This is a genomic window from Pontibacter sp. Tf4 (genome assembly GCF_014212495.1).
GTDB lineage: Bacteria > Bacteroidota > Bacteroidia > Cytophagales > Hymenobacteraceae > Pontibacter.
The window spans coordinates 57,672-288,357 of record NZ_JACKZC010000005.1; the positions used below are offsets into that span (position 1 = coordinate 57,672).

212 protein-coding genes, 4 tRNA genes and 2 riboswitches (2 of these 218 only partly in view) are annotated in these 230,686 nt (G+C 47.2%); of the genes, 75 read left to right on the top strand and 141 right to left on the bottom strand.

Annotated elements, in window-relative coordinates; genetic code table 11:
* Positions 1-665, top strand: partial view of a toxin-antitoxin system YwqK family antitoxin gene (locus tag H7F15_RS09370; protein ID WP_185196716.1) — the 3' portion only. It extends 454 nt beyond the left edge of the window; only the last 665 of its 1,119 coding nucleotides appear in the window; the start codon falls outside the window, past its left edge; its stop codon occupies positions 663-665.
* 9 nt (positions 666-674) lie between these two features.
* On the opposite strand, the gene H7F15_RS09375 is transcribed toward H7F15_RS09370, so the two are convergent.
* Entirely contained in the window at positions 675-4,595 is a 3,921-nt protein-coding gene (locus H7F15_RS09375; RefSeq protein ID WP_185196717.1) for an AAA domain-containing protein, read from the bottom strand.
* A gap of 200 nt (positions 4,596-4,795) precedes the next feature.
* On the opposite strand from H7F15_RS09375, the gene H7F15_RS09380 reads away from it, so the two are divergent.
* The 8 genes from H7F15_RS09380 to H7F15_RS09415 all read left to right on the top strand — a co-directional run bounded on the left by H7F15_RS09380 (position 4,796) and on the right by H7F15_RS09415 (position 12,744).
* Positions 4,796-5,890, top strand: a complete 1,095-nt coding sequence (locus H7F15_RS09380; RefSeq protein ID WP_221627034.1) for a S9 family peptidase — start codon at positions 4,796-4,798, stop codon at positions 5,888-5,890.
* A gap of 11 nt (positions 5,891-5,901) precedes the next feature.
* Positions 5,902-6,366, top strand: coding sequence for an NUDIX hydrolase (locus tag H7F15_RS09385; protein WP_185196718.1), 465 nt, complete (start codon positions 5,902-5,904; stop codon positions 6,364-6,366).
* Positions 6,367-6,478: 112 nt separating this feature from the next.
* Positions 6,479-7,030, top strand: a complete 552-nt coding sequence (locus H7F15_RS09390; RefSeq protein ID WP_185196719.1) for a hypothetical protein — start codon at positions 6,479-6,481, stop codon at positions 7,028-7,030.
* A 253-nt stretch (positions 7,031-7,283) separates the two neighbouring features.
* Positions 7,284-8,201: a hypothetical protein gene (locus H7F15_RS09395; RefSeq protein ID WP_185196720.1), complete on the top strand. Its 918-nt coding sequence runs from the start codon at positions 7,284-7,286 to the stop codon at positions 8,199-8,201.
* A gap of 64 nt (positions 8,202-8,265) precedes the next feature.
* On the top strand, positions 8,266-9,123 hold the full coding sequence (locus tag H7F15_RS09400) for a hypothetical protein (protein ID WP_185196721.1): 858 nt from the start codon (positions 8,266-8,268) through the stop codon (positions 9,121-9,123).
* A gap of 10 nt (positions 9,124-9,133) precedes the next feature.
* Positions 9,134-9,808: a response regulator transcription factor gene (locus tag H7F15_RS09405; protein ID WP_185196722.1), complete on the top strand. Its 675-nt coding sequence runs from the start codon at positions 9,134-9,136 to the stop codon at positions 9,806-9,808.
* A gap of 1 nt (position 9,809) precedes the next feature.
* Positions 9,810-11,126: a cell wall metabolism sensor histidine kinase WalK gene (locus tag H7F15_RS09410; RefSeq protein WP_185196723.1), complete on the top strand. Its 1,317-nt coding sequence runs from the start codon at positions 9,810-9,812 to the stop codon at positions 11,124-11,126.
* Between the two features lie 778 nt (positions 11,127-11,904).
* A complete protein-coding gene (locus tag H7F15_RS09415; protein WP_185196724.1) occupies positions 11,905-12,744 on the top strand; it encodes a class I SAM-dependent methyltransferase in 840 nt (279 codons plus the stop codon).
* Positions 12,745-12,797: 53 nt separating this feature from the next.
* Here H7F15_RS09415 and H7F15_RS09420 read toward each other — a convergent pair whose 3' ends face one another.
* From H7F15_RS09420 to H7F15_RS09465, 10 genes are all read right to left on the bottom strand, one after another.
* A complete protein-coding gene (locus H7F15_RS09420; protein WP_185196725.1) occupies positions 12,798-13,640 on the bottom strand; it encodes a hypothetical protein in 843 nt (280 codons plus the stop codon).
* A 54-nt stretch (positions 13,641-13,694) separates the two neighbouring features.
* The gene (locus tag H7F15_RS09425) at positions 13,695-14,636 is read right to left on the bottom strand and encodes a helix-hairpin-helix domain-containing protein (protein ID WP_185196726.1); all 942 of its coding nucleotides are present in this window, start codon (positions 14,634-14,636) and stop codon (positions 13,695-13,697) included.
* A gap of 3 nt (positions 14,637-14,639) precedes the next feature.
* On the bottom strand, positions 14,640-14,798 hold the full coding sequence (locus tag H7F15_RS09430; protein ID WP_185196727.1) for a hypothetical protein: 159 nt from the start codon (positions 14,796-14,798) through the stop codon (positions 14,640-14,642).
* Positions 14,799-14,804: 6 nt separating this feature from the next.
* The gene (locus tag H7F15_RS09435; RefSeq protein WP_185196728.1) at positions 14,805-16,457 is read right to left on the bottom strand and encodes a sodium-dependent transporter; all 1,653 of its coding nucleotides are present in this window, start codon (positions 16,455-16,457) and stop codon (positions 14,805-14,807) included.
* A 163-nt stretch (positions 16,458-16,620) separates the two neighbouring features.
* The gene (locus H7F15_RS09440) at positions 16,621-17,526 is read right to left on the bottom strand and encodes an SDR family oxidoreductase (protein WP_185196729.1); all 906 of its coding nucleotides are present in this window, start codon (positions 17,524-17,526) and stop codon (positions 16,621-16,623) included.
* A gap of 2 nt (positions 17,527-17,528) precedes the next feature.
* Positions 17,529-18,176, bottom strand: a complete 648-nt coding sequence (locus tag H7F15_RS09445; RefSeq protein ID WP_185196730.1) for a peptidylprolyl isomerase — start codon at positions 18,174-18,176, stop codon at positions 17,529-17,531.
* Between the two features lie 596 nt (positions 18,177-18,772).
* Positions 18,773-19,720, bottom strand: coding sequence for a hydroxymethylbilane synthase (gene hemC / locus H7F15_RS09450; RefSeq protein ID WP_185196731.1), 948 nt, complete (start codon positions 19,718-19,720; stop codon positions 18,773-18,775).
* Between the two features lie 6 nt (positions 19,721-19,726).
* Positions 19,727-20,857 carry a DNA polymerase III subunit delta gene (locus H7F15_RS09455; protein WP_185196732.1) on the bottom strand — a complete coding sequence of 377 codons (1,131 nt, stop codon included), beginning with the start codon at positions 20,855-20,857 and terminating at the stop codon, positions 19,727-19,729.
* Between the two features lie 117 nt (positions 20,858-20,974).
* Positions 20,975-22,186 carry a GlmU family protein gene (locus H7F15_RS09460; RefSeq protein WP_185196733.1) on the bottom strand — a complete coding sequence of 404 codons (1,212 nt, stop codon included), beginning with the start codon at positions 22,184-22,186 and terminating at the stop codon, positions 20,975-20,977.
* 75 nt (positions 22,187-22,261) lie between these two features.
* Positions 22,262-22,507, bottom strand: a complete 246-nt coding sequence (locus H7F15_RS09465) for a type B 50S ribosomal protein L31 (protein WP_185196734.1) — start codon at positions 22,505-22,507, stop codon at positions 22,262-22,264.
* A 172-nt stretch (positions 22,508-22,679) separates the two neighbouring features.
* Here H7F15_RS09465 and H7F15_RS09470 point away from each other — a divergent pair, with 172 nt between their 5' ends.
* The 6 genes from H7F15_RS09470 to secDF all read left to right on the top strand — a co-directional run bounded on the left by H7F15_RS09470 (position 22,680) and on the right by secDF (position 28,874).
* Positions 22,680-23,189 (top strand): phosphoribosyltransferase family protein, encoded by a 510-nt coding sequence (locus tag H7F15_RS09470; RefSeq protein ID WP_185196735.1) that lies wholly within the window; start codon positions 22,680-22,682, stop codon positions 23,187-23,189.
* Positions 23,190-23,365: 176 nt separating this feature from the next.
* A complete protein-coding gene (locus H7F15_RS09475) occupies positions 23,366-23,944 on the top strand; it encodes a non-canonical purine NTP diphosphatase (RefSeq protein WP_185196736.1) in 579 nt (192 codons plus the stop codon).
* Positions 23,945-24,023: 79 nt separating this feature from the next.
* Positions 24,024-24,641 (top strand): uridine kinase, encoded by a 618-nt coding sequence (locus H7F15_RS09480; protein WP_185196737.1) that lies wholly within the window; start codon positions 24,024-24,026, stop codon positions 24,639-24,641.
* 2 nt (positions 24,642-24,643) lie between these two features.
* On the top strand, positions 24,644-25,336 hold the full coding sequence (locus tag H7F15_RS09485) for a TrkA family potassium uptake protein (RefSeq protein WP_185196738.1): 693 nt from the start codon (positions 24,644-24,646) through the stop codon (positions 25,334-25,336).
* Between the two features lie 43 nt (positions 25,337-25,379).
* The gene (locus H7F15_RS09490; protein ID WP_255481166.1) at positions 25,380-25,754 is read left to right on the top strand and encodes an RNA methyltransferase; all 375 of its coding nucleotides are present in this window, start codon (positions 25,380-25,382) and stop codon (positions 25,752-25,754) included.
* Positions 25,755-25,913: 159 nt separating this feature from the next.
* Positions 25,914-28,874 carry a protein translocase subunit SecDF gene (gene secDF / locus H7F15_RS09495; RefSeq protein ID WP_185196739.1) on the top strand — a complete coding sequence of 987 codons (2,961 nt, stop codon included), beginning with the start codon at positions 25,914-25,916 and terminating at the stop codon, positions 28,872-28,874.
* Positions 28,875-29,519: 645 nt separating this feature from the next.
* Here secDF and H7F15_RS09500 read toward each other — a convergent pair.
* A complete protein-coding gene (locus tag H7F15_RS09500; protein ID WP_185196740.1) occupies positions 29,520-30,131 on the bottom strand; it encodes a NifU family protein in 612 nt (203 codons plus the stop codon).
* Between the two features lie 205 nt (positions 30,132-30,336).
* Here H7F15_RS09500 and H7F15_RS09505 point away from each other — a divergent pair, with 205 nt between their 5' ends.
* A complete protein-coding gene (locus tag H7F15_RS09505) occupies positions 30,337-31,728 on the top strand; it encodes a sodium:proton antiporter (RefSeq protein WP_185196741.1) in 1,392 nt (463 codons plus the stop codon).
* A gap of 156 nt (positions 31,729-31,884) precedes the next feature.
* Here H7F15_RS09505 and aroC read toward each other — a convergent pair whose 3' ends face one another.
* Together aroC and H7F15_RS09515 are read right to left on the bottom strand one after the other, a co-directional pair.
* Positions 31,885-32,964, bottom strand: coding sequence for a chorismate synthase (aroC, locus tag H7F15_RS09510; protein WP_185196742.1), 1,080 nt, complete (start codon positions 32,962-32,964; stop codon positions 31,885-31,887).
* Positions 32,961-34,397: a BatD family protein gene (locus tag H7F15_RS09515; protein WP_185196743.1), complete on the bottom strand. Its 1,437-nt coding sequence runs from the start codon at positions 34,395-34,397 to the stop codon at positions 32,961-32,963. Before H7F15_RS09515 ends, aroC begins: the two co-directional genes overlap by 4 nt.
* A 211-nt stretch (positions 34,398-34,608) precedes the next feature.
* Between H7F15_RS09515 and H7F15_RS09520 the strand changes: the two genes are divergently transcribed.
* Positions 34,609-34,800 carry a hypothetical protein gene (locus H7F15_RS09520; protein WP_185196744.1) on the top strand — a complete coding sequence of 64 codons (192 nt, stop codon included), beginning with the start codon at positions 34,609-34,611 and terminating at the stop codon, positions 34,798-34,800.
* On the opposite strand, the gene queG is transcribed toward H7F15_RS09520, so the two are convergent.
* Together queG and ruvB are read right to left on the bottom strand one after the other, a co-directional pair.
* Positions 34,784-35,749, bottom strand: a complete 966-nt coding sequence (gene queG / locus H7F15_RS09525; RefSeq protein ID WP_185196745.1) for a tRNA epoxyqueuosine(34) reductase QueG — start codon at positions 35,747-35,749, stop codon at positions 34,784-34,786. The two genes, H7F15_RS09520 and queG, sit on opposite strands and share 17 nt — an antisense overlap.
* 409 nt (positions 35,750-36,158) lie before the next feature.
* Positions 36,159-37,205, bottom strand: a complete 1,047-nt coding sequence (ruvB, locus tag H7F15_RS09530) for a Holliday junction branch migration DNA helicase RuvB (protein WP_185196746.1) — start codon at positions 37,203-37,205, stop codon at positions 36,159-36,161.
* A 213-nt stretch (positions 37,206-37,418) separates the two neighbouring features.
* Between ruvB and H7F15_RS09535 the strand changes: the two genes are divergently transcribed.
* Complete coding sequence (locus H7F15_RS09535) at positions 37,419-37,934, top strand: phospholipase D-like domain-containing protein (protein ID WP_185196747.1); 516 nt, start codon at positions 37,419-37,421, stop codon at positions 37,932-37,934.
* A gap of 350 nt (positions 37,935-38,284) precedes the next feature.
* On the opposite strand, the gene H7F15_RS09540 is transcribed toward H7F15_RS09535, so the two are convergent.
* Both H7F15_RS09540 and H7F15_RS09545 read right to left on the bottom strand, forming a co-directional pair.
* On the bottom strand, positions 38,285-39,463 hold the full coding sequence (locus H7F15_RS09540) for an acyl-CoA dehydrogenase family protein (RefSeq protein ID WP_185196748.1): 1,179 nt from the start codon (positions 39,461-39,463) through the stop codon (positions 38,285-38,287).
* 333 nt (positions 39,464-39,796) lie between these two features.
* Entirely contained in the window at positions 39,797-42,259 is a 2,463-nt protein-coding gene (locus H7F15_RS09545; RefSeq protein WP_185196749.1) for a TonB-dependent receptor, read from the bottom strand.
* Positions 42,260-42,320: 61 nt separating this feature from the next.
* Positions 42,321-42,417, bottom strand: a riboswitch (TPP riboswitch).
* A gap of 223 nt (positions 42,418-42,640) precedes the next feature.
* Here H7F15_RS09545 and H7F15_RS09550 point away from each other — a divergent pair.
* Positions 42,641-42,889, top strand: coding sequence for a hypothetical protein (locus tag H7F15_RS09550; RefSeq protein WP_185196750.1), 249 nt, complete (start codon positions 42,641-42,643; stop codon positions 42,887-42,889).
* A 67-nt stretch (positions 42,890-42,956) separates the two neighbouring features.
* Here the strand turns inward: H7F15_RS09550 and H7F15_RS09555 are convergent, their stop codons facing one another.
* The 9 genes from H7F15_RS09555 to pnuC all read right to left on the bottom strand — a co-directional run bounded on the left by H7F15_RS09555 (position 42,957) and on the right by pnuC (position 64,882).
* The gene (locus H7F15_RS09555) at positions 42,957-43,832 is read right to left on the bottom strand and encodes an aldose 1-epimerase family protein (protein WP_185196751.1); all 876 of its coding nucleotides are present in this window, start codon (positions 43,830-43,832) and stop codon (positions 42,957-42,959) included.
* 10 nt (positions 43,833-43,842) lie between these two features.
* On the bottom strand, positions 43,843-44,367 hold the full coding sequence (locus H7F15_RS09560) for an AAA family ATPase (protein WP_185196752.1): 525 nt from the start codon (positions 44,365-44,367) through the stop codon (positions 43,843-43,845).
* 111 nt (positions 44,368-44,478) lie between these two features.
* Positions 44,479-46,575 carry a T9SS type A sorting domain-containing protein gene (locus tag H7F15_RS09565; protein WP_185196753.1) on the bottom strand — a complete coding sequence of 699 codons (2,097 nt, stop codon included), beginning with the start codon at positions 46,573-46,575 and terminating at the stop codon, positions 44,479-44,481.
* Positions 46,576-47,366: 791 nt separating this feature from the next.
* The gene (locus H7F15_RS09570) at positions 47,367-52,631 is read right to left on the bottom strand and encodes a hypothetical protein (protein WP_185196754.1); all 5,265 of its coding nucleotides are present in this window, start codon (positions 52,629-52,631) and stop codon (positions 47,367-47,369) included.
* A gap of 721 nt (positions 52,632-53,352) precedes the next feature.
* On the bottom strand, positions 53,353-56,826 hold the full coding sequence (locus H7F15_RS09575) for a T9SS type A sorting domain-containing protein (RefSeq protein WP_185196755.1): 3,474 nt from the start codon (positions 56,824-56,826) through the stop codon (positions 53,353-53,355).
* A gap of 627 nt (positions 56,827-57,453) precedes the next feature.
* Positions 57,454-59,538 carry a T9SS type A sorting domain-containing protein gene (locus H7F15_RS09580; protein WP_185196756.1) on the bottom strand — a complete coding sequence of 695 codons (2,085 nt, stop codon included), beginning with the start codon at positions 59,536-59,538 and terminating at the stop codon, positions 57,454-57,456.
* A 722-nt stretch (positions 59,539-60,260) separates the two neighbouring features.
* Entirely contained in the window at positions 60,261-63,311 is a 3,051-nt protein-coding gene (locus H7F15_RS09585; protein ID WP_185196757.1) for a T9SS type A sorting domain-containing protein, read from the bottom strand.
* A gap of 549 nt (positions 63,312-63,860) precedes the next feature.
* A complete protein-coding gene (locus H7F15_RS09590) occupies positions 63,861-64,037 on the bottom strand; it encodes a hypothetical protein (RefSeq protein ID WP_185196758.1) in 177 nt (58 codons plus the stop codon).
* Between the two features lie 149 nt (positions 64,038-64,186).
* Positions 64,187-64,882 (bottom strand): nicotinamide riboside transporter PnuC, encoded by a 696-nt coding sequence (gene pnuC, locus H7F15_RS09595; RefSeq protein WP_185196759.1) that lies wholly within the window; start codon positions 64,880-64,882, stop codon positions 64,187-64,189.
* A 118-nt stretch (positions 64,883-65,000) separates the two neighbouring features.
* On the opposite strand from pnuC, the gene H7F15_RS09600 reads away from it, so the two are divergent.
* The 9 genes from H7F15_RS09600 to H7F15_RS09640 all read left to right on the top strand — a co-directional run bounded on the left by H7F15_RS09600 (position 65,001) and on the right by H7F15_RS09640 (position 75,785).
* Positions 65,001-65,318 carry a rhodanese-like domain-containing protein gene (locus H7F15_RS09600; RefSeq protein ID WP_185196760.1) on the top strand — a complete coding sequence of 106 codons (318 nt, stop codon included), beginning with the start codon at positions 65,001-65,003 and terminating at the stop codon, positions 65,316-65,318.
* A gap of 412 nt (positions 65,319-65,730) precedes the next feature.
* On the top strand, positions 65,731-67,200 hold the full coding sequence (guaB, locus tag H7F15_RS09605; RefSeq protein WP_185196761.1) for an IMP dehydrogenase: 1,470 nt from the start codon (positions 65,731-65,733) through the stop codon (positions 67,198-67,200).
* 204 nt (positions 67,201-67,404) lie between these two features.
* Positions 67,405-69,471: a GAF domain-containing SpoIIE family protein phosphatase gene (locus tag H7F15_RS09610; RefSeq protein WP_185196762.1), complete on the top strand. Its 2,067-nt coding sequence runs from the start codon at positions 67,405-67,407 to the stop codon at positions 69,469-69,471.
* A gap of 19 nt (positions 69,472-69,490) precedes the next feature.
* Positions 69,491-69,829, top strand: coding sequence for an STAS domain-containing protein (locus H7F15_RS09615; protein WP_185196763.1), 339 nt, complete (start codon positions 69,491-69,493; stop codon positions 69,827-69,829).
* Positions 69,822-70,232: an ATP-binding protein gene (locus H7F15_RS09620; protein ID WP_185196764.1), complete on the top strand. Its 411-nt coding sequence runs from the start codon at positions 69,822-69,824 to the stop codon at positions 70,230-70,232. The genes H7F15_RS09615 and H7F15_RS09620 overlap by 8 nt, the downstream gene beginning before the upstream one ends.
* A gap of 155 nt (positions 70,233-70,387) precedes the next feature.
* The gene (locus H7F15_RS09625) at positions 70,388-72,700 is read left to right on the top strand and encodes a peptidylprolyl isomerase (RefSeq protein WP_185196765.1); all 2,313 of its coding nucleotides are present in this window, start codon (positions 70,388-70,390) and stop codon (positions 72,698-72,700) included.
* A 171-nt stretch (positions 72,701-72,871) separates the two neighbouring features.
* Positions 72,872-74,242, top strand: a complete 1,371-nt coding sequence (locus H7F15_RS09630) for a peptidylprolyl isomerase (protein ID WP_185196766.1) — start codon at positions 72,872-72,874, stop codon at positions 74,240-74,242.
* A gap of 6 nt (positions 74,243-74,248) precedes the next feature.
* Positions 74,249-75,214 (top strand): MoxR family ATPase, encoded by a 966-nt coding sequence (locus tag H7F15_RS09635; RefSeq protein ID WP_185196767.1) that lies wholly within the window; start codon positions 74,249-74,251, stop codon positions 75,212-75,214.
* 142 nt (positions 75,215-75,356) lie between these two features.
* Positions 75,357-75,785 carry a hypothetical protein gene (locus tag H7F15_RS09640; RefSeq protein ID WP_185196768.1) on the top strand — a complete coding sequence of 143 codons (429 nt, stop codon included), beginning with the start codon at positions 75,357-75,359 and terminating at the stop codon, positions 75,783-75,785.
* A gap of 75 nt (positions 75,786-75,860) precedes the next feature.
* On the opposite strand, the gene H7F15_RS09645 is transcribed toward H7F15_RS09640, so the two are convergent.
* Entirely contained in the window at positions 75,861-76,724 is an 864-nt protein-coding gene (locus tag H7F15_RS09645) for an SDR family NAD(P)-dependent oxidoreductase (RefSeq protein ID WP_185196769.1), read from the bottom strand.
* A gap of 157 nt (positions 76,725-76,881) precedes the next feature.
* On the opposite strand from H7F15_RS09645, the gene H7F15_RS09650 reads away from it, so the two are divergent.
* From H7F15_RS09650 to H7F15_RS09675, 6 genes are all read left to right on the top strand, one after another.
* Positions 76,882-77,514 carry a GNAT family N-acetyltransferase gene (locus H7F15_RS09650; protein ID WP_185196770.1) on the top strand — a complete coding sequence of 211 codons (633 nt, stop codon included), beginning with the start codon at positions 76,882-76,884 and terminating at the stop codon, positions 77,512-77,514.
* A 355-nt stretch (positions 77,515-77,869) separates the two neighbouring features.
* Entirely contained in the window at positions 77,870-78,919 is a 1,050-nt protein-coding gene (recA, locus tag H7F15_RS09655; protein ID WP_185196771.1) for a recombinase RecA, read from the top strand.
* A gap of 272 nt (positions 78,920-79,191) precedes the next feature.
* A complete protein-coding gene (locus H7F15_RS09660; RefSeq protein WP_185196772.1) occupies positions 79,192-79,995 on the top strand; it encodes a DUF3108 domain-containing protein in 804 nt (267 codons plus the stop codon).
* Positions 79,996-80,182: 187 nt separating this feature from the next.
* A complete protein-coding gene (locus tag H7F15_RS09665) occupies positions 80,183-80,872 on the top strand; it encodes a response regulator transcription factor (RefSeq protein ID WP_185196773.1) in 690 nt (229 codons plus the stop codon).
* Between the two features lie 5 nt (positions 80,873-80,877).
* Complete coding sequence (locus H7F15_RS09670) at positions 80,878-81,912, top strand: cell wall metabolism sensor histidine kinase WalK (protein WP_185196774.1); 1,035 nt, start codon at positions 80,878-80,880, stop codon at positions 81,910-81,912.
* 159 nt (positions 81,913-82,071) lie between these two features.
* Complete coding sequence (locus tag H7F15_RS09675) at positions 82,072-82,782, top strand: RluA family pseudouridine synthase (protein WP_185196775.1); 711 nt, start codon at positions 82,072-82,074, stop codon at positions 82,780-82,782.
* Between the two features lie 404 nt (positions 82,783-83,186).
* Here the strand turns inward: H7F15_RS09675 and H7F15_RS09680 are convergent, their stop codons facing one another.
* From H7F15_RS09680 to H7F15_RS09695, 4 genes are read right to left on the bottom strand one after another with little or no spacing between them, the layout of a single operon-like run.
* Entirely contained in the window at positions 83,187-84,167 is a 981-nt protein-coding gene (locus tag H7F15_RS09680) for an NAD(P)H-quinone oxidoreductase (RefSeq protein ID WP_185196776.1), read from the bottom strand.
* A 49-nt stretch (positions 84,168-84,216) separates the two neighbouring features.
* Positions 84,217-85,440: an ABC transporter permease gene (locus H7F15_RS09685; RefSeq protein WP_185196777.1), complete on the bottom strand. Its 1,224-nt coding sequence runs from the start codon at positions 85,438-85,440 to the stop codon at positions 84,217-84,219.
* Positions 85,441-85,457: 17 nt separating this feature from the next.
* A complete protein-coding gene (locus tag H7F15_RS09690) occupies positions 85,458-86,120 on the bottom strand; it encodes a hypothetical protein (RefSeq protein WP_185196778.1) in 663 nt (220 codons plus the stop codon).
* 39 nt (positions 86,121-86,159) lie between these two features.
* Positions 86,160-86,795 (bottom strand): hypothetical protein, encoded by a 636-nt coding sequence (locus tag H7F15_RS09695; protein WP_185196779.1) that lies wholly within the window; start codon positions 86,793-86,795, stop codon positions 86,160-86,162.
* A 202-nt stretch (positions 86,796-86,997) separates the two neighbouring features.
* On the opposite strand from H7F15_RS09695, the gene H7F15_RS09700 reads away from it, so the two are divergent.
* From H7F15_RS09700 to tsf, 6 genes are all read left to right on the top strand, one after another.
* Positions 86,998-87,363: a BlaI/MecI/CopY family transcriptional regulator gene (locus tag H7F15_RS09700; protein ID WP_185196780.1), complete on the top strand. Its 366-nt coding sequence runs from the start codon at positions 86,998-87,000 to the stop codon at positions 87,361-87,363.
* 2 nt (positions 87,364-87,365) lie between these two features.
* On the top strand, positions 87,366-89,438 hold the full coding sequence (locus H7F15_RS09705; protein WP_185196781.1) for a M56 family metallopeptidase: 2,073 nt from the start codon (positions 87,366-87,368) through the stop codon (positions 89,436-89,438).
* A gap of 275 nt (positions 89,439-89,713) precedes the next feature.
* Positions 89,714-90,163, top strand: a complete 450-nt coding sequence (gene rplM, locus H7F15_RS09710; RefSeq protein ID WP_185196782.1) for a 50S ribosomal protein L13 — start codon at positions 89,714-89,716, stop codon at positions 90,161-90,163.
* 7 nt (positions 90,164-90,170) lie between these two features.
* Positions 90,171-90,557: a 30S ribosomal protein S9 gene (gene rpsI / locus H7F15_RS09715; protein WP_185196783.1), complete on the top strand. Its 387-nt coding sequence runs from the start codon at positions 90,171-90,173 to the stop codon at positions 90,555-90,557.
* A 21-nt stretch (positions 90,558-90,578) separates the two neighbouring features.
* Positions 90,579-91,346 carry a 30S ribosomal protein S2 gene (gene rpsB, locus H7F15_RS09720; RefSeq protein WP_185196784.1) on the top strand — a complete coding sequence of 256 codons (768 nt, stop codon included), beginning with the start codon at positions 90,579-90,581 and terminating at the stop codon, positions 91,344-91,346.
* A gap of 206 nt (positions 91,347-91,552) precedes the next feature.
* Entirely contained in the window at positions 91,553-92,389 is an 837-nt protein-coding gene (gene tsf, locus H7F15_RS09725; RefSeq protein ID WP_185196785.1) for a translation elongation factor Ts, read from the top strand.
* Positions 92,390-92,490: 101 nt separating this feature from the next.
* Here the strand turns inward: tsf and H7F15_RS09730 are convergent, their stop codons facing one another.
* The 20 genes from H7F15_RS09730 to dapF form a co-directional block, all read right to left on the bottom strand.
* Entirely contained in the window at positions 92,491-93,258 is a 768-nt protein-coding gene (locus H7F15_RS09730; protein ID WP_185196786.1) for a hypothetical protein, read from the bottom strand.
* Positions 93,259-93,306: 48 nt separating this feature from the next.
* The gene (locus H7F15_RS09735) at positions 93,307-93,549 is read right to left on the bottom strand and encodes a hypothetical protein (protein WP_185196787.1); all 243 of its coding nucleotides are present in this window, start codon (positions 93,547-93,549) and stop codon (positions 93,307-93,309) included.
* A 139-nt stretch (positions 93,550-93,688) separates the two neighbouring features.
* Positions 93,689-95,500, bottom strand: a complete 1,812-nt coding sequence (locus H7F15_RS09740; RefSeq protein WP_185196788.1) for a DNA mismatch repair protein MutS — start codon at positions 95,498-95,500, stop codon at positions 93,689-93,691.
* Between the two features lie 3 nt (positions 95,501-95,503).
* Positions 95,504-95,926: a RidA family protein gene (locus tag H7F15_RS09745; RefSeq protein WP_185196789.1), complete on the bottom strand. Its 423-nt coding sequence runs from the start codon at positions 95,924-95,926 to the stop codon at positions 95,504-95,506.
* A gap of 103 nt (positions 95,927-96,029) precedes the next feature.
* A complete protein-coding gene (locus H7F15_RS09750; protein WP_185196790.1) occupies positions 96,030-97,136 on the bottom strand; it encodes a DUF4097 family beta strand repeat-containing protein in 1,107 nt (368 codons plus the stop codon).
* Positions 97,129-97,764 (bottom strand): hypothetical protein, encoded by a 636-nt coding sequence (locus tag H7F15_RS09755; RefSeq protein WP_185196791.1) that lies wholly within the window; start codon positions 97,762-97,764, stop codon positions 97,129-97,131. The genes H7F15_RS09750 and H7F15_RS09755 overlap by 8 nt, the downstream gene beginning before the upstream one ends.
* Before the next feature lie 23 nt (positions 97,765-97,787).
* Positions 97,788-98,348, bottom strand: a complete 561-nt coding sequence (locus H7F15_RS09760) for an RNA polymerase sigma factor (RefSeq protein WP_185196792.1) — start codon at positions 98,346-98,348, stop codon at positions 97,788-97,790.
* Between the two features lie 569 nt (positions 98,349-98,917).
* Positions 98,918-100,492 (bottom strand): aldehyde dehydrogenase family protein, encoded by a 1,575-nt coding sequence (locus tag H7F15_RS09765; protein ID WP_185196793.1) that lies wholly within the window; start codon positions 100,490-100,492, stop codon positions 98,918-98,920.
* 148 nt (positions 100,493-100,640) lie between these two features.
* Positions 100,641-102,152 (bottom strand): Do family serine endopeptidase, encoded by a 1,512-nt coding sequence (locus H7F15_RS09770; protein WP_185196794.1) that lies wholly within the window; start codon positions 102,150-102,152, stop codon positions 100,641-100,643.
* Between the two features lie 173 nt (positions 102,153-102,325).
* On the bottom strand, positions 102,326-102,841 hold the full coding sequence (locus tag H7F15_RS09775; RefSeq protein WP_185196795.1) for an Hsp20/alpha crystallin family protein: 516 nt from the start codon (positions 102,839-102,841) through the stop codon (positions 102,326-102,328).
* Positions 102,842-102,996: 155 nt separating this feature from the next.
* The gene (locus H7F15_RS09780) at positions 102,997-103,791 is read right to left on the bottom strand and encodes a hypothetical protein (protein ID WP_185196796.1); all 795 of its coding nucleotides are present in this window, start codon (positions 103,789-103,791) and stop codon (positions 102,997-102,999) included.
* A 2-nt stretch (positions 103,792-103,793) separates the two neighbouring features.
* The gene (locus tag H7F15_RS09785) at positions 103,794-104,348 is read right to left on the bottom strand and encodes a hypothetical protein (protein WP_185196797.1); all 555 of its coding nucleotides are present in this window, start codon (positions 104,346-104,348) and stop codon (positions 103,794-103,796) included.
* A gap of 9 nt (positions 104,349-104,357) precedes the next feature.
* Complete coding sequence (locus H7F15_RS09790) at positions 104,358-105,545, bottom strand: M20 family metallopeptidase (RefSeq protein WP_185196798.1); 1,188 nt, start codon at positions 105,543-105,545, stop codon at positions 104,358-104,360.
* 28 nt (positions 105,546-105,573) lie between these two features.
* Complete coding sequence (locus H7F15_RS09795) at positions 105,574-106,206, bottom strand: hypothetical protein (RefSeq protein ID WP_185196799.1); 633 nt, start codon at positions 106,204-106,206, stop codon at positions 105,574-105,576.
* 86 nt (positions 106,207-106,292) lie between these two features.
* Positions 106,293-106,796, bottom strand: a complete 504-nt coding sequence (locus H7F15_RS09800; RefSeq protein WP_185196800.1) for a sporulation protein — start codon at positions 106,794-106,796, stop codon at positions 106,293-106,295.
* On the bottom strand, positions 106,780-107,445 hold the full coding sequence (gene deoC / locus H7F15_RS09805; RefSeq protein ID WP_185196801.1) for a deoxyribose-phosphate aldolase: 666 nt from the start codon (positions 107,443-107,445) through the stop codon (positions 106,780-106,782). Before deoC ends, H7F15_RS09800 begins: the two co-directional genes overlap by 17 nt.
* 110 nt (positions 107,446-107,555) lie before the next feature.
* Positions 107,556-110,927 carry a preprotein translocase subunit SecA gene (gene secA / locus H7F15_RS09810; RefSeq protein ID WP_185196802.1) on the bottom strand — a complete coding sequence of 1,124 codons (3,372 nt, stop codon included), beginning with the start codon at positions 110,925-110,927 and terminating at the stop codon, positions 107,556-107,558.
* A gap of 218 nt (positions 110,928-111,145) precedes the next feature.
* Positions 111,146-111,550: a hypothetical protein gene (locus H7F15_RS09815; RefSeq protein ID WP_185196803.1), complete on the bottom strand. Its 405-nt coding sequence runs from the start codon at positions 111,548-111,550 to the stop codon at positions 111,146-111,148.
* Position 111,551: 1 nt separating this feature from the next.
* Entirely contained in the window at positions 111,552-112,085 is a 534-nt protein-coding gene (locus H7F15_RS09820) for a GNAT family N-acetyltransferase (RefSeq protein ID WP_185196804.1), read from the bottom strand.
* Positions 112,086-112,366: 281 nt separating this feature from the next.
* Positions 112,367-113,143 (bottom strand): diaminopimelate epimerase, encoded by a 777-nt coding sequence (dapF, locus tag H7F15_RS09825; RefSeq protein ID WP_185196805.1) that lies wholly within the window; start codon positions 113,141-113,143, stop codon positions 112,367-112,369.
* Between the two features lie 107 nt (positions 113,144-113,250).
* Between dapF and H7F15_RS09830 the strand changes: the two genes are divergently transcribed.
* From H7F15_RS09830 to H7F15_RS09840, 3 genes are all read left to right on the top strand, one after another.
* Positions 113,251-114,144, top strand: a complete 894-nt coding sequence (locus H7F15_RS09830) for a class I SAM-dependent methyltransferase (protein ID WP_185196806.1) — start codon at positions 113,251-113,253, stop codon at positions 114,142-114,144.
* Positions 114,145-114,192: 48 nt separating this feature from the next.
* Positions 114,193-114,816: a hypothetical protein gene (locus tag H7F15_RS09835; protein ID WP_185196807.1), complete on the top strand. Its 624-nt coding sequence runs from the start codon at positions 114,193-114,195 to the stop codon at positions 114,814-114,816.
* Positions 114,817-114,967: 151 nt separating this feature from the next.
* Positions 114,968-115,903, top strand: a complete 936-nt coding sequence (locus tag H7F15_RS09840) for a phosphatase (protein ID WP_185196808.1) — start codon at positions 114,968-114,970, stop codon at positions 115,901-115,903.
* An 809-nt stretch (positions 115,904-116,712) separates the two neighbouring features.
* Here H7F15_RS09840 and H7F15_RS09845 read toward each other — a convergent pair.
* The gene (locus tag H7F15_RS09845; RefSeq protein ID WP_185196809.1) at positions 116,713-119,097 is read right to left on the bottom strand and encodes a hypothetical protein; all 2,385 of its coding nucleotides are present in this window, start codon (positions 119,095-119,097) and stop codon (positions 116,713-116,715) included.
* 205 nt (positions 119,098-119,302) lie between these two features.
* Between H7F15_RS09845 and H7F15_RS09850 the strand changes: the two genes are divergently transcribed.
* Both H7F15_RS09850 and H7F15_RS09855 read left to right on the top strand, forming a co-directional pair.
* Positions 119,303-120,370, top strand: coding sequence for an Ldh family oxidoreductase (locus H7F15_RS09850; RefSeq protein ID WP_185196810.1), 1,068 nt, complete (start codon positions 119,303-119,305; stop codon positions 120,368-120,370).
* 24 nt (positions 120,371-120,394) lie between these two features.
* Positions 120,395-121,336 carry an alpha/beta hydrolase gene (locus H7F15_RS09855; protein ID WP_185196811.1) on the top strand — a complete coding sequence of 314 codons (942 nt, stop codon included), beginning with the start codon at positions 120,395-120,397 and terminating at the stop codon, positions 121,334-121,336.
* Between the two features lie 124 nt (positions 121,337-121,460).
* Here H7F15_RS09855 and hscA read toward each other — a convergent pair whose 3' ends face one another.
* From hscA to H7F15_RS10115, 52 genes are all read right to left on the bottom strand, one after another.
* Positions 121,461-123,323, bottom strand: coding sequence for a Fe-S protein assembly chaperone HscA (gene hscA, locus H7F15_RS09860; protein ID WP_185196812.1), 1,863 nt, complete (start codon positions 123,321-123,323; stop codon positions 121,461-121,463).
* A 210-nt stretch (positions 123,324-123,533) separates the two neighbouring features.
* The gene (locus H7F15_RS09865) at positions 123,534-123,833 is read right to left on the bottom strand and encodes a septum formation initiator family protein (protein ID WP_185196813.1); all 300 of its coding nucleotides are present in this window, start codon (positions 123,831-123,833) and stop codon (positions 123,534-123,536) included.
* A 93-nt stretch (positions 123,834-123,926) separates the two neighbouring features.
* Entirely contained in the window at positions 123,927-125,204 is a 1,278-nt protein-coding gene (gene eno, locus H7F15_RS09870) for a phosphopyruvate hydratase (protein WP_185196814.1), read from the bottom strand.
* A gap of 13 nt (positions 125,205-125,217) precedes the next feature.
* Positions 125,218-126,339, bottom strand: coding sequence for a glutamine-hydrolyzing carbamoyl-phosphate synthase small subunit (gene carA, locus H7F15_RS09875; RefSeq protein ID WP_185196815.1), 1,122 nt, complete (start codon positions 126,337-126,339; stop codon positions 125,218-125,220).
* 74 nt (positions 126,340-126,413) lie between these two features.
* Entirely contained in the window at positions 126,414-126,926 is a 513-nt protein-coding gene (rplQ, locus tag H7F15_RS09880; protein WP_185196816.1) for a 50S ribosomal protein L17, read from the bottom strand.
* Between the two features lie 66 nt (positions 126,927-126,992).
* On the bottom strand, positions 126,993-127,982 hold the full coding sequence (locus tag H7F15_RS09885; protein WP_185196817.1) for a DNA-directed RNA polymerase subunit alpha: 990 nt from the start codon (positions 127,980-127,982) through the stop codon (positions 126,993-126,995).
* A 37-nt stretch (positions 127,983-128,019) separates the two neighbouring features.
* Entirely contained in the window at positions 128,020-128,625 is a 606-nt protein-coding gene (rpsD, locus tag H7F15_RS09890) for a 30S ribosomal protein S4 (protein WP_163912502.1), read from the bottom strand.
* Positions 128,626-128,647: 22 nt separating this feature from the next.
* Positions 128,648-129,040, bottom strand: a complete 393-nt coding sequence (gene rpsK / locus H7F15_RS09895) for a 30S ribosomal protein S11 (protein WP_137759957.1) — start codon at positions 129,038-129,040, stop codon at positions 128,648-128,650.
* Between the two features lie 9 nt (positions 129,041-129,049).
* Positions 129,050-129,427: a 30S ribosomal protein S13 gene (gene rpsM / locus H7F15_RS09900; protein WP_163912499.1), complete on the bottom strand. Its 378-nt coding sequence runs from the start codon at positions 129,425-129,427 to the stop codon at positions 129,050-129,052.
* A gap of 10 nt (positions 129,428-129,437) precedes the next feature.
* A complete protein-coding gene (rpmJ, locus tag H7F15_RS09905) occupies positions 129,438-129,554 on the bottom strand; it encodes a 50S ribosomal protein L36 (RefSeq protein WP_163912497.1) in 117 nt (38 codons plus the stop codon).
* Positions 129,555-129,559: 5 nt separating this feature from the next.
* Entirely contained in the window at positions 129,560-129,778 is a 219-nt protein-coding gene (gene infA / locus H7F15_RS09910) for a translation initiation factor IF-1 (protein WP_162346229.1), read from the bottom strand.
* Positions 129,779-130,552, bottom strand: coding sequence for a type I methionyl aminopeptidase (gene map / locus H7F15_RS09915; RefSeq protein ID WP_185196818.1), 774 nt, complete (start codon positions 130,550-130,552; stop codon positions 129,779-129,781).
* Positions 130,553-130,555: 3 nt separating this feature from the next.
* Positions 130,556-131,872: a preprotein translocase subunit SecY gene (gene secY, locus H7F15_RS09920; protein ID WP_185196819.1), complete on the bottom strand. Its 1,317-nt coding sequence runs from the start codon at positions 131,870-131,872 to the stop codon at positions 130,556-130,558.
* A gap of 5 nt (positions 131,873-131,877) precedes the next feature.
* Complete coding sequence (gene rplO / locus H7F15_RS09925) at positions 131,878-132,324, bottom strand: 50S ribosomal protein L15 (protein WP_185196820.1); 447 nt, start codon at positions 132,322-132,324, stop codon at positions 131,878-131,880.
* A gap of 1 nt (position 132,325) precedes the next feature.
* Positions 132,326-132,505 carry a 50S ribosomal protein L30 gene (gene rpmD / locus H7F15_RS09930; RefSeq protein ID WP_221627036.1) on the bottom strand — a complete coding sequence of 60 codons (180 nt, stop codon included), beginning with the start codon at positions 132,503-132,505 and terminating at the stop codon, positions 132,326-132,328.
* A 4-nt stretch (positions 132,506-132,509) separates the two neighbouring features.
* Positions 132,510-133,028, bottom strand: a complete 519-nt coding sequence (gene rpsE, locus H7F15_RS09935) for a 30S ribosomal protein S5 (RefSeq protein ID WP_185196822.1) — start codon at positions 133,026-133,028, stop codon at positions 132,510-132,512.
* A gap of 5 nt (positions 133,029-133,033) precedes the next feature.
* Positions 133,034-133,384, bottom strand: a complete 351-nt coding sequence (gene rplR, locus H7F15_RS09940) for a 50S ribosomal protein L18 (protein WP_185196823.1) — start codon at positions 133,382-133,384, stop codon at positions 133,034-133,036.
* Positions 133,385-133,395: 11 nt separating this feature from the next.
* A complete protein-coding gene (gene rplF / locus H7F15_RS09945; RefSeq protein ID WP_185196824.1) occupies positions 133,396-133,950 on the bottom strand; it encodes a 50S ribosomal protein L6 in 555 nt (184 codons plus the stop codon).
* 15 nt (positions 133,951-133,965) lie between these two features.
* Entirely contained in the window at positions 133,966-134,364 is a 399-nt protein-coding gene (gene rpsH / locus H7F15_RS09950; protein WP_185196825.1) for a 30S ribosomal protein S8, read from the bottom strand.
* An 89-nt stretch (positions 134,365-134,453) separates the two neighbouring features.
* The gene (gene rpsN / locus H7F15_RS09955) at positions 134,454-134,723 is read right to left on the bottom strand and encodes a 30S ribosomal protein S14 (RefSeq protein ID WP_185196826.1); all 270 of its coding nucleotides are present in this window, start codon (positions 134,721-134,723) and stop codon (positions 134,454-134,456) included.
* Positions 134,724-134,728: 5 nt separating this feature from the next.
* Positions 134,729-135,283: a 50S ribosomal protein L5 gene (gene rplE, locus H7F15_RS09960; RefSeq protein ID WP_185196827.1), complete on the bottom strand. Its 555-nt coding sequence runs from the start codon at positions 135,281-135,283 to the stop codon at positions 134,729-134,731.
* A 1-nt stretch (position 135,284) separates the two neighbouring features.
* The gene (gene rplX, locus H7F15_RS09965; protein WP_185196828.1) at positions 135,285-135,605 is read right to left on the bottom strand and encodes a 50S ribosomal protein L24; all 321 of its coding nucleotides are present in this window, start codon (positions 135,603-135,605) and stop codon (positions 135,285-135,287) included.
* Between the two features lie 18 nt (positions 135,606-135,623).
* Positions 135,624-135,992: a 50S ribosomal protein L14 gene (gene rplN / locus H7F15_RS09970; protein WP_018476849.1), complete on the bottom strand. Its 369-nt coding sequence runs from the start codon at positions 135,990-135,992 to the stop codon at positions 135,624-135,626.
* 1 nt (position 135,993) lies between these two features.
* A complete protein-coding gene (gene rpsQ, locus H7F15_RS09975; RefSeq protein ID WP_185196829.1) occupies positions 135,994-136,251 on the bottom strand; it encodes a 30S ribosomal protein S17 in 258 nt (85 codons plus the stop codon).
* 12 nt (positions 136,252-136,263) lie between these two features.
* Positions 136,264-136,464 carry a 50S ribosomal protein L29 gene (gene rpmC / locus H7F15_RS09980; protein ID WP_185196830.1) on the bottom strand — a complete coding sequence of 67 codons (201 nt, stop codon included), beginning with the start codon at positions 136,462-136,464 and terminating at the stop codon, positions 136,264-136,266.
* Positions 136,465-136,468: 4 nt separating this feature from the next.
* On the bottom strand, positions 136,469-136,891 hold the full coding sequence (gene rplP / locus H7F15_RS09985) for a 50S ribosomal protein L16 (protein WP_162346215.1): 423 nt from the start codon (positions 136,889-136,891) through the stop codon (positions 136,469-136,471).
* A gap of 30 nt (positions 136,892-136,921) precedes the next feature.
* Positions 136,922-137,686 (bottom strand): 30S ribosomal protein S3, encoded by a 765-nt coding sequence (gene rpsC / locus H7F15_RS09990; RefSeq protein WP_185196831.1) that lies wholly within the window; start codon positions 137,684-137,686, stop codon positions 136,922-136,924.
* Positions 137,687-137,690: 4 nt separating this feature from the next.
* Positions 137,691-138,083 (bottom strand): 50S ribosomal protein L22, encoded by a 393-nt coding sequence (gene rplV, locus H7F15_RS09995; protein ID WP_185196832.1) that lies wholly within the window; start codon positions 138,081-138,083, stop codon positions 137,691-137,693.
* A 2-nt stretch (positions 138,084-138,085) separates the two neighbouring features.
* Positions 138,086-138,364 carry a 30S ribosomal protein S19 gene (rpsS, locus tag H7F15_RS10000; protein ID WP_185196833.1) on the bottom strand — a complete coding sequence of 93 codons (279 nt, stop codon included), beginning with the start codon at positions 138,362-138,364 and terminating at the stop codon, positions 138,086-138,088.
* Between the two features lie 3 nt (positions 138,365-138,367).
* The gene (gene rplB, locus H7F15_RS10005) at positions 138,368-139,192 is read right to left on the bottom strand and encodes a 50S ribosomal protein L2 (RefSeq protein WP_185196834.1); all 825 of its coding nucleotides are present in this window, start codon (positions 139,190-139,192) and stop codon (positions 138,368-138,370) included.
* Between the two features lie 10 nt (positions 139,193-139,202).
* Positions 139,203-139,490 (bottom strand): 50S ribosomal protein L23, encoded by a 288-nt coding sequence (gene rplW / locus H7F15_RS10010; RefSeq protein WP_185196835.1) that lies wholly within the window; start codon positions 139,488-139,490, stop codon positions 139,203-139,205.
* Positions 139,490-140,119 (bottom strand): 50S ribosomal protein L4, encoded by a 630-nt coding sequence (rplD, locus tag H7F15_RS10015; RefSeq protein ID WP_185196836.1) that lies wholly within the window; start codon positions 140,117-140,119, stop codon positions 139,490-139,492. Before rplD ends, rplW begins: the two co-directional genes overlap by 1 nt.
* A gap of 1 nt (position 140,120) precedes the next feature.
* Positions 140,121-140,738: a 50S ribosomal protein L3 gene (gene rplC, locus H7F15_RS10020; protein ID WP_185196837.1), complete on the bottom strand. Its 618-nt coding sequence runs from the start codon at positions 140,736-140,738 to the stop codon at positions 140,121-140,123.
* Between the two features lie 175 nt (positions 140,739-140,913).
* Positions 140,914-141,219, bottom strand: coding sequence for a 30S ribosomal protein S10 (gene rpsJ / locus H7F15_RS10025; protein ID WP_007654312.1), 306 nt, complete (start codon positions 141,217-141,219; stop codon positions 140,914-140,916).
* 9 nt (positions 141,220-141,228) lie between these two features.
* Positions 141,229-143,331: an elongation factor G gene (gene fusA / locus H7F15_RS10030; protein ID WP_185196838.1), complete on the bottom strand. Its 2,103-nt coding sequence runs from the start codon at positions 143,329-143,331 to the stop codon at positions 141,229-141,231.
* 3 nt (positions 143,332-143,334) lie between these two features.
* The gene (gene rpsG, locus H7F15_RS10035; protein WP_185196839.1) at positions 143,335-143,802 is read right to left on the bottom strand and encodes a 30S ribosomal protein S7; all 468 of its coding nucleotides are present in this window, start codon (positions 143,800-143,802) and stop codon (positions 143,335-143,337) included.
* Between the two features lie 18 nt (positions 143,803-143,820).
* Positions 143,821-144,234 carry a 30S ribosomal protein S12 gene (gene rpsL, locus H7F15_RS10040; protein ID WP_185196840.1) on the bottom strand — a complete coding sequence of 138 codons (414 nt, stop codon included), beginning with the start codon at positions 144,232-144,234 and terminating at the stop codon, positions 143,821-143,823.
* A gap of 104 nt (positions 144,235-144,338) precedes the next feature.
* A complete protein-coding gene (locus H7F15_RS10045) occupies positions 144,339-144,656 on the bottom strand; it encodes a DUF3467 domain-containing protein (RefSeq protein WP_162427718.1) in 318 nt (105 codons plus the stop codon).
* A gap of 9 nt (positions 144,657-144,665) precedes the next feature.
* A complete protein-coding gene (gene rpoC, locus H7F15_RS10050) occupies positions 144,666-148,982 on the bottom strand; it encodes a DNA-directed RNA polymerase subunit beta' (RefSeq protein ID WP_185196841.1) in 4,317 nt (1,438 codons plus the stop codon).
* A gap of 101 nt (positions 148,983-149,083) precedes the next feature.
* Positions 149,084-152,962, bottom strand: coding sequence for a DNA-directed RNA polymerase subunit beta (gene rpoB / locus H7F15_RS10055; protein ID WP_185196842.1), 3,879 nt, complete (start codon positions 152,960-152,962; stop codon positions 149,084-149,086).
* Between the two features lie 151 nt (positions 152,963-153,113).
* Complete coding sequence (gene rplL, locus H7F15_RS10060) at positions 153,114-153,494, bottom strand: 50S ribosomal protein L7/L12 (protein WP_185196843.1); 381 nt, start codon at positions 153,492-153,494, stop codon at positions 153,114-153,116.
* A 45-nt stretch (positions 153,495-153,539) separates the two neighbouring features.
* On the bottom strand, positions 153,540-154,064 hold the full coding sequence (gene rplJ / locus H7F15_RS10065; protein ID WP_185196844.1) for a 50S ribosomal protein L10: 525 nt from the start codon (positions 154,062-154,064) through the stop codon (positions 153,540-153,542).
* 4 nt (positions 154,065-154,068) lie between these two features.
* Entirely contained in the window at positions 154,069-154,761 is a 693-nt protein-coding gene (gene rplA, locus H7F15_RS10070; RefSeq protein WP_185196845.1) for a 50S ribosomal protein L1, read from the bottom strand.
* Positions 154,762-154,777: 16 nt separating this feature from the next.
* Positions 154,778-155,221 (bottom strand): 50S ribosomal protein L11, encoded by a 444-nt coding sequence (gene rplK, locus H7F15_RS10075; protein ID WP_185196846.1) that lies wholly within the window; start codon positions 155,219-155,221, stop codon positions 154,778-154,780.
* A 10-nt stretch (positions 155,222-155,231) separates the two neighbouring features.
* Positions 155,232-155,789: a transcription termination/antitermination protein NusG gene (gene nusG, locus H7F15_RS10080; RefSeq protein ID WP_185196847.1), complete on the bottom strand. Its 558-nt coding sequence runs from the start codon at positions 155,787-155,789 to the stop codon at positions 155,232-155,234.
* A 9-nt stretch (positions 155,790-155,798) separates the two neighbouring features.
* Positions 155,799-155,990 (bottom strand): preprotein translocase subunit SecE, encoded by a 192-nt coding sequence (gene secE, locus H7F15_RS10085; protein WP_185196848.1) that lies wholly within the window; start codon positions 155,988-155,990, stop codon positions 155,799-155,801.
* 27 nt (positions 155,991-156,017) lie between these two features.
* A tRNA-Trp gene (locus H7F15_RS10090) sits at positions 156,018-156,090 on the bottom strand.
* Between the two features lie 107 nt (positions 156,091-156,197).
* Entirely contained in the window at positions 156,198-157,385 is a 1,188-nt protein-coding gene (gene tuf, locus H7F15_RS10095; RefSeq protein ID WP_185196849.1) for an elongation factor Tu, read from the bottom strand.
* Between the two features lie 68 nt (positions 157,386-157,453).
* Positions 157,454-157,525, bottom strand: a tRNA-Thr gene (locus H7F15_RS10100).
* A 97-nt stretch (positions 157,526-157,622) separates the two neighbouring features.
* Positions 157,623-157,695, bottom strand: a tRNA-Gly gene (locus tag H7F15_RS10105).
* Positions 157,696-157,767: 72 nt separating this feature from the next.
* Positions 157,768-157,854 (bottom strand) — tRNA-Tyr (locus tag H7F15_RS10110).
* 139 nt (positions 157,855-157,993) lie between these two features.
* The gene (locus tag H7F15_RS10115) at positions 157,994-160,537 is read right to left on the bottom strand and encodes a M1 family metallopeptidase (protein ID WP_185196850.1); all 2,544 of its coding nucleotides are present in this window, start codon (positions 160,535-160,537) and stop codon (positions 157,994-157,996) included.
* Between the two features lie 85 nt (positions 160,538-160,622).
* Here H7F15_RS10115 and H7F15_RS10120 point away from each other — a divergent pair, with 85 nt between their 5' ends.
* The 3 genes from H7F15_RS10120 to frr all read left to right on the top strand — a co-directional run bounded on the left by H7F15_RS10120 (position 160,623) and on the right by frr (position 162,575).
* Positions 160,623-161,120 (top strand): biotin/lipoyl-containing protein, encoded by a 498-nt coding sequence (locus H7F15_RS10120; protein ID WP_185196851.1) that lies wholly within the window; start codon positions 160,623-160,625, stop codon positions 161,118-161,120.
* An 80-nt stretch (positions 161,121-161,200) separates the two neighbouring features.
* The gene (pyrH, locus tag H7F15_RS10125) at positions 161,201-161,920 is read left to right on the top strand and encodes a UMP kinase (protein ID WP_185196852.1); all 720 of its coding nucleotides are present in this window, start codon (positions 161,201-161,203) and stop codon (positions 161,918-161,920) included.
* Positions 161,921-162,011: 91 nt separating this feature from the next.
* Positions 162,012-162,575 (top strand): ribosome recycling factor, encoded by a 564-nt coding sequence (gene frr, locus H7F15_RS10130; protein WP_185196853.1) that lies wholly within the window; start codon positions 162,012-162,014, stop codon positions 162,573-162,575.
* 627 nt (positions 162,576-163,202) lie between these two features.
* On the opposite strand, the gene nadD is transcribed toward frr, so the two are convergent.
* From nadD to H7F15_RS10155, 5 genes are all read right to left on the bottom strand, one after another.
* A complete protein-coding gene (gene nadD / locus H7F15_RS10135; RefSeq protein WP_185196854.1) occupies positions 163,203-163,775 on the bottom strand; it encodes a nicotinate (nicotinamide) nucleotide adenylyltransferase in 573 nt (190 codons plus the stop codon).
* Positions 163,772-164,356 (bottom strand): guanylate kinase, encoded by a 585-nt coding sequence (gmk, locus tag H7F15_RS10140; RefSeq protein ID WP_185196855.1) that lies wholly within the window; start codon positions 164,354-164,356, stop codon positions 163,772-163,774. The genes nadD and gmk overlap by 4 nt, the downstream gene beginning before the upstream one ends.
* A gap of 9 nt (positions 164,357-164,365) precedes the next feature.
* The gene (locus H7F15_RS10145) at positions 164,366-164,647 is read right to left on the bottom strand and encodes an anti-sigma factor (protein WP_185196856.1); all 282 of its coding nucleotides are present in this window, start codon (positions 164,645-164,647) and stop codon (positions 164,366-164,368) included.
* A 27-nt stretch (positions 164,648-164,674) separates the two neighbouring features.
* Entirely contained in the window at positions 164,675-165,268 is a 594-nt protein-coding gene (locus tag H7F15_RS10150; RefSeq protein WP_185196857.1) for a sigma-70 family RNA polymerase sigma factor, read from the bottom strand.
* Positions 165,269-165,506: 238 nt separating this feature from the next.
* Entirely contained in the window at positions 165,507-165,653 is a 147-nt protein-coding gene (locus H7F15_RS10155; protein ID WP_185196858.1) for a hypothetical protein, read from the bottom strand.
* 183 nt (positions 165,654-165,836) lie between these two features.
* On the opposite strand from H7F15_RS10155, the gene H7F15_RS10160 reads away from it, so the two are divergent.
* The 4 genes from H7F15_RS10160 (at position 165,837) to H7F15_RS10175 (ending at position 171,624) form a co-directional block, all read left to right on the top strand.
* Positions 165,837-168,773, top strand: coding sequence for a two-component regulator propeller domain-containing protein (locus tag H7F15_RS10160; RefSeq protein WP_185196859.1), 2,937 nt, complete (start codon positions 165,837-165,839; stop codon positions 168,771-168,773).
* Between the two features lie 29 nt (positions 168,774-168,802).
* Entirely contained in the window at positions 168,803-169,555 is a 753-nt protein-coding gene (locus tag H7F15_RS10165) for a LytTR family DNA-binding domain-containing protein (RefSeq protein ID WP_185196860.1), read from the top strand.
* A gap of 345 nt (positions 169,556-169,900) precedes the next feature.
* Complete coding sequence (locus tag H7F15_RS10170) at positions 169,901-170,803, top strand: glycosyltransferase family 2 protein (protein WP_185196861.1); 903 nt, start codon at positions 169,901-169,903, stop codon at positions 170,801-170,803.
* Positions 170,794-171,624: a glycosyltransferase family 2 protein gene (locus H7F15_RS10175; protein ID WP_185196862.1), complete on the top strand. Its 831-nt coding sequence runs from the start codon at positions 170,794-170,796 to the stop codon at positions 171,622-171,624. Before H7F15_RS10170 ends, H7F15_RS10175 begins: the two co-directional genes overlap by 10 nt.
* Positions 171,625-171,698: 74 nt before the next feature.
* On the opposite strand, the gene ahcY is transcribed toward H7F15_RS10175, so the two are convergent.
* Entirely contained in the window at positions 171,699-173,006 is a 1,308-nt protein-coding gene (gene ahcY, locus H7F15_RS10180; RefSeq protein WP_185196863.1) for an adenosylhomocysteinase, read from the bottom strand.
* A 139-nt stretch (positions 173,007-173,145) separates the two neighbouring features.
* A complete protein-coding gene (locus H7F15_RS10185) occupies positions 173,146-173,871 on the bottom strand; it encodes a DUF4397 domain-containing protein (protein ID WP_185196864.1) in 726 nt (241 codons plus the stop codon).
* 173 nt (positions 173,872-174,044) lie between these two features.
* Here H7F15_RS10185 and H7F15_RS10190 point away from each other — a divergent pair, with 173 nt between their 5' ends.
* The 4 genes from H7F15_RS10190 (at position 174,045) to H7F15_RS10205 (ending at position 177,979) form a co-directional block, all read left to right on the top strand.
* The gene (locus H7F15_RS10190; protein ID WP_185196865.1) at positions 174,045-175,226 is read left to right on the top strand and encodes a hypothetical protein; all 1,182 of its coding nucleotides are present in this window, start codon (positions 174,045-174,047) and stop codon (positions 175,224-175,226) included.
* Positions 175,227-175,543: 317 nt separating this feature from the next.
* Positions 175,544-175,840, top strand: a complete 297-nt coding sequence (locus tag H7F15_RS10195; RefSeq protein ID WP_185196866.1) for a hypothetical protein — start codon at positions 175,544-175,546, stop codon at positions 175,838-175,840.
* Between the two features lie 108 nt (positions 175,841-175,948).
* Positions 175,949-176,305 (top strand): hypothetical protein, encoded by a 357-nt coding sequence (locus tag H7F15_RS10200; RefSeq protein ID WP_185196867.1) that lies wholly within the window; start codon positions 175,949-175,951, stop codon positions 176,303-176,305.
* 108 nt (positions 176,306-176,413) lie between these two features.
* The gene (locus H7F15_RS10205; protein ID WP_185196868.1) at positions 176,414-177,979 is read left to right on the top strand and encodes a glycosyltransferase family 39 protein; all 1,566 of its coding nucleotides are present in this window, start codon (positions 176,414-176,416) and stop codon (positions 177,977-177,979) included.
* On the opposite strand, the gene H7F15_RS10210 is transcribed toward H7F15_RS10205, so the two are convergent.
* Positions 177,980-178,576, bottom strand: coding sequence for a DNA-3-methyladenine glycosylase (locus H7F15_RS10210; protein ID WP_185196869.1), 597 nt, complete (start codon positions 178,574-178,576; stop codon positions 177,980-177,982).
* A gap of 149 nt (positions 178,577-178,725) precedes the next feature.
* Positions 178,726-178,924, top strand: a riboswitch (cobalamin riboswitch).
* A gap of 101 nt (positions 178,925-179,025) precedes the next feature.
* On the opposite strand from H7F15_RS10210, the gene H7F15_RS10215 reads away from it, so the two are divergent.
* On the top strand, positions 179,026-180,933 hold the full coding sequence (locus tag H7F15_RS10215) for a TonB-dependent receptor domain-containing protein (protein ID WP_185196870.1): 1,908 nt from the start codon (positions 179,026-179,028) through the stop codon (positions 180,931-180,933).
* A gap of 24 nt (positions 180,934-180,957) precedes the next feature.
* Complete coding sequence (locus H7F15_RS10220; protein WP_185196871.1) at positions 180,958-182,073, top strand: DUF5074 domain-containing protein; 1,116 nt, start codon at positions 180,958-180,960, stop codon at positions 182,071-182,073.
* 72 nt (positions 182,074-182,145) lie between these two features.
* On the opposite strand, the gene H7F15_RS10225 is transcribed toward H7F15_RS10220, so the two are convergent.
* Positions 182,146-182,427, bottom strand: a complete 282-nt coding sequence (locus H7F15_RS10225) for a hypothetical protein (protein ID WP_185196872.1) — start codon at positions 182,425-182,427, stop codon at positions 182,146-182,148.
* A gap of 115 nt (positions 182,428-182,542) precedes the next feature.
* Between H7F15_RS10225 and H7F15_RS10230 the strand changes: the two genes are divergently transcribed.
* From H7F15_RS10230 to H7F15_RS10240, 3 genes are all read left to right on the top strand, one after another.
* Positions 182,543-182,707, top strand: a complete 165-nt coding sequence (locus H7F15_RS10230; RefSeq protein ID WP_185196873.1) for a hypothetical protein — start codon at positions 182,543-182,545, stop codon at positions 182,705-182,707.
* 53 nt (positions 182,708-182,760) lie between these two features.
* Positions 182,761-182,988, top strand: coding sequence for a DUF2798 domain-containing protein (locus H7F15_RS10235; protein WP_185196874.1), 228 nt, complete (start codon positions 182,761-182,763; stop codon positions 182,986-182,988).
* Between the two features lie 220 nt (positions 182,989-183,208).
* Entirely contained in the window at positions 183,209-185,416 is a 2,208-nt protein-coding gene (locus tag H7F15_RS10240) for a radical SAM protein (protein ID WP_185196875.1), read from the top strand.
* A 27-nt stretch (positions 185,417-185,443) separates the two neighbouring features.
* On the opposite strand, the gene H7F15_RS10245 is transcribed toward H7F15_RS10240, so the two are convergent.
* Positions 185,444-186,364, bottom strand: a complete 921-nt coding sequence (locus H7F15_RS10245; protein WP_221627037.1) for a DUF6624 domain-containing protein — start codon at positions 186,362-186,364, stop codon at positions 185,444-185,446.
* 198 nt (positions 186,365-186,562) lie between these two features.
* Here H7F15_RS10245 and H7F15_RS10250 point away from each other — a divergent pair, with 198 nt between their 5' ends.
* On the top strand, positions 186,563-187,129 hold the full coding sequence (locus H7F15_RS10250) for a fasciclin domain-containing protein (protein ID WP_185196876.1): 567 nt from the start codon (positions 186,563-186,565) through the stop codon (positions 187,127-187,129).
* Positions 187,130-187,386: 257 nt separating this feature from the next.
* Here H7F15_RS10250 and uvrB read toward each other — a convergent pair whose 3' ends face one another.
* The 13 genes from uvrB to H7F15_RS10315 form a co-directional block, all read right to left on the bottom strand.
* The gene (gene uvrB / locus H7F15_RS10255; protein ID WP_185196877.1) at positions 187,387-189,414 is read right to left on the bottom strand and encodes an excinuclease ABC subunit UvrB; all 2,028 of its coding nucleotides are present in this window, start codon (positions 189,412-189,414) and stop codon (positions 187,387-187,389) included.
* Positions 189,415-189,611: 197 nt separating this feature from the next.
* Positions 189,612-189,995 (bottom strand): hypothetical protein, encoded by a 384-nt coding sequence (locus H7F15_RS10260; protein ID WP_185196878.1) that lies wholly within the window; start codon positions 189,993-189,995, stop codon positions 189,612-189,614.
* A 50-nt stretch (positions 189,996-190,045) separates the two neighbouring features.
* The gene (locus H7F15_RS10265) at positions 190,046-190,492 is read right to left on the bottom strand and encodes a hypothetical protein (protein WP_185196879.1); all 447 of its coding nucleotides are present in this window, start codon (positions 190,490-190,492) and stop codon (positions 190,046-190,048) included.
* A gap of 19 nt (positions 190,493-190,511) precedes the next feature.
* On the bottom strand, positions 190,512-190,793 hold the full coding sequence (locus tag H7F15_RS10270; protein ID WP_185196880.1) for a hypothetical protein: 282 nt from the start codon (positions 190,791-190,793) through the stop codon (positions 190,512-190,514).
* A gap of 126 nt (positions 190,794-190,919) precedes the next feature.
* Positions 190,920-192,599: a hypothetical protein gene (locus H7F15_RS10275; RefSeq protein WP_185196881.1), complete on the bottom strand. Its 1,680-nt coding sequence runs from the start codon at positions 192,597-192,599 to the stop codon at positions 190,920-190,922.
* Complete coding sequence (locus tag H7F15_RS10280) at positions 192,583-193,161, bottom strand: RNA polymerase sigma factor (RefSeq protein ID WP_185196882.1); 579 nt, start codon at positions 193,159-193,161, stop codon at positions 192,583-192,585. The genes H7F15_RS10275 and H7F15_RS10280 overlap by 17 nt, the downstream gene beginning before the upstream one ends.
* Before the next feature lie 248 nt (positions 193,162-193,409).
* Positions 193,410-193,799, bottom strand: a complete 390-nt coding sequence (locus H7F15_RS10285; RefSeq protein WP_221627038.1) for a YkvA family protein — start codon at positions 193,797-193,799, stop codon at positions 193,410-193,412.
* A gap of 107 nt (positions 193,800-193,906) precedes the next feature.
* Positions 193,907-194,647 carry a shikimate dehydrogenase gene (locus H7F15_RS10290; RefSeq protein WP_185196883.1) on the bottom strand — a complete coding sequence of 247 codons (741 nt, stop codon included), beginning with the start codon at positions 194,645-194,647 and terminating at the stop codon, positions 193,907-193,909.
* Positions 194,648-194,650: 3 nt separating this feature from the next.
* A complete protein-coding gene (locus tag H7F15_RS10295; RefSeq protein ID WP_221627039.1) occupies positions 194,651-195,595 on the bottom strand; it encodes a DUF368 domain-containing protein in 945 nt (314 codons plus the stop codon).
* 76 nt (positions 195,596-195,671) lie between these two features.
* Entirely contained in the window at positions 195,672-196,448 is a 777-nt protein-coding gene (locus H7F15_RS10300) for a phosphosulfolactate synthase (RefSeq protein WP_185196884.1), read from the bottom strand.
* Between the two features lie 6 nt (positions 196,449-196,454).
* Positions 196,455-197,852, bottom strand: a complete 1,398-nt coding sequence (locus tag H7F15_RS10305) for a lipopolysaccharide assembly protein LapB (RefSeq protein WP_185196885.1) — start codon at positions 197,850-197,852, stop codon at positions 196,455-196,457.
* Between the two features lie 87 nt (positions 197,853-197,939).
* Positions 197,940-198,914, bottom strand: a complete 975-nt coding sequence (locus tag H7F15_RS10310; RefSeq protein ID WP_185196886.1) for an NAD-dependent epimerase/dehydratase family protein — start codon at positions 198,912-198,914, stop codon at positions 197,940-197,942.
* A 26-nt stretch (positions 198,915-198,940) separates the two neighbouring features.
* Entirely contained in the window at positions 198,941-199,687 is a 747-nt protein-coding gene (locus tag H7F15_RS10315; protein ID WP_185196887.1) for a tyrosine-protein phosphatase, read from the bottom strand.
* Between the two features lie 255 nt (positions 199,688-199,942).
* On the opposite strand from H7F15_RS10315, the gene H7F15_RS10320 reads away from it, so the two are divergent.
* From H7F15_RS10320 to hpf, 4 genes are all read left to right on the top strand, one after another.
* Positions 199,943-201,082, top strand: coding sequence for an acyl-CoA dehydrogenase family protein (locus tag H7F15_RS10320; RefSeq protein ID WP_185196888.1), 1,140 nt, complete (start codon positions 199,943-199,945; stop codon positions 201,080-201,082).
* 131 nt (positions 201,083-201,213) lie between these two features.
* Complete coding sequence (gene rpsU, locus H7F15_RS10325; RefSeq protein ID WP_185196889.1) at positions 201,214-201,408, top strand: 30S ribosomal protein S21; 195 nt, start codon at positions 201,214-201,216, stop codon at positions 201,406-201,408.
* Between the two features lie 69 nt (positions 201,409-201,477).
* Entirely contained in the window at positions 201,478-202,356 is an 879-nt protein-coding gene (locus H7F15_RS10330) for a tyrosine-type recombinase/integrase (protein WP_185196890.1), read from the top strand.
* Positions 202,357-202,380: 24 nt separating this feature from the next.
* A complete protein-coding gene (hpf, locus tag H7F15_RS10335) occupies positions 202,381-202,680 on the top strand; it encodes a ribosome hibernation-promoting factor, HPF/YfiA family (protein ID WP_185196891.1) in 300 nt (99 codons plus the stop codon).
* 175 nt (positions 202,681-202,855) lie between these two features.
* Here the strand turns inward: hpf and metK are convergent, their stop codons facing one another.
* A complete protein-coding gene (metK, locus tag H7F15_RS10340) occupies positions 202,856-204,160 on the bottom strand; it encodes a methionine adenosyltransferase (protein ID WP_185196892.1) in 1,305 nt (434 codons plus the stop codon).
* Positions 204,161-204,459: 299 nt separating this feature from the next.
* On the opposite strand from metK, the gene H7F15_RS10345 reads away from it, so the two are divergent.
* A complete protein-coding gene (locus H7F15_RS10345) occupies positions 204,460-205,281 on the top strand; it encodes a phosphatase PAP2 family protein (protein ID WP_185196893.1) in 822 nt (273 codons plus the stop codon).
* A 91-nt stretch (positions 205,282-205,372) separates the two neighbouring features.
* Here the strand turns inward: H7F15_RS10345 and H7F15_RS10350 are convergent, their stop codons facing one another.
* The 6 genes from H7F15_RS10350 to H7F15_RS10375 form a co-directional block, all read right to left on the bottom strand.
* Entirely contained in the window at positions 205,373-207,778 is a 2,406-nt protein-coding gene (locus H7F15_RS10350; protein ID WP_185196894.1) for a prolyl oligopeptidase family serine peptidase, read from the bottom strand.
* A 108-nt stretch (positions 207,779-207,886) separates the two neighbouring features.
* Positions 207,887-209,554, bottom strand: a complete 1,668-nt coding sequence (locus H7F15_RS10355) for an amidase (protein WP_185196895.1) — start codon at positions 209,552-209,554, stop codon at positions 207,887-207,889.
* Positions 209,555-209,707: 153 nt separating this feature from the next.
* Positions 209,708-211,249, bottom strand: a complete 1,542-nt coding sequence (locus H7F15_RS10360) for a RagB/SusD family nutrient uptake outer membrane protein (protein ID WP_185196896.1) — start codon at positions 211,247-211,249, stop codon at positions 209,708-209,710.
* Between the two features lie 14 nt (positions 211,250-211,263).
* Positions 211,264-214,500, bottom strand: coding sequence for a SusC/RagA family TonB-linked outer membrane protein (locus H7F15_RS10365; protein WP_185196897.1), 3,237 nt, complete (start codon positions 214,498-214,500; stop codon positions 211,264-211,266).
* A 322-nt stretch (positions 214,501-214,822) separates the two neighbouring features.
* Positions 214,823-215,863 carry a hypothetical protein gene (locus H7F15_RS10370; protein ID WP_185196898.1) on the bottom strand — a complete coding sequence of 347 codons (1,041 nt, stop codon included), beginning with the start codon at positions 215,861-215,863 and terminating at the stop codon, positions 214,823-214,825.
* Positions 215,854-216,666: an MOSC domain-containing protein gene (locus tag H7F15_RS10375; RefSeq protein WP_185196899.1), complete on the bottom strand. Its 813-nt coding sequence runs from the start codon at positions 216,664-216,666 to the stop codon at positions 215,854-215,856. The genes H7F15_RS10370 and H7F15_RS10375 overlap by 10 nt, the downstream gene beginning before the upstream one ends.
* Positions 216,667-216,803: 137 nt before the next feature.
* On the opposite strand from H7F15_RS10375, the gene H7F15_RS10380 reads away from it, so the two are divergent.
* Both H7F15_RS10380 and H7F15_RS10385 read left to right on the top strand, forming a co-directional pair.
* A complete protein-coding gene (locus H7F15_RS10380) occupies positions 216,804-217,694 on the top strand; it encodes a TraB/GumN family protein (protein ID WP_185196900.1) in 891 nt (296 codons plus the stop codon).
* 54 nt (positions 217,695-217,748) lie between these two features.
* Complete coding sequence (locus H7F15_RS10385) at positions 217,749-219,698, top strand: M1 family aminopeptidase (protein ID WP_185196901.1); 1,950 nt, start codon at positions 217,749-217,751, stop codon at positions 219,696-219,698.
* Between the two features lie 51 nt (positions 219,699-219,749).
* Here the strand turns inward: H7F15_RS10385 and H7F15_RS10390 are convergent, their stop codons facing one another.
* Together H7F15_RS10390 and H7F15_RS10395 are read right to left on the bottom strand one after the other, a co-directional pair.
* On the bottom strand, positions 219,750-220,097 hold the full coding sequence (locus tag H7F15_RS10390) for a TM2 domain-containing protein (RefSeq protein WP_185196902.1): 348 nt from the start codon (positions 220,095-220,097) through the stop codon (positions 219,750-219,752).
* A gap of 5 nt (positions 220,098-220,102) precedes the next feature.
* Complete coding sequence (locus tag H7F15_RS10395) at positions 220,103-220,447, bottom strand: DUF2752 domain-containing protein (RefSeq protein ID WP_185196903.1); 345 nt, start codon at positions 220,445-220,447, stop codon at positions 220,103-220,105.
* Positions 220,448-220,521: 74 nt separating this feature from the next.
* Here H7F15_RS10395 and H7F15_RS10400 point away from each other — a divergent pair, with 74 nt between their 5' ends.
* The 6 genes from H7F15_RS10400 to H7F15_RS10425 all read left to right on the top strand — a co-directional run bounded on the left by H7F15_RS10400 (position 220,522) and on the right by H7F15_RS10425 (position 225,218).
* Positions 220,522-221,967, top strand: coding sequence for a sorbosone dehydrogenase family protein (locus tag H7F15_RS10400; protein ID WP_185196904.1), 1,446 nt, complete (start codon positions 220,522-220,524; stop codon positions 221,965-221,967).
* 11 nt (positions 221,968-221,978) lie between these two features.
* A complete protein-coding gene (locus tag H7F15_RS10405; protein WP_185196905.1) occupies positions 221,979-222,338 on the top strand; it encodes a cytochrome c in 360 nt (119 codons plus the stop codon).
* Positions 222,339-222,374: 36 nt separating this feature from the next.
* Positions 222,375-222,581, top strand: a complete 207-nt coding sequence (locus H7F15_RS10410; RefSeq protein ID WP_185196906.1) for a DUF2892 domain-containing protein — start codon at positions 222,375-222,377, stop codon at positions 222,579-222,581.
* A 50-nt stretch (positions 222,582-222,631) separates the two neighbouring features.
* Positions 222,632-223,930, top strand: a complete 1,299-nt coding sequence (locus tag H7F15_RS10415) for a hemolysin family protein (protein WP_185196907.1) — start codon at positions 222,632-222,634, stop codon at positions 223,928-223,930.
* A gap of 77 nt (positions 223,931-224,007) precedes the next feature.
* Positions 224,008-224,679, top strand: a complete 672-nt coding sequence (locus tag H7F15_RS10420) for an energy transducer TonB (RefSeq protein ID WP_185196908.1) — start codon at positions 224,008-224,010, stop codon at positions 224,677-224,679.
* A gap of 11 nt (positions 224,680-224,690) precedes the next feature.
* The gene (locus tag H7F15_RS10425; RefSeq protein WP_185196909.1) at positions 224,691-225,218 is read left to right on the top strand and encodes a dihydrofolate reductase family protein; all 528 of its coding nucleotides are present in this window, start codon (positions 224,691-224,693) and stop codon (positions 225,216-225,218) included.
* A gap of 81 nt (positions 225,219-225,299) precedes the next feature.
* Here the strand turns inward: H7F15_RS10425 and H7F15_RS10430 are convergent, their stop codons facing one another.
* From H7F15_RS10430 to H7F15_RS10445, 4 genes are all read right to left on the bottom strand, one after another.
* Positions 225,300-225,521, bottom strand: a complete 222-nt coding sequence (locus tag H7F15_RS10430; protein ID WP_185196910.1) for a hypothetical protein — start codon at positions 225,519-225,521, stop codon at positions 225,300-225,302.
* A gap of 255 nt (positions 225,522-225,776) precedes the next feature.
* Positions 225,777-227,042, bottom strand: a complete 1,266-nt coding sequence (locus tag H7F15_RS10435; protein WP_185196911.1) for a DEAD/DEAH box helicase — start codon at positions 227,040-227,042, stop codon at positions 225,777-225,779.
* A 111-nt stretch (positions 227,043-227,153) separates the two neighbouring features.
* On the bottom strand, positions 227,154-227,975 hold the full coding sequence (locus H7F15_RS10440) for a TSUP family transporter (RefSeq protein WP_185196912.1): 822 nt from the start codon (positions 227,973-227,975) through the stop codon (positions 227,154-227,156).
* 883 nt (positions 227,976-228,858) lie between these two features.
* Positions 228,859-230,686, bottom strand: partial view of a lamin tail domain-containing protein gene (locus H7F15_RS10445; protein ID WP_185196913.1) — the 3' portion only. It continues 758 nt past the right edge of the window; 1,828 of the gene's 2,586 nt are visible here — the last part of the coding sequence; its start codon lies beyond the right edge, outside the window; its stop codon occupies positions 228,859-228,861.

Sequence of the window (230,686 nt, forward strand, 5' to 3'; positions counted from 1 at the left end):
AAAATGGCAGCCAGATCGTAACTGATGGTACCGGCACTTACAACGTTGTATCGGCATGGCTTACCTGGAGCGGCGACATCCGGAATGGCAGACCCGATGGCACCTGGCGCGCTGTTAATCCGCTGGAAAGTAACAAGGCGTTTTACCTTACCGAGAAATATAAGAACGGCCAGTTTCAGAAAGGTACCGGCCCGCTCGGACCATACACAGATGCATCCCGGATCGAGTGGTTTAACCCCAAAGAATTCCCTTTTCTGTTCATCGAGGAAATGTATGTCTCTTCCAGGCCCTGTGGCTTTGAGTCGGACCGCAACAAAATTGTGGGCGCGCGCTATGCACAGGGGTTAGATGCCTACAGCAGAGCAATAGGCTCCCAGCTCAACAGAGCCCTGAGCGGCGTTAACATGAAACTCTACAACCATACCCTGGAGATAAAAGGCCAGGTAGCAGAAAACGGAAGGCTGGTAAGCCTGACTTACCAAAACGCCTTTGACGAGCGTATTGCCTCTGCAATAATAAAGGAATTGCGCCATCTGCCCGCACTGGAGCCCGCAACCTCAAATGGCAACCCTATCAGGCAGGACATCGAGTTTATAATAAATATCCGTCCATCAGGCTATAATTTTAAATATCGCTTCCTGCCCATAGATCCTAAAAGCACTTAAGCTACAAAGTTAACGGAGCTGATTCAGCACTTTTGCAGGATCGGCCCAGAACTGGCGGCTGTATACTTTCTGGTAAGGCCAGTGGCGTTGCTGCAACAGTTGCGGCACATCGGCGTGCGAGTGGCGTACCGAAACGTGGCTATAGTACAGGTCATCGTCGGTAAGGAAGGCGGCTTTGTATTTTCCGTTCTCAACTATAGTCAGGTCGGCAAATGGCACGGTGGGTTTCAGGCCAGATAACCGGCTGGCTAACTGCTCTTTTAACAGCGGCACCTGTTGCAGCATGGGTTCGGTTTTAGGCTGATACGTAAAGTTGCCCTGGCTCACTTGCCGCGCATAGTGCAGGTATTGTTTCAGAAGCTTCGGGCCGTGGTGCTGGGTATACTCTACGTGCAGTTGCTCCGGAATTATGCTGGCTACCACTATAATTTTGCGCTTAGCTCGGGTAACCGCTACGTTTAACCGGTTTTCGCCACCGGCCTGGTTCAGGCTACCGAACTGCATCGCAAACCTTCCTTTTTCATCAGGCGCATATCCCACCGAAAGTATGATCACATCCTTTTCATCGCCCTGCATGTTTTCGATATTTTTTACCAGCACGGTTGGTGGCAGCACTATAGTTTGTGCCTGGGCGCGCTCTTCCAGCAGGTCCTGCACCAGCATCTGCTGGTTATAGTTGAAGGTGATTACGCCTACATCCTGCTGTCCTTTTTGCAGTAGATCCAGTACCAGTTCCACCACTTTCTCCGCTTCGGGAAGGTTGCTATTCTGCTGCCAAAGACCGTTTATTTGTTTGTATTCGATGGCTGGCTTGGCTGTGTTCAGTTCCTGCAGATCCGGTATCAGGTCGAGTTTGCTGCGGTAAAAGTACTGGTTCGAGAATTCGATAAGCTCCGGAAAGTGGCTGCGGTAATGCTGCGTCAGCATAGTTTGCGGCAAATATAAACTGCACAACTGCAACAACGATTCGGCAGACAATTCTTCCACTTCTTCGTCAGTGGCATCGCTCCAGCGGGCGCGGTACAGGTCCGATGGTTTTAGCTGCTGCTCGTCGCCGGCAACTACTATTTGTGCCCCGCGCAACATGGCCGGTATTCCGGTTTCAGCAAAACACTGGCTTGCTTCGTCAAATATCACCACATCAAAACAGCGCTCCAGCGGCAGCACCGCCGACACCGTTTCAGGGGAAGCCAGCCAGCACGGCACCAAATCCAGAATTTCATGAGAGAATAACGAGAACAACTTCCGGATAGGGTACAAACTTCGTTTTTTACTCACCTGCGCCTGCAACCTGCGATACGTTACCGCATTGCCCAGGCGGTTAAATTCCATATCGGCATAGGTCTGCTCCCGCAATTTAGAGAGCACAATTTCCTGGCTCAGGCGCTGCTTTTCGTTCAGTAAGTGCTGCAGTTCAGTTTCCAGATTATCCAGCTCTCCACTCGACGCCATGCGCAATTCCGGATGCTGGTTCTCAATTTCATAGAGCCAGGCCAGGTACAAACTGTTCAGAAAAAGCTGCTCGCCTGCGGTAGCAGAAACTATAGTTTGCGACAGTAACTGGTGTGTAATTTCACGCTCTGCATCGGTAGAGGAAGCAACCAACGTATCATGCGCCACCAACTGTTCAAAATGCTCTGCCAGGTCTTTCAGTAAAACGGTTTTATAGTTTTGGTCGGTCAGCAGTTGTGTTACCTGCGTTTCGGTCAGCCATTTCAGCCAGTGGCTATAGTTTGCCTGTAGTTCGGTTAAAGTTTGCGTTAACGTTTGCAGGTGCTGCGTTAAATCTATAGTTGGCAAAAGCTTCTCATGCAGTACTTTTTCACGATGCAGTTTTTTCAGCAGCTTTTGTGCCTGCAGGGTTTTCTCTATAGTTGTGATTTGCTGCAGAACCTGGTTCGGATACGCTTCGATTTTGAGATCAGTAACTATAGTCTGGTTGATGCCCTGCATCAGGTTTTCTGCCTGTTCGCGCAGTGCGATTCTGCGTTGCAGCTCCCCTACTCCGGCCTCGTTCAGTTCCAGTTTATAGTTTGCCAGCGCCTGTTTCAGCACTTTTTTGTCTGACGAAAATGCCCAGCTTATCGTTTTGAGCAAGTTGGTTTTCTGTTCATCATACCTAGCTATAGCCTGTTTTATAGTCGGGATTTCAGTGGCAGCAAGCGCAGCATCCGGTGCCGGACAAACCAGGTAAAGTTCCTTTAGTTGCTGTATCTGTTTCGCCAGCTCTTTAGAGTTGCTTTTGATGATTTGCGTTAACGTTTCAGGGACGTCATCCTGCTCCAAAAGCCCTTGAATTTCGGTTATAGTTGGCAGTGCTTGTTTATATTTTTCCAGCTCATCCAGCCCAAAACTGAACCCACTTGGCTCACTTACTTTTTGCTGTAAAGCTGCATATTGCTGTGGTAGTTGGGTTATAGTTTGCTCCAGTTCCTGGCGTTGCGGCCAGCCATAGTTCTTAAAGCTATGCCTGTTTTTCCACGTGAAATCATCCTGCTCATAAACTATGGCTCGCTCTAAAAACTGGCGAAGGCGTGGCAGAAACTCAGCAACTATAGTTGCGGTGAAGAATTTATAGTTGGATGAAAGCGAAATATGTGGCGCCTGCAAATTACTTCGCAGGTATAGTTCTTTAGCCGACCAACCACAAACAGAAGTATCAAACAGGGCAGCCTTAAACTTCTCCAGTTTATCGATGCAGCGGTTTATGCCACGGCTTACTTCCAGGAAAGTACGATCGGTGTAGATGCTGTTAAGCGCCAGGTTCTGTTTTTTATACTCCGGAAGCTGGTCTATCTGCAGTTGCAGTTGCTGGAAAATACTTTTGCGGTCGGTGTTAATGTCATGCACCAGCGCAGCAAATGCTCCTAAGCCTTCTTCCGTCAAACGTTTGTGCACCACATCCAGGGCTGCGCGTTTCTGGCTCACTACCAATACCTTTTTGCCTCGCGCTGTAAAATCTGACACCAGGTTACAGATGAGCTGCGATTTACCCGTACCCGGCGGCCCCTGCACCACAATAGATTTGCCTTGTTTTACCTGCTGCAAAGCGGCCTCCTGCGAGGCATCCATTTTAAAAGCCGTGAACGTGTGCTGCGCCTGTGTGGCCTGCTTAGGAGTTTCAGGCGACACAAACAGGTCTTCCATTGACTGCAGATCTTCGCGCTCCAGCAAGGCATCATAATCGGCTAACAGATAAGATGCGGTCTGCGGATAAATGCCCAATACAGCTTCGGGCTCCAGGTATAGTTGTCCCGGTTTCAGATCGGCTTCGTAGTCTGCTTTTTTATAGTCCCGGAACGACTTCAGTTTATCAGCAAAAAAGTCCCGGCCGGCGTGTATCGCCAGTTGCTCCTGCTTCAGCAATTCATACACCTGCGTCCTGAATTCTAAGGCATGCGTGGGTAAGGTGCTCACATCCAGTTCCAGTAAATTTTCGGGTAATGGAGCGCCATTATAGTGCGCATAGGCCAGCAGAAAGCTCTGGTTAAAACGGGGCGGCTGCGAAGTACTTGGCACCAGTTCCCACTCCTGGGCAGCATTTACTTGTAAGTTTACCGGGTATAAAAAAAGCGGGCAACGCACTACAGTGCCATCGGCAAACTTGCCGTGTACAAAGGGCCAGCCAATGTATAGTTCTTCGCTGCCGCGCTCTTCCAGCAGCATGTCGGTGCGGCGTTTTATGTAGCGCAGGCGTTTGCTCACGGCGGCCACAGGCTCATAGCGGCTGTCGGTAACGGGGCTTAATATGATTTTCTTAGCGCCAGAAATCAGTTTCTCAACTATAGAAAATGCCGGCTGACCAACTATAAAATCCAGCGATTCTACATCCAGGTGCAACTCCTTTTGCAGGCGCAGCAACAGCAAAGCCTTGTTGCCGGAGCTTAGGTTCAGGAGCCTGCGTCGGTAGTTCTTCAGGATGTTTTTCATCAAAATAAATACTGTACGGTAAAGGGCAAGTTAGCAGCTTTTGGCTATAGTTGGTAACGCAGGTTTATAGTCCGGAACGCTTTAATTTTAAAAAGAAGTATAGCTTTGCAGATATTTTTAAAGCACCAACCCAGTCATACGCAACAAATCATTCTGAATTCAGTTTTAACTAATCTCTTTTTATAGTTACAACCTGCTACATGCACACCCTGACTTTGCACAAGTATAAAGTTACCTATTGCCTGATTGTAATTTTGCTGCTGGCATTTGCAACTGCCTGCAATAAAAAAGACAACAAAAAAATATACCACAAAGGCGACCGCCTGGACCAATACACTACCACCAAACAATACCCCGGCAAAGTAGCCGACGAAAGCCTTGCCGACTGGAAGAAAAAAATTCCCGAAATACAGAAAGTCTCTATTACCTCCACCATCGACGGTGAAAAACAGCCCGCCTTATTTTACGATTCCGGATCTTCTGAAAAAAAACCTTTACTGGTAGTGCTGCATAGCTGGAGCAGCGAGTATCTGCAGGTAGTGAGCATACCGTATGCCCTCTGGGCCAAACTGAACGACTGGGTTTTTATACAACCAAACTACCGCGGTGCTTTTAAAAAACCAGAAGCCATGGCATCTGACGTGGCTATACAGGATATTATAGATGCCGTGAATTTTTCGAAAGGAAGCGCCAACATCGACCCATCCAGAATTTACATAGTTGGCTCGTCAGGTGGGGCCATGACGGCGCTGGTTACAGCCGGAAAACACCCGGACATCTGGGCTGGTGTGGTAGCCTGGGTCCCGGTTTTCAATTTGGTTGACTGGTATAAATTCAGCCAGAACTACCCGCACCGCGACTATAACCGCCACATCGTTACGGCCTGTGGTGGCGAACCTATTCCCGGCACCGCAGCCGCCACTGAGTGCCTGCGCCGCAGCCCGAGCTCTTACCTGCAAAATGCCAAAGGCATACCAGTGTTTTTAGCTCACGGAACGATAGATGTACTCGTACCACCAGACCATTCGGTGCGTGCCTTTAACATGCTGGTAGATTCTGCAGACCAAATACCGCAATGGCAGATGGATTCGCTGGTGATAAACAAGGAAGTACCGAAAGAAATGGTGAGCGATGGCCCCAGCAAGTATTTCGGTCCGAAAGACCCCAAGGTACTCTACACCAAACACTCGGGCGTGGTAGACTTGGTACTATACTATGGCGTGCACGATATGGCGTATAACCCCAGCCTTCTGTGGCTGAGCGAACAGCAGAAAAAGCCTGCACCAGTACAATAAACTATTTTGCCTTGGAAGATAAACCTGAAAGCAAACCCAAACTGCCTGTAGTAGACCAGGTCTCGGCTGGTGGTGTGGCTTTTCGTAGGACAGGTGCAACTATAGAAGTAGCGTTGATTTCGGTTGGCAAGGATAACCGCTGGCAATTACCCAAAGGCATTGTAGACCCCGGCGAAACACCCGAAGTAACTGCAGTGCGCGAAGTACGGGAAGAAGCCGGCCTGCGAGCAGAACTGCTGGAACAACTCGAGAAAATTGAATACTGGTATGTCGGCAACAAAGGCAGCCAGCGCGTGCGCTTTCATAAGTTCGTATACTTTTACCTGTTCCGCTATAGTTCCGGCAATATACAGGATCACGACTGGGAGGTGAACGAAGCCCGCTGGGTAGAAATAAACCAGGCCCAACAACTGCTCGCCTTTAACTCTGAAAAACAGGTAGTAGCCAAAGCCGCTGAAAAGATCGCGCAACTATAGTTTTTCCCTTGTCTCCTGCGCTAACTATAGCCAAAAACCAAAAGCCTTTCCCGCTCTGGAAACAATTAGCTAATTTGCTCTGAAATCAACTATGCTTTACCTAACCCTTTTCATGAGCCGATTCATCACCTTTCTATTAGCTATAGCCATGCTTGCCGGATGCGGAACTTCCAAAACGCCGGTGCAATCATCTGCTAAAACTTTTCAGAGTTTACTGGCTGCACACTGCGGCAAATCTTTCGCGGGTACAACTGTATTTCCTTCGGATGGCACCGATCCTTTTGCTGGGAAGGCGCTTGTAATGCACGTGCAAACCTGTACCGACACCGAAATCCGCATTCCGTTTACTGTGGGCGAAGACCGCTCGCGCACCTGGGTGCTGACAACTGTACCCGAAGGCCTGCAACTTAAACACGATCATCGTCACGAAGATGGCACACCAGATGAGGTTACCATGTATGGTGGTATTTCACTCCAGGCTCCTGGTGCTTTGGAACAACGCTTTCCTGCTGATGCTTATACCGCCCAGTTATTACCTGCCGCCGCTACTAACGAATGGACCATGGCCATCAGCCCCGACGGAAAAACATTCAGCTATATTTTAAAGCGCGATGGCAAAATGCGTTACCAGGCAGACTTCGACCTGACCAAACCTCTTAACTAACTATAGCTTCAGCTTCGGAAAAAAATATTTTAAAAATAATTTCAGATGCCTTTTCTAGTATCGAATGTTCGATCAACTATAAAAAATGGCCTGTGCAGCTATTAAAAGGAATGTTTATGCCTGGATATTGTTAGGAACTGAGCAGCCTGAAAAAAATATTTTAAAATTTTTTCAAAAAAAGTATTTCTTCATTTTGTCTTCATCTTGACATTATAGTTTTGACACATAATCTTATTAAAACGACAAAACGAAAATGAAAAAACTAACTCTAGTAGCTATAGCTGTTCTAAGTGCAGCAACTACATTCGCCCAGACCTCTTCAACTGATGTTAAATCAACTACAAAAGCTAACGGTAAAGTAAAAGCCGATACGCATGGCGCTGCCGTAAGCGGTACAGCAACTTCAGTAACCTCTGCCGAATCAACTACAAAGGGTGCGTTGGTAAGTGAAGTGGCCACAAAAGCTGATGCAACTGCCAAAGCCGAAGCAAAAGCTCAGGCCAAAGCAAAAAAAGACCTGAAGAAAGCGGAGCGCGAAGCCAGAAAAGAAGCCAAGAAAAACAAGGCTGAACTAAAAGCCAAAGGTGAGTCGACTATAGAAACTACAGTAGAGACCGGCGCTGAAGCTAAAACAAAAGCAGAGAACCACGGCCAGCAGGTAGCACAGTTTGCACAAACTGTTACCTCAGAAGGAAGAGCAAAAGGCGAAGCCATCAGCGAGGTAGCTGCCGCCAACGCAAAAGCAACCACTGAAACGTCGGTAGATGCTGCCGTTGAAACTGAAGCTAACGTGGCTACCACTATAGATGCCCAGACCGAGCAAGGCGACAAAAAAGCGAAGCAGACAAAAGAGAAAGCTGCCAAAGAAGTAAAAACGCAGAAAGATACGCACGGCAAAACAGTTTCTGAAACAGCCAAAGGTGTAGATGCTACTGTAACTACTACAGGCCAGGCGGTAAAAGAAGTAGCCACTGCTAAGCGCCAGAACAAGCCAACTAAAGTAGAAGCTGCAGCCGGTGCTGATGTTCAAAGTGCTGCGCGTGTAACAGCTGGTCGTCCGGCAAGCGCTGGCCGCCCGGTAAGAGTGCTTAAAAAAGGTGGCGTTGCTGCCCCTGTAAAAGTAAATACCGGTGCTAAAGTTGGTGTTGGTGTTAAAGTAGGTAAAAACTAAGAAAAACAGATCTCAGAGCAGGGCTTCCGGTAATGCCGGGAGTCCTGTTTTATATAGTAAACTCATGAAAAACCAACTATACTTGTGGATAATGCTGGCGTGGGCGCTTGTTGGTTCTGCTCATGCCCAAACAACAGAAGATTCTGTTACCCGCAAAGCATCCTGGAACGTGGCCCTGGAAGTTGCCAACAACTCCTCTTTTTACGGTCGCAACACGGCTACCCAATACCCTTATGCAGCTGCTACCTTAACTTATGCGCACGCCTCCGGTTTCTGGGCATCGGCAACAAGCTACCAGCTTTTTAATACCAAGGATTATATTGACGAGACCGACCTTTCGGTGGGCTATAGTTTTGCTATCAGCAAGCGCATGGCTGGTAACCTGAGCTATTCGCGCTTTTTCTTCAGCGAGAACGCGCCCATGGTAAAGTCCGTCACCGAAAATGCCGCATCGCTTAACACTACCCTCGACTGGAAATACCTGTATTCGTCGCTTACTACCAGCTACTTTTTCGGGGAGAGCAACGACCTGATCGTGCAGTTCGAGAACTCGCGCTACATTGGCCTAAACCCGCTCTGGAATGGTAAAAATCCGGTCGGCCTGGATCCTAAAATCGGAATTACCGGCGGTACGCAGGAGTTTTCGGAAACCTACACCGTAGAGCGAAAAAAAGAACTAGGCGACTGGTTTGAAGATGTGCTCACACCCGGCAAAGGCAACAACCCCAAAACAACCACTACTACCACCACCAAGCATAAATTCCAGGTGCTGAGCTACGATTTTTATGTGCCGCTTGTGGTAATGCTGGGTAACTTTGAGCTGGAGCCGACTTACCGCTATTCTATCCCGGTTAATAAACTGGAAGGCGATGAATCGAAGGCGCAATCTTTTTATTCTGTAAAAGCTAGCTTTACATTCTAAACTATAAACTATGCACGTACTGGTTGTAGAAGATGAAGCCGGCCTGGCTGCCGAATTAATGCATTTCCTGAAGCAGGAGCACTACAAATGCGACTGGGCCTGCAACGGCGAAGATGCCTCGGAGCGCATTGCCGTAAACCGATACGATTTTATATTGCTGGACCTGGGCCTGCCTGACTATGATGGACTGGACCTGTTGCAGGAAGCCCGCGAAACCGACTACGAACCTGCTGTAATTATACTAACCGCCCGCGGCGAACTGGAAGACCGCGTAAAAGGACTTGGCTTAGGAGCCGATGATTACCTGGCAAAACCATTCTCACTGTTGGAACTACAGGCACGCATGCAGGCCGTATCGCGCCGTAAGTTTAATGTAAAGTCATCGGTGCATGTGTTTCATGGGTTTGAGCTGGATAGTACGGCCCGTACTGTAACGTACAACGGTCAGAATATTTCGCTTACCAAAAAGGAGTTCGACCTGCTGCACTACATGCTGCTGCACAAAAACCGAATCATGACGCGCCTGCAGCTAACCGAGCACATCTGGGGAAACATCCTGGAAGACGATTACGACTCCAACTACATCGACGTACACATTAAAAACCTGCGCAAAAAGCTCTCAGCCCACGCCCCAACCGACTGGATTGAAACTGTTCGTGGTGTTGGCTACCGGCTAACCTTATAGTATGCGGCTGCAATCCAAACTCACCCTTTTCAGTGCTGTTTCTAAAATAGTGGTGGTATTGCTGTTAATAGCAGTGCTTCCGCCGCTAATTAACCGTGTGGCACTTGTAAATACCGACAAACGCCTGAACGAGAAAAAAGACAGTGTGCTGGAGATCATCAGCAACCAAGGCATCGAAAACTTTATAGCCGAAGGCAGCGAAGGTGCTTATGGTAGCTATAACCTGCTGAAAGAAGAGTTTATTTCGATAGAGCAGATACCCGAACCTATAGTTGTGGATACGGTGGAGAACTCGCTGCGCAAAGTAGAGAACGAGATCGTAGAGTACCGCGTGCTCAGCCTTACTTTTGAGGTGGATGGAAATTATTACCTCCTCGAGATAGGCCGAAGTATAGATACGATCCAGGAAAGCATAAACACCATGCAGCAGTACGCGCTGTACTTTTTGGCTGCCGTTATTCTGATCACCGTTTTCATCGACCTGGCCTTCAACAAAATTCTGCTGCAGCCGCTTATCGTTATAGTTCGGCGCCTGAAAAAGATAGGCCACCCCAGCACGTTTACGCCTAAAACGATAAATACCACCACATCTGATTTCCTGTATCTCAACAACGCCATTAACGACATGATGGGCCAGGTACAGGACGCTTTTCAGAAAGAGAAAGAGTTTATCGGCAACGTATCGCACGAGTTGCTTACACCAATCTCTATCCTGCAGAATCGGATGGAGAACCTGCTTACCGACCCCGAAATGCCCGAGCACTTGCTCGTAAAATTAGTGGATAACCAGAAAACGCTTCACCGGTTAAAAAACATCATACAGGCCCTGTTGCTCATATCCCGCATCGAAAATGAGCAGTATCTGAAGAATGAAGAAGTAAGCATAACGGCGCTAGCTAATGAAGTAGCCGAAGAAATTGCAGACCGCGCCGAAGCCAAAGGAATAAAGCTAAACCTGAACCTGGAAGACGACTGGACGCTGCCACAAGCCAATTATTCGCTGCTGTTTACGATGCTGTTTAACGTGGTGAGCAATGCCATAAAATACAACAAGCCCGGCGGAAGCATAACGATAAGCGGCACGCCCAAAGGCAAAGGCTACGAACTATGCGTAACCGACACCGGCGTTGGCATCCCGCAGGAACATTTGCCACACATCTTCAATCGCTTTAAACGCCTGCAAGGCCCCGACAACGAAAGCCACGGCCTAGGCTTACCGATCGTACAAACAGTTGCGCGCTTCCATAAAGTAAAACTAACGGTAGATTCTACGGTGGATGTGGGTACTACTTTCTGTTTCAGGTTTGGGAAGGTATAATGTATCGTTGAAAGACATATTTTATGATGCTACTATAGTTGCAAGATAACAGTGGACGCAAGTCTCCAGACTCGCTGTTGCCAGGTAAATTTATTAACCCACCCCTACCCCTCCCGAGAAGGAAGTTTCTGCTGTAGCTATACTTTCAAGTTTGGTTTTATAGTTCCGTTGGTCATCCCCTGCCCCCTTCAAAGGGGGACTTTTCAGCTACTACCTCTCAACTGTCATTTCGACCAGCGGGAGAAATCTGAATTTGCTATAGTTACAATCCGAGAATAGGACAGGTTCACCTGTCCTATTGAAACTACAACCACGATAAAGCCATGCAACTATAGATACTCGATTAACTATAACTATTACTATCGAACTGCTATCAGTCTTTGGGTTGAGCGCCTTGTGAATGTCTGGTGCCGTCAGGCATTGTGAGGAACGAACAAAAGAGATTCGCGCAGCGCGATGCCCGAAGACGGGGCTTCCCGGCCGTGAGGGCACCAAAGTTAACTATACAACGGTAGGTGAGTAGAGCTCCCAGGAATACAGGAAGTTTGAAAGAAAGGCTTGTGTCAAGTTGCAGTTAACTTCAACTATAAGCCGAGATAGATTTCTCGCTACACTCGAAATGACAAAAGAGAAAATACAGTACATATAAGAACCATCGACAGGCGCTCCGGATAACAATTCTATTCACTCCCATCACACCATTTAGTAACTATAGTTTTCTGCGTAAGTATACTTTTAAACGTAATTTAGCAGCTACATACCTCAAGCTTATAAAACTATGACCGATAAAACACTCGAGCCATCCGAAGAAAAATACCTGCACGGCTACTCTACTGAAGAGCAGCAGCGCCTTTACAAGCAGGCCCGCTTCATGGAGAACAAAATTTATTCTGACATCGATTTCTCGACAGTAACTAACCTGCTGGAAGTTGGCTGTGGCGTGGGTGCGCAATCAGAAATCCTGCTTCGCCGTTTCCCTAACATCTTCCTGACCGGCATCGACTATTCTGATAAGCAGATAGAACAGGCACAAAAGTTTTTATCGTCGGTGCCTTATGCCAAAGACCGTTTTAAATTGATGCAGGAGAATGCGATGGACATGAGTTTTACATCGCAGGCTGCGTTTGATGGTGCATTTCTGTGCTGGGTGCTCGAACATATTCCGGACCCTGCCAGAGTGCTGTCAGAGGTGCGTCGTGTGCTGAAACCGGGAAGTCCTATTGTGATTACCGAAGTACTGAACTCGAGCTTTTTTGTGGAGCCTTATTCGCCAAGCGTGCTGCAGTACTGGCTGCGCTTCAACGACCTGCAATACGATATGAGTGGTGACCCATTTGTGGGTGGCAAATTAGGTAACCTGCTGCAGTCCGTAGGTTACCAGCGCATCACCACCGAACCTAAAACGTTCCATTTAGACAGCCGCAACCCGGCCAAGCGCGCCGAAATGATCGCTTACTGGACGGAACTACTATTAAGCGGTTTGCCTCAGTTACTGGAAGCCGGCTATGTAGATGCGGAACTGGCCGATAAAGTAAAAGAAGAAATGCACGTCGTAGCCAAGAGCCCGAATGCCGTTTTCTTCTACACCTTTATACAGGCCAAAGCTTTTACGGCATAAATTAAAAGGCTCTGTAACATATAAGTTGCAGAGCCTTTTAATTTATAAGTCGCTTATATCTTCATTTTAATGTTATAGGCTGTTCCTTTATCTTCATAGAAAATATAGAAAAAATTTTCATCGAAAGATGTTACTCTAAACGATTTGTATTTACTGGCTCCTTCTAATGTGCCATGTATAATGATTGCCCCGTTTTCTTGCTGCACACTCTGAACTTTTAATTCGCGCTTAGATGGGTAAACCCTTGCTTCATCTGCATTCCCTGTAAAACTGGCACTTTCAGTAGCTTTAAATTCAGTTTTATTATTCGTTAACTTTTTAAACTTCTCTAAATCAGCGGGTGCGTTTGTAAAAACTGCACCAGCCAGGAAGGATTCGGCAGGAGTGCCCATTGCAAAACTTGCTCCCAATACGCCGCCATATCTACTGCCTTGGTTATCCTGATGCCTGATAAAAACAACATTGCCTCCCATCATAGCAGCAACCACCTTTAACTTCTTCTGAGCCCGTGTTTCAATATTGTTTAAATTTGAGAACATGGTATTACCTTTTTCAGTTATACTGATGTCGCCGACCCGTTCCAAGCCATTTATTTCTTTTTCCGTCTGCGTAAGTATTACATTCTCATAATCCTGCCATTTATCTACTCTCCTATATGCTGCTGATTCTGCAAATACTTCTACCCTTCCAGATTTCAACACCACTTTTTGTACCACATTTCTGTACAAAGAATTTGTTACCTCTTCGTCAGGAAGCGAGTATTTAACAACTTCAGGAGTGATCTCTTTAACAAGGCAGGGAATTTTGGATGTATTGGTATATATGGTATCTACCTGCGCTATACTAACCGAAGAAGTTAGCAGAAAGCTAATCAGAATTAAAGTAAACGTTTTCATAGGGAGTGGCTTTAAACGCTAATTTAATACATATAACATTAGGTATACATTTTTTTAATTCCCCAGATAAGGCCTGAGCTTTTCGTACTGCTCTGGCTTTATTATTTTAATCTGTTTGAGTTCCTCCACACTCTCAAAACGGCCGTGCTGCTCGCGGTAGGCGACTATAGCACGTGCTAAATTCGAGGTCATATACGGGTGCGCGCGCAGTTCCTCTGCGGTGGCGGTGTTCAGATTAATTCTTGCAGGCGTGTGTGCTTTTGCTACAAAAGTGTACTTGTGCAGGCTATCTATTACCTCGGGTTGCAGGCCATATACTTCGCGCAGCTGTTCTAAACTATAGAAGCCGCCCAGCCTGTCGCGATACTTAACGATGCGTGCCGATAGCTTGCTGCCAATGCCGCGTATCTGTTTCAGCTGGGTAGTATCGGCAGTATTAATGTTGAAGGGTGCCAGTACAAAGCGCTCGCGAGGGCGGTTCTCCCAGTTGGGTGTTGGCCGTGGCCGGCTGCTGCCTATACCCTTACGGCTATAGTTGTCGGGTTTGGTTTCAGGCAGATCAATAAAAGGGTACAGCCGCTGGAAAACAGAATCCGGCATGCCATAGATCCTGCCTAATTCTGCTTTGTAAGTTAAGTCTCCTACTTTATTTCTATAGTTTAAAATGCGCTGCCCCAGGTATTTTGGTAACCCGAAAGCCTGCCATTGCTCCAGCGTAAGTGTGTTGGGGTTAAACTTGTAAAGCGGAACGGTAGCTATAGTTTTCCGGCCCCGGTTATAGTTGTCTGGTACTTTCTCGAGCTGCGCTACCAGGCTATCAAGGAGCAACTGGTCTGCCGGGCTGGCGCTTATAGGCTGGTTGGAACTATAGATTCTGGAAAAAAGAAATGGTGCTGCCGTAAGCAGCACCATTATGGTTATCAGCCACAGAAAACCGTTTACCTCACGCTGCGAAAAGCCAAAGTAGTTACGGATCCAGAGCTTCAGTTTTCTCATATGCTATGCCATCGGTTGCCGTCCCGGCTCATCATCGTTATCCAGATACGAATCCGGCTCCGGTTTTGGTGGCGCATTCAAAACTCTATAGAAAAAATATGCTGTTAATGCAGTTACCAGAAACATGGTAAGAAGCATGATAACAAGTGCTGATGTATTCATAAGTTCTTAAATTTTACCTTCTCTAACTCTCTTTTTATACGCTATGTATACCAGTGCAGCAATGCCCAGGAATACAGCTACCAGCAGTATGCGCGATGCGTTCACGAAGAACAGCGTATCCTCTAAATGCGCGATCACGGCCGGGTCTGTTGCTTCGGCTAACTGGCGGTGCAGGCTGCTGTTCATCAGTTTTTTAATGATGGAGCTGTCGTCCAGTTCCCAGTTACCGCTTAAAGCTGCTCCCCAGTCGCCGCCTTTTGGCGTAACCAGTGAACCGATAAACACCCATAGTAACAGCAGCGGTGTCACGAACTTGATAATGAACTTATAGATGTTAGGCACTTTGATGTCGGAACCTGACATGATCTCGCGCCAGCCTTTATCAATTCCAAAAATCCAGGCAAACAAGATAGACTCGAACAAGGCAAAAATTACCAGCGATACCGTACCCGCCCAGTAGTCGTATTCATCAAACACGCCGTAGTGGAAGAACAGTACGGTTGGCATACCCAGTATCAGTACGATCAGACCAAAAGACCAGGCCGCAGACTTACGTTTCCAGTTAAACTCATCCTGCAGAAAGCCCATCCATGGCGTACCCATCGCCAGCGACGACGTGATACCAGCAAAGAACAGCAGGCCAAACCACATAACACCGGCAATAGCACCCAGCACTTCGCCCCACTGCGTAAACAGGAACGGCAGGGTTTTAAAGGCAAGACCAAGGCCACCAGACTGCACCAGTTCCGTTACACGGTCGATACCCAGGTAACCGATAGAGATCGGGATCAGAATAGACGCACCCAGTACTACTTCCACAAACTCGTTCATCCAGCCAGCCGACATAGCGTTAAGTGCGATATCGTCTTTGGATCTAACATAAGATGCGTAGCAATGGATAGTACCCATACCCACAGATAGGGTAAAGAAGATCTGACCGGCAGCTGCCAGCCAGACAGTCGGTGACCATAGTTGCGTATAGTCCGGTGTCCATAAGAAGTTAAGACCAACAGAGCTATCGTTAATAGCACCTGCCTCACCAGCTGTAATCGTAAAGCCTTTATAGGCCAGGAACATACCGAACAGAATCAAGAGCGGCATGCCTACTTTGGCTACACGCTCTACGCCACCAGCCAGGCCCTGCGAAAGGATCCAGGTGTTCAGCAACAAGCAGAGCACGTAAAATACAACGGCCTCCAGCGGAATGCCCAGTGTAGATTCGCCGATACTCACGTAGGTGTTAAAGAAAGCAGCAACTCCTTCCTGGTCCATGCCATTAAAAGTGCCGAGTATTGAGTGCACAACATAAGACAGCGTCCAGGACTCGATGTAGCAATAGTAAGCTGCCACGGCAATGTTTGTCCAGATACCGAATACGCCAATGTATTTCCAGAGGCGGTGTTTACCCATGGTATCCACAATATAAGGCGTAGAGTGGTTACCATATCTGCCCCCGAAACGGCCCATCGACCATTCGATCCAGAGCAATGGAATACCCATTACTAAAAAGCATACTAAGTAAGGGAGAATAAACGCGCCACCACCGTTCTGTACGGCCTGTACCGGAAACCTCAGGAAGTTACCGAGACCAACAGCATTACCGGCCATGGCCAGAATGAGACCCACGCGCGAGCCCCAGGATTCTTTGTTAGCACTCATAAAAAAGGTAGAAGTTGATTAGTTTAGTTAGGTTGTTAAGAGTATAGTATTCTGGATTTAAGCTTACAATTTAGGGATTGCATCTGAGAGCGCCATATTAAATTCGATATTTTTAATATTTCACCGACCAAACACAGCTTTCTCCTGACGAACCCGGAAACTGCTATTGAGCAGCCTGTTCGGCCACAATCTGTATGCCTTCTGCAAAACTATGCGGCCTGTAGCCAAGGTCTTTTTTAGCTTTCGCGATAATGAATCCGGTTTTAGGCGGGCGTTTTGCCGGCTGTGTAAAGGTGCTGCCATCAGCCTTATCTATCAGTGATTTGTCCAGGTTAAAGTAGTCAGCTACCTGCAGAGCCATGTCGTAAGGTGTCAGCATTTCGGAACCTGAGATATGGTAAATGCCTTCCGCGTCGTGTTTTGCCGCCAGCCAGCAACCTTGTGCCAGGTCCTCGGCCAGCGTAGGCGTCCGGAACTGGTCGATCACTACTTTAATTACTTTGCCCGCCTGTAAACTATCGCGTACCCACAGCACAATGTTGGTTCGGCCATAGTTGTGGGCTACCCCGTACACCAGCACGGTGCGCAGAATCGCCCACTTACATTTAGCCTTCTTTACAATTTCTTCGGCCAGGCGTTTGGTTTCACCATAAAAGTTTACCGGGTTGGCTTTGGCCTCCTCGCTGTACGGTCCGTCTTCGCCGTCAAAAATAAAGTCGGTGCTTACGTGTATCAGGTGTGCGTTATATTTCTCGCAGGCATTAACCAGAAACTGCACGGCATCGCGGTTCAGCAGCAGCGCGCCTGCATGGTCAGTCTCGCACTGGTCCACGTTGGTCATGGCGGCGGTGTGGATGATATGCGTTGGCCGGAATCCGCTAACTATAGCTTCTACCTGCGCCGGATCGGTTACGTCCATCGATGCAAAAGGCACCTGCGGCAGTATAGTTGCCAGCTTGTTTTCGCCGCGACTGGTAGCCAGTAGCTCTACATCCGGTTGGGTAAGCAGCAGTTCGGCAAGTTTCTGTCCCAGCAATCCGTTAGAGCCCGTGATCAGTATTTTCTTCATGCTTATTTGGTAAGCGAGTGCGTGCTATAGTTGTAGTTATACTTCTTGGCAATCTTCTTTTTCTTCACGTCTTCCACGGTCACTTTCATCTTCACATCCGTTAGCGGGCGGTCGCGCTGGTTCTTAGGCTGCTCGGCAATTTTATCCACTACATCCAGGCCATCTACCACCTGCCCGAAAACTGTGTAAGCTTCGTCCAGCATCGGTGTGCCATCGTGGTTCTCTACAATATAAAACTGCGAGCCGCTCGATTCTTTCATCGGGTTTACCTGGTCGCCCATGCGCGCGGCAGCCACAGCGCCACGCACATGCTTAAACTCGGGGTTAATTTCGGCCGGTATGGTGTAGCCTGGTCCGCCGGAGCCGTCGTTGTTCGGGTTGTCGTCCTTGCTGTTCGGGTCGCCGCCCTGTATCATAAACCCATCAATCACCCGGTGGAAAGTAGTACCGTCGAAAAAGCCTTCTTTGGCCAGCTTCAGAAAGTTCTCTTTGTGTTTTGGGGTCTGGTCGAAGAGGATGAGTTTGATGTCGCCCTGCGGCGTGTTTATGGTTACCAGTTGGTCTTTGCCTTTCGGTTTCTGGGCGGATGCAAGCGTGGTACTTAAGAACAGCAGCGCAACTATAGCGCAAAGCATTTTCTGTAGTTTCATAGTTCGTATAGTTTTCTGGAGCTTGAAGATTCCTATTTTTTAGCTGTAATCCAAATCAGGACCTGCGATTAAGGAGATTACGCTGATTTTATATGATTTCTGTCAGGTTGCAGATCAGTGGATTTTGCCTGAACCAGGATTAATGAAGATTGAACGGATTGGCCCAATGTAGAGACCCAAGATTTTGCGTCTCCGCTATGAAACTATAGGCCCAGCTATAGTTTAGCTTTGCTTTGAAACTATAGAACTGTACCCGAACTATTGTTCTACGCTGGCGCGGATCTGCGATCCGTGACTTATCTATAAAGTTGGATCTGTGATCCAACTGGGCGGGACGCCCAACTATAGTTCGACACGAGCGTGGACGCTCGCGCCATAGAAATTAAATTACCACAACTATAGCTCAACTATAGATTACCGCAAAACTATAGTTTTCAGCTGATGCAGAACGCCAGTTACAAACTAGCACCATCGGTAACCACAAGTTACACCCCGTTAAACTTGCGGTATGATGCAGATTGATTTCAGTTCACAAAAAAAGAGGCGCAACAGGTGCGCCTCTTTTCGTATTTCGTCAGATTCGTTTTGGCTATAGTTTAGCTGCGTTGTTCTTTTATCTCTTTCAGAATCTCCACACCGCCCTGGCTGAGTATAGTTTCGGCCAGCTTCTTACCAATCGTTTCTGCCTCTGCAATCGGGGCTTCATATACTTCGTACAGGTGGCGCTGCCCGTCCAGGCTAACGATGCCGCCTTGTATCTGCAGGGTATTTTCGTCTTTCAGGGTTGCCAGTGTAAACGACGGAATGCTGCAGCCTCCCTCCATAGTTCTCAGGAAAGCACGTTCGGCCAGCAAGCAATGGTGGGTTTCCGGGTGATCTACCGCCGCTTTTATGCGGGCCTTTAACTCGGGCTCCAGATTCATGGCACATTCTACGGCAACGCTTCCCTGTCCGGCAGCGGGTACAAACTGGTCTTCCGGGAAGATATGTACGATCAGGTTATCGTATTCCATGCGGTGCACACCGGCAAACGCCAGCATCAGGGCATCAAATTCTCCGTTTTCCAGCTTTTTCAAGCGTGTCTGCAGGTTTCCGCGCGATTCGCCGGTTACCACATTCGGGTAAAACTTGTTAAGCAGCGCACGGCGGCGTGTAGAAGATGTACCAATTTTAGCGTTACTGCCTGGTTCCAGTTTAAAATCCGGGTTCAGCGATAAAAGCACATCGTTCACTTTTTCGCGCTCCATAAACGCCAGCAGCTCCAGGTCTTCTGATACTTTAGACTGTACATCTTTGGCACTATGCACGGCAATATCAATGCTGCCATCGCGCAGGCCATCTTCCAGCTCTTCGGTAAAAACACCTTTAGAGCCCAGCTTGTCCAGCGACCTGTCCAGCATGCGGTCGCCTTTGGTAGTAATAATGACCAGTTCGGTAGCAAAACCTGCTGCCTGTAGTTTATCGGCTACTGTATTTGCCTGCCACAGCGCCAGTTTACTGCCACGCGTACCAATGTTTATGATTTTATTCTGTATAGTTGTCATGATCTTTTAGTAGTTGCCACGCAAAAAGTGCGCGATCTGTATAGAGCTGTCTACGAAAACAATTTTAGGGTTGGCATTCCGCTCGATGTGGTAGTGTGCCTGGTTCAGTTCTTCGGCCATACGGGCGCCGTTGTCGGTGTGCACCAGTTTCGAGAAATCCTGTACAAACTTCATCTCGTCGGCTGGCAAATAAGCTATCAGGCCGGCATCTACACCATACAACATCACCTTCCGGAAAAGGTTAAGCGCATAAAGTAAAAAGTTCTTCTGGTTCTCGCGGCCCAGCTTCTGAAAATCCTCGCTCATCTCTATCAGCTCGCCAAACTTGTAGCCATAGCAGTTGCGCAGCCAGTCGCGGAAAAAACTGAAATAGTCGGAGCTTACTTCGGAGAGCAGGTTCGCGGCCATGTTCAGGTTGCCTTCGGCTAATTGTGCTATCTGGCGCGCAGCGGTGGCTTCGGCGTTATACTTCTGTTGCAGCCAGGTTACTACTTCTTCTTCGGTAAAATTGCGAACCTGCACAATCTGGGTACGCGAAGTTATAGTTGCCAGCAGCTTATCCGATTGCTGCGAAACCAGCAGGAACAGGGTTTTAGCCGGTGGCTCCTCCAGCAGTTTCAGCAGGGCATTGGCCGCAAACGGGTGCATCAGCTCGGGTAACCAGATCAGCACAATTTTATAGTCCCCTTCAAAGGCCTTCAGCGACACCAGTTTTACCAGTTGCCGGCTTTCCTCTTTCGAAATAGCGCCTTGCTTGTTCTCTGCGCCAATGTGTTGCATCCACTCGTTCAGGCCCTGGTAGGGGCTTGCCAGCACAAACGCGCGCCAGTCGTTCAGGAAGTTCTGGCTCAGCACATCCTTGCCTGTAGTATTTCTGGTAGCGGTAACCGGCATCACGAAGTTAAAGTCCGGGTGCACCAGTTTGTTCATTTTAGTGCAGCTGCCACATGTTCCACATGAATCATCGGCCTGCTTGTTCTCGCAGTTGATGTAGGTGGCATAAGCCAGTGCCAGCGCCAGGTTTGCACTTCCCTCCTTGCCCAGAAACAGCTGCGCATGCGCCACGTGGTTCTGCTGCACAGAGTTTACAAGCATCTGCTTCGTTTCCTGGTGTCCTAAAATCTGAGAGAACTGCACGTTTATAGTTAATTGTTAGTTGTTGATTGTTAAATTGTTTGATGGTTATATTGTTGACCTGAACTATAGATTTCACAAACCACGAGCCCAACAATCAACAATTCAGCAATTCAACAATTAAACCTTGTCCCACACCCTGTATGGCTGGGTCTGGTTGAAGATTTCGGTTAAGATCGCTTTTTCGGTATCGTCTAAAACTTTTTGGCGGCGTTCCATTACCTTTTCGGCGACCTCGTATACTTTGCGCAGCTGAAACGTTTCGAAGCCCGCGGCACCGCCCCAGCTAAACGAAGGTATAAAGTTACGCGGAAAGCCCGAGCCAAAAATGTTGGCACTTACGCCCACCACCGTTCCGGTATTGAACATAGTATTGATGCCGCATTTGCTGTGGTCGCCCATAATTAAACCGCAGAACTGCTGCCCGGTGTTCTTAAAACCGCCTTTGCTATAGTTCCATAGTTTGACCTGTGCATAGTTGTTCTTCAGGTTGGATGTGTTGGTATCGGCACCTAAATTGCACCACTCGCCCAGCACCGAGTTGCCTAAAAAGCCATCGTGGCCTTTGTTGGAGTAACCCAGAATTACCGATGCACTGATCTCGCCACCTACTTTGGAATGTGGCCCAACTGTTACATCGCCGCGCATTTTGCCGCCCATGTTCACGTGGCTGCCTTCGCACAGCGCAAATGGCCCTTTTATAAGCGCACCTTCCTGCACCTGTGCATCTTTGCCAATATAGATCGGTCCGTCTTCGGCGTTCAGCACGGCTGCGCGTATTTTGGCACCTTCTTCAATAAAAATATTTGCCTCGTTGTAAACTATCGTATGCTTATCGTTTACCGGCTGGCTTTTGCGGTCTTTGGTCAGGAGTTTAAAATCGCTCCGGATCTCGCGCCCGTTGTGTACAAAAATCTCCCACACCTCCCGGATCATCAGCACCCCGGCATCCAGTGCCAGCTTTTTGCTTTGCTGTGCTTTTTCCTGCAACTCGTCCAGGTTATCTATCTGCGCTCCGCCACCGTTAAAAGCGATCAGGGTATCGCCCTGCCAGTACGACTCGCCAAAGCTCAGGCCCTTCATTTGCTCTATCAGTTCTACCGTTGGTATCACCGCGCCGTTTATGTAGCAGTTATGCGTACTATCAAAGTAAGGTATAAACTTGGCGCTCAGGTAATTTTGTGTGAGCGACGAAGCTACCTGCCTTGTCAGTTCCTGCCACTTTTCGGCTATAGTTAAAATACCGGTCCGGATGTAAGCCACGGGCCGCGTAAAGGTAAGCGGCAACAGGCTCTGCCGGATAACCGGATCGTCGAAGAGAATGATGTTCATAGAGCAAAAATAAAAAAGTCTTCCCGAAAATTACGGAAAGACTCTTTAAGAAACGTTTTAACCGGGCGGAACCGCTTATTTTTTCTTGTAACGGGTGTTGAATTTCTCCACACGACCAGCAGTATCCACGAAGATGTTTTTACCAGTGTAGAAAGGGTGAGAAGCAGAAGAAACCTCCACTTTGATTACCGGATACTCTTTACCGTCTTCCATAGTGATTGTCTCATCAGAGTTCATTGTAGAACGCGTGATAAATTTGAAATCACTTGTCATATCCTGGAAAACCACCTCTCTGTATTCTGGGTGAATGCCTTTTTTCATTATTATAAACGTTAATTAACCTTAATTTCTGAATCGGACTGCAAATTTAACAATACTTTCTGAAATTAAAACGCTATAAACTAAATTATTTTACAGCTGGCTAAATTACTATGCTGCTGCAATTTATCTTATAACTTTGCCATAGCCGCAACGCTACCAACCAAAATAAACCATGATACACGCGCAGCAACACCTTATACTGGACCAGGCACAGATCGAGCAAAAAATAAAGCGCATGGCCTACGAGATGTATGAGCACAATTTTGAGGAGCAGGAGCTGGTGCTGGCCGGCATCCACGAGAAAGGAACCAGACTGGCCACCATGCTGGCTGAGCAGTTACGCAGCATCTCCCCTATTACAGTGCACCTGCTAACTATAAGGCTAAACAAGGTCAGCCCGCTGGACTCGCCGGTAGTGCTGGAGCCCGCAACTATAACTATAGCCGGCAAAGTGGTGATTATAGTAGACGATGTGCTGAATACCGGCAAAACGCTGGCCTACACGCTAAACTCCTTCCTGCCGCAAAACCCTAAAAAAGTAGAGATTGCAACACTGGTGAACCGCCACCATACCTTGTTCCCGGTTGCCTCAACTTACACCGGCTTCTCGCTGGCTACTACACTACGGGAGCACGTGGAAGTAGTGCTGCAGGAACAGGAAGTAGCGGCTTATCTGCATTAGAATTAATTGCTGAATTGTTGATGGTTAAATTGTTGTACACAAAAAGTATGACTTGTTACAATTACCACTCCAACATTAAACCATGCTAATCAACTACAAAGCAGGTATAGGATATACAATCCACAACATTTACATTTTAACAATTTAGCCATCAACAATTAAACAATATTACCTCCATGAAAGAGCTTTGCTTTGCCACTAATAACCGGAACAAGATTGCAGAAGTGAGTCAGATGCTGGAAGGCAAGTATAAGCTGCTGAGCCTGGAAGACATTGGCTGCCACGAAGAGCTGGCTGAAGACCAGGACACACTGGAAGGCAACTCGCGCCAGAAAGCACACTATGTATGGGAAAACTATAGCGTAAACTGTTTTGCCGACGACACCGGACTGGAAGTGGATGCGCTTTGCGGCGAACCAGGCGTGTACTCTGCCCGCTATGCCGGCCCCCAACGCTCCGATACCGACAACATCAACAAATTGCTGCAAAGCCTGCAAACCCACGACAACCGCCGCGCGCGCTTCCGCACCAGCATTACCTTGTATTTAGACAACCAGGAGTACCAGTTCGAAGGCATCGTGAACGGAACTATAGCCACGGAATATAAAGGTAACAAGGGCTTTGGCTACGATCCGGTTTTTATTCCTGAAGGCCACGACCGCACTTTTGCCGAAATGAGCTCCGAAGAGAAAAACGCCATCAGCCACCGCGGCCAGGCCATGCAAAGGCTGATACAATTTCTGCAGGCGCAGTAGAAACTATAAATTTATTCGTGCAGTTATGGTCTTGTGCCTTATAAAATCTTAATTTTGTAGCCTGAAACCATAGCTTCCAATGCAAAAGCCATTTATCGTCGGGATTACAGGAGGTAGTGCTTCAGGAAAAACCACTTTTTTGAACAAGCTACTTACTTCGTTCTCACCGGAAAACATCTGCCTGATCTCGCAGGACAATTATTACAGAACAAGGGATCAGCAAACCTGTGATGCCAACGGCGTAATTAACTTCGACCTTCCATCCTGCATCGACGACAAAGCCTACGCCCACGATGTACTTCGTGTGAGCCAGGGCCATACCGTTTACCGCCAGGAATACACTTTTAACAACCCAAACGTAGTACCAAAGCAGCTGGAGTTTAAGCCGGCTCCTATTGTGGTAGTGGAGGGCATTTTTGTGTTTTACTTTGAGGAGATCGCCAAACTGCTGGACCTGAAAGTTTACATCGATGCCAAAGAGTACATAAAACTGCAGCGCCGTATAGTTCGCGATAAAATAGAGCGCGGCTACGACCTGGACGATGTGCTGTACCGGTACACCAACCACGTAGCACCTACCTACGAGAAGTATATCAAGCCTTATAAAAACGACGCTGATATTATTATCCCGAATAATAATAACTTTGAGCGGGGGCTGGATGTATTGACCACGTTCCTGAACACTAAGATAAAATAGGCATGAGGCACAAGTTTGCAGTAATAGGACTCGGAATATTTGGTAACTCCATTGCCAGAACGCTGGCAGAACGGGGCGCCGAAGTGCTCGCTATCGATCTGAACGAAGATCATGTAGAGGACATAAAAGACGAAGTAGCCTATGCTGTAGCCCTGGATGCCACCGATATACGCGCCCTGGAAGCCCAGAACGTGCAGGACATGGATGCCGTGATCGTGGCCATTGGCGAGGATTTTGAGGCATTGCTTATTACCACCGCCAACCTGCAGGAACTGAACATCAAGCGGGTGATTACGCGTGCCTCCAACAAGCAGCAGCGCCGCATCCTCGAGAAAATGGGTGTGCAGGAAATCCTGTCGCCGGAAGGGGAAGTTGGTAAAACAGTGGCCGAACGCCTGCTTCAACCTAACATCCGCACCTTCCTGTCATTGCCCGACAACTATGAGATCGTGGAGATAAACACGCCTCCGGGCATTGCCAACAAGACCCTGGCCAAGATCTCGCTCCGTGAAAAGTACAACCTGAACATGATCACGATAAAGCGTTTTTTTGAGGAGATGCAGGACGGCAAACCAACCCAGGTAGAGCATATCATCGGTGTACCGAAGGCCGACACTATCATCTATCCTTCCGATATCCTGATCCTGATCGGCAAGAAGCACGACATCAAGCGATTTATAGAAGTAAACCGATAACGATTTTATTTTTACAGGAAAGCCGTTACATTTGTAACTATACATGCCAAAAACAACAACTATAGCACAACACTTCAGGCATCTGCTGATGTCGGTTACCCTGCTTTGGGCGCTTATGCTCAATGGCCAGGAAGTGCGTGCCTATAGTTTGCCGGCAGATACAAGCCCGAAACAGGAAGCATCCACCGTAGCTGATGCCCCGGTTCCGGAACACAAAACAGTAGTAAAGCAGAAAGTATCGTTAGAGGCAACCACCTCTTTTGTTACCTTAAACCTGCAGCAGGCTACACTGCCTGCCCCGCTGCCCGCTTTTGCAGCTCCAACCGACGAATTACTGCCCGCCCAGGCGGCCCTGCCAACCGGCAACGGCTTTGTGGCGCAACTCTTTCCGGTAACTATACAGCCCAACGCCCCTTAGGCTATAGTTTCTCCCCTATCTTTTAAACCGCATTCCGGGCAGGCATTGCCCCCGACGGAACGCGTTGTGCCGGCATTCAGTTATCTATAATATTCACTGATATGCAGCTACTTACAAATAGTAACCTAACAATCTATTCCCATAATTTTTATTTAACCAATGCGTAACAAATCGTTAATTATCACATTGACAGTTATCGTATCGGCGCTGTGCCTTTACTTCCTGTCATTCTCGTTTGTTGCCAACAATGTGCAGAAGGATGCAGAAGCATACGCTACCGATGCACAGGGCAACATAGATCTGGATAAGAAGCAGGAATACCTTGATTCTATCTGGAAAGAGCCTGTTTTCCTGGGCTACACGTACCAGGAGATCAAAGAAAATGAACTGGGCCTTGGCCTTGACCTGAAAGGTGGTATGCACGTTGTGCTGGAAGTATCGCCTATCGAGATCATCAAGTCCATGTCTGGTAACAGCAAGGACCCAAGCTTCCTGAAAGCGCTGGACCGTGCTAAAGAACTGCAGAAAACCAGCCAGGCACGCTTTACAACGCTGTTTGCCCAGGCGTACCGCGAAGTGGAGCCGGAAGGCCGCTTAAGCCGTATCTTCTCCAACACTGCTAACCGTGGCAAGATCAGCTACGAGTCTACCAACGAAGAAGTAATCAACGTGATCGACAAGGAAGTGGAAGATGCGATCGAGCGTTCTTTCAACATCCTGCGTACCCGTATCGACAAATTTGGTGTAAACCAGCCAAACATCCAGCGTCTGAAAGGTTCCGGCCGCATTCAGATAGAATTGCCAGGTATCGACAACCCGGAGCGTGTGCGTAAGCTGCTTTCTGGTATGGCTAACCTGGAGTTCTGGGAAGTATGGACACCACAGGAGTTCAGCCCGTATTTTATGCAGCTGAACGAGCACCTGAAAAAACAACAGAAAGATGGCAACCTGAACCTGAACACCGCTGCTGCTAAAACTGACAGCGCTGCCGAAGGCGATGTACTGGCGCAGGCTGCTGCCGGTACCGATTCTACTGCTGCTCCTGCTGCATCAACCGACACTGCCGCTGCTGCTTTAGCTGCTGCTGATTCGCTGATGAACGAGGCTGGCCCGCTGGCTACTTTGTTTACACAGCTGCCTAACGGTATTGGTGCCAACGTGCGCGATACTGCCAAGATCAACGACATTTTTGCAAGGCCTGATGTACGCGCGATCTTCCCTCCTAACATGAAGTTCTTGTGGGATGTGAAGCCTATCGTGGGTGAGAACCGCCAGGAGTTCCTGGAGCTGTACGCTATTAAGAAAGGCCGTGATGGCAGAGCACCACTTTCAGGTGATGCGATCAACGATGCCCGCCAGGACTTTGACCAGCAGAGCCGTCCGGAAATTACCATGACTATGACACCGACAGGCGCTAAAAAATGGGCCCGCCTTACCGGCGAGAACGTAGGTCGTCAGATCGCGATCGTGCTCGATAACTATGTATATTCTGCTCCTGTTGTGCAGGGCGAAATTACAGGTGGTAACTCTTCTATCTCCGGTAACTTTACCATTGAAGAAGCGCAGGACTTGGCAAACATCCTGAAGGCTGGTAAAATGCCAGCTCCGACCCGTATCGTGGAAGAAGCTATCGTTGGTCCGTCACTGGGTCAGGAAGCTATTAACCAGGGTCTGTTATCTACACTGGCTGGTTTAGCGGTTGTAGTAGTGTTCATGATCGCTTACTATAGCCGTGGTGGTCTTATCGCCGACTTAGCGCTTGTATTCAACGTATTCTTTATCCTGGGTATCCTGGCACAGTTCAACGCTGCGCTTACCCTGCCTGGTATTGCCGGTATCGTACTTACACTGGGTATGGCCGTGGATGCGAACGTACTGATATTTGAACGTATGCGTGAGGAAGCCCGGAAAGGTCTTCATATCCGCGAAGTGATCAACAAAGGTTACGACAAAGCGTTCATGACCATTCTGGATGCGAACGTAACTACCTTCCTGGCTGGTTTCATCCTTTACTTCTTCGGTTCAGGTCCTGTTAAAGGCTTCGCAATCACCCTGATGTTAGGTATTGTTACTTCGTTCTTTACTTCAGTATATATTTCACGCCTTCTGATCGAGGTTTCTTTCCAGAGAGCTGGTAAACTGTCGTTCTCTAATGCATTTGCGGAGAGAATGTTCCAGAACGTGAAGTTTGATGTAATGAAGTGGAAAAAACCTGCTTATGCCTTCTCGCTGGGTCTGCTTGCCTTTGGTTTTATTGCCATGGCGATTAAAGGACCAAACCTGGGTGTAGACTTTAAAGGCGGCCGCTCTTATGTAGTGGAGTTCGACCAGGCTGTGCCGGCATCTGATGTGCGCGAGTCCCTGACTGACAACTTCCACGAAGCGGGTACCGAAGTAAAAACATTTGGTGCTTCAAACCGTGTAAAAGTTATTACCAGCTGGTTAGCCGAGGATGAAAGCATTGAAGCAGATGAGCAGGTAAAAACAGCTCTGAACGCCGGTCTTGCCGAATTCAGTAACCTGAACCCGAAAGTACTTAGCTCCTCTAAAGTAGGTGCAACTATGGCTGATGATATTCAGAACACAGCTGTGATAGCCCTGGTACTTTCCCTGATCGGTATCTTTATTTACGTAATGTTCCGCTTCAGCAAGTGGCAGTTCTCGCTGGGTGGTGTGGTAGCCTTGCTGCACGATGCCCTGATGATCATTGCCGTATTCGCTATTCTGGACCTGTTCGGTATCTCTTATGAAATGGACCAGGTATTTATTGCGGCGATACTTACCATCATCGGTTTCTCTATTAACGATACCGTGGTAATTTTTGACCGTGTACGTGAATACATGGTTGATAACCCGAAACTACACGTGAGAGAGATCATCAACCCTGCCCTGATCCATACTTTCAGCCGTACCATTATTACATCGGCTACAGTATTTATGGTGGTGCTGGTGCTGTTCATTTTCGGTGGTGAGATCCTGCGTGGTTTCTCGCTTGCCATGATGATCGGTATCCTGTTTGGTGTGTACTCGTCGTTGTTTATTGCAGCTCCAATTGTAGTAGACACCATGAAAGACGAGAAGAAACCAGCACCTGCTCCGGCAGCACAAAAAGTTCGCTAAGCAACTATAGCTTATCATCAGAAAGCCCGGGGCAATTGCCCCGGGCTTTTTTGTTTTGTTCGTTGCAGGGTCCCTGGAAAATGTAAAGCCACAAATGTTGCGTTTCCGCTATGGAACTATAAGTTTCAGGTTAAAATTGACTCAAGCTGCAGGTTATTGCTTCCGGTTTGTAACTAAATGTCTGCACCAGCAAGAAACTATAGTTTACTGTAAGCTATAGTTGGCAAAACTATAGTTGTAATGGTAAATCCCATGGCGCGAGCGTCCTCGCTCGTGTCGAACTATAGTTGGGCGTCCCGCCCAGTTGGATTGTAAATCCAACTTTATAGATAAGTCACGGATCACAGATCCGCGCCAGCGTAATTAAAGTGAGGAGTGAGCTATAGTTCTATAGTTGTTCCAGCTAATTACGAGAAAACTGGCGCCGGTACCTAACTGATAACGTACAGTAGCTTGCTGACACGCTGGGCTATAGTTGCAGGACAAGACTAACCTATAGTTGCATAGCGTAGACGCAAGGTATTTCGTCTCTACATATCCCGGACATCAATTTAATCTCCATTAATCGTTGTCCAGGCTACTGGTAAAACAAAAACGCCAGCTGCTTGCGCGGCTGGCGTTTTCTATAGTTCTGTACGTCAGGTGTTAGAATGTTACACCATCTGCTACTACTTCTTTTACTTCTGGTACCATACGCTTCAGCAGGTTCTCGATACCGGCTTTTAGAGTTACAGTTGCTGAAGGGCAGCCGCTGCATGAGCCTTGCAGGTGTACAGTTACCACACCGTCGTTGTATGATTTGAAAGAGATGTTACCACCATCCTGTTCTACAGCAGGGCGTACATAGTTTTCCAGCAGGTCGATCACTTTCTTAACGATAGCAGCATCGCCTTCCGATGTTTCGGCAGAAGCTGTGTCGGTTGTTTTAGGAGCAGCCGAGAAACCTTCGTTAAAAGCCGGGCCGCCTGCCTCTACATACGACTTCAGGAAAGTACGCAGTTCCGGGATAAGTTTTACCCACTCCAGATTTGAGTTTTTGGTAACGGTTACAAAGTTGCTGGCAATGAACACACGGCCAACATAATCAAAGTTAAAAAGCTCCTGTGCCAACGGCGAATCTACTGCGCTTTCCAGATCCGGGTAATCCACGCTCTGGCCATCCGGCAGTAACTGCACGTTCATCACAAACTTCATCGACTCTGGGTTCGGGTTAGCCTCTGCATACACCGACACCATTTTTTCTTTATTTTCTATCATGGAAATCTACGTTTTAAGTAAAACCTCGGACATAGCCGTAAAGTTTCCAAAATTAGGTAATTTTCAGATACAACAACAGCAAATCAGACCGTAAATGCAACTGCACAGAATCAACAAAAAGTTATAAATATTAGCTTAAAAATGGCTTATAATAGCAGAAAAGCTATCTTTGCCGACAACTAACCAACTCAACACCCCAACATCTATGCTGATTAATTTTATTTTACTGGCTCAGAACCTACATTCTCCGCCGGGCTTCCTTATCATTCCTTTTCTGCTTCTGATCGGTATGATCGCTGCCGGCCCCATCTTTTTCGGACATTTCTGGGAAAACAACTATAAAAAAGTAGCTGTAATACTCGGCCTTACTGTACTGGGTTATTACCTTTTTGTGATGGGCGATGTGCACATGCCAATACATACACTGGCCGAATACATTACGTTTGCAGCCCTGCTTAGCTCGTTGTATATAGCGGCCGGCGGTATTTACCTGAACGTGAACGCCAATGCCACTCCAATTATGAACGTGGCGCTGGTTGCCATAGGTGCCATTCTTGCCAACGTTATCGGTACTACGGGTGCTTCGCTGTTGCTTATCCGCCCGTTCATCAGGCTCAACAACCATCGCATTAAGCCATACCAGATCATCTTCTTTATTTTTATAGTAAGTAACGCCGGTGGTTTGCTTACCCCGCTTGGCGATCCGCCGCTTTTCATCGGCTTTATAAAAGGTGTACCATTCTTCTGGACACTGCAGCACCTGTTCTTTCCGTGGATGATCGCAATCGCGCTGCTTTGCCTTGCTTTTTACCTTGTAGATCGTAGGAATAAAATATCCGACTTTACACCGAACCCGGCAGTAGTTGCTAAAATTGAAGAAAAAACGGAATTCCACTTCTCAGGCAAGCGCAACCTGTTCTGGCTGGCCATTATAGTTGGTGCCGTTGCCCTGGACCCGAACGTGATAGATGGATTGCCGCACATATCTTATGAAGGCGCCAAAATTTCGTTCCTGCGCGAGATCATCCAGCTTTCTGCCGCTTTTATGGCGTACCGTTTCTCCAGTAAAGCTGCCCTGGCCGGTAACCACTTTAACTTCCACCCAATTCTGGAGGTAGTGTTCCTGTTCTTTGGTATCTTCTTTACCATGATGCCGGCACTGCAACTGGCAGCCGAAATAGCTTCGGCGCCGCAGTATGCGCAATACATTACGCCTAACTTCCTGTACTGGGCAACTGGTTCACTCTCCGGCTTCCTGGATAACGCCCCGACCTATGCTAACTTCCTGTCGCTGGCTATGGCCAAGTCTGAGCTGTCGCAGGCCAGCGTTACTGATGTAAGAATGTTTGCAGAAGGCACCTCTGCCGCCGGACTGAGTACCTTAGTTCAGTTAGAAGCCATCTCGCTGGCATCGGTACTGTTTGGTGCATTTACCTACATTGGCAACGGACCTAACTTTATGGTGAAGGCCATCGCTGAGAACGCCGGTATTAAAATGCCAAGTTTCTTTGGCTATGTTATCCGCTATTCTATCCCGTTCCTGCTGCCAATCCTGGTTATTATCTGGTACCTGGTGGTGCACCTGCATCTGTTCTAACCTATAGTTACCTATAAAAAACGCCGCTCCTGCTTTATGCAGGGGCGGCGTTTTTGTTTTAGCTATAGTTATCTTCCGATACACAAATGCCCGATTGTCGTTCACCCGGAGGAATTAATTAAGTGGGTTATGTGCCGGCTACGGTGTTCGGCTAAACTATAGTTTGTTAACCTTTTTGCGAAGCCAGAAATCTGCCAGCACCAGGGCGGCCATGGCATCTACGATAGGTACAGCGCGTGGCAGCACGCAGGGGTCGTGGCGGCCTTTGCCCTGCAGGGTTATCTCTTCGCCGGCATCGTTTATAGTTGTCTGGGGTTGCAGAATGGTAGCTACCGGCTTAAACGCCACATTAAAGTAAATATCCTGCCCGTTGCTGATGCCGCCCTGTATGCCACCGGAGTGGTTTGTCCTGGTCTTGATACTGCCGTCTTCGTCGGTGTAAAATTCGTCGTTGTGCTGGGAGCCGCGCAGTTTTACGCCTTCAAACCCGCTGCCATACTCAAAACCTTTCACGGCATTAATGCTCAGCATGGCCTTGCCCAATTCCGCATGCAGCTTATCGAAAACAGGCTCGCCTAAACCGGCGGGCACGCCTTGTATCACGCAGCTTACCACGCCACCAATCGTATCCAGGTTGTTACGGGCATCTTCTATCAGTCCGATCATACGGGCTGCTACTTTGCCATCGGGGCAGCGCACTTTGTTGGCATCTATCTTTTTAAAATCGAGCTTGCTGTAGTGTTTGCGCAGCTTTATGCTCCCTACCTGCGACACATAGCTGTTTACCGCGATGCCCTGTTCTTTCAGCAGCTTTGCGGCAATGGCACCGGCAGCTACACGCGCAACCGTTTCGCGGGCCGAGCTGCGGCCACCTCCCCGGTAATCGCGGGTGCCGTACTTGGCGGTGTAGGTATAATCGGCGTGGGATGGGCGGAAAGCGTGCTGTATGTGGCTATAATCGTGGCTGTGCTGGTCTTTGTTGTTAACCACCAGAGTAATGGGTGTGCCGGTGGTTACGCCTTCAAACACGCCCGAAAGTATGGTTACCTTGTCCTCTTCCTTGCGCGGGGTGGTAATATCGGATTGGCCCGGGCGGCGGCGGTCCAGGGCAGCCTGTATCTCGTCGGTGGTAATTTCCAGGCCTGCCGGGCAGCCATCTATCGTTACGCCCACAGCCGGGCCATGCGACTCGCCGAAAGTGGTTATCCTGAAAATAGTGCCGTATGTATTGCTCATAGTTTTCTTCGTTTAATAAACACAAACCCCGACACCGCCAGCAATACCACCAGAATAATATTGGTATACCGCTTGATCTCATCGAACTGGTGCAGGCTAACCAATGTATTATCCTCGTTTTCGATGATCTTGTAAAACGGCCCTAAGTCGCGCGACAGCACCAGGGCATTGGTATCGCGGGTGCCGGTTATAGTTACTGCCAGTGTAGGCCGAAGGGTGTCGTATTTTGCGGCAACCGGGTCGAAGTAGATCCACTGCAGCGCGTCCTGCAGGTTGTACTCCCCGGGCTCGCGTCCAAGCAGGGCATACCGGAAGCTTTTAGACCCCGATACCCGGCCTGCCCGGCGGGTTACGTCCTGGCGCACATCGGGCGGGTAAAACTCCAGCCCGGGCGGTGCTTCGGGCACAGGCGGCATAATAGCTGCCATGTTGCCTTCGCCTACCACCTGAAACAAATAAGTAAAGCTCTTATTTACTTCTACCGATTCTTTCGATAATCGTTCGCTCAACCTATAGTTACCAACCGGCACTACATCGCGCAGCGGGTGCGGGGGCAGCTGTTTCACGTTTATCTCGCGGGGGCGGGCAAAGTATGTTTTGTAACCTTCCTGGCGCTCAGTGTTCAGCAAACTGGGCTGTTTGGCTACCTTGTACTTCAGCATTTTAAGCGACAACTGCGGAAACCGGATCGGTTGCTGGTTAATGGGGTAAAGCACGGCTTCGTATAGTTTAAACCGCAAATACGGCTTGCCTTCCACAGTCACATTCTCCGGCGTTATCTCCGAAAACTCAAACGATTCTTCCCATACATTAGGTTGCTTTAACTGGCGCAGGATGCCGCTTATCTGGTTCGCAAAGTCATGAAACTCGAGGAGCTGCTGGTCTTCGGCGGCCAGGTAAAAATACAGCGCAACAGTAAAGCCTTCGCCTATAAACACTTCGTCTTTGCTGGTGTACAGCGTCAGAAAGGCATTGTCATCTTTTTCGATAAACTCCGGTTGCGCATCCAGCACCGTTTCAGGCTTTTCATCCGGTGTTATCAGGTCGGGCAGGTTGGTGCCGGGTGTGGCTGCCGCCATCGGCTTTACAACTATAGTTGTCCCCTGCGACTGCACCGTTTGCCCGTTTACTTTCATGCTAAAAGGTTTCAGTACAAACTCGCCTTCCTGCAGGGGCGCATAGTTCTGGTACACCGTCAGGATTTTGGTGGTAGTGCCGCCTGTAATAATGGTTTCGGTAGACGAGTACTTGCTGCTTTTCTTAAAGCCTTCTATCTCCGGAAACGGGGTGTATTCCTTCAGCTGCTGGTCCTGCAGCTTAATGCCAATAGTATAGTACTGGTTAATGGGGAGCGGGCTTTTACCTAACTCAATACTGATCTGTTGCGCCAGCAGAACACCGGGCAATAAAAGCAGCAAAAGTAAGGTTAACAAAGTGCAGCGCATGGTTTACAAGGTATAGCCGGCAGGGCTAAGAAGCAAATTTAGCAATTTATAGCTGCTCTGCTCTCTAAACAAAGCGGGAATTACTGAGTTAGCATGGTAGAGTAAGTAATTATAACTGAGAAATCAGTAAAAATAACCGGCACTTTTATTACCTGTATGCATATCTGAAAACAGAACTTGATTCTATTATTTTACTGACATGTTGGAATATGTGAAAACCATTTTGCTGAAGGTTAGCTTCGACAGAATGCTGTTTGAAAAGGAACTCAGAAAAGCCTTTAAATTTCTGGTAGCAGATGAGCTGCTACAGCTTAAACAATGGTGTTACGACCAGTTCTCCGGTAAATACCTGTTTATCATCAACCGCGTTTTCGCTAAGCTTCAGCCATAGGATCGGGCCAGTGCTCCTGGCCTTCTTCCACAAATTTAATGTTGCGCAACAGGCCGTTGTAGCCCGTCCGTTTTACTGCCGATTTTTTGAAGAGCTGTGAGAAAACCTCATGCGTCAGTTCCTGCCAGTCGCTTGTTTTCAGGTTTTTAAGGTCGGGGTGCGGCGCAAAAGCAGGCTCCGTGTGCGGTTTACTGAAACGGTTCCACGGGCACACATCCTGGCAGATGTCGCAGCCAAACACCCAGTTGCCAAACCTGCCGTTCATTTCAGCAGGCAGCTGGTCTTTCAGCTCAATGGTAAAGTAAGAGATGCATTTGCTGCCATCCACTACGTGTGGCTCTACAATAGCATCTGTCGGGCAGGCATCAATGCACTTGGTACAACTTCCGCAGTAATCTTTTATCGGCCCGTCATATTCCAGTTCCAGGTCTATGATCAGCTCGGCTATAAAGTAAAAGCTGCCTGCCTGTGGCGTAATAAGGAGTGTATGTTTGCCCACCCAACCCAGTCCGCTTTTGGCAGCCCAGGCCTTGTCCAGCACCGGTGCCGAGTCTACAAAGCAACGGCCATCTACTTCCCCGATCGTTTCGTTAATGTAGCCCAGCAGTGTTTTCAGCTTGTCTTTGATCACAAAGTGGTAATCGGTGCCGTACGCGTATTTCGAGATCTTGTAAGTATCTTCTTCGGGCTGTTGTGTCTCTTTATCCGGGTAGTAATTAAGCAGCAACGACACCACCGATTTTGCCCCATCCACCAACAGGCGCGGGTCCAGGCGCTTATCGAAGTGGTTCTCCATGTAGTGCATTTGCCCGTGCATGTTCTGGTTCAGCCAACGCTCCAGGCGCGGCGCTTCCTCTTCCAGAAAACCAGCCTTCGAGATGCCACAATACATAAAGCCCAGTTCCTGCGCCTTCTGTTTGATAAGATATGTCTGTTGTGCTTTGTTCAAGTTATAGTTTAGCCAGCTTATAGTTTGCTGCTATAGTTTGAACAACAAAATTACGCGAAAATAAATCCGACCAGCGATTAAAAGGGATTTATCTGATTTAACATGATTTTTCAAAAGATCTCACAGTGCCTTCCAGACCTGTGAGCGTCTGGCTAACTATAGCTCTCAGGCTCTTTCGGACATCCTTGCCCGGAAGCCATCTGCCTGGGATTTCTTAATCCCTGTTTATAGTTTGCGTGGATCAGAAATCCGCTTCAGCTATAGTTCCGGATTAAGAAACCGGAAACAGCGAGAGGTATCAATTTAACGGCTTGTTCGTTCTGACAGGCTCCCTCCCTGTTTTTAGGGGAGAGTTAGGGTAGAAATAAAAAGAGCAGGCTCCCCACCTGCTCTTTTTGTTTTGCTATAGTTACGCCTGTGGCTGATCGAACAAGCCGCCGGCTACTACTTCCTGAGGCGGAATTTTACCTAAGTGGCGATAGGCCATTTCGGTGGCTTCGCGGCCGCGGGCAGTTCGTTTTATATAACCTTCCTGTATCAGGAATGGCTCATATACTTCTTCAATCGTTTCAGACTCTTCGCCGCAGGCAGTGGCTATAGTTGTGATGCCTACCGGGCCACCTTTAAACTTGTCGATGATCGTCATCAGGATTCTGTTGTCCATATCGTCGAGGCCGTTCTGGTCTACATCCAGGGCATTCAGCGCAAACCGGGCTATCTCTACGGTTATAGTTCCGTTACCTTTTACCTGGGCAAAGTCGCGGGTACGGCGCAGCAGGTTGTTGGCAATACGCGGGGTACCACGGCTACGGCGGGCAATCTCAAAGGCAGCGTCTTCGTGTATCGGCGCACCTAACAGGGCCGACGAACGCTTCACGATAGAGGTCAGCAGTTCTGCATCGTAATACTCCAGGCGCGAGTTAATACTGAAACGTGCACGAAGCGGCGAGGTCAGCAAACCGGAACGCGTGGTAGCACCGATCAGCGTAAACGGGTTCAGGCTGATCTGCACTGAACGGGCATTAGGACCAGAATCGAGCATGATATCAATCTTATAGTCCTCCATGGCCGAGTACAGGTACTCTTCCACGATCGGGTTCAGGCGGTGAATCTCGTCAATGAACAGCACATCATTGGCATCCAGGTTGGTCAGCAAACCCGCCAGGTCGCTAGGCTTATCCAATACCGGGCCCGATGTCATTTTAATACCTGCATCCAGCTCAGAGGCAATAATATGCGAGAGCGTGGTCTTGCCAAGGCCCGGAGGTCCGTGCAACAGCACGTGGTCCAGCGCTTCGCCACGGTTTTTGGCCGCCTGCACAAATATTTTCAGGTTCTCCACCACCTTAGCCTGACCGGTAAAATCGGAAAAGCTAAGCGGACGGAGCGCCTTGTCTATGTCGCGTTCGGTTGGCGTCATGTACTCATTTCCGCCAGTGAGATAGTCTTCTCTCATTACTTTATCTTCTACTTTAAAATCAGCTTTTGCACTACCTACAGGTAACACTATGGGCACTGCTTTCGCTCCATTTTCACCTTCGAATTTAAGAAATTTTGCTAAATATTTTATAGTTTTTACCCATAAATCCAATGTAATTAGCAAAATCTATAGTTACTACTTATCCTGCGGCAGCTGATGTATCTTACAATGCTCTAAAATAAGAATTCCATGCGCCCCAGCCATCATAAAATTACCAGCCATGCTTTTTTCAGTCCCGGTGATGACTGTCTGAATGCCATTATCAGGGCCATTGATGAAGCAGAAAAAACGATAAAGATCTGTGTATTTACGATCAGCGACGACCGGATATCGGATGCCATTCTGCGGGCGCATTACCGTGGTTTACATATCCGGATCATTACGGATAACAAAAAGCTGCATGATGCAGGGTCAGATATCAGAGAGCTTGCCTTTAAGGGTTTGCAGGTGCGCATCGATAAAACACGCAGCCACATGCACCATAAGTTCGCCATTTTTGATGAAGTGCGCGTACTGACCGGCAGCTATAACTGGACCCGCAGCGCCGCCATGTTTAACCACGAAAACATACTGGTAACCGATAACCTAAGCATTGTACAGGACTATAGCCGCGAGTTCGACAGGCTCTGGGAAAGCATGATGAAGTATAGCCCGGGTACAAAATTCAGGAACGAGTTCAGGGAGGAGGAAGATCCAGACCAGTGATTAGAGGGATTCTTCTGATTTTACAGTATTTGTGGATTATTGTCTGAACCGGGATTAATGGGGGTTTAAGGATTTTCAGGATTTTTAATTCTGGCGCCGGTATCCAACCGGTGCCGCAGGGTGTTGGCGAGTCTCCAGACTCGCTTAGCTATCGTTACAAAGTACTGCCAAACTATAGTTTAGCCTATCGTTTCATAGTAGAGACGCAAAATCTTGCGTCTCTACATCCCTATCCTGTTCATCCTTTAATCCTGTAAATCCTGATTCAGACAATTAAAAAAGGCAGCCACTTTCGCAGCTGCCTTAACTATAGTTTATATTTCAATCGCCATCCGAATAACGATCAACGACTACTTAAACGCCTGAATGCCGGTGATATCAGCACCCGTAATCAGCAGGTGAATGTCGTGGGTTCCTTCGTAAGTAATTACTGATTCCAGGTTCATCATGTGGCGCATGATCGGGTACTCGCCGGTGATGCCCATGCCGCCATGTATCTGGCGTGCTTCGCGGGCAATGTGCAGGGCCATATCCACGCTGTTGCGCTTTGCCATAGATATTTGCTGGGTTGTGGCTTTGCCTTCGTTCATCAGGGTTCCTAAACGCCATACCATCAGCTGGGCTTTGGTTATTTCGGTCAGCATTTCGGCCAGTTTCTTTTGTGTCAGTTGGAAACCACCGATCGGTTTATCGAACTGGATACGCTCCTTGCTATACTTCAGCGCCGACTCGTAGCAATCGATAGCAGCGCCAATGGCACCCCACGAAATACCGTAACGGGCAGAATCAAGGCAACCCAGCGGGCCGCGCAAACCATCTACGTTAGGCAGCAGGTTCTCTTTTGGCACTTTCACGTTATCAAAAACAAGCTCTCCAGTGCAGCTGGCACGTAAGCTCCATTTGTTGTGAATCTCTGGAGTGGTAAAGCCTTCCATGCCGCGCTCCACGATTAGGCCTTTGATTCGGCCTTCTTCGTTTTTGGCCCAAACTACAGCTACCTGGCACTCCGGAGAGTTCGATATCCACATTTTAGAACCGTTAAGCAGGTAATGATCGCCCATGTCTTTGATGTTGGTCACCATACCGCCCGGGTTAGAGCCAAAGTCAGGTTCTGTTAAGCCAAAGCAACCCAGCCACTCGCCGCTTGCCAGCTTAGGCAGGTACTTTTTGCGCTGCTCCTCAGACCCATACTTATAGATCGGGTACATTACCAGCGAGCCCTGCACCGAAGCCGTTGAACGCATGCCTGAATCGCCGCGCTCAATTTCCTGCATAATAATGCCGTAGCTGATATAGTCCAGGCCACCGCCGCCGTACTCGGTTGGTATAGTTGGTCCGAAAGCACCTACATTGCCGAACTTCTTCACGATCTCTGATGGGAAATGTGCATCCTGTGCCCATTTTTCGATGTAAGGAGAAATCTCGCGCTTCACAAAATCGCGCATGGTCTGGCGGATAAGTAAATGCTCTTCGGTAAGCAGGTCGTCGATGTTATAGTAATCAGGCGCACCTGATGATTCGTAAGCCATAGTTTTGTTTTAAGGGTTTGTAAGAAAGGGTAATACGCAAAGATAAAATTTTAAATGGATTGTCTGAATCAGGATTTACAGGATTCAAGGATTTTCAGGATTATTGTCTGAACCAGTGATTAAGAATGATTTGACTGATTAAATATGATTCATTGCATGGCACACACTGGGCGGCAATTAAAATGGTAACAACGTGGATCATAACCATCTCAAAATTTTCCCCGATTTTGGTTTAGAGGATCATAATAATCCTGCTTAATCCCTTTAATCACTGGTCATAAAAAAGCCCCGCCATTACTGGCAGGGCTCCTTTGTGCAAACTATAGCTATCGTTTAAAACTTCATCCCGACAGAGAACAGGAAATTGCGGGTGGCCTGCGGATAGTAGTAGTTATAGTCGTAACGGTTCTGGTCGCCACTGTATAGTTCGGTCCAGGTATAGCCGTTGGCCACATACTTTTTGTTCAGCAGGTTGTTTACCAGCAGGGCAAACTCCAGTTCCTTCATAAAGCCTGGTTTTATGGTGTAGCGCAGGCGCAGGTCCATTACCTGGTAGGCATCTATTTTCCGGTCGTCGGAGCTGGTGTTATCCAGGTATTGCTTGCCAACGGTTTTGTAAAGAACAGCAGCTTTAAGGCCTTTTACAGGCTGCACTTCCAGTTTATGCGCCGAAACTATAGCCGGCGAAAAAGCAATGTCTGTCTCCGAGAGAGTTGTTTTTAAAACGTCCTCTACATTGTAGTCCCCATCATACACATACAGCATTTCCGTAAAATTGCGGATCTTGTTGCGGCTAAAGGCCACATTGCTGCTCACTTCCACCACGTTGTTCAGGTTTAAGGCACCTGCCAGTTCCAGGCCGGTTCTATAGCTGTCTTTTATGTTGGTACGCAGCGGCGAGCCTACATCGTTTAACTCTCCGGTTGGTACCAGTTGGTTGTTGTAGTCCATGTAGTAGTAAGTGGCATCGAAACTATAGCTGGCTTCGTGGCCTAAAAGTGTGGTGGCGCCGTGCAGCTTGTAGCCGGTTTCCAGGTTATACAGCGTTTCGTGTTTCGGCTGCACATTTTCTTCAGGTCCCTGGCGTTTGTGGTCGGTAAAATCAGAGCGCGACGGCTCGCGGTTACCGATGGCGTAAGACGCATACAACAACTGCTTTTCTGATAAACTATAGGTTACGCCGGCTTTCGGGTTCAGGAAATTGAAATCGGCCTGCTGCGTTACGTTGCGGTTATCATCATCCACACCGTTTAGCTTATAATTTATAGTACGGTACTGCAGATCGCCAAACAAGCCCAGTTTATCGGTTAGCTGGTAGTTCGTTTTCGCAAACACGTTAAAATCTGTTTTAATGGCTTTGTTATAGTAGTAACGGTGCCCGATCTCGCTGGCAGAGGCATATCGTGCCCATATCACTTCGCCGTAATGGTCGCCGTCGTACTTGTTCCAAGCACCGCCTACGGTAGCATTCAGTTTGTTGCCTATGGTGCTATAGTTCAGGGCGTAAGTAGCACCGTAAAAGTAGTTATCAAGCCACTTCTGCCGGATCAGGTCGGTGCGGGATATTGTTTCGGTGCCTATCGTTACAGGTGTCAGGCCATAGTTGCTCAGCTTCTGATTCTCTTTGTACTGCTCATAGTAACCACGGCCGCGGGTAAAATGCAGGGCTCCGCCAAGGTTAAGACGTGGCAGTAGGTCCTGGGCAAAATGCAGCTGGTAGTGGTCCTGCTGGTAGTTATCGGTCTCGTTTTCGTAAAATTGCTCCTCCCCGTTCTCGTCGGTATAGCTGCCGATGCCGTTATAAGTGCGGTTTGTTTTCAGGAGCTCTTCCGGCACGCCATCCCAGGCCTGGTAGGTTTTCTCTTTGCCCGAAAAGGTCACAAACTTCAGCATGGTTTTATCGCCGTAGTAGCCACCCGAAAAATAGAACGACTTCAGATCAGAGAAAGCCCGGTCAATATACCCATCCGACTTCAGGCGCGACAGGCGGCCATCAAATGCGAACTTACCATTGATCAGGCCTGTACCAAAGCGCAGGTTGTTTTTCCAGGTATCAAAAGAGCCATAACTATGGTCTGTTTCGGCGTACGCTTCCGGGCGCACGCGCTGGGTCTGGATATTGATGCTGGCACCAAAGGCACCGGCCCCGTTAGTGGATGTTCCCACACCCCGCTGCACCTGTATATCCTCAATGGACGAGGCAAAATCCGGCATGTTCACAAAAAACACGCCGTGGCTCTCCGAATCGTTTACCGGTATGCCGTTTATAGTTACGTTGATGCGCGAAATATCAGAGCCACGAATACGGATGCCCGTATAACCCACGCCGGCGCCGGCATCAGAATTTACCACAACAGCAGGTGTATTTTCCAGCAGGTAAGGCAGATCCTGTCCAAAGTTTCGCTCTTCTATGGCTTCGCGGGTTACGTTGGTGTAAGTGGTTCCGGTTCTTTCGTCGGCGCGGGTTGATAGCACTACAACTTCATCGGCCTTGAATGTTTGCGGGGTCAGGGCAAGCTGCACCTGCTCGTTTTTTTGCAGGTTTATAGTTACTTTTTTCTGCTCAAACCCTAAAAAGCTCACTTTTAAACTATAGTTACCGGCCGCCAGGTTGGTAAAGGCAAATGCGCCGTCGGCTCCGGAAGTAGTGCCCAGGCTGGTGTTCTCGAGCAGAATGGTAGCCCCCGGAAGGGAATTGCCGGTGGTGGAATCGGTGACGCGCCCGCTCAGGTTAAACTGTGCAAGCAACTGCAATGGCAACAAACACATGGCCAGTGCAAACAGGAAATTTTTCATGAAATGGTTAAAAAGATAAAGTGACACATACAGGTCTGCCAGGGGTTAGCATCCTGCTTTTTTGTGTTTCCCTTTTGTTTCCCTACGACGGCATTACCCGTACAGGTTCAATGGGTATGATCTCAGCCCGTTGTTATAAGGCACCCCTACTGCCGGCAAAAGTACGGCTTTAAAACGGTTTTAAAAAGCCAGCGCCTTAATTAGCACATCGGTATATAACAAAATACAGATTTATAGGAATTTTTTTAGCCAATGTACAAACCATAAAACGCAAAGTACGTTTTAAAAGGTACAGGCACGTTTTCTTGCTCCCGCTCCTAACTATAGCAAAACCAGGAAGATATGCCCGCTGAACTGATAATAAATTAAGCCGAAATTGTGATGATGATCAGCCTACTGTATACTTTAGCTTTGCTTACTATACTGGCTTATTACGCCTTTTCGCCGCGCACAAAGTTTAATCACCCGCCATCAACCGACAACGACGATGACGGTGGCGAACCGCTTGGCGATGGCCTGCCAGACCTGGACCTTCCGCCCGGCATTTCGTTGCCGGTAAATGATTTTGAACCGAATTATGACTTCAGAACTATAAAGTTTCCGAAGCTTCCGGAACCTTCTTTGCAATAAACTGACAAACAAAAAGCCCCTGGCCGTTATGTACTGCCAGGGGCTTTTTTGTTTGCTGTAGTTCGGGCTATAGTATGGTGATGGTGTAGGTGCGCTCGAATGCCTGTTTTGGTCCTAACTCCTGTATGCCTTCTTTTTCCTGCAGCTCGCCTGTTTCCCCTACCCGGCCGGCTATGCCACACCAGGGCTCAATGCACACATACTTGCTTGGCCCCGGCTTTGCCCAGATACCCAGGTACGGAAAGCCTTTGAATTCCACTTCCACAGTTCTCGGGTTGGTGGTGCTGGCCAGGGTTACTTTCTCAGAGTTCAGGTTCTTGAACACCAGTGCATCTTTGTCGAAGTAACTATGGTTGAGGTGCAGTACGCGTTCCTGTTCCAGTACACGTTCCGTATCGCCGTTTTGCAGGCCATTCCCGTTCAGCAGATACCGGCTCAGAGTCTCCTCTTTCTCAAACTCGAGGTAATAATCGGTATAGTTCTCGTCGGGGTAAAAAGGTACGTTAAAACCCGGATGCCCGCCCACCGAAAAATACAGGCTATGTACATCGTCGTTGCGCACCAGGTAAGTTACCGATAGCTTGTTCCATTCCAGTTTGTAGGCTATCAGCAGGGTAAACTTAAACGGATACTGCGCCAGCGTTTCCTCGTCGTGGGTCAGCTCAAATACCAGTTTATCCCGATGCTCTTCTATCAGCTTAAATTCCTTTTTGCGGGCAAAGCCGTGGCGCTGCATCGGGTAGGTTTTGTTGTTGTAGGTGTACTTAAAATCGGGGAGTTCGCCTACGATCGGGAACAGGTTGGGGGCATGGCTGGCCCAAACAGCCGGATCGGCCACCCAGATAAATTCCAGCTGCTCATCCAGCTTTATAAAGTGCTGCAGTTCGGCGCCCAGACTCTCGACACCAATTTTATAGTTTTCGTTCTCTAAGAAATGTAGCATGCGGCTATAGTTATAGTTTGGCTTGCCGTAACAGGGCATTAATGTGCTGCAGGGCATTCCGGAAACGCTCCTGCTGCTGCCCGCTTATCTCGGCAAAGGGTACGCCCATGGTCTGCAGCTCGCGCTTGTACCAGTCGTAAAAAAACTGGCGCAGGTGCGGGTGCTCGCGCTGCGGATCAGGCTCCCAGGGCAAATCAACGCCCATCAGCAGGTAAAGGTTATAGTCCTGTTGCTGTAATCTGTCGAGTACAAAGGCGGGTGTTCTGCCAAAGGCATGCTCGCTCCATATTTTAAGTACCAGCAGGTCGGTATCTGAGATCAGTATAGTTCCGGCACTGGCCTGCAGTTGCTGCTCCTGTTGCAATTGCCCGCGGGCTATCGCTTCAATATCGTCTATAGTGTACTCCCTGTTCAGGCTGGCTATGTAGGTGCGGGCAAATTCGGGTACCCAAACCGTGTTATAGTGTTTTGCCAGCTGTGCCGATAAAGTAGACTTACCTGTAGACTCCGGCCCTGTGATCGCGATCTTTAGCATGCAGGCAAAGTACGCTAAAAATCTGCAGCTGCCTATAGTTGGGCCGGGCATAAAAAAACTGCCTTGCAGCCAGTGGCTACAGGGCAGTTTATAAGGTAAGCTATATTCTGCTTATTTTCTGTGCAGCAGTTTCACCGATTTTTGAAGACCGGATTTGCACACAATGTTGGCAAAGTATAAGCCATCAGACAGTTTAGCGCCGTCTACTTCCACAGACACCCGCTCGCCGGCTACTGCGTTACCAGCTTTCAGTTCGCGTACCAACTGGCCTTTGGAATCAAACAGCTGCACCACGTACTCCTGCGACTCAGCCACTGTGAACTCTAAGGTAGTTCTGTCGGTGAATGGCATTGGGTACACAGTAGCATCTATAGCGGCTTTCGGATCAGCTTTTAACTCGCTTGTGTTGCCAGCCTGCAGGGCAGCAGAAGCACTGTTGCCATCTATACAGAAACTGATATCATCAATCGCGCCTGAACCTACAAAGTCCTCGCCGGTACCATCCAGGTACACTTTCATCAGCATTACACCACTGGTACCACCTAAGTCAACCATTTGTTTGCTGTTGTTACCAAGCGGCTGCAGTTGCACACTGTATAGTTCGTTGCCATTGCCATCGTATAGTTTCACCCACGACCAGTCTTCGTATTCGTCAATATCCAAAGCTTTAAGTGAGTACAGAGTCACAGGGCCGAAGTCAGAGAAATCCAGCTCCATCACGCCGCCCCATTGGTTGTCGTTTGGTTCGCCGGTTCTGTCCTGGTTGATGATGAGCACGTTACCCCAGTCCTCAGTGTACAGGTCAGTATCGTCGCCGGTTGGCATGCCAGTATCGAAAATAGCAGCGTGGTTGCCTAAGGCAATTGAACCATCAGCGGTACGGCGGCGACCCAGTAAACCAATATCACCGGCATTGGTGGTGGTAGCTTCAAGCAGACCGGTTGACTCCTGGTTGAAGTCAGCTATAAAGCAGGTCTCTGGTTTCTTCTCTTCCACACAGAACATGATGTCATCAATAGCGCCGGAGCCTACATAATCCTCTCCTGTGCCATCCAGGTACACACGCATTTTCATCACACCTTCTGTGCCAGCCAGGTCAACCATCTGTTTGCTGTTATTACCTAATGGCTGCAGCTGCACGCGGTATAGTTCGTTACCGGCACCGTCGTACAGCACTACCCACGACCAGTCTTCGTACTCGTCAATATCGAGGGCTTTAAGCGAATACATGGTAACAGGTCCGAAAGCTGAGAAGTCCAGTTCCAGGATACCGCCCCACTGGTTATCATTCGGTACGTTGGTTCTGTCCTGGTTAATGATCAGTACATTGCCCCAATCGTCTGTATATAAGTCGTCGTCGTCACCGGTTGGCATGCCACTGTCGAAAATGGCGGCATGGTTGCCCAGTGCTACAGGACCAGTAGAAGTCCGGGCACGACCTAAAATACCGATCTCTCCTGCATTGGTCATGGTAGACTCGATCAGGCCGGTTCCTTCCTGGTTGAAATCAGCAATAAAGCATCGTTGCGGCTCCTCTACTTCCACACAGAACATAATGTCGTCAATCGCGCCGGAACCTACAAAGTCCTCGCCGGTACCATCGAGGTACACGCGCATCTTCATAACTCCTTTTGTTCCGCCCAGGTCAACCATTTGCTTGCTGTTGTCACCCAGTGGTTGTAGTTGCACGCTGTACAGTTCATTTCCATTGGCATCGTATAGTTTCACCCACGACCAGTCTTCGTATTCATCGATATCCAAAGCTTTGAGTGAGTACAGTGTTACCGGACCTACTGCTGAGAAATCCAGCTCCATCACGCCGCCCCATTGGTTGTCGTTTGGCACGTTGGTTCTGTCCTGGTTAATGATGAGTACGTTGCCCCAGTCATCGGTGTACAGGTCGGTATCGTCGCCGGTTGGCTGGCCGGTATCAAAAATAGCGGCGTGGTTGCCTAAGGCAATAGGCCCATCCGGGGTGCGGCGCTGGCCTACAATATCCACCATACCTGCATTGGTAGTGGTAGCTGTTATCAGGCCGGTGCTTTCCTGGTTAAAGTCGATGATGTGGCAGTTTTCTACAGCTTGTCGTGCTTCTTTTGCCTGCAAACCAAATGGCAACGCAAGCGCAAGCAATGCAACCGAAATTTTTTGTAAGCGAGTAAGTAATTTATCTTTTAACAGACAGGAGTAGTTGTTATAGTTTTCCATAGGATGTAAGCTTTCATAGTTGTATAAATTCTCATAAGGCAATTTTCTCTAAATAAGCGGGTAACTTAGCACAAGGTAAAATAAGCTGTATTGAGGCCGGGATGGCATTACGGAGGTTTTAAAAGCAGTGGAATAAGCGGCATCCCACCTTGTAGCCGGGTATTTCCTTTTTCCATAATTAAAAAAATTATAATTGATAAAAGACCTACTTTGAGACGCGCAAAACAGATCAGGGGCCCTGTTGCAGGAACCAGAATGGAGATACAGGAAATGTCAGAAGCAACCCCCGGATGTAGAACTTTACCATATTACTATACCTTTACAAATAAGTAATAACAAGCACCATTTTGCGACAAAGCTTATCAGGGTTTTTAAGCTTACAGTACTATAGTTCTGAAAAAGAGCTGATCAGAACCGTCAGGATGAATAACACCCTATAGTATACGTTTATTTTTTCAGGCTAATCACCCTATTTAGCCCTCACTTCTCAAGATAAAGCACACATCTGCAAGGATTTAGTTAAGGCCTCAAAAAATTTAGTACACCGAAATAAACATCATCTATGCCGGTTAAAATAGCTGTCTGTATAGTGTTTGTTGTGCTCTACAAAGTCTTTTCAGAAGTGGCCGGATTAGTCTGTGATAAGTTGCCCGGGAGACCGCCTATTGTTAAACTATAGTTAACCCGGGAAGTGGCAACAGCTATAGTTCTGCTGCGCTGTGGCCGGGCATAAAAAAACTGCCCTGCAGCCAGTGGCTACAGGGCAGTTTATAAGGTAAGCTATCGTCTGCTTATTTTCTGTGCAGTAGTTTCACCGATTTTTGAAGACCGGATTTGCACACAATGTTGGCAAAGTATAAGCCATCAGACAGTTTAGCGCCGTCTACTTCCACAGACACCCGCTCGCCGGCCGCTGCATTACCAGCTTTCAGTTCGCGTACCAACTGGCCTTTGGAATCAAACAGCTGCACTACATACTCCTGCGACTCAGCCACTGTAAACTCTAAGGTAGTTCTGTCGGCGAATGGCATTGGGTATGCTGTCGCTTCTATACCTGGTGCGGTTTCGGACTGCAGCGCGCTTGCTCTGGTTATAGTTTGCAGTGCAACGTTTTCGCTGTCGATGCAGAAGCTGATGTCGTCAATTGCACCAGAACCTACATAGTCTACACCAGTACCATCGAGGTACACTTTCATCAGCATTACACCGCTGGTAGCACCCAGGTCTACGATCTGCTTGCTGTTGTTGCCCAGTGGTTTCAGTTGTACACTGTACAGCTCGTTGCCCTCGCCATCGTATAGTTTCACCCACGACCAGTCTTCATATTCATCGATATCAAGTGCTTTAAGTGAGTACAGCGTTACAGGTCCGAAGGCAGAGAAGTCCAGTTCCAGGATACCGCCCCACTGGTTATCGTTCGGCACGTTGGTTCTGTCCTGGTTGATGATCAGCACATTGCCCCAGTCTTCGGTGTACAGGTCTTCATCGTCACCAGTCGGCATGCCGGTATTAAAGATAGCAGCATGATTGCCCAGGGCTATTGGTCCATCCGATGTACGGCGGCGACCCAGTATACCGATCTCACCAGCGTTGGTAGTAGTCGATGTGATCAGGCCTGGCTCATCCTGGTTGAAGTCAGCGATGTAACAGCTTGGCTCTGGCTCAGGAGTAACGCATGGCTCTTCCACTTCGCGGGTAATGCAGAACTTGATCTCATCGATCGCGCCGGAACCTACATAGTCTACGCCGGTACCATCCAGGTACACACGCATCTTCATAACTCCCTCTGTATTGCCCAGATCCACGATCTGTTTGCTGTTATTGCCAAGCGGCTGCAGCTGCACGCGGTATAGTTCGTTACCGGCACCATCATACAGCACTACCCACGACCAGTCTTCGTACTCGTCAATGTCGAGCGCTCTGAGCGATGTCATGGTAACAGGTCCGAAAGCAGAGAAGTCCAGTTCCAGCACGCCACCCCATTGGTTGTCGTTTGGCACATTGGTTCTGTCCTGGTTAATGATCAGTACTTTACCCCAATCCGGAGTGTACAGGTCTTCATCGTCACCAGTCGGCATTTCGGAGTTGAAGATAGCGGCGTGGTTGCCCAGGGCTATCGGTCCTTCCGGTGTGCGGCGCTGGCCTACGATCTGAACGAGACCGGCATTGGTCATGGTAGAGGTAATAAGACCGGTATCATCCTGCTCAAAGTCGATTTCGTAGCAGGTAACTTCGGTGCGGGTAACCACCTGCGCCGGCAGTACTGTGGCAGTGGCAGTGGCGCTGCAACCTGTGCTGTTGTTGGTAACAGTTAAGGTATAAGTACCGGCCATGTTCACGGTTGGGTTCTGCTCGTTATAGGTAGTTCCGTCCGGTCCGGTCCAGCTGTACGATACGTTGGCTGTGGTAGACGAACCTGTTAACTGCACCGTACCGGTCACGCAATCCAGTGTGCCGCCCATTGCTGCTACATTCGGTGCATCGTCGTTCAGGTTAACAACTACGGCATCAGATGCACTGCAGCCAGTACGGTTATGAGTTACAGTAAGCACATAAGTACCTGGCTCGTTTACAACCGGTGTAAGTGTGGTAGCACCTGATACAATGTTACCATCTGTAGTTGTCCATAAGTACGATACATTCTCGGTAGTAGAAGTACCCTGCAGCTGCACAGATGTTACTTTACAGGTCAGGGTGCGGGTTGCGCCGGCATCTACGTTAGGCAGATCGGTACGCTCTCTTACCACTACTTCGTCTGAAGCGCTGCAGCCTGTGCTGTTGTTGGTTACAGTAAGTACGTAGGTACCTGCCGCATTTACAACTGCTACAGCACTGTTGGCACCGGATACAATGTTACCGTCATGGGTTGTCCAGGCAAAGGTTACATTCTCCATATTGGAGGTACCTCTCAGCCTTACAGACTGCACATCGCAGGTAAGCACCTTGCTTTCACCGGCATCTACTACCGGACGAGGTTCTTCCTTAACTATAGCATCGCCGAAGGTGTTATCGCAGCCGCCTTTGTCTGTGGTAGCTACCACACGGTACCTGCCGGCCGGCTGCACGCCAAAGCTGATAGCGGAGCCGGTACCTTCTACTTCAGCACCAACATTGGTCCATACAGCACCGTTCAGCACCTGCAGCTGGTAATCCACATTATTTTCAGAATCAGCTAAGGTTACTACGGCCCCGGCTGGGGTAGCACCCTGGCAGTAGTGGCCGCCGGTCAATGTATAAGCAGTTGGCAGATCGATTACTCTTATAGTTGTAGTGGCAGTACCAACACATCCGTTTGTTCCGGTTACGGTATAGGTAAGCGTATGCAATCCAACACCTGCTGTAGCCGGGTTAAACTGATAGCCGCCATTTACAGCTGTTACGCCGGCACCAGTCCAGACACCACCTGCAGGTGTACCCGCTAACGTAAAGGCTGGCGCATCTATGCAGATTCGGCCATACTCCTGAACAGTAACATGCGGCACGTCAATATCCTTGGTTACCTGAACGGTAGCAGTGTTTGAGCAGCCGGTTTCAGGGTTTGTTACGGTCAGTGTATAAGTACCTTCCATTCCTACGGCTACCTGCTGTCCTTCCAGCGCAGCGCCTGTTGGTCCTACCCAGGTATAAACAGCTCCCTGTATGTCAGATGAGCCACTTATAGTTACGGTTGGGTTGTCGCAGGTAATTTTACCACTTACAGAAGCCGAAGCCTCAGGCAATGGGTTAACTATAACTGTTGCATTACCAAAGGTATCGTCGCAGCCGGTGGTGGCATTGGTGGCCAGTACACGGTAAGTTCCTGCAGGCTGTATACCAAAGCTGATGCCTGCGCCTGTGCCTGCTACCATGGCATTGGTTACATTGGTCCAGGTGCCGTTGTTGTTGATCTGTAACTGGTAATTTATGCCTGTGTCAGAGTCAGCAAGGGTTACGGCAGCACCCGCTGGAGTTGCTCCAGTGCAGTAAGCGCCTCCGGTTAAAGTATAAGCTGCCGGCAGGCCGTTTACAACTATAGTTGCAGTTGCCGAACCTTCGCATCCGTTCTCACCAACTACCGTGTAAGTAAGCACATGCGAGCCTACACCTGCAGTGGCCGGGTTAAACTGGTAGCCGCCATTCACAGCTGTTACGCTGGTTCCGGTCCAGGTGCCTCCCGCCGGTGTTCCGCCTAAGGTGATGGCAGCAGCATCCACGCAAACAGGTCCGTATGTGCCGGCTGTTACAGTTGGTACATCTTTATCTTCTTCCACCACTACCTGGTCGGTATCAGTACAGCCTGCTGCAGTCTCTACAGTAAGTGTATAGGTACCAGGTGCCATAACAGATGGGTTCTGTGCTGTAGAAGTGAAGTCGTTTGGTCCTGTCCAGGAATAGGAAGTAACCGCAATATCTGCAGAACCACTTAAGGTAACAGATCTGACACTACAGGTTAACTTACCAGTTACAGATGCAGTAGCTACCGGATTAGGATTGATAGTTACAACTATAGCTGCTCTCGGGCTTTCGCAGTTACCTACAGTTTGTGTTACATAGTAGGTAAGTGTGGTGGCAGTGGCAGTGCTTGGCACAGGGGCAGTAGCTGAGCCTTCTCCGCCTGTTGGTGCAGTGTACCATAGCAGATTGGTGCCAGTGGCAGTAAGTGCTACAGCTGTTTCGCCCACGCAATACGATACCGGTGATGTACCCGGAGCATTAGGAGTAGTGCCGGGAGCTGCAACGCCAGAGCCAGGTGCACTTGTACAGCCATTAACTGTTTGCGTTACGGTGTAAGTACCAGCAGCCTGTACGGTTATAGTTGCGGTTGTTGCGCCGTTGCTCCAAAGCAGAGAGCCTGTATAGTTGCTGGCGGTAAGTGTAGAAGTACCATCGCAATTATCGACTACGGTTACGGTAGGTGCAGCTGGTATGGCGTTTACTGTTATGGTTTGTGAACAGATTTTATCGCCGTAGCCCTGCTTGCTTATTTTAACCGACAGTGTATATGTACCGGCAGCCCCTGCCAGCACCTGCACCGAAGTAGAAGTAGCTCCGCCCGTGGCGGTTATCGTTTTGGTGCCATCTCCGGCCGCGCCAACTATAGTTCCGTTACCGGTTATTGACCACAGATATGTCGCATCTGCCACATCGCTTGAAGCGGTATACTGGGTGGTTGCCCCTGAACAAACCGCTGTATCAGGTATAATGTCACAGGTAGGGAAGATGATCTGGTTTACATTTTTGAAAGGAACGGTCTGGTTACCTACACTGATCACGTCATCTGACGGATCAATTACCAAACCAGCACTGATCGCGGCCTGCAGGTTACCGGTTGGCTTGCTGCCAGGGTCACATTCGATACGTACATCTATACGCAACACTACTTTTTCGCCGGCTTCCAGGTCGTCAACTTTTACGGTGCCAAGCAGTTTGCTGCCGTTCTGGAATAATGGCCCTGTAAGCTGCTCTTCTGTTAATGTTGCAGTGCTGCCGCCATCATCAACTATACCAGCGTCTGTGCCGCCCGGGCCATCGCCGCCAACATCGCCATAGTTTACCTGTACACCCACTATATCGCCCAGTGCAACACCAGGTTGCCCGGTGGCATCTGCCAGAAACTCATAATCCAGTTCTATAGTTTGTGCACCAACAGCGTCATCCGCCACGGTTATTTGTGTCAGGAAGGTAACAATGTCGCCACAGGTAAAATCCCCGCCTTCCAGCGACTCCACTACATCGTTGTTAACCCCGATGGTTCTGTCATCGAAAGCGCCGCCGCCTGTAGCGTGGTTATAAGTGTAAGGCGCTGCAGCCACAAAGTCCAGGCTAAAGTCTCCCCCATCATACGCAGCAGCTGCCGCTTTTGGGGTTGCCAGGTTCATAGCGGACCATAGCGCAGCTCTTACACCGGATTTGGAAAGCAGAAGCTGGCTGGAGTAGCTGTTCGATTTGACTACGCTTACATAGTTTGCGTTCAGTACGCCTGGTACTGCAAAAAGCAGTAACACCAGCCATAGCCGCTGCCAATGCGTTTTTAATAAGTGTTGCGTTATACACGCGTAATTGTCGAAATTTTTCATAAATAACTCGTTTTCATAGTTTATGATAGTTATTACCAGATAATCGTCCTGCAACAGCAGGCAACAGGGAACGTGAGAATGAATACCGTTGTGTTAATTTACAACACAGATTCAGCAGGCTACGGAGGCTTTACAACCAGGGCCGCCAGGTAGAGGGCGCCTTCGGGCCGGGCATATAATTTACTCATGATTGGTATGGGTTTAGGTTAGCAGATGACCCTGAAAATGGTTGTGGTACATAGCAAGAAAGGCAGATAGCACAAAGCCCCCTGCCATAATGCCAGAAAACAGAAATAGTAACCAATTGAGAAATGAACCACTGGTAGCGTCTCACCATTTTGTTAATTTGTTTTAACAAACAAGTAATTCCCGCAGCACTATGCCGGGGCCTATCAGGGCTTATAGGTGTAGAGGGTTGGGGCGATATAAATCCGGTTTATAGTTTTAGCATCCCTACCAGGCACCGGATTAGTAAACAGTTTTACAATACGAGTATTATGTACTAATATTTATAATATTTTGCACTTTATAAAACAAAAAGCTACTGTTATATAGTAAAAGAATATATAGCTTGAGTTAACAGCAGGTATTACTTAGTACAATTAAATAAGGCTTTTTATATATACTCTTTCATCAATTTCCGGAAGATTTTATAAAAAAAGGCGGGGCGCCCGGTATAGTTACCGGACGCCCCGCCTGTATTAAAACAGCCTCCTACTGTTTAGTCTCGTTTCAATAATAGTTTCACGGCTTTGGCACCGGAGTCGCTGGTCATACGGGCAATGTACAAGCCTTCGTTCAGGCCGGCACCATCTACTTCAACCACCTGCAGTTCACCTGCTTTGGCTGTTCCCGCTTTCAGTTGTCTCACCAGTGCGCCTTTCATGTCATACAGGTTCACTACAAAGTTCTCGGTACGGCTGGTAGTAAATTCTATGGTAGCCTTGTCAGAGAACGGTGTTGGGTAAGCACTGATACGATCAGACTCTACGCCATCTAATTTCTGAACTTTAGTTATGGATTTTGGAGTTGCAGGAGTTCCACCCAAAGGACAACCTGCATTGTTTAGGCCATCTAAATATGTCGCATATGAACCTGCAGTGTTATTTCTGAATGCCGCATTAACCCCACTGATTATTTGTGAAGTAGTCAATTTGTAATCCACATCTGGGTGGCAAGCATTAAGAATTGCAGCTACACTCTGACGACCCAGATTATTAATACCGCCACCACCAAGGTTGAGTACTTGTATTAGTGTCAGATCTTTTAAGCTGGCAGGAGCATCCGCAAACACAGTTCCATATTTTGTATTAGGAGATAAATTCAATCCATCACAAGTCACCCAACGGTTTGTGTGGTTTTTCCAGTAACCTAAAGTACAACCCTCGAAGGCTACGCAGGTAGGTGCCACCAGAGTAACTACACTGCTGGAAGCTGTACATTGATTAGCATCTCTAACACTTACAGTATAAGATCCTGCTCCTAGATTAGGGATAGTATAAGATCCGGTACTGTTTACAGATGATGCGAAGTTATTAACACTAACTGTGTATGGACCTGTACCTCCGGATATTGTTCCAGAAATAGAACCTCCCGATAAATTGGCGCAGGTAGGATTACTACCTGTTGCAGTTACTGTAATGCCAGTTGGTTGATCTACTGTTTCTGTTAGGGTTTCAGTACAACCGTTAGCATCGGTTACAGTTACAGTGTATGTACCGGCCGCAAGTCCGGTCAAATCCTGTGGATCGTTGTCAGGCGACTCAGCACCGTCGTTGCTCCAGTCATAAGTATAAGGTGATACGCCACCACTTACGCTCAAATTAATGGCACCGGTGCTGGCGCCGTTACAGGCCACATCAGTTACCACAGCAGAAAGAACAATATCACTGGCTTGATCCACTGTCTCAGTTAGGGTAGCAGTACAGCCGTTAGCATCTGTCACGATTACAGTATAGCTACCTGCTGCAAGATTTGTCAAATCCTGAGCATCATTATCTGGGTTCTCAAGTCCATCGTTGCTCCAATCATAAGTATAGGGAGAGGTACCCCCGCTAACGCTCAGGTTAATGGCTCCTGTACTAGCGCCATTGCAGGCTACATCTGTAACTATGGCAGAAAGCATAATACCACTTGCTTCTTCTACAGTTCTTGTTAATGTTTCTGTGCAGCCATTAGCGTCGGTTACTGTTACTGTGTATGTACCGGCCGCAAGCCCACTAAGATCCTCTGTATCGTTGTCAGGTGATTCAGCACCGTCATTACTCCAGTCAAAGGTATATGGGCTAACACCACCGCTAACACTAAGATTTATTGCACCAGTACTGCCGCCATTACAAGCTACATGGGTTACCACTGCGGATAGTGTAATGTCGCTGGCTTCATCCACTACCTCAGTCAGAGTAGCAGTACAGCCATTGGCATCAGTTACAGTTACAGTATAGCTGCCTGCAGCAAGTCCGGTCAAATCCTGTGGATCGTTATCTGGCGATTCAGCACCGTCGTTGCTCCAGTCATAAGTATAAGGTGATACGCCACCACTTACGCTCAGATTAATGGCACCGGTGCTGGCGCCGTTACAGGCCACATCAGTTACTATGGCTGAAAGCACCATGTTAGAAATGGTTATAGTGACAGCATCATCATCTGTTGGACAAGGGCCTGTTGGGTCAGCAGATGTCAAAGTAAGTGTTACTGTACCGGCACTAACTTCGGCTGCAGATGGAGTATAAGTTGGGTTAAGCACATTTCTGCTTGGGTTAAATGTACCTGTACCACCAGTCCAGCTGCCCGTGGTTGCACCACCGGTTACAGAACCATTTAATTGTACTGGATCTGCACTGCATGAAGTCACATCTGTGCCCGCATTGGTTACAACTGGTGTAAATATCAATGCCTGTACCTCCTCAGGTGTAGTTACGCATCCGTTAGCACTGGTAGCAGTAATCCAGAAAGAGGTTGTTGAAGATAAACTGCTTGTAGTAAATGTTGTACCTGTTTCTAGAAGGTTACCATTTGTAGCAGCATCGTACCATCTATAAGTTACTCCATTTAGTGGCGTAGGTACCTCGAAAGTTACTATACCAGGACCACACCTTTCTTCATCCAGCACACCAACAACACCTGAAGGAGTAATGTCTACATCAACCTCAATTACGTCTGTATCCGTACAACCTGACGAAATATCAGTTTTGGTAACTGTATAAGTTTTAGGCTCTGTTGGGTTCGCGATCGGGTTACTAATATTTGTTGCACTTAAGCCATCTGCAGGCTCCCAGGAATATGTAAAAGCTGCATCGGGTGCTTCTCCTATTTGTTTACCATTTGTATTACTGGTACAGGTTATTGTAAAGTCGTCTCCGGCAAAGGCTGTAACCGCTGCATTATCTACAGTTACTGTAATCTGATCTGTATCAGAACAATTATCTGCTGTTCTTGTCTTGGTAACAGTATAAGTTGTTGTGGTAGTTGGGTTAGCAGTTGGATTACTTATGTTGGATGCACTTAGGCCAGTAGTAGGGGTCCATGAATATGTAAACCCTGTTTGAGGAGATTCTCCTATTTGTTTACCATTCGGATTACTAACACAAGTAATAGAAAAGTCGTCTCCGGCAAAAGCTACAACAGGTGTTCTGATCGGCAGCACAGGTATAGCATCGCATTTAGGAGCTATCTTATCAGGATTTGCAGTTATTGCAGGACATTGATTGGCTGCAATATCAGAGGCAGGAGTCCAGGCACCATAAAAGTTTTGAATTTCTACCTGGTTACCGCAATTATAGGTGATTGGAATACTTATAAGTGTTTGTGTTGTTCCACCCGGAAAACCATCATCATTACAGTCACTTATTGGAGTGCTACTGATAACGTTTCCATTTGCATCTTTAATTACTAAAGTGCCCCAATAAGCATATGCTGTTCTATTAGATTCTGTTGTGTTTTCAATTCTGAATGTCAGGTTTGATGTAAGGGGTTCTCCAGGTGTACAAGTCACACAACCTGTACCGCTTAATGAAGCACTGAGTACTCTAAGATCATTAGAGGTACATGAAGTTGCAGGTGGAAGGTTTTGAGCATTAGTATTAACTGAAAAAGAAAAAACAGCTGTCATAACCATAGCAATTTGCCATAGTGCGTGCAGCTGCTTCGAAAGAAAATTACCCGTTCTGTGGGTATGAATTAAAATGTCTTTCATAAGTAAAAGTTTTCATAGTATTTAATGTTTGGCTTTCTTCAGAATTTCTCTTTGCACTTTGCAAAGCAGGTAGCGTAAAGTTATAGCTCGGTAAAAGCTACAAATCAGGGAGGACGTACTGCATTAGCCGCAACAAGGTAGCTGTTGCCTGCCTGGTTGAGACAAAGTATTATCATAGTAACTTAGTTGATTTTAATCCTACTTCGGGGGGTGTACCCAAAGACAAAATAGACATGTTGTAGCAGTGTTACTTTTTAGCTTCAACTAATAATGTTTTCTGAAATGGATGATTTGTTTAAAGCAGATAGAGGGGACTGCTCTTTATTCCTGACCACTTCCGGGTCATACTGACGACTTTCTTTAAGTAGCACAGCGTCTACATGGAGAGCTTACAAATTTCTACTTACTAAATATAACGGAAGTCAATTTATTTTGTATTATACAAATAATGAATTAAAGCTAATAACTTTTAAACCATGGGGAAACTATAGAATATCAGGGCAAATAAAAATAGCAGAAACATACTATGTTTACTTGAACATATTTATACTTATTCATTAAAAACGGAAGCGAAATTAATATCCGCTTCCGTTTCTAAGTTGTATTATTACTGTTATTTAGTCCACTTTACTCTTTTTTCAGCAGTTTAACTGTTCTGGAGCCTGCGTTATCTATTACCCGAATGAAGTACATACCATCAGGCAAGCTCCGACCATCAACTTCTATCGTTTGCAATTGGCCGGCTTTTGCTTTTCCTGATCTCAAATCTTTGATAAGTTTTCCTTTACTATCATAGAGGTTTATAGTATAGCTACCACTTCGCTCGGATATAAAATCAACATTAACTCTGTCTCGGAATGGAACCGGGTAAGCAGTGATTTTTCTGTCTTCTGCCAGCTTATCTGAACTTTTGATTTCGCTGGAAGAAGTTAAACTCTCAATTGAAGAAGCTGCTCCTATTACAGGTTGAACTAGAGGAGTTGGGCAGGTTTCACGAATGAAGTCATTTGGCCCATCTTTACCAGTAGATGAATCATCATTATCGGAGCAAGTTGTTGTTGCTGTACAACCATTCAAATTGATTGTTAAAGTAAATCCATAGCCTGCGAGTAGGTTATCAAATATTAAATCTCCATTTGCATAATCCAATACTTCCTCATGATAAACTTCAACGTCAGGTTCAGGTACCGTATTTATCTGAACAAGAGTGTAGGTAGCTCCAACAACCGGATTACAGACTTTTAATTTATTTGATTTTTCAGGACCACAAATAGTGGCATTAGTTAAAACAACTATTGGTTTATCTACTGTATTTATAATAAGGTCAGCATAATCAGCTGGGTTCCCGCATACTGCTCCAGTTAACACGGCTTTGTAAGTACCTGCATCTCCTGCTATTACTCCAGTTATTGTTAAAGTTTCTGTTAATGCAGTTGATGTTATATTAGCTCTACCTCCTAGTCCTCCATCAGCTATTTCAGAACCTAATACTTCTTCGTTGCTTGGTGTGCCAGGATTATCTGCTGTCTCAACTTTATACCACTTAACATTTACTCCTGATGCTCCTTCACCTTCAACAGTAGCAGTAAATGAGGCATTTTCCGTAGGGCAAACTGTTACATCAGCAGATAGTGCTAAAGTGGCAGGCGGAACGATAGTAAATGGTACCACAGATAAATCTTTAAGCTCTGCGGTAAAGGAATCGGATGAACGTGTTTTAAAGGTAATTGTTGATGCAGGATTACATGCATCAGGCTCCAGCCCTGAATCAGTTAAGTTTATAGCTCCTTCAATTAATTGGAAAGCATAAGTAGTATTAGAAGCGCTTCCATCACCATTAAATCCTCCTCCAGGTATAACTGCAGGAACATTCAAAATATTTACAGTTAAATAAGAAAAGGCATCCACATTCATTGGCCCACTCCATACTCCGCCTGCCTGAACAACTCTAGCTGCAATCTTAGGATTTGTACCACCACCGCTAAAATCTACGCTTAAGATAAAGTCATTTAATGTACGACCACCTAATGGGCCGCTACCTACAATAGAGCCATTTCCTCCATTAGGAGCAGTAAAAACCAGACCCGCCTGGTTATATTCTATGTCGCCATAACTTGTACCATCTGTAGAACGTGTTTCGAAGGCGAAAAACAGCCATTTATCACCATTTACATCTCTTCTTGTATGCAGGTATACGTTTGTGATATCATTTTTCTGCGGGCCACCATCAGCTGCTTTAACACTCCAAGGATCTTGTCCGGCTCCTGACCCAATAAAATCGCTGTTTTTATTACTTGTACCAGAAAACATATCTAGCTCAGGATATATGCTTTTGTTACCTGAGTTACCATCTATCTTCCAAACTGTTTGTTTGTCTGCAGTTTCTCCTACAACATAATTGCCATTTACTTTCTTAAGGACACCATTAGTTCCTGTCCAATCATCGCCAACAGTAGGGTAGTTAGTATAATTGCCAGCATTCCAAAAAGGAGGAAGTGTGCCAGATTGAAAATGAGCGTCTACTTCGAATCCTCTATTAGTAGAAGTGCTAACTCCCACTGTTCCACCTTTACCCGGTACTGGATCCGTCTTCTGAGAAAATGCATCAAGTCCTGAACATAAAAGTAAAACAAGCATTATAGTAGCATAATGCCATAGTTTCTTTAATGTAACACCACTTGCCTTGTTTAAATAATTGTTAATTTCTTTCATGAGTAAATACTTTCATATTGTTGATTTCTAGTTGTATGTAATGTGATTGGCTGCTAAAAGCAGAAACATGGTGCGCCAAACGATAAGAAGCTTAAAGTTTTAGTTGTGATGTTTTTGCCTAAAGACTAAGGAGGTTGCGGTAAAGTTTGGACAATAGAGTAGCAATTGCCTATGACGTGTAAGCAGTTTAATTTCATATAAAATATGTTATGTCAGTTAAGGTACCTGTGTGGTTGCGCTACAACGAAGAAGCCGGAATCAGTGGAAGCCTTTTTTGGGTAGCCCGTGACTGGATTTTAAGTTATGATGGAGTGCAATGCAGAACAGCCTGAAGAGGGGAAAACTGCTTAATAACCCAACCTAAGGAAAGAGGTTGGTAATAAACACAAAATGTGTTGGGTTCTGCGCTGTACAAGTTTCAGTAAGTTTGAAGCAATTAGTACAGCATTTTCAAATAGTTATTTTAAAGTACGTATCCGTGATTATTTTATACTTTATTTCAACTACTATATTGTAAATTATTAAAATACTATGGGGAAATGCTTTCAGTACAAAGGGAATAAATTCTGAATGCTCCAGCCCACTCTTATAGACTTTTAGCAACGAGCGACTGATAACTTTGTACCTTAAGGTTTCATGCTGCATTATCATCATAATTGATTAAACTATACAAAAACAGACAGGCAAAGTGCCTGTCTGTTTTTGTATAGTTTAATCAAATGTTACTTTCTCTTTAACAGCTTCACAGTCTTTGAACCCGATCCGTTTACTATACGAGCCAGGTACATACCTTCAGCCAGGTCCTTGCCGTCTACTTCTATAGTTTGAGTTTCGCCAGCTTTTACCGTACCAGACTTCAGTTCTCTGATCAGCTTGCCCTTCATGTCATATAAGTGAATAACATAATTACCACTTCTTTCAGATCGGAACTCTATGGTTGTTCTGTCATAGAAAGGAATTGGGTAGGCAGTTGCTTCATCTTCTACAACCTTATCTTTAGCTTCTATACTACTGGCTTTATTTGTTTGTATCGATTTATCAATTACTGGATCTTCACATACAGCCGGATCAGAAGAGCAACCACCCGCGTTAACAACAGTTAAACTATAACCTGCGCCAGCTGTCAAGAAGGCACCATCGTTAGCAGATCCGCTGAATGAAACTACCTGCCCTGCAGTTGTAGGACCAACACTTTTAGTAACTCCGCCACTAACGAGTGTATAGGTACTTCCTGCTAGAACTTCACTGGTAACAGTAACGGTAGCATAAGCACTTCCACAAAGGCTTGGATCAGTTATATCTACGTCTATATCTCCTGGTGACGGAGTTACAGTAAGGGCATTTTGAGCCACCCCGATACAGTTGCCGGCACCACTTAACTGCGCATAAACTGTTTTACTGCTGGAAGTATAAGTTGCTGGCGTAGAAATTGGATTTGAGAATACACCTCCAGAATAAGTCTCATACCAACCAGCTACGCTTACTCCTTGGGCACCACCTGTAACGGTACTGTTTTTGGTTGTAAGATTAAATACTGCTGTGGAACCACCTATGGTTGTCGGGCAAGAAGTCATTGTTGTATTAGTTCCTTGTGGCGATGAGCTGACTGTTAATACATTCTGGGCTACTCCAATACAGCCACCGTTTCCAGTAAGTTTTGCATAAACTGTTTTGTTTCCGGAAGTATAGGCGGTTGGTGTTAAAATTGGATTTGAAAAGACATTAGCCGAATAAGTTTCATACCAACCTTCCACGCTTACTCCAGCGATATTCCCTGTAACTGTGCTATTTTTAGTAGTTAAATTAAAAGTAGCTGTATTACCACCTATAGCACTAGAGCAAAGTGTTTGGAAAGTATTTGTACCAGTAGGAGAAGTATTAACAGTTAATACGTTTTGAGCCACACCAATACAGCTTCCTGCTCCAATTAATTTAGCATAAACGGTTTTACTTCCTGACTCATAGCTATCAGCTGAAGCAATCTGATTAGAGAATACTCCATTCGCGTAAGTCTCATACCAGCCTTCTACTGTAACTCCTGTTGCTCCCCCAGTAACTGTACTGTTTTTGGTAGTTAAATCAAAAATAGCTACGCTTCCTCCAATTGAGCTTGAGCAAAGCGTTTGGGAAGTACTAGTTCCGGTTGGAGATGGCGTAACTGTTAAAGCATTTTGAGCTACACCTATACAACCACCTGCGCCTGTTAATTTTGCATAAACAGTTTTACCTGTTGCTGATGTATAGCTTTCTGGGCTTTCAATCTTATTAGAAAATGCGCCAGATGCATAAGTCTCATACCAGCCCTCTACACTTACACCTGCTACGTCACCTGTAACGGTACCGTTCTTAGTTGTTAAATCAAAAGTAGCTGTTGAACCACCTATTGTGGTTGGGCAGGCACTCATAGTTGTATTGGTACCCTGAGGGGTAGGATTTACTGTTAACAGAGCCGTTTTAGAAGGTTCACCACAAGTTGCCCCAAAAAGTTTAGCTTTATAAGTTGCACCATCACCTGTAGTTAAGTTAGTCAATGTTAAGGTACTTGTAGTTGCTGTAAATGTAATACCTGAAGTAATTTCTGTCTCAGTTGTTCCGGTAACTTTATACCATTTCACGTTTGAACCAAGCGCACCTTCCCCCCCAACGGTTGTCGTAAAAACAGCACTTTCACCAGGGCATTTGGTTAGAGGGCTTATGTCTGATAAAGTTGATCCAGGCACCAGCTGAAAATTTAAAATATCGAAATCCTTCAATTCAGCAGTATATGAACTTGATGATCTGGTTTTAACTGTAACAGTAGCCTCTGGCGAACATCTGTTTAAAGCTTCTAATCCAGGCACTTTGCTAATATTTATACCACCTTCAACAAACTGGAGTGCCATTACTGTATTGGCAAATGCGCCATCACCAGTAAAAGCTTTATTAGGAGCTACAGCATCAATTATTCCTGAGTTTGTTGTAACAAATGCACCGAGTTCAGTTACTGGTAATTCATCAGACCATGTGCCAGTGGCTAACCATTTCCTGATACCGACAACCGGCCTGTTACCACCACCTGTATAATTGATTACTAAAAGGAAGTCATTAACAGTACGGCCATTTACTGAGCCATTTCCAACTAAGTTGCTTCCTTCTATTTTAACACCAGCTTGGTTGTATTCGAAATCCAGGTAGCTATTTCCACTAGTTGACCGTGTTTCTGCGCCGAAAAACAGCCAGGTATCCCCATTAATATCCTCTCTTCCGTGCAGGTAGGTATTTGTTATGTCGTTCTTTTGTGGGCCGCTTCCACCCAATTGAATCAGGTAAGGGCTTTGTCCTGTACCAATAGGGTTGCCGTTTTTGTTAGAAGTTCCGGCAAATGAGGCAACTTCAGCTGTCACACTATTATTACCCCAGTTACCATCAACCTGCCAGATAGACCTTCCATCAACTGAACTTCCTGGGGTTGATACTCCTCCTACCTGCTTCAGTACAGCATTCCCTGAAGAGCCTTTCGACCAGTCATCAGCAGTCCTTGATGCATTTGGTGGAATAATCGTGTAACTACTAGAGGTCCACCATGTAGGAATAAAACCAGATTTAAAATCAGAATCTACCTCAAAACCGGCTGCAGTTCCTCCTCTACCCGGATCAGGACCGGATTTTTGAGCATAAATATTACTCGTTATCAATAAAACACCCAACATTAACAAAGTAAATCGCCATAAAAATTGCAATTGCTTCGTCTTTAAACTGTCTGCTTTGATTAAAAAAAAGTTAATGTTTTTCATAAATAAATACCTTCATAGTGTTGTGTTATATAGAGATCATTCGGTTCTCTGGCTTGCCAGAGCTATAGTATATTTTGTGCGAACTTGGGGAAATACAAATTACCTTTAAAGGCATCTTTAGCTTCATGGAGGCTTCAGAAAAAAATGGGCAAAAGAATGACTGTTGCCCTTATTGGTGAGGCAAAGTAGAACCATAAACAAGTAGTTTGAGGATTGCTTAAAGCTGGTTTGCTTGCAAGTGAGAGTAGATAATATGCTATTCCCTACCTTAAAAATTTAAAGTAAAACCAATCACATTTTCAGAAGTCAGGTAGGTAGAGGACAACTCTTACAATGGCTTACTAAAGCACATTACCAAATGGCGTTGCCGGGCAGAGGCGGCAGATAAGTAGAGGTAGCCACAAAAAAAATTGAGTAGCTGTGTTAAAGGTAACGGCAACTACTCAATTTTGTACTATGTAAATAATAAATTAAAGTAAAGCAATTAAATATAGTGGGGAACTATACTTAACAATGGGCAAAAATTAATAAGAATGTTTCAACTTTAATTTAACATTCCGAAAAGCTGTAGCCATAAAAATTATAGACTTCCAACTGCTTGGGTTTTTTATCTCCGTATTGCCTGTAGTAAATATATTTCGGGCTTTCGTCCGGCGACTCATATCCCCACTTTAATCTGTTCTTATACTTTAATTCTTCTGGCAACTCAAGTTTACGTTGTTTCATGTTACTGCACTTTTAGTGGTTAAACATTACTTACTAAACCGGGCTTACATTTTTATCAAACAGCCAGCTATGTGCATGTACGTAACCCAACAAGCCCCGGATGGTACAAAACAACTATAAAACGTGACGCAACAAACTAAATATACAACTCAGGCTTTCTGCTTTGCCTGCTGCGCTGTTGCTGACCGGGCACGCCGCTGCCACTCGCTCAGTCCCCAGAAAGCCATCACTAACAGGATGAAGTAAAACACTGATGTAAAAACCAGCCCCTTAATAAAGTACAGCGGTATAGATGCCACGTTTGTTGCAATCCACCAGTACCAGCTTTCCACTTTTTTGCGGGCCATCAGCCACATACCCGTATAAGCGGTAGCGCTGGCAAATGCATCGCCCCACGGAATTACACCCGGGTAAAACGCATCTTTCAAGTAAACCAGCAAGAAATAGATCAGGGCATAGAGCACCGCGAAAAATACCAGTTGCCAGACCCACATTTTAGGACTTGAAAACGAAATATGCAGAACGGGCTGGTGCTCCTGGTTGCGCCGCGCCCACAGGTACCAGCCATAAATGCTCAGGATGCTATAGTATAAATTTACGCTGGCTTCACCTATCAGGTGGTATTTAAAGCTCAGGTATACATAGATCACCGTACTGATCAGGCCAATGGGATACACCAGAATATCTTCTTTGCGCGAATACCACACACTTACAATACCGGCAACTACGGCAATGTATTCCAGCGCCGTGGTTTGTTGCATGCCTGTTATAAACTGCGCCCACACTTCTGCTATCGTCAGCTCCGAAACTATAGTTGTCAGCAATAAAGCCGGCATAAAACTCATACTTCCCATCGTATATAAATTACAGGCAGCAGTGGTAATCTGCTGCAATTGGTTGCTAAGTTTGCAAATCGAAACTTAATAGCCAAAAGCGTTACAACTATAGACCGCAACTATAACCATGGATGAGATCACTGCCCCGGAACTGAAAGTGCGCTTGGCGCACGGCCACAAGCTGCAACTGCTGGATGTGCGCGAGCCTGAAGAGTTTGAGTACTGCAACCTGGGCGGCGACCTGATCCCGTTAGGCGAACTGCCTAAGCAAACCAGCCGTGTGCGCCGCGATGTGCCTGTGGTTGTCATCTGCCATCATGGTTTCCGGAGTGCCCAGGCTATTAACTTCCTGAGCCAGCGCTACGGCTACGATAACCTGCTGAACCTGAAAGGCGGCATTCACGCCTGGGCCACCCAGGTAGACCCCGAAATGCCCACTTACTAAACTATAAGCTTCCGTTTTACAGGTATTGTCCGGGATAAAGGAAGTAAGCCAGTTTATAGTTCCGGAGATTTCAGAGTCGGCTATAGTTGGTTTGCTATAGTTGCGGCCTTTGTTTTATAGCTGTGAGCGCAAGGTTGTGCACCAAGCTCAAATTCCTCCATGTCTTGCTCTTCCCCACATCCAACATCAGCCCGTCCGGGAAACTATAGTTCAGTTATTCAGAAAAAACATACGCTGCTTTCGGGCCAGCCCATCTTTTAATGTGATAACTTTCTAATTCACAAGGCCTTCAGCATCTCATTTATTAGGCTCCAAAAAATTTAAAATCAAATAAATCACAAAAATATTGGCCGTTGTCCGGAGATTTTTTTGTAATTTTACGCGGCAAATAAGAACCCCTAAATTATTTGCCATGCTCTCTGACCAGAACAAGATTGCCTTCGAAGCACTGACCTACGACGATGTGCTATTGCTCCCCGCCTATTCCGAGGTGCTACCATATAACACTGATACTTCTTCCTGGCTTACGCGCAACATCCGGATAAATGTGCCGCTTCTTTCAGCTGCCATGGATACCGTTACCGAAGCCGATCTGGCAATTGCCATGGCACAGGAAGGCGGCATCGGCATTATCCACAAAAACATGTCGATCAAAAAGCAGGCAGAGCAGGTACGCAAAGTAAAACGCTCTGAAAGCGGCATGATCCTCGACCCGATAACCCTGCCGGAAACTGCCACCCTGGGCGATGCTGTGCAAATCATGACAGACCATAAGATAGGTGGTATTCCTATAGTTGACGCAACAGGTAAGCTTACCGGCATCATCACAAACCGCGACCTGCGTTTCGAGAAAGACCTTACCCAGTCGGTAATTACAGTGATGACGAGCAAAAACCTGATAACAGCAGCACGTGGCACTGACCTGGCCAAAGCAGAAGACATTTTACAGCAGTACAAAATAGAAAAACTGCCTGTTGTAGACGAAGACGGAAAACTGGTCGGCCTTATCACTTACAAAGATATTCTGAAGAAAAAAGACAGACCAAACGCCTGCAAAGACGAGTATGGCCGTCTGCGTGTTGGAGCTGCCGTAGGCGTTACCCCCGATGTGATTGACCGCGTGCAGGCCTTGGTGGAAGCCGGTGTTGACGTGATAAGCGTAGACACAGCCCATGGTCACTCGAAAGGGGTACTGGATGCAGTAAAGAAAATAAAAAGCCTGTTCCCGGATGTAGACCTGATTGCCGGTAACATTGCCACCGCCGAGGGAGCCAGAGCGCTGGCCGATGCCGGTGCCGATGCTGTAAAAGTTGGTGTCGGGCCGGGCAGTATCTGTACCACACGTGTTATTGCAGGTATAGGCGTGCCACAGCTAACTGCCGTAATGGAAGCCGTACGAGGCCTGGAAGGGACCGGCGTGCCGGTAATTGCAGATGGTGGCATTAAATTCTCCGGGGATATTGTAAAAGCATTGGGCGGCGGTGCCAGCACGGTTATGATCGGCTCGCTGCTGGCCGGTACCGAAGAAGCACCAGGCGAGATGGTGATCTACGAAGGTCGTAAGTACAAGACCTATCGCGGCATGGGCTCTGTTGAGGCCATGGAAGAAGGCTCGAAGGACCGTTACTTCCAGGGAAACGAGAAAGATGCCAAGAAACTGGTGCCGGAAGGCATTGTTGGCCGCGTGGCATACAAGGGCTTTGTAAGCGAAGTAATTTACCAGCTGGTGGGCGGTATAAGAGCCGGTATGGGCTACTGTGGCACTCCTACTATTCCAGATCTGCAGAAGGCGCGCATGGTGAAAATAACCGGTGCCGGTCTGCGCGAGAGCCATCCGCATGACGTACAGATCATGCGCGAGGCACCAAACTATAGCCGCTAACTATAGATAAGATGTAGTATAGTTGGTTGGTTTAGAAAATAGAGCCAACCAACTATATATATTTTACGTTATGCAAGGTGATTTTCTAAACTCAGATAAGGTACCTTGCTTAAAGAGCGAAAAATTTTACTACCTTTCATTAACGTAAACACTACACAGATCCAGAAACAGTCGCTGCAAAAACTTCGCACGGTATTCCGCTTTATGCTATACAAGACTAACGCAAAATCTTTGTTGGTTATTTCTGCTATAGTTAGCTGGGTGCTGCTACTGGGAAATGTGCTGTTGATGGCCGAGAGTGCCCGCCAGCCGGGCGCTATCAAAATGGCCTTGCCCTACATCAACAACCTGCTCATCATTGTTTTCATTCTTTCGGTCTTCATCTTTCAGCGCATCCACGCCAATAACCTGAAAGGCATCGACTTCAGCAGCTACCTCTGGAACCTGTTTTCGAGGGCAGCGGTGGCAGCCTACCTGAGCATTGCCCTGTACTTTGGCTACAAGCTGGCCACCGGATACATGCAGGTCAAATCGCCGTTTCTGCTGCACCTGGTGTACCAGGTTAACTTTGGGTTGCTGGTGTACTTCTTAGCAAAGGCATTCTATATCTGGCGGCAGTTGTTGCTCTATCATAAAAACAAGTTCCTGCATGTGGCCTGGGAGTGGTTCGAACTGCTGTTATGCAGCACGCTCATCCTGACGCTGCTCAACTTCAACTATACCAACTATATTTTTCTGCCCCTTTTTGTGCTGCTGGGCTGCTATATCCTGTTTCTGTGCACAAATCTTAAATGGGTGGCTTACCTGTCGTTCAACAAAAAAAGCCGCTCTCTGGTGCTGTTAGGTGCTATCCTTGTCAGCTGCTATATCTTCACCAAGTTCTTTCAGGAGTTTTCCGATAGTCCGGAGCTGGTTATAGATTATTCGGATGTCGGGTTTCTGATGCTGGCCATGGCATTTGTTGGACTGTACACGCTAGGGGCTTTCCTGGTCTCGTTGTTCAGTTTGCCTACCTCCAGCGTGTTTGAGCAGAAAAGCGAGGACCTGCTTAATTTCCAGCGCCTGAGCCAGTCCATTCAGCAAGGGCAAAGCGAGGCACAGGTGTACGACCTGTTGTTCGAAAGTACCATTAAGGCATCGGATGCAAGTGCAGGCTGGCTGGAGCAGGTACGCGGCAACAACACCCATATCTCGCACCTGCTTAACATCAACAACGAGCAGATCGAGCGCATCCGTCACCTGTTACTGGCTTACAACATCCAGCACATTGATTACATCAACAATAACCTGGACCGCAACTCCGGTTTCCGCGACCTGGCGCTGCCGTGGCGTTCGCTCATCATCTTGCCCATCAAGTCTAAAAAACACGTTTTCGGCACCTTGTACCTGCTCCGCGATATTGAACAGGGCTTTGACCGCGAAACTATAAACGTACTGCGCACCTTCACCAGCCAGACTATACTGACCATTGAGAACCTGCGCCTGGTTGCCGAATCGTTGCAGAACGAGCGCTACAAAGAAGAGCTGAAAATTGCCACACAGGTACAGGAGAGCCTGATACCAAAAACCTTCCCGACGGATAGCTGGTTCGAGATTTCGACACACGCCGTAGCGGCCAAGGAAGTAGGCGGCGATTTTTATGATTTCCTGCAGCTAAGCGAGTCGCGTATTGCCATTATCATCGGCGACGTGTCGGGCAAAGGTATTTCGGCGGCGTTCCACATGGCCCAGATGAAAGGCATTTTCCACGGCCTGATGCAGCAGGACATGCCACCGAGCGAGTTTATGAAACAGGCCAACAGTGCCCTCAGCCGCTGCCTCGAGAAAACCTCTTTCATCACTTCATCGCTATATATCATAGATTACCGTATGAAGGGTTTTATGTTTGCGCGCGCCGGCCACTGCCATACGCTGTACTATAACGCCATGATGGATGATGTTTTCTACTTCCAGACGGATGGGTTGGGGCTTGGCATAGTGCGTGACAAAAGCTATAACAACCACGTGCGGGAAATGTACTATGACTACAACCCGAACGACGTAATGGTGATCTATACGGATGGTATAGTAGAAGCCCGTAACCCGGACCAGACCGAAGAATATGGCGAAGATCGTTTGAAGTATATGCTTACCCAGACCTACCACCTCGAGGCAGAAGATATCAAGTGCGCCATCATAAATGATCTGGAAGATTTTACTGGTCCGGAAAACCTCTACGACGATCAGACGTTGCTTGTGATAAAGTTCAAACCCATTCAACCTAACGCATAACTAAAACGTAAAGTACCCGATGAAAATAACACAAGATATTAAAGACTCAACCATCATCATGACCCTTGATGGTGAACTCGATGCAAGCTCATCTGTGATACTGGACGAAGAACTGTCGGATCCGGAGATCATGAAATACAACAAGATACTGGTTGACTGCCGCAGCCTGAACTATATTTCATCTGCCGGTCTGGGTGTATTCATTTCGCACCTGCAGCGCTTCGAGGATGCACAGATAAAGCTCATCTTCTTTAACATGCAGGAAAAAGTGCGCAACGTATTCGAGATACTCGGCCTGGACCTGTTAATGACCATCGTAACCAATTACGAGGAAGCCATTACCATTGCTGATGAATAACTCCATCCGGGTAAATTGTACTAAAAAAAACCTGAAGCAAATACGGGACTTCGTTTCGGAGTATCTGGGGCAGCTTGCGCTCTCCGATATCCTGGTGAACCAGATCGTATTGGCCGTGGATGAGATATGCGCTAACCTGATCATCCATGCCAACCACGAAGACCCAACCAAGTACATTTACCTGACCATTACCGAACCCAAGAATGCCGTTCAGTTTGAGATAACCGACAATGGCCTTGCCTTTAAAAGCACCGATTACAAAGAGCCCGACCTGCACGAATATGTGCGGATGGGAAAAAAGGGCGGAGTAGGCATTGCGCTCGTAAAGCGCATCATGGACAAGGTTGAGTTTACCTCAAAGGACGGCGCCAACGCCTGCCTGCTATATAAAAAGATTAAGTAAAGCGCATACACTTAAACGGCGCTTTCTCCGTTATCCGGAACGAAAACCTATGCAATAGGATTATAGTTATACTTTTTGGCTTATCTGTCAGAAAAAATAATTAAAATTGCATATTCTGATCCTTATCAGCGAAACAAGTTTTGTTTAAATCACTTATGCGCAGCAACCATCTACTTGTTGCGGTAGCCGCTTTAGCGTTGGCCGGGTGCACCGCATCCAACAAGAACAACAGCAAAGAACCGGCTATTGCAACGCTTGGCTCCCAGCCAATCTCTACATCCGAGTTTAAATATGTGTACGAGAAAAACAACGGGGGTAACGAAGATGCCTACACCCCGCAAAGCGTGCAGGACTACCTGCAACTATACACCAACTTTAAACTGAAGGTACTGGAAGCCGAAAGCCGCGGCCTGGATACCACCACTGCTTTTAAGCGCGAACTGGAAGGCTACAAAGAGCAGCTGGCCCTGCCCTACCTGACCGAAAACAGCGTTACAGATAAACTGGTGCACGAAGCATACGAGCGCCTGAAGCAGGAGGTAAATGCTTCGCATATCCTTATCACGTTAGAGCCGGATGCCGCTCCGCAGGATACAATGGCTGCCTACAACCGGGTAATGGAACTGCGCAAGCGGGCCGAGGCCGGAGAGGATTTTGCAAAACTGGCCAGAGAAAACTCACAGGACCCGTCTGCAGCGGAGAACGGTGGCAACTTAGGATACTTTACGGCCATGCAGATGGTATACCCGTTTGAGAACGCGGCTTACAAAACTGCGCCGGGCCAGCTATCTATGCCAGTGCGTACGCGCTTTGGTTACCACCTGATAAAAGTACACGACAAACGCGATGCGCGGGGCGAAGTGCAGGTAGCGCATATTATGGTACGCGCCACACCGGGCATGCCAAAAGCCGACTCGCTGGCAGCCAAGCAGCGCATAGATGCCATCTATAAACGCGCACAGCGCAACGAAGACTGGAACAAACTGGCCGCTGAATTCTCGGAAGACGATAACACGGCCAACACCGGCGGCGAACTGCCATGGTTTGGTACCGGCCGCATGATCCCGGCATTTGAGGAAGCCGCTTTTGCCCTGCAGAAGAAAGGCGACATATCGAAGCCGGTGCTGACTCCGTATGGCTGGCACATTGTTAAACTGATAGAAAAACGTGGCCTGCCACCTTACGAGGCCATGGAGCAGAACCTGCGCAACAAGGTGGCCAAAGATTCCCGCTCCGAGCTTAACAAGGCGGTGTTTCTGAAGCGCATCCGCCAGGAGAATAACTTTACTGAGGTACCTGAAGCCAAAACGATAGCTTTCGGCCAGGCAAATGATGCCCTGCTGAAAGGCACCTGGAAATTTGAGCCGAACGAAAAGGATAAGACACAGAAAACAACCTTATTTACCATACAGGGCAAGCCATATACTATAGCTGACTTCTATAGTTACGTGGCAGAGAACCAGCGCCCGCGAACCAGCGGCACCGCCGAATACGCCATGACGCTGCTTTACGACAACTTCGTGAACAAGAGCCTGCTGGAATACGAGCGTGCTAACCTGGAGAATAAACATACCGACTACCGCATGCTGGTTCGGGAGTACCACGATGGTATCCTGTTGTTCCAGCTGATGGATGAGAAAGTTTGGTCTAAAGCAGTGGAAGACTCTGTTGGCCTGAAAGCATATTTTGAAGCAAACAAAGAGAAATATAAATGGGGCGAGCGTGCTGATGCTATCGTTATCAGTGCTGCCAACAAGGACCTGCTGCAGAAAGCGCAGCAGCAATTGAGCAACCGCCGTTACCCTGTTAAAACGGCCAAGCTGCCGGATGTACTGTTCGAGAATGGCAAGGCAACCCTTACAAAAGATGGTGTAGCCCAACTGAACGAACTGGCCGAGCTACTGAAAGAAATGCCGAACACCAGCCTGGATGTAAACGGTCATGCCGACGCCCGCGAAGATGCTGCTGCCAAAGACCTGGCTCAGAAACGCGCACAGGCTGTAGCTACTTACCTGCAGCAGGAGGGCGTACCAGCGGCACAGCTGTCTGTAAACGCACTTGGCAAAACCAAACAGGCAGGCCCTGATAATACAGAAACCGGCCGCCGACGCAATCGCCGGGCATCTTTTACGTTATATTCTTCGGATCTGGGTACCCTGGCAGATAACCTGAATGCCGGTAACCCGCTGGCAGTGCAGATTACGGAAAAGAAATTCCAGAAAGGTGAGAACAAAGCAGTGGATGCTGTGAAGTGGGAAAAAGGAACCCATACCACACAGCAGAACGGCCGCGAGTACCTTGTGATCATCAGGGATGTGCTGGCTCCGGGGTATAAGCAGCTGAACGAGGTACGTGGCGTTGCCATCTCTGATTACCAGAACTACCTGGAAGAGCAGTGGGTGAAAGAGCTTCGCGAAAAGTATCCTGTAAGTGTTAATACCGAAGAGGTAGAGAAACTGGTAAAATAAACCGCTGCAAAAAAGCTGCACTTTTATAGTGGAGCTTTTTTTGCTAAAAAAATCTTTGGAGATTGCAGGTTGCAAACCCTGCCTTAACGGCAAATGCCTGACGGGCTCCGGTATCTGCAGAACATAAAATCAGAAAGTATAGCGCAAAACAGCAAGCGCACAAACACCAATATGCATAACCAACCTATAAAAACCCGGGTATTTAGTGTAGCAGCAGCTATTGTTTTTAGTGTGATGTCTGCTTTTCAGGCAAACGCGCAGGCACCTGTGCAGCGCCACGTGGATGGCATCATCGCTAAGATAGACAACCAGATCGTGCTCCGCTCCGACCTGGAATTCAGCTACCTGCAATACCTGGCCCAGAGCAAACAGCAACCCAACGAAGACCTGAAGTGCGAGATATTCAAGTCGCTGGTGCAGGATAAACTATTGCTGGCCCGCGCCGAGATAGACTCTGTAGTTGTGGAAGAAGACCGCGTAACCGGTGAGCTTAACCGCCGCGTGGATTACCTGTCGGCACAAGTGGGTGGCGTGGAGCGACTGGAGCAATACTATGACAAGAGCATCCGCCAGCTAAAAGAAGAACTGCGCAAAACGATAAAAGACCAGCTGGTAATGCAGAAGATGCAGGAAGAGATTGCCGGCAAAGTGCGCGTTACCCCAAAAGAGGTGGCAGCTTACTTCAACCGTATCCCACAGGACAGCCTTCCTTACTTCTCCAGCGAAGTGGAACTGGCCCAGATCGTGAAGTATGCCGAAGTAAGCAAGCAGCAAAAACAGGAAGCACGTAAGCAGCTGGAAGAGATCCGTAAGCGTATAGTTGCCGGCGAAGATTTCGCCACCTTAGCCAAGCAGTATTCTCAGGACCCGGGCTCAGCACCAGCAGGTGGTGAACTGGGCTTTTTCAAGAAAAAAGAACTTACCCCTGAGTACGAAGCCGCTGCCCTGCGCCTGGAGCCGGGCGGTATTTCCGGTATTGTAGAGTCGCCTTTTGGTTTCCACCTGATCCAGATGATCGAGCGCAAAGGCCAGGAGTACAATACCCGTCACATCCTGATAAAGCCTGCTACAGCTACAGTAAACATCGAAGAAGCTGCCACTGAGTTGGACAGCATCCGCACGCTTATTCAGAACGACAGCATCTCGTTTGCCAAAGCTGCCAAAGATTTTTCGGACGACTTCCAGACCAAAGACAATGGTGGTATGCTGGCGAGCCGCAACGGTTCTACCTACATCCCGATGGACCAGGTAGACCCGGCTGTTTTCTTTGTGATCGATACCATGCAGGTAGGTGAAATTTCGGAGCCGATACCGTTCCGGACTGAAGACGGCAAAGAAGCCGTGCGTATTGTAAAGCTTGTAGGCAAGTCAGTTCCGCATCAGGCTAACCTCGAAGATGATTATCCGAAAATAGCTGCGGCGGCACTCAACGATAAAAAGAGCAAAGCCGTAGATGAGTGGTTCAGGAAGAACATCGATACGGTTTACATCGAAATAGACCCTGAGTACCAGAACTGCAAAGCACTACAACTCACGCAATAAAACTATATGGCACAGTACACCTCTGACAAAGAAGCAGCCGACGCGCTACACCACGCCTACCGCAGCCTGACAAACGAGATTTCGAAGGTGATTGTGGGGCAGGACGAAGTGGTAAGATTAGTACTGACGGCGGTTTTTTGTCAGGGGCACTGTTTGCTGGTAGGCGTACCCGGCCTTGCCAAAACACTCCTTATCCAAACTATAGCTTCTGCGCTGGATATGTCGTTCAGCAGGGTGCAGTTCACACCGGACCTGATGCCATCGGACATAGTAGGTGCCGAAACGCTGGACAAGGATCGTAACTTTAAATTTATTACCGGCCCGGTTTTCGCCAACATTGTGCTGGCCGATGAGATTAACCGTACGCCGCCGAAGACACAGGCAGCCCTGCTGGAAGCCATGCAGGAACATGCCGTAACCGTAGCCGGTAAGCGCTACAAACTACCAGAGCCCTTCTTTGTACTGGCCACCCAAAACCCCATAGAACAGGAAGGTACCTATCCCCTGCCCGAAGCCCAGCTCGACCGCTTTATGTTTAACATTACCCTGGGCTACCCAACTTATGAGGCAGAGCTGCAAATTGTAAAGAACACTACAGGCGCTTTTACTACACAGCTTAACAAATTACTGCACGCCGACGACATTCTGGCCTTTCAACAACTGGTGCGCCGTGTACCGGTGGTGGATAATGTAGTAGAGTATGCCGTGCAATTGGTGCACAAAACCCGCCCGGGCTCATCTATGGCCTCTAAACAGGCTGATAATTACCTGGAGTGGGGAGCAGGCCCGCGTGCCTCGCAGCACCTTATAGTTGGCGCCAAGTGCAACGCCATCCTCAACGGCAAATACAGCCCTGATATTGAAGACGTACAGGCTGTTGCTTTACCTATCCTTCGTCACCGCATCGTGCGCAATTTTAAAGCCGAAGCTGAGGGCATCACCGAAGAGAAGATCATCCGGGAGCTGCTATAATTTGCTTAATTGCTGTATTGATAAATTGTTGATTGTTATTCTTAACAATTTAGCCATCTAACAATTTAACCTTGAATCCATTTAGCCATTCGACAATTTAGTTTAATTTTGCGGCAGACTTACACTTACTAATCATATACCTATGGAGGCGGCTGCTTTATACTTTCGCTTTAAAGAGAACCTGGCAACTATAGTTAGTGCACTAAACAGCCAACTGGAAGTGCGTACTATGCCTTATAATACATCCATTCCGCTGGAGATAGACCTGATGAGCGACATTCTGCGCATCTATGGCCTTAACTTTACCTCGGCAACTACAGGTGCTGCCCGTATATTTGATTTTGAGCAGTGGTACCTGCAAAACGAAGAAGCTGTGAACGATGTGATGCACCGCGTGCTGGAGGACAAAAAAGCCTACATGAAAACTGCTACCGGTGTTGTCCTGCAAAAGGAAATGCTGTACAGAAGGCTGGAATTCTTTAAAGAAACAGCACATACGCTGGAGGTAATGATGGTGCAGCAGAACTTAGGCAGCCCGAAACATCACAACTATCCTTTCCTGAATCAATAGTCAAAACTATAGTTTATAGTACAAAGGCCGGCAATTTTATAGTTGCCGGCCTTTGTTTTATAGTTCAGCTATAGTTTACTTCCGGATAGAAGTATGCCCTTCTTTGGAGTGTTCCAGCTCCAGTTCTCCTTTCGGCTCTTTCTTCATCTCCGAATCGGCCTGGCTGCCTACACCGCCCTTTGCTATAGTTATGCCGCCATCCACCATATAAGTAGCACCAGTTACATAAGAGGCCTCGTCTGATGCCAGGAACAGGTACACATTCGCCACTTCTTCCGGTGTACCACGTCTGCCCATGGGGGTAGCTTCTTTCATCGTTTTCACCATTTTGCTATCCATCGGGCCGGTACTTTCGTGGGTCCAGGCGGTATCTATAGGGCCGGGGCCAACTATGTTGCAACGCACCCCAAACTGTGCCTGTTCTACAGCCAGGCCGCGCATAAAGGCATGTATAAATCCTTTGGTACCGCCATAGGGCGTGTTTTGCGCAATTCCCAGCACACCCGACTCCGAGCCCGCCGATACAATGTTGCCTTTGGTTTTATGCAGTTCGGGCAGGGCTGCCTTGCTCATGACAAAAGCCGTTTTCACATTGTTCTTCAGCATGTACTCAAAAGCCTCTTCCGAAAAATCCTGCAGCATGTTCACTTCCGGAAACACCCCGGCATTGTTGACCAGGATATCCAGCTTACCGTATTGGCTTACGGCAGTTTCCACGCAGCGCTTTGCATTGGCTTCTGTCGACAGGTCAGCAGTAAAAGGCAAGGCACTTCCCCCCTCTTTCTGTATCTCTTTCACCACCTCTTCTACCGGGTCTTCGGGGAAGCCGGCAACAACCACACTGGCCCCTTCGCGGGCAAATTTCTTACAGATAGCTTCGCCAATGCCGGTGCCACCGCCTGTTACAATTGCAACTTTTCCTTTTAGTCTGTCTCCCATAGTTTTTTATAGTTTAAATAATAGCACATGTTACTTACTAACGTTTTGGCTGGCTGCTTGTTTATAGTTCATACAACCCGAAATGCTATACCAATTCATGCATAAAGCGTAAGAAGATACACGCACCATATAAACTGACTATAAGAAGCAAACTATAATGAACTCACTATATAATATCCTACCCGATGCTCTGGACGAAAGACTGGAGACAGACAACCTCATCCTAAGGCCATACCAGGAAGGCGACGAAGGCGATTTTATGCGCGTGCTGCTGGAAAACCCCGACAACCTGTACCCTGCCTTCAGTGGCCGTATTGCGCGTGTGAAAGTGTTGGAAGATGCCCGCCTGCAAATGCAACAGCTCCGTACCGACTGGGACAACCGCAAAACCTTCGACTTCGGTGTCTGGACCAAGGCCGGCAACACCTACTTAGGCGACATAGCCCTGAAGAACGTAGACCACAAAATTCCGAAAGCAGAGATAGGCTTATACTTTACCGGCTGGCCCGAAACCAAAGAACTGGTGCAGGAAGCCCTGCAGGCTATGCTTGATTTTGCCTTTGATGCCCTGCAACTGAATAAAGTATACATCCGGTGCACGGCAACCAACAAATTTTACGGCGAGCTGGCCCTGGAGAATGGCTTTGTAGAAGAAGGCACCCTGCGCAGCGACTTCAGGGGATCTGACTCGGACGAGCTGCACGACCTGACCTACTTTGGGATGACACGCCAGGATTTTGAAAGGCGCAGAAGGCCTCAGGAATCAGCGAGCCCGGCCACAGTGGTGTAGACGAACTATAGTTTGGGACAGGCTGCAGGGCTCCATGTATGCAACCGCATACTATAGTATTATAAATTCTAATATTTTTAGCAAACACAAACCCAAAGGGCTGTCCTTCAGCAACTATAGCTCATGGCAAAGCCATTGGTTAAGCAACTATAAGCCAAACCGCTACGGCGTAAAATTATTTAAAAATAACTGCTAAAAAAGCTCAGATAATGGCACAAAAGCACTGCCGCTGATGTTAGGTATAGACAGCAATGATCAGCTAAAATAATTAGCAAAATATAGGGTAACTTTTTTGCATATTGGATCTGAAAGTTGTAATTTCACAATCAAATTAAGCTAAACAAGAAAAGAACACATGAGTGTAAGCAACGAAAAACTTAAAGCCCTGCAGCTGACCATCGATAAGCTTGACAAGACTTACGGTAAAGGCACTGTAATGAAGCTTAGCGACAACAAGGTAGAAGACATTCCTGCTATTTCTACAGGGTCTCTTGGGTTGGACATAGCTTTGGGTATTGGCGGTTTGCCACGTGGCCGTGTTATCGAGATCTACGGTCCTGAATCATCTGGTAAAACCACGCTTACCATGCATGCCATTGCCGAGGCACAGCGCCAGGGCGGTCTGGCTGCATTTATTGACGCAGAGCACGCTTTTGATAAAGTATATGCCGAAAAATTAGGTATCGATACAGAGAACTTACTTATCTCGCAGCCGGATAACGGTGAGCAGGCACTGGAGATCGCTGACCACCTGATCCGTTCAGGTGCTATCGATATCATTGTAATTGACTCTGTTGCTGCCCTGGTGCCGAAAGGCGAACTGGAGGGCGATATGGGTGACAGCAAAATGGGTCTTCAGGCTCGTTTAATGTCGCAGGCACTTCGTAAGTTAACCGGTACCATCAACAAAACAGGCTGCTGCTGTATCTTCATCAACCAGCTTCGTGAGAAGATCGGTGTGATGTTCGGTAACCCGGAGACAACAACCGGTGGTAACGCCCTTAAATTCTACGCTTCGGTACGTCTGGATATCCGTCGTATTGGCCAGATTAAAGAAGGTGCTGATAACATTACCGGTAACCGTACACGCGTGAAAGTAGTGAAAAACAAAGTAGCGCCTCCATTCAAAGTAGTTGAATTCGACATCATGTACGGCGAGGGTATCTCTAAAGTAGGTGAGATCCTTGACCTGGGCGTAGAGCTGAACATTGTACAGAAATCAGGTTCGTGGTTCTCTTACGATGGCAACAAGCTTGGCCAGGGCCGCGATGGTGTGAAGCAGATCCTGCTGGACAACCCTGAACTGATGGACGAGATCGAGCAAAAGATCAGAGCTATAGTTAAAGGTGAGCCTGAGAAAGTAGCAGAAGTAATGGAAGATAAATCGGGCGAAAGCGCTGAATGAACTTTATTTCCTGAACTAAAATAACAAAAAAGGTGCTATAGTTATAGCACCTTTTTTGTTTACCCTAACAGTAAAAAAATTTACATAAAGTGCTAACTTGCAATACACAACATAGTATAAAACCCTGTAGGCAGTAGCAAACAGACACAAACTATAGCTTGAACCTTACAGCGCAAAGCAGGGTTATAGTTTGCTGTAACTACAGAATATAGTTGGTATGATAGTTGAATAGACACCTACTACTATTGATGCAGCCCCTTATGAAGAAGAATATGAAGAAGATTTTTCCAGTAGCACTGCTTTTAGTCATCGTTCTGTCGGCGTTTGCTACAAAAGACAGAATGCGAATTGTGCGCAACGAAAGTTTTTCGACCGGTGAAGTACTGAAGTATAAAGTACACTATGGCCCTATTACCGCAGCTGAGGCAACTATAGATATATCCAACAACCTGCATATGGTAAATGGCCGCCCAACGTACCGGGCCACTGTGTATGGCAGAACCAGCAGCTCTTTCGACCTGTTCATAAAAGTGCGCGACACCTGGCAGTCTTATATTGATACGGCAGCCATATTACCGCACCGCTTTCACCGCGACATACAGGAAGGCAGCTACCGCAAAAAAGAAACCGTGGACTTTAACCACTACAGCAACACAGCTGCTGTAAAAACAAAACGTAAAAAAGATCCGGAAAGAAACAGCACCCACAAGATATCGGATAACGTGCAGGACATTGTGAGCGGTTTTTACTACCTGCGTACCCTTGATTACGACAACATGCGCAAAGGCGACAAAATGGTAGTGAAAGGCTTTTTTGATGAAGAGAACTTTGATATGGAGATCACTTACAAAGGCCGCGAAACAGTAAACACCAAAGCCGGAAAGATAAAAGCCATTAAACTGATCCCGAAAATGCCGAAGAACGACCTGTTTAAAGGCGAGAACGCGATAGCCGTGTACTTATCGGACGACAACAATAAAATACCGGTGCTGATTGAAGCCGAAATGTTTGTAGGCTCCCTGAAAGTGGACCTCTACAACTACAAAGGCCTGAAACATAAATTGGTAACACGCTAACAACTATAGAAACCAGCCCGCCGGCTGGTTTTTTTGTTACTGCTACCTGCTGCCACATTGTTAAGAAACTATTAACATTTTACTGTAACTGAGCAGTTTACTTAAATCATGCTAACTTTACATTACCAAAGTAACAAGGCAGCAGTATAGCGCCAGTTATGTTTATATAGTTCTAAACCGAAGACACGTGCAAACTACATCAAACTATAAGATACTGATAGTGGACGATGAGCCCAACATTGTGGAACTGTTGCACTATAACCTGACCCGCGAAGGCTACGAAGTGGCCCAGGCCGAAAACGGCCAGAAAGCTATTGAGACAGCACTAACCTTTAAGCCGGATGTGATCCTGATGGACGTAATGATGCCCGTATTGGATGGAATTGCAGCCTGCCGCCAGTTGCGCGAAATGCCTGACTTTAAACATACGCACATTATTTTCCTGACAGCCCGCTCCGAGGAGTTTTCGGAAGTAGCAGCTTTTGAGGCCGGCGCCGACGACTTTATAACCAAGCCCATAAAACCACGTGCCCTGCTGAGCCGCCTGGCTGCCCTTGCGCGCCGCGAGGCCCTGCTCGAAGACCAGGAACAGGTGATAACGATAGCCGGCCTGAAAATAGACCGTACCAGCTTTGCCGTGTACAAAGGCGACCAGAAAATAACATTGCCTAAAAAGGAATTTGAACTGCTGGCGTTTCTGGCCGCTACTCCAAACAAAGTATTTACCCGCGACGAACTGCTGAATAGCATCTGGGGCACCGATGTGTATGTAATTGCCCGCACCGTGGACGTTCATATCCGGAAGGTGCGCGAAAAGGTAGGCGAAGACCACATCAGAACTATAAAAGGCGTGGGCTACAAGTTTAACACCGACTAAACTGCATGAACCTGAACTCGCGTTCGCTTGCTTTACTTATCTCGCTGGCGGTGGCTTTGGTGCTTACCGCCTTTCTTACGTTAGCCAGTTATTTCTCGTCCAAAGGGTTGATAGCGGCCCTGGTGCTGGTCTTTATCTGTTGCTTTCTGCTGATCTATTTTTCTTACGAAGCACTGGTGCTCCGCGAAATAAAGAATGTGTACTCTACTCTGGAGCGCATCAAACGCCAGGACAGCAAAAGAGCCGAAGGCCGTTCGTTTTTCACATCCGACCCGTTGCTGAAGATCAAAAATGAGATCTATGAGATAGCAGCAAAAAAACAACTCGAGATCGATGAACTCAAGCGCCTGCAAAACATGCGCAGCGATTTTCTGGCCGATGTATCGCACGAACTGAAGACACCCATTTTTGCAGCACAGGGCTTTATACACACCCTGCTGGACGGCGCTGTGGATGACGTAACCGTACGCGACAAATTCCTATTGAAAGCAGCCAACAGCCTAGATGGCCTGGACACACTGGTGCAGGACCTGATCAGCATTTCGCAGTTGGAGAACGGGGTGATACAACTACAGAAACGCAATTTTGATGCGGTAGCGCTGGTGCAGGATGTATTTGAGCAGTTAGAGTTAAAAGCTGCAGAACGCCAGATTACCCTTCACCTGGAAGCGTTACCGGGCCAGACCATAAACCTTTTTGGCGACCCTAACCGCATCCGGCAGGTATTTGTAAACCTGATCGACAACGCTATAAAATATGGCCGCGACGGTGGTAACATCTGGGTTTCGTTTACAGAGGGCCGTAAAAAATACACCATTACCGTAAAAGACGACGGCATGGGCGTGGCCGAAGAGCACATCAACCGTATTTTTGAACGCTTTTACCGCATCGATAAGAGCCGTGCCAAATCAGAAGGCGGCACCGGGCTGGGGCTTGCCATCTCGAAGCACATCGTGGAAGCGCACCGTTCGTTCATTGCCATATCCAGCACCGTAGGCAAAGGTTCCACCCTGCGTTTCAAGCTCCCGAAAGCCAAATAGTTGCTGGTTGTTAGTTATTGGTTGTTCGATTCTCAGAGTTTAACTCACTTTCTCCCAAAACGCACTAATAACTAACAACGAATAACCAACAACTAATTTCCGTATCTTTGCAAACGCGCAGTTCAACACATAGCTGTGTCGGTTATAGTTTAGATACACATGAAGTACCCGGTTTTTAAAGACCTGATCATATTTGAGAACGACGACTACATTGTAGTTAACAAGCCCCCTTTTCTGGCAACGCTGGAAGACCGCACGCCCAACACCACCAACCTGCTTAAAATAGCGCGCCAGTACAACCCGGCGTTGCAGGCCTGCCACCGTCTGGACAAGGACACTTCCGGCTGCCTGGTATTTGCCAAAAACCCGGAGACTTACCGCAACCTGGCCATGCAGTTTGAGCACCGCGAAGTGTATAAAGTGTATCATGCTGTGGTGTGGGGCACCCATAAATTTGAAGACCAGCTGGTAAGCAAAGCCATATTACCTAATGCGAAAGGCGTGGCCAAACTAACGCCACAGGGCAAACCAGCCGAAACCTACTTTACCACTCTGGAGAACTATAGCCGTCACTCCCTGATAGAATGTATGCCGGTAACCGGCCGCCTGCACCAGATACGCGTGCACCTGGCATGGTTAAAGGCACCTATAGTTGGCGATTCGTTGTATGGCGGAGAGGATCTGTTTTTGAGCACCCTGAAACGCGGCTACAACCTGAAAAAGTTGACTGAAGAACAACCGCTGATCAAACGCTTTGCCCTGCACTCGCACACGATTGGTTTCCGGTTGCTGAATGGCGAGCCGGTAAAAGTAGAAGCACCTTACCCGAAAGACTTCGCTGTATTGGTAAAACAACTGCGGGCACAGTAGTTTTCCTTGACAAAGGATTTTTTGACAAAAGGACAGAAGACGCAACTATAGCTCTTTTGTCCTTTTTTGTTTGAACTGGGGTAGTTTTGATTTTGGGATTATCCTGGATCTTTTTGTCTGAATCAGGATTCACAGGATTTTAGGATGAACAGGATTCTGTAAACTATAAAACTATACCCAAACTATAGCTGGATGCTGGCACGGATCTGTGATCCGTGACTTATTTATAACGTTGGATTTGCAATCCGACTAGGCCAGAGGCCCAAACTATAGCCTTCCGTAAACTATAGTTTCCTGCTTGTGCATAACGCCAGTTACAAACTGGCGCCATCATTAACCACAAGTTACGCTGGCGCTAAACTTGCGGCATTTTCATTCTTCTATCAAACAGTTTTTGTCTCTTTTTAATCCACCCGCAGCACAATTTTACCGATGTTTTGGTTGCTTTCCATGTAGCGGTGCGCTTCGGCTGCGTCTTCCCAACTATAAATCGAGTCGATAACAGGTTTGAGCTTTCCTTCTTTAAACAGTGGCAAGGCAAACTGGGCGAGGTCTTCGGTTAATTTTATCTGGTAGTCTTTGGTGCGGGAGCGTAGCGTGGAACCCATTACCTGCAACCGTTTTGTGAGGATCTTGCGCAGATCAAAGTTATCCACTTTCCCGCCACCCAGGCTGGCCAGTATAACCAGCCGGCCATCGAGGCGCAGGCAATCTATGTTCTGGTTAAAGTATGGCCCGGCTATAAAATCAACGATCACATCCACGCCTTCGCTGTTGGTATAGGCCAGCACTTCATCCTCGAAAGGTACTTCTTTATAGTTGATAGCTTTGTGGGCACCCAGGTTCAGGCAGGCTTGTAGTTTGGTTTCGGATGCGGTGACCAGCACTTCGGTTTTCAGGGCGCGGGCTAATTGTATGGCTGCCGTGCCTACACCGCTGGCACCGGCGTGTACCAGCACCCGTTCGCCGGGTTGTAGTTTACCGAGCCACACCAGCGCCTGCCAGGCTGTTAGAAAAACTTCGGGTATGGCGGCAGCTTCTTCAAAGCTAAGGTTGTCGGGCATCGGCATGGCCATGGCCTCATCTATCGTTACATACTCGGCGTAACCGCCGCCGGGCAGTAACCCGAACACCTTATCGCCTTTTTTAAAACGGGTGCAGTTAATGCCTGCCTCTGCCACTTCGCCGGCCATCTCCAGGCCAAGCAGCGGACTGGCTCCTTTTGGCGGCGGGTATTTCCCCTGCCGCTGCAAGGTGTCGGCGCGGTTAAGGGCGGTGGCATGTACTTTCACCAGCAGCTCGGTTGGGCTGGGTAACGGCTGTTCATACTCACCCAATATAAGTTGTTCCGGTCCGCCGGGTTGCTTTACAAGAATGGCTTTCATAATTTTTATAGTTGTTATAGTTACCTACTATAGTTTGCGGCTGCTTGTTTTACTCTCTCCGGATGGCATCTACGGGGTTCAGGCGTGCGGCACGCATGGCAGGGTACGTGCCGAACACAATACCGATAACTATAGCAATGATAGTGATAACCATAAATGTATTTAGAGTATAAGCCGCCTGGAAAGGCACATCTGTAACGGCTTTAATAACAGGCACGGCTCCCATCGCAAACAGTATACCGAGCGCAAGCCCCAGCAAACTGCCAAACAACGACACCGTGACCGACTCGGCAAGGAACTGCAGCAGGATGTCGCGCTTTTTGGCACCCATAGCTTTACGCACGCCAATCTCAACCGTGCGTTCATTCACCGAAATCAGCAGCACATTCATTACACCGATGCCACCCACTATAACTGAGATCCCCACGATCATCCCCATCACGATCCGGAACAGTAAAAAGCCTTTCGACGCCTGCTCTACCCTGCTTTCGTTGGTCATCACCCTGAAGTCAGTGGTGTCTTTGGCCACGTTGGTTTTCAGCCATTGTTCGGCATCTTTCTTAAACGCCTGCACCTGCTCCACTTCATCCACCTCAAACATTACGCGCGGCGGGTTTGCTTTCAGCTCCTCGTCAGAAAATAAGCTTATAGGCAAGTATAGTTCAGGTTTCTCCTGGCCCTTGGATTTAAGGATACCTACCAGTTTTACCGCTTTATCTTTATAAGTTACGGTTTGCCCCAACGCCGCATCCACAGAATCTTTTCCTGCCACTTGTTTGGCAAAACTATAGTTGGCAAAGGCAACAGGTGTTTTGGTGGTTAATTCCTTCGGCGTAAATAACCGGCCGGTTTCCAGCACTGCTAATGTCGGGTGCACCGCGTTCACACCATTCACGCCAACGCCAACCTTACTGCTATCGGACAGCAAAACTTCGCTGTTGTTTCCGAACTCGATATAGCCGGTAGCTGGTATGGGCATAGCTCCTGAAAAAGTTTTGAACCGTTCGTAGTTCAGGTAGCCGTAGTCTTCTTTCTGCACGCCCACATCGTTTACGCGCTTATAGGTATTGGTTTCTATCATCACGGCTTTCAGCGATGTAGTGGTGGTTATCTGCTCTTTGGCAAATTTTTCCAAGCCATCTATCAGCGAGAGCACGGTTACCAGCGCGCCTACTCCTATCACAATACCTAAAATAGACAGCAGTGTATGGAACAACCTGGTGCGGATATTATGCAACGCCAGCGCGAACGAGTTTAGTAGTTTTTTGAGCATACAGCAGAACTATAGTTTTAGTGCTTTTCTAAAGGTGGTGTATAGTTAACTTTTACTGGTGGCGGAGGCATTGGCCGGTCTGACCATGGCACTGTACGACCTGCACCGAAGCTCTCATGGTTAACAATAGGCACCATTATACTGTCATCCGGCACCAAGCTGTTTACCACGTCCAAATCCGGGCTTTCTGTTAAGGCAAGTAAGTAATCCGTGAACAGTTCGAATCTTTTATCCAGCTCTCGGGAAGTAAAGTAATAAATTCTTTCCTCGCCGGCATAGCTGTAGTTCGTGTAAAAAGTCAGGCCGCAATAGAGCGTACCTTCGGGTGTTTTTGGGGTTATCAGGTTACTGCTTTCATACTGCCGGCTGGCTTCTATGTAAGCAACTATAGCCGGATGTTTTGAAATACCGCTTATATATCCTGCTTTTGCAACTGTTTCAGTACTGTCAGAATTATCTATCTTCCGCTGAATGTAAACTGAATCAGTCTCCAAGTTTATGTAAACGTAATGGCCAGGGCAAAAGCCTTTGTTTTGTTGTGTAGGATTATCAGACAACCCGAAGGTTACCAGCTCAATCACACTTCCATCTCCAGCAGGCGCATCCTTAACTATAGTTTCATCGGAGCAACCCGTAAGCAGGATAGCTATAGTTGTTAAGGATAGTAGAAGCTGCTTCATGTGTAATGTAAAATCAAACTGATCTGGTCCTGAATTACGTTAATTGACTTTCTCCTGGGCTGGAGGTGGTGGATGCGGGAGATCAGGTGGCGGTGGCCTTAAATCATATCCTGCAAACCTTACCATTGGCACTACTATTTTATCTTCGTCCATTACTTTTACAGGCTTTAGCTGTTCTTTTTTCAGTAATGACAAAATGAAATCCTTAACATGGACAAATCTTAAATCCACATCATTAGTATTAAAATAAAGTATTTTCTCAACACCCGATCCATAATTCCTTATCGCGTAAGTAGGTCCGCAGAAGCTGGCTCCTTCCTCAACAGGTTCACTTATTATTTGTCCACTTTTATACTGCTTTGCAGCTTCCAGATAATTGTGTAATACAGGATTCTGAGATATGCCAGCTATAATACCAGCTCGGGCAAATGTTTCCGGCTGTTCAATAGGGTTGATTTTCTGTTGTATAAATACAGAGTCGGTAGCCAGGTTTAAGTAGCAATAGTAAAAAGCTCCAAAGCCTTTATTCTCATCATTGGCATCTTCTGCGAAGCCAAGAGTTACAAATTCAATAACATGGCTGTCGCGTACAGTAAACTCCTTTTTTATAGTTTCTTCGGAACATCCGGACAGAACTATAGCTATACCTACTAAAGAAAGTAATATTGACTTCATAGTTCGTATTTCATTTTATCAGATAAGGTACAGATTTTTCAACTGTAAACACAGTTTCCACTTTTCTCGCAGTCCATCCATAAAATTATTTTTAACTAAAAACCCTCTTTACGTCCTTGAAACCAATACCCAAAAATAATTACGAAAATTTCGTAGCTTTTATTACGAACATTTCGTAACTATACGAAAACATCGTAACACTATGGAAAAGCTGACCCAACAAGAAGAAGAAGCCATGCTGGTAATTTGGGAAACCGGTGGCGGATTTATAAAGGATTTTCTGGAAGAGTTGCCCGAGCCGAAACCGCCTTACACCACGCTGGCATCAACGGTAAAAAACCTGGAGAAAAAGGGTTTTGTGCAGGGCGAGAAGTTGGGCAACACCTACCGCTACACGCCTGTAATCAAGCAGGAAGACTATAAGAAGCGCTTCATGAAAAGCTTTGTGGGCGATTACTTTAAGAACTCCTACAAAGAGCTGGTGGCATTTTTTGCGCAGGACAAGAAGATAAGCGCTGAAGAGCTGCAGGAAATTATTAACATGATCGAGAACAAAAAAGCCGAATAGCCATGCCGGAACTGCTCTTATACCTGCTGAAAGTAAATGTGGCGCTGGTGCTGTTTTACCTGGCCTACCATGTAGCGCTCCGCCGGCTCACATTCTACCACCTCAACCGGCTTTTCCTGGTGTTTGGTATCATGTTCTCTACAGTGTACCCTTTTATAGACCTATCAGAGCTGTTAGCAAACCATGAGCCGATTGCCAATGCTTACATTGTAACTATACCAGCCTGGGCAATCAGTACACAAACTATAGTTGCTGCCCCGACCTTCGACTACTGGCAACTGCCGGTTTACCTGTTTTGGGCCGGAGTTATAGTTATGCTCATCAGGTTTATAGTTCAGTTGGTTTCGCTTTACAAGATACATGCAGCCTCAGAGCCTGCCAACTATAAGCACATCGGTTTCAGGCAGGTTAAAACTATAAGGCAGGCTTTTTCTTTTTGGCAAACCATTTACCTTAACCCCGAGCAGCACAAACAGGATGAGCTGGAAAAGATACTGCACCACGAACTGATACATATTACCGGCTGGCATACCCTGGATGTGCTGCTGGCCGAACTGAGCACCGTGTTTTACTGGTTTAACCCGGGCGCGTGGCTCATGAAAAAAGCTGTGAAAGAAAACCTGGAGTTTATTGCCGACCAGAACGTGGTAAACACCGGAGTAGACAAAAAAGAATACCAATACCTTTTACTGAAAGTTGTAGGCGCCACGCAACCTCAGATTGCCAATCAATTCAATTTTCCATCACTAAAAAGAAGAATTGCCATGATGAACAAAATGCCTACCAGTAAGGCCGGTAAGCTCAGGTTGCTGATCGCCTTGCCGCTTGCCACTACCCTGCTGTTTGCCTTCCGGAATGCAGCACCTACAATTAATGAACTCTCTGGAGAACTAAGCAAAACCAGCCTTGAGCTGCAAGGCGAGAACGATAAGTTTCAGGAAGACCAGGCCTCATTTCTGGAACGCAACCCCAATGTGGAGCAGTTGTACTGGCTGCATGAGGATGTCCTTGATAAGACGAGTAAGCTTACACGCGTAGTTATCCAACGCAAAGACCAGCCACAATTCGAGAATTACCATCTGGATAATGAAAAAGAGATAGCCGCTTTTGAAAAGAAATATGGAAAGCTTCCTCCAATACCTGCGCAGTCTCTACAGCAAAATGGTGAAAAAGATCTTCCTAAAGAGCTCGTTCAGCATTTAAAGAAAAATCCGGCTGTAAAAAGCGTGCGCGGCAAAGTAGTGAACAATAGAAATGCAATTGTAATTGGCCTGAAAGGCGGTGGCACCGAAGTTTATTACCTGGATGATGCCAAAAGTATAGCCGAACTTGAGCGCAAGTATAACTTGCCGGAGTTACCACCTCCTCCGCCTCCTGTACCTGCAGCCCCTGCAGCTCCTCCTGCACCGCCGGCACCCGTACAGGAAGTAGACCTGCCAGCACCACCTGCGCCACCTGTTAAACCAGATACCAAAGATATGCTGCAGAGCCTTCCGGATGGTGTGGTGTACTACCTTGATGGCAAAGAAGACAAAACCGAGGCTTACAAGAAACTGGACCCGAAGAAAATCCACAGCATTAATGTGATCAAAGGGGAACAAGCTCAGAAAATAGCAGGCAGCAAGGCTGCGAAAGGGCTGATCTCTATTGTAACAGAGAAAAACAAAGACTCTAAAGAGGTTAAAGAGCTTGAGCAGAAGTTTGAAACATTGCCCGCCCCACCGCCACCAGTAAGGCACGAAGGTCCGCTTGTTCCGGCATCAGGTGCGAAGCTCGTAGAAGATGAAAAAACTGTTACATATGTGCTTTGGCCAAACGATGTTACCAAACGCGAACTTGATGCAGCCCAGCAGGCATTTGCAGCCAACGGTTTTGACCTCTCATTTAAAGAGCACAAAGATGCCAGCGGCAACGATGCAATCAACATTACGATAGCTTCCAGAAAACTGAACAACGGCACCAGTGTGTCTCATAGTTTAAAAGGCCTGGCTGCGCATAACAACGTAGTGGTGGTAAAAGGCTTTAAGGAAACCGGCAGGTTTATAGTTGGTACTACCATTCCGCCAGAGAAATAAGACAGGCGCATTTTCTAAAAAAGCATGAGGCAGAACTATAGTTTATGGTTCTGCCTCATGCTTTTACGGCTACACCACAAAATACTATCTGCGCACGGGCTGGTAAGGTTACCCTATAGTTGGCAACTATAGCCTGCAACTGCTATTGCCCTGATTTACGGGAATTTATAAAACAGTATTGCATATAAAATAAATACCTTCTATCTTTGTGTCCATTTTCGAAGAACCGAAATACAATTATTAATTAATAAATAAATCGCTTACTACCACCAAAAATGGATCATTTAAGTTATAAAACCCTTACTGTCAACAAGAAGACAGCCAACAAAGGCTGGGTAATTGTTGATGCAGGGCAAGGAAGCTTGGGTCGCGTGGCGTCTGAAATCGCCAAGATCCTGAAAGGCAAAAACAAGCCTTCGTACACGCCAAACGCTGACTGCGGTGACAACGTGATCGTTATCAATGCTGATGACACTCGTTTCACAGGTCGCAAGTGGGATCAGAAGTACTACCTGTCGCACACTGGTTACCCAGGCGGTCAGAGAAGAACTTCTCCACGTGAGCTAAAGGCTAAATCATCAACGCTGCTCGTAGAGCGCGCAGTTCGTGGCATGTTGCCAAAAGGCCCACTAGGTCGCGAGCTATTCCGTAATCTTCATGTTTTTGCAGGAAGCGAGCATCCATTTGCAGCTCAGCAGCCTAAAGAATTAACCTTCAATCTATAATTAATTAATGGAAGTTATCAATACATCCGGTAGAAGAAAAACCTCGGTGGCACGTATCTATATGACGGCCGGGCAAGGGAATATCACTATTAACGGTAAAGATATCAAGGCATACTTCCCTAACGAAGTATTGCAAACTATAGTAAATCAGCCGTTTCAAACCTTAGATCTGATTGGCAAGTACGATGTTACTGCTAATTTAAAAGGTGGTGGTGTAAGCGGCCAGGCTGAGGCACTAAGACTTGCTATCTCTAAAGCCCTGGTAGTTGAGAACGCCGAAACTAAGTCAACGCTTCGTAAAGAAGGATTCATCACACGTGACCCACGTATGGTGGAGCGTAAGAAGTTCGGTAAGCGTAAAGCGCGTCGTTCATTCCAGTTCAGCAAACGTTAATATTTTAGGTGTATCAACAACATGGCAAGTACTAATTATAAAGAATTACTGGAAGCTGGTGTACACTTTGGTCACCTTACCAGAAAGTGGGACCCGAAAATGGCTCCATACATCTTCATGGAGAAGAACGGTATCCACATCATCGACCTTAACAAAACTCTGGTTGCGCTTGACGAAGCTACTTCAGCTATCAAGAACATCGCCAAGTCTGGTCGTAAGATCCTGTTCGTAGCTACTAAAAAGCAGGCGCAGGACATCGTGGCTGAAGAGGCTAAGCGTCTTAAAATGCCTTACGTTACCGATCGTTGGTTAGGCGGTATGCTTACTAACTTCGCTACTGTGCGTAAGTCTCTTAAGAAAATGTCTACCATCGACAAGATGATGAAAGACAACACAGCTTATGCAGCTATCGCAAAGCGTGAGAAACTGATGCTTTCTCGTGAGCGTGAGAAACTGGAGCGTGTACTGGGCGGTATCGCAGATCTGTCTCGTCTACCAGCTGCTCTTTTCATCGTTGACGTGAAGCGTGAGCACATCGCAGTTAAAGAAGCACACAAGCTTAACCTGCCTGTGTTCGCTATCTGCGATACAAACTCAAACCCTGAGTCAGTTGATTTCCCAATCCCTGCAAACGATGACGCTTCTAAGTCAATCGCCCTGATCGTTTCTATCATGGGTAAGGCTATTGAAGAAGGTCTGTCTGAGCGCAAAGTGGACAAAGAAGAAACTGAGCGTAAGCGTTCTGAAGAAGAAGGCATCAAGGCTAAACAAGAAGCTGACGAGCAATAAGAATTTGCTCATATTGCAACATATCAAACTGAACATTGGGCAGACTGCTTCAATGTTCAGTTTGTTTTAGGGGCTCTGTATCAGACAATAGATTTTAGACAAAAGACAATAGACTTTTCTATTCACTTATAGTTGTCTGAAGTATAAACAGAGCACGAAAACCGAAATTCTTAATTATTAATTCGTAATTCATAATTATAAAAATCATGGCTATTACAGCACAAGACGTTAACAGACTTCGCCAGGAAACTGGTGCTGGTATGATGGACTGCAAAAAAGCGCTTACTGAAGCTAACGGCGACTTTGAAGCAGCTAAAGATATTCTGCGCAAGCAGGGACAGAAAATTGCCAGCAAGCGTGCTGACAACACAACTTCTGAAGGTATTGTATTAACGCAGGTTTCTGCTGATGGCGCAACTGGTAAAGTAGTAGCTATCGCTTGCGAAACTGAGCCGGTATCTAAAGTAGAGGATTTCAGAAACCTGGCGCAGGCAGTTCTGGATGCAGCTGTTTCTACAAACGCTGCTTCTAAAGAAGAATTATTGGCTACACCACAAGCTGATGGCCGCTCGCTGCAGGACCACATCACGGATCTGATGGGTAAAATCGGTGAGAAGATCGACGTAGTTTCTTACGAGACTGTAAACGCTGAGAAAGTTGTAGCTTACAACCACTCTAATGGTAAATTAGGTGTATTGGTTGGCCTTAACAACACAAACGGTACAGATGTAACTGAAGTTGGTAAAGACATCGCGATGCAGATCGCGGCTATGAAGCCAATTGCACTGGATAAAGACGGTGTAGATGCAGCTACTATCGAGCGTGAAATCGAGATCGGTAAAGAGCAGGCACGTGCTGAAGGCAAGCCAGAGAACATGCTGGAGAAAATTGCGCAGGGTAAACTGAACAAGTTTTACAAAGAAAGCACACTGTTAAACCAAGAGTTCGTTAAGGATTCTTCTTTAACAATCGCTCAGCTGCTTGAGAAAACAAGCAAAGGCTTAACAGTAACTGATTTCAAGCGTGTAGCTATCGGTGCTTAATTAGCTTTTAGCTTATAAACTATAAAAGCCCGCTGATGAAGCGGGCTTTTTTTATGGTTGATCTTTTAACGGTTTGGCTATGAGCAGGCGGGCTTTAAAAGCTATTTACCTGTCAACCAAGACCAAAGTTTGTTTAAAGTATTATCGTTTCGTTTAGCACTATCCACCCGCTTGCTTATAGCTGTTGTTGTAAGGCGTTTTTTTTCTTCTTTCAGTACTTCTAGGTTACTTTCAAATGCTTTGAATCCTGTTGTATCATCACGTTCTACTTCCGTCCAAACAGTTGATTCACGTTCCTTCTCTGTCCTAAGGTCTTCGTATTCATAATGGCCAATTTCATCAGCCTTTCCTGATAATATGATTTTGCCATTTTCAATCCAAGTAATTGCTCTTTCAATGTCAGACTGTAACTGTGGATAGAAGCTTTCAATCAATTCTGACTTTTCTGTTTCTGACATTCCTTCCCATGTTTCAGCTTTATAGTTGCTGGGCGGAACTTCAACAGTCAAGCCATAACCCAACCCCAAGTAATTCAGAAAGGCATATCCCTTGCAATATAGGTCGTAGAATTGTCTAAGGATATCTGGCAGCTTTTCGTCTTTATTTTTGGCGGCATATAGGAGATTGAGCATTCTCCATTTCTCGTATTCTGCAAGGTCGATATACCTGTCTATAAGCAGATTTACAAGTTCACACTTCGCACCGTTCTTTTTGTAGTTGAAAGAAATCAGTTCAAGGTATTCGTCTTCTGACAAAATGGTTTCTAATTCCTTGTCTGAATATACCCAAGACTCAAATTCTTCCAAGGCGACCGTTCCAAATATGGTCTCGTAGAATTTTTGTTCTATATACCTTGGAAGCTTCTTCATGATTTAAATGGTCTACAACTAGCAGATAAACTTAATAATCAAGAAACCTTACCCATTCCTCCTCACCGTACTCACAAAGACGTCGCGCATATCAACAAAGCGGTTCACAACGGCTTCTACAAATTCTTCATCTATCAAAGCTATAGCGCCTTCGTCTCCATTTACTTCGGTTTCTTCAATTTTATAGATCTGCTCCAGGTTGGCCTTCTCCAGTTTAATAATGTACTTTCCGTTATAAGAATGCAAGGTGATCTTAACGTGCGGGTTTGGAATGTCTGCTACTACTCTCATAGTTTATAGTTTAATGTGCTGATTAGTTAATGTGTTAATGTATATGGGCCAGAGGCCCAACTATAGTTAGTCATGAGCGTGGATGCTCGCGCCATCTCTGTTTTCTTTTGTCTTTTGTCAAAAAGTCCTTTGCCTATAGTTACTCCTCTTCTATAGCAATGCCCATTAGCTGCATGAGCTTGCTGGCGTTAAAGCTGCCGCAAATGCCGCGTTGCAGTTTATAGTCGAACAGGATCTTATTGCCTTCTATGGTGCTGTTGAAACTATAGTTCTCTACGCTGCCTTTCAGTTCTTCTTCCATAGCGCCAAGCTCCAGGTCGTGCGTCGAGATCATGCCGGAACTATAGCGCTGGTGCAATTGCCTAATCAACGCCATGGCGCCTAAATGACGGTCGCGGGAGTTCGTGCCTTTCAGAATCTCATCCAGCAAATAGAAGACCGGTTCGCCCTGTTCGGTCATGTTCAGGAGTATACGCAGGCGCTTCAGTTCGGCATAAAAAGACGAGGTACTTTCGGCCAGGTTATCGACGGTACGCATGGCGGTGTAAACCTGGGCCGGTGAAACACGCAAATGGCGGGCACAAACGGGCGCTCCGGCAAAGGCAAGCACCATGTTTATGCCCACCGTACGCAGAAAAGTGGTTTTACCCGACATATTGGAGCCGGTAACTATAATGGTATGCCCCACGCCCTGCATCGAAAAGCTGTTGGCGATGCGTTCCGATACAAAAATGAGCGGGTGCGCCAGCTCTTCCGCCGAAAATTCAAACGGCACATCACTTATCTCCGGAATGGCGTGCGTAGGGTTAGCTTGCTGGTGCGCTGCTATACTGGCTATAGTTTCAAAACTGGCCAGCACTTCCAGAGAGCCTTTTACCTGCTCCAGGTAACGGTCGCGCCAGTTCTCCAGCCGGTACATCCATATAAAATCCCACATCAGGATCGTGTTCAGGAAAAAGGCCATGAGTGTGCTTAACCGGTAAGAGAAGAAATCGATGATGGTAGCCAGTTTGCCCAGCGCTACGGATGCCCTTACATTCCCAATATGCAGTTTTTGCTGTAACTCCACGAGCATCGGGGCATGAAACTGGTGCTGCTCAATGTGTCGCAACTGTTTTGTATAGCTGCGCATGGCCTCGTAAATGGCAATGCTGTTATCATAATAGGCATCCCGCTCTACCCGAAACCTATAAGCCAGCAACGATTGCACTACCAGCAAGCCAACAGCCGGATAGCCGGAGTACCCATAAAACCACGCAACTATAGATGCCAGTGTAACTACAGGAACTATAAAAATAAGCGGCTTCAGGTAGGTATGTTTGCTGTAAAAACGGTTCTCCTGCAGCCATGCAAAAAAGTCCTGTTTACTTTCCTGGGTGTGTTTGTAGTGTCGCGGTAATACCAGCAGGTTTTGCAGCCAGTCTATAGTTTTCGGTTCAGCTAACTCAGCTATAGCTTCCTGGCGTTGCACAATCTCGGTTTTAGCGGCTCTGTGTTGCAGCCAGGTGGCCAGTTTTGCTTTGCCTATAGTTGTAACCGACCGGTTTATCAGCTGAAATAGCGAGTTCGGGCCAAAAATATCAAGGTCAGAAGTATACGGGTGATGATCGTCGGTAAACTCATGGCCACTTTCCAGCTTTGCAATGTTGCCTTTTAAACGGTCGAGCTCTTCCAGGTTCAGTTCGTGCAGCAGCTTTAATTGCTGGCGCTGATACTCCAGGCGTGTGTGCCAGCGCATAACCATTACAAAAACCACATACCCGGCAACTATAGCCAGGGCACCCAGCAGGTTATTGCCGGAGCTAAAAAAATGGTAAGCAGCTGCAACGGCAGCCACAAACAAAAACACACGCAACCACGACACACGCGATGCTTTACCTGCGGCTATAGTTTGCTGTTGCTTAAAAGCCGAAGCCCGCGAACTATAGATCTCTGATGGGTTATGCTGCATGTGTTAAATGGTGGCGATGCACTTCAGTTCAATAGCGATCGGGGTTGGCAGGCTGCTGATCTCTACCGTAGTACGGCAGGGCTGGTTGTCCTTAAAATACTCGGCATAAATGCGGTTATAGGTCGCAAAATCAGCTTTCATGTTTGTCAGGAACACGGTTACATCCACCAGTTTATCCCAACCCGAGCCGGCATCTTCTAAAATGTAGCGTACATTCTGGAACACAGAATGGCACTGCGCTTCGATGTCGTAAGAGGTAATGTTGCCGGCATCGTCCAGCTCCACGCCGGGTATCTTTTTAGTGCCGCGCTCGCGGGGGCCAACCCCGGACAGGAACAACAGGTTGCCAACTTTGCGGGCATGCGGGTATAGCCCAACCGGTTCAGGGGCCTTAGAAGAATTTAGTATCTCGTTTTGATTTGCCATAGTCAAATATAAGCATTGTGGGCTAATAAACCCTACCAAACGCCGGGAGCCGGCTGACTGGCCGGCTCCCAACTATAACAAAACAACTTACACAAACAGGAATTTATTGCGTGAACCGGACATCGCCGTATTTAGAGGTAATGGACACGGCTGCTTTGGACGAGCTGTTGCCAAACTTACCCTTATAATCAGCAGAGGTATAGTCTTTCTCCATCGATGTGATATTGACCAGGTCTTTGTTCACCTTAAAATCACCGTACTGCACATTCACATCGAAATCGAACGCAGTGTTGTCGGCAAAATTAAGCATGATGGGGATGTAGGTGCTGGCCAGCTTTATGTTTTTAATGCTGTTGCTGATGTTGTTTACCCGGAACGAACCGTACTTCATTTCCATGGTAATGCCTTCGGCAAGACGGCCTATGGTCAGGTCGCTGTACTTGCTGTACCCGTTCAACGATCTGGCATCCGCGGCATTCAGGTCGAAGTAAGCCAGTTGCAGCGTGCCGCCATTTATATAACTACAGCTGCCGGAGCCATAGGTCAGTTTCAGAGCGTTGTTTGCATTGGCAAGTCTGTCGCATTTTAGGTTGCCGTATTTCATGGTTACATCGGCTTTGCCTTTAAGCGCTGCCAGGTACACATCGCCGTACGTATTCTTCAGGGTAATGGCGTTGGACTCGGGCATGTAAATGGTGTAGTTTATCTCGGATGAGCTCATTCCGGAATTACGGCCCGGCTCGTACACTGTTTTAAGGTAGATCGTATTCCCTTCGCGGGCTTCGTCCACCTGCATGCGGTTCAGCAGATCATTTGCCCTGTTTTCAGATCCGGCACGGGCAATCATGTCAACCTTTACCTTTATCTCCTTTTTATCCCAGGTGTTTACATGCACGCGGCCATACTTGTTCTCTATGTTCAGAATGTCGGAGCTGTTTACTTTGTAGGTCTTCTCAAAAGTTTTGCGTTTCTCGGCATCGTATTTTACCGAGACTGTAGGCTGGCCCGGTCGCACGAAGTGTACCGGCGGCTGCGCCACATGCACCCGTGGCTGAACTATAGCTACAGCAGATTCCGGGCAAGGCGGTGCCGGTAAGGCTGGCGGCGTTGGTGCAGGCGGGGTGGATGGTCTGTCGGTCGCTTGGCGAGCGAGTACCATAGCTGGGGCCATTACAAAAATAATAGCCAGGTAGCGTAGAGATCTATACATTGGTTTCATTGCTTAGTTGTTCTTCGGTTGTTTGTTTCTGAAGGGTTTCTATTTTCTGTAATACTTCCAACTGGCGATTCAGCACTTCGATCCGTATCTGCAGGTTCTGGATCATGGCGTTCATCACTTTATCGGTATTGGGGGCAGTTAGTAATTGCTTTTTAAGCTGAATGTAGCTGCTGTCCAGGCGGGCAAGCTCGCGGTCTATGTCGCGTTTTTCGTCTAGGCCAAGCACTTTCATGTCGTACTCGCTCAGTTCTTCTTTCTTGCTCTTCAGTTGGCTGGTGTAGTAGGCTTCCACTTCAACCAGTTCGGGGGCTATCTTTTGTATGGCCGGCTGGGTGGCCGCTGCCAAACTATAGGTTCCCTCTTCGGTGCGCTGCTTGGTCATCCATAGTGTCAGGCCGCAGCCCAGCAGCAGCAGTATGGCAGCTGCTACGCGCATAAAGGCCAGGTTACCGCTAAAGCTAAAATTATCGCCGTAGCTGAACCGGATCACTTTGGTCTCCTGTCGTTCTTTCTCAACCGATATTTCCTGACAGATCTCCTGCCAGAGCTCCGGCCGGGGCTCATACACATCGAACTCATCCCGATGCTCGCTTACAAAGTCTTTCAGTCTATCTTTCATGTCTGTTATTGTTTGTTCTGTTATCAGGCCGCGAACTGTGGCTCACGCATGATTTCTAATAATTTCTTTTTTGCCCTACTGTACTGCGACTTGGAAGTAGATTCCGATACACCCAGTATCTCCCCTATTTCTGTGTGGTCGTAGCCATCCAGCAGGTATAAGCTTAGCACTACTCTGTAGCCATCCGGCAGCTTTTGTATGGCGCGGCGCACCTTGTCTACCTGCCAGGCGGCGTCCTCCTCATCCGAGGGCTCGTCTGCCACCTCGCCGGCAATGCGCTCGTCCATAGGTACCAGCTCTGCCCGGCGTTTCCGGATAGCGTTGATCGCGGCGTTTACCACGATCTTTTTAAGCCAGCTGCCAAACGAGGCTTCAGATTTGTAGGAATGAAGATTTTTGAAGGCACTGATGAACGCTTCCTGCAGTACATCTTCTGCTTCGGCGTAGTCGTTGGTGATGCGCATGCTCACGTTGAACATGGCTTTGGAGTATAGCTTGTATAGTTCGTACTGTGCCCGGTTGTCGCCACCCTTGCACCGCTCCACTACCTGCTGATTAACGTCCTGATAAGTAGATGTCTCCAAGTTACTCCGTTTTAGGAATTATATTTTCTTTATTATCACCATCGGCGCTGCCGTTTCTTCATTTCCCTGCTGTCTCCCCTACTTGCATACTAAAGACAAAGCCCTAAACCGAAGGTTGCATTAAGTTGCAAAAATTTTCAGGATAATAGTGCGTTGCCCCAACTATAGCTGTCGTTTACAGGGCAGCAATCGTTTACTCACAAAAAAAGCCAGCCCTTTGCAGAGCTGGCTTCTAACGTTTGACAGAACAAGTACTTACAGTATTAAGGACTTTCAGGATTGTAGAGACGCAATACCTTGCGTCTCCGCTATGAAATGATGGGCCAAACTATAGTTTATCCTTGTTCTGCAACTATATCCAAGCGAGTCTGGAGACTCGCGCCCACTGTACGCCACCGGTTGGATGCCAGCGCAAGTTTTAAATTCTGTAAATCTTTAGGATGAGTTTGCTTAGATGTCGACAAAAAAAAGAGACGCAACGTATTGCGTCTCTACATTCCGGCCGATACTTCAATTCTGTTTCAAACTATAGTTTCAGCCTAATATTAAAATTATTGAATATTAAAATGTTAGTCCATGATATCAAATTTGATGCCCTGGGCAAGTGGTAGCTCACGGCTATAGTTAATGGTGTTGGTCTGGCGGCGCATGTATACTCTCCAGGCATCAGAACCGGACTCACGTCCACCACCTGTTTCTTTCTCACCACCAAATGCACCACCGATCTCAGCACCGGACGTACCAATGTTCACGTTGGCAATACCGCAGTCAGAACCCCAGTGGCTCAGGAATGCTTCGGTCTCCAGCAGGTTGGTAGAGAAGATAGAAGATGACAGGCCTTGTTTTACGCCGTTCTGCAGCTCAATAGCATTCTCTACATCACCGCTGTATTTGATCAGGTACAGAATCGGGGCAAAGGTTTCTTCCTGCACGGTTTCGTAGTGGTTCTCTACCTCAACTATAGCCGGTTTTACATACGTGCCGGTCTCGTAGCCTTCGCCACTCAGCAGGTCGCCACCGGTTATCAGGTTACCGCCCTCCTGCTGCACTTTCTCCAGCGCATTGGTAAAGGCATTTACTGCGTCCTTGTCGATCAGCGGGCCTACCAGCGTCGTGCTGTCCAGCGGATGACCGATCGGCAGTTTTGGATATACTTTCAGCAGGCGCTCTTTTACCTGCTCGTAAATATTTTCGTGGATAATAAGGCGGCGGGTCGTCGTGCAACGCTGTCCGCAGGTACCAACCGCTCCGAATACAACGGCTATAGTTGCCAGTTCCAGGTCGGCATGTTCGGTCAGAATAATGGCGTTGTTACCACCCAGTTCCAGCAACGATCTGCCTAAACGGGAGCCCACTGCTTCGCCTACTTTCTTGCCCATACGCGTAGAGCCTGTAGCCGAAACCAGCGGAATACGGTTATCGTGGCTCATCAGGCTACCAATTTCCGCATCCCCGATGATCAGGTTAAAGATACCTTCCGGCAGGTCGTTCTCGGCCAGCACCTCTCTTATAATATGCTGACAGGCAATAGCGGCAAGCGGCGTTTTCTCGGATGGTTTCCAGATGATAACGTCGCCGCACACGGCAGCCAGCATGGCATTCCAGCTCCACACTGCTACCGGGAAGTTAAACGCTGAAATAACGCCAACAATGCCCAGCGGGTGGTACTGCTCGTACATGCGGTGCTGCGGGCGCTCCGAGTGCATGGTATAGCCGTGCAACTGGCGCGACAATCCTACCGCAAAATCACAGATATCGATCATTTCCTGCACCTCGCCAAGGCCTTCCTGCAGAATTTTGCCCATTTCGTAGCTTACCAGTTTGCCTAAAGCCTCTTTGTGCTGGCGCAGCTTCTCTCCTATCTGGCGCACAATCTCACCGCGCTTTGGAGCCGGCATTTTACGCCATACTTTAAAAGCTTCCTGAGCCGTGGTAACTATAGTTTCATAGTCTTCTGGGGTGGCCATGGTTACGGTAGCAATCAGGTTGCCATCGGCTGGCGAGGAAATATCGCGGGTAGTTTTGCCGGTGCCGCCCCAGGTAAGGCCGGTGCTGTAAGCGGGGTTGATGTCTTTTACTCCTAACTGTTTTAGCATGTCAGCTATGTCCTGCTGCAGCGGAAGCTGATCTATGGTCTGTTTCATGAGTTTTATGTAATGCGTTTAGTGCCTGCCGGCAACTATAGCTTAGCCAACAGACGGAAATGATACAAAAGGGTCTTTTACAAAGCTATAAAATAAAAAAGCTTCTGCAAGGCTGCAGAAGCTTTCTGTAGGATTATCAGTATGTTAATTACCCTTTGCCTATCGGGTAGTAAGCTTTCAGGCCATCCGGGTAAACACCCTCAATGTACACCACGCCACCTTCAAAGTTCTTCAGGTGTTTCTGCACATCGCCAGGCTCATTTACCGGGTATTTATCAATTCTGGTAATAATAAAGCCGTCTTTCATGCCTGTATCGCGGAATTTGCTGCTGCGCACGCCTGTAATCTTGGCACCGCCGTCAATACCCAGCTTGTTCATTTCCTGCTTGCTTACAGGCTCAAACGTAGCACCGTCAAAGGTAATGGCTTTGGCAGTTGCACGCTTGGTAAGCTCAGTGCTCGAGTTCATGTTCTTCAGGGTCACGTTGGCAGTTCGCTCTTTACCATCGCGCATGTACGCTACTTTTACCTTGTCGCCAGGGCGGTAGCGGGCAATCTGCTCCAGCAACTGCGACGATTTACTGATCGCCACACCATTTATAGCCGTGATCACGTCTCCTTCTTTAAGACCGGCATCCTGGGCACCACTGTTTTCGGTTACACGGGCAACGTATACGCCGTTCAGCGTTTTCAGGCCTTTTTCTTTTGCAAAAGCGGCATCAATTTCCTGGATGTTGGCACCCAGCAAGGCACGCTGTACTTCACCAAACTTCAGCAGGTCATCTACCACTTTGCTAACTATAGCCGATGGCACCGCAAACGAATACCCGGCAAAAGAACCGGTCTGCGAGGCAATGGCTGTGTTTATACCTACCAGGTCGCCGTTCAGGTTAACCAGCGCACCACCCGAGTTACCCGGGTTTACGGCAGCATCCGTCTGGATAAACGATTCGATTGTCATATCGGCTGTCTGGCCGTTGCTGCGCTGGTTTGTGCTCAGGATGTTGATGTTACGCCCTTTGGCACTAACAATACCGGCAGTTACAGTTGAGGTCAGGTTCATAGGGTTACCTACGGCCAGCACCCACTCGCCTACCTGTAGTTCATCGGAGTTGCCGTAGCGGATAACCGGAAGCTTATCAGCATTTATTTTCAGCAGGGCAAGGTCGGTGTTCGGGTCCGAACCAACCAGGGTTGCTTCAAACTTGCGCTTGTCGTCCAGCACAACTTCTATTTTATCTGCCCTGTCAATTACGTGGTTATTAGTAACAATGTAGCCGTTAGAGGCAATGATCACGCCGGAGCCGGAGCCCATTTGCGGGCCGCGTGGCACGCGTTCGCCAAAGCCATCACCAAAGAACTCGCGCAGGAACGGGTCCATCGGGCTGCTATAGTTTTCGGATGAGCGGACACTGTACTCCGTCATAACATGGACTACGGCCGGTGTGGAAACCTGTGCTGCTTTAATGAAATTTAAACCTTCGGGCACCGCATTGGTGCTGCTGCGCATTTCGCTTGTGTAGCGGACTTTCGGATACTCTACCTGCTCCTGGGTAGTTTCGGGGTTGTTGTCTTCCAGCAGCTTATAGCTACCTACCGCAACACCGCCACCCAATAAGGCTGAAAGCGTGAGGCCGACAATAAACTGTTTCGTCTTCATTTAATAGGGTTATAGTTAAATTAATATATAGTTTCAGCTATGTAGTTTACCGTATAACGTTATACTTGTATACGGTAGTGTGCCTGCAAAGGCGGGATAAGCTTCTCTAAGGTATAAACAAACAAAAAAGAGGCCAAAAATTACGGGCCTCTTTTTTGTTTTGTATCTCTGGGTTAAGCTTCTACAGCCTTACCGTTCTCAGATGTTTTTGCTTTTTTTGCTTTGGCGGTTCTGTTCTCATCCGCCTCTTCGGTACCGGCAATGCTGATCTGGCGTTTCATGGTCTTATGAGCATCTTTCGGTACGTTTACCTGCAGTATGCCATTCTCCAGTCGGGCGGATATCTGGTCAGGATTTACGTTATCAGGCAGGTAGAACGAACGGGTAAATGAGCCGTACTGAGTTTCCAGCATCTGGTAGCGTTTGCCGTCGCCTTCTTTGCGCTCAAATCTGCGCTCACCCGAAATGGTCAGGCGGCCCTCCTGGAAATCAATCGAAATGTCTTCTTTTTTAATGCCTGGCAATGCTACCTCAATTTCGTAGCCATTTTCAGTTTCGCAGGCATCTACGTGTGGTGTAAAGCTGCTCATGCCTCTTGCGTTTACCGATTCGTTAAAGAACCTGTCGAGCATGGAGCTGAATGTCTGTGGCATGTTGGTTTCCATGCCGGTATATTTGCTTAGTGCCATAGTTACCTCCTTTTTTAAAGTTCTTAAACTTAACTTTCAACTATAGGATAGTAAAAACTATGCCAATGGAATTATGCTGATTTTTTATGAAAAAATGTCATTTCTGAAACCATAAACCCCGCTAACTATCTGACGCTTTTACAGTTACCACATCATTAGTAAGAAATACTGGCAGTTTGCGGTGTCCTGCCTATCGTGTACTTTAGCTCCAGCCCGAAAACAGGTGTAATGCGGTTCCGTTTGGTCGTGTAGCCTTCCTGTAGCAGCACGCCATCTTCATCGTACTCCGGGGCAATCATGACATAGTAGCGGTCTGTCTGGCGCATAAAATATGGGGTAATACGCAGCTTTTCGGTCAGTTCGTAGGTCAGGTGCAGGCGCAGGCGCGTACGGTCTACCAGTCGCTTTTCCTCGTTCTCATCTTCATCATTACCAAACTCCGACAGCAGTGTGGCTTCGTAGCTGATAGCCGGTGAAATGAACCTGCTTTTAAGTGGTAGGCGCTTCCCTAACTCTACGGAAAGGTTATACCTGCCAAAATCCTTCCGGCTCTGCTGTACCACATAATCAAACAGTAGTTGCTTGTTAAAGTACAGGCCTTTCAGGTTACCGTTGTGCCGGATAAACGGCGATATGAAAAGAGACTTCGGAAAATTTTCGGCTGCATAGCGCACGATTGCCCCGCCCCGCCAGTGCTCGGTAAACGTGTGCTCGTAACCCAGGCTCAGTTCAATGCGCTCCAGGCTGCTCAGCACCCCGGAATTGCTGAAATCGTTGTACCGGCTGTCGGTATTAATGCGGTACTGGTTCCGGATAAAAAGGATGCCGTCTTCGCCCAAGTCAGTGCTTAGTTGCAGCTCCGGCCAGATGGTAGTTGGCGCCGTAACCTTACTTTGCCCCAGCACCGTTGCCGGAAGCACCAAAAGCAGCAGGAAGTATAGTTTTCTCATATTCAGCAGCAGTTAAAATACATCACCACTTTTTGCAGCGCTTCAGAATAGGCAATCCAGCGGCCATCTTCTTTGCCCAACAGGTAATAAAAGCCAACCCGGCTGGAGTCATTTTTTATATCATTCCAAGCAGTGCTATCCGCATAGTAAGGGTCAAACGTCATTCCTTCTTTTATAGCCGGGGTCGCAAAGTTCTTTTCATCAAAAAAACTATCTATCCTATTAAGAATGAATTTATCCCACTCCTCCGGCGAGGCATTTTCAGGAAGGTCGTAGTTTATCAGATCAATTGCTTTAAATTTCTCTTCGTAGATCTGCTCTCCTTTGCTGTTTTTTATCTCAAAAGTTACTGTTGCAGCCTGCACCGAATCACCTCTCAGCTGCACAATAAAGATATCCTTCGTAGCCGGATCAGAGAACGTGTGGTATTTTACACTTTGCTTTATAATGTTCGTTTCTGCCTCAGCTATTTCTGTTGGCTTTGTCTTTTGCTCCTCTGCGCTGCCACAGGCGCTCAGCAGTACAGCTATCATTCCGGCAACAAGTAGATTTCTCATAACTATAGTTTATGCCTGCAACTCCTGCACGGCCACAAAAGCCATCAGGCCGATACTGGTTTCCAGGGCAGCTTCGTCAATATCAAAGGTTGGGGTGTGCACGCCGGATGTAATGCCACGCGCTTCGTTGCGGGTGCCTAAACGGTAAAAGCAGGCAGGCACCTCCTGCGAGTAATAGGCAAAATCCTCTGCCCCCATCCACAGATCCAGGTCTACTACATTTTCTTCGCCCAGGTATAGTTCAGCTGCTGCACGTGCTCTGCCTGTCAGCTCCGGATCGTTCTGCAGAAAAGGGTAGCCATTTTTAATATCTATATCGCAGCTGCCGCCCATGCTTTCGCAAAGGCTTTCGGCCAGTTTTCTTATTTTCTGATGCGCTTCTCTTCTCCATGTTTCGTTCATCGTCCGGAAAGTACCTTCTATTTTCACTTCGTTCGGGATGACGTTGGTGGCACCTTTGGCTTCTATTTTACCAAAGGAAAGCACGGTTGGCGTTTTGGGGCTGGCATGGCGGCTCACGATCTGCTGCAGTGCAACTATAAGGTGTGCCGATATCAGAACAGGGTCAATATTCATTTCGGGTAGCGCCGCATGGCCACCTTTGCCTTTCACGGTAATGTAGATCTCATCGGCGCTGGCCATGTACATACCAGACTTAAAGCCTACCTTACCCGCCGGCAACAGCGGAAACACATGTTGCCCGATGATACCTTCCGGCGCCGGATTTTGCAGTACGCCTTCCTTTATCATGATTGAAGCGCCACCCGGAAACTTCTCCTCGCCGGGCTGGAACACCAGTTTTATAGTTCCTTCAAACTCCTCGCGCAACTCGTGCAAAATACGGGCAGCACCCAGCAACGACGCTGTATGCACGTCATGTCCGCAGGCATGCATCACGCCCTGATTCCTTGATCTATAGTCTACTTCATTGGCTTCCACTATAGGCAGGGCATCCAGGTCGGCACGCAGGGCAATTGTCTTCTTATCGGGGTTTCTGCCTTTTATCAACGCTACCAAACCTGTTTCGGCCATCGTTTCCGAAGCGATGCCATAGTTCCCGAGCGTATGCTTTACATAGGCTGCCGTATTGTATTCTTCAAAACTAAGCTCCGGGTTGGCATGTATGTGGCGACGCACCTGCACCGTTTCAGAGGCATAGGCTTTCGCCAGTTCTTTTATTTTATCTGCGATGTTCAAGTTCTTAATTGATTCTGAAGTAAGTTAACTACTTACTTGGTTTGATATTTCTACTTTCTAGGTACAACTGCAAACTATAAACTTGTCTGTCTTCGCTATTTACTTCCTGCTGACACTTACTTGCTGTAATGTCTACAGCGTTCTGGTCTACCATTTTATATGTGCTATCAATCAAGGCATGGTTTAAACCATACAATTTTACTACGGTTTCTTGGCTAACGTCTTCTATAATTCCTCCATCAGGGCAGAACGTATTAAAAGCACTTATTTTTCTTTCGTAAGCATAGGTATCCCCGTTTTCATCAAAATAATAACTATACACTATATCCCAGTCTCCACTTTCGCTGTAAGGGGACTCAGAGATCCTTATTATCCTACCTGATGCATCTTTTAGGATGTTATAGGTTTCTTCAATCTCTTCCGGCCATGCTTCATTAAAGACTTCCACTGGTTTATTTGTGTCCTTAACTTTTACAAGCACCTTAACTTCATCAAGGTTTTTGCTAAATAAAGTATCTGTCTGTGCTTTCTGTCGATAAAGCCTTTCTTTTAGTTCCCGGGTACTATAGGCTTGCTTACTTTCATCAACCGGAGCTTTGTTTACTTTTTGAGCACAGGATAAAACAGCAGCAGAAAGCAGTGTAAGAAGTAATCGCTTCATAAGTAACTAAAGGTAGCAAAAATAAAAAACGTTGCGAACCTGTGGGACCGCAACGCTCTAAAGTCTCTAATCTATTATCTACCGTCTCATTTAATATTGATCTGGTCCTGCACGATCTGCGCATTCGGGATCAGGTCTGAGATCTGGTTGAGCACCTGCTGCGCTTCCAGGCGGGTAAAAAAATCGCCTACCTTTAACCGGAAATTCGGCTGGTTGTAGGTCAAATAATCTTTTACTTCCGGCACGCGCCTGATAATTGACTTACGGAGGTCCATAACGGTTTGCCGCTCAGAACCATTGTAAGCCAAGATACGGTAACCCTGTGCATACTTGATGTTCTTGTTCACGCTGGCCACGGTATCCATCAGCACGGCCACTTTGCGGTTTACATGATTGGCTGGCTCTACGCGGGCACCCGGTGCATCTTCCGGTGTTTCGTATTTCGGGCGGTAAACGCTCAGGTCTTCCACCACTTTATCTTTTCCGCCAGATTTAACCGTTCTGTCTGACGAGCCGCCTGCCGATGACGACGCGCAGCCTGTGGAAATAACTATAGTTAGCGAAAGTAAAAGACTAACGATTCTGTTCATGGGTAACAATTTGGATACTGGCCGAGCAACCTAACCTGTCGGCGCCTGCCTTAATTAACGCCTGCGCATCTTCGAATGTTCGGATGCCGCCGGCCGCTTTGATTTTTATGTGCGATGGCAATACACGGCGCATCAGCTCCACGTGCGCCACCGTAGCTCCTGCAGAAGCAAACCCTGTTGACGTTTTTACATAATCCACACCGGCATTGGTGCAGAGCTCGCAGGCTTTTACAATTTCATCGTCTGTCAGCAGTGCTGTCTCGATGATCACCTTCAGCTCCGCATCTTTTAAATGACAGAACTTGGCCAGCTCGCTCAGTTCGTTCTCCACACCGCTATAGTTACCTGACTTCAGGGCAGAAATATTGATGACCACATCAATTTCCGTAGCGCCGTCGGCAATGGCCTGATGCGTTTCCAGGAACTTTACTTTCGGATGATTATACCCCAATGGGAAACCAACCACGGTGGCCACCTGCACATCAGTGCCTTTTAAACGCTCTGCTGCGGCCTGCACATAGCACGGCGGAATACAAACAGCTGCGAAACTATAGTTACGGGCTTCGTCGCAGATCTGCAGTACCTGGGCTTCGGTAGCATCAGGTTTCAGGATCGTGTGGTCAATATAGGAAGCAAGCTCTCTTGCCATAATTCGAGATTTTATATGAAAGACAAAAGGTTTTAGACTTCTCTTTTTATACTTTCAGATTTATGTAAACATAAAGCAGCCACTAATTTGAGTTAGTGGCTGCGGTATTCTTAGTCTTCAATTATTATACAACGGTTGTGCAGCAGGTCGTCTTCTACGGTTTTGTATTTAACGTCCTTCACTACACGGCCATCTGTGTACTGTACACTTACACGGTCGTTGCGACCGGCTACTTTCTGCGAGTGGGCCGGCATTATTTTTTCCGGTTCCGGAGCCGGCATTGAAGTATGCCCGGACTGGTTCTCGAGTGATGAATGTACTTCCTGCTTCTGCTCTTTCAGCACGGGTGCTTTAGGCGCCTGCTGCGGACGTGGCTCACGCACCTGGTCTGGCGCCTGAACCGGAATAAATGCATGGAACAGGAAGTTTATAGTTTCCTCGTTCACTTTACCGATCATGCGCTTAAACAGCTCAAACGACTCGAACTTGTAGATCAACAACGGATCTTTCTGCTCGTACACCGCGTTCTGCACGCTTTGCTTCAGGTCGTCCATCTGGCGTAAGTGCTCTGTCCAGGCCTGGTCTATAGTTCCCAGCGTAATCAGTTTCTCCATCGCCCGGATCAGCTCCATGCCATGTGTTTCATACGTTTTGGTCAGGTTGGCTACAGCAGCTAACTGGCGCTTACCATCTGTAAACGGTACCGCTACGTTCTCAATCATCGGTCCACGGTTGGCATGGATGTCGGCAATGATTGGGTACGCGTGGTCTGCGATCTGTTTGTTGCGCGTCAGGTAATGGTTCAGTGCTTCGTTGTATAAGCGCTCTACCAGTTGGTTAGCCTGTACGGTCTTAAACTCGCTCTCATTGATAGATGACTCGATACCGAACACACGCAGCACGTGCAGTTGGAAATTTTCGTAATCGTTGATGTTCTTGTAGCTCACGATCACGTCCTCGCTGATATCATAGATCATGTTCCAGATATCCAGTTCCAGGCGCTCGCCGTACAGGGCGTTTCTGCGGCGCTTGTACACCACCTCACGCTGTGCGTTCATCACGTCGTCGTACTCCAGCAGGCGCTTACGCTGTCCGAAGTTATTCTCTTCTACTTTCTTCTGGGCACGCTCAATCGAGCTGGTGATCATCGAGTGCTGAATCACTTCCCCTTCTTCCAGACCCATGCGGTCCATCAGGCGGGCAATTCTGTCAGAGCCGAACAGGCGCATCAGGTTATCTTCCAAGCTCACAAAGAACTGCGAAGAACCCGGGTCACCCTGGCGACCGGCACGACCACGCAACTGGCGGTCTACGCGGCGTGACTCGTGGCGTTCTGTACCTATAATGGCCAGACCACCGGCAGCTTTGGCTTCTGGGGTAAGTTTAATGTCGGTACCACGACCGGCCATGTTGGTAGCTATAGTTACCGTGCCTGGCTTACCAGCTTCCGCTACAATTTCAGCTTCTTTCTGGTGCAGTTTGGCGTTCAGTACCTGGTGTTTGATCTTGCGCAGCGTCAGCATACGGCTCAGCAATTCCGAGATCTCTACCGAAGTTGTACCCACCAGTACCGGACGACCCGCTTCTGTTAAAGCTACGATCTCGTCGGCAACAGCATTATATTTCTCACGAACGGTTTTGTATACTTTGTCGTGCTCGTCTTTTCTGGCAATAGGCCGGTTGGTTGGGATAACAACTACGTCCAGTTTATAGATATCCCAGAACTCGCCTGCTTCTGTTTCGGCAGTACCCGTCATACCAGACAGTTTGTGGTACATACGGAAGTAGTTCTGCAGCGTAACCGTAGCGTAGGTCTGTGTGGCATCTTCTACCTTCACATTCTCTTTCGCTTCAATGGCCTGGTGCAAACCGTCTGAGTAACGACGACCTTCCATCACACGGCCTGTCTGCTCGTCTACAATTTTCACCTTGTTATCCGGCGTTACGATATACTCCGTGTCTTTTTCGAACAGGGTATAAGCCTTCAGTAACTGGTTTATGGTGTGGATGCGTTTTGATTTCTCCTGGAAGTCGGCGATCAACTGCTCTTTTCGCTGTAGCAGCTCTTCGTGGCTCAGCGATTTGTCGTTCTCCAGGTTTGCGATCTCCGTACCAAGGTCCGGCATGATGAAGAAGTTCGGATCTTCGCCCTGGCCTGTGATCAGGTCAACGCCTTTCTCGGTAAGCTCGATCTGGTTGTGTTTCTCATCGATGGTAAAGTACAGCGGCTCGTCGGCTTCCGGCATCTGGCGTGAGTTATCCTGCAGGTAGTGGTTTTCTACTTTTTGCATGATGGCACGGTTACCGGTCTCGCTCAGGAACTTGATCAAAGGTTTGCTCTTAGGCAGACCACGATACGCTCTGAACAGGGCCAGACCACCTTCTTTCTCGTTTCCTTCTTTTATAAGACGCTTGGCTTCTGTCAGGAAGTTGGTAACTACTTTGCGCTGCGCCTCCACCAGCATCGAAATGCGTGGCTTCAGGATATGGAACTCGTGTTCGTCGCCACGTGGTACCGGACCTGAAATGATCAGTGGTGTACGGGCATCGTCAATCAATACAGAGTCCACCTCATCGACCATGGCGTAATGGTGCTTGCGCTGTACCAGGTCCTGTGGCTCGCGGCTCATGTTGTCGCGCAGGTAATCGAAGCCGAACTCGTTGTTTGTACCGTAAGTAATATCAGCTTTGTAAGCGTTGCGGCGGGCCTCCGAGTTTGGCTGGTGCTTGTCTATACAGTCGATGGTGATACCATGGAACTCGAACAACGGTGCCATCCACTCCGAGTCACGACGGGCCAGGTAGTCGTTCACGGTTACCACGTGTACACCACGTCCGGCCAGTGCGTTCAGGTAAGCAGGCAGGGTTGCTACCAATGTTTTACCCTCACCGGTCGCCATCTCGGCAATTTTACCCTGGTGCAGTACTATACCACCAATCAGCTGTACATCGTAGTGCAGCATATCCCAGGTTATCTCGTTGCCAGCAGCCTCCCACTTGTTCGCCCAGATCGCTTTGTCGCCATCCAGCTGTACGTTTGGCTTGCGTGCGGCAATGGCGCGGTCTATGTCGGTAGCGGTTACTACCAGCTGGCCGTTCTCTTTCCAGCGGCGGGCAGTTTCTTTCACTATCGCAAAACCTACAGGCAGCACTTCCATCAGTACTACTTCCAGGTCTTTATTACGCTGCTTCTCCAGTTCGTCTATCTCCGAGAAGATGGCTTCCTTCTGCACAATGTTCAGCTCGGTTTCTTCGGCTACGCGCTTGTGCAGGGCGGCTATCTTTTCATCTACAGGCTTCAGCCGCTCTGCTATTATGCCTTTGATCTCTGCTGTTTTCTGGCGCAGCTGGTCGTCTGTAAGGCCTTTAAGCTTAGCGTACTCTTCGTTTATTTTAGATACGTAAGGTAGTACCTCTTTAATATCTCTGTCGGATTTGGTTCCGAATAGTTTCGCAACGGTTTTACCGAAAAAATCAAACATCTGTGTCGGTTGTTCTTAAATGAAATCTTCTGTTTGCAATATCGTCAAAAGTAAGGTGTTTTTCTGACATATTTTACGTTCTGTACTAAAACAATACCACATTAATTCCTGTTCAGGATATCTGCCATATTTACCGGTAAAGTATAGAAGATATACTATTTACAGTGGAAAAAGCTAATTAACTATGACAGAACAGGTAAAATGTGGTTGGTGGATTGTTAGATTGCTGATCGCTGAGAGAGCTGCACCCAGACATAAACTATAACGATCAGGAGCCCTGTTATTGCCAGTATGTACTTCCGCTGTTTATGTTTGTATGTATAGCCGTCCTTTTTCAGGTTCCAGTCGAACAGCACGCTTATTAAAAACGCAGGCAAGTTAAAAATCACCTCCACCCAACTATAGCTTTCCTTAGCCTTCCTGAAACTGATGGCCTGCTCTTTTCTCTTATAAAAGCGGTTCCAGTTCCTGACTTTTCGCTGCTGGTAATCCGTCGGGACATTTCTTTTCAGCAGTTCCTGTTTTGCCTGTTCTACAGCAACCGGGTTCCACTTATCCGGATAGTTCGCTATTCTTACCAGTTCGTCTGTTTTGCGGGCTGCTATAGGTGGTGAAAATTCCATGCTACTGCTTCTTTTTAGCGCCGTAAATGTATTGCATCTCCACCACATCCTCCCAGCCATCCGGCGTCAGGAACCACTCTTTGCGAATTCCTACCTGATCGAATCCGGCTTTGATAAAGAGATTAATACTGGGCAGATTGGTGGCCGTAACCGAGCAATACACCTGGTGCAGCCTGAGCACATCGCGACAATAGGTCAGTAGCAGATTAAGCGCATCGGCAGCATGTCCGTTTCCGCGGTATTCTTCTGTTATCACAATGCCTATGCCAGCCCGGCGGTGTAACGGGTCGAAATCGTACAGGTCGATGGCGCCTATAGTTTGCGCATCAGCATTGCAGATCACCAGCCGGAGTTGTTTTACGGTATAGATATCGAGTGCGGCATTTTCGAGGTACTGCTCCAGCACGAATTTAGAATATGGCGTAAGTGTGTTGCCCACATGCCACACGGCAGTATCGTTTTCTAAAGCGTACAGAAAATCCAGGTCGGTAGGCTCGAGGGCGCGCAGGAAGGTTTGGTCTGTTTTCAGGAACACGGGGCTATAGTTTGGTCTATAGTTACAAGCTACATAAAAAAGAAAAAACTCCCAACAATTTATAGTTGCTGAGAGTCTTGTTTTATAGTTGGACCTATAGTTTGGTCTGCTGTAGTTAACCCACCCCTACCCCTCCCGAGAGGGGAATTTTTGTCCCCTTATAGTTTTGGTTGTAGTTCTATAGTTACCTTATTTGCTGGCGCGAGTTTGCAACTCGTGCCTTCATAATCCAGGAACATAAAGTACGAGCTGCAAGCTCGCACCAGCACGTAAACTATAGTTTAAACCGTAACCGAACCTGTAAACACCTGCTTGGCCGGGCCGATCAGGTAGATATACTTAAAGGTATCTTCGCCGGATTGCTGAAAAGCTACTTCCAGTTCGCCGCCCAGCACTTTCACTTTTACAGGGCTCTGCATGCCTTCTAAACCAGCCACTAACGCGGCTGCTGTTACACCTGTTCCGCACGAAAGCGTTTCATCTTCCACGCCACGCTCGTAGGTGCGCACAAATATCTCGTTGTCGCTTAGTTTCTGCACAAAGTTTACGTTGGTGCCTACTGCTGCAAAACGATCGTTGTAGCGTATCGCGCGGCCTTCTTCAAACACATCTATAGCTTGCACATCATCAACAAAGCGGATGTAATGTGGTGAGCCGGTGTTCAGGTAATAATCATTGCCAATTCTTTCTACGCCGTTCACGTCGTTCATCTTCAGCTGTATCAGGTCGCGCTCTACGCTGGCCTGGTGCTCGCCGTCGGCAGCTAAAAAACAGGCTACGTCTTCTATCACGCCTAACTGGCGGGCAAAGCGTACCGTGCAGCGCGCGCCGTTTCCGCACATCGAGCCCACACGGCCGTCGGCGTTATAGTACACCATCTCGAAATCGTAGTCCGGGTGGTCCTGTAATAATATTAATCCGTCGGCGCCAATGCCCACGCGGCGGTCGCAGAGGTGCTTTACCAACGCTTCGTTCTCGCCCGGGAAGGTCATTTTCCGGTTGTCGATCATCACGAAATCGTTGCCGGTGCCCTGGTATTTATAAAAACTGATTGCCATGTATCTGAAACAATTAAAACTGCCGGTTCGTGCCCTATTAAGGTGTGGCAGATAATGCGTAATTTTACCACCTTATAGGCACTGCGCCTGAAATAAACGACAAAGATATGTATTCCTTTCTTACAACAGAAAACTGGGCCGATTACGAATTAGTGGATAGTGGCAACTTTGAGAAACTGGAGCGTTTTGGCCAGTACTACGTAGCGCGCCCCGAGCCGCAGGCCATTTGGGACAAGCACCTGCCCGAGCAGGAGTGGCAGCGCCTGGCACAAGCCGTATTTACCCGCGACAAAGGCAGCCAGGAAAAAGGCCAGTGGAAACTGAAGAAAGGAATGCCCGAACAGTGGTTCATCAACTATAACTATAACGGTCTGAAGCTGCGCTTCCGCTTGGGTCTATCGTCGTTTAAGCACGTGGGCTTGTTTCCGGAGCAGGACGCGAACTGGAAATTTATTTATGACACTACCCGCAAACTGAAAACCCCGCAGCCAAAAGTGCTGAACATGTTTGCCTATACCGGCGCTGCCACCCTGGCTGCCAAAGCTGCCGGTGCCGACGTTACGCACCTCGACTCTATAAAGCAGGTTAACTTCTGGGCCCGCGACAATATGGAAGCCAGCAACCTGGACAATGTGCGCTGGATAGTGGAAGACGCCATGAAGTATGCCCGCCGCGAAGTAAAACGTGGCAACAAGTATAACGGCATTATCCTGGACCCGCCTAGCTACGGCCGCGGCCCGAACGGCGAAAAATGGCAGCTGGAAGACGAACTTAACGAGATGATAAAGCTTTGCCGCGAAATGCTGGACGGCACCGATTATTTCCTGCTGATAAACCTGTACTCTATGGGCTTCTCGGCGATGGTACTCGAAAACCTGATGCGCGGCACTTTCGGCGACATGGTGAAGAACGTAGAACTCGGCGAACTATACCTGCATGATAGCGGTGAGCGAAAACTGCCTTTGGGCACTTTCTTTAGGTTTACTTCGGTGGAAAGGTAGATGCTTGATAGCTAATAGTCTTGATAAGAGAAAATTAAATAGATTATAATGACAAAGATAATATTAGGGCTTCCAGAATCCTTTTATAACAGAATACTCTGGGTGGCGAGAGAATTTCGAACTAATCCCCTATCTCACGAACCCGGTGGTTGTGATGTTATAGTAGAATATCATACTCAAAAAATATATGGCTATGATTGGATTAAGTTCCCATCATTGTATATAAGCAAAATTTGGAATTTCAGCATTTCAAAAATCTATATAAATTATGAAAAGTATGATGAAGACCTGCAATTGAAAATTATAAAACAAAATATAAAAAGAGTCTTTGCCAGAAAATATAATCGAGAAAATTTTGAAAACGAAGAATTTAAGGAAGTATGGAATGCAGAAACTTCTGATAAGATACCGTGGAAACTATTAGAAGAATTTGATTACTATAGGAAGGTTGATAGTAAAACAGCTTTTGAAGAATACTTAAAGCAGCAAGAAAAAAGTTTTGCATACGAAAATCATTTAATAGAATTAGCTAAAAACACTTTGCACCCAGATCAAGCTGAATTCAATGACTATCTAAAGAAGCAAGAGGCGAGCCCTGAATATGAAAAGCATATAATAAAAACTGCTATTGAACGGGCTAAACTTGATGATTTTCTGGCGGGTCGAGACTAATTATTAAAGTATACATTAAGAAGATTTAGCTCCTAGTTAATCTATCTCCCAAATATAAAATTGTCTTGTTGAAAGTAACACTTTGTTACTGTTGTAAAAGCTACAAAGTATAAGCTGCTTTCTAATTGATTGTCACAGCAAACTATAAATAATGAAAAACCGCCTTGCACTGATTGACATGGGTACTAATACATTTCACTTGCTGGTAACGGAAGTGAATGAGCAGGGGCAGTTGCACGACCTATATAAAACCAAAGTACCGGTTCGTTTAGGCCAGGGCGGCATCAGCAACGGCAACATCGCGCCCGAAGCCTACGAGCGTGCCCTTAAAACGCTGAAAGATTTCCGGAAGGTGATTGATGAGCATGGTGCAGAAACGGTTCGGGCAATGGCTACCAGCATGGTGCGCAACGCAGCCAACGGCGACGATTTTGTAAAGGACATCTACAAGCAGACCGACATTGAAGTAGAAGTAATAGACGGTGCCCGCGAAGCCGAACTGATCTACTACGGCGTACGCTTCGCAGGTGTGCTGAACGAGCAGACAGCCCTTATCATGGATATTGGCGGCGGCAGCGTGGAGTTTATAGTTTGCAACAACCAGGAGATCTTCTGGAAACGCAGCTTCGAGGTAGGTGCCCAGCGCCTGATGGACCAGTTCTTCACCGCAGACCCGATACCAGCCGAGAGTATAGCCGCCGAAAAAACTTATTTAGCTGAGAAACTACAACCACTCTCCGAAGCGGTAGCAACCTATAAACCAACTATATTGGTAGGCTCATCCGGTACCTTCGATACGCTTTGCGACATAGATGCCCTCCGCAAAGGCGACACCTCCCGTCAGCAAACTATTCCACCGGCATCGGAGCTGACGATGGATGATTTTTATAGTATCTACAAGGACCTGCTTCACAAAACCCACGACGAGCGCTTAGCCATCCCCGGCATGCTGGAAATGCGTGTGGATATGATTCTGCTGGCAACTATACTGGTAGACTTTGTGCTGGAGAACTATAAGCTAAAAGAGATCCGGGTATCGTCGTATGCGCTGAAGGAAGGCGTGTTGCAGCAAATGCTGGGGAAGTAGTCAGAATCAGGATTTTCAGGATTCGGGGATTTTCAGGATTTGGTCTTTTGCTATAGTTTAGGCTAAAGTTCTATAGTTACTATACAGGTTTGGCTGACGTGAGCGCCCACGCTCGTGACTTAGGATGGTGTTGAGTCTCCCGACTCAACTGGCCCGAAAGGGACAGGCTTGCATTAAGCGCTGGCTATAGTTCTATAGTTAACGTTTTAACCCACCCCTACCCCTCCCGAGAGGGGAATTTCGGCCCTTACTATAGTTTGAGCTATAGTTCTATAGCTACAGCCCACGAACAGGACAGGTTTACCTGTCCCTACTGAACTATAGCCACGAGAAAGTAATCGGTCTGCTATAGCAAAGAGCAAGCACAACAACTATAGCTAAGGCAGAAGCTATCGAATTGTTATCAGTCTTTGGGTTGAGCGCCTTGTAGATTTCCGGTGCCTGCAGGGCATTGCGAGGCACGAGCAAAGGAAATGTACACCGCGCGATGCCCGAAGACGGGGCCTCCCGGCCCGGGAGGGAGCCAACTAAACTATAAAACAGTAGGCTCTTAGAGCTCTCAGGATTAGAAGTAGCTATGGAATAGATGGCTTGTTTCCAGCAGTAGGCAAAGCCAACTATAGCACGATAGACCTTGAGCTATAGTCTGAGATAGATTTCTCACTTTGTTCGAAATGACAGACAAGAAACCATAAGACATATAAGATGTCTCGCAGCTACGCTGGCTCTTTTCGACTCGCGTCTACAGATTGCTCGGGATGACAGCAAACAAAAAAGGCAGGTTATTCACCTGCCTTTTACATTCAAATTTATCCTTTTGCTAAACGCTTTCTTTCCTTCTCATAAGCCTTTCGCAGCTTCTTCAGATCGCGGTTGTTATTGGTGTGCTTCATGGCTAAAGCCTCGGCATCATCTTTTAAACCTAACTGCACGTCCTGAGATGCCAGTTGTTTGCCTAACTGCTCCTGCACGTCTTTGGTCTTGCGGTTCTTGTAGTCCTTCTGCAAAAGTATAGTTAATAAACTGATCGCAACTTCCTCCTCGCCCAGGCTGGCATAGTATTGCACCACTTCAGCCGTGAACGGCAGTTTTGGAGTTTCTTTGGCATAGTTGTACAGCGAAATATGATCCAGCCCGAAACGGTTCACTTCGTAGGCTTTGTAATGTTTCTCGGCCTGGTTGTAGGTTTGCAGGGCTTCGGCGTAGCGGCTGCTGGCAACAAAACGATTTACATCCTCCAGCATTTGCTGGTAACGCACAGCAGCCAATATTGCTTCGCGGCCATCTTTTGCAGTAAAATCGGCTAACTGACACACGCTGTTATCGCCGGCTACTGCCAGGGCAGCTAAGTAGGCTTTATCGGCAGCTAAGTATTGTTTGCTGCGGGCCAGCTCTTTTGCCTTCTGTACATGGGCATCGTACGCGTTTTGCGCGTTCTGGCACTCCTGGGTTACAATGCGGTCGCGGAGCAGGTTGTATTTGCTGATCACCTCTTTATCCTGCGCTAAACCATAGCGGCCCTGCATGGCAACAGCTTTTGATGCCGTAGCGCGTGCATCTGGCAACCTGTTCTGCATGGCCTGCTCGTAGCCCGCCTGCAAATCTGCCAACAGCACTGGTTTTGCGGCTTTCTGAGCCAAGGTAGTCAGTTCGGTTACGGGCTTAAAAGTATAGCTGTCTTCCAGGTCCAGGGCAGCATCGAACTGGCTAAGCGCAGCACCATAGTTTTTGCTGTTCAGGTAGCTTTTGCCTTTGTCGATGTGCTCTACATAATAAGTATATTTTACCTGGTTCTGTAGTTCAATGGCTTCGGTTGGTTGTGGCAATACATCGCGGTAGTCACTCTGGAAACGCAGGGCATCTTCAGCAAGCCTGTCTGCCCTGGCAATGTTGTTACGGGTCAGTTCCCGTTTTCCTTCTGCTACCATGTTCTTATAGATACCTGTTGCGGCACGGCCTTCGCCTTCGCGCAGGGCTGGCAGGTTACAGCCAAGTCCGCCTACGTTGTTGCACATGTCGCGGGCAGTATTAAAAGCCTGCAGTGCCGCATTGTAGTCGCCGCGGTTGGTCAGGTTGTGGCCCTGTGTGATGTGCGCGTTATAGATGTCGTATGCCAAAACCTGTAGCATCTGGCGGGTTTCCGGGTCAATGCGCATCCCTGTCAGCACGCTTAAGGTACGGGCAGTTGCCTCTTTCAGGTAGCCGTTCGCAAAATCCAGGCGGGCCAGTTGCAGGTGCGATGGAGCAAACTTAGGGTTCACTTCCAGCGATTTCACAAAATAAGCCTTCGCTGCATTAGCGTTGCCTGATGTAACCATGCTCATGCCTTTGTTAAAGAACTGCAGGTCCATGGTGCTGAGGGCATAGTCTACGGCGCGGCGGCGCTCCTGTAGCTGGCGGTTCAGGTCAGTCATTTTCTGGGTAAGCTGTTGCGGGTCGTACTGGCGCAGGTTCAGCTTTTCTCTGAAATTCTGATCTTTGATGCGCGCATACATATCCTCCATCTGGCGCAGGTTGTGGTTGTGCTGGCTGATGCGGTCTACATCGTCCGGTTGAATGTGGTTGATATCCTGCAGGGCGCGGCTTATAGTTGCTTCGGCCGCATAATAATCGCGTACCAGTTCGCGGTATCTTTTAAAGCGTGCAACACTCTCTGTTGTATAAACAAGCTCCAACGGCTCCACCACCAAACTATAGTTCGGGTTGGCAGTGGTATCTGGTATGGTTACATCCAGCAGCGTAACGCCTTCTTTTTTGAAAGCAATGTTGCTCAGGTTAAACACCTGCAACTCTTTCTTCTTCCCGTCCAGCAACTTTACTTTCGCATTTAGCTTTTCGGGTAGCAGTACATCCTCCACCCCAAAGTCTTTGTAAGTCACATCGCTGTTCACACCTATTTTAGAGAGCTGTACTTTCAGTTGCAGTTTATCGCCGGCATCGGCAATACGGGCCTGTTGCTCCAGGCGCACCACAAATTCCGGTGTACGACTGGTTGGCCGCCCGCCACCTCTTTTTACATCGCCTTCTTTTAATAAGCTGATGATGGAATTAATGTGCGTCTGGCTGCTGCTACCGGTTGTGCTATACTTTAGCAGGTAAGCTTCCGGGGTGGTTTCTTCGAAAATGAGTTTGGTCTGTGCCTGTGCAACAAAGGCGGTCAGCAACAGGAAAGAAGAAAGTATAGCTCGTATCATAGGAAAAATATAAATAGCCTAAGCTGCCGAAAACAAAATCTGTTCCACAAACTTAAGCCGGCTTAAAAGTATATAAAAAAATACATACTTGCAGGGCTTACCCGCACTATAGTGTTGTGTACTACACCTATAAAGGCAGATTTATCCGAGCGATTGGAAGCAGAATTTAGTAATTTGCCGCCTTTGATTACAGCAATTCAGACGAATGTATACCTACCGACAATTATTTGACTTCACCAACGAAGTTTTTTTAGCCATGGGCTGCCCGCCAAAAGATGCCAAGTTAGCTGCCGAAGTATTACTGGAAGCCGACCTGCGCGGTGTTGACTCGCATGGCGTTGCCCGCCTGAGCGGTTATGTACGCCTGTGGGAAGCCGGCCGCATTAACCCGAAGCCAACCATGCGCATTGTGCACGAAACCCCCAGCACCGCCACTGTGGACGGCGATGGTGGTTTAGGCCTGGTGATCGCGCCGAAAGCTATGGACATTGCCATTGATAAAGCAAACAACGTAGGAACCGGCTGGGTATCGGTGCGTAACTCCAACCACTTTGGCATTGCCGGCTATCACGCCATGGAGGCCTTAAGTTCGGATATGATCGGGATGGCGATGACCAATGCCAGCCCGCTGGTAGCCCCGACCCACTCTGTAGACCGCATGTTAGGGACCAACCCTATTGCCGTAGCGGTGCCTACTAAAAAGCAACCCCCTTTTGTAGCCGACTTTGCCACGGCATCGGCGGCCAACGGTAAACTGGAGATACTGCAGCGCAAGAACAAGAAAGCTCCTGTTGGCTGGATACAGACTGCCGAAGGCGATGATACCGATAATGCCAACGAACTGAAGGATGGCGGCGCTCTGCTCCCGCTCGGTTCTGATTTAGTGCACGGCAGCCACAAAGGATATGCCCTGGCGGCTATAGTTGATATTTTCTCGGCTGTGCTTTCGGGTGCCAACTATGGCCCGTGGGTGCCACCGTTTGTAGCCTTCCTAAACCCGCCTGCTGACCCGGTAGGGAAAGGTATCGGTCACTTTTTAGGAGCCATGCGCATCGATGCCTTCCGCCCTGCCGATGAGTTTAAAGAGCACATGGACCGCTGGATTGAAACCTTCCGGGCGGCCAAGACCAAGAAAGGCGAGAAAGCTGTACTGATACCCGGCGACCCGGAACGAGAAATGACCGAAATCCGCCTGAAAGAAGGTATTCCGTTGCTGGACCCTGTGGCAGAAGATCTGGAAAAGTTAGGAAAGAAGTTCGGCATCAAATTCTAAACTATAGCGCCAACTATAAAAACCATGAAACTATACTCCGGATGGCTACTGGCACTCTTCCTGCTGGCAACTATAAGTACGGCATCGGCCCAGAAAGCAGCGCGTTTTTATACCACGTCTGCAATTGATACGGCCCGTAACTATACGCTTGTTATCCAGCCTGAAAAAGGAAAGCCGACCGGTCTGGTGCTGTTATTCCCGGGTTTCGGGGAAACGCCGGCAGATGTATTGAAGGAAACCACCTTCCCGATGGCAGCCGCGAAAGCTGGCTATGTGGTAGCAATGCCTTACATGGAGGGCAATGCCGGGCTCTATTTAACAGATGCCAAACAACAGCGGATTGCGCAGCTGGTGCAGGACCTGCAGAAGAAGTATAAACTGCAGGATAAGAAGATTGCGGTTGGCGGATTTTCGATGGGTGGCACTACAGCTGTTAAGTTTGCGGAGTATAGTTTGGCAACACCTGCTGCGCCTAAGGTTTCTGCACTTCTTGCCGTAGACCCATTGTTGGATATGGAGCGTTTTGAACGTAGTGTGCTGAAAGCAATACAGCGAGGCCAGTCGCCGAGAGCAAAGCAGATGCTGCAGTACATGCAACATTTGCTCCGGCAGGATTTCAGTACTACTCCGTTACAAAGCCCGGAGAAGTTCTACTCCATTTCGCCTTATACTTACTCCGACACGGCAAACACTGCCATTAAGCCACTGAAACAGTTGCCGGTACTTTTCTATTCGGAGCCGGATGCTGCAAACCAGTTTAAAACCAACCAGCGCGACCTGTACGACCTGAACACCGCTGACTGTATGGGCATGATCGCTGATCTGCAAAGCATGGGCAATCAACAAGCACAACTCATCCTTTCCACCGGCAAAGGCCGCCGCGCCGATGGTACTGTTAATCCGCATTCGTGGTCTATTCTGGAAGTGGATCAAACTATAGCCTGGCTACAACAGCATCTGAAATAAAGCATTATCAGGACCAGCAACTTTAGTTAAAACAGAAGCGCCGGCAGTTTATAGTTGCCGGCGCTTCTGTATTCGGGAATGATTAAACACACCTCTACTCCTCTCAAGAGGGAATTAAAATTACTTACTCTATCTTCTTGCCTGTCATGGCTTGTTTGATGGAGATCTGCATGACGCGCTCCGCAAACGGACTTGTCTGTTCTTCCAGAATGTCCACAGCTTTCAGGATCGCGTCTTTATCGCCGCTGCCCAGTACGTTTTTCAGGTTCTGTACATTGGTTCTGGTCAGCTCAATTTCTTCAGTTGTCAGGTGCTCGCCGTTCTTCTCTACAAAGCGCTCTACCTGGTAAATCATTTGCTCGGCTGTTGTGCGGGCTTCGATCACCATACGGGTAGAAACGTCTTCTTTGGCGTGTGTGATAGAGTCCATCAGCATCTGCTCTACCTGCTCGTCAGTCAGGCCGTACTGTGGTTTTACTTCCACTTCCTGGCGTACGCCAGAGCGTAGTTCAATAGCTTCCACTTTCAGTATTCCGTCGGCGTTCAGGATAAAGTTCACATCTACTTTCGGAAAACCGGCCGGCATGGCAGGTATGCCTTTCAGGTCGAACTCTGCCAGTTTGCGGTTCTCTTTCACTAAGTCGCGCTCGCCCTGGTACACCGATATCTTCATATTCACCTGCCCATCTACCGACGTGGTGTACTGGCGGCCGGCTTTGGTTGGGATCTTAGAGTTACGAGGAATGATAGAATCCATCAAACCACCCATCGTTTCGATACCCAGTGTCAGCGGCGTTACGTCCAGCAACAGAATATCTTTCCGGTTACCAGCCAGAATATCGGCTTGTATAGCAGCACCCAACGATACGACCTCATCCGGGTTAAGCGAGTTGTTGGCCTGCTTCCCGAAGAACTCCGACACCGCATCATATACCATCGGCACGCGCGTAGAGCCACCCACCATGATCACGGCATCTATCTGCTCTGGCTGCAGTTTGGCATCGGCCATAGCCTGGCGACAGCTTTCAATCGTTCGGGCAACTATAGGCGCAATCAGTGTTTCGAACGTGTGGCGCTCGATGTGGCAATCTATCGTTCCGTTTATAGTTCCGGCATAGACCGGCTGCGAGCTCAGCGTCCTTTTTGCTTCTTCGGCTTTCAGGCGCAGTTCCTGCTGCAGGTTTTTGTCTTCGTTTACCGTATCAGCTATCAGCTGATTTTCCTGTATCCAGTGGTTGATAATGGCTCTGTCAAAGTCATCACCACCTAGGTAGGTATCACCGTTAGTGGAAAGCACTTCAAAAATGCCCTGATGGATGCTCAGGATAGAGATATCAAACGTACCACCACCTAAATCGTACACGGCCACGGTTTTCTCTTCGTTCGGATCGATGCCGATGCCATAAGCCAGCGCCGCAGCAGTTGGCTCATTAACAATACGCAGTACTTCCAGGCCAGCCAGTTTACCGGCATCGCGGGTTGCCTGGCGTTGTGAGTCGTTGAAGTAAGCTGGTACGGTAATAACTGCGCGGTTCACAGGCGTCTTCAAAGAGTGCTCTGCACGCTCGCGCAGTTCCTTCAATATCTCCGCCGACAGCTCGATTGGGGAATAAAACTTATCGCCTACTCTTATTTTTACCAGGCCTTCACTGTCATCATCAATGATCTTGTAGCCAAAGTAATCTTTATGCTCGCCTACATCTTTATACGATTTGCCCAGCAGGCGCTTAACAGAGTAAATGGTATTGGCCGGATCAGTGGTCAGGTAATCTTTGGCATCGGTGCCAACTATAGTTTCGCCGGTCTGGGTAAAATGCACCACCGACGGTACGATGGTACCACGCCCCTGGTCGTTAATAGCGATCGGTTTTTTATCTTCAGGATGGATGTAGGCTACTAAACTGTTGGTAGTACCCAGATCTATACCTACTATAACTTCTTCCTGCTGAATAGAGCCGGTAGAAAGGTTTATTGCAACTTTTGCCATAGTATCTATACTTAGGTGAGGCCGCAAACTATAGTTGCAGCACAATGGCACAAAGTTACGAATTATTTAGGCAGGGTTTAAGGGATGAGCAGGTTATTGGCCCCGAAAGTGAAGTAGCAAACTATAGTTACTCCAACTTATATTATACCATAAACAGAAAAGCTGCTCACAAGAACAGCTTCCGATCAAAGTATAACTTCTAACTATAGTCTACTCCTCCTCCTTGGTAACTATAATGAACACATCCTCGTTCGGGCGTTTCATCAGGTATTTTTCGCGGGCGTATTTTTCCAACAGGTCAGCATTCCCCATCAGGGCTTTGCGGTCTTTCTCCACTTCTTCCATCTTCTCCAGATAGCCTTCTTTCACGTCTTCCAGATCGCTGAGTTGTTTGCTCATCTGGTACTGCGTAATAAAGTCGTTGGAGTCGAAAAAGAGCATCCACACCACAAACAGGGCTGTTGTGATAAAGTAGAAATTGCGGAAAAACTTAGGAATGCGCTTCAACATCGGGAACTATAGCTAAAAGGTACTTATACAAAAATAAGGCTGTGAGTCATATAACCCACAGCCTTAGCCATAAATATTTTTAAATGTAGGATTTTAGAACTTACGGCCCGGATAGTAAGCAATTTCACCAAGCTCCTCTTCAATGCGGAGTAGCTGGTTATACTTCGCCATACGGTCAGAACGCGACGCAGATCCGGTTTTGATCTGGCCTGTATTAAGCGCAACTGCCAGGTCAGCAATCGTGTTGTCTTCTGTCTCACCCGAACGGTGGCTCATCACGCTCTTATACCCATGGCGCAGGCCTAAGTTAATAGCGTTTATAGTTTCCGTCAGTGTACCGATCTGGTTCACTTTGATCAGGATAGAGTTAGCTACCCCTTGGTCGATGCCTTGCTGCAGACGCTTCACGTTTGTTACAAACAGGTCATCGCCTACAAGCTGCACGTTCTTACCAATCGTTTCAGTAAGCTGCTTCCAGCCTGCCCAGTCGTCTTCTGCCATACCATCTTCAATCGAGATGATCGGGTACTTCTCTGTCCACTCTTTCCAGTAGCTCACCATGTCCGAAGACGAAAGCTTATCGCCGGTAGATTTCTTGAACGTGTAAAGGCCAGTAGACGCATCGTAGAACTCAGAGCTGGCCGCATCCATCGCGATCATCATGTCGTCGCCTGGCTTGTAACCTGCAGCTTCAATTGCCTGAAGTACTACTTCAATCGCTTCCACGTTAGATGCGATGTTTGGCGCAAAACCACCTTCGTCGCCCACGTTTGTAGAAAGGCCTTTTTTCTTCAGTACATTCTTCAGGTGATGGAACACTTCAGAACCCATACGCAACGCTTCAGAGAACGAAGGAGCTCCAACCGGCATGATCATAAATTCCTGGAAGTCGATCGCGTTATCCGCGTGGCTACCACCGTTCAGGATGTTCATCATCGGCACTGGCAATGTGTTGGCATTAACACCACCTACATAGCGGTAAAGCGGCATGTTCAGCTCCTGCGCAGCAGCACGTGCTATTGCCAGCGATACACCCAGTATAGCATTTGCACCCAGGTTACCTTTATTGTCAGAGCCATCCAGCTCGATCATGATCTTGTCCAGCAGGTTCTGGTCGAACACCGGGAAACCAACAAGCTCTTCCGCAATTTTGCCGTTTACGTTTTCAACTGCCTGCAGTACACCTTTGCCCATGTACTTGCTCTTGTCGCCGTCGCGCAGCTCTACTGCTTCGTGTATACCTGTTGATGCACCAGAAGGCACAGCAGCACGGCCCATGATACCTGTTTCGGTTATAACATCTACTTCAACAGTAGGATTGCCTCTCGAATCGAAGATCTGACGGGCTTTAATATCTGTGATTAAGCTCATTGGTTTGTTTAATCTATAGTTTTACTTGGTTTTTACTCTTTTCTAATAAGGCCACAAAGTCATCAAACAGATACTCTGAATCGTGCGGCCCCGGCGAAGACTCCGGGTGGTACTGTACCGAGAAGGCTGGCTTGTTCTTCATGCGCATTCCTTCAATGGTGTTATCGTTCAGGTTAATGTGCGTTACTTCCAGTTCCGGATGGTTCTTCAATTGTTCTGCATCTACCACAAATCCATGATTCTGGCTCGTGATCTCGCTACGACCAGTTAACAGGTTTTTCACCGGATGGTTAAGTCCGCGGTGCCCGTTGTGCATTTTGTAGGTAGCAACCCCATTTGCCTGTGCCAGCATCTGGTGCCCCATACAAATACCAAACATAGGTTTTTCTTTCTCCAGTATCTGTTTCACACTGTTTACTGCCACCTGTGTAGCAGCAGGGTCGCCGGGACCATTGGAAATAAAGTAGCCATCCGGGTTCCACTTTTCCATCTCTTCAAACGGCGTATCGTACGGGAACACTTTTACCTCACAGCCGCGTTGCATAAAGTTGTGCAGGCTATTGCGCTTTACACCTAAGTCCAGAACAGCAACTCTGTATTTCACATCTTCCGGCTTCAGGTCGTATGCTTCCGGAGTACTCACTTTCGAAGACAGCTCCAGACCATCCATCGACGGTACTTCAGCCAGTCTCTTACGCAGCTCTTCAATATCTGTTATTTCCGACGAGACGATGGCATTCATGGCTCCTTTATCACGGATATGACGCACCAGCGACCGGGTATCAATTTCGCAGATGCCTACTACACCAGCCTTTTCGAAATATTCCTGCAACGACCCTTCTGCCGTTTTTCTGGAGTAATGATGCGAGAAGTCTTTACAAACAAGGGCGCTTATCTGCACTTTGCCCGACTCCACTTCTTCCGGCTGCACGCCATAGTTGCCTACGTGCGAGACCGTGTTCACTACCACCTGTCCGTAATAGGATGGATCGGTAAAAATTTCCTGATAGCCTGTCATACCGGTATTGAAGCAAAGCTCACCACCGGACGTTCCAATCTTGCCTAAGCTCTTTCCTTTATAAACTGTACCATCCTCCAGTAGAAGAATGGCTTCTGTAGCGGTATGTTTTTTCATTTCGAGATTTTTACAAAAATAAAAAAGGGACACGACTTATGTCCTGTCCCTTTAAAATATTTCAAAGAATACGCTTATTCAGCATCTTTTGCATCTTCTGCAGTTGCATCAGTTTCAGCAGCTTTAGGAGCTTCTGCAGCACCTTCTGCTTTCTTCTTAGCACCACCAGCACCACGACGACGAGTTTTCTTCGCGCCAGCTGCTGAACCTGTAGTTGCCAGCATATCCTCGTTGTAGTCTACCAGCTCAATAACACACATTTCTGCGTTGTCACCAAGACGTAGACCTGTTTTCAGGATACGGGTGTAACCACCTGGTCTGTTAGCGATTTTTGCTGCTACTTCATCAAAAAGCTCTTTAACAGCTTCCTTCTCCTGAAGGTAAGCGAATACAGTTCTCCTTGAATGCGTAGTATCGTTCTTAGATTTTGTAAGAAGAGGTTCTACATACTTACGAAGAGCTTTTGCTTTTGCTACTGTAGTAGAAATACGTTTCTTCAGAATAAGGGAAGCAGCCATGTTAGACAGCATCGCCTTACGGTGAGCAGCAGTTCTTCCTAAGTGATTGATTTTTTTACCGTGTCTCATTTTTTTGATTGTGCACGTGCATACCGTCGATCAACCTTTCGGGATCGGGAATTATGCCGTAGGTTATTATTCTTCTTCTAATTTATATTTGGAAAGGTCCATACCAAAGGTTAAACCTTTTTCCTGTACTAAGTTCTCTAACTCAGTCAACGATTTCTTACCGAAGTTACGGAATTTCATCATATCAGAGATGTCTAACTGCACCAGGTCACCAAGCGTTTTGATGTCGGCAGCCTTTAAGCAGTTGTAAGCTCTAACAGATAAGTCCATATCCTGAAGTGGTGTCTTCAGAACTTTGCGCATGTGCAGCAGTTCTTCATCTACAACCTCTTCTTCTTCTGGCTTAGCCGTTTCAAACGTCATTGTGTTGTCAGAGAAAAGCATGAAGTGCTGTATAAGGATATTGGCAGCTCCTTTCAATGCTTCTTCCGGATGGATTGATCCGTCAGTCTGGATTTCCAGCACAAGTTTTTCATAGTCGGTCTTCTGCTCCACACGCGTGTTCTCAACACTGAACTTCACATTTTTGATTGGTGTGAAGATAGAGTCGATAGAGATTAGACCAAATACCTGGTCAGCTGGCTTGTTTTCTTCAGCAGGCACATAACCACGGCCTTTCTGAATAGTAAGCTCAACTTCTAATGAAAGATTTTTATCCAGGTTACAGATCACCAGCTCAGGGTTCAGAACTTCAAAGCTTGAAGTGAACTTGTTAATATCACCGGCATAGAAAGTATCTGCACCGTTGATAGTAACCGTGATCTTGTCATCGATAACTTCGCTGATCTTCTTAAAGCGAACCATTTTCAGGTTCAGGATAATGTCAGACACATCCTGCACCACACCTTCAACTGATGAGAACTCATGCAGTACACCAGGTATGCGAACGCTGGTAATTGCATAACCTTCTAACGAAGAAAGCAAAATTCTGCGTAGCGCATTACCGATGGTTACACCGTAACCTTTTTCAAGCGGCTTGAATTCAAATAAACCATGAAAGTCGTCGGCTTTTTCCATTACAACTTTCTCTGGCATTTGAAATGCTAATATTGACATACTTGCAGTGTTAAAGGTTAAAAATTGATTATGCTGCTTACTTAGAGTAAAGTTCAACGATCAGCTGCTCCTGGATCTTCTCCGGGATCAGGTCACGCTGTGGCGCAGAGATAAACTTACCAGCCATTTCAGTTGCGTCCCACTCTAACCAACTAAACTGTCTTGCATTACGAACAGATAAGCTTGCTGTAATGGCCTCAAGAGATTTAGATTTCTCTCTAACAGCTATAACATCACCAACTTTTAAACTATAGGAAGGTATGTTTACGATGTTACCGTTAACAGTAATGTGCTTGTGCAGTACAAGCTGACGAGCAGCTCTGCGAGTTGGCGCAATACCCAGACGGTAAACCGTATTGTCTAATCTTGACTCCAGGAGGATTAACAGGTTTTCACCAGCAATACCGCCTTTTCTCTGAGCTTTTTCAAACAGGTTAGCAAATTGCTTCTCTAATACACCGTAGATGTATTTAGCTTTCTGCTTTTCAGTCAGCTGAATAGAGTATTCAGACTGCTTTTTACGACGGCCACGACCGTGCTGTCCTGGAGGATAAGCTTTCTTTTTTAATGCTTTGCTTGGGCCGAAAATCTCTTCATTGAATTTTCGAGAGATTTTACTTTTTGGACCAGTATATCTTGCCATTTTATTTAATCTACTTTAAAAATTAAACTCTTCTGCGTTTAGGAGGACGACATCCGTTGTGTGGTAATGGCGTAACATCTTTAATAGTTGTTACTTCAATACCTGAATTTTGCACAGTACGGATAGCGGACTCTCTACCTGCGCCAGGGCCTTTAACGAAAACCTCAGCTTTACGCATACCTAAGTCATAAGCAACTTTAGCGCAATCTGAAGCTGCCATCTGTGCAGCGTAAGGAGTGTTCTTCTTAGAACCTTTGAATCCCATTTTACCAGCAGAAGCCCAAGATATAACTTGTCCTGCGTTATTGGTTACCGAGATAATAATATTGTTGAAAGAAGCTTTGATGTGTACCTGGCCAGTTGCCTCAACAACTACAACACGCTTCTTAGCTTTGTCTTTTCTTTTCTGAGCCATGATCAATTATTATTTAGAAGCTTTCTTCTTGTTTGCAACTGTTTTACGCTTACCTTTTCTCGTACGCGAGTTGTTCTTTGTACGCTGTCCACGAACCGGAAGACCCTTACGGTGTCTCAATCCACGGTAGCAACCAATGTCAAGAAGACGCTTAATGTGCAACTGTACTTCAGATCTTAATACACCTTCCGTTTTAATGTCAGTTGCAATAATATTTCTGATCTCGTTAGACTCATCTTCAGACCAGTCTTTTACTTTCTTGTCAAGATCCACCCCGGCTTTGTTTAAGATAGTCTTAGACAGATTACGACCTATACCAAAAATATAGGTTAGTGCAATCTCACCTCTCTTGTTATCCGGAATATCAACTCCTGCTATTCTAGCCATACTTGTTTAATTAACCTTGTCTTTGTTTATATCTTGGATTTTTTTTGTTGATGACGTAAAGCTTACCCTTGCGACGGATAATCTTACATTCAGCACTTCTCTTTTTAACTGATGCTTTAACTTTCATTGTATTTATTTATATCGATAAACAATCCGACCTTTTGTTAAATCATAAGGAGACATTTCCAACTTTACTTTATCTCCTGGAAGAATTTTTATGTAGTTCATTCTCATCTTCCCTGAGATATGAGCAATTAACTGGTGTCCGTTCTCCAATTCAACACGGAACATGGCATTTGATAAAGCCTCGATTATAGTTCCGTCCTGTTCAATAGATGACTGCTTGGCCATTTATGCTTTTTTAGCTTTTTCTATATATTCAAAGGTAGTCAGAATTTCTGGCTGACCTTTTCTGATCACAACTGTGTGCTCAAAATGAGCGGAAGGTTTTTTGTCACGTGTCCGGATCGTCCATCCATCATCTTCCTGAACAACATTTCGTGTTCCGAGGTTAATCATAGGCTCAATCGCTAACACCATTCCTTCTTGTAGTTTTACGCCTTGCCCTCGCTTACCATAGTTAGGTACTTCCGGAGCTTCGTGCAGATTACGGCCAATTCCATGACCAACTAATTCGCGCACAACTGTAAAACCATTACTTTCAGCATGTAGCTGAATGGCATTGCTCAAATCGCCCATTCTGTTACCAGCGACCGCTTTCTCAATGCCTTTATATAAACTCTCTTTTGTTACTTCCAGAAGTTTCTTTACTTCTTCTGGTACTTCGCCAACTGTATGTGTATAGGCTGAATCACTATGGTAGCCTTTGTAATACACACCACCGTCTACCGAAATAATATCTCCGTTGCGCAGTATATGTTTTCCAGGAAACCCGTGTACAACAACTGCATTGGGAGAGATACATAAACTATAAGGGAAACCATTATAGTTCAAAAATGAAGGTACAGCACCATGGTCCCGGATAAACTCTTCTGCGCGTTTATCTAATTCCGCTGTAGTAACACCCTCCTTTATAAGCGAAGCTATTTCGCCATGGGCTTTGCCTAATATCAAAGCACCCTGGCGAATTAGCTCAATTTCTTCTTCAGTTTTATAATAAATCATTTATTAAGATACCATGGCAATATTCTCTGATCTGCCTCTAAGCTTACCTGATTTCATCATACCATCGTAATGGCGCATTAACAGGTGGCTTTCAATCTGCTGCAGGGTATCCAGCACCACGCCAACCATGATGATAAGAGAAGTACCACCAAAGAAGTGGGCAAATTCTCTTGTTACACCAAGTAACATCGCTATGGCTGGGAAGATCGCAACAAGAGCAAGGAATAGAGCTCCTGGTAGTGTAATCTTAGTTAAGATAGTATCAATGTATTCAGACGTAGCACGACCAGGTTTAACACCAGGTACGAAACCACCACTTCTTTTCAGATCTTCAGCAATTCTGTTTGGATCTACACTGATAGCTGTATAGAAATAAGTGAAAACAAGGATCAGCAGACCAAATACCAGGTTATACTGCCAGGATGTAAAGTCCGAAAAAGTAGATCCGATATAGTTTGCAGTTTCACTTGTATCCGCCCACATACCAGCGATCATAGCTGGTAGGAACATAAGTGACTGAGCAAAGATGATTGGCATCACACCAGCTGCATTCACTTTTAGTGGAATGAACTGTCTCTGTCCATTGTAAAGAGAGCTACCGCCAACCTGCTTCGCATACTGAACAGGTATTCTTCTAACTGCCTGTGTAAGCATTACAACAGACATTACTACGAAGAACAGAACTGCTAATTCGAACAGGAATACCAGTGCTCCATTTAGTTGTTTTGATAAGAATTCTGCAGCAATAGCTCCCGGGAATCTTGATACGATACCGATCATGATAAGCATGGATATACCATTACCTATACCTTTATCGGTAATTCTTTCACCAAGCCACATACAGAATATAGTACCCGCAGACAGTACGATCATCGAAATGATGGTAAATAGCGTCGTGTTAATAACGATTGCCTCTGCAGGGATTGTAGCAACAAAGCCAACAGCCTGTGCTAACGTGATGATAATAGTAAGAACTCGGGTGATCTGGTTGATTTTCTTTCTACCAGATTCACCTTCCTTCTGCATTTTCTGAAAATAGGGTACAGCAATTGTTAATAGCTGCAGCACAATCGAAGCTGAAATATATGGCATGATACCCAAAGCAAAGATGGATGCGTTACTGAACGCACCACCAAGGAAGGTATCTAATAAACCAAATAAACCAGATGTGTTCGCATCCAGATTATCAGGATTAATGCCAGGAAGAACAACAAAAGAACCTAATCTAAAAATTGCTATAAAACCGATCGTATTGAGAATCCTTACTCTTAGATCATCAATAGCAAAAATGTTCTTTATAGTTGTTATAAACTTCTTCATACTGCTTAGATAGCTACTGTTTTACCGCCTGCTTTTTCTATTGTTGATGTAGCTGATTGAGAGAAAGCATGAGCATGAACTTCAATTGCTTTATTTAACTCACCTCTACCTAATACTTTTACTTTATCATTTTTAGAAACCAAACCATGTGCTTTGAAGAAATCAAAGTTAAGTACAGTTTCACCAGTGTTATCCGCTAATGACTGAAGTACATCCAGGTTGATTGCTTTGTACTCAACACGGTTGATGTTCTTGAAGCCATACTTCGGAACACGTCTCTGAAGTGGCATCTGACCACCTTCGAAACCAGATTTCTGCGAATATCCAGAGCGAGACTTAGCACCTTTGTGTCCTCTTGTAGAAGTACCACCTCTACCGGATCCGGTACCGCGGCCAAGTCTTTTTCTCGACTTAACAGCTCCTTCAGCAGGTTGTAATGAATTTAAATACATCTTATTGCTCTTTTACTTCTACCAAATTCTGAACTTTATTAACCATACCAGCAATCTGTGGTGTATACTCTACAGTTACTGATTTATTGATTTTGCCTAATCCCAGTGCCTGAATTGTCAGCTTCTGAGTTTTAGGTCTGTCAATAATGCTTTTAACTTGTGTGATAGTTACTTTCGCCATGACATTAACCATTAAATACTTTCTGTAAATTAACACCTCTTTGCTGTGCAACAGCTAATGGATCACGCATTTTGGCAAGTGCATCGAATGTTGCTTTTACCACGTTATGCGGGTTTGATGATCCTTTTGATTTGCAAAGTACGTCTTTGATACCAGCACTTTCCAATACAGCACGCATAGCACCACCGGCAATTACACCAGTACCTTCAGCGGCTGGCTTTACAAGCACATAACCACCTGAGTATTTACCTTCCATTGCATGTGGCACTGTATGATGATAAAGAGGAACCTTAACCAGGTTTTTCTTTGCATCATCTATACCTTTCGCGATTGCATCTGTTACTTCGTTGGCTTTGCCTAAGCCGTAACCAACTACACCATTGCCATCACCAACTACTACAATGGCAGCGAAGCTGAATCTTCTACCACCCTTTACTACTTTGGCAACTCTGTTGATAGCTACTACTCTCTCTTTTAACTCGATTTCGCTAGCCTTCACACTGCGTATATTGTTCTTCAACATAATATTTAGAATTTAAGGCCCGCTTCTCTGGCGCCATCAGCCAATGATTTTACTTTACCATGGTAAAGATAACCAGATCTGTCAAATACAACCTGCGTGATACCTTTTTCCAGAGCTTTAGAAGCTATCTCTTTACCTACTTTAGAAGCAGTTTCAATATTAGCTTTCGCAGCATCATCAAGTTTAGCTGAAGAAGCAGCCGCTAATGTAACACCAGCTACATCATCAATAATCTGTGCGTAAATTACACGATTACTTCTGAATACAGATAGTCTTGGTCTCTCTGAGGTACCAGATATCTTTCTTCTGATGCTCTTTTTTATTCTCGATCTTCTTTTTTCTTTAATAGCAGACATGATGATGTTTATTATTTAGATGCTGTTTTACCAGCTTTTCTTCTCACTACTTCACCAACAAATCGGATACCTTTACCTTTGTAAGGCTCAACCTTACGCAGAGATCTGATTTTAGCAGCTACCTGACCGATAAGCTGCTTATCAATGCTCTCTAAAGTAACAACTGGTGATTTACCTTTTTCAGTAACTGCGTTAGCTGTAATCTCAGCTGGCAGGGCAACGAAAATATTGTGTGAGTAACCTAGAGCTAATTCCAGAACCTGTCCTTGAACAGATGCTTTGTAACCAACACCCACTAATTCCAACTGCTCCTTATAACCTTCACTTACACCAACTACCATGTTGTTAATCAGTGATCTGTAAAGACCATGTAAAGCTTTGTGACGTTTCTGTTCAGTAGGTCTTTCAACGATGATCTGGTTATCTTCCTGCTTCACGATGATATCCGCGTCAACAGTAGTTGTTAAAGTACCTTTAGGCCCTTTAACAGTAACCACATTCTTTTCATCGACAGATACCTGAGTGTTACCAGGCAGGTTGATTGGCAATTTTCCTATACGTGACATTGTCTCTCCTCCTGATTAATAAACATAACACAATACTTCGCCACCAATGTTCTGCGTACGAGCTTCTTTATCGGTCATTACACCTTTAGAAGTTGAAACAATGGCAACACCTAATCCGTTTAACACGCGAGGAAGTTCTTCACTACCTGCATATTTACGAAGCCCTGGCTTACTAACTCTTTCTAACTTAACAATCGCAGATTGCTTAGTAGAAGGATTGTACTTCAGAGCTATCTTAATATTTCCTTGTACAGCAGAGTCTTCAAACTTGTAGCTTTGAATGTACCCTTTATCGTACAATACTTTGGTTATTTCCTTTTTAATTTTGCTAGATGGTATTTCAACTATCCTGTGGTTAGCCTTTATGGCATTACGCACTCGAGTTAAATAATCTGCTATTGGATCTGAGTTCATTATGAATGACTTAAATAATGACGCTTTTTTTCTAAGCGAGCCGCAAAGATAATTATTTTTCTTTATCTATTCTATAGATACCAGAAAAATTACCAGCTCGCTTTTGTTACACCTGGTATTTTACCTGCAAGAGCAAGCTCTCTGAACGTAACACGCGAAATACCGAACTTTCTCATATATCCGCGTGGTCTTCCAGTTAACTTACATCTGTTATGCAATCTGATAGGAGATGCATTTTTAGGCAATTTATCCAAGCCTTCATAATCTCCTTTAGCTTTAAGCTCAGCTCTTTTTGCAGCATATTTTGCTACTGCTTTTTGTCTCTTAAGCTCTCTTGCTTTTACTGCTTCTCTCGCCATTGCTATTACTTTTTAACGTTTGTGAAAGGCATACCAAAAGCTTTTAATAGCTCATAACTTTCCTCATCAGTATTAGCTGTTGTAACGAAAGTGATGTCCATACCACTAATGGATTTGATTTTATCAATGCTGATCTCCGGGAAGATGATCTGTTCTTTGATGCCCAGTGTATAGTTACCTCTGCCATCAAATCCTTTATCACTTACACCTCTGAAGTCACGTACACGTGGAAGAGCAATTGTAAGAAGTCTGTCAAGGAATTCATACATTTTCTGTCCTCTCAATGTAACACGCGCTCCGATCGGCATACCTTCACGTAGCTTGAAGTTAGACACAGATTTCTTGGCTATAGTTGCAACAGCCTTCTGACCAGTAATCGTTGTTAATTCATCAACACCGATATCAACCAGCTTCTTGTCTGCTACAGCGGCACCAATACCTCTGTTAATGGAGATCTTTGTAATTTTTGGCACCTGCATGATGTTCTTGTACTGGAACTTCTCTTTCAGGGCAGGCACTACCTCCGTTTGATATTTTTCTTTTAGTCTTGCAGTTGCCATTTTAGATTACTTCTCCTGTTTTTTTAGAGTAACGTTCAGTTTTACCTTCGCTGTTTTTTCTCTTGGCAGTCTTAACCCGTTCGCCTTTTGCATCTACCAGCATTACATTGCTTGCATTGATAGGAGCTTCAGTTTTAGAGATACCACCCTGAGGATTCTTAGCGCTTGGTTTCGTGTGCTTCGTTACCAGGTTTAATCCTTCTACTACTACTTTATTTTTATCTGTAAGTACAGATGTAATACGGCCTGTCTTACCGCGATCGTCACCAGCAATAACTTTTACCATATCGCCAGTTTTTACATGAAGTTTTTTCTTATTCATCTTTCCGAGAATTATGAGTTATAGAACTTCAGGCGCAAGTGATACAATCTTCATGAATTGTTTTTCACGAAGCTCACGAGCTACTGGACCAAAAATACGCGTACCGCGTGGTTCATTGTTCGCGTTCAACAGAACAGCTGCGTTATCATCAAAACGGATATAAGAGCCATCTTTTCTACGGATCTCTTTTTTAGTTCTTACGATAACAGCTTTTGATACTGTTCCTTTCTTTACGTTTCCAGAAGACAAGGCAGATTTAACAGTAACAACGATTCTATCACCGATAGAAGCGTATTTTTTACCTGTACCACCTAATACACGGATACAAAGAACTTCCTTTGCACCACTGTTGTCCGCTACAGTTAATCTTGATTCCTGTTGTATCATCTTACTTAGCTCTTTCTATAATTTCTACTAAACGCCAGTTCTTGTTCTTGCTAAGCGGACGAGTTTCCTGAATACGCACGGTATCCCCGATGTTGCACTCATTCTTTTCGTCGTGAGCCATGAACTTTGTCGACTTGCTAACGAACTTCCCGTAGATCGGGTGCTTCATTTTGCTTTCAACAAGTACAGTGATAGATTTGTCCATTTTGTTGCTAACAACCTTACCACTTCTTTCTTTTCTAAGATTTCTCTCTTCCATTTTCTTTAAGTATTAAGAGTTAGCTTCAATTTCACGACGACGCAACTCTGTATTCAGACGTGCAATTGTTGCCTTTGCTTCACGAATTTTCATTGGGTTCTCCAATGGCGATATAGCATGAGCAAAACGAAGGTTTTGCATGTTGGTCTTCTCAGTATTAAGCTTCTCTTGTAGTTCCTCTAAAGACAAAGCTTTTATTTCTGAATTTTTCATTTTACTATTTCTCAACGTAATCTCTACGTACTACAAACTTTGTTTTAACAGGTAACTTCTGTGCAGCTAAACGAAGTGATTCTTTTGCCACGTCCAGAGATACACCATCAGATTCGAACATGATGGTACCAGGCTTAACAACGGCTACCCAATACTCAGGTGAACCTTTACCCTTACCCATACGAACTTCGGCAGGTTTCTTAGTAACTGGCTTATCAGGGAAAATTCTGATCCAAACCTGTCCTTCACGTTTCATTGCTCTTGTCATCGCGATACGGGCAGCCTCAATCTGACGGCTTGTGATCCATGATGCTTCAAGAGATTTTATTGCAAATGATCCGAATGAAATGGTGCTACCTCTGTGGGCAAGACCAGTCACACGACCTTTCTGCATTTTTCTATATTTAGTCCTTTTCGGCTGTAACATTTTCTAAAACTTAATAATGTTAGCAATCAATTACTGACGACGCTTGTTGTCTCTGCGCTTAGGAGCACCGTCTGTCTTCTTACGGTTTCCTGCACCACGTCTGTCACCACCACCTTGTGAAGCACCTGGTCCTTTTGATTCTAATCCTGCATTAGGAGTAAGATCTTTCTTACCATAAACTTCACCTCTGAAGATCCACACTTTGATACCTAATTTACCATATACAGTCTGTGCTTCAGACAGTGCATAGTCGATATCAGCACGCAGTGTGTGTAGTGGTGTTCTTCCTTCTTTGTAGTGCTCTGTACGGGCCATCTCAGCACCACCTAAACGGCCTGAAACCTGTACTTTGATACCTTCAGCACCTACACGTAAGGCAGAAGCAATTGCCTGCTTCATTGCGCGACGGAAGGAAATACGAGCCTGAAGCTGCTGAGCGATAGATTCACCTACAAGCTTCGCATCCAGTTCAGGACGCTTAATTTCAAAAATGTTAATCTGAACATCTTTGTTTGTCAGCTTCTTAAGTTCTTCTTTGATCTTGTCAACTTCCTGACCTCCTTTACCGATTACCACACCCGGACGAGCCGTGTTAATAGTAATGGTGATGCGCTTCAGTGTTCTTTCAATTATGATTTTAGAAATGCCACCTTTAGGAATTCGAGCTAAAACGTACTTTCTGATTTTCTCGTCTTCAACAAGTTTATCAGCGAAGTCTTTACCGCCATACCAGTTAGAATCCCAACCTTTGATAACTCCTAGGCGAAAACCGATCGGATTTACTTTCTGTCCCATATTCTTACTTATTGGCTTTTTTAGACTTCTTACTGTTTTGCTCTAATTGCTCTTCTGTCATGCTGTCAATTACCAGCGTAACATGATTTGATCTTTTACGGATGCGGTAACCACGACCTTGTGGTGCAGGACGTAAACGCTTCAGCATTTTTCCCTCATCAACAAAGATCGACTTAACGTAAAGGTTTGCATCTTCAATCTGAGCATCTTCGTTTTTCTGCTGCCAGTTAGATAATGCTGACAATAGTAACTTCTCCAGTTTTGCTGCACCGGAATTAGGCTCAAATTTCAGTATACCTAAGGCTTTGGCTACGCTTTTACCACGTACCAGGTCGGCCACTAATCTCATCTTACGCGGAGATGTAGGCACATTCTTTAATTTAGCAACTGCTTCCATGCTTATCTCTTGCCTTTATCTTTTTTAGCTATGTGACCTCTAAAATTTCTCGTTGGAGCGAATTCACCAAGCTTATGCCCTACCATGTTTTCTGTTACATAAACTGGTATGAACTTATTACCATTGTGAACTGCAAATGTATGTCCAACGAAATCCGGAGAAATCATTGATCTGCGCGACCATGTTTTGATAACCGACTTTTTGCCGGCATCGTTCATCGCGAATACTTTCTTCTCGAGCCTATAGTCAATATAAGGCCCTTTTTTTAATGATCTAGCCATTTATTATTTCTTTCCTCTATTAACTATTAACTTCTCTGAATGCTTGTTTTTGTTACGCGTCTTCAGACCTTTAGCGTATAAGCCCTTACGTGAGCGTGGGTGACCACCTGAAGATTTACCTTCACCACCACCCATTGGGTGATCTACCGGGTTCATCGCAACACCACGTACTCTTGGACGTCTACCTAACCATCTGTTACGTCCAGCTTTACCAAGCTTCACGTTCATGTGGTCAGAGTTTGATACTGTTCCTACAGTTGCACTGCAGTTAACAAGCACCATTCTTAATTCACCTGAAGGAAGTTTAATAGTAGCATATCGGCCTTCGCGTGCTACAAGCTGTGCGTAAGAACCGGCACTTCTTGCAAGTACTGCACCCTGACCTGGCTGCAACTCGATGTTGTGAATAATTGTACCTAGAGGAATATCAGATAAAGGAAGGCAGTTACCAATTTCAGGAGCAATTCCTGGGCCTGATACTATTACTGTTCCTACCTGTAAACCAGTCGGAGCGATGATATAGCTCTTTTCTCCGTCTGCATAGTAAACCAGCGCGATACGAGCAGTACGATTTGGATCGTACTCGATTGATTTCACGGTAGCAGGCACGCCATGCTTAGTTCTTTTGAAATCAATCATTCTGTACTTACGCTTATGACCACCGCCTAAATAGCGCATAGTCATTTTACCCTGATCATTGCGTCCACCAGATTTTTTAATAGGTGCCAACAGAGATTTTTCAGGAGTATTCGTCGTGATCTCATCGAACGCTGGCGCTACCCTGAATCTCTGACCTGGTGTTGTTGGTCTTAACTTTTTTAAAGCCATTTCTGATTAATTATATTCCGCTATAAAAATCGATCATTTCACCTTCTCTCAAGGTTACTATTGCTTTTTTGATCAAAGAAGTACGGCCTGTAACAGCACCAGATTTGGTGTATTTTGTTTTTACCTTACCAATTGATCTCATGGTAGCTACATTTGTTACTGTAACACCATAAAGCTTCTCAACTGCCTTTTTGATTTCTACTTTATTGGCTTTTTTATCTACCTCAAAAGCATACTTTCCTACTTCGTTCATGGCAGTGTATTTTTCCGTCACAAGCGGTCTTTTAAGTACGTTCATTACTTATTGCTTAAGAGGTTTTCTAAAATATTTACTGACTCTTCAACCAATACTACTTTCTCTGCATTCAGCAGATCGTAAGTATTAACATCAGAAGCTGTAGCCACTTTAACTTTAGGAATGTTTCTTCCCGAAAGAACGATGTTCTGATCGTTTGAAGGAATTACAAATAAAGTCTTACCTGTTGACTTGATGTTCTCCAGGATTGAGATAAACTCTTTAGTTTTAGGAGCTTCAAGAGTGAAAGACTCAACTAAAGAAACTTTATTATCTCTGGCTAATAATGACAGGGCAGAAACTCTCGCAACTGTTTTAAGCTTCTTGTTTAACTTAAAGCTATAGTTTCTTGGCTTAGGACCGAATACACGACCACCGCCGATGAACACTGGAGACTTTAAGCTACCAGCTCTTGCACCACCAGTTCCTTTTTGCTTTTTGATCTTCTTAGTAGATCCGGCAACTTCGTTTCGTTCCTTTGATTTATGCGTACCTTGTCTTTGGTTCGCTAGGTACTGTTTCACGTCAAGATACATTGCGTGCTGATTTGGTTCAGCACCAAACACAGCATCAGAAAGAGCGATCTTTCTACCTGTATCTTCACCTTTTATATTCAATACAGAAAGCTCCATTTTATTTCTCGATTAAAACGTAAGAGTTTTTGGCGCCTGGTACAGACCCGCTAACTACTAAAAGATTTTTGTCGGCGATTACGCGCATCACAGTTAAGTTCTGGATTGTAACTCTGTTACCACCAGTTCTACCAGCCATTCGCATTCCTTTGAATACTCTTGATGGCCAAGAACAGGCACCAATTGAACCAGGGTGCCTTGCTCTGTTGTGCTGACCGTGTGTCTGGCCACCAACACCAGCGAAACCATGACGTTTTACAACACCTTGGAAACCTTTACCTTTTGATGTACCAACTACATCAACGAACTCACCTTCGATGAACAGGCTTGCATCCAACACATCTCCTGCGTTAACTTCAAGGCCTTCTGCATCAAATTCAGCAACTTTTTTCTTTGGAGCCGTATTAGCTTTAGCGTAGTGACCGGCCTCAGCCTTTGTTACTCTCTTTAACTTTTTGTCACCGAAGCCAAGCTGTACTGCAGCGTAGCCATCGCTCTCTACCGTCTTCACCTGAGTAACAACACACGGTCCTGCTTGAATAAGCGTTACTGGTATGTTTTTACCATCTGGTGTGAAGAGGCTTGTCATTCCGATTTTTTTACCGATAATTCCAGGCATTCAACTTGTTATTTAGATGGATATAAATATTAAACCCCTCAGCTATAGCTAAGGGAGTGCAAAGTTAAGAAATTTTAATCTTTCTTTACAACTGTTCTGTAAAATATTCTTAATCAGTCCATAAAAAAAGAGAACCACCTTCCGATGGTTCTCTTTTTTATGGACTGATATATTATCAAACTTTGATTTCTACATCAACGCCACTTGGCAATTCAAGCTTCATTAGCGCATCTACAGTCTTAGAGCTCGTAGAGTAAATATCTACTAATCTCTTGTAGGTGCACAGCTGGAACTGCTCACGAGATTTCTTGTTTACGTGTGGTGAACGCAACACTGTAAACTTATCTTTCTCTGTTGGAAGCGGAATTGGGCCGCTAACGATAGCACCAGTTGCTTTTACTGCTTTTACGATTTTCTCTGATGACTTATCTACCAGGTTATGATCGTAAGACTTTAATTTAATTCTTATTTTCTGATTCATTTTTAACTACTATTTAGCTGCTGTTCCTTTTATTTTAGCAATGATGCCATCTGCTAAGTTCTGTGGTACTTGCTCATAATGTGAGAAAGTAAGAGAAGCAGTAGCTCTACCAGATGTGATTGTACGAAGGTCTGTAACGTAACCGAATAGTTCTGAAAGCGGAACATCAGCTTTTACTACAGTTGCAGTACCTTTTGTATCCATACCTTTCATCAGACCTCTTCTTCTGTTAAGGTCACCTGTTACCGGACCGGTATATTCGTCTGGTGTTACTACATCCACCGCCATGATCGGCTCAAGAAGTTTAGGAGCACATTGCTTACCTGCTTCTTTGAAACCCTGACGGGCTGCTAATTCAAATGATAATGAATCAGAGTCTACATCGTGGAAGGAACCGTGGAATAAACGAACTTTCATTGAATCCAGTGGGAAGCCTGCCAGGATACCATTCTTCATTGCTTCTTCGAAACCTTTCTGAACAGCTGGGATAAATTCTTTTGGAATTACACCACCTACGATTGCATTAACGAACTCAAGGCCCTGCTTGCCATCTTCGCGTGGTCCCATTTCGAACACGATATCAGCGAACTTACCACGACCACCTGACTGTTTCTTGAACACTTCTCTGTGCTCAACAGATTTGGTGATAGTTTCTTTGTAAGCTACCTGAGGTGCACCCTGGTTCAGTTCAACCTTGAATTCACGCTTCATACGGTCGATGATGATCTCCAGGTGAAGCTCACCCATACCTCTCAGGATTGTCTGACCGGTTTCTTCATCCGTATTAACTTGTAGCGTTGGATCCTCTTCAATAAGTTTAGCAATAGCCATACCCATTTTATCAGAGTCAGCCTGCGTTTTAGGCTCGATCGCGTAACCGATTACCGGCTCAGGGAACTCCATTGATTCCAGAACAATTTTCGCATTCTGGTCGCAAAGCGTGTCACCTGTTTTAATATCTTTAAAGCCAACTACCGCTGCAATATCTCCAGCTTCCAGTCTTTCGATCTGGTTCTGCTTGTTAGCATGCATCTGGAAGATACGAGAGATACGCTCTTTACTATTAGAACGAGTGTTGAATACGTAAGAACCTGACTCCAGCACACCTGAGTAGGCACGTACGAAGCACAGACGACCTACATAAGGGTCAGTAGCAATTTTGAATGCAAGACCAGCAAATGGATCATTTACGGACGGCTTTCTCGCTACTTCTGCATCTGTATCTGGGTTTGTACCTACGATGCTTTCTTTATCTACTGGCGAAGGCAACAGGGCCATCACATAGTCAAGCATTGTCTGTACACCTTTGTTTTTGAAAGATGAACCGCAAAGCATTGGCACAATAGCCATATCTATAGTTGCAGCACGAAGCGCATTTAAGATTTCGGCTTCTGTAATTGAGGTTGGATCTTCGAAGTATTTCTCCATCAAAGTCTCATCGTACTCAGCTACAGCTTCCAGAAGTTTCTCTCTGTATTCTTCTGCTTCTTCGATCATATCATCAGGAATCGGAACTTCAGTAAAGGTCATACCTTTATCTGACTCATTCCAGATAATACCACGGAAGTTCACCAGGTCAACAACACCTTTGAAGTTATCTTCTGAACCAATTGGTAACTGAAGTGCTACGGCATTGCTACCCAGCATTTCTTTCACCTGCTTACAAACAGCAAGGAAGTCAGCACCTGAACGGTCCATTTTATTTACGAAGCCAAGACGAGCAACTTTATAGTTATCTGCAAGGCGCCAGTTTGTTTCAGACTGTGGCTCTACACCATCAACAGCTGAGAACAGGAATACCAGACCATCCAATACGCGAAGTGAACGGTTTACTTCTACGGTAAAGTCTACGTGACCAGGTGTATCAATAATGTTGATATGGTAGTCGTTACCTCTGTATGGCCAGTTAACTGTTACTGCTGCAGAAGTAATAGTGATACCACGCTCCTGCTCCTGCTCCATCCAGTCGGTAGTTGCAGAACCTTCGTGTGTTTCACCTAACTTGTGTGACTTACCAGTGTAATAAAGAATACGCTCCGTCGTAGTGGTTTTACCAGCATCGATGTGAGCCGCAATACCAATATTTCTTGTATATTTTAAGTCTCTTGCCATCGATTAAAATCTAAAGTGTGAGAATGCTTTGTTCGCTTCTGCCATTCTGTGCGTATCGTCTTTTTTCTTAACGGCAGCACCTTCACCTTTAGCAGCTGCGATAATCTCACCTGCTAATTTATCCTTCATTGTCTTCTCACCTCTCTTGCGTGAGTAGGAAATCATCCATTTGATTCCCAGAGATACTCTGCGGTCCGGACGAACCTCAGTCGGCACTTGGAAAGTAGCTCCTCCAACACGACGGCTTTTCACTTCTACGCTAGGCATGATGTTATTCAGTGCCTTCTTCCAAGTTTCAAGACCGTTCTCTTTTGTTCTTTGCTCTACTAGATCTACAGCGTCATAAAAGATGCTATAAGCAACACTTTTCTTGCCATCCACCATCAGGTAGTTTACAAAACGTGTTACTAAAGTCTCTTTATATTTTGGATCTGGAAGGAGAATTCTACTCTTCGGCTTTGCTTTTCTCATTGTATTAAACGCTATTTATTATTTCTTTTTACCTTTTCCGGCAGCTGCTGGCGCTTGTCCTGGCTTAGGTCTCTTAGCACCGTACTTAGAACGAGACTGAAGACGACCGTTTACGCCGGCTGTATCCAGTGCACCACGTACGATGTGGTAACGAACACCTGGAAGGTCTTTTACTCTACCACCTCTGATAAGCACAATAGAGTGCTCCTGCAGGTTGTGGCCTTCACCTGGGATGTAGGCGTTCACCTCTTTACCATTTGTTAATCTTACCCTTGCAACTTTACGCATTGCAGAGTTTGGCTTCTTAGGCGTTGTAGTATATACTCTTGTACATACACCTCTACGCTGTGGGCACGAATCCAAGGCAGGAGACTTTGAGTTATAAGTTAACTTCTCTCTTCCTTTTCTTACTAATTGCTGTATAGTAGGCATTTACAATCTGTTAATTATAGATTTATCCACTTTAATTTTTGGACTGCAAAGGTATAAAATTCACTTTGCAATTTCAAAATTTTAATTTATTAATTATTAGCACCTTATGCTTCGCCAACCGTTCCACCGAAGTTCATCGGGAACGATGGAGCCTCATTCGCCTGCTTTATTTCGCCAAAGCTATTCTCGTATTTCTTGATGTTATCAGCCAGAGCTGCTAACAATCTTTTAGCATGCTCTGGCGTAATAACTACTCTTGATTTCACTTTTGCTTTTGGCAAACCCGGCATCAAACGTATAAAATCGATCACAAATTCGCTGCTCGAGTGGGCAATCATGGCCAGATTTGCATACTGTCCTTCTGCCACTTCTTCAGTCAGCTCTATATTAATCTGATTCTGGTTTTGCTGTTCTTCTGCCATGGTTATACCTTATTTATTCTGCAGTGTCTGCTGTCTTGACTTCGATGAAGTTTTCTTTGATTCTGTAAGAGAATCGTATTCTTCCTGGCTACCTACGATCAGCTTCTGGTATTCTTTCAGACCAGTACCAGCCGGGATCAGGTGGCCTACGATTACGTTTTCTTTCAGACCAAGCAGTTCATCTGCCTTACCTTTAATTGCTGCTTCGCTCAGTACTTTAGTAGTTTCCTGGAACGATGCCGCAGAGATAAAGCTCTGTGTACCCAACGACGCCTGGGTAATACCCTGCAATGTTGGACGAGACACTGCCGGAGAAGCATCACGTACAGTTACCAATTTCAGGTCGCGACGTTTCAGACTTGAGTTCTCGTCACGCAGACGACGTGCCGTCACAATCTGGCCTGGCTTCATGCTTGATGAATCTCCTGCATCTTCTACCACTTTCATGTCGATGATACGGTCGTTCTCCTCCATGAAGTTAACCTTATCTACTACCTGGTGCTCCAGGAAGCTTGTATCACCTGGATCGATGATCACAACTTTCTGCATCATCTGGCGAACTACTACCTCAATGTGCTTATCGTTGATCTTCACACCCTGCAGACGGTATACTTCCTGAATCTCATTAACCAGGTACTCTTGTACCGCACCAGGTCCCTGAATATTCAGAATGTCTGTTGGCGTTATGGCACCATCTGATAATGGCATACCTGCACGTACGAAGTCGTTGTCCTGAACAAGGATGTGCTTCGAAAGCGGAACCATATACTTCTTCTTCACACCATCTTTCGACTCGATGAAGATTTCACGGTTACCACGCTTCACACTACCATAAGTCACAACACCATCAATTTCAGACACAACGGCCGGGTTAGATGGGTTACGTGCTTCGAATAATTCAGTAACCCGTGGAAGACCACCTGTAATGTCTCGTGTTTTACCAATAGCGCGTGGGATCTTCACCAGGATCTGACCTGCTTTGATCTTCTCGCCATCTTCCACCACGATGTGTGCACCCACCGGAATGTTGTAGCCTTTTGGCTCACCATTCTTAGGATTTACAACTATAGCAGGGTTTTGTGTCTTATCTTTTGTATCGATAATTACCTTCTCACGGTAACCTGTCTGCTCATCCGATTCTTCACGGTAAGTGATACCTTCGATGATCGATTCGTATCCAACGTTACCATCGAACTCAGAAAGGATAACTGCGTTGTATGGATCCCAGCTACAGATATTGTCGCCTTTCTCTACTACATCGCCTTCACTAACTGTCAGGAATGAACCGTAAGGCACGTGGTTAGAGATGTATAGTTTACCTGTGTTAGGATCAACTATCTTCACTTCACCTGAACGACCCATTACTACTTTCACTGGCTCGCCTTCGTTGTTAATCGTGTCTATAGTTCGCACGTCTTCATACTCGATCTTACCAGCAAACTTAGCTTTTATAGTTGCTTCAACCGCAATGTTAGATGCTGTACCACCCACGTGGAAGGTACGGAGTGTCAGCTGTGTACCTGGCTCACCAATTGACTGAGCGGCAATAACACCTACTGCTTCTCCTTTCTGCACCATAAAGCCTGTTGCCAGGTTACGGCCGTAGCACTTAGCGCAAATACCACGCTTCGATTCGCAAGTCAGTACTGAACGGATCTCTACAGTTTCGATCGCTGTGTTTTCAATATCACGCGCAATGTCTTCTGTGATTTCTGCACCAGACTCAACTATGAGTTCATTCGTGATCGGATCATACACATCGTGTACAGTCACACGACCCAGGATACGCTCTGATAAAGATTCAACTATATCTTCGTTGTCTTTCAGTGCGCTTACTTCCAGGCCTCGTAGTGTACCGCAGTCTTCTTCGTTCACAATTACGTCCTGCGATACGTCTACCAGACGACGAGTCAGGTAACCAGCATCCGCAGTTTTAAGCGCTGTATCGGCAAGACCTTTACGAGCACCGTGCGTAGAGATGAAGTACTCGATTACATCCAGACCTTCCTTAAAGTTAGAAAGGATCGGGTTTTCAATAATTTCGCCTACTGAACCTTGCAATGATTTCTGTGGCTTCGCCATCAGACCACGCATACCACCTAACTGACGGATCTGCTCTCTCGAACCACGGGCACCAGAGTGCATCATCATGAAGATTGAGTTGAAGCCCTGATCTTCATTTTCCAGACGACGCATCAGCGTTTCCGTGATCTGGTTGTTGATACGCGTCCAGATATCAATTACCTGGTTGTAGCGCTCGTTATCCGTGATCAGACCCATCGAGTAGTTCTGCCATACAGCATCCACATCTTTCTTGGCCTGCTCAACAAGAATCTCTTTCTCCGCTGGGATGTTGATATCACCCAGACCCATTGACAGACCGCCTTTGTAAGCAGACTGGAAGCCCAGTGTTTTGATATCATCCAGGAAGTGAGCTGTACGAGCCATACCTGTTTCTTTGAACACGCGAGAGATTACCTGCTGAAGCTTTTTCTTAGTCAGGAGCTCATCGATGTATCCAACTTCCTTAGGCACGAACTGGTTGAAGATCACACGACCTGCAACCGTCTCGATCAATTTATTTTCGATTTCGCCTTTCTCATTCTTTACATCAGTTCTTACCTTGATGTGAGCATGCTTCGAAAGACGACCTTCGTTTATAGCAATAATAACTTCTTCAGGAGAATAGAAGCTCATGCCTTCTCCTTTGATAGTTTCGTTCTCTGTGCTACGCTTTCCTTTGGTTACATAGTATAAACCAAGAACCATGTCCTGAGATGGTACTGCTATTGGCGCACCGTTAGCAGGGTTCAGGATGTTGTGTGAAGCAAGCATCAGCATCGAAGCTTCCAGGATAGCTGCAGGTCCCAGTGGAACGTGCACCGCCATCTGGTCACCGTCAAAGTCGGCGTTGAATGCCGTACACACCAATGGGTGTAACTGGATTGCCTTACCTTCGATCAGTTTTGGCTGGAATGCCTGGATACCAAGTCTGTGTAGCGTAGGAGCACGGTTAAGGAGTACCGGGTGGCCTTTCAGCACATTCTCTAGGATATCCCAAACTACAGGGTCCTTACGATCTACTATTTTCTTAGCTGACTTTACAGTCTTAACGATACCTCTTTCAATCAGCTTGCGGATAATGAACGGCTTGAAAAGCTCAGCTGCCATGTTCTTAGGCAGACCGCACTCATGCAGCTTCAGTTCAGGACCAACTACAATTACCGAACGGCCAGAATAGTCAACACGCTTACCAAGTAAGTTCTGACGGAAACGTCCCTGCTTACCTTTCAGCATATCAGAAAGCGACTTCAGCGCACGGTTACCTTCTGCACGAACAGCGTTCACTTTACGTGAGTTGTCGAACAGAGAGTCAACCGCTTCCTGTAGCATACGCTTCTCGTTACGAAGGATAACTTCAGGAGCTTTGATCTCAATAAGACGCTTCAGACGGTTGTTACGGATAATAACACGACGGTAAAGGTCGTTCAAGTCAGAAGTAGCGAAACGGCCACCATCCAACGGAACTAGCGGACGAAGCTCTGGTGGAATAACAGGTACCATGCGGATGATCATCCACTCAGGTCTGTTCTCGATACGTGTTGCAGCATCACGGAATGCTTCTACTACACGCAGACGCTTCAACGCTTCAGCTTTACGCTGCTGAGATGTTTCGTGCGCAGCCGCATGACGCAGTTCATAAGAAAGGTCATCCAGGTTTGTACGCTCTAACAGCATCTGCAGGGCTTCAGCACCCATTTTCGCGATGAACTTGTTTGGATCGTTGTTGTCCAGAATCTGGTTCTCGCGTGGCAGTTTATCTACCATGTCTAGGTACTCATCTTCGGTCAGGAAGTCTAGTGTGTTCACACCGTCTTCTGCCAGAATACCTGGTTGAATTACTACATATCTTTCGTAGTAGATGATCTGATCAAGCTTCTTGGTTGGTAAGCCTAACAGATAACCTATTTTATTTGGAAGAGATTTGAAGTACCAGATATGTGCTACAGGAACTACCAGCTCGATGTGGCCCATGCGCTCACGACGCACTTTCTTCTCAGTCACCTCTACACCGCAACGGTCGCAGATGATGCCTTTGTATCTGATTCTTTTATACTTTCCGCAGTGGCATTCCCAGTCCTTCACAGGTCCGAATATTCTTTCGCAGAATAAACCACCCATTTCAGGCTTATAGGTTCTATAGTTGATTGTCTCAGGCTTAACTACCTCCCCGTTCGAACGCTCTAATATTGACTCCGGTGAAGCCAGGCTGATCGTTACTTTTGAGAAGTCCTGAGTTAGCTTTTTGGTTTTTGCAAATGCCATATTATTCTAATAATATCGATACAAAATTTGCTTTACAGCTCAATCTGTTAAAGTGCGCTAAGCGCTTCGGATTCCTCCAAAGCGCTTAGCTTTATACTTTACTATTCCAGCGTGATCTCCAGTGCCAGACCTCTTAACTCGTGAATCAGTACGTTGAATGATTCCGGGATATTCGGTTTTGGCAATACGTCGCCTTTCACGATCGCTTCATAAGCTTTCGCACGGCCGATCACGTCGTCAGACTTTACTGTTAGTATTTCCTGCAGTACATTAGAAGCACCGAAGGCTTCCAGTGCCCACACCTCCATTTCACCGAAACGCTGACCACCAAACTGAGCTTTACCACCCAGCGGTTGCTGCGTAATCAGAGAGTATGGTCCGATAGAACGGGCGTGCATCTTGTCATCCACTAAGTGACCTAGTTTCAGCATATAGATAACACCTACTGTTACCGGCTGGTCGAATCTGTCTCCAGACAAACCATCGTACAGATAAGTTCTACCAAATCTTGGCAGACCTGCTTCAGCCAATTCTGCAGAAACCTGCTCTTCAGAAGCACCGTCGAAGATCGGAGTCGCATATTTACGACCTAACTTCAGACCAGCCCATCCAAGTACAGTTTCATAGATCTGACCAATGTTCATCCTTGAAGGTACACCCAGCGGATTCAGAACGATATCCATTGGTGTTCCGTCTTCCAGGAATGGCATGTCTTCGTCGCGTACGATACGGGCAACTATACCTTTGTTACCGTGACGACCAGCCATTTTATCACCCACTTTCAGCTTACGCTTCTTAGCGATGTAAACTTTAGCCAGCTGCACGATACCTGCCGGTAACTCATCTCCTACTTCCAGTGTGAAACGCTCACGCTTAAAGTGTGCAGATATTATGTTACGACGCTTGGTATAGTTCTTCACCAACTCCACAAGCATGTTGTTGGTCTTCTCGTCGCTTGTCCAGTTCTCAAGGATCAGGTCCTTGAACATGTTCACTTCTTCCGGAACGGCATAGTTGCTCTCATCCTTGTAAGGGTTCTTCTCAGGGAAGAGTGCTTCTACGATGTTCTTTCTGCTGAACTTAGAACCTTTCGTCAAAATCTCATCACCAAACTTATGCTTGATACCCTGAGTAGTTTTACCTTCCAGCAACTCTACCAGTTTATCAACCATTATATTTTTAATGGCAATAAGGTCTTTCGAATATTTTACTTTAAGTTCTTCTACCTCTTTCTTAGATTTAGCTCTAAGGTTCTTATCCTTCTTAGGACGGGAGAACAGCTTGGTTTCAATAACAACACCATTCAGTGACGGAGGCGCCTTAAGCGATGCATCTTTCACATCACCGGCTTTATCACCGAAAATGGCACGAAGAAGTTTTTCTTCCGGAGTCGGGTCAGTTTCTCCTTTCGGAGTGATCTTACCGATCAGGATATCACCTTCTTTTACTTCAGCACCAATTCTGATGATACCGTTCTCATCCAGGTTACGAACTGCTTCTTCGCTTACGTTCGGGATCTCAGAAGTAAGTTCTTCTTCGCCACGCTTCGTTTCACGTACTTCCAGTTCAAATTCTTCGATGTGGATAGAAGTAAATACATCGTCGCGTACTACACGCTCAGAGATTACGATCGCATCCTCGAAGTTATATCCCTGCCATGGCATGAACGCTACCTGCAGGTTACGGCCTAATGCAAGTTCACCATCGTTGGTAGCATAACCCTCGCACAGTGGCTGACCTTTGGTTACACGCTGACCTGTTCTCACAAGCGGAGTCAGGTTGATACATGTATCCTGGTTCGTTCTGCGGAACTTGATAAGCTTATAGGTTACATATTCAGCATCGAATGAAACCAGTTTCTCTTCATCCGTCAGATCATATTTTACAACGATCTTGGTTGAATCCACGAAATCGATCACACCGTCACCTTCAGCTATAACCAGCGCTCTTGAGTCGATTGCAGCTCTGCCTTCCAGGCCGGTACCAACTATAGGAGCCTGTGGCTTCAGAAGCGGAACAGCCTGACGTTGCATGTTCGAACCCATCAGGGCACGGTTAGCATCATCGTGCTCAAGGAAAGGAATCATAGACGCCGCTACCGATACGATCTGGTTAGGCGCAATGTCCATATATGTATAAGTTGATGGTTCTTCTACAGGGAAGTCACCTTCAAATCTACCTTTTACTCTATCGTTGATGAAGTTACCTTTCTCATCGATCACGGCATTAGCCTGTGCAATGTGGTGGGTATCCTCTTCTTCTGCAGTCAGATATTCTACTTCACCAGCCACATTTACTACACCGTCCACTACCTTACGATAAGGAGTTTCGATAAAGCCCATGTGGTTTACACGTGCGTGCACGCATAGTGAAGAAATCAGACCGATGTTCGGACCTTCCGGTGTTTCAATAGTACACAGACGGCCATAGTGTGTATAGTGAACGTCACGTACTTCGAAACCGGCACGCTCTCTTGACAGACCACCTGGCCCCAGTGCAGATACACGACGCTTGTGCGTCACTTCTGCCAGCGGGTTCGTCTGGTCCATGAACTGAGATAGCTGGTTTGTACCGAAGAACGAGTTGATTACAGAAGACAGGGTACGCGCATTGATCAGGTCAACAGGCTTGAAGTCTTCGTTATCACGAACGTTCATACGCTCTTTTATAGTTCTGGCCATACGAGCCAGACCAACACCAAACTGTGCATAAAGCTGCTCGCCTACCGTTCTTACACGGCGGTTGCTCAAGTGGTCAATATCATCCACTACAGCTCTGGAGTTGATAAGACCAATCAGATACTTAACAATCAGAACGATGTCGTCGTTTGTTAAAACTTTCGCATCCCAGTTGGTATCAATACCAAGTTTCTTGTTGATTCTGTAACGGCCAACTTCACCCAGATCGTAACGCTTATCAGAGAAGAACAGCTTCTGAATAATATCACGCGCAGTTTCTTCATCAGGCGCTTCTGTGTTACGCAACTGACGATAGATCTGCTCTACCGCTTCTTTCTCAGAGTTAGAGTTATCTTTCTGTAAGGTGTTGTAGATGATCGCGTAATCAGCGATGTTCACATTTTCACGATGCAGAATGATAGACTTATTACCTGAGTCAAGGATTGTGTCTATATCTTCAGTAGTAATTTCAGAGTCTCGCTCTAACAATACCTCTGTTCTGTCAATTGATACAACCTCACCGGTATCCTCATCTACAAAGTCCTCCACCCATGTTTTAAGAACACGTGCAGCCAGCTTACGGCCCACAGCGTTCTTTACATTAGCTTTGGTTGCAGGTATCTCCTCCGATAAACCGAATAGATCTAATATATCTTTATCAGAACCATATCCGATGGCACGCAGCAGTGTTGTTACAGGAAACTTCTTCTTACGGTCAATGTAAGCATACATAACATTGTTCACGTCTGTAGCAAACTCAACCCAAGAACCTTTGAAAGGAATGATTCTAGCAGAGTATAGTTTTGTACCGTTGGTATGCTTGCTTTGCGCAAAGAACACACCTGGTGACCTGTGCAACTGAGAAACGATAACACGTTCGGCTCCATTTATTACAAACGAGCCCTTCTCAGTCATATATGGGATGTTACCTAAGAAGACCTCCTGCTCAATAGTTTCAAAGTCCTCGTTATCTGTATCATGACAGATAAGACGAAGTTTAGCTTTGAGCGGAACAGAATAGGTTAATCCCCTGTCTATACTTTCATCTACAGAATATTTGGGAGGATCTACGTGATAATCAATGAACTGAAGTTCGAAGTTCTCACGAGAATCGGAGATCGGAAAGTTCTCAGCAAAAACCTTGAACAAACCTTCCTGTGCTCTATTTTCAGCGGCAGTCTCCAACTGAAAGAAATCACGGAACGACTGTAGCTGAACATCCAGGAAGTCAGGATAGTCTATTACCGGTGTGATAGAGGCAAAATTGATACGCTCTTTCGTTTTATTCTTAGCCAAAGCCATGGAAATTTAACGTTTACAATAAGTTACGAGCTCCCATAACTACGCTTAGCTATGGGCAAAAAAGGATTCAAATTTGAATCCGTATACAAACAGGAAAAGACCTGACGAAAATGCCAGGTCTACCTGTTCTCGATATGTTGATAAAGTGAGATTATTTGATCTCCACTTCAGCACCAGCTTCTTCTAAAGCTTTCTTCAGAGATTCTGCTTCGTCTTTAGCTACGCCTTCTTTCAGAGCTTTAGGAGCACCGTCAACTACTTCTTTAGCTTCTTTCAGGCCAAGACCTGTAAGTTCTTTAACAAGTTTAACAACTGCTAGCTTAGATGCACCTGCTGACTTAAGGATAACGTCAAAAGAAGTTTTCTCTTCTGCTGCAGCGCCTCCTTCAGCAGCACCACCACCAGCAACCATTACTGGAGCAGCAGCAGCTGGCTCGATACCGTATTCGTCCTTAAGAATTGTAGCTAGTTCGTTAACTTCTTTCACAGTTAAGTTTACTAACTGCTCAGCGAATGCTTTTAAATCTGCCATTTTTATTGAAATTAAAAGTTACTTATTGATTACGTTTTTAAAAAATTATTCTTTTTCAGATAGAGTTTTAAGGATTCCGGCAAGTTTGTTACCACCACCCTGAAGGCCGGAAATAACATTCTTAGCAGGAGACTGAAGCAAGCCGATCACATCACCGATAAGCTCGAACTTAGACTTGATTGTTGCAAGTGTATCCAGCTGGTTTTCGCCAACATAAATACCTGCATCAATAAAGGCACCCTTTAAAAGTGGAAGCGTGTTACCTTTTTTTCTGAAGTCTTTGATCAGCTTAGCAGGCGCGTTGCCTGACTCAATAGAGAACAGGATACCAGAAGAACCTTTCAGTACTGCTTCTAAGGCAGTAGTATCAGCTTCTAACGTATCGAGTGCCTTCTTGATTAATGAATTCTTGTATACCTTGTACTCCAGGCCTCTTTCGAAAGCCATTCTTCTGAACTGGTTGATGCTGGCAACTGTCATAGTAGAAGCATCAGTGATATAGAAGTAGTTAGTGTTAGCTAACTTCTCGCTCAGATCTCTTACAATTATCTCTTTTTCTTCCCTGGTCATCTTCTTAGATAGTTGCGTTTTTGTCAACGATTACGGCCGGGCTCATTGTGCTTGACAATGTGATGCTCTTAATGTAAGTGCCCTTTGCTGAAGAAGGCTTCAGACGGTTAAGTGTAGCGATCACTTCAGATGCGTTGGCAGCAAGCTGCTCCGGCGTGAAAGATACTTTACCTACACTTGTGTGAACGATACCGGTTTTATCGACTTTGAAGTCAATTTTACCAGCTTTCACTTCCTTAACTGCCTTGGCTACATCTTGCGTTACAGTTCCTGATTTAGGGTTTGGCATCAGGTTACGAGGACCTAATATTCTACCTAAACGACCAACTTTGGCCATAACTGCAGGCATTGTGATGATCACATCGATGTCTGTCCAGCCTTTTTCAATTTTCTGAATGTAGTCATCCAGACCTACGTAGTCAGCGCCTGCCTCTTTGGCTTCCTGCTCTTTGTCAGGTGTTACCAGGGCAAGTACTCTAACCTCTTTACCAGTACCGTGCGGCAGGGTAACTATACCACGTACCATCTGGTCTGCTTTACGAGGGTCTACTCCTAAGCGTACATCTATATCAACAGAAGCATCGAACTTTGTAAAAGTAATTTCTTTTACAACAGAGGCTGCATCCGTCAAAGAATACTCTTTTGATAAGTCAGCTTTAGCTAAAGCTGCTTTTCTGTTTTTTGATATCTTCGCCATTATCCTCTAACTGTTATTATTCGTTCCATGGAGCGTTACCAGATACCGTGATACCCATGCTTCTTGCTGTACCGGCAACCATTTTCATGGCAGACTCCAGTTTGAAAGCATTTAAATCAGGCATTTTCAGTTCTGCAATCTCTCTAACCTGATCCCAGGTAACTGAACCTACTTTGTTACGGTTAGGCTCTTTAGAACCTCCCTTAATTTTAGCAGCATCCATTAACAATACCGGAGCAGGTGGCGTTTTAACAACGAAGTCAAAAGACTTATCTGCGTAGATTGTAATCAATACTGGTAACACCTGGCCAGGCTTATCCTGAGTTCTCGCATTAAACTGTTTACAGAACTCCATGATATTAAGACCTTTAGAACCAAGTGCAGGTCCAACCGGTGGCGATGGATTCGCGGCACCTCCCTTTATCTGAAGTTTCAGATAACCTTTTATTTCCTTTGCCATTATTTATTTACTACGATTCTTTTTCTACTTGCATGTAATTCAGCTCAACCGGTGTGTTTCTACCAAAGATCTTCACCATTACGTTGAGCTTCTTACGCTCTTCAAATACTTCTTCCACTGTGCCTGAGAATCCGCTAAAAGGACCATCCATTACTTTTACAGTTTCTCCAACTATAAATGGTGTATCCAGTACTTCTGCCTGCTCTTCTGCTTCGTCTACTGTCCCCAGTATTCTGTTCACTTCACCCTGGCGCAACGGAACCGGCTTCTTACCAGCTTCGCCTGTACCGGAACCCAGAAAACCAATAACACCTGGCGTACTAATGATCAGGTGTTCTGCTTCGCCGTGGCTCAGATCAGCATTTACAAGCACATAACCAGGAAAGAAGTTTCTCTCTCTGATTCTTTTTTTACCGCCACGCATCTCATATACCTTCTCTGCCGGTATAAGCACCTGCGGAACGTATTCCTCCAGGTGATGACGCATGATCTCATTTTCCAGATAGGCCTTTGCTTTTTTCTCCTGCCCACTAACGGCGCGCACTACATACCATTTTAAATCAGCCATAGCTTCTTCTTAAAACTGGTTATAGAACCACGATAGTGAGGAGTCAAAAACAAAGTCCATGGCACCCACGATCAGTGCGAACACTAAAGAACCGATCAATACAAGTACAGAGCTATTCTGCAACTCTTTATATGCAGGCCAAGAGACTTTGTCTCTCATCTCCACCACTGTTCCGTTTATATAGTCTTTAATGTTGCTCATCGTAATAATGCCTGAGTATTTAAATTGCACGGGTGGAGAGACTCGAACTCCCAGCCAATGGTTTTGGAGACCACTACTCTACCAATTGAGCTACACCCGTAAAAAAATGCACTTCATTTATTGAAATGGAGTGCAAATTTATTCATTTGTTTCTGAAAAACAAACCCGTTCCTGATTTTTTATCAGAAACGGGTTGCTTAACTATAATTAGTCTAAGATCTCAGTTACCTGACCGGCACCTACTGTTCTACCACCCTCACGGATAGCGAAACGAAGACCTTTTTCCATTGCTACTTTGTTGATCAGCTTCACAGTGATAGTGATGTTATCACCTGGCATAACCATTTCTACACCTTCTGGAAGGATGATCTCACCTGTAACGTCTGTAGTTCTGAAGTAGAACTGTGGACGGTACTTGTTAAAGAATGGAGTGTGACGTCCACCTTCTTCCTTAGAAAGAACGTAAACCTCAGCTTTGAACTCCTGGTGAGGCTTCACTGAACCTGGCTTACAGATAACCATACCACGACGGATATCAGTTTTCTCAATACCACGCAGTAACAGACCTACGTTATCACCAGCTTCACCTCTGTCAAGGATCTTACGGAACATTTCCACACCAGTAACGGTAGATTTCATGTTCTCAGCACCCATACCAAGGATTTCAACTGGCTCACCAGAGTTGATTACACCACGCTCGATACGGCCTGTTGCTACAGTACCACGACCAGTGATTGAGAACACGTCCTCAACTGGCATCAGGAATGGAAGGTCAACAAGACGAGTTGGGATTGGAATCCAGCTATCAACAGCTGCCATCAGATCCTCGATTGTCTTCACCCACTTAGCATCGCCATTCAGACCACCAAGAGCTGAACCCTGGATTACCGGAATGTTGTCGCCATCGAAATCGTAGAATGAAAGAAGCTCACGGATTTCCATTTCAACAAGCTCAAGAAGCTCTGGGTCATCCACCATGTCCACTTTGTTCATGAACACTACAAGCTGAGGAACACCTACCTGACGGGCAAGAAGGATGTGCTCACGAGTTTGTGGCATTGGACCATCAGTAGCAGCCACCACAAGGATAGCGCCGTCCATCTGAGCAGCACCAGTAACCATGTTTTTCACGTAGTCAGCGTGACCTGGGCAGTCAACGTGTGCATAGTGACGGTTCTCAGTAGCGTATTCAACGTGAGAAGTATTGATTGTAATACCTCTTTCTTTTTCTTCAGGAGCGTTATCAATTGAAGAGAAGTCGCGTAGCTGAGCAAGACCTTTGTTAGCCAGTACAGTTGTAATGGCAGCAGTCAAAGTTGTTTTGCCGTGGTCAACGTGACCGATTGTACCGATGTTTACGTGCGGTTTGGAACGGTCAAATGTTTCTTTAGCCATTGTATGATATAAAATTAAGGTTAAAACGTTTAAGTTTAAGTTGTGCTCTTTAACACGAACAGACTTAGAGCCAACGATGGGAATTGAACCCACGACCCCTTCCTTACCAAGGAAGTACTCTACCCCTGAGCTACGTCGGCTTTTAAACTTTTCTAAATCTTTGTTTATACTAAAAAGGAAATCCATATACATGAAATTCCTTCCTGCAAAAACCAGTTTTTTAAATCTGCTCTACTGAGCGGGAGACGAGGGTCGAACTCGCGGCCTATAGCTTGGAAGGCTATCGCTCTACCAACTGAGCTACTCCCGCTTTGCAATCCAGAATAACTGAATCTCGAACTATCGAACAAACATTCGCTCATTCAAAATTCAGTTATTCATTTGGTGGGGAGAGCAGGATTCGAACCTGCGAAGTCATTACAACAACGGAGTTACAGTCCGTCCCATTTGGCCGCTCTGGAATCTCCCCAAACGCTAATTTAAATCAGCTTTTTTCTCTTAAAACACCTGCGCCTGATGCGCTGTTCGTTCTAAGGAGATGCAAAATTAAGCGCTTTTTCATTCAAGTCAAATATTACCTGAAAAAATATTCAAAAAAATTAGTTCTCTTACTGCTCCAAAGCTTGTTTATACATATCTATCAGGCGTTTATCTTTTTCCTGAGCTCTAATTTCCTGCAATTTTTCTGCTACACCCGGCTGGTCCGACATCACCATCAGCGACTGAAACGCTGCCATGCGCACATAATAGAGGTTATGATTCTGGGCAAGATTCGTTAGCAAGGCTATAGTTTCGGGCTTATTTGTTTCGTTGTTGCTCGCTAAATACGCACTGAAACTCTGAAGCAAATAATATAACCCACTGCCCTTACTCTGTTTGATCTTGTTCATAAACCAGTCATATTTTTCAGGGCCGGCCTGCATGGCATAGTAAGAAGAAAGTGCGGTAACTACGTTCTCATTCTTTTCTTTTTCGAACCGGCTTAGTTTCTGCATCGCATCCTCGGCGCCGGTAGCAGCATAAGCAATGATGCCTGCCGCCACCACGTGGTAAGAACTATCGTTCAGGGCAGCTTCAAACAAAGGCTTGTACTTATCGCCACCCCAGCCTGCCAGCAGGTAAACAGCATCTGCTCGCACTGTCCCTTTCTTATCTGTTTTGGCTACCTGCTCTACTTTACTTACCAGCGCGGCATTATTTTCGGGCTTATAGTCTGCCAGTGCATTCAGAGCGGTGCTTCTGATAAACCAGTAGTCGTTGCTTAATGCATCCTGTATCAATTTCAGCTCCTGTGCAGGCTTTTCGGCCAGTTTGGTCAGGGCCTCAAATTCCGGTATCAGCTGCTTGCTGTTATAAAACTGGTACCTCAGTTCCTCAGCTGATTTGTTGTGCTCTACTACCGCCAGTAACTGCTGTTCCCCATCAAATAAAACCAGTTCCGGCTGCGTGGCTACCGGAAATGTAAACGTCTGATCTGCTTTGGTTATCTCTATCGGATGGTTCGTTCTTTTGCCACTTGCCCAAACCGAGATCTCCAGCGGAAGGCGGTATACCGGCATGTAGGTTGTATCCTGAAGTTGCTGTACTCGCAGGGTCAGCTGTCCGTTCTGATAACTATGATCCACTTTCAGTTCCGGGTGGCCTGGCTTCATAAACCACTGGTCGAAGAACCACATCAGGTCTTCTCCGGTCACGTCTTCAAACGCCATCCGCAGCTCTGCCACTTCTACATCCGAGAATTTGTTTTTAGTGAGGTAGTAGTTCAGGGAAGCATAAAAAGCTTCGTCGCCGACCAGCTTGCGAAGCATGTGCAGTATCCGGCCGCCTTTGGCATAGGAATGGCTGTCAAACATTTCTTCTTTATCGCCATAATGGTAGCGGATGATCGGTTCCCGTTTTGTCTGGGCTTCTTCCAGGTACTGGCTCAGCTCATCCATCTGGGCATAGGCAGCTTCGTCGGCACCATACTTATGTTCCGCCCACAGGTACTCGCTATAGTTGGCGAAGGCCTCGTTCAGCGGCAGATTGGCCCACGATTCTGTGGTTACAAGATCACCGAACCACTGGTGAAACAGCTCGTGTGCAATAATACCATCCCAGTTCTTATCCAGCAGCTCGCGCTCGTTCAGTTGCAGGTCTTCCATAAACGTAGAGGCCGACGTGTTCTCCATCGCTCCGGACACAAAGTCGCGTACCACTACCTGCGAATATTTTGCCCACGGGTAGTTGACACCTAACTTTTTAGAGAAGAACTCCATCATCTCTGGCGTATTCCCGAATACCTTTTTTGCCGTGTTTTTATATTCCGGCTCCACATAGTAGTTCACTTCCAGGTTGCGCCACTTGTCCTTCACTACGGCATATTCACCAATGGCCATCATGGCCAGGTAAGGGGCATGCGGCAATTCCTGTTTCCAGTAATCGGTTTTGGTGCCGTCGGCGTTCTGGCGCGAGTAAACAAAAGTACCGTTCGAGAGGGTGGTAAAGTTCTTATCTATCGTTATATAGATGTCCTGGGTCATGCGCTCATTCGGGGCATCTATTGTCGGGAACCAGGCTGAGCTGGCCTCGGTCTCGCCCTGCGTCCAGATTTGGCGTGGTTTGTTCGGGTCTTCGCCCAGCAGGTTTATGAAGTACAGGCCTTTGTCCTGGGTGATGGCATCGCTGCCCCCGGCGGCAAGCTCATTAGGCTTGGCTGTATAGTTTATCTCTATGGTATACTTTTCGTCGCGGTTATAGGTGCGGTCCAGGTCTATGGTCAGCTTCATGCCATCGTACGCGTACTTCAGCTGCGTGCCGTCATTTCCCTTCAGCAGGTACACACTTTTTATATCAAACCCTTTGGCATCCAGCACCAGTGTTTTCTGAGGATAAAAGTAGGGCTTCAGGGTGAGCTCGGCTATGCCGTTGAGGTGTTGCTTCTGCCAGTCAAAACTTACCCGGAGGGTGGTGTGCAGCAGGTCGTGCACTCTGGTGCGGGACGGGTTAAAGGCGTGTTTTTTCGGGGCCCAAACCGGCACATCCGTCTGTGCTTCGGCTATAGTTGTGTCAGATGTTTTTGATACGCTGGGTGCTTCTTTGTTTGTGGCGCAGCCGCCTGCAAGTGCCATTGTCGTTGCCAGGCCAACTATGCTCAGAAACCGATGATTCATGATAGGTTGTTTTAATTTTGATTTCAATTTCTAAAATTACTCTGAGAATTCAACTATCTTTAGGCTCCAAAACCAGAAATAAGAGATGCTGCAGGTAAAAACCGCTAACGACAAAACATGGCAGGTTGACATACAGAAAGATGCTATACTTCTCAACAACTCCCCTTTTAACTGGGATATTGCTCCTTTAGGTAACAACACCTATCATATCATCCACAACTATAAGTCTTATACAGCCGAGCTGGTACAGGCCGATTATCAGGCCAAGACCTTTACGTTCAAGATCAACGGAACTACCCATACGGTAAGTGTTAAGGACCAGTTCGACCTGTTGCTGGATAAACTGGGGATGAGCAATGCCAACGCCCAGAAGGTGAACGATGTGAAGGCGCCGATGCCAGGCCTTATACTTGATATTAAAGTACAGCCGGGACAGGAAGTGAAAAAGGGCGACCCGATCATGATCCTGGAAGCGATGAAGATGGAGAACATCCTGAAATCGCCGGGTGACGGGGTTGTGAAAGAGATAAAGGTAGCCGTGAAACAGAACGTGGAAAAAGGCCAGGTTTTGATCTTATTTTAAATTTTTAGTGTTGCCAGTCGGGCAGCACGTTGCCGCCCGTAGCAAGTATAAAGTATCTGTAAACTACATAACTATAGATCGTGAAGTATAAAAGAATATTGTTAAAGCTTAGCGGTGAAGCGCTGATGGGCGATCAGCAATACGGTATCGACTCGGTGAGACTGATGCAGTATGCGCAGGAGATAAAGGAAGTGGCAGCGCTTGGTGTAGAAGTGGCAGTAGTAATTGGCGGTGGCAACATCTTCAGAGGCGTGCAGGCCGAAGAAGTAGGCCTTGACCGCGTACAGGGCGACTACATGGGAATGCTGGCAACAGTAATTAACAGCATGGCCCTGCAGAGTGCGCTTGAGAAATTAGGAGTGTATACGCGCCTGCTTTCCGGCATAAATATACAGCAGGTGTGCGAGCCTTATATTCGCCGCCGTGCAGTACGCCACTTAGAGAAAGGCCGTGTAGTAATTTTTGGTGCCGGCACCGGTAACCCATACTTCACAACCGACTCGGCAGCCAGCTTACGTGCCATCGAGATAGAAGCCGATGTAGTACTGAAAGGTACACGCGTTGATGGCATTTACTCAGCAGACCCTGAGAAAGACCCGGATGCCATTTTCTATTCAGACATTTCGTTTAAAGATGTGTTTGAGAAAGGCCTGAACGTAATGGACATGACAGCCTTTACGCTTTGCAAGGAAAACGACCTGCCTATCATCGTGTTCGACATGAACAAGCCGGGCAACCTGAAGCGCGTAGTGAGCGGCGATAAAGTAGGTACGCTTGTTATCATGACCGAAGGAGCATAGTACGGCTCTGCGCAAAGTCATTAAATTTCATATTTTTGCAACCACAAAGTAAACTTATAGTTTAAAACAAGAATCTTAAGCTACAATTGATATGACGGAAGAAATTCAGTTTTACCTCAGCGAAGCAGAGGAGTCTATGCAGAAGGCAGTGCAGCACACTGGTGCTGAGTTAACAAAGATCAGAGCCGGAAAAGCGTCTCCTGCTATGGTAGAGCACCTACGCGTAGATTATTACGGCACGTTAACCCCTGTTGCGCAGGTAGCCAACATTGCTGCCCCTGATGCACGCACCATCCTGATCAAACCCTGGGAAAAGAATATGCTGGGCGAAATCAACAAAGCCATCAAAAACAGCGACCTTGGTCTTAACCCGCAGCAGGAAGCTGATGCTATCCGCCTGAATATTCCGGCCCTTACCGAAGAGCGCCGCCGCGAACTGGTAAAACAAGTAAAGAACGAAACAGAATCTGGTAAAGTAGCCATCCGTAACATCCGTAAAGATGTGAACGACTCGCTGCGCAAACTGCAGAAAGAAGGTACTTCGGAAGATGCCGTGCGCGATGCTGAAACCAAAGTGCAGAAAATGACTGATTCTTACATCGTGAAGATCGACGAACTGCTGAGCAAGAAAGAAGCAGAGATCATGACGATCTAATTCTTAGACATAAGACATAAGACACAAGACGAAAGACATTAGACTTTCTCTCTTAAAGTATAAAAAAGAAGCCCTGCGAATCTGATTCGCAGGGCTTCTTTTTTTGTTTGAACCGGTGATTGGAGAACTATAGTTTATAGTTCTTGGACCAATCTATAGTTCTCTGCCCTCGCTCGCGTCCCGCGAGTGTGAGTTACCTGCGGACTCTGGCCGCTATAGTTAGATTAGTAGCTTTTGTTATACCGCAAGTTTAGCGAAGCGTAACTTATGGTTGAGTTTGGCATCAGTTTGTAACTGGCGTTTTGGGCGGTCAGAAAGCTATAGTTTTACTGAAATCTATAGTTGTGCTAATGACTATGGCGAGAGCGTCCCCGCTCATGTCGAACTATAGTTTGCTGAAGTCTATAGTTGGTAGAACCTGTAGTTGTGATAATTCCATAGTGCAAGCGGACTCACTCGTGTCGAACTATAGCCTGGCCCTCCGGCCCAGTTGGATTACAAATCCAACTTTATAAATAAGTCACGGATCACAGATCCGCGCCAGCATAGGTTTACAGAGCTATAGTTTAAACTATAACTCTGTATTCTGACCTCACAACTATTAAACTATAGGATTCTGCCGTAGACCTACTGATACAACTTGTGCACTTTAATGTAGTCGATCACATCGTCAGGCACCATGTATTTGATGCTTTTTTCTTCGCGGATGCACTGCCGGATGAACGTAGCGGAAATATCCAGAATAGGCGCTTTCACAAACTTCATGTTCGGGAAGGCAGCCATTTCTTCTAAAACCGAGCCCGAGCGCGGGTATACATACACCTGGTGGTATTCCAGAATACGCTCATAGTTCTTCCACTTCGGAAACAGCGGTACGTTATCCTCCCCCATGATCAGCACAAACTCGTAGCTTGGGTACTTTTCCTGCAGGTAGGTCAGCGTATCAATTGTATAGCTTGGTTTGGGCATGCTGAACTCGATGTTCGATACGCCCAGGTTCGGGTTATCCGCAATAGCCAGTGTTACCATGTGCAGCCTGTCGAACTCGTGCAGCAGCGAGTTGCTGGGCTTAAACGGGTTCTGCGGCGACACGACAAGCCAAACCGTATCCAGGTCAGTGTTGGTGGCCATGTAGTTGGCAAGTATCAGGTGGCCGGTATGGATGGGGTTAAAAGAACCAAACAAAAGCCCTACCTTCATACAATGGCCGGCTCTGACTTCAGGAAATCGTTTACTAATTTTTCGGCTTTGGCGCAGGCAGTCTCCAGGTTGTCGTTCACGATCACCTCATCAAACTGATCTTCGAACTCCATCTCGAACTTGGCTTTAAAAACGCGGCTGCTGATGCTCGATGCCGAATCGGTGTTGCGGGCCTGCAGTCTGTTGGCCAGCTCTTCAATGGAAGGCGGCTTTACGAAAACGGCAAGTGCTCTTTCTTTGTAAAAATGCTTTATACTTAATCCTCCTTTAACGTCTACATCCAGTATGGCATGTTTGCCGCTTGCCCAGATGCGTTCAATCTCTGATTTTAATGTGCCGTAAAATGCGCCTTCGTATACTTCCTCCCACTCTACAAACTCATCGTTGGCAATCTTCTTCTTAAAATCTTCCGGGGTGATGAAGTAATAATCTTTTCCGTTTACTTCGGTGCGGCCACGCTTATCGCGGGTACAGGCAGAGATAGAGAAGTTCAGATCAGGGTTTACGCTTAGCAGGTGCTTTACAATGGTAGTTTTACCGGCGCCGGACGGGGCCGAGAAGATAATAATCTTTCCTTGCATCAGGGGTGTTTAAATGGTTTCCTGTATTTTGGCTTTTATAGTTTGCGCCAGGCTTTCGGGCACTATAACACGCTTAAGGTGTCCACTAATTAGTCCTTTCAGGAGCTTTTGCTTTTGATGGTTCTCAAAGCAGTTTACACATTCTTCAATATGGCTATTAAAGAAGCGTTGCTCTTCGGCAGTTGCTTCGCCATCCACCATGGAGTCCAGCAGGTCTGCTACCTGCCCACACGCTCCATCCATCTCCCCGGCAGGTTCTTTCTGATACATTTCCGTAAATTTTGGTTCCATCTTTACTCAACTTCTAAAAGTATGTTTCTAACTGTTGTATCCCATAGTTCTGGCGTATTTTTCTAATTTCTCTTTCAAGGAATTTCGGGCGCGGTGCAATCTGGAGCGTACTGTACCAATCGGAATATCCAGTATCTTAGCCATTTCCTCGTAGGTAAAACCTTCCAGGTCGCATAGTATGATCACGGTTCTGAAGTCTACCGGCAGGGTATTCAGGGCGCTTGCTACTTCGTCCCCGATCAGGTCCTGCACACTTTCGGTACGCATGTCGGTTGTGGTGGCTACACCATTGTCCCCTTCAACGTCTTCGGTGTTATAGTATCCTTCAACTTCGCTATAGTCTACCTTAGCGGGCTGTTTGCTCTTTTTTCGGAACTCGTTAATGAATGAGTTCTTCAGGATTCGGAACAGCCAGGCTTTGGCATTAGTTCCTTGTTCAAAGTAGTCAAAAAAGCGGTATGCCTTCAGGTAGGTTTCCTGCACCAGGTCGTTGGCATCATCCTCGTCTAAGGTGAGCCTGTAGGCAAAGTTGTACAGAGGGTCAAGCACGGGCAATAATTCAGCCTCGAACCGTGCATCTTTCTCCTCTTTACTTAGTTGTTTACCTGTTTGCTCGCTCATGTAAGTATAGTTTATACTTTCTGTAAAAGTCCCTTAATGGCGTATTATACGCAAATATAGGAATTTAAATTACATACCCTTGTTGCCACCTAAGGGTTGCAGCACAATGGCTTGCATTAGTGCAGGCAAAGGTTATCTGCCATATACGCAACCGTAGCGTTGTGTGCCGATTTCTTTGTACTATTTCTGCTGACTATAGTTTACAGCCCGTAACAACCCACCACTCCCTGATAAATATTTAACTGATAACAGACGTGAAACTATAGTTTTTTATTTCATGGCAACAACCAGACTGCAGTGCGGCAAACAAACTATAGGTAGTGTAATCCGGTAAAAAGCTGTGGCACCAACTATAGTCTTTTCCATCTCTAAATGTTCCCTTCACACAAAAAAAGAATTCGTTCGCCACGAACATGAAACTTTATTCCGGGCACCTACTTTTTACCGGCTCTTGCGTAGTACAAAAAAGACTTGCATAAGTTCAACTAAAAACAAGTCGTGGCACTTCAATTTTCTTCTCCGGATGTGTGTAAGGCGGTACCTGCTTATCTTATGGTTCAGTATACTGGTGCATACCGTATGGGCGCAGCAGTATAACTTCCGCAACTGGACTATAGCAGACGGGCTGCCGCAATCTGACATAACAGACCTGTTGCAGGATAACAGAATGCGTATCTGGGTAGCTACCCGTGGCGGCATTAGTTTATTTGATGGCAGCAGCTTCAGAACATACAACCGGCAGCAGGGCCTGGCCAGCAACAATGTAAGCACTCTTTTCCAAGATAGCCGAAACCAACTATGGATCGGCAGTGCCGACAACGGACTTACAAAATACGACGGCCAAAACTTCAGCACTTTTGGCAGTTCGCAGGGCCTGCCGGCCACAGCCATACACAGCATCACAGAAAACAATTTAGGCCAGTTATTAGTTGCCACCGATTCGGGCGTGTACAGGCTGCAGCAAAACCGTTTTATAAAGCACGATAAGCTACCCCCACAACCTTACCTGGCCCTGCACACCGATGCATTGGGCACTGTATGGGCCGGCAGCAAAGAAAATGGCCTGTATAAAATAAGCGGCAGCGAGGTACAACACTATAAAAGCCTGCAATACAAACTACCCTCCAACACCATTACCGCTATTTACAGCGAGCGCACCGACGGTAAACTATGGATCGGAACCAGCGGCGGCCCGGCTTATTTGGAGGATAAAACGATCGCACAACTTCCTTTACCTCCCAGTGTTACCCATCCCCTTGTTTCGGATTTTACACAGGATGCATACGGAAAAATACTGGTAGCACTGCAGCAGGACGGGCTTCTGTCAGTGGATCAGGAGCAGGTGCAGCACCTTACCCGCGCCAACGGCCTTAGCTCCAACCATATCTCGGCGCTGCTCCTCGACTCCGAAAAGAACACCTGGATAGGCACAAGTGGGTATGGCCTGCAGCAACGAAGGGCACAGTGGTTTATGCATTATTTTACAATCGGAGATATACAGGAACCGCACATTACCGCCCTTGCCCAGGACACTAAAGGCACTGTATGGTTTGGTACGGCAAATGGCGAGGCAGCTTACATGCAGAACGGCAGACAAACGACACTCGATGCCAACGTCTGGCCGCCCGGCACCATACTTTATAGTATGTGGGTAATATCTCCCGAGAATGTTTGGGTAAGCACCAGCCGGGGCGTCTGGAACCTGAGGCCCCGGCAGGCAAAGCATTACACCACCGCCAACGGCTTACCTGCCGATGAAGTATATTTTGTAGCTGCCGATGCCCGTAACAACGTATGGTTTGCCACGGCCGGCGGTGTGGCCTCGTTGCAGAACGGTGAAATAAAGAGAACTATAGTTTCAGATGATCCGGAGACCGGCAAAGCCTACCATATTTACCGCGACAAACAGAACCGGTTATGGTTTGGTACCGAGAAGGGCGTTTACCTGCTCACACAAAACAAACTACACAAAGTACCGGCATTACAGAAACATGCTTTTACAGAGGTTCGGGCTATAACTGAAGACGGTAATGGCTGGCTTTACTTCGGAGGGTACAACTATGGCCTGCTGGGCTACCACCAGCCAACCGGCGAAACAAAGCTGTTTAACGCTGACTCCGGTCTGCCCGGCGAAGGCATTAAATCGTTGTACGCTGACCGGGATAATAACCTGTGGATAGCAACCAACCGCAATGTGCTGAAAGCGGACCTGGCTTATTTTCATGATACCCGCAAACTGAAATACCGTGAGTATAACGGGCAGAATGGCTTCAGCGGACTGGAGGTATCTTACAACGGCATCACCCAGACACCGGACGGCAGGGTGTGGTTCGGTACTATAAAAGGCCTTACACAATACATTCCGGAACTGGACAGGATAAACAAAGCAGCTCCCCAGCTGCGACTAACCGACATCCGCCTGTTTATGCGCCCCACCGACTGGCAGCAACTTGGCTACCGGATAGATCAGGCAAGCGGGCTACCGGTAAACCTGCGGCTGCCGCACAGCAAAGACCACATCACTTTCTACTATCACGGCATCTGCCTCTCCGACCCGGCACGAGTAAGGTACCGCTACATGCTGGAAGGCCACGACCAGCAGTGGTCCGAAACCTCAGAACAACCATACGCTACTTATGCTAACCTGGGCCCCGGCACTTACACCTTTAAACTGAAAGCCCGGAACAACGATGGCTACTGGACACAACAACCATTAACCTATACCTTTTCGGTGGTGCCTCCGGTGTGGCGCCGCGAGTGGTTTATTGCATTGCTGCTGCTGCTGGTTACCGGCTCCCTTATCAGTGTGGTGCGCCTGCGCGAGCGTAGCCTTGTAAAAATGAATACCCTCCTGGACATGCGTGTAAAACACCGCACCCGTATGCTGGAGCGCAAGCACCGTGAAAAAGAGCTGCTGTTGCAGGAAGTACACCACCGCGTAAAAAACAACCTGCAGATCGTGATCAGCCTGCTTAACCTGCAGGCCCGCCACGTACAGGACCCCATAGCCCTGGAAGCTATGCAGGCGCTGCGCAGCCGGGTACGGTCGATGGCGCTGTTGCACGAGCGGCTTTACCGGCACAATAACTTGGAGCACATTAACCTCGAAAACTATTTCAGGGAGATCTGCGAGAGCCTGTATGCCTCTTATGGCATTACCGAAGAGAAAGTAAACCTGCACATCAGTGTGCCGCCTATAAATGTAGATATAGATACTGCCATAACATTAGGCCTGGTCGTGAACGAACTGATCTCAAACACGTTAAAGTATGCATTTCCGGATGGAAGGGATGGCAGACTCGGGATAGACCTGGAACACCTGCGGGGGGATACCTACCAGCTTATAGTTTGGGATAACGGGGTAGGCACACCCGAAGTGCGGGATCAGCAACAATCTTTTGGGCTTAAACTGGTTTCTTCGCTCATCAAAAAGCTGGACGGGGAAATTAATTTCGAAAATATCAATGGCACTAAAACAATATTACATTTTGTTTTGCCATCATAATTTAAATTTTCACGTAAGTACCTATTGCTATGACTAAACCTAAAATTCTTATTTCAGAGGACGAGGTGATAATTGCAGAAGATATTGCTGCATGCCTGGAGGACTTAGGGTACGAAACGTGTGCCATCGATACAGGCGAAGCCACCCTCGACATTATCCGGGAAACCCGCCCGGACCTGGTATTACTCGACATTAACCTGCGCGGCGACTCCGACGGCGTAGAGATCGGTTCCCGTATAAAGCAGGAGTTCAATATACCTTTCATTTATCTTACAGCCTATGCCGATAAGTCTACTATAGATCGTGCCAAAAAAACAGAACCTGACGGGTTCCTTGTGAAACCTTTCGATGAGAAAAGCCTGCGATCAACTATAGAGATCGCGCTGTACAAGCATGGCCACAACCATAAGATAAACGGTAACGGTTCGGCAGGCCACACGGAGCCGCCACTCAAAGAACAGGAAGTATCGCAGGATTATATCTTTGTAAAGGTAAAGCACCGCATTATTAAAGTAATGTACAGCGATATACTTTGGGTAGAGGCCTACGACAACTACTCCTTTTTAGTAACTGCTGACCAGAAGTACTTGGTGAGCTCTACTCTGAAGGACATGGAACAGAAACTGCCGCCTCATAATTTTGTACGCGTGCACCGCTCCTATATTGCCAACCTGGATAAAGTAGAAGCTTTGGAAGAAAATGCGGTGGTGTTCAGCAAAGGCGAGATCCCGATCGGCAAGTCCTACAAAAAGATACTGATGTCGCGGTTCAATATCCTGTAACTATAGTTCAGCTACCTTCCGGCAGCATATTTTGTAAGCAGGCTAACCTATAGTTCTGCGCCGGCTATGCTTTAAACTATAGTTTCTGTTCTCCCGCATTTTCCTGCCGGGCAAACTACTGCTGTCTTGCTTTTCTTACATACCTTTGCCCTGCTACATTCATATATTTAATTATATTTGTAGTTATCCTAATGAGTAAGTACAAATTTTACAGGTATCAGCTGCTGCTTTTATGCATTGGTACAACTATAGTTTTGCTCTAATTACTGGGGCAGGAAACTAATTGTACAACCGACAGGTTAAGGAGCAAAATTTGGAGAGCCGGCAAGATGCTGCCTTTTTAGCATGGTAAAACCCTTCGTTTCCATAGTATTGTGTGTTTACAACGGAGAGCAGTTCCTGAAAGAGCAGCTGGATTCCGTATTGAGCCAGACATATCCCAATTTCGAGCTGCTTATACTCGACGATTGCTCTACGGACAACAGTTTTGCACTTGCGGCAGCTTATGCGGAAAAACACAGCAACATCCGCCTCCTTCAAAACGACACCAACCTTGGCTTTAACAGGAACTTCGAGAAAGGCATACAACTAAGCAATGGCGACCTGATCGCCATCTGCGACCAGGATGACATCTGGCTCCCAACCAAGATTGAAGAACTTGCAGACCACATAGGCAGCGCTGTACTTATTTACAGCAACTCCGAACTGATGGATGAACATGGTCAGCCCACCAACAAAACCCTGGACCATAACCTGATTCACCTGAACAGGCCGTCCTATTCTGCTTTTCTGGAGTCTAATTTTATAACAGGCCATACCTGTATCTTTAAAAAAGAACTGATACCCTACATTTTGCCATTGCCTGCATCTATTAATTATTATGATTGGTGGATAGGTATGGTAGCAGCCTATGTGGGCGAAGTAAAATACTACGATAAAACCCTTACCCGTTACCGGATACATACCGACTCGGTAATGCAGCAGGAAAAACAACAGGCCGAAACCAGGCTCGCCCAGATGGAGCGGAAGCAAAAGGTTTTACGGGCTTTTACTGAGATGGCCTTTGTAAAGCCCCGTGACAGGCAGTTTGTGGAAAGATTCTTGCTAAAGAAAAAAAGCGCCGGGAAAGGAATTATACAGTATATTAACTGCTACTTATTTCTGTTACAACACCACCGCGCACTTTACCCGTGGTATGCCAAGTCTTTTGTTAAGAAACTTAATTTTATTCGTAAGCAATGTCATTAAACAGGATCAGGACCTCCCTTTTAATATCGACCTACAACTGGCCGGCCGCCCTGGAGCTTTGCCTTAAAAGTATTCTGAACCAGGTGCAGCTACCTGATGAGGTACTTATTGCAGACGATGGCTCCGGCCCGGAGACCAAAGCCCTGATAGACCGCTACAGAGCCTTGCTTCCGGTACCTGTAAAACACATCTGGCATCCTGATAACGGGTTTCAGCTAGCAGCCATACGTAACAAAGCTATAGTTGCCGCTGCCCACGAATACATTATACAGATAGATGGCGACCTGATCCTGCATCCGTACTTTGTAAAAGACCACCTGAAGCTGGCGACCCCTAATCGGTTTGTTTCCGGGAGCAGGCTGTTACTGCCACAGGCTTATTCCGAAGAGCTGCTGGCTACAAGAGAACTGCCCGGGTATCGCGACCTGATCGTACGCGGCAATAACCGCCTGAACGCCATCCGCATTCCTGTGCTGACCGGCCTTTTTGCCCCGCATTATAAACGCAGCAACAAATACTATGTAAAAGGCTGCAACATGGCTTTCTGGCGACAGGATTTGCTGGACGTGAACGGTTACAACGAAAGTATTGTGGGCTGGGGAAAAGAAGACAGCGAAATTGCAGTCCGGCTTATTAACAAAGGTGTGCACCGGCTTTTCATCAAGTTTGGCGGCATTTGCTACCATATCTACCACAAAATAGCCTGCAAAAAAAGGCACGACATAAACGAAGACATTCTACAGAAAACGATTGACGCCGGTACGGTACGTTGCCAGAACGGCATTGATGCACACTTTGCAGAGACCGTTACGGTGCTATAGTTTTAAAACTATAGTTTAAATAAAAAGAGACTGCCTTTGGGGCAGTCTCTTTTGTTATCAGCGGGTTGTATTTATTAGTATCTGTAATATTCCGGCTTAAACGGACCTTCTACTTCTACCCCAATGTAAGCAGCCTGGTCTGGCGAAAGTTCATCCAGCTCCACTCCAATTTTGCTGAGGTGCAGGCGGGCAACTTTCTCATCCAGATGCTTCGGCAGTGTGTATACCTTGTTCTCGTAAGCATCTGCATTTGTCCAAAGTTCCAGCTGCGCCAGTGTCTGGTTAGAGAAAGAGTTAGACATTACAAACGACGGGTGACCGGTAGCACAACCAAGGTTTACCAGACGGCCTTCCGCTAGCACGATAATATCTTTTCCTTCGATGTTGTAAAGGTCTACCTGTGGCTTGATCTCATCTTTAGTATGGCCGTAAGCACCGTTCAGCCAGGCCATGTCGATCTCGTTATCGAAGTGGCCGATGTTACAAACGATAGCTTTATCCTTCATAGAACGGAAATGTTCTTCTGTAATGATGTCTTTGTTACCGGTTGCAGTAACTACAATATCCGCTTCTTTTACAGCATCAGCCATTTTCTTCACAGCAAAGCCGTCCATAGCAGCCTGCAGCGCACAGATCGGGTCGATCTCGGTAACGATAACGCGGGCACCAGCACCTCTCAGTGAAGCTGCAGAACCTTTCCCCACATCGCCGTAACCAGCTACAACCGCTACTTTACCAGCCATCATCACATCTGTAGCACGACGGATCGCATCTACCAACGACTCTTTACAGCCATACTTGTTATCGAACTTGGATTTTGTAACCGAGTCGTTCACGTTAATGGCAGGCATTGGCAGGGTACCATTCTTCACGCGCTCGTAAAGGCGGTGCACACCTGTAGTAGTTTCTTCAGAAAGGCCTTTAATGCCCGGAGCCAGTTCCGGATATTTATCCAGTACCATGTTGGTCAGGTCGCCACCATCATCCAGGATCATGTTCAATGGCTTACGGTCTTCACCGAAGAACAGCGTCTGCTCAATGCACCAGTCAAATTCTTCAGCGTTCATACCTTTCCAAGCGTAAACCGAGATACCGGCAGCAGCGATAGCCGCGGCAGCATGATCCTGTGTAGAGAAAATGTTGCAGGATGACCAGGTAACTTCAGCTCCCAGTTCCACCAGTGTTTCGATCAGCACAGCCGTCTGGATCGTCATGTGAAGGCAACCGGCAATGCGGGCACCAGCCAGTGGCTTGCTCGGGCCGTACTCCTCACGGATGGCCATTAGGCCCGGCATTTCTGCTTCGGCCAGTTTTATTTCTTTGCGGCCCCATGCTGCCAGCGAAATGTCTTTTACTTTGTACTTCAGATATGTATCAATCATTTTTGATGTTTTTTCAGTTGAAAACTCAAAATTACGGATTTTGTTACGCAAGTTCAACAATTAGTTCAGGTTCAGCTATTCACAAAAAAGCAGTGCCTGCCTTACAGCAAACACTGCTCTTGTATAAGGTGTCAGCCGTTTATGGCATGTCGTGTTCTATGATTTCTACGCCAAGGGTATTTGTATTGCCTTGAGGCGTCTGCACGAAACCTCTCGCGAAGACGGTATAGATCTTTCCACTTTCCAGTACTATGCCGTTTACTGGCAGCACAACGGTTCCGTCTGCATCGGTACGCACTTCTAAGTTATACGTACCGGCCGGCACCGAAGCAAAGGCAGTGGCATCCCGGAAACTTATTCCATCGGCCAGCACGCTTTCGTTGGCTACATCGGTTACGTTTACAATATCAACAGCAGGCGCATCAGGCGATAAGTGTACGAAACGGATCTTTGCATTTCCGGCAGTCGGTGCGGTCAGGTCATCGGTCAGTATCAGCGGCTCAATATCGTCGGCACCTAAAGAACCGGTAGCAAAAATGGTATAGTTGCCTTTGTCCAGCAGGTCTACGGTGCCATCAATTACAGAGGTACTTGTTCCGGTAGCATTAACCTTAATGTTTCTGGACCCGGCAGGCACTGTCAGGTACCCGGTGTTATTGGGGAAGGTAAGCGCCGAGGTGTTTACTTTTACGTTATCCACCAACAGGTCTACTCCGGGGGCATCCGGCGAGGCGTGTACCACCATCACATTCGCTTCTTTTACTGTCGGAGTTACCGGATTGTCATCGCCGTCATCATCGCAACCTGCCAGCATTACCGCCGGCAATACAGCCAGCATCATTAATCTCATCCAATTCTTCTTCATAGCTTTATACTTTTAGGTAATTATTAATATCCACAACCATTTAACTTGATTGTGAAAATTTTGTTTAACCTTTTTTAAAAAAAGTTTAACAAATCATAAATAAGCACCGCACAGATTAATACACTATTTTTGCTGCACAGCCTGATTATAACGTCTGAGACCTGACCGGCAGTATGCGAACATATAAAGAATCCGAGAAAAATTTTATCACAGAGCACCTACAGGAACAGCCCGCTACCCTGATGCTGCAGGCCAGGCGCTTCCCGGATCTGCCTGTAGCGGAACTGGTGCAGCAGATACAGGCCCGCCAGAAAGCCATGACCAAGCTGCCGGACTGGGCGAAAAATCCGGAGCTTGTATTTCCGGTAAATGTGTCGGTAGAGCAAAGCTCATCTGCTGTAACGGCAGCCTTTAAAGCATCCCTGGTTTCCGGTAAGCTGCTGGCAGACCTGACCGGCGGTTTTGGCGCCGACAGCTTTTATTTTGCTAATAGCTTTGAACAGGTGCTGCACGTGGAACAAAACCAGGAGCTATCGGAAATCGCCAACTATAACTTCAGAGTACTTGGTGCCGCCAACATCCAAACTATAGCCACTACTGCTGCTGCGTTTCTGGAAAACTTTACCGGCCATGCCGATGTATTTTACCTGGACCCCGCCCGCCGCGGCGACAGAGCCGAAAAATTACACCTGCTGCAGGACTGCGAGCCGGATATACTGGGCCTGTTACCCATACTGCTGCAAAAAGCGGACAAGGTATTGTTGAAAGCATCGCCAATGCTGGACATTGACCTGGCGGTGGCGCAACTGGGCAAAGTAGCCAGGGTTTGGGTAGTAGCCGTGCAAAATGAATGTAAGGAAGTATTGTACCTGCTGCAGCAAAACCCACCTGACCCACTTACCATTGAGACTGTGAACCTGAAAACGGATGGCAGCATAAGTTCTTTTACCTTTACCCCAGACCAGGAACAAACTATAAGCACGCCATATTCTGACCCGCTGCACTATATTTACGAGCCAAATGCAGCCATCCTGAAAGCAGGCGCCTATAAAAGTATAACTCAGCAATACCCTGTAAAAAAGCTGCACCCCAACAGCCACCTCTATACTTCCGACACCCTGGTAACTGATTTCTCGGGAAGATCGTTTGCCTGCACTGCCGTAAGCCGCTACAGTAAAAAAGAGTTACTGGCCCGTCTGCCTCAAAAGCAGGCCAATATTACCGTCCGCAACTTCCCCGACACGGTAGCCAGCATCCGCAAAAAGACCGGTATACGCGAAGGTGGAAGCCATTACCTGTTCTTTACAACAGATATGCATCAGAAGCCTGTCGTACTTTTCTGCGAGAAAGTATAGTTGCTGCTTAAAATATCTTGAAAAAAATCGCAGGGTGTAAAATGCATTTCGGCTGGCTTCGGTCCAGTGACTTCTGCATCATTTCAGGCCATTTTTCATGCTGCAACCTGTTACGCATCAGTTACATCCATCCTCTGTTATAACTAAATAGAGCTATATAGCTACCGGCCAACTATATGGCTAAAGTACCATAACAACACCTGCACAAAGTACTTCTAATTGTTAACTGTCAGGCATTTGCATCGTAAAACAGGATATGCTACCCTGCAAAGGGCACATGTTTAACCTAATTTTTACAAGCTATGAAACGAGACAACATGAACAATCAGAATAAGAATAACAGCTCAAATTCCAACAGCAATTCGCGCAACAGTATGAGCTCCTCTTCACAGGGTTCTTCTTCTATGCGCAACTCATCTAATACTGGTAGCTCGTCATCATCGGGCAGAACATCGAACCTGAACAGTGGAAACAGCGGCAACAGCAGAAGTACCGGCCAGGGACGTGGCTGGCACGGCGACCCTCAGGGACATGCTCGTGCGGGCAGCCAGAGCCATAAGAACAGCAACAATTCATCTTCATCCGGATCTTCCAACAGATCAGGTAATCGTTAATAAACTATAAACTTACACCATAAATGGCCCCGGGGTAGCCTGGGGCTATTTATGCGTAAAGCGCACCTTTCCAACTATCGGAAACAAACTTAAATAAATTGGAATACCATGAAGGATAATAAGAATAACAGCAACCAGCAAAACCAGCACAGAGGATTTTCGAGTAACCCCGAAAGCTCTTTTAAGGCCGGCAAGCAAAGCCAGCAAAAGTCGCAGCAGATAAGTAACCAGGGCACCAACAACCCAAATGCCATGGGCGACTCTTTCTCGAGAACCGGCAACCAGAACAAGCCAACCCAGGGTGCCGGCCAGGGCAGCAGAAAAGAAACTGACCAGAGTGGCCGTAAGGATATCTCGAATAACCTGAAAAACGACGCAGTGGGCAAATTCGGCTCCAATAACCCGACACCGCAGGCCCGCACCGATAACGAACAGGACACTGAACAGAAGCGTAACAAACGCTAACTATACGATTGATGAATGGGGACGGCCGTAGTTTACGCTACGGCCGTTTTTTGTAGCTATAGTTCTGATTTATAGTTTATATTTACTTTTGGCTATACATTAGAACCAATGCCCCAACACCGCAACCCTCGCCTGCTGAACGCGACATTACTTGCTGTATTTGTGCTCCTGAAACTGGCGCTGCAATACCTGCTGGTTGATGGCGCCTATGACCTGCACCGCGACGAGTTCCTGCACCTGGACCAGGCCAACCATTTAGCAGCCGGGTATGTATCGGTGCCGCCGATTACGGCTTTTATCGCGTGGCTTATACAATTGCTGGGCAACAGTTACTTCTGGGTACGTTTTTTCCCGGCCTTGTTTGGGGCGCTAACTATAGTAGTGGTTTGGCTTACGGTGGATGAACTGAAGGGCGGCTTATACGCGAAAGTACTGGCTGCCATTGCAATGCTCTTCTCTGTTATGCTGCGCCTGAACATGCTGTTCCAGCCCAATTCCTTTGATATCCTTTGCTGGGCACTGGCTTTTTATCTTTTCATCCGGTTTCTGCATACACAGCAAACAAAGTGGCTCTATTGGCTGGGAGCTATAGTTGGCGTAGGCTTCCTGAATAAATATACCATCCTGTTCCTGGTGGCGGGGTTAGCAGTGGCACTTCTGTTTTCGCCTTACCGGAGTCTTTTTGCCCGGAAGTACCTATACCTTGCTGCCCTGCTTGCGCTAACTATAGCTTTGCCCAATCTGGTGTGGCAGGTGGTGCATAACTTCCCGGTAGTGGCGCACATGCAGGAGCTGAAAGCAACCCAGCTGGCAAATGTAAAACCTCAGGACTTTCTGCAGGACCAGTTGTTGTTTTTTATAGGTGCCGTGTTTATTTGGGTGAGTGCATTAGTGGCGTTTATAGTTTACAGGCCGTTTAAACAATACCGGTTTGTCGGGGTTACTTTTATAGTCGTCATGCTGCTGTTTCTGGCGCTGAAAGCCAAGAGCTACTACACCATTGGCCTTTTCCCGGTGCTCATTGCTTTCGGAAGCGTGTATTGGGAACAACTGTTCAGGCGGGGGTGGCTGCGTTATACCCGGCCAGTATGGCTGCTGGTAACTATAGTTGTGTTCATCCCGATGGTGAATGTAGTGTTCCCGGTGCTGAGCCCTGCCGAGATACAGGTAAAAGCGGAGAAATTTAAGGACCTGAACCTGCTGAAATGGGAAGATGGGAAAGACCACTTACTACCCCAGGACTTCGCCGATATGCTGGGCTGGCAGGAACTGGCAAGCATTACAACCAAAGCCTACCAGACTATACCTGCCGCTGCGCAATCCTACACCCTCATCCTCTGCGACAACTATGGCCAGGCTGGGGCCATTAACTACTATAGCCGTAACCAGGTGCCTGCCGCTGTGTCCTACAACGCCGACTATATTTACTGGTTTCCGGAGCTTAGTAAAATTGAGCACATCATACTTGTAAAAGAGGCAGGCGAAGCACCACTGCAGGAGGCAGAAAAAGCGTTTGTTGGAAGTGTTAAAAAGATCGGGAGTATAGAAAACCCCTATGCCCGTGAGCTCGGCACGACGGTGTACCTGCTCAGCGATATAGACCCGGCAGTAAAGCAGTACCTGTACCAGCGGCTGGCCATAAAGCAAAGCCATCCTTTCGCTGATACGGAGTAGTTATTTCCTGCTCACCCATTTATTCCCTTTTACATAAAACCGCCAGGGCAGCAGGGCATCATCGCCGGCATAGTCTATGCCTATGCGCGGTACGGTCATGATCTTTTCGTCGGGGATGGTGATGCCTTTGTCTTCGAGCCAGATGGTATTGCCGGTCAGGTCTTCGCCGTAGTGTTTGCGGGTAATACCCAGCGCAATGCTCATCACACCCGGTCCGGCAGTTAAGTTCGGTTTTATAGTTTGCATGTCCCTGCGCAGCAACATTTCCTCCAGGCCAATTTCCGGTTCTATGGCGCGCACCAGTACGGCATCAGCTCTGCCTTCTATATTGGTTATAATATTGAACAGGTTATAGATGCCATATACCAGGTACACATAGGCCACGCCGCCTTCGTGGTACATAATCTCGGTGCGGGCTGTACGACGGTTCAGGTGGGCATGGCAGGCGCGGTCGTTCTCTCCGGAGTAAGCTTCCGTTTCCACAATCATGCCACCGGTCAGCATGCCATCTATAGTTGTGTACAGGTACTTACCCAGCAGTTCCTGCGCTATCTGCACTACATTTGGCCGGGTGTAAAATTCTCTGGGAAGTTTCAAATTTTAATGAATAATTATTAATGATGAATGAGTAATTAATTTCGAATAAGGATACGCATTAATCTGAGCGAAGTGAACAATAGTGCCACGCGAATTAATAATCTATAACTACCTTTTAGGCATTATTCATTCTTCATTAATAATTATTCATTACATTTGCCCCGATTGGTGGTTGTAACTATAGCCTGTAGTTTCAGCCTTAAAAGGGAAACAGGTGCAATACCTGTGCTGTTCCCGCAACTGTGATCTTCACCAAAGGGTTAGCCTAACCAGTGCCACTGTGCTTTGCATGGGAAGGCAGGCTGACTGAAGAGAGCCAGGAGACCTGCCAGTCCGGACAAAATTTGTCGTATGCTTTCGGGTAAAAAGCTGCACAGTTTCTGCCTTTCCGGGCTCCTACTGCTCAACACCTACCCTACAGCATGCTTCGGGATAAAAGCATTACGTGAGTGGTACTTCGTGTATTTCAGATCTTATTACTGGTGCTGGTGGCGCTGCCAACTATAGCGCAGCAGGACACAACAGCCTACGAGCTTCGCCCTGTGGACGTATTTGGCAAGCCCGCCGAAGTTTACGCTGCCGGCAGCCGTGTTACAACTATAGATAGCAGCTACCTGCAAATCTATAGCACCACTTCATTAGCCACTGCCCTGCAGGCCCGCACCCCTGTGTATTTTAAAAGCTATGGCGTTAGTGGTTTGTCCAGTGTTTCGTTCCGGGGTACTGGTGCGTCGCAAACAGCCGTTCTGTGGAACGGGCTGAACATTGGCCTACCTACCCTGGGCCAGTCGGATTTCTCGACGCTGCCGGTGAGCGGAGTAGGCGAAATAGCAGTGCAGGCAGGCTCGGCGGGGGCTGTATATGGCAGCGGTGCCATTGGCGGAGCTATCCTTTTAAATTCTCCAAACTATAGCACCAAGGGTTTCGGACTGGACCTGCAGGAGGAAGCCGGAAGTTTTGGGCGGTATTTCAGCAATGGCCGCATCAGTTATGGAAATGATAAACTACAGGTGGGTATAGGCACTTACTACCGCTCTGCAGAAAACGATTTTACTTACCAGGACCTCTCCCGCTTTGGCAAACCTGAACGGACCGAAGACCACGCCGCCCAGAAGCAATACGGTTTTACACAAGACCTGACCTGGAAACTATCTGCAAAAACGAGCATCGGGCTGCACAGTTGGTATACTATGGCCGACCGCGAACTGCAGGCTGCCATGGGTTCGGCACATAACAACGCTGCCCAAGAGGATAAAAACCTGCGCCTGATGACGCACCTGAACCACCAGAGCCGCCTGGGGCAAACCGACATAAAACTGGCCTACTTCAAGGATTTTCTCAACTATAGTTCCAACAGCGACTCCAGCTCTATTGCCAATGTAAAGACATACCAGTTGCAGGCCGAACAAACCTATACCAAAGGAACCAACTGGAGCCTGCGGGGGGGCATAAACCTGCAGCATTTTGAGGCAGAGAACGATGGCTACGCCGGCACGCAAACAGAGAACAGGGCAGCTGTTTTCGCACTTTTCCGCTACGACCCTACCGCCACCTTAGACCTGAGCCTGAATTTGCGCCAGGCATTTGCAGAAGACTATAGCCCTGCCCCGACGCCGGCTTTCGGGTTTAACTGGAAGTTTTTTGAGCACGGCCGGCAACATCTGTACTTAAAAGGAAATGTATCCGGTAGTTACCGGGTGCCTACCCTCAACGACCGCTTCTGGGTAGGCGCCGGCAACCCCGACCTGAAACCTGAACAGGGCTGGAGCTACGAGAGTGGCCTGCGCCATTTGTTTATAGTTGGCAACACCCTGCTCCTCGAAACAGAAGCCACCGCCTACCACATGCTGATTGACGACTGGATACAATGGAGCCCGGATGGCACCGGACGCTGGCGCCCGGTAAACCTGCAGAAAGTACGCGCCATGGGCCTGGAACTAAGCCAGCAACTATCAGCAACTATAGGCAATGTAAGGATCTCCGGCTCGGCAGGTTATACTTATACCACATCAGAGCAGGTGAAAGTGTACGAGGGCAACGGCGACCTGGGACGGCAACTGATGTATGTGCCCCGGCACAAAGGCGTGGCGGCAGCCGGCATTACCTATAAAAACTGGCAACTGCACACCGATGCAAACTATACCGGCCTGCGCTACACCAACAATTCCGAAAGCCATAGTTTAGACAGCTTTATTCTCTGGAACGCCGCACTCAGCAGGCAACTACAGTTTGGCCCGGCCCGGTTTATACTTACCCTGCGCTCCGATAACCTGACCAGCGAAGTGTACCAGACCATGGCCTACCATGCCATGCCGCTCCGGAGCTACACATTCAGTTTACGCTTACTTATTCCTTAACTATAATCATCTCTAAAAAATAACATGAAAAGAATACTCAGGCTCCGCAGCTTTTTTATGGCTGCCCTCCTATTTACAAGTACGCTTGCTTTTACCAGCTGCGACGAAACCGACGATGTAAGCCCTGAAATACACGACTCAAAAGTAAGAGGCCCTTACGACCAGAAAGGCGTTTTTATATTGAATGAAGGCAATTTCGGCACACCAAACGGGTCTGTTTCTTTCCTGAGCGACAGTGCAGGCCACCAGGTGAAGAACAACATTTTCAGCGCTGCCAATGAGAAACGCCCCCTTGGCGATGTGGTACAGAGCATGACGCTGCACGATACGCTGGCTTATATTGTAGCCAACAACAGCAACAAAATAGAAGTAGTAAATGCCTTCACGTTTAAAACGGTTGCTGTAGTAGAAGGCTTGCAGCAACCACGCTATTTCGCAGCGCTGGATGGCAACAAAGGTTATGTAACTGAGTGGGTAAGTTACGGCAGCAACGGCCGTGTATCGGTTATCGACCTGAAAACGAATGCGGTTCTGAAAACCATTACGGTAGGCGTAATGCCCGAGCAGCTGCTGATCGTGAACGGTAAACTATACGTAGCCAACAGCGGCGGCAACACCATTTCTATTATCAACACTACGACTGATGCCGTGGAGCGCACCATTCAAACTTCTGATGGTCCGGGCGAACTGGTGCAGGGCAAAGACCAGCACATCTGGGTACTGAGCGCCGGCAAAGTGGTGTATAAAGACGACTGGTCAGGAATTGATTACACTAAAACCACACCAGGCTCGCTTTCCAAACTCAACACTGCTACGGCTGCCATCGAGGCCACGTTTACATTCCCGGGCAACCAGAGCATCCCTAAAAACCTGACCATAAACGGCACCGGCGATAAGCTGTACTTCAATTACGAGAATAAGACTTTTGAGCAGCTGGTAACTGCAACCGGCCTCAGCAGCACTATTATCATTAATCGTGGGTTTTACGGCATGGAAGCTGATCCGGAAACCGGCAACATTTTCGGCTCCGACGAGAATGGCTTCTCAGGAGATGGCACTGTGTTTATTTACAGCCCGGCCGGCCAGAAACTGAATGAATTTAAGACGGGCATTGCCCCGAACGGCTTTGTTTTTAATTAAAAAGAGTGAACGTTGGTTAATTGGTAAGGCCGCTCCTGTATGGGAGCGGCTTTTTTTATGGGTATATGCTTATTACTGATTATCTGTTTCGCCGCGCTTCTTGCCTTCTGTTTTACCATCGCCGGCATGCACGGCGCCTTCGGCATTGTCGTAGTACTTATCTTCCAGGTTGGCGGTATCGGTATCTGCCGGGTATTCATCAGAGGTGTAGCCTTCGTTCAGAGAGCCTTCGTCTACGTGGTCACTGTCTTCCACATTGGGTTCGCCGGGGCGCTGGCCGGTGTCGCAGGCAGTAAGCGTCATGCCACCAACAAAGGCAGCTAACAGTATCGTTTTAATTGGTTTGCTATTCATAGTTCTATCGTTCAGTTTAACATACCTTTTCTACGACCGCTGCCAATTTATAGTTAGTTACACCCCACGCGCCCAAAAACCGTATGAGCAGGTATACATACTATAACCTGACGCTATGAAACAGAACAAGCCCGTAGACCCAACCAAGGAAACCAGCAAAGACGACTCTTCTGATATCCGAAAAGTGAACAAGCAGGCTGCGCCACCACAGGCCAAAACCACCAGCAACAAGAGCAGCCAGCAGCGCGAAGATGAGGAAGCACAAAAAGGCCACTCATAAGTTGCCGAACTATAGTTGTCGGTTGTACCTTTGCAACTATAGTTTAACCACCCATGAAAAAGGCGCTTATTTCTGCACAACTTAAAACCAAACTGCTGGTCATCCTGATCATCAGTATTTTGCTTGCGTCTGCCCTGGAGCTCTATACTTTCGGCATCCCTTCCGATTTTATAGTGCGGTGGTTCAATTCCTTTTTCGTTATTTTCACGATGGTCTCAGTAACTGTGCTGGGCATTGTGCCTGCTATCAACTACGCCGTAAACAAAGCAGCCGGCAGGTAAACTATAGTTAAGCATCATTTTAGCACACGTTTCTGGCGCGGAAATTATTTCCGTGCCCACCTATAAAATCGAATCTCAGATTCGATCAACCCGAACCCGCCAACTATAGCCCACATCTAAACTATAGAACTGAACCCGCGGCTACCTGTAGCTGTTTCAAAACACTGTGCCATAAAATCTGTACTTTTGCAGGGCAGGCTTATACTTTAATTTTTATACTTTGGAAACGACGCCCACCATACTGCTTATTACCCCTCCGCTTACCCAGCTTAACACGCCTTACCCGGCCACAGCTTACCTGACCGGTTTTCTGCGCGGGCAAGGCTATAACGTGGCACAAGCCGACCTGGGCATTGAGCTGGTATTGCGTATGTTTTCCAAAGCAGGCCTTAAAAAAATATTTGCAGCCATCGAAGCCGGCGACTACGAGCTCTCGGATAACAGTTTCCGGATACTGAAGCTGAAGCGTGAGTACCTGAACACGGTGGAACCAGTTATCCGTTTTCTGCAGAACAAGGATTTAACCCTCGCACAGCAGATCAGCTACAGCCGTTACTTACCCGAAGCCTCGCGTTTCGACCAGGTGGAGGATTTGGAGTACGCATTTGGCAGTATGGGCATTACGGACCGCGCACGTTACCTGGCTACGTTATATTTAGAGGACCTCGGCGACCTGATAAAAGAAACCGTTTGCCCTTACTTTGCTTTCAGTCGCTACGCCGAAAAGCTGGCTTTGTCAGCCACGTCGTTCGACCCGCTGGAAGAAGAGCTGCAGCAGGAGCCTAACCTGGTTGACCGGTTTTTGCTGGAGATACTGGACGAGCATCTGCAGAAAGTACAGCCAACTATAGTTGGTTTCTCTATTCCGTTTCCGGGCAATTTGTACGGTGGCCTAAGGCTGGCGCAGCATATCAAACAAAACTATCCCACTATAAAAACGGCCATGGGCGGCGGTTACCCCAACACCGAGCTCCGTGGACTGAAAGAGCCGCGCCTGTTCAAGTACATCGATTTTGTGACCTTAGATGATGGCGAAGGCCCGTGGTTAAAATTATTGGAACACCTGCAGGGCAAACGCGAAGCTGCTAACCTGCAACGCACTTTTCTGCTGCAAAACGGCGAAGTAACCTACATTAACAACTGCACCGACCCCGATGTACCGCACACCGAAGTAGGTACCCCGGACTATAACGGCCTTCCTATAAAAGATTACCTGTCGGTGATTGATGTGGTGAACCCGATGCACCGCCTGTGGAGCGATGGCCGCTGGAACAAACTGACCGTGGCGCACGGCTGCTACTGGAAACGCTGCTCCTTCTGCGACATTACCCTAGACTATATCCGCCGTTACGACGTGGCTCCGGCTACGCTTTTGGTAGATAGAATTGAAGAAATAATTGCCCAGACCGGCCAGACCGGATTCCATTTTGTGGACGAAGCCGCGCCTCCTGCCCCACTCCGCGATATGGCTATAGAGCTGCTGCGCCGTGGCGTAAAAATAAGCTGGTGGGGAAATATCCGTTTCGAGAAGACCTTTACGCCGGACCTGTGCCGCTTGCTGGCCGAGTCGGGTTGCATTGCCGTTTCGGGTGGGTTGGAAGTGGCTTCTGATAGATTGCTGGCCCTGATGGAGAAAGGCGTAACTATAGCGCAGGTTGCCCGCGTTACCGACAGCTTTACGCAGGCCGGTATTATGGTGCACGCCTATTTAATGTACGGCTTCCCGACCCAAACCACCCAGGAAACTATAGACTCTTTGGAGGTAGTGCGCCAATTGTTCGAAAATAACGTGATCCAATCCGGTTACTGGCACCGCTTCAGCATGACGGCGCATAGCCCGATCGGTAAAAATCCGGAGAAGTATGGCGTGGTAAAAGTGGGCCCTGAAGAAGGCGGCTTTGCCTACAACGACCTGTGGCACAACGACCCCAAAGGCACAGACCATAGTTTGTTTGGGGCCGGCCTCAGCAAAGCGCTTTACAACTACATGCACAGCGTAGCCCTGGACGAGCCGCTCTCGTTCTGGTTCGATTTTAAAATCCCTACTACAACTATAAAACCCGACCTGATCAGCAGCGCCATTTCGCAGCCGCACCGCCCCGACAGCACCCGCATGAACGCCCGTGTACTATGGCTGGGCAGCATCCCGGAAATTGATTTTACCATGTATGCCAAGAAAGGCCAAACTATAGAGCGCTGCGAACTTACCTTCTACGAAAAAGGCGAAGACTTCCAGGTGAAAACAACCGCAACTATAGGCCAGTGGCTTTTTGATACAATAGAACGCGTGTCGCTGGAAAGCGAAGAGGCTTATAGTTTAAAACAACTGGCAGAAAGCTACCCGGCAGACGCGCACCTGACCTTTGATGAGTTCCTGGCATCGCCGATCTGGTTTGAACTGCGCGAAAAAGGGCTACTGTTGCTGTAGCCCTTTCCGTGGTTATAGTTTGGTTACTTAGTTTGCAGGTTTACCGGCGGGTGGCGTATACTCAATCCCCATCTGCTTCAGGTAGTCTTTTATAGGTTCCATTCCCATTTCAGCACGGCGCTTATCCAGGTTTGCTTCATCTTCTACTTTGTATAGTTCCCATTGTTTAGTGGTGTTGTTCATCGTTACCTGGCTGCCATAAAGCTGTGGCTTGTCATTATACATCAGGTAACGGTCTTCCATTAGCGCCAACTGGCTCTTCTCAGCTTCTCCTTTGGCAACAGCTTCACGCAGCAAGGGCAGGTATTTCCCCATAACATCTTTTCCGGAGTGCTGAATTACCAGAAAAACAGCCTGACTTGCCTGCTGCCCTACCATGCTTTTGCCAGGCCAGCCATGTTTCTCAATAATAGCGATGATTTGTTTCTGATTTTCGGCATCCGTGTCCATCATTTGCTGCATTAGTACTTTTGTTTCCGGTGCATCCATGCCATGCTTATCGCGGGCGGCCATAAACTCGCGGCGTATCTGCTGGTCTTTCTCATAAATCTGCTCCAGCTGTGCTTTCAGGGGTTTGTTATAGTTGGCTTCTGCTATATCGGCTTTGGCTTGTAGTTGCTTTACCATCGGTTCCCAGCGCTTGTCGGTGTGCAGGCTGCTCAGGTCGGTATCGCTTTTAAAGTGTGTAACGTTGGTCCAGCCTTTATCTATGGCTTTGCCGAGATGCGCAAACGCTTTGTCTTTGTTACCGGCCAGCGCCCACGAGCAGGCAGCATTATAGTGGTCGGAGCTGGAGCCCTTGCCGTCTGCCAGCACTTTGTCGTATAGTTCGCCGGAGGCTTTATATTCCTTGGCATTGTACTTGGCCATGGCGTCGGATGATGACTGGGCAAAAGCAGCCCCTCCCAGCAAAAACACCATCCCGACGCTGAGAATCAGTTTTTTCATAGTTATAAAGGTTAGGTTACATCAATTTACCTTACTTCTGCTCTAAAAAGAAGAATTTATTGCAAAAATTACAGCCCCTTCCTTTGCCACAGTTATAAAAAGTATAATAAAAATCATTTTTCTGGCTAACGCAAGTCATGTTCTGCCATGCTTTTCTTGACCAGTTTTGTACTGTCTTAACACTTAACTATTTGTAGTATGAAAAAGGTAACAATGGCCTTAGTTATAGCCGCAGGTGCTATGATGGCCTCTTGCAACTCATCGGGAGAACAGGCTACCACCACCGAGGCACAAAACGAAACAACAACTGAAGTACAAGCCTCAGCCGGACAGTCGGCGGTACAGGACGATGAGTCTCAGAAAAACGTAGTGCAGGTAGCGGCTTCGTCTCCGGATCACACCACCCTGGTAACCGCTGTTAAAACAGCCGGCCTGGTGGACGTACTGACCAACGCTGGTCCGTTTACCGTATTTGCTCCTACCAACGCCGCTTTTGAGCAGCTACCAGCCGGAACTGTAGAGAGCTTATTAACGGAAGAAAAACGCAGCGACCTGCGCAATATCCTGCAATACCACGTGTATGTAGGCGTAATGAATATAGATAGATTTGAGGATGGCCAGAGCTTAGGCCAGGTAAATGGCGGCCGTGTAACAATGGGCGTGAAAGATGGAAAAGTAACCGTAAACGGTGCTAACATCATAGCTTCTATCCCAACATCAAACGGCGTTATCCACGTAATTGATAAAGTACTTTTACCACAGTAGAATATTTGTTTATAGTTGATCGCTTGCGACAAGGAAACGCAAAACCCACTACTGCCCTCACAGGATGAGAATCAGACATCATGCATGTCGTTTATAGCGCAGTAAGACAGATCAACAATTAAACAAAAAAAGGCGCCTATAGCTCAAACTATAGGTGCCTTTTCTTATTATAGCTGTACCGCAGCGGCGAAAAATAGTCCGTCTCTACGATTCTTTAACTCCTAAACTCTCTAACTCTTTAACTCCCGAACTATAGTTTAGTCTCGTTTTGATTTCAGCAGGTTGCGGAGCTCGGCCAGTTCGTCGCGGTATTTGGCGGCCTGTAAAAAGTCGAGGTCTTTGGCGGCTGCTTCCATCTGCTTCTCCGTTTTCTTGATAAGCTTTTCGAGCTGCTCGCGGTTCATCATCTGGATAACAGGTTCTGCTGCAATAGACACTTCCTCCGGACCGGCATACATTTTCACTTCCTTCTTCTTCGAGTCAGCCACCGAAGTCTGTTCCATGATCTCGTCTTTAGATTTGAGAACAGTACGCGGGGTAATGCCGTGCTCTTCGTTGTAGGCCATCTGGGTAGCGCGGCGACGGTTGGTCTCATCTATCGCGCGCTGCATCGAGCCTGTCATGCGGTCGGCGTACATTATTACCTTGCCTTTCTCGTTTCGGGCAGCCCTACCCATCGTCTGTATAAGCGAGCGCTGGTCGCGCAGGAAGCCTTCTTTATCCGCATCCAGTATAGCAACCAGACTTACTTCCGGTAAGTCCAGGCCTTCGCGCAGAAGGTTTACTCCCACCAGCACATCAATCAAACCCAGTCGCAGTTCACGTAAAATCTCTACGCGGTCCAGCGTTTTAACTTCAGAGTGCAGGTATTTTACTTTAATGTTCAGGCGCTCCAGATACTTTGTCAACTCCTCCGACATGCGTTTGGTAAGCGTAGTTACCAGCACGCGGGCACCTTCTTTCACTCGTTCGTCAATCTCTTCCAGCAGGTCGTCTACCTGGTTAGTACTTGGGCGCACTTCTATCACAGGGTCCAGCAGGCCGGTTGGTCTGATGATCTGCTCCACAATAACACCTTCTGATTTTTGTATCTCGTAGTCGCCAGGCGTGGCGCTTACAAATACCACCTGGTGCATCAGGCTTTCGAATTCGTTGAAAGTAAGCGGGCGGTTATCCATGGCAGCCGGTAAACGGAAACCATACTCTACCAGCGCTACTTTACGCGAACGGTCGCCGCCCCACATGGCGCGTACCTGCGGCACGGTTACGTGGCTCTCATCTATCACCATCAGGAAATCATCCGGAAAATAATCGAGCAAACAGAACGGACGTGCACCCGGCGCACGACGGTCGAAGTAACGGGAATAGTTCTCGATGCCGGAGCAGTAGCCCAGTTCGCGAATCATTTCCAGGTCAAACTCGGTGCGTTCTTTAATGCGCTTGGCTTCGGTAGGGCGGTCTTCTTTTAAAAAGTAGTCGTGCTGCGCCACCATGTCGTACTGTATCTCCGAGATGGCCTGCTGCAGCGTATCCTTGCCTGTCACGAAAAGGTTGGCCGGGTAAAGTGTTACCGCTTTCTCATCCGACAACTTTTTGCCTGATTGCGGATCGATGCGGTGTATCTGCTCCAGCTCATCGCCGAAGAAATACAGCCGGTAAGCGAAGTCAGCGTAAGCCGGGTAAATATCCACGGTATCGCCTTTCACCCGGAATGTTCCACGTGTAAACTCGGCATCTGTGCGGCTGTACAGGATCTGCACAAAAGTATAGAGCAGGTTGTTGCGGCTGTAACGCTGGCCCGGTGCCAGGTAGATCACATTCTTGCCAAACTCTTCTGGGTTACCGATACCATAGATACACGACACCGAGGCGACTACCACAATATCTCTGCGGCCCGAAAGCAGCGCCGATGTCGTGTGCAGACGCAGCTTCTCGATCTCCTCGTTTATCTGAAGGTCTTTTTCAATGAATACATCCGATGAAGCAATATATGCCTCGGGCTGGTAGTAATCGTAATAAGAAATAAAGTACTCGACCGCGTTTTCGGGGAAGAATTGCTTGAACTCGCCGTACAGCTGTGCGGCCAGTGTTTTGTTGTGGCAGAGCACGAGCGTAGGCTTGCCCACGTTTTTGATGACGTTGGCCATGGTAAAGGTTTTACCTGTACCTGTGGCACCCAAAAGCACCTGTGCCGGCTCGCCGTTATTTATACCTTCTGTGAGTTGTGCAATGGCCTTGGGCTGGTCGCCGGTAGGCTGAAACTCTGATGTTAGCTTGAAATCCATTCGTCGGTTTTACGAAATTAACGATAAAGTATAACATCTGAAACTGTACGTAAGTTTAGCTTTTGTAAACATAATCAGGGGAGTTTAAGTATAAAATGCAGGCATAAAAAAAGCCTGCCGCAAAGCAACAGGCATTTCCAAGTCAGTCAGTTTTAATAATTCAGATGTAAGCCGGCAACTGCCCTGTCTATAGTTCGCTAAACGCTGTCTGTTACAGGGGCCGGGGTGCAAACGTTGGTTACCTTTACAGCCGGATACATAACCGTTACTGTTACACAGCGCGGGCCGTATTCGCCGTTCAGTTCCAGGGTAGCCTTCAGCATGGTGCCGGGCTGGCGATACATTGCCGGCAAATTATCGGTTGTTACAAAGCCGCTGTGCAATTGGCCCAGGTAGCTGTTTACCTGGCGCGTGCCTGCCTGCTCGTTCACCACTTTCAGTATATACCAGCCGGTGTCGCAGTCTTCTCCCATTACTTCAACCTGCAGGCATTCCGGTACCGGTGTCTCATCCTCGGAGCAACCGGCCAGCAAAAGGGCCAGGCACAGGTAGAGCAGGGCAAGGTAAAAGGTATTCTTCATAGTTTTAAAGTGTACTAACGGTATCAGGATAATGTATGATCGGCACCGGGCTACCGGTACAGGTAATAAGTATCAGTAAAAATGGCGTAAGGGTCGGCGCCTGTGTAAGAACACACCAGCACTGCTTTGTGCCCGTTGCTCTCTTTTATTTTAAAAGTTGCAGACCAGAACAAGTGCCCCAGTACAAATGCTCCCGGCAGCTTATACTCCGCTCTGAAGGCTTCGCGGTGTGTGCTGATGGCTGCATGCCTGTACAGGAAAGCGCTGTCGGCCCTGAACTCGAAGTAGTCGTGCGGCGTGCCTGTATAGTTTGTTGTGGTGCAGCTCTCGTTACGGCAAACCTGGTAATCCACACGCTGCACTTTCCATTTGCCCAGCACTACTGCTTTTGTCTGTTCGGCAGTCATCTCCGGAATGGCAGCATCCTCTGTCTGGCAGCTAAGGCAGCACAAGATCAGCAGTAAAGCCAACACAGCACTATAACTACTTTTGCGCATAGTATCCGGCTGGTTTGGGTTAGCTGTTGTGGCTGTTGGCTATAGTTGCCGTTAAACCCTGGGGCGGTGTTGCCTTGTGTTTTACAGGCTCGCTATAGTTGCTGCTACGCTGCGTGTGTGCATTACCCGCTTTAATTGGTTGCCCGCCGGATAATTGCTGCGCTTCCTTCCCGTTATCGGAGCCGGCCATAAAAAGCGAAAAAAGGAGAAGGGCCAACAGCAAATACCATCCTGATAAGTTCGCTTTCACGATAGCAGCCACATCCGAAAATGCGACCGGTGTCTGGCTCATTTTTTTCATAGTTTTAAGTGGTGCAGGTTTGGTTAGAACAGACAGCTATAGTTGCTGTTTCCCTTCTTCTACTACCATGAGTCTAAAAGCGCGCAGATGGTTGCACGCCCTGAAAAAAATTTGAGACCGGTGCTGTTAATGGCCTAATCTATAGTTCACGCCTACGTTCAGGCCAATGGTATAAGGCCTTTCGTGGTTGCCTGTAGCGTGCTCATCCGAGAGCATGGAGTTAAAATAACTGCGGAACTCGGGACCTACCGAAATGGAGACCGCATCCGACAAATGCTTGCCAACGCCTGCACCGGCATTGCCCGAGAACTGCACTTTCCGGAACGGCGAATCGTCGGTGGCGCTATAGGTTACGCTGGCTATTTCGGGGTTATGGGCTTTTATAGTTGTCTGCATCAGGAAGTTGACGGCGGCGCTGCCCGTGGCATACCAGAACCACTTCTGCCCTATGCTACCTTCTACCTGCACCCCAAGCGGCACCGACAGCATCTGGTAACTATAGTCTACATCAAACGGCTCCTTGGTTTTTACAACGCTTACCGAGTCGGTGGTAAAGGTATGGATAGAAGGCAGGAACACTGTGGATGGCTGTAGTTTGGTGCGCTCATTGCTTCTTGGGTTAAACAGGAACTGCTCTACAATGTAACTGGTTTTGGTTCTGGATTTGTTCTGGCTGAAGCCCAGGCCCGTGAGTAGTTTAAACCGCTTCCCGACTCTAAACCCTGTTTTAGCCTCCACAGCAAAAGAGCTGGCTGGCTGGGTATTTTCTTCAAACTCTTTATAGGCTGCTATCAGGTTCTGCTCCGTCTCTGCCGAAACTACAGGGCCTGTATGGCGCAGAACACCCATTCCCTGCATGGCCATCAGGCGTTGCTCGGGTATGTTCACATCCTGGCTGAAGTACGATGATGTAACGCCCATGCCTACATTCCAGCGGCTGTTGCCGGTTGCATTGCGCTCTTGTTTACTGTTGTTTTCAGCGGGGGTGTTCAGTGCAAGCGAGAGGTCTGCCTGTTTTTGTGGTGCTATAGTTGCAGAGGCCGGGCTGCCGGAACTATAGGTGCCCAGCGCAGCATTACGACGCAGTAACGGGTTTAAAGCAGAAGGGCTGGTATACGACTCCGGCACATTGGCAATGGCCTGGCTCGCCGAAATATAAGGAACGTCCTGCATTGCAGCGGCTGTGTTCTCAGTTGCTGATAAAGCTATAGTTTCTTTCCTGCTGTTTGTGCCGGCGGCGGCAATCATCCCGGTTCTTCCGGAAGCTGCTACCGTTTCTTTTCTCTGTCTGCTGCGTTGCGTTTGCGGCAGATAGCTCGCTGATGCAGGCTGGTCTACAGTTGTTGTTACATCCGCTGGCCGGGCCTGTGCTATAGTTGGTAAAGCATTAGTGCCTGTAGTTGGGCTGTCTCCGGCTGAAGTTTGCTGCTCCCGACCGCTGCTTTGTGTTGCTGCAGTATTGCCAGAAACAGAAGCTATAGTTGCATTGTCAGCAACAGTCGTGTTTTCTGCATCAGGTGTAGCGGGCTGTGGTTGTACTGTAGTAGTGGCCAGCAGATCCTCTTCCTGGTCCTGCTTATAGTGTAACAGCAAGGCTGAGCCTGCCAGCACAAAAAGCACAAAGCACGCGGCCGCCAGCTGCCTGTAAAACAGCACGCGTTTTTTATATTTCGCATTTTCCTGCATCGTCAGGGCATGGTCTATGCGCGCCCATACTTCAGGGTCGGGCATGGCCTCTGCCTCCTGAAAGCGTCGCCACATGCTCTGCTCCAGTTCTCCGTACTCCTTTTTATCTGCTGATGACATGTTCCTGATTTGGTTTATCCTGACGAAGAAGCATATTCTGCAGAATAGCCCTGGCTCTTGAATACTGCGATTTGGATGTTCCTTCTGAGATATCGAGCATTTCGCCGATCTCTTTGTGGTTATAGCCTTCAATCGCATACAGGTTAAACACCATGCGGTAGCGCGGTGCCAGACTCTGAATCATGCCTAAAAGTTCATCCATACTATAATCGTTCAGGTTATAGTCGCCGGAGCTAATGTTCTCCACTTCTTCTGTTTCATGCGATACTGTAAGCAACGACTTTTGCCGCAGGTGTTTGAGGGCTGTGTTGACGATGATCTTCCTGACCCAGAATTCCAGCGGGCAATCCCGTTTAAAATTCTGAATGTTGGAGAACACCTTTACAAAGCCTTCCTGCACAATGTCTTCGGCCTCAAATGTGGTGGGTGCGTACCGCAGGCACACCATCATCATCTTTTTAGCATACAGGTCGTACAGAAGCCGCTGCATATCGCGCTTCCCCGCGATGCAGCCATCTATAAGCTTATCTTCCTCTGACTTGTTACTGCTAAAGAGTTTCAACCGCTGACCTGTTTACAGCTCTACTCACATGAGCCTAAAAAGCAGGCTATGGTTGCAGGCTATGTAAAATATTTTCTTACAGTATGTTAGTGTGCGGGCAACTATAGGTGTAACTGTACCGTGCACGGAGTAAATGTAAGAAAATAAAGCGATTATAGTGCTATACTAAGACACAGAAAGTAAGCACAAAAAAAGCGCGCCTGTTTTAAAGGCACGCTTCTTATAAATAACTATAGCAAATTGTTAGGTTATACCGGAAGCAGCATTTTGTACACCAGCACGGCAGCCACAGTAGCGGCCAGCATCCAGGCATACCCGATTATACGGTAAGCTGCACCGCTTCCTTCGGCCAGCGTTTCATAGGCCTGTATGCGGGCTTTGTCCAGCACGGTGCGCGAAAGAAGCTGATAAGAGAACCCAACACCCAGCGTTACCGCCACCACATCATCCAGAAAACCGAAAACCGGCACCAGGTCGGGCACCAGATCGATCGGGCTGATGGTGTAGCCAATGGCAATGGCTAAAAGTAAACGCACATACCACTTCACACGGGCATCCCGGAAGGCAAGATACAACGCGTAGATCTCGGCATTAAAAGTATGGGCTTTCTGCTTCAGGGTGTTTAGCTGCGTGATCATAGGGTGGTGGTTTGGTGGCTCTCTTTTTCAGGCTTTTACGCAAACCGGCACGTCTTATGTTACAACAAAACAGGTTTATTTTCCGGAAAATTAAATTGCATTTTGTTTTACCTGCTTTGCCAGATCAGCCAGGCAGCTTCGGCCTGCCCGTGCAGCATTTGCAGGCCGTTTATAGTTTGTGCGCCCGCTTCCTTCCCCTTCTTTAAAAAAAGCGTTTCTTCGGGGTTATACACCAGGTCGTAGAGGTAATGTTGAGGCGTAAGGGCTTCGTAAGGCAAATCCGGGCAGCTTTCTGTATCGGGGTACATGCCTAACGGAGTGGTATTAATGATGAGCGGGTACTGCTGCAACAGTTCCGGTGTAAGCGCCTGGTACATCAGCTGACCGGGTTTTGGGCTACGCGATAAAATTGTATAGTTTATGTGCAGATCTTCGAGAGCAGCACACACGGCTTTGGCTGCACCGCCTGTGCCCAATACTAAAGCCCGGCCTTTTTGCGTTGCTGCCGGGTAAAACCTTTCCAGCGACGCCCGGAAGCCGATATAATCGGTGTTATACCCTATCGTTTTACCGGCTGTTATTTTAATGGTATTTACAGCTCCTATGCGCGCGGCAGCTTCGTCCAGTTCATCCAACAACGGCATCACTTCTTCCTTGTATGGCACCGTTACGTTCAGGCCAACCAGTTCCGGCTCGCGCTGCAGTAAACCTGGCAGGCCGGCTATAGTTGGCAGCTCGTATAGTTCGTAGGCAGCATCGGTAATGCCTTCGCGGGTAAATTTTTCCGTGAAGTAGCGTTTCGAGAACGAGTGCCCCAGTTTTTTACCGATTAGGCCGTAGCGTTGCATAAACTATACCGTAGTGGTGTGGTCGTCGGTGATCTTATCGATAAAGTATACCAGCGCAAACCCGAAAATGGCCAGCAGGGTACCGTACAGCAGGTATGGTTCATTGCCGGTCAGTTCAAGGTAATCGGTTGGCAGCACGTTTTTCTCTACCAGTGGCTTTACTTCGCCATGGCGGTCGGTGTACGTTTCCAGGGTCTGTTTCCAGGGCCAAACCTTGTTCAGGGAGCCCAGCATAAAACCGGTCAGCAACGATACAGTCAGGTTATGGTAGTGCTTCAGCATCCAGTTCAGTACATGCGAGAAGCTGAGAATCCCTACCAGGCAGCCGGCTCCGAACGTAAGAATGGTCGCGACCTTTAAATCTCTTACGGCACCTAATATATACTCATACTTGGCCAGCAGCACTAATATAAAGCTCCCCGAAATACCCGGCAGAATCATAGCGCAGATGGCAATGGCACCCGATATAAAAATGAACCAGTAGGCATCCGGTGTCTGGGTGGGTGTAGCTATAGTTACCCAATAGGCAATAGCAGCACCCAGTATAAATGCCAGCACGACGGCAGGAGTCCATTTGGTGATCTTTTTCGCTACTACTACTGTGGAAGCCACGATCAGCCCGAAAAAGAAAGCCCATAACATTTCCGGTTCATTTGCCAGCAGGTACAGTACCACCCGCGACAGCAGCACAATAGAGAACCCGATGCCGGCCAGTAGCCCTACCAGGAAGTTACCATTGATGTGTTTCCAGAAACCAGCCAGGTTAAAGCGCAGCAGCAACTTTACCGCCTCGCCGTTTACGGACCGGATAGAATCGAGCAGCTCTTCGTAAATACCGGAGATAAAAGCTATAGTTCCTCCTGATACTCCCGGTACCACATCAGCAGCGCCCATGGCTACTCCCTTCGAAAAAAGCAATAAGTATTCTTTCAGTGATCTGCGTTGCATACGTTTGATATAGCTATTAAAAAAATTGCCCGAACGGTGCACCGGCGGGCAATTTATAGTTTAAACTATAGTTTCGTTAAATTTTCGGGTTCGAATCGTTCAGGAAGTGGTGGAATGTATCGCCACGCAGACCTAAACGGATCGTCTCTAATGGTATAACCTCGCTTGGCGCAATGTTGCCTAAGTTTACATTGGCACCTAACAGTTTAATGAACCACACCTGCTGGGCTTTCTGCGGTGCTTCCCACAATATCTTCTCAAACGGTATCTTGGTCAGGATCTCTTCTACCAGACCACTTCTTACTTCGCCTGTGCTACGGAACAACCCTACGTTACCACCTTCACGGGCTTCACCGATCACTTTCCAAGCGCCGGCTTCCAGCTCGGTCTGCATCAGGTGTATCCATTTATATGGCGGGATTATCTTTTCCGCGTCCTTCGAACCAACTTCCGACAGTACGGTCACCTGCTCGGCAAGCGCCTGAATGTACTGCAGTTTTTCGTCGTGGTTCATTTCCAGCGATCCGTCCGATACTTCGGCAAACGTCATGTTATACTTATCCAGTATGCGGCGGTAATCCTCGAACTGGTTGCGCGCTACAAACGCCTCGAACAAGGTGCCACCAAAGTATACCGGCACACCGGCAGCCTTGTAAGCATCCAGCTTCCTTTGCAGGTTAGGTACCACATACGATGTGGCCCAGCCCAGTTTTACAATATCTACATACTCTCCGGCTACATCCAGAAAGTCTTCTACTTCACGCACACTCAGGCCCTTGTCCATGGCCATGGTGAAGCCCCGCTCGCGTGGTTTTGATTCACGCTCCGGCAGGTTATTCAGCGTATAGTTCATTGGTTGTTATTTGCGGTACTGATCAATTAATCGGGCTAATGCTCTTTGGGACTCCAGCTCCGGGAAGAACTCGAAAAGCAGCTTGTGCTTATCGAAGTCCAAAATTAAAGCATTTTCCAAATAATTGTACGCTTCGCGGTATTTTCCTGCAGAAAGTAAGTAGGCGCAGGCCCTGTAATATAGCTCTGCTTCGTCTGGTTGCAGTTCTATGGCATTTAAAATAATCTCAGTGGCCTCGTCGTAGTTGCCCTGCTCAAACAGGATGATGGACCAGTTCAGGTAAATATCCTTGTCGTTTGGCTGTATCTCGGCGGCACGCGCATAACTCTCTAAAGCAGATACCACGTGCCCTACATGATACTCGGCCGCGGCAAGCGCTACCCAGTAATCAGAGCTATCGTCGTATAGTTCTACCGCTTTTTTAAAGAAGTGTACCGCCTCGTACCATTTGCCCTGCGCATCCAGTATCACGCCAATCCCAAACCAGGCTTCATCCATTTCCGGGTCCAGGTCCACCGATTTCTGATAATACCTGCGCGAGAGGTCCCACTGCTGTAGTTTTTCGTAGCACTCGCCAATGTTGCAGAACACCTCTGCTGATGGCTCACCGTGCTCCAGCATGGCGTTAAAGGCATCGATGGCTTTGGTATACTGGCCAAGGTACACATAGGCGTTGGCCATGTTGTTATAGGCCGTTATAAAGTCAGGCTTAATGATGGTGGCATAGTCGTAGGCGGCAATGGCTTTGTCGTAAGAGCCCATTTTATTGAGCACATTTCCCAGGTTAAACCAGGCCACGTACGAGTAAGGATCATCGTCCACAAACTTCTGGAAAAACGGCAGATGCTCGCGCAGCGTACCGGTCACCTCCATACAGTATACTATTTCCTGCATGGCGGCCTCGTTCTCAACGTTCAGCTCAATGCACTTTTTATAGTATTTGATAGCCGAGCCGAACTTGCCCCAGCTCTGGTAGGCCAGGCCAATGTTGAAAAAAATATCGTCGCGGTCTTCAGCAAAGGCCAGCGCCTTTTTAAAGTAATCTATGGCGTCGCGGTACTCGCCGCGCTGCGAATAAATGATGCCACGCGTTAAATGGATGTCCGGGTTACCGGTTTCTACTTCGGCTACTTCATTTATAAGCGTAAGGGCATCATCCAGGCTCCCGGCCATGGCCAGCAGCTGGGCTTTGTCAATCAGTAAATCCGACGAAAAAGGGTATTGGGCAATAGCGGCATCGCAAGCAGCCAAAGCTTTTTTATACTCAAAGTTGGCTGTGTAATGGTCTATGATTACTTCAAAATCGTTCAGGTCAAAAAAAGCAGTGCCATTGTTCCCGAGTGTCTGCTCGTAACGTTGTATCAGGTTCAGCTCTTCGCTGTTATCTTCAAAATTATCTTTCATCTCAAATCCCAACAAGCCGCAGAAAAACGGCCTTTGTTACACTACATTTTATACCGGTAAATAGTTTATGGTTCAGCAGCCGGAAAGCTACTTTGCAGGCTGCTTTTGCAGTAATCCGGCGCAGGTCCAGGCTATAGTTTCGGCTAACGGCCTGAACTCCAACCCTATGGCTTTCTGCACCTTTGAATTACTGAATAAATGATTTTTAGCGGATACCCGTGCGGTATCTTTTGTGATCAGTGGGCGTGCCCCTGTAAGCCAGCTGCGCATCCGTTCGGCCCGCCACACCAGCTCTGCCACCACCGGGTTTACCTTATAGGCAGGCGCCTTCCGGTTAAGGCACTGGGCTACCTGCGCAAAAAAGTCTTTATAGGCCAGCTGAGCAGCATTCAATATAAATCTTTCTCCTGAAATTTCCGAGAAGGTAAGCCGCAACATGGCTTCTACCACATCGCGCACATCTACAAAATTAGCTTTGCCGCCTGTATAAAAGGAGTTGTTGTTGAACACGTATTTAAACAGCCGCGTGCTGCTGCGGTTCCAGTCTGCCGGGCCCAGCACTACCGACGGGTTAACGATCACGGCATCCAGCCCTTCCGATATGCCGCGCCACACTTCCAGCTCGCCTAAGTGCTTGGAGCTCGCATAGGCCGAATGATATTCTGCAGCATCCCATTTGGTATTCTCTGTCAGCACATCTTTACCAGCCAGGCGACCAATAGCAGCTGTAGAGCTTACATGGCATAGTTTTATAGTTCCGGCCTCGAGGCAGGCGTCTACGATATTGGCAGTTCCTTCTATATTTATCTGCTTGAGCAGTTCCTTGTCCTGTGGGTCGTAGCTCACCAGGCCGGCGCAGTGGAAAACGTAGTTCACGCCCTGCAAGGCCTGCCGCAACAGCACCACATCCAGTATGTCGCCTTCTACCCACTCTACTTTATCGGTGGCAGCTATAGTTGGTATCTGCCCGCGGTACAGCGCACGCACTGTATGTCCCTGCTCCACAAGTGCCGGTATCAGAAAACTACCGATAAGGCCGCTACCGCCTGTTACAAATATCATGGATAGTATAGCTTAAAGGGTAGGAACTATAGTTGCGGGTTAAGCAGGGGTAAGCTGAGCAGTTTGTTGATGTATCTGGTACTAAGCACGCGCTGCAACGAGCCAACATGTTTCAGACTGTGCACATCCGAGCCAACAAGATCAACCAGGCTGTTATCTACCAACTTTTCGGCCACGGCTTTGGCAGCCGGCGAATAATAACCGGTTAGCGAATTAAGATTTGGCTGCAGCAATACTCCCTGTTCGCGCAACTCCACTAAATCATCAAACTTGCCATAGAAATAACTATAGCGCTCGGGGTGGGCCAGCACCGGTTTAAAACCTTTGGAGCGCATCTTAAAAATGGCTTCGCGCAGGTTCAGGGGCTCGTTCAGGAAAGATGTTTCGAACAACAGGTACTTATCGCCGAAGGTAAGCAGTTCTTCGTTGTTGTCCAGTTTTTCCAGGAAGCCTTCGTCCAGGTAATATTCGGCGGCGCAACCCAGCTCCATTTCCATACCAGCCTCTGTAATGGCCGTTTGCAACAGTGCCAGTTTTTCGCGGATGCCTTCGGGAGTGTTCTTATAAAAATCGCTCATAATGTGGGGCGTCATGATCAGCTTGCGGTAACCCAGCAGCTGCATGGCCTGCACCAGCTCCAGCGAGCGCTCCAACGTATCGGCACCGTCGTCCAGGCCCGGCAGAATATGCGAGTGCATATCCACACCTATGGCCGCCAGCGACTCCAGTGCAGCCGTTTCCCCACCAAATAAGTTCTTAAAGAATTGCTTCATTTATAGTTGTTTAGCCAACCGCCCCTTCGCTCCCCGGACTATAGTTACCAACAGGGCGTTTAGCACCTTCAAAATAACGCAAATTAAACGCGCTTTCAAAATAGCCGGATACGTTAAATACTATACTATAACCATTTAAACTTGTCTGATTTATACTTACAAATTGTCCGTTTGCCGTTAAATATATAGCTTTGTGAACATACGGTTCTTAAAACCGTTATAAACGCGACTCACAACCCTACATTCAAACTATAAATGGAATTAAAATATACAGAGAACCAGCGCATGATCGCCGACATGGTACGCGACTTTGGTGCCAAGCACATTAAGCCAAAGATGATGCAATGGGACGAAAGCCAGGAGTTTCCGGTGGAAGTGTTCAAGCAGCTGGGTGAACTGGGCCTGATGGGCGTATTAGTACCAACCGAGTACGGTGGCTCCGGTTTTGGGTACCTGGAGTATGTTACCGCTATTGCCGAGCTTGCTAAGATCGACGGTTCTATTGGTCTTTCGATGGCAGCGCATAACTCGCTTTGCACCGGCCACATTTTGCAATTCGGTAACGAAGAGCAGAAACAAAAATACCTGCCAAAATTAGCTACAGCCCAGTGGATTGGCGCCTGGGGCTTAACAGAGCCAAACACAGGTTCTGATGCCGGCAACATGCGCACCGTAGCTGTAGAAGACGGCGATTACTATGTAATTAACGGAGCCAAAAACTTTATAACACACGGCAAAACCGGTAATGTAGCTGTAGTTATAGTTCGTACCGGCGAAGTAGGCGACTCGCATGGCATGACGGCTTTTGTAATCGAAAAAGGTACGCCGGGTTTTAGCGCCGGCCGCAAAGAAGACAAACTGGGCATGCGTGCTTCTGAAACCACAGAGCTTATTTTCCAGGATTGCCGCGTGCACAAAAGCCAGATTTTAGGCAATGTAGGCGAAGGCTTTATTCAGGCTATGAAAGTACTGGATGGTGGCCGTATCTCTATTGCGGCTTTATCATTAGGCATTGCGCAGGGTGCTTTCGAGGCGGCGCTACAATATTCTAAAGAGCGCAGCCAGTTCAACAAGCCAATTTCGTCGTTCCAGGGTATTGCCTTTAAACTTGCTGATATGGCTACTGAGATTGAAGCTGCAGCTTTGCTTACTTACCAGGCGGCCGATATGAAGAACCGCGGCCTGAACGTGAACAAAGAATCGGCGATGGCCAAACTATACGCTTCGGAAGTATCGGTGCGTGTGGCAAACGAAGGCGTGCAGATATTTGGTGGTTACGGCTTTACCAAAGATTACCCGGCCGAAAAGTATTACCGCGATGCCAAGCTTTGCACCATCGGCGAAGGCACCAGCGAGATACAGAAGCTTGTAATTTCAAGAGCTGTACTTAAATAAAAAAGCGTTTTAAATGTCTAAACCTGAATATTTTAGGCATCGTAAATTTTAAATTACACAAAGGGTTGACTTTTAACTTAGAAGTTTGTTAAATTTGCATCCCTAATTCCAAGAGAAGCGAAAGAAAAAACATGATTATTGTAAACGTAAAAGATAACGAGTCTGTAGACCGTGCATTAAAGAGATTTAAGAAGAAGTTCGAAAGAACTGGTGTGTTGAAAGAGCTGAGAGCCAGAACATTCTTCGAAAAACCATCTGTTGCTAAAAGAAAGCAGAAGGAAAGAGCTAGATACAAGCAAACTCTTTTCGCGAAGGATAACTACTAATTCGTTTCCGAAATAATATATTTTTCCATAAATTAGTATAGCTGCTTAACCGGGCGGCTATACTGATTTATGGACCTATTTTTTAAGTACCTCCAGTACGAAAAGCGGTACAGCCCGCACACCCTTACCTCCTACCACACCGATCTGGGGCAGTTTTCTGGTTACTTACTCCAGACCTACGAAATTACCGATCCGGCCCAGGCCGATCATACTATCATCCGTTCCTGGATACTATCGCTGGTACAGCAAAACATACAGCCACGGTCTATTAACCGCAAAATTGCATGCCTGCGTTCTTACTATAAATTCCTGTTAGGCCAGCAGCTTATTACGGCAAACCCTATGCTGCGCATTAAAGCGCCGAAGGTTTCTAAAAAACTACCTGGCTTTGTGCCCGAACAGCCCTTTAACCAATTACTCGATCAGTTTAACTTTGAGGATAGCTTTGAAGGACAGCGGGACCGCGTGATCCTGGAATTCCTGTACGGTACCGGCATGCGTTTGTCAGAACTGATCGGTATTGCTGATGAAGATATAGATGCGCACCAAAAAACAGTGCGGGTGCTGGGCAAAGGCAATAAGGAGCGTATTATTCCGATCAACGACTCGCTGTGGCAGAGCATAACCACTTACCGTAGCTATAAGAAAAGCGAACTGGGCAATAACAATTCCGAAAAGCTGCTCGTTACAAATAAAGCACGCCCACTCTACCCGAAATTTATTTACCGCGTTGTAAAAAAGTACATCAGCTTGATAACGACGTCAGAACATAACAGCCCGCACGTGCTGCGGCATTCGTTTGCTACGCACCTGCTTAACAAAGGCGCCGACCTGAACGCAATAAAAGATCTGTTGGGCCATGCCAGCCTGGCCGCCACACAGGTTTACACCCATAACTCTATTGAGAAGCTTAAATCGATTTTCGAGAAAGCTCATCCAAAAGCATAAGTTAAACCAATAAATTTTACCACTATGAAGCTACAGATGCATTCCATCCACTTCGAGGCTGACAAGCAGCTTACCGATTTCATCCAGCAGAAAGTAGATAAGCTCGAAACCTTTTACGACAGAGTCGTGGAGGGCGAAGTATTCATAAAGCACAACAACAGCGACGGCATAAATACCAAGACCGTTGAGATAAAACTGTTTGTACCGGGCGCCACCCTTTACTCAGAAGAAAATGCCCCTTCTTTTGAAGCAGCCGCTGATGCAGCTGTAGAAGCCATGCGCCGTCAACTTAAAAAATTCAAAGAAAAGCAGATGGCACACTAAGGAATGCGGAGCATTCCAATTATGAATTAGAAATTAAAAATTATAAATGTCTCCTAATGTGATAAACTATAGCGAGACAACTATAAAACAAAATGGCCTGCTATAGTTAGCAGGCCATTTTGTTTTATAGTTTAAGAGTCTATTGTCTTACGTCAAACATCTATAGTCTAACTTACTATAGACCGAACTCTTGCTTGATCTTATCCACGTAGTCCAGTTTTTCCCAGGTAAAGGTTTCGTATTCTTTGGTCTCTTTATGACCATTTACAGAAATCTCTACCTTCTTGCTGCCTGGTGTTCTGCCCATGTGGCCGTAAGCAGCTGTTTCTGAGAAGATCGGGTTCTGCAGACCAAAACGCTGCACGATAGCGTAAGGACGCATATCAAACAGCTTGTTTACTTTTTCTGCAATCTCCCCGTCGCTCATCGTGTTGCCATTGGCATCTTTTACATTAGTTGAGCCATAGGTGGTAACATACAGGCCAACCGGCTTGGCAACACCAATGGCGTAAGCTACCTGCACCAATGCCTGATCTGCTACACCGGCAGCTACCAGGTTTTTGGCAATGTGGCGCGCCGCATAAGCTGCCGAACGGTCCACTTTAGAAGAGTCTTTGCCAGAGAAAGCGCCACCACCGTGTGCACCTTTACCGCCATACGTATCCACAATAATCTTACGTCCAGTCAGGCCAGTGTCACCGTGCGGTCCACCGATCACAAATTTACCAGTCGGGTTTATGTGGTAGGTAATATCAGAATTGAACAGCTTCTGGATGCGCTCCGGCAGTTGCTTCAGTACACGCGGCATCAGGATCGTATCAACATCTTCTTTGATCTTGGCTACCATCTGCTGCTCGGCCTTATCTTTCGCATCAGCTGTGTTGCTTTCAGGGTGTACAAATTCGTCGTGCTGCGTTGAAATAACGATGGTATCAATTTTCTCCGGCACGTGGTTGTCGCTGTAGCGGATGGTTACCTGCGATTTTGCATCGGGGCGCAGGTAGGTCATTTCCTTGCCTTCTTTACGGATAGCTGCCAGCTCTTCCAGCAACAGGTGCGAAATGCTCAGCGCCAACGGCATGTAGTTGTCGGTCTCGTTTGTAGCGTAACCAAACATCATACCCTGGTCACCTGCGCCTTGGTCTTCCGGGTTAGCGCGCTCCACACCCTGGTTAATATCTGCAGACTGCTCATGTATGGCCGAAATAACGCCGCACGCATCCGCATCAAACATATATTCAGACTTGGTGTAGCCGATACGCTTGATTACATCACGGGCTACTTTCTGTACATCTACGTAGGCTTCGGATTTTACTTCGCCGCTCAGCACTACAAGGCCGGTAGTTACCAGCGTTTCGCAGGCAACTTTGGATTGCGGGTCCTGCTTTAAGAATTCATCTAAAAGTGCATCGGATATCTGATCCGCCACTTTATCAGGGTGTCCTTCTGACACTGACTCAGAAGTGAATAAATATGGCATCGTTTATAAGTTTATGTCGATTGAAACTAAAGCCTTTCGGGCAATTTGTGGTTGCAAAGCTAAAACAAATCCGGCACACTTAAAATTATCGGGGATTTAACCTTGGCGTAGCAGGCACTACTATGGGCGCAATACGGGGTTAGTCTATAGTTAGTTATAGTTTGCGGCTAATAATAATGCGTTATTTTACCAGCCCTGCGCGCTAACCATCAAAGCCTGTCCTGCTATAGTACAAAACTTTTTATATAAGGCCGCGTTTCAAAAGCGTAACATATATACATATAACGAACTTTAATTACATGAAAAATATACTATCATTCTTACTTATCTTCACCTTTATGGCCGGCCCGGCCTGGGCGCAGGACGATGAATCGCCGTATAGAACAAGGTTTTCCGTTGACGCACCTGTTATAGTTGCAGGTATGGGCCTGAGCGCCTACGGTCTGAAACTGATGCAGGACAAACCAGGCTTTACCGAAGAAGAGGTGTTGAACCTGAGCAAAAATGATGTGAACGGGTTCGACCGTTTTGGTGCCGGCAACTATAACCTGGATGCTAAAAAGATAAGCGATTTTCCGTTCTATGGCTCGTTTGCTATGCCGCTTGTAATGCTACTGAACGATAACGTACGCAGTAAAACCGGACAGGTGCTGGTGCTTTATGTTGAAACCATGGCCATTACCGGAGCACTTTTCACTATGACGAATGGTAACGTAGAGCGTGCACGCCCATTGGTGTATAACCGCAGCGTTCCATTAGATGACAGAATGGAAGCAAATGCCCAGAACTCCTTTTTTGCTGGCCATACTGCCGCCACTGCAGCCGCTACTTTTTTTGCCGCCAAGGTTTTTCACGATTTTAACCCCGACTCTCCTGCCCGTCCTTATGTTTGGGCTGCAGCAGCTGTGGTGCCTGCAACAGTAGGCTACCTGCGCCTGGAAGCGGGCAAACACTTCCTGAGCGATAACCTGATCGGTTACACTGTTGGGGCGGCTACAGGTATCCTTATTCCGCAATTACATAAAAAGTCGAACAACACAGGCCTTTCTGTTACCCCGGCTATTATTCCAACATTTAACGGAATGGCATCGCAGGGGGCTGCCGTAAGCTATACTTTTTAAACTATAGTTTGCCCAACTATAGCCTGTTAAAAGCAAAAAGCACGGTAACTGTTTACCGTGCTTTTTGCTTTTAACAGGCTATAGTTATTCTTTATTTATCCTTCAGGTTCTCTTCAAAGAGCTTGTAGATACGCTTATATTCATCGGTCCAACTCGCGGGCTCAGTAAACCCGTGGTCCTCTACAGGGTAAACGGCCAGCTCCCAGTTATCTTTTCCAAGTTCTATCAGGCGCTGTGTTAAGCGCACCACATCCTGGAAGTGCACATTGGTATCCACCATCCCGTGGCAGATCAATAAAGCGCCTTTCAGACCTTCTGCATAGTAGATCGGGGAGCTTTTGGCATAGGCCAGGCTATCAGTCTGTGGTGTGTTCAGGATATTGGAAGTATAACCATGGTTATAGTGTGCCCAGTCGGTAACAGAACGCAGCGCAGCACCAGCCGCAAATATATCCGGCTCTGTAAACATGGCCATCAGGGTAATAAAGCCACCATACGATCCACCATAAATCCCTATCTTCTTCGGATCAACATTGTACTTGTCAACCAGCAGTTTAGCACCATCCACGTGGTCGCTCAGGTCTTTGCCACCCATAAACTGGTAAATGCCGGTTCGTACATCGCGGCCATATCCCGCACTGCCTCTATAGTCTATATCCAGTACAGTGTAGCCCTGGTCTACCAGGAAGTTATGGAACATGTATTCTCGGAAGTAGGAACTCCACCACTTATGCGCATTCTGCAGGTAACCGGCACCATGCACAAAAATCACTGCTGGCCCATTTGCCTTTTTAGTTGCGGGCTGATATAATCGGGCGTACACATCGGCACCATCCTGCGCCTTAAAGCTGATCACTTCCGGCTCACGCCAGTTGTAGGCTTTAAACTCTTCGGTAAGCGAGTTGGTAACCTGACGCGGTTTTGCGCCTTTTTTGTTATTCATCAGGTATAGCTCCCATGGCTTGTTGCTGTACGAGTACCTGAAAGCCAACATTTTCTCGTCCGGAGAAAGCGCTACTTCATAAGCGCCAGGCATGGTAGTAAGTTGCACCATTTCGCCACCGTTTACCGGCATTTTATAAAAGTGCCGCTCACCCGGGTGTACTTTGTTAGCTGTAAAATAGAAGTGCTTTTTATCGCGCGACAGCTGCACGTCCGATACTTCGAACTTGCCGCTGGTAAGAGCCTTTTTATTGCCTGTTTTTACATTTACTGCATACAGGTGCGAGTAACCGCTCTCCTCCGAATGGAACCAGACCGACTCGTTATCTGGCATCCAGCCAATATCACCTGCGCCATAGCTAATGCCGGGTCCGTTTATCCAGGCATCATCGTGCTGGCGATCCAGCAGGTTCAGGTTACCGGTAGCGGGATCAAGGGACAGTATCCAGCGGTCTTTGTTATCGGCTGCACGGGCTACAACTACAGCATGCTTCCCATTCTCTGACCAATACGGGCCGTATAGTGTAGTGGTGCGCATCTCCGCCTTTTTAGTTTTGGAGTCGGCTGCATCTTTGGCTATGCTTGCTTTTTTGTTTTGTTCCAGCACATAAGCCGGCACATCGTAAATGCCTTCCACGTTCTTCATGGTCACGGCAAAGGTTGTGTCGCGGTAGATATCGTACACAAAAAACTCCGAAGTGCTTTGCGCATCGCCAACCTTGGTGCGGGTATTCAGATCCTCGGTATAGCCTGAGCTTGTCACAAAATCCGGTACTATAGCCACCTTGGCATTCTTCGGCCTGCTGATCAAACTATAGGTAACATAGCGCTCTTCAGGACTCAGCGTAACCCCACTCACGATCTTGTCGTCCACATAAATCTCCAGCGGACGAACAGGCGCATCGGCTTTTTGCTGTTTCCGGAAGGCTGCTTTATCAGCTTCGCGCTCTTTTACAATCTGCAGTAACCCTGTTTGCTGGTTTCGTAGCCAAACACGCTGCGGGTCTTTCTCTTCACCATCTGCAGGCTTTCTTCCTTTTCTGAAATCTGTAAGCTGTGCCAGTTGCCCGTTCGCGATGCGCCATTGGTACAGGTTATTATCTCTCAGGAAGGTGATCTCCTGCTCGTCGTGGGTAAAGGCAGGGTTACTTTCGCGCTCTACGGTATTTGTAACACGGGTAGCTTTGCCGCTTTTTACATCCAGCAGATAAATATCGCCATTCTTCTCATAAACCTTCCTGGTTTCGGCACGATTGTACACACCGTTCTGCGCCGGAAGTTTACGACGTTCTGTTGCTGGTACTTTCTTTATGTTTTTGCCGTCGGTGCCTACCACATACAGCGAGTCGTTGCGGTTGCCTTCGGGGTTCCAGCTAAAATAAACGTTCTTGCTGTCTTCAGACCAGAAGACGTTGCCAGGTGATGTACCGATCCATTTCGGATCGCGCATGATCTTTTCTATAGTTAGTGCCGTGCCCGGGGTTTGTGCCTGAACCGAGCCGGCAGCCACCATACTCAGTACAGCAACAACTATAGCTTTCTTTTTAAAAAACATGTGGTTATAGTTTGTGTCAGGTTATTTGCCATTCAAATTAAATGAAATGTCCCGATTTCTCAAGTTAAACCTGCGAATCGGGACATTCTATGGATAGATGCCTATAGTTTAGGGCTTAGCCAGAAAAGCAGTCGGGCGTTTCTCGTCGTGTGGGGTCAGGTCCTGGTATAGTTTGGCGAGGGCCAGCGCCTCAGCTTCGCCAAACAGTTTGCCTATAAACGTAATAGTGGTTGGCATACCGTTTTTCTGGAATCCGGTCGGAACTACCACGCAAGGGTGACCGGTAAGGTTGGTAACCACCAGGTTGCTGCTGCCAAAAGACGGACTGATGTAAACGTCGATGTCTTTCATTCTTTCCTGCATCTGCTGCACCAGTAAGGTTCGTACCCGCTGTGCCTGCAAATACTCTACAGCAGGAATAAAGCGTCCGCTCCTGAAGATATTCGGCCAGGCATTTTTGTGCTGTTGCTTCAGTTTGCTGTCGTTCCCACTGCGTGTCAGTTCATCAAAAGCCGCGGCTCCCTCTACCGAAATGGTCATGATCAGATCATTTACCGGCAGATCAGGAAGTTCAATAGGTATAAGCTCAATTCCTGCTTTGCGCAATGTTTCCAGTGCTGCTTCGTCGTTTTCCTTAAATCCGTATTTCCCTTCAAAGTCTTTCTTCAGGTAACCTACACGCAGCTTTTTCGGGTTTATGCTTTTGCTATAGTTGAAAGGCGCATCATACACCGATAGGTCTTTCCCATCAGGACCATAGATAGCATTAAATACGATGGCAGCATCCTCAGCGGAACGGGTAATTGGTCCAATTTTATCCATACTCCAGCTTAGCGCCATGGCGCCGTGCCGGCTTACCCTGCCAAAGGTTGGCCGCAAACCGGTAGTACCACAAGCCGTTGACGGTGAAACTATAGAACCCAGGGTTTCCGTCCCGATGGCATAAGGCAACAATCCAGCAGCCACTGCTGCGGCAGAGCCCGCCGAAGAGCCGCTCGAACCTTTACTCAGATCCCAGGGCGATTTGGTTTTACCGCCGTACCAGACATCACCCATGGCCAGTTCGCCTAAGGTCAACTTTGCAACCAGCACACCACCGGCATCCTGCAAGCGCTGCACTACTGTAGCATCCATGTCTATCTGCTGATCTTTGTAAGGAGCAGCGCCCCACGTTGTTTTATAATTCTTTGTTGCCAGCAGGTCCTTCACCCCGAATGGGACACCATGCAACAGTCCCTTGTACTTTCCAGCCTTTATTTCCTGGTCTGCCTGCCGTGCCTGCTTCAAAGCCAGCTCTTCGGTCAGGGTTGTTACGCATTCCAGTGTCGGGCCATACTTTTTCAGCCTGTCCAGGTAAAATCTGGTAAGCTCTTCCGATGTGATCTGTTTGGATTTGAGCAGCGCTGCCAGTTGGGGTACACTATAGTACGCCAGGTCATCGCGGTTAGCTGGTAGTTTAGTTTTACCCGGTATTTCTACTTCAAATTTCTGCTGCTCTTTTGGCCAGGTGTACCGTACCGGTATCGGGTTAAAGACCAGCGCTGGCGCCACGTTGTTAGGCAGGGGTACTTTGCGAATACGCTCGTAGCCCTTTCGGAAGTCCTCGAGCTCCGTCGTTGCGGAATCTAACTGCGCGGTTGTAAAATTTAGTCCTATCAACTGCTTCGCCTGTTGCAGCATGGCAACAGTTATGGTACTATCTGCCACTTTGGTAGCAAAAGCGCCCATCCCAAAGCAGGATGCCGCCAGTATGCATAGTTTCAGTTTGCGATTCATGGTCTATAGTTTTGTTATATAAATATATATAAAAGCTACAGGTCTTTTAATAGCGTGGCTATAGTTTATTCCCTTATCAATCATCAATTTAAAAGCTGAACAAAAAAAGGGCTACCCAAATGGGTAGCCCTCTTCTATTTATTCCGTTTCAGACTATTTTTCCAGAACTGGGTTGTTCTGTACTTCTGCCTGAGGGATTGGGAAAGTCATTTCATCATCATCCCATGAGAATGTCTCGCCAGCGAAGAACAAGTGGTTAGCACCTCTTGTGATTGACTTCTTCAGACGCTTCATTGCCAGGTAAGATTTACCTTCACCCCATAGCTCAATACGAGTCTGCAGGAAGATCTCATCTATCAGCTGCGCATTGCTTAGCGTGTTCAGGTAATCTGTATAAGCATCAACACCTGTAGTCGCTTCTTTACCAGCTACTTCTTCAATTCTTGTGGACATTAACTGAAGCAGCATTGCTTTAGCAGCAGCATCGTTTCCGAGTCTTGCTTGTGCTTCGGCATTCATCAACATCATTTCTTCCATACGCATGTAAACGTAGTCAGTAACAACATTACGCTGACCTCCTTGTACCCTTGCAGGATCGAAGAACTTGAAATATGGCCAACCTGATGCGCTGAACTGCTTTCTTCTTAAGTCATCCGGACGGATAGAAGCCTGTAAACTAGCGTCTATTTTTTTAGGGTCACCAGCCCAGGCGTAGCTATAGGTAAATAAGTCTATCTGTCCCCACCATGACACAAGGTCAAGATCGCTATCCAGTGTCAGGTCTACACCCCAGATCCAGCTTGGAGAAGCTACGTTATTGAAACCAGATTCCGGATTCAGCAAACGGCCTGAAGCGTCAACCTGACCATAAAGCGCATTTTTGCTCGTAATGCTATAGCCACCTTCTGTTAAGATCTCGTTTGTTAAGGTAACAACCTTTGCTAGGTCAGCATTTGTACCTCTTGCAGAAAGTACATAAACTAATAAACCTTTTGCTACGTTTTTATCAACCTGCTCTTTAGAGCTTCTGTTGAAGTCTTCCAGATACTCGATAGCCTGCGTCAGGTCATCTACCATCAGGTTATAAACTTCCGCAGACGTGCTCTTAGGCTGGTTTGGCATTTTAGCATCGGTGTAGATCGGAAGGATCTTCTCGCTGCCTGTACCATATCCTGGAGCATAAAGCTGCGACAGGTAGAAGTAAGCATAAGCACGCATGGCTTTTGCCTGACCCATGATGTGGCGCTGAAGTTCTCCTTCTGGCTCAGCATCGGTACCACCCAACAGGTCGATCACGTTGTTAGCTGATCTTACCATACGGTAGTAGTAACGCCAAGGCGTGTATGCTTCGTTTCTGGTAAAGTCAGTGGTTGCCTGGTAACGTACGATAGTAGTATACCAGCCATAGTTTGTACCAACCAGCGCCATATCAGAAGACAGCATATCCATAAAGATATCATAGCCTTTCTGACCGAAGTCATCGTGACGTGTAGTACCGCCTGTCCACATGTCATACATCATAGAGTACAGACCGGCAACGTTACCAGCAAGAAGATCCGGGTCAGTTTTCACCGCTTCCGCAATCTGCTCAGGCGTAAGCTGTTGTGTAGGCTTTTTGTCAAGGAAGTCCTGATCACAGCCACTCACGAAGAACATGAGAGCAGCAGCGCCTAAAGTATATATTTTCTTTTTCATGATAATACTCAAAATTAAATTTTAACTCTTAAACCAGCAGTGAATGTTGATAAAGGAGAGTAACGGTACGTATCTGATGCACCACTTTCAGCTGTAGATGGGTTGAAGCCATTACGTGCAGAGTTCAGCCACAGGTTGTCGCCAGATACCCATACAGACAGGCCACCTACGCCATACTTGCTTGTGATAGAAGTTGGCAGTGTATAGCTCAGACGTACGTTGTTAAGTGCCATGTAATTTGCTTTTGTGATGAAGCGTGATGACACAGAGTTTACGTTCACATCCTGGCTGTTTGACAGACGAGGTACATCAGTCACATCGCCTGGCTTCTGCCATCTGCCCATGATGTCCTGGTGCCAGTTGTTGCTACCGGCAAGGCCGTTGTGCATTAAACCTGCATAAGCATAATCGTAAGAGTAACCACCTATGCTATACAGCATCTGCACATTCAGGTCGAAGCCTTTGTAACCAGCGCCAATGTTAAAGGCACCACGTACATCAGGAATAGCAGACTTACCAACATATTTCTGAGTTGCGTTAGCATACGTTTTAGTAGTAGCTACTTTCAGAACTGCATCTGGGTTTGCAGCCATATATTCGTGTAAGCTTAGTACCTGCTCACCAGTATCGAATGTGTTGTTGTTGTTGGCATCGTTGTAGTGTACAGTCCACATTGCGCGGCCATCTGCAGGGTCTACACCAGCCCACTCACGTACATAGAAATCAAACAGAGAGTGTCCTTCAGACCATCCGTAAGGAGAGTTAGAAGTATCGATCACTTTTGGCTTACCTGTAGCAGGGTCGATTGGCATCTTCATCATTTCGTTTGTGAAGATCTCACCGTTCACACCCAGGCTCAGACGGTAATCTTTACCCTGGAATACATCAGCAGTCAGGTCGAACTCAAGACCACGGTTCATCAGGTCACCATCGTTTACGTTAATGATGGCAGTACCACCTGAAGGACCTACACGACGGCTGAAGATCATATCAGTTGTATTTTTCTGATAGAAGTCAATCGAACCGTTCAGGAAGTTCTTGATACCGAATTCAAAACCAGTCTGGAACATTCTTGATTTTTCCCAGGTCAGGTCAGGGTTACCAGTAACCGACTCAGCCAGAGCTGGCTTATCGTTCAGGTTGTTAATGCTCCATAGGTCATAACCACCCCAGATACCAACACTGTTCTGGTCACCGATCAGACCGTAGCTGGCCTTATATTTCAGGTTTGTGAACAGTTCCTGGCTATCCATGAAGTCTTCGTTTGTGATTACCCATGCAGCACCTATCGAACCGAACGTACCCCATTTGTTATTCACGAAGCGAGAAGAACCATCTCTTCTGATTGTAGCAGACAGGAAGTATTTTCTGCCGTAGTCGTAGTTTAACTGACCGAAGTAAGATTCGATAGCGTAAGACTCATCATAAGAGCTTGATGGGTTTTTAACTACTGTGTTGTTCAGTTCCAGAACATCCGGGTGAACCAGGTTATAACCAGAAGCTGTCAGGTAGTTTCTTGACCAGTCGTAGGCTTCGTGTGCAGCAAGGGCTTCGATCGTGTGCTGACCAAATGTCTTGTTGAAACGCAGCATGTTTAACAGGTTGTAAGAGAATACTTCAGTTCTCTGCAGGAACAGGCTACCATTCTGTGATGCGGAACCACCATAGAATTTATTACCTCTGCTTACATATTTGTTGTGGTAGTACTGTGATCCAAGGCGGTTTTCTAATACAAGACCATCCATGATGTTCACATTCATGCTGATGTTACCATTCAGCTCGTTACGGTAGTGTCTGCTGATATCATAAGTAGCGTCAGCAATAGAGTTGGTAAGACCACCGAAACCACGTGCGTTTACAGTACCATAGTCAAACTGACCACCACCGAAGATAGGGTCGTTGATGATTTTACCTTCGCCATCTCTCATGTACAGCGGATAGATAGAAGGAATGTTATCTACGAACCAGAAAATGCTACCAGAGTCAGAAGACTGACCGTTGTTGTTAGTCTCTGATCTTACATAACCAAAGTTAAAACCACCGTCTAACCACTTGTTGATCTCCTGCTTCACGTTTAAGCGGGCAGTTAAACGCTCGTAATCAGAGTTTATCAGGTAACCTTTATCATTTAAGTAACCTATTGAAGAATAGTAGTTGGTTTTGCCGTTAGAGCCACCAAACTTAACGTTTGCTTCACGACGGGCAGAGTTCTGGAAACCATAGTCTTCCCAGTCTTCCGGGTTGTATTTTCTTGTAACACCTGGTCTTACGCTTCTTGTAGCAGGATCGATCAGGGCAGCAGCGTCTGCTACGTTCCACATGTTGTAACCTGGCGCAATACCATTGGCAGAGAATAATCTGCTGTTTGCAAAAGTTACCGGATCAACGTCGTTTGAAGGATCAGCATCGTTGTTGTTCAGAATGCTTCTCTGGTTGTAAAGACCTTCCCAAGCCAGACCGATGTATTGCTCAGGTGACTTGATGATGTCATAACGAGGGATAAGCTGCATGTTTGTACCAAAGCTGGCATCAGCCTCGATGTAAGATTTTTTACCTCTACCAGTTTTAGTAGTGATAACAACCACACCGTTTGCACCTCTTGAACCGTAGATCGCAGTTGCAGCAGCATCTTTCAATACTGTTGTAGACTCGATGTCAGCAGGGTTGATAGAGTTGATGCTACCTGAGAAAGGAACACCATCTACTACGTATAATGGATCACGGCTACCACTTACAGAACCAATACCACGGATACGGATAGTAGCAGCAGAACCTGGCTGACCGCTTGTGTTGATTACACGCACACCAGAAACCTCACCGGCAAGTGCCTGTGATACGTTCGCAACGTTCTTGCTTTCCAGTTTCTCACCGCTAACTACTTTAGCAGTACCTGTAAAAGACTCTTTAGTAGAAGTAGAGTAACCTACTACCACAACTTCAGAAAGAGTTTCAGAAGAAATTCCTAACTGTACATTGATAGTTGTCTGATTACCAACTGTCACTTCTTTGTTGTCATACCCCACATAGCGGAACACAAGAACCGCATCATTAGATGGTACAGAGATAGAATAGCTACCATCCACACCGGTAGCCATACCAGTGGATGTGCCTTTAACCAAAACAGTCACGCCAGGTAAACCAAGACCTGACTCCTGGTCTGTTACCTTACCCGTTACTGTCCGATTTTGTGCCAGCACTTGCACCACAAGCGCAAACACAAAAATGAAACTGAGCAGTAAACTCTTCTTCATGTTAGAATGTGTTAAATAAATAGTTATAGATTAGTTTGTGTACCAAATATAACGACGTCAACTATATTTCAAAACACTTTAGGTTATATTTAGATAAAAAATAAATAATATTAGACTTTTTAATTACTTTATATAACTATAAATAAGTCCATTCCCTTAATTTTTCAAACCATTCACTTCAAAGTTTAAACACCTTGCTTATTATCAGGTATTTAAATTTATAAAGTAATATATACTGAATTGTAAATTTAAGGAGTAGAACTACCCTGAAAGTGCTTCTGGAATATGGTATCGGCACTATTATTCAGAAAGTGCAAACGTATTAATCGGGCTGCTGCATAACGGCGGCAAGGCAAAGCGGTAGGAAAAGGAGCAGCTTGCGGTAAAGCGGCTTTTCGGGCAGGGCTGCCCATGCCAACCGGACCTGCTGCTTCACAAAAGGTAAAACAGAAAGTAATTGCGTGATCTCCTCTGCCAGAACAGACCTTTTCCTACTGGTCCATTGTTGCAGGAATTTACCCAGCAGTGGCATCACCAGTTGTGTCCACACTATATAAATAAGGAGCGCACGGACCACTATAGCAAGTACCTGTTGGTCCGGTGTTATATTAAGGTATAAAGCACCTGCCAGCAAACCGGCTATCGCAAGTAAAACTCCGGATACCAATGGCTTTCGTTTGCGGCGGGCAGGAAGCTGGTTATCAACTATAGATATGGTATTAACTTCAGCATTCGCGAGTTGCTGCCGGAAATACAACTGGCGTTTTGTTAGTATGCCAGGCAGGCGACCAGCCAACCAGCCAACAAAAACACCCATAAGCGCATGTGCTCCGATATAAACCAGCACCACATACAGCACATACTCGCCTTCCGGCATACCGGCTTTCTTTAAAATATAGTTTACAAAGCCATGTGCTACCTGGTACAGGTCGGCACCAAACAAAACCAGCATTACTACCAGCCGCTGCAGGGCAGATTGCAGTTGGGTGATTACGCCCAGCACTACACAACTTATTTTATAGTGCGCACGGCTTCGGAAAAACAGGTAGCCCAGTGCCCCTTGTATTAACACGGCCAGATAAGCGCCCGGCGGTGTATGCGGGCTAAGCATGCCCTTTACAAGTATAACCAGTATAGTTGCTTTAAGTATAGCAGCCCGCGAAGGACCATAATAATAAAGCAGACTAATGCACACCACTGATGCACCGCCAACAAATAAACCGGTGCCCGGCAGATGCAGTGCATGCAATACCCCACCCAGGAAAGCTTCGCAAAGTGCCCAAAGGGCGGTTATGCGGTAAAACAGTGCTGGCTGTGCTATAGTTGTCTGCTCCGGCCCGCGGGTTACCTGCGCTATTTCCATTGCAATACATTAACTGCATCACCAACTTTTATTACTCCGGTGCCATGGTGCACCAGGTTCTGCCCGAAGAGGACTTTATTATTTTTGGTACGGTAGGATGCCAGTGTTTTTAAAGGCTCCGCTCCTTTTATGCCGGTCTGCTGGTCTATAGTTGTCAGCACGCAGCGGGCGCAGGGTTTGGCTGCCCGGAACTGCACTTCCCCAATTGTAAAAGTGTTCCAGTTATCTTCGGCATGCGGATCGCCGCCGGTAAACACGAAGTTCGGCCGGAAGCGGTTCATCGGCACTGGCTTTTCCAATTTACTGTTCAGGTGGTTCAGCGACTCCTGCCCTATCATCAGAAACGGGTAAGCATCAGCAAAACTCACAATTTCTTTATCAAAGGCATATTCCGGGTCCACACGGCGCAACGAGTTATCGGGCATATATACCAGCCGTGCCACCATGCCCAAGGCTTTCGAGAACCAGGCGCTGGTATGGTGGTTGATTTCATAAGCCGTGCAGGTGTCTTCCCACACAGTTACCTGTACTTCGTGCTCAGGGTTAGCAGCAAAAGGAATAAAGAGTGGGGCCAGCAGATTTTGCTTGTGCGACACCAGCAGTCCGTCGTTTTGCAGGGTTACCTGCAGCAGGGCCATCTGGGCAAAGGTGCGCTGCGACAAAAACTTTCCGTTCCCGTCAACCAGCATCCACCTCCGGTCGTATTGCAGGCCACGCGCCTGCACGTGTGCCTGTGGCAGGCTTATACCGCCCAGCGATTTGATAGGATAAATATAGATCGTGCTCAGGGTGTATGTAGCCATAACAGAACAGTGGTAACGACCGAAATTATAAACTATATCTGTGTTAATCAACTATAGCACTGCAAAGGTATTGGCTTATAAGTATATATGATTTTGTTTTAAAACGTTATCTTTACACTGGTACAAATTTCATCCTTATGAAAAACGTTTATCACTACCTGGCTGCCCTGTTGGCGCTCCTCACAACCGTTAGCACCCCGTTACAGGCACAGACCTCTCCAGCCACCATGCCTAAAGCGCTTTTGTGGGAAGTATCCGGGAAGGGCCTGAAACAACCATCTTACCTGTTTGGCACCATTCACGCCATTTGTCCCGAAAGCTTTATACTGACGGATGCTGTTAAGCAGAAGCTGGCGCAGACCGAGCGCCTCTCGCTGGAAGTAGACATGGATGCCCCTAACTTTATGGTAGAGCTGCAACAGGCCACTGTACTGCCGGACAGCCTGAAGCTACGCGGCTATTTCTCGGATGAAGAATACAACCTGCTGCACGGTTACTTTAAAAACACCATGGGCCTGAACCTGGACCAGTTGGACCGCATGAAGCCTTTTATGCTGCACTCGATGCTGTTGTCGCAGTTAACGGAGTGCCAGGCTATCTCTTACGAAGAAAGCCTGATGAAACTGGCCCAACAGCAGGGCAAGGAAGTGATCGGACTGGAAACAGTGGGCGAACAGCTGAGCGCTATAGACCAGATGCCGGCAAATGTGCAGGTAAGTATGCTGACCAAAATGATCCGCAACATGGATGATGCGCGTAAAACGTATCAGAACATGGTGAAACTATACCTGCAGCAGGACCTGGCAGGCCTGGATGCCCTCTCGCGCGAAGAATATAACGACGAAGACTACCACGTATACGAACAGGCTTTCCTGGTGAACCGCAATAAACGCTGGATACCGGTTATGGAACGCGAAGCACGTATACAACCTACCTTTTTTGCTGTAGGCGCCGGCCACCTGACCGGACAGGACGGGTTGCTGGAACTGCTGCGCAAGCGTGGCTATACAGTGCTACCAGTGCAGTAATTTCTTGTAGTGCGCTGCACCTGGCTGCTACTATACTTTTGAACTATGAAAAACATGGCCCGGTTACTATTCCTGCTATCTATAGTTCTTTACACCAGCCATGTGCAGGCTCAAACAGACACGCCCGCCGTATATAGTTGCGTCAAAAGCAGTCTGCAGCAACCTACGCGGGCAGCAGTAGCGTCAGAAGAACATCAGCGTCTGATGAACCTATATGATGTTACGTTCTACGCCCTGAACCTGAAGCTGGAACGCAACAGCACCTATATCGACGGCTCCGTAGAAACCCATGCCAAAGTAAAAGGTAATGCATTAAGTGTTTTCGCGTTTGAGCTGCACCCGAGCTTTACTATAGAGAGCATAACTATAAATGGCACTCCCCAGGCTACTATAACCCGTAACGGCAGCGATGTAACAGTCAATCTTAGCACAACTATAGCAGCTGGCAGTAACTTGCAGGCAACTATAGATTACAAAGGTTTTGCACCAAACAGTGGCAATGCCGCCATCGGAAACGGTTTTAACACCGCCCGCCTCGAGAGTCTGAAAACAGATGTAACCTGGAGCCTGAGCGAACCTTACGCAGCCTACGAGTGGTGGCCAACCAAGCAGGTGCTTACCGACAAAGCCGACTCGGTGCATGTAACCATAAACACCAGCCCTGAAAACAAGGCAGGTTCCAACGGGCTGCTGACCGAAACAGAACAACTCCCCGATGGCCGCGTGGCTTACCACTGGCGAAGCAACTATCCTATCGCATACTACCTGATCTCGGTGGCTGTATCAGATTATGACGGGTATGTGCTGTTTGCCAACCCTGCTGGCGCCCCGGCTCCTATCCCTATCGTAAACTATGTGTACAAAGGCCGGTTACCGGTTTATAAAACTGACATAGACCGCACAGCTACTTTTCTGGAATATTTTTCGGAGTTGTTTACGCTGTACCCTTTTGCAAAGGAAAAGTACGGACACAGCATGGCACCTATCGGTGGCGGTATGGAGCACCAGACCATGACCACACAGTCGAGCTTTGCTTTTACGCTTACGGCACACGAACTGGCACACCAGTGGTTTGGCAACAACGTAACCTGCGCCTCCTGGCAGGACATCTGGCTGAACGAAGGCTTTGCATCCTATGCCGAATACCTGGCCCTGCATCAGTCCTCCCCGGCTCAGGCAGAGGCCTGGATGAGCGATGCTCATAACCGGGCCAAAACAGCCTTCACCGGCAGCCTGCGAGTACCCGACACGACCGATGTGAACAGGATCTTCAACTATAACCTGACCTATAAAAAAGGGGCGTCGGTGGTACACATGCTGCGCTACGAGATAGATAACGACGCACAGTTCTTTACAGCCTTACGCAACTATCAGACAACATATAGGGGCAGAACCGCTACCACTGCCGACTTACAGCAGATAATGGAGCAGGCTACGAACAAAAACCTGGACTACTTTTTTAAACAGTGGTACGAAGGCGAAGGCTACCCGGTATTCGGGATACAGTGGAACCAGGTAGGTGACAAACTGGTGATCGATGCAGAGCAGGCTACGACGGGCGCTACCACTTTTTTCCGGACAGACGTAACCTACGAGATACAGACAACAGCCGGCCCGCAAACCGTGCGGGTAACGCAAAACCAACCACGCCAGCAGTTTGTAGTTACTGTTTCCGGCACCGTAACAGGCCTTGTTCCGGACCCTGAGAACCGGATACTAAACGATGTAAGCTATATAAACCGAAACAGTGAGCTACAAATACCGGAGCTACCTATAGTTGTGTACCCGAACCCTACTGACACGGGCAGCATTACCATCACCGACCTTCCGTTTGCAGCCACCGAACTGATCATATACGACCGCATTGGCCGCAAAATGAGGCAGCAACAGGTAAATACACAGCAAACTATAGAACTACAGTTAAATGGCCTGGTGCCCGGCTTATACTTTATCAGGGTAACCAACGGGCACAACACGGCCGTCTCCAGTTTTCTGAAGATATAGGAAGGCTTACTAAAGCTTAACTATAGTTTGAGAAGAATACGGTATAGTTGCTTAGAACCGCATCATGGCTTTTACCTGCTGTGCTTCCTTCACGTTAAACTCGTAGGTCAGGCGCTTATAGTTTATCAGATCCAGGATGGTGCCGATAAAGCAAAGACCGCCGGTAAACAGGTATAACAGCCCCATGCCGATCTGGCCCAGGTAAAAACGCTGCAACCCCGCGATCAGGAAAAACCCGACAATTACCAGAATCATCACTTCAGATGGCTTTTTGCGCCGGGCACGGTAAATATTGGCAAACTGCCTGGCTTCATCGTCAGTCAGATCATTCGCCAGTGTCTGGACATATTGTAATTCATCCGGCTCCAGTTCCGGCATCAGGTGTAGCATTTGCGCCATCGTTCTTAAGGGTTTAGTGTGTTTGTCTGCGTTAAAAGCCGTGCAGCTGACAGATGCTGTCGCACCAGGTACACGCAACGGTAAAAAAGTAAAACTATAGCAGGTACACCCAGCGGATGGGCCTCCCACGACGCCACAACCTCCCCACGAAACAGCCACGCCACCGCATGCCCCAATCCACAGCCCGGGCACCATTCCAGCACATAACTGAAAGGGCACAGACTAAAGAGATGCGCCGCATCCGGCTTCATAAAAGCAAGCGCCAACAGGCCTGATAGCCAGCCACAAAGCTCTGGTAAGTAATGCGAGTACCGCACAAAACTATAACCCCTGATAATAGCTCTTCGCATCACTAACTAAAGCAGCACATTGCCGTAACCAACTATAATTACTGAAATATTAACAAAATAAATTAACATTCAAAATGTCGCGAAGCCTATATGTTATCGTATGCCTGCTGGTGCTGTCGGGCTGCTTCCGTACGCGCTCCTCTAATGGTGGCGGAGACAAGAGTGTGCTCCTCACAGAAAGGCCTGTACGTGCAGCTGATATTGAGCTGCCCGCCGGTTACAAAGCCGAAGCAATAGCCACAGGATTTACCTTTCCTACGGATGTTGCTTTTGATGACCAGGGGCAGGTGTACGTGATAGAAGCAGGCTACTCCTACGGTGAAGAATTTCTGGAACCAAAACTGATAAGAACCAGCCCCGATGGTAACAAAACAACGATAGCTACAGGCGAACTGAACGGCCCCTGGACGGGCATTACCTACCACGATGGCAGTTTTTACATAGCGGAGGGCGGACAGAAAAATGGTGGAAAAATTTTACGCATCACCCCGGAAGGCAACATAGCAACTATAGTTCAGGACCTGCCAACCTACGGCGACCACCATACCAACGGCCCTGTTATTGGCCCCGATGGGAAACTATACTTTGCTACCGGCACTGCTACCAACTCCGGCGTGGTTGGCCCCGACAACTATAACATGGGCTGGCTCAAGCGCCGTTCCGATTTTCATGACATCCCCTGCCAGGATATAACACTTACCGGCCAGAACTTTACGAGCCAGAAACCTGAAACCGGCGAAACCGTAACTACAGGGCCTTACCTGCCTTATGGCACAGCTGCCACCCCGCAACAGGTTATTCCGGGTGCAGTGCCGTGCTCGGGCGCCGTATTTCGCGCTGACCTGGATGGCAGCAATATGGAACTGCTGGCATGGGGCTTCCGAAATCCCTTCGGGCTGACTTTTGCACCGGACGGGCAACTATACATAACCGAAAACGGCTTTGATGACCGTGGCAGCCGCCCTGTATGGGGAACCGGCGATTACCTGTGGCAGGTACAGACCGGACAATGGTATGGCTGGCCCGATTTTGCCGGAGGCCTTGCCTTTAACGGCGAGCGTTTTGGTGCTCCCGGCGAAGATGACCCCAAACCAGTACTTGCCGCACATCCTGCCACGCCACCCAAACCAACAGCCAGCTTAGGCGTGCACTCTTCTTCAAACGGACTCGATTTTTCTACTTCCGTGGCATTTGGCTACACCGGGCAGGCTTTTATAGCACAGTTCGGCGACATGGCCCCGAGCGTAGGCAAAGTGCTGGCGCCAGTTGGCTTTAAAGTAGTGCGCGTAAATGTAGCAGATGGCACGGTAGCCGATTTTGCCACAAACAAAGGCAAGAAAAATGCCCCGGCATCGGCGCTGAAAACCGGCGGGCTGGAGCGCCCGGTAGCGGTTAAGTTCTCGCCAGACGGCACCGCCCTTTACATTATAGACTTTGGCATTATGCGCAACACCGACCATGGCTCTATCCCGCAGAAAGGCACAGGCGTACTCTGGAAAGTAACCCGCACCGCTCCTTAAAATAATTGCTCATGAAAAACATACTTTACACACTAACAACTATAGTTCTGCTTTTTGCCTGTGGCACAGCCAAGCGCGGCGAGCCTGCTTTTGCCGCCATCCCCGACTCGGAGCCGGCAATAGCGCAGGGCAGGGTTGTGTTCGATACCTTTTGCAACAAATGCCACCCCGGCGGTGAAGCAGGACTTGGGCCAGCCATCAACAATAAGCCGCTGCCCGGTTTCCTGATGCGTTTCCAGGTGCGGCATGGGCTGGGCGTAATGCCTGCCTTTTCGGAAAAAGCTATTTCAGATGACGAGTTGGACATTTTGATTGCCTACCTGAAAACGATGCGTAAAGCAAAACACGACAAAGATGCGCAGGCGCCGTAAGTATAAATCAGCGACTAACCTTAAACTATAAAAGCTATGGAATGCAATGTTGGCTTAACCGAACAAAAACTACGGGTACTGGGCGGCCTGGCCCTTGTTGGTCTGGGAGCATATTATAATACTAAAGCGCTGGCTATTTTAGGCCTTGTGCCAATAATTACGGGCATGCTGCGTTATTGCCCTGTCAACCAGGCAATCGGGTATAACGGTTGCAGGAAAAGCCGGATACAGAACTTTACCTGAGTTGAAACAAAACGCTACCTTTACGCCTTTTACCGGCGGGAAAATACTTTATGGAGATCATCATTATACTTATTCTTACCTTACTAAATGGCTTTTTCGCTTTATCTGAGATCGCACTGGTATCGGTGAAGCGCAGTCGTATAGAACAGAAAGCCGCAACCGGCAGCAGCAGCGCCCGCGATGTTTTAAAGTTACTGGAAGAGCCTGAACACTTTCTGTCGTCGGTGCAGGTGGGGATAACCCTGATAAGTATTGTGGCAGGTGCGTACGGTGGCGCGGCCCTCTCAGAGAAATTTACACCCGTAGTGGCAAGCATTGCTCCGCTGGCGCCCTACGCTGCCCAGATCTCGATCATCGTTATAGTTGGCCTGATCACCTACTTCACTATTGTGATCGGGGAACTGATACCTAAAACCGTGGCCCTGAATAACCCCGAACGCATTGCGCTGGCGGTTGCACCCATCATCAAAGTATTCACCAGGTTAACATTTCCGCTGGTCAGGCTGCTTTCGGGCTCTACCAACCTGGCTATTAAGCTGCTGGGCATTAAACAGAACAAAGGCGGCGCCAGCCTTACCGAAGAAGAACTGCGCCACCTGATAAAAGTAGCGGGCAGCGAAGGCGTGCTGGAGAAGGAAGAAGAACGCCTGCACGACAACCTCTTTTACCTGTACGAGCAACGCAACCGCAGCCTGATGACCTACCGCACCGAAGTGGAATGGATAGACCTGGACCGCCCGGCCGAAATAAAAGAGATCATCAGAAAAAGTGCACATACCAAGTTTCCGGTTTGCAGAGGCTCTCTGGACAATGTGGTAGGCATATTAGCTGTAAAAGATTATTTTGAGCAGGTAGAGCTGGAAGGCAAACCGCTCGAACATGTACTTAAAACACCGCTTTTTGTGTCGGAGTCGATGTACGCGATGAAGACCCTGAAGCTTTTCCAGCGGAAGAAGCAGTACCTGGCTGTGGTGGTAAATGAGTTTGGTGCGGTAGAAGGCATCATTACCCTGCACGATATTATGGAAGCTATAGTTGGCGACCTGCCCGACCTGGATGAACAGCATGAGCCCGAAGTTTTCCGCCGCGACGATGGCTCTTACCTGATGAGCGGGGCCATCCTGATACGCGAACTGAACCAGGAACTTGGCCTGGAACTGGTACCTAACCACCCCGAACGCTACGCCACCTTAGGGGGTTTTATTCTTTACACCCTCTCCAAAATCCCGAAGACAGGCGACAAAATAACCCTGCATACCCACGAGCTTGAGGTAATAGACATGGATGCCAGCCGCATTGATAAAGTGCTTGTGCGGGAATTGCCACCTGAGCCGGAAAATACGCCCTGATCTATATTTTATTGTTGCTTAATTGTATAAATCGAAAGCAAAATAGTATCTTTCGGTTATACAATTAAGCAACATTTATGAAAACAATCTGTACCATGCTCCTTTGCCTGGTAACCTGCTGGGCTGCGCTTGCCCAAAGTGCTCCTGAAGTAAAAACTAAAAAAATCAAAAATACCCTTGCCGACCACACGGCAACTTACTCCGTATTAGCTACTAACAAGGACGTGAAGCACGGTGCTTATGAGATGGAAGGGAAGCACTGGAAATGCGAAGGCCAGTACGACAACGGACAAACAAGCGGCATCTGGTCTTTTTACGGCCCCGGAGGTAAGCTGAACTATAAGTTCGACTTTACAAACATGGCGGAGGTTTTCTCGGAACGTGCAAAAGACAGTCTTCACAACGTAATTGAAGTGTACCAGAACGGGCAGTTTGTAAAAACGAAGGTAGGTAATGCTCCTTTCTATTTTGGTGGAGAGTATCGTATGCTGGGGTATATTGCCAGCAGTTTAAGGTACCCTATGGAAGCACATAGGGCCGGGCTTCAGGGTGTTACCTTCGTGAAACTGGAGATAGATGAAGCCGGCAAACTGTCGGACCTGGAAATAGCGCAGTCGGCCGGCGAAGTATTGGACAAGGAAGCCATGCGGGTGCTTGGGGGATTATCCAGCGGCTGGGTACCGGCCATGATAGATGGCAAACCAGTGAAGAGCAAGCTTGTGGTACCGGTCCGGTTTAAGATAATGTAAAACGATAGCCTATGCGAAAGATTGTTTTGTATATAGCCGCCAGTCTGGATGGCTACATTGCCCGCCCCGACGGCAGTATAGACTGGCTGGAAGATGATGTTTACAAACTGGAGGGCGAAGACTATGGCTACAACAGTTTCCGGCAGACGATAGATACCACCCTGATGGGGAACAATACTTACAAAGTAGTAAAGGAAATGGGCATGCCTTTTCCTTATCAGGATAAGAAGAACTATGTTTTTACCCGCTCCTCGCACCCCAAAGCCGATTTTGTAGAATTTGTGCAGGAAGACCCGGTTGCTTTTGTAAAACAGCTGAAGAAACAGGAAGGCAAAGACATCTGGCTGATAGGAGGTGCCCAACTGAACATGCAGCTACTAAATGCCAGCCTCGTAGATGAAATGATCATCACGTTTGTGCCGCTTATACTGGGCAGGGGCATCCCCTTGTTTGCCGGCGGCGTAAGCGAGCGAAAGATGAAGGTGCATGACGTATCTACGTACCAGAATGGGTTTGTGCAGGTAAACTTTAAACTTTAGTTATTGTCTGAAAATGCCGAAACCACTCGGTTACGGGTGGTTTACAAGGCATAAAAGGTGATTGTAAAGAGGGTTCTTGCGTTACAGGCAGGTCTGTATGTTGCCGTGAATCTGGGGTTGCTGCTGATGTGATGGTAGCGCCTCCACATGTTTGTGCTCTAATCGTTCATTTTCCAGCATTGGCTGTGTTACCTTATCCAGGTAATCGCGGCTATAGTCAAACGACTGGTCTACAGTTTTCAGAAACCTATCTCCGGTGTTAAAGAACAGGCCTGTAAGCGGGGTTAATCTGCTGCGTCTCATGGTGTACTCCTTTCCGGTTAGGTGCTGACGGGCGGGCACACGGTTAAATAATTGGTTATATTTACTTATACGTAATCTGCCTTTTTCAGTCGTAATCTGCCTTTTTCAGTGCAATCAGAATAATGCAGGTATTTCATGCCCTTTTTAAGCCTTACAGCAACTATAGTAGTAGTTTGTAAAACACTGGTAAAACAGATCGAAAAAAAGCCTGTGCAATTTTTAGTTGGCACAGGCTTTAAACTATAGTTCTGTCAGTTACTTTTTCTTTTTGGCTTTGGCGCGTACCTTTTTGCCTTTAGTCGCTTTAATCTTCTTTTCTTCCTGCTCTGCTTCTTTCATCAGTGCTTTCCAGTCGTAGGTGGCAGCCGCACTAAAATCTATAGTTGCTTCGTAGTCTTCGCGGTCTATTTCAATTACCTTAATATCCTTGGTCAGGTACTGCTGTATTTCGTCCAGTATCGGTTTTTCTTCGGGAGCGCAAAAGCTTACAGCAATTCCTTTGGCAGTACCACGGCCGGTACGGCCTACGCGGTGTACATAGTTCTCGGGCTGGTCGGGCAGGTCATAGTTTACCACATACTCTACGTTTGGTATATCAATGCCGCGGGCACTTACGTCGGTAGCGATCAGCATTTTCACGCCACCTTTCTTAAACTGCTTCATGGCCGATAAGCGGTCCTTCTGCTCTTTGCCACCGTGTATCACATCGGCCACAATGCCTACACGCTCCATGGCTTTCTGTACACGCTCGGCCCGCACTTTGGTACGCACAAACACCAGTATCTTCTGGTCAGGGTTCTGGTTCGATATCCGCTCCAGGAAGAAACGCTTGTCGTCCATCTCCACAAACATCACCGAGTGGTCCACATTTTTAGAGACCGGGTCTTTTGGCGATATCTGGATACGTACCGGTTTGTTAACCAGCGAGTAGGCAAGCTCTTTTATCTCTTCGTTTATAGTTGCCGAGAAGAACAGCGTCTGGCGGTTGCGTGGCAGTTTAGTGATCAGGTGGCGGATGTCGTGGATAAAGCCCAGGTCCAGCATGTGGTCGGCTTCGTCCAGCACCAGCACCTCGATGCGGTTCAGTTTAATATAGCCCTGGCTTACGAGGTCGAACAGGCGGCCGGGAGTGGCAACCAGTATGTCAATGCCATCCTGCAGTTTCTCGATCTGCGGCCCCTGCTCTACGCCACCAAACACGCAAAATGTTTTTACACGCGTACCGCGGCCAATTTCTTCAAACACTTCGGTTATCTGCAGGGCAAGTTCGCGGGTTGGCACCATCACCACGCATTTTATCCCATCCTCGCGGCGGCGGTTCTTGCTGAACTGAAACCTGTCGAGCAGCGGAATAGCGAAGGCGGCTGTCTTACCGGTACCGGTCTGGGCAATGGCCAGCACATCTTCGCCGCGCATAATTGGCGGAATCGCTTTAAACTGAATGTCGGTCGGGCGCTTAAAACCCAGTTTGCTCAGGCTTTTCTTTATTTCGTCGGAGATGCGGTAATCGTCGAACTTCATGGTGCGGTATTTATACTTGTTGCCTATATTACGGCAAAAATTTGCTGCAAAGGTACGTTTAATTGCGGATATGCAGCGGAAACTATAGCGTTGCGCTTGCTGCTACTTATTTCAGCCTTTCAGTTTTACCCACTCCTGCACCGCCGAGCTCAGCTTTTTAAAATCGGAGCCGCCGGTGCCGTATGTATCGTAAGCAAACTTAAAAATGATGCCGGTAACCACTATCAGGAACAGCACCCTCACAAAACCAACGCCGCGCTTCAGGGCCGTACGCGTGCCCAACTGCGAACCAATTACACTGCAGATGGCCATCGGGATAGCTACCTCGTACAGCACGTGCCCTTTGTAAATAAAGTAGCCCAGCGCCGACAGGTTGGTAGCCACATTAACCACTTTGGCCGCCGCCGAAGCCGCTAAAAAGTTAAACCCGAACAGCCCTATAAAGATAAAAATGAGGAAACTGCCTGTTCCGGGACCGAAAAAACCATCGTAAAAACCTATGGCAGCACCTATCAGCAGGCCGTATAGTTTCTCTTTTTTATCGGTAAGTTTTGGCGCATGCAGCGATCCGAAGTCTTTTTTAATGAACGTGTATACGGCCACCAATATCAGCAAAACAAGGATCAGCGGTTTCAGCAGGTCGGCATCGATATGGCTCAGCGCACGGGCTCCCAGGAAAGAGAACACAAAAGCCGCTCCAGCTGCCGGAACGATCGCCCAGTAATTGATCTTTACACTGCGCACATACTTTACCATAGCCGAGGTTGTACCCGCTATACCAGCAAACTTGCCCGTACCAAAAGCCGTCGGTAAGGGTACGCTCGGCAAAAACACCAGCAATGCCGGCAACTGAATCAGGCCTCCACCGCCCACTACCGAATCAATAAAGCCTGCCATAAACGCAAACAGGCACAGGTAAAAAATATTCTCCACCGGCGTATACCTCTGAATTACAGAAAAAAGTGGCGCAAGTTAAGGGATTAATTGCTGATTGCTAAATTGTTGATTGCTGTTTTTGTAAGGATATGAGGTGGAAGGAGGGTTAAGTCCCTTATTACCTCACCCTAATCCTCTCCTTTTATAGAGGGCCCCTACCCCCAGAACAGGAGAGGGAGTATTGTCTGAATCAGGATTTTCAGGATTTTAGGATTTTCAGGATTTGGCTATAGTTTAGGCTATAGTTCTATAGTTGCCCGTTTTTGCTAGCGCGGGTTTGTAACCCGTGCCTAACTATGGTGTTGAGTTTGTAACTCAACTGGCTCGGTAGAGACAGAAATGTCTGAACAGGTATTAATGGTGATGAGAGGATTTTCAGGATTCGTGCTTTTTGCTATAGTTTAAGCTACTGTCCTATAGTTGGCGTGATCCAACCACCCCTACCCCTCCTTATCCAAGGAGGGGAACTCTGATACTGCCATTTCACCAACTATAGTTCTATAGTTACAACCAGAGTGTAGGACAGGTCGCGACCTGTCCCTACGGAACTATAGCCACGAGAAAAGCAGATCTGCCTTAACCAAGAGCCAATACAGCAACTATAGCTAAAGAGTAAACTATCGAACTGTTATCAGTCTTTGGGTTGAGCGCCTTTGACTTGTTGCGGTGCCGTCAGGCAACACGAGCGCAGCGAGGGTAGCAAGAAGGCAGCAGCGCGATGCCCGAAGACGGGGCCTCCCGGCCCGGGAGGGAGCCAAGCAAACTATAAAACTATTGGTAATTAAAGCTCCCAGGATTGGTAGAAACTATAGGACAACAGCTTGGTTCAAATGGTAAGCAAAGCAAGCTATAGAACTGTTACCAACTATAGAATATAAAATTACAATCTACCACCCACTACTACTTTCTCTTTATGCACACTTTTCTCCCCATTTAAACCAAAAAGCTCGATGTAGAAAACATAGTAGCCGATTGCTGCTTTGGAGCCATCCTGTTTCAACCCATCCCACCGGAAAAAGCCGTTATCTGCCAGTAACTCATTCCGTATCAGTTTTCGGATTTCGCGGCCCTGTGCATCAAAAACAGTGATGTTGGCGGTTAGTCCTGCCTGGCTGATGCTATAGTTTATAGTTGTGAAATCATCGTAACCATCCCCATCCGGCGAAAAAACCTGTGGCTCTACTTTAAAAGCCTGCTGCACCATTACGCCACCCCGTGTTTGCGAATTTTTATAGCCCGGCGTGGCTCCTATAGTTGTAGCCGCCGAATGGAAATTGCTGGCTATCGTTTCGCCTTCCAGCCGGATGCGTTCCAGCGATATGCCATTTACATCATCCAGCAGCGCAAAATGCATCTCCGAACTATAGCTGAAGCGGTCTGCTACGCGTTTATCAGGTTGTAGCACAACTATAGTTCCGGCATCGTCGGGGTAGCTGGGCAGGCTGCTCATTTTCAGAAAGGCCTTATCGTTGGCAGCAGGATAGTTGGTTTTAATGTTTTCGGGGTTGGAAGTGAGTACTACATAATGGCCGGGCGCCAGCACATAATTAGCTGTAGTTATAGTTTTAAGGTTGCTGATGGTATCGCCGGCGGTGTTGCCCAGTTGCCAGTTTTTCAGGTCGAGGTATTTACCGCTGCGGTTTACCAGTTCTACAAAGTCTACGCCATTGGGTCTTGGGTTAAACAGGACTTCGTTAATGACTACATCGCCGGGTTCGGGGGCAGATGGCAAGGCAAAAGTTATAGTTTGCGGTTGGTTGCTCAGGTTGCCGGCACAGTCCGTTATGCCTTTGGTGGTTAAAGTATATAGTTGCTTTTCCTGTAAAGCGCTGCCAAGCGTAACTATAACATCCGTAAACAACGGCCCTTGTACCTGTACACCGGTTATCCCTATAGTTGGGTTAATGTTATAGTTGGCTATAGTTGCAGCCTGTGTACTATCCAGGCGCTCATTAAATTTAAGCAGAACCTGCGTTGCCGAAATGGCGGAAGCGCTGACTATAGTTGGTGGTGTGTTATCCGGAACGGAGGCTGTTACGGAATTGGGCTGTGCCGGCGTACCACCCCGTGGGTCAACAGAAGCTGTCCAGTTCTCAGTGCCGGCACAGGGATTTGTTACGTCTATCATTTCCAGAGACCAGCCGCCTTCGCGTTTGGTACTGTTCTTATACCAAGCATCGCTATAGTTTACCGCATAAATAAGCTTGCCATTTGGTTGACGCAATTGCAGCAACTCGCCGCTGTTATTCAAGCCCGGAAAATTACTGATACCTACAACCTTACCAAATTTTGTGAAGTTCTGAACCTGTGTGTTGGGCACTACTACAGCATACTCGCCGGGCAGCAATTGTACATTCGGCAAGGTTGTAGTTGAGGTGGCATCAGAGTAGCGGATGCCCTGCAGCGTAAGCACTTTATCGGTAGTGGCATTGTATAGTTCGATGTATTCCTGTTCTGGTAAGCCAACAGCAGGGCTTTCATCGGCCATAATTTCGGTGATGAGAAGCTCGTTATAGTTTGGCAGCACAGCCGGCGGAATAAAGTTGAAGCTGCGTGTAATAGAACTGTTGAGCACGTTGCCGTACAGATCCTGCAGGTTGGTTATAGTCAGCGTGTTGTTGCCTATGCTAAAACTCTGTCCGAAAACCAGGCGCACGGTTCCTGCTTCTGTGAGCTCCGCTATAGTTGGTTTTGTAGTTCCGTTGAGG

What these genes read in the sequence shown, in the direction of transcription:
- H7F15_RS09375 (WP_185196717.1), bottom strand. Translation starts at nt 4,595, where the DNA reads ATGAAAAACATCCTGAAGAACTACCGACGCAGGCTCCTGAACCTAAGC.
- H7F15_RS09380 (WP_221627034.1), top strand. Translation starts at nt 4,796, where the DNA reads ATGCACACCCTGACTTTGCACAAGTATAAAGTTACCTATTGCCTGATT.
- H7F15_RS09390 (WP_185196719.1), top strand. Translation starts at nt 6,479, where the DNA reads ATGAGCCGATTCATCACCTTTCTATTAGCTATAGCCATGCTTGCCGGA.
- H7F15_RS09395 (WP_185196720.1), top strand. Translation starts at nt 7,284, where the DNA reads ATGAAAAAACTAACTCTAGTAGCTATAGCTGTTCTAAGTGCAGCAACT.
- H7F15_RS09400 (WP_185196721.1), top strand. Translation starts at nt 8,266, where the DNA reads ATGAAAAACCAACTATACTTGTGGATAATGCTGGCGTGGGCGCTTGTT.
- H7F15_RS09405 (WP_185196722.1), top strand. Translation starts at nt 9,134, where the DNA reads ATGCACGTACTGGTTGTAGAAGATGAAGCCGGCCTGGCTGCCGAATTA.
- H7F15_RS09410 (WP_185196723.1), top strand. Translation starts at nt 9,810, where the DNA reads ATGCGGCTGCAATCCAAACTCACCCTTTTCAGTGCTGTTTCTAAAATA.
- H7F15_RS09415 (WP_185196724.1), top strand. Translation starts at nt 11,905, where the DNA reads ATGACCGATAAAACACTCGAGCCATCCGAAGAAAAATACCTGCACGGC.
- H7F15_RS09420 (WP_185196725.1), bottom strand. Translation starts at nt 13,640, where the DNA reads ATGAAAACGTTTACTTTAATTCTGATTAGCTTTCTGCTAACTTCTTCG.
- H7F15_RS09425 (WP_185196726.1), bottom strand. Translation starts at nt 14,636, where the DNA reads ATGAGAAAACTGAAGCTCTGGATCCGTAACTACTTTGGCTTTTCGCAG.
- H7F15_RS09430 (WP_185196727.1), bottom strand. Translation starts at nt 14,798, where the DNA reads ATGAATACATCAGCACTTGTTATCATGCTTCTTACCATGTTTCTGGTA.
- H7F15_RS09435 (WP_185196728.1), bottom strand. Translation starts at nt 16,457, where the DNA reads ATGAGTGCTAACAAAGAATCCTGGGGCTCGCGCGTGGGTCTCATTCTG.
- H7F15_RS09440 (WP_185196729.1), bottom strand. Translation starts at nt 17,526, where the DNA reads ATGAAGAAAATACTGATCACGGGCTCTAACGGATTGCTGGGACAGAAA.
- H7F15_RS09445 (WP_185196730.1), bottom strand. Translation starts at nt 18,176, where the DNA reads ATGAAACTACAGAAAATGCTTTGCGCTATAGTTGCGCTGCTGTTCTTA.
- hemC (WP_185196731.1), bottom strand. Translation starts at nt 19,720, where the DNA reads ATGACAACTATACAGAATAAAATCATAAACATTGGTACGCGTGGCAGT.
- H7F15_RS09460 (WP_185196733.1), bottom strand. Translation starts at nt 22,186, where the DNA reads ATGAACATCATTCTCTTCGACGATCCGGTTATCCGGCAGAGCCTGTTG.
- H7F15_RS09465 (WP_185196734.1), bottom strand. Translation starts at nt 22,507, where the DNA reads ATGAAAAAAGGCATTCACCCAGAATACAGAGAGGTGGTTTTCCAGGAT.
- H7F15_RS09470 (WP_185196735.1), top strand. Translation starts at nt 22,680, where the DNA reads ATGATACACGCGCAGCAACACCTTATACTGGACCAGGCACAGATCGAG.
- H7F15_RS09475 (WP_185196736.1), top strand. Translation starts at nt 23,366, where the DNA reads ATGAAAGAGCTTTGCTTTGCCACTAATAACCGGAACAAGATTGCAGAA.
- H7F15_RS09480 (WP_185196737.1), top strand. Translation starts at nt 24,024, where the DNA reads ATGCAAAAGCCATTTATCGTCGGGATTACAGGAGGTAGTGCTTCAGGA.
- H7F15_RS09485 (WP_185196738.1), top strand. Translation starts at nt 24,644, where the DNA reads ATGAGGCACAAGTTTGCAGTAATAGGACTCGGAATATTTGGTAACTCC.
- H7F15_RS09490 (WP_255481166.1), top strand. Translation starts at nt 25,380, where the DNA reads ATGCCAAAAACAACAACTATAGCACAACACTTCAGGCATCTGCTGATG.
- secDF (WP_185196739.1), top strand. Translation starts at nt 25,914, where the DNA reads ATGCGTAACAAATCGTTAATTATCACATTGACAGTTATCGTATCGGCG.
- H7F15_RS09500 (WP_185196740.1), bottom strand. Translation starts at nt 30,131, where the DNA reads ATGATAGAAAATAAAGAAAAAATGGTGTCGGTGTATGCAGAGGCTAAC.
- H7F15_RS09505 (WP_185196741.1), top strand. Translation starts at nt 30,337, where the DNA reads ATGCTGATTAATTTTATTTTACTGGCTCAGAACCTACATTCTCCGCCG.
- aroC (WP_185196742.1), bottom strand. Translation starts at nt 32,964, where the DNA reads ATGAGCAATACATACGGCACTATTTTCAGGATAACCACTTTCGGCGAG.
- H7F15_RS09520 (WP_185196744.1), top strand. Translation starts at nt 34,609, where the DNA reads ATGTTGGAATATGTGAAAACCATTTTGCTGAAGGTTAGCTTCGACAGA.
- ruvB (WP_185196746.1), bottom strand. Translation starts at nt 37,205, where the DNA reads ATGAGAGAAGACTATCTCACTGGCGGAAATGAGTACATGACGCCAACC.
- H7F15_RS09535 (WP_185196747.1), top strand. Translation starts at nt 37,419, where the DNA reads ATGCGCCCCAGCCATCATAAAATTACCAGCCATGCTTTTTTCAGTCCC.
- H7F15_RS09540 (WP_185196748.1), bottom strand. Translation starts at nt 39,463, where the DNA reads ATGGCTTACGAATCATCAGGTGCGCCTGATTACTATAACATCGACGAC.
- H7F15_RS09545 (WP_185196749.1), bottom strand. Translation starts at nt 42,259, where the DNA reads ATGAAAAATTTCCTGTTTGCACTGGCCATGTGTTTGTTGCCATTGCAG.
- H7F15_RS09550 (WP_185196750.1), top strand. Translation starts at nt 42,641, where the DNA reads ATGATGATCAGCCTACTGTATACTTTAGCTTTGCTTACTATACTGGCT.
- H7F15_RS09555 (WP_185196751.1), bottom strand. Translation starts at nt 43,832, where the DNA reads ATGCTACATTTCTTAGAGAACGAAAACTATAAAATTGGTGTCGAGAGT.
- H7F15_RS09560 (WP_185196752.1), bottom strand. Translation starts at nt 44,367, where the DNA reads ATGCTAAAGATCGCGATCACAGGGCCGGAGTCTACAGGTAAGTCTACT.
- H7F15_RS09565 (WP_185196753.1), bottom strand. Translation starts at nt 46,575, where the DNA reads ATGGAAAACTATAACAACTACTCCTGTCTGTTAAAAGATAAATTACTT.
- H7F15_RS09570 (WP_185196754.1), bottom strand. Translation starts at nt 52,631, where the DNA reads ATGAAAAATTTCGACAATTACGCGTGTATAACGCAACACTTATTAAAA.
- H7F15_RS09575 (WP_185196755.1), bottom strand. Translation starts at nt 56,826, where the DNA reads ATGAAAGACATTTTAATTCATACCCACAGAACGGGTAATTTTCTTTCG.
- H7F15_RS09580 (WP_185196756.1), bottom strand. Translation starts at nt 59,538, where the DNA reads ATGAAAGAAATTAACAATTATTTAAACAAGGCAAGTGGTGTTACATTA.
- H7F15_RS09585 (WP_185196757.1), bottom strand. Translation starts at nt 63,311, where the DNA reads ATGAAAAACATTAACTTTTTTTTAATCAAAGCAGACAGTTTAAAGACG.
- H7F15_RS09590 (WP_185196758.1), bottom strand. Translation starts at nt 64,037, where the DNA reads ATGAAACAACGTAAACTTGAGTTGCCAGAAGAATTAAAGTATAAGAAC.
- pnuC (WP_185196759.1), bottom strand. Translation starts at nt 64,882, where the DNA reads ATGAGTTTTATGCCGGCTTTATTGCTGACAACTATAGTTTCGGAGCTG.
- H7F15_RS09600 (WP_185196760.1), top strand. Translation starts at nt 65,001, where the DNA reads ATGGATGAGATCACTGCCCCGGAACTGAAAGTGCGCTTGGCGCACGGC.
- guaB (WP_185196761.1), top strand. Translation starts at nt 65,731, where the DNA reads ATGCTCTCTGACCAGAACAAGATTGCCTTCGAAGCACTGACCTACGAC.
- H7F15_RS09610 (WP_185196762.1), top strand. Translation starts at nt 67,405, where the DNA reads ATGCTATACAAGACTAACGCAAAATCTTTGTTGGTTATTTCTGCTATA.
- H7F15_RS09615 (WP_185196763.1), top strand. Translation starts at nt 69,491, where the DNA reads ATGAAAATAACACAAGATATTAAAGACTCAACCATCATCATGACCCTT.
- H7F15_RS09620 (WP_185196764.1), top strand. Translation starts at nt 69,822, where the DNA reads ATGAATAACTCCATCCGGGTAAATTGTACTAAAAAAAACCTGAAGCAA.
- H7F15_RS09625 (WP_185196765.1), top strand. Translation starts at nt 70,388, where the DNA reads ATGCGCAGCAACCATCTACTTGTTGCGGTAGCCGCTTTAGCGTTGGCC.
- H7F15_RS09630 (WP_185196766.1), top strand. Translation starts at nt 72,872, where the DNA reads ATGCATAACCAACCTATAAAAACCCGGGTATTTAGTGTAGCAGCAGCT.
- H7F15_RS09635 (WP_185196767.1), top strand. Translation starts at nt 74,249, where the DNA reads ATGGCACAGTACACCTCTGACAAAGAAGCAGCCGACGCGCTACACCAC.
- H7F15_RS09640 (WP_185196768.1), top strand. Translation starts at nt 75,357, where the DNA reads ATGGAGGCGGCTGCTTTATACTTTCGCTTTAAAGAGAACCTGGCAACT.
- H7F15_RS09645 (WP_185196769.1), bottom strand. Translation starts at nt 76,724, where the DNA reads ATGGGAGACAGACTAAAAGGAAAAGTTGCAATTGTAACAGGCGGTGGC.
- H7F15_RS09650 (WP_185196770.1), top strand. Translation starts at nt 76,882, where the DNA reads ATGAACTCACTATATAATATCCTACCCGATGCTCTGGACGAAAGACTG.
- recA (WP_185196771.1), top strand. Translation starts at nt 77,870, where the DNA reads ATGAGTGTAAGCAACGAAAAACTTAAAGCCCTGCAGCTGACCATCGAT.
- H7F15_RS09660 (WP_185196772.1), top strand. Translation starts at nt 79,192, where the DNA reads ATGAAGAAGATTTTTCCAGTAGCACTGCTTTTAGTCATCGTTCTGTCG.
- H7F15_RS09670 (WP_185196774.1), top strand. Translation starts at nt 80,878, where the DNA reads ATGAACCTGAACTCGCGTTCGCTTGCTTTACTTATCTCGCTGGCGGTG.
- H7F15_RS09675 (WP_185196775.1), top strand. Translation starts at nt 82,072, where the DNA reads ATGAAGTACCCGGTTTTTAAAGACCTGATCATATTTGAGAACGACGAC.
- H7F15_RS09680 (WP_185196776.1), bottom strand. Translation starts at nt 84,167, where the DNA reads ATGAAAGCCATTCTTGTAAAGCAACCCGGCGGACCGGAACAACTTATA.
- H7F15_RS09685 (WP_185196777.1), bottom strand. Translation starts at nt 85,440, where the DNA reads ATGCTCAAAAAACTACTAAACTCGTTCGCGCTGGCGTTGCATAATATC.
- H7F15_RS09690 (WP_185196778.1), bottom strand. Translation starts at nt 86,120, where the DNA reads ATGAAGCAGCTTCTACTATCCTTAACAACTATAGCTATCCTGCTTACG.
- H7F15_RS09695 (WP_185196779.1), bottom strand. Translation starts at nt 86,795, where the DNA reads ATGAAGTCAATATTACTTTCTTTAGTAGGTATAGCTATAGTTCTGTCC.
- H7F15_RS09700 (WP_185196780.1), top strand. Translation starts at nt 86,998, where the DNA reads ATGGAAAAGCTGACCCAACAAGAAGAAGAAGCCATGCTGGTAATTTGG.
- H7F15_RS09705 (WP_185196781.1), top strand. Translation starts at nt 87,366, where the DNA reads ATGCCGGAACTGCTCTTATACCTGCTGAAAGTAAATGTGGCGCTGGTG.
- rplM (WP_185196782.1), top strand. Translation starts at nt 89,714, where the DNA reads ATGGATCATTTAAGTTATAAAACCCTTACTGTCAACAAGAAGACAGCC.
- rpsI (WP_185196783.1), top strand. Translation starts at nt 90,171, where the DNA reads ATGGAAGTTATCAATACATCCGGTAGAAGAAAAACCTCGGTGGCACGT.
- rpsB (WP_185196784.1), top strand. Translation starts at nt 90,579, where the DNA reads ATGGCAAGTACTAATTATAAAGAATTACTGGAAGCTGGTGTACACTTT.
- tsf (WP_185196785.1), top strand. Translation starts at nt 91,553, where the DNA reads ATGGCTATTACAGCACAAGACGTTAACAGACTTCGCCAGGAAACTGGT.
- H7F15_RS09730 (WP_185196786.1), bottom strand. Translation starts at nt 93,258, where the DNA reads ATGAAGAAGCTTCCAAGGTATATAGAACAAAAATTCTACGAGACCATA.
- H7F15_RS09735 (WP_185196787.1), bottom strand. Translation starts at nt 93,549, where the DNA reads ATGAGAGTAGTAGCAGACATTCCAAACCCGCACGTTAAGATCACCTTG.
- H7F15_RS09740 (WP_185196788.1), bottom strand. Translation starts at nt 95,500, where the DNA reads ATGCAGCATAACCCATCAGAGATCTATAGTTCGCGGGCTTCGGCTTTT.
- H7F15_RS09745 (WP_185196789.1), bottom strand. Translation starts at nt 95,926, where the DNA reads ATGGCAAATCAAAACGAGATACTAAATTCTTCTAAGGCCCCTGAACCG.
- H7F15_RS09750 (WP_185196790.1), bottom strand. Translation starts at nt 97,136, where the DNA reads ATGTATAGATCTCTACGCTACCTGGCTATTATTTTTGTAATGGCCCCA.
- H7F15_RS09755 (WP_185196791.1), bottom strand. Translation starts at nt 97,764, where the DNA reads ATGAAAGATAGACTGAAAGACTTTGTAAGCGAGCATCGGGATGAGTTC.
- H7F15_RS09765 (WP_185196793.1), bottom strand. Translation starts at nt 100,492, where the DNA reads ATGAAACAGACCATAGATCAGCTTCCGCTGCAGCAGGACATAGCTGAC.
- H7F15_RS09770 (WP_185196794.1), bottom strand. Translation starts at nt 102,152, where the DNA reads ATGAAGACGAAACAGTTTATTGTCGGCCTCACGCTTTCAGCCTTATTG.
- H7F15_RS09775 (WP_185196795.1), bottom strand. Translation starts at nt 102,841, where the DNA reads ATGGCACTAAGCAAATATACCGGCATGGAAACCAACATGCCACAGACA.
- H7F15_RS09780 (WP_185196796.1), bottom strand. Translation starts at nt 103,791, where the DNA reads ATGAGAAAACTATACTTCCTGCTGCTTTTGGTGCTTCCGGCAACGGTG.
- H7F15_RS09785 (WP_185196797.1), bottom strand. Translation starts at nt 104,348, where the DNA reads ATGAGAAATCTACTTGTTGCCGGAATGATAGCTGTACTGCTGAGCGCC.
- H7F15_RS09795 (WP_185196799.1), bottom strand. Translation starts at nt 106,206, where the DNA reads ATGAAGCGATTACTTCTTACACTGCTTTCTGCTGCTGTTTTATCCTGT.
- H7F15_RS09800 (WP_185196800.1), bottom strand. Translation starts at nt 106,796, where the DNA reads ATGAACAGAATCGTTAGTCTTTTACTTTCGCTAACTATAGTTATTTCC.
- deoC (WP_185196801.1), bottom strand. Translation starts at nt 107,445, where the DNA reads ATGGCAAGAGAGCTTGCTTCCTATATTGACCACACGATCCTGAAACCT.
- secA (WP_185196802.1), bottom strand. Translation starts at nt 110,927, where the DNA reads ATGTTTGATTTTTTCGGTAAAACCGTTGCGAAACTATTCGGAACCAAA.
- H7F15_RS09815 (WP_185196803.1), bottom strand. Translation starts at nt 111,550, where the DNA reads ATGGAATTTTCACCACCTATAGCAGCCCGCAAAACAGACGAACTGGTA.
- dapF (WP_185196805.1), bottom strand. Translation starts at nt 113,143, where the DNA reads ATGGCAATCAGTTTTTATAAATACCAGGGCACCGGCAACGATTTCGTG.
- H7F15_RS09830 (WP_185196806.1), top strand. Translation starts at nt 113,251, where the DNA reads ATGTATTCCTTTCTTACAACAGAAAACTGGGCCGATTACGAATTAGTG.
- H7F15_RS09835 (WP_185196807.1), top strand. Translation starts at nt 114,193, where the DNA reads ATGACAAAGATAATATTAGGGCTTCCAGAATCCTTTTATAACAGAATA.
- H7F15_RS09840 (WP_185196808.1), top strand. Translation starts at nt 114,968, where the DNA reads ATGAAAAACCGCCTTGCACTGATTGACATGGGTACTAATACATTTCAC.
- H7F15_RS09845 (WP_185196809.1), bottom strand. Translation starts at nt 119,097, where the DNA reads ATGATACGAGCTATACTTTCTTCTTTCCTGTTGCTGACCGCCTTTGTT.
- H7F15_RS09850 (WP_185196810.1), top strand. Translation starts at nt 119,303, where the DNA reads ATGTATACCTACCGACAATTATTTGACTTCACCAACGAAGTTTTTTTA.
- H7F15_RS09855 (WP_185196811.1), top strand. Translation starts at nt 120,395, where the DNA reads ATGAAACTATACTCCGGATGGCTACTGGCACTCTTCCTGCTGGCAACT.
- hscA (WP_185196812.1), bottom strand. Translation starts at nt 123,323, where the DNA reads ATGGCAAAAGTTGCAATAAACCTTTCTACCGGCTCTATTCAGCAGGAA.
- H7F15_RS09865 (WP_185196813.1), bottom strand. Translation starts at nt 123,833, where the DNA reads ATGTTGAAGCGCATTCCTAAGTTTTTCCGCAATTTCTACTTTATCACA.
- eno (WP_185196814.1), bottom strand. Translation starts at nt 125,204, where the DNA reads ATGAGCTTAATCACAGATATTAAAGCCCGTCAGATCTTCGATTCGAGA.
- carA (WP_185196815.1), bottom strand. Translation starts at nt 126,339, where the DNA reads ATGAAAAAACATACCGCTACAGAAGCCATTCTTCTACTGGAGGATGGT.
- rplQ (WP_185196816.1), bottom strand. Translation starts at nt 126,926, where the DNA reads ATGAGACACGGTAAAAAAATCAATCACTTAGGAAGAACTGCTGCTCAC.
- H7F15_RS09885 (WP_185196817.1), bottom strand. Translation starts at nt 127,982, where the DNA reads ATGTCAATATTAGCATTTCAAATGCCAGAGAAAGTTGTAATGGAAAAA.
- rpsD (WP_163912502.1), bottom strand. Translation starts at nt 128,625, where the DNA reads ATGGCAAGATATACTGGTCCAAAAAGTAAAATCTCTCGAAAATTCAAT.
- rpsK (WP_137759957.1), bottom strand. Translation starts at nt 129,040, where the DNA reads ATGGCTCAGAAAAGAAAAGACAAAGCTAAGAAGCGTGTTGTAGTTGTT.
- rpsM (WP_163912499.1), bottom strand. Translation starts at nt 129,427, where the DNA reads ATGGCTAGAATAGCAGGAGTTGATATTCCGGATAACAAGAGAGGTGAG.
- rpmJ (WP_163912497.1), bottom strand. Translation starts at nt 129,554, where the DNA reads ATGAAAGTTAAAGCATCAGTTAAAAAGAGAAGTGCTGAATGTAAGATT.
- infA (WP_162346229.1), bottom strand. Translation starts at nt 129,778, where the DNA reads ATGGCCAAGCAGTCATCTATTGAACAGGACGGAACTATAATCGAGGCT.
- map (WP_185196818.1), bottom strand. Translation starts at nt 130,552, where the DNA reads ATGATTTATTATAAAACTGAAGAAGAAATTGAGCTAATTCGCCAGGGT.
- secY (WP_185196819.1), bottom strand. Translation starts at nt 131,872, where the DNA reads ATGAAGAAGTTTATAACAACTATAAAGAACATTTTTGCTATTGATGAT.
- rplO (WP_185196820.1), bottom strand. Translation starts at nt 132,324, where the DNA reads ATGTATTTAAATTCATTACAACCTGCTGAAGGAGCTGTTAAGTCGAGA.
- rpmD (WP_221627036.1), bottom strand. Translation starts at nt 132,505, where the DNA reads ATGGCGAAAGTAACTATCACACAAGTTAAAAGCATTATTGACAGACCT.
- rpsE (WP_185196822.1), bottom strand. Translation starts at nt 133,028, where the DNA reads ATGTTGAAGAACAATATACGCAGTGTGAAGGCTAGCGAAATCGAGTTA.
- rplR (WP_185196823.1), bottom strand. Translation starts at nt 133,384, where the DNA reads ATGTCTGCTATTAAAGAAAAAAGAAGATCGAGAATAAAAAAGAGCATC.
- rplF (WP_185196824.1), bottom strand. Translation starts at nt 133,950, where the DNA reads ATGTCACGTATAGGAAAATTGCCAATCAACCTGCCTGGTAACACTCAG.
- rpsH (WP_185196825.1), bottom strand. Translation starts at nt 134,364, where the DNA reads ATGAACTCAGATCCAATAGCAGATTATTTAACTCGAGTGCGTAATGCC.
- rpsN (WP_185196826.1), bottom strand. Translation starts at nt 134,723, where the DNA reads ATGGCGAGAGAAGCAGTAAAAGCAAGAGAGCTTAAGAGACAAAAAGCA.
- rplE (WP_185196827.1), bottom strand. Translation starts at nt 135,283, where the DNA reads ATGGCAACTGCAAGACTAAAAGAAAAATATCAAACGGAGGTAGTGCCT.
- rplX (WP_185196828.1), bottom strand. Translation starts at nt 135,605, where the DNA reads ATGAATAAGAAAAAACTTCATGTAAAAACTGGCGATATGGTAAAAGTT.
- rplN (WP_018476849.1), bottom strand. Translation starts at nt 135,992, where the DNA reads ATGATACAACAGGAATCAAGATTAACTGTAGCGGACAACAGTGGTGCA.
- rpsQ (WP_185196829.1), bottom strand. Translation starts at nt 136,251, where the DNA reads ATGGAAGAGAGAAATCTTAGAAAAGAAAGAAGTGGTAAGGTTGTTAGC.
- rpmC (WP_185196830.1), bottom strand. Translation starts at nt 136,464, where the DNA reads ATGAAAAATTCAGAAATAAAAGCTTTGTCTTTAGAGGAACTACAAGAG.
- rplP (WP_162346215.1), bottom strand. Translation starts at nt 136,891, where the DNA reads ATGTTACAGCCGAAAAGGACTAAATATAGAAAAATGCAGAAAGGTCGT.
- rpsC (WP_185196831.1), bottom strand. Translation starts at nt 137,686, where the DNA reads ATGGGACAGAAAGTAAATCCGATCGGTTTTCGCCTAGGAGTTATCAAA.
- rplV (WP_185196832.1), bottom strand. Translation starts at nt 138,083, where the DNA reads ATGGAAGCAGTTGCTAAATTAAAGAATGTGCCTACATCTCCGCGTAAG.
- rpsS (WP_185196833.1), bottom strand. Translation starts at nt 138,364, where the DNA reads ATGGCTAGATCATTAAAAAAAGGGCCTTATATTGACTATAGGCTCGAG.
- rplB (WP_185196834.1), bottom strand. Translation starts at nt 139,192, where the DNA reads ATGGCTTTAAAAAAGTTAAGACCAACAACACCAGGTCAGAGATTCAGG.
- rplW (WP_185196835.1), bottom strand. Translation starts at nt 139,490, where the DNA reads ATGAACGTACTTAAAAGACCGCTTGTGACGGAAAAATACACTGCCATG.
- rplD (WP_185196836.1), bottom strand. Translation starts at nt 140,119, where the DNA reads ATGGAGCTTTCTGTATTGAATATAAAAGGTGAAGATACAGGTAGAAAG.
- rplC (WP_185196837.1), bottom strand. Translation starts at nt 140,738, where the DNA reads ATGCCTGGAATTATCGGTAAAAAAATCGGAATGACAAGCCTCTTCACA.
- rpsJ (WP_007654312.1), bottom strand. Translation starts at nt 141,219, where the DNA reads ATGAATCAGAAAATAAGAATTAAATTAAAGTCTTACGATCATAACCTG.
- fusA (WP_185196838.1), bottom strand. Translation starts at nt 143,331, where the DNA reads ATGGCAAGAGACTTAAAATATACAAGAAATATTGGTATTGCGGCTCAC.
- rpsG (WP_185196839.1), bottom strand. Translation starts at nt 143,802, where the DNA reads ATGAGAAAAGCAAAGCCGAAGAGTAGAATTCTCCTTCCAGATCCAAAA.
- rpsL (WP_185196840.1), bottom strand. Translation starts at nt 144,234, where the DNA reads ATGCCTACTATACAGCAATTAGTAAGAAAAGGAAGAGAGAAGTTAACT.
- H7F15_RS10045 (WP_162427718.1), bottom strand. Translation starts at nt 144,656, where the DNA reads ATGGCAGAAGAACAGCAAAACCAGAATCAGATTAATATAGAGCTGACT.
- rpoC (WP_185196841.1), bottom strand. Translation starts at nt 148,982, where the DNA reads ATGGCATTTGCAAAAACCAAAAAGCTAACTCAGGACTTCTCAAAAGTA.
- rpoB (WP_185196842.1), bottom strand. Translation starts at nt 152,962, where the DNA reads ATGGCTTTGGCTAAGAATAAAACGAAAGAGCGTATCAATTTTGCCTCT.
- rplL (WP_185196843.1), bottom strand. Translation starts at nt 153,494, where the DNA reads ATGGCAGATTTAAAAGCATTCGCTGAGCAGTTAGTAAACTTAACTGTG.
- rplJ (WP_185196844.1), bottom strand. Translation starts at nt 154,064, where the DNA reads ATGACCAGGGAAGAAAAAGAGATAATTGTAAGAGATCTGAGCGAGAAG.
- rplA (WP_185196845.1), bottom strand. Translation starts at nt 154,761, where the DNA reads ATGGCGAAGATATCAAAAAACAGAAAAGCAGCTTTAGCTAAAGCTGAC.
- rplK (WP_185196846.1), bottom strand. Translation starts at nt 155,221, where the DNA reads ATGGCAAAGGAAATAAAAGGTTATCTGAAACTTCAGATAAAGGGAGGT.
- nusG (WP_185196847.1), bottom strand. Translation starts at nt 155,789, where the DNA reads ATGGCTGATTTAAAATGGTATGTAGTGCGCGCCGTTAGTGGGCAGGAG.
- secE (WP_185196848.1), bottom strand. Translation starts at nt 155,990, where the DNA reads ATGAGCAACATTAAAGACTATATAAACGGAACAGTGGTGGAGATGAGA.
- tuf (WP_185196849.1), bottom strand. Translation starts at nt 157,385, where the DNA reads ATGGCTAAAGAAACATTTGACCGTTCCAAACCGCACGTAAACATCGGT.
- H7F15_RS10115 (WP_185196850.1), bottom strand. Translation starts at nt 160,537, where the DNA reads ATGAATCATCGGTTTCTGAGCATAGTTGGCCTGGCAACGACAATGGCA.
- H7F15_RS10120 (WP_185196851.1), top strand. Translation starts at nt 160,623, where the DNA reads ATGCTGCAGGTAAAAACCGCTAACGACAAAACATGGCAGGTTGACATA.
- frr (WP_185196853.1), top strand. Translation starts at nt 162,012, where the DNA reads ATGACGGAAGAAATTCAGTTTTACCTCAGCGAAGCAGAGGAGTCTATG.
- nadD (WP_185196854.1), bottom strand. Translation starts at nt 163,775, where the DNA reads ATGAAGGTAGGGCTTTTGTTTGGTTCTTTTAACCCCATCCATACCGGC.
- gmk (WP_185196855.1), bottom strand. Translation starts at nt 164,356, where the DNA reads ATGCAAGGAAAGATTATTATCTTCTCGGCCCCGTCCGGCGCCGGTAAA.
- H7F15_RS10145 (WP_185196856.1), bottom strand. Translation starts at nt 164,647, where the DNA reads ATGGAACCAAAATTTACGGAAATGTATCAGAAAGAACCTGCCGGGGAG.
- H7F15_RS10150 (WP_185196857.1), bottom strand. Translation starts at nt 165,268, where the DNA reads ATGAGCGAGCAAACAGGTAAACAACTAAGTAAAGAGGAGAAAGATGCA.
- H7F15_RS10165 (WP_185196860.1), top strand. Translation starts at nt 168,803, where the DNA reads ATGACTAAACCTAAAATTCTTATTTCAGAGGACGAGGTGATAATTGCA.
- H7F15_RS10170 (WP_185196861.1), top strand. Translation starts at nt 169,901, where the DNA reads ATGGTAAAACCCTTCGTTTCCATAGTATTGTGTGTTTACAACGGAGAG.
- H7F15_RS10175 (WP_185196862.1), top strand. Translation starts at nt 170,794, where the DNA reads ATGTCATTAAACAGGATCAGGACCTCCCTTTTAATATCGACCTACAAC.
- ahcY (WP_185196863.1), bottom strand. Translation starts at nt 173,006, where the DNA reads ATGATTGATACATATCTGAAGTACAAAGTAAAAGACATTTCGCTGGCA.
- H7F15_RS10185 (WP_185196864.1), bottom strand. Translation starts at nt 173,871, where the DNA reads ATGAAGAAGAATTGGATGAGATTAATGATGCTGGCTGTATTGCCGGCG.
- H7F15_RS10190 (WP_185196865.1), top strand. Translation starts at nt 174,045, where the DNA reads ATGCGAACATATAAAGAATCCGAGAAAAATTTTATCACAGAGCACCTA.
- H7F15_RS10195 (WP_185196866.1), top strand. Translation starts at nt 175,544, where the DNA reads ATGAACAATCAGAATAAGAATAACAGCTCAAATTCCAACAGCAATTCG.
- H7F15_RS10200 (WP_185196867.1), top strand. Translation starts at nt 175,949, where the DNA reads ATGAAGGATAATAAGAATAACAGCAACCAGCAAAACCAGCACAGAGGA.
- H7F15_RS10205 (WP_185196868.1), top strand. Translation starts at nt 176,414, where the DNA reads ATGCCCCAACACCGCAACCCTCGCCTGCTGAACGCGACATTACTTGCT.
- H7F15_RS10220 (WP_185196871.1), top strand. Translation starts at nt 180,958, where the DNA reads ATGAAAAGAATACTCAGGCTCCGCAGCTTTTTTATGGCTGCCCTCCTA.
- H7F15_RS10225 (WP_185196872.1), bottom strand. Translation starts at nt 182,427, where the DNA reads ATGAATAGCAAACCAATTAAAACGATACTGTTAGCTGCCTTTGTTGGT.
- H7F15_RS10230 (WP_185196873.1), top strand. Translation starts at nt 182,543, where the DNA reads ATGAAACAGAACAAGCCCGTAGACCCAACCAAGGAAACCAGCAAAGAC.
- H7F15_RS10235 (WP_185196874.1), top strand. Translation starts at nt 182,761, where the DNA reads ATGAAAAAGGCGCTTATTTCTGCACAACTTAAAACCAAACTGCTGGTC.
- H7F15_RS10245 (WP_221627037.1), bottom strand. Translation starts at nt 186,364, where the DNA reads ATGAAAAAACTGATTCTCAGCGTCGGGATGGTGTTTTTGCTGGGAGGG.
- H7F15_RS10250 (WP_185196876.1), top strand. Translation starts at nt 186,563, where the DNA reads ATGAAAAAGGTAACAATGGCCTTAGTTATAGCCGCAGGTGCTATGATG.
- uvrB (WP_185196877.1), bottom strand. Translation starts at nt 189,414, where the DNA reads ATGGATTTCAAGCTAACATCAGAGTTTCAGCCTACCGGCGACCAGCCC.
- H7F15_RS10260 (WP_185196878.1), bottom strand. Translation starts at nt 189,995, where the DNA reads ATGAAGAATACCTTTTACCTTGCCCTGCTCTACCTGTGCCTGGCCCTT.
- H7F15_RS10265 (WP_185196879.1), bottom strand. Translation starts at nt 190,492, where the DNA reads ATGCGCAAAAGTAGTTATAGTGCTGTGTTGGCTTTACTGCTGATCTTG.
- H7F15_RS10270 (WP_185196880.1), bottom strand. Translation starts at nt 190,793, where the DNA reads ATGAAAAAAATGAGCCAGACACCGGTCGCATTTTCGGATGTGGCTGCT.
- H7F15_RS10275 (WP_185196881.1), bottom strand. Translation starts at nt 192,599, where the DNA reads ATGTCATCAGCAGATAAAAAGGAGTACGGAGAACTGGAGCAGAGCATG.
- H7F15_RS10285 (WP_221627038.1), bottom strand. Translation starts at nt 193,799, where the DNA reads ATGATCACGCAGCTAAACACCCTGAAGCAGAAAGCCCATACTTTTAAT.
- H7F15_RS10290 (WP_185196883.1), bottom strand. Translation starts at nt 194,647, where the DNA reads ATGCAACGCTACGGCCTAATCGGTAAAAAACTGGGGCACTCGTTCTCG.
- H7F15_RS10295 (WP_221627039.1), bottom strand. Translation starts at nt 195,595, where the DNA reads ATGCAACGCAGATCACTGAAAGAATACTTATTGCTTTTTTCGAAGGGA.
- H7F15_RS10300 (WP_185196884.1), bottom strand. Translation starts at nt 196,448, where the DNA reads ATGAACTATACGCTGAATAACCTGCCGGAGCGTGAATCAAAACCACGC.
- H7F15_RS10305 (WP_185196885.1), bottom strand. Translation starts at nt 197,852, where the DNA reads ATGAAAGATAATTTTGAAGATAACAGCGAAGAGCTGAACCTGATACAA.
- H7F15_RS10310 (WP_185196886.1), bottom strand. Translation starts at nt 198,914, where the DNA reads ATGATATTTGTAACAGGCGGTAGCGGCCTTATCGGTAGTTTTCTGATA.
- H7F15_RS10315 (WP_185196887.1), bottom strand. Translation starts at nt 199,687, where the DNA reads ATGAAGCAATTCTTTAAGAACTTATTTGGTGGGGAAACGGCTGCACTG.
- H7F15_RS10320 (WP_185196888.1), top strand. Translation starts at nt 199,943, where the DNA reads ATGGAATTAAAATATACAGAGAACCAGCGCATGATCGCCGACATGGTA.
- rpsU (WP_185196889.1), top strand. Translation starts at nt 201,214, where the DNA reads ATGATTATTGTAAACGTAAAAGATAACGAGTCTGTAGACCGTGCATTA.
- H7F15_RS10330 (WP_185196890.1), top strand. Translation starts at nt 201,478, where the DNA reads ATGGACCTATTTTTTAAGTACCTCCAGTACGAAAAGCGGTACAGCCCG.
- hpf (WP_185196891.1), top strand. Translation starts at nt 202,381, where the DNA reads ATGAAGCTACAGATGCATTCCATCCACTTCGAGGCTGACAAGCAGCTT.
- metK (WP_185196892.1), bottom strand. Translation starts at nt 204,160, where the DNA reads ATGCCATATTTATTCACTTCTGAGTCAGTGTCAGAAGGACACCCTGAT.
- H7F15_RS10345 (WP_185196893.1), top strand. Translation starts at nt 204,460, where the DNA reads ATGAAAAATATACTATCATTCTTACTTATCTTCACCTTTATGGCCGGC.
- H7F15_RS10350 (WP_185196894.1), bottom strand. Translation starts at nt 207,778, where the DNA reads ATGTTTTTTAAAAAGAAAGCTATAGTTGTTGCTGTACTGAGTATGGTG.
- H7F15_RS10355 (WP_185196895.1), bottom strand. Translation starts at nt 209,554, where the DNA reads ATGAATCGCAAACTGAAACTATGCATACTGGCGGCATCCTGCTTTGGG.
- H7F15_RS10360 (WP_185196896.1), bottom strand. Translation starts at nt 211,249, where the DNA reads ATGAAAAAGAAAATATATACTTTAGGCGCTGCTGCTCTCATGTTCTTC.
- H7F15_RS10365 (WP_185196897.1), bottom strand. Translation starts at nt 214,500, where the DNA reads ATGAAGAAGAGTTTACTGCTCAGTTTCATTTTTGTGTTTGCGCTTGTG.
- H7F15_RS10370 (WP_185196898.1), bottom strand. Translation starts at nt 215,863, where the DNA reads ATGGAAATAGCGCAGGTAACCCGCGGGCCGGAGCAGACAACTATAGCA.
- H7F15_RS10375 (WP_185196899.1), bottom strand. Translation starts at nt 216,666, where the DNA reads ATGGCTACATACACCCTGAGCACGATCTATATTTATCCTATCAAATCG.
- H7F15_RS10380 (WP_185196900.1), top strand. Translation starts at nt 216,804, where the DNA reads ATGAAAAACGTTTATCACTACCTGGCTGCCCTGTTGGCGCTCCTCACA.
- H7F15_RS10385 (WP_185196901.1), top strand. Translation starts at nt 217,749, where the DNA reads ATGGCCCGGTTACTATTCCTGCTATCTATAGTTCTTTACACCAGCCAT.
- H7F15_RS10390 (WP_185196902.1), bottom strand. Translation starts at nt 220,097, where the DNA reads ATGGCGCAAATGCTACACCTGATGCCGGAACTGGAGCCGGATGAATTA.
- H7F15_RS10395 (WP_185196903.1), bottom strand. Translation starts at nt 220,447, where the DNA reads ATGCGAAGAGCTATTATCAGGGGTTATAGTTTTGTGCGGTACTCGCAT.
- H7F15_RS10400 (WP_185196904.1), top strand. Translation starts at nt 220,522, where the DNA reads ATGTCGCGAAGCCTATATGTTATCGTATGCCTGCTGGTGCTGTCGGGC.
- H7F15_RS10405 (WP_185196905.1), top strand. Translation starts at nt 221,979, where the DNA reads ATGAAAAACATACTTTACACACTAACAACTATAGTTCTGCTTTTTGCC.
- H7F15_RS10410 (WP_185196906.1), top strand. Translation starts at nt 222,375, where the DNA reads ATGGAATGCAATGTTGGCTTAACCGAACAAAAACTACGGGTACTGGGC.
- H7F15_RS10415 (WP_185196907.1), top strand. Translation starts at nt 222,632, where the DNA reads ATGGAGATCATCATTATACTTATTCTTACCTTACTAAATGGCTTTTTC.
- H7F15_RS10420 (WP_185196908.1), top strand. Translation starts at nt 224,008, where the DNA reads ATGAAAACAATCTGTACCATGCTCCTTTGCCTGGTAACCTGCTGGGCT.
- H7F15_RS10425 (WP_185196909.1), top strand. Translation starts at nt 224,691, where the DNA reads ATGCGAAAGATTGTTTTGTATATAGCCGCCAGTCTGGATGGCTACATT.
- H7F15_RS10430 (WP_185196910.1), bottom strand. Translation starts at nt 225,521, where the DNA reads ATGAGACGCAGCAGATTAACCCCGCTTACAGGCCTGTTCTTTAACACC.
- H7F15_RS10435 (WP_185196911.1), bottom strand. Translation starts at nt 227,042, where the DNA reads ATGAAGTTCGACGATTACCGCATCTCCGACGAAATAAAGAAAAGCCTG.